This window comes from Streptomyces cinnabarinus (assembly GCF_027270315.1).
Classification (GTDB): Bacteria; Actinomycetota; Actinomycetes; order Streptomycetales; family Streptomycetaceae; genus Streptomyces; species Streptomyces cinnabarinus.
This window is the reverse complement of the sequence record NZ_CP114413.1, coordinates 8,028,966-8,255,362: the sequence shown is the minus strand read 5'-3', so window position 1 is coordinate 8,255,362 and position 226,397 is coordinate 8,028,966. Positions and strand designations below refer to the sequence as shown.

Below are 226,397 nucleotides of genomic sequence, written 5' to 3'. Positions count from 1 at the left end.
TCCCGAGAGTGACGGCCCCTCGTCTGCGTATGTCCCCCATGGTCGGCGTTCCCTTCCCACCAGTACGACGCGATGTCCCGCGTTTCTCTGCCAGCTAGACCGGCGCGCGGGGGTGGAGGTTGTAGGCCGGATCCGGCTGTGACGAAACAGTGAACTTCGGGCCCTGATCAGCCGGGAATCACTCCGCGGCGCCCGGCGGTACGGTCGCCCGAAAGCCCGTGTTGACCGCGGTGAGGCCGCCGTCGACCACCAGGGTCGTGCCCGTGATCCAGGAGGCGTCGTGGGAGGCGAGGAAGGCGACCGCGGCGGCGATGTCGTCCGGTTCGCCGACCCGGCCCAGGGGGTACACGTGGCGGAACGCTTCGAGGTCGGCCTCGCGGCCCGCCCACGCCGTGGTGCGTACCGTGCCGGGGGCCACCAGGTTGACGCGGACCCCTCGGGGTGCGGCGTGCGCGGCGAGGGTGCGGGTCAGCGAGCCGAGGCCCGCCTTGGCGGCGCTGTAGGCGTGGTTGCCGAAGCTCTGGATGCCGTTGACGGAGCCGATGCTGACGATCGCGCCGCGGCCGGAGGCCGCCAGGTGGGGCAGGGCGGCGCGGCAGCAGCGGTAGGCGCCGGTCAGCGTGAGGTCGAGGTCACGGGCCCACACGTCGTCGGGTTCGTCCTCGAAGAGGGGCTCGTCGGGGGTGCAGCCGTAGGCGTTGTTCACCAGGACGTCGAGGGAGCCGAAGGCCGCCACGGCGTGGGCCACGGCCGACTCCACGGAGGCACGGTCCCCCACATCGCACCCGTACGCCTCCGCCCGCAGGCCCTCCTCCCGCAGAGCGGCCGCCGTCCTCTCCGCCGCCACCTCGTCCACGTCCGTCACCAGCACCCGCGCGCCCCCGGCGGCGAACCGGCGGGCGGTGGCCGCGCCGATGCCGCGGGCGGCGCCGGTGACGAGAACTCCGTACCCGTCGAAGCGTGTTGTGTCCGTCATGGTCCAGCACGGTAGCGCCGCCGAGATCAACTCGGCAGATACCGTGCCGTCATGGATCTGTTCCTCCAGCAACTCCCCACCCTGCTGGGCGTCGTGGTCGGCGCGCTCGGCTCGTATCTGGCGCTCGTCCGCAGCGATCAGGCCCGCTTCCGGCGGGAGGAGGCAGCGCGGTGGGAGGAGCGGCGGCTCGCGGTGTACTCCGACTACGCGCGGTCGGTGAAGAAGACCGTCACGGTGACCTACCGGATAGCCGCCGAGCTGGGCTGCGGCACCCACCCGGACCCGCTCCCCCTGGAAGAGGCCAGGCCGCTGCTCGCCGAGGCGAACGCCGGCCGGGACCCCTCGGGCGAGGCGCTGCTCATGCTGGGCAGCGTCGACGTGGTCGACCGGGCGCGGGCCTGGGTCGTGACGGTGATGGAGATGGAGCGGTACGTGCGCGAGGGCGGGCGGGATCCGGAGGCCTGGCAGGCACTGCTGGTGCGGCAGCGCGCCGGGCGTGAGGGCTACTACACGGCCGTACGGGAGGACCTGGGTCTGCCGCCGGGCCACTCGGCGCGGTGGCGGCTGCCGGTGACGGAACCGGTGCCTGATCAGCGGTAACCGGCTGTATCCGCAGGTTTGCCCGCGTCCTGGACCTCGACCAGGTAGCGCCAGGCGTCGGGGCGGCTGCCGTCCAGGTCGGTGAAGCCGTACTCCTGGGCCAGGCCGCCGCTGGAGAGGGAGGCGCCGTTGAAGCGGGCGACGTCGGGGTCGGCGGCGAGGGCGGCGACGGCGCGGCCGACGTAGCGCGGGGTCTCCGAGATCGCGAAGTGCGGGACGGTGGCGAGGGCGTCGCGCCAGTTGTCCTCGCGCACCCCGAACGCGTCGAGCATCATCTCCGAGCGCAGCCAGCCCGGGGTGAGCGCGAGGGCGGTGGCGCCGCGCGGTCCGAGCTCATGGCCGAGGGAGAAGGCCATGCGCAGCACGGACGCCTTGGCGAGGTCGTAGAAGAAGGAGTTGCGGTAGTGCTCGCGGTTGTAGTCGGCGGTGCCGTCGGTCATCTCCACGACCAGGCCGCCGGGGTTGCGCAGCAGCAGCGGCAGGGCGTGGTGGCTGGTGATCGCGTGCGTCTCGACGGCGAGCCGGAGCAGCCGCAGCCCCTTGTCGAGGTCGTGCTCCCACACCGGGGTGTCCCAGCCGAAGAGCTTCTCACCGCCCCAGACGTCGTTGACGAGGACGTCCAGGCGGCCCTGTTCCGCCGCGATCCGGTCCACCAGGTCCTTGACCTGCGGCGGTTCGAGGTGGTCGGTGGGTACGGCGACACCGTGGCCGCCCGCCTCGGTGACCAGGTCCGCGGTGTCCTCGATGGTCTCCGGGCGGTCGTACTCGGAGCGCCGCTCGCGGGTGGTGCGTCCGGTGACGTAGACGGTGGCCCCGGCCGCTCCGAGCTCCACGGCGATCCCGCGTCCCGCTCCCCGGCTCGCTCCGGCGACGAGGGCGATCTTGTCCTTCAGTGGCTGTGACATGTCCGGCCTTCCGTGTGACGGCTTGTCCGGTATCCACGATTCCCGGTAAGCCGGACATCCTCTGTCGCCTTTTCACCCCGGTGGGGAATGCTGGGAGCTGTGGCCGTGGAGAAGAACCGCATCGTGGAGACGTTGTTGAGCCGGATGGCCGATGGCACTCTGACCGTCGGTGACCGGCTGCCGACCCAACGCGACCTCGCCCGGGAATTCGAGGTGTCGCGCGACACGGTGCAACGTGCGCTCAGAGAGCTGGCTGACCTGGGGTACATCGAGGCGCGTCAAGGCAGTGGCACCCGCGTCGTCAGACCACTGGTTGCCCATGAACAGTCCGCGGGTACGCGTCAACGCCCCATGAGGCTCGCCTCTCGCCTCAGTACAGCCTTCGAGCAGTACGTCGTCACCCTCGACGTGTTCGCCCTGACGGGAGAGTCACTCGACCCGCACCTACGCCTCAACGCCGAGCGAGTGCGAGAGGGGCACATCCAGCCAGAATCGATCAGCGTGCGCATGCTGCTGCCCCGGATCGACGAGCAGTTCAGACTGCTCACGCCGGTGGGCGGCACCCCTGACCCGCGACCACTGGACCGGCTCCGCAGGATCAAGGAACTGCATACCGCCTCGATCAAGCACACCCTCCACGAGCTGCACACGGAGAGGATGGTCCAGAACGTCAGCTTCGAGTGCAGAGAGATCCCTGTCGTTCCGATGCAGAAGCTCTATCTGGTCAACGGCTCCGAAGTCATCACTGGCTTCTACCAAGTCATCGAGCGCCCTGTGTTGCTCGACACCGGCGAGCAGCTCCAGGTCCACGACGTGCTCGGCCTGGGCGCCACGCTCCACCACCACTCCGCGACCGGCGACGGGGAGCATCCCGACCCCCACAGCGTCGCCGTCGTGGCCCGAGCCCAGCGGTGGTACGAGCACATGTGGTCCAACGCCGATCCCTCGTAGGCGCGTTGGGTCGCACGAAGAGCGAACTCCGGCCGACCGCGCCGCGCTATCGTCGTAGCCTGCGACACGAAGGGCCAAGGGGGCGAGAGGGATTGCGGGTGAGCCACCAGGCCGACTCGCTCGCCGAGCGAACGTACGCCCTGGTGGTCGGGGTGGAGTCCTACGAGGTCGGCCCGGACTGGCGACTGCCCGGCGCCGCACATGACGCCGTCGGCTTCGCGCGCTGGCTCACCGGCTCAGGACAGGTGCCGCCCGCCAACCTGCGGCTGTTCCTCTCCCCACTGGCAGGCGCCGACCTCCCGTGCACGGACGGTCTTCCGGAGCACCGGCCGGCGACCGAGGCGAACATCAAGCGGGCCCTCCTGAGCGAACTCCCGTCGTGCGACGGCGACGTGCTGTGGATCTACTGGGCCGGTCATGGCTTCGTGAACGGCATCGGAGATCCGCTCCTGCCCTACGCCGACGCCGACGCCTCCAGCATCAGCAACCTCAACCTGGGCTCGGCCCTGCGCCGTTGGAGGTCCGACTCGGTGAGCAGGCGGCGCTTCCGGAGCCAGGTCGCCCTCATCGACGCCTGCCGCGTGGACCAGCGGCTGGCCCCGAACCTGCAGTTCGAGGAGACCAGTTACCGCGAAGGAGCCAGGATCACCGGGCGCGAGCAGTTCGTCCTCTACGCCGCCCGGCCGGGTGAGGTGGCCCGGAACCGGGCGGCCCGGCAGTCGGGGCTGTTCACGCGGACGCTGTTGGACAGACTTGCGGGTCTGAGCGTTGCGGAGAGCATCGGCCGTCTGACGGACATCGCCGTGGATATCCAGTCCGACTTCGAGGAACTGCGCCGGAACGGACAGTCCCGGCAGACTCCGGCCTTCGAGATCCGTCGCGGGTGGAACGACTCGGCGGCCTTCACCGAACCGGCGACCGAGGACGGGGCCCCGCGGCTCGATCAAACGGCCTGGAACCAACTCGCCGCCCTGGCACAGGAACAGCGGCTACCGTCCTGCGCCCACGACGCCTACCGCTGGGCGTTCGAGGCCTGCCGATGTGCCGCTCCGCTGGCCGGGTCCCTGCCCGAAGGCGGTCTCACGGAGATCGTCCGTGACCTCGACGACCGCCAGGGACGGCCCGGTTCACCGCTCGCCCTGCTCTTCGTGCGCTATCTGGCCGCCCATGCCCAGGACCGGCAATGGGGTGCGCGGCTGGACCTCTGGGTGGAGGAAACCCGGCTCCGGCTCGGCGCACTGCCGGTACCTCCCGCGCCGGAGCGGCCGAAGGAGCCTGCCGCCCTCCACGTTCACCTCGCCAGGGCTCCCGTGGCGGGCACCGGATACCTGGTGCGCATCTGGCGCTACCGGGGCGGCTTCACCTCGGAGTGGGAGTCCGGGACCTCCCTCCTCCTGTCGGCCGCGCGCGGCGAGGTGAGCGAGCGGATCGCGGCCCTCGTCGAGCAGTACGCCGACGCCGACCCGGAGGGCGGCGAACCGGACATCGAGCGCGTCGAGTTCCACATCCCCCGCGAGCTGATCGACGAGGAGTTCGAGAACTGGGCGGTGCCCGCCGGTCCGGAGGACAGCAGCGAACTCATGGGCGTCCTCTTCGAGGTGGTGGTGCGCTGTCCCGACGAGCGGAGGGGCGTGGCGCGGCAGAAGTGGCGGGCGAAATGGCGGTCTTTCGAGGGCCAGGGCCGAGGAGGGTGGGGGGCGCCCGAGGTGGACGCCGCGCTGCCGGTCTGGCTCCTCTCCGAGCAAGAGGTGCCGGGCAATCTCGCCGGGCTTCTTCAGGTCACGGACTTTCCCGTCTGTGTCCTGGCTCCTGTCGATCCCGCCCGGCTGAGCGACGTGTTGAAGGCCGTGCACACCTCCGGCGTCCCTGTCGCCGTGTGGCGCCGGGGCGGACCGCCGGAGGGTGCCGCGGGTGACATGGCCGCCGCGCTGGCAGCGTCCGGCGACCGGATTGACCTGCGGAATCTCCCAAGCACGGTACGCAGACTGCGCATCGCGGCCGGTGGCGCTCCGCAGTCGGACCGGACCTGGAGCCACCCCTTGGCCCTCCTCTGGGACGACCCGAACCGAAGACCCGAACCCCGGCAGCTGAAGTCCACCCCGGACAGCGCCGAGGAGGGGAACAGTGCCGCACCGGTGGATCGGTGACGCCGTGATCGACAGACTGCGCCGGATCATCGCGGACGCGGGAGCCGAGGCGGGGCCCGAGGAACTCGCCGACATCCTGTGGCTGGCCAGCATCATGACCGCCGGGACGGGGACGGGGACCGAAACCGGGACAGGGACCGAGACCGGGACGGAGACCGGCACCGGGACGGATCGGCCGGACCGTAACCGCGAACCGGGGCCCACCCCGCCGCCCACGACGCCCTCTCCGCTGCCACCTCCGCCGACCCGCCCAACCCGCCCGACCCCAGGCACGAGCGGCTCACTCTTCACCGCCAAGCAGCCGCACGCGGCGCGCTCCGCAGAGCCACGCCCGCCACAGCAGCGGAGCGGCCGACGCGGCACACCAGTACGCGTCAGCCGCGCCGCCTCGCTCGACGATCCCCTCGCCGTCCTGCGCGCCCTGCGCCCCCTGGGCCGCCGCCGTCTGCCCGACCACCGCATGGAACTGGACGAGGAGGCGACCGCGGAAGCCGGCATCGCCCATCACACGCTGATGCCGGTGATGCGCCCGGCCCGTGACCCCTGGCTCGATCTGACCCTGGTCGTGGACACCCACCGCTCGATGCTGCTGTGGCACGACCTGATCTCGGAACTGCGCACGCTGCTCACGCAGACCGGTCTCTTCCGCACAGTGCGGGTGTGGTTCCTGCGCGCCTCCCCGGGCGAGGGCGTCACCGTGTCCCCCACGCTCGGCGGACCGTCCCGCAGCCCCTCGGAGCTCGTCACGGGCCGTCGGCACAGCCTGATCCTGCTCGTCAGTGACACGGTCTCCGAGATGTGGCACCGGCCCGCCCTGCGGGCGACCGTCGGCCGGTGGTGTGCGCACAGCGCGGTGGCGCTGCTGAACGTGCTGCCGGAGCGGCTGTGGGAGCGCGGTGGTGTGCGGCCGGTCCGCTGCCTGGTGCGCGCGACCGGACCCGCCGCGCCCAATGTCTCCTGGAGTCTTGGCATTTCACCGTACGAGCAGCCGGTCCCGAGGGCCGCGGTTCCGATGGTCGACGCCTCCCCCGCCGCCCTGTCCGCGCTCGCCTCACTGGTCTCCGGCAGCGGGCGCCCGCACCGACTGCCCTGCCTCCCGCTCGACGCCGACTGGTCCGCGAGCGAATCCCCCAGCGAGCCGCTCGGTCCGGCCGCCGACAGCGCGCCGGACGACATCGCGGCGGAACGGGCCGCGCTGCGAGCAGTCCGCTGGTTCGAGGAGAGCGCCTCCCCCGGCGCCCGCGAACTGGCCGGATTCCTGGCGGCCGTACCCCTCACCCTGCCCGTGATGAACCTGGTGCGCCGGGCCATGCTCCCCCAGTCGGACCACGGGCATCTCGCCGAAGTGGCCCTGGGCGGACTCCTCCAGCCCTGGGAGACGTACGACCGCGCGGACCCGACCTACCTGGAGTTCCGCTTTCTCCCAGGAGTCCGCGACGCGCTCCTCGGCGGCCGGCTCCGCCGGGAGATCACCGCGGTGCGGGAGCTGGTCCGCGAGGAGGTCGCCGCCTACCTGGACGAGCACCGCGGCCCCGGCGACTTCCCGGCGATCCGGCACTCCTCCACCGGGGCCGGTACCCAGGAGATCGATCCCGAGGCACTCGCGTTCGCCCGTACTTCACCTCTCGCGCCGGACGGCGTCCAGGATTCCGGACTGGGCGAGGCCGTTCACCGTGCGTTCGAGGACCCCGAGGTCACCATCGCCGCGGTCGTCGCCGATGTCAGCACACTGGTGGCAGCGCTGCGGCCGCAGTTCGAGCGGGTCCGCGAGGGCCTGGCCCGGCCCGTACCGGTCCGGGTGCGGCTGCTCCTGATGGGCGGCGGCGGAGCAGACGATCCGCGTCGGCGCCTCATGGAGATTCTGCGCCCGCACAGCGAGGTGACGTTCGACGTGAGAACAGCTGCCGACCAGCCCCCGACGGAGCTCTACGTACTCAACAACCGGACCGTCCTCACGTCGTACGTCCACCTCCCCGGCGAACCCCCGGAGCCGCTCCTCGTACAGCCCGAAGACCGCCTGGAGGAGACCCTGGGCTGGTTCGACTCCTGGTGGGCGCTGTATGGGGAGCGCTGAATCGGACGGCCCCGTCAGTGGCCCCGGGCGATCCACTCCTCCAGATGCGGGGCCTCGGCGCCGATGGTCGTGTCGTCGCCGTGGCCCGTCAGGACCTTCGTCTCGGGCGGGAGCGCGAGCAGGCGGTCGCGGATCGAGTCGATGATCGTCGGGAAGTGGGAGAAGGAGCGGCCGGTGGCGCCGGGGCCGCCCTTGAAGAGGGTGTCGCCGGTGAAGACGGCGCCGAGTCCGGGGTCGTACAGGCAGACCGCGCCGGGCGCGTGCCCGGGGGTGTGCAGGACGCGGAGGTCGGCGCCGGCGGCCTCGATGACCTGGCCGTCGAGGAGGTGGGCGTCGGGGTCGCGGTCGGGGTGGGTCTGCTTCCACAGCGGCAGGTCGTCGGGGTGCAGCCAGATGGTGGCGCCGGTGCGGTCGGCGAGGGCCGGGGCGGCGTCGATGTGGTCGTTGTGGGCATGGGTGCACACGATGGCGGTCAGCCTGCGGTCGCCGACGGCCTCGGCGATGGCGTCCGCGTCATGGGCGGCGTCGATGACGACGACCTCGTGGTCATCGCCGACGAGCCAGACGTTGTTGTCGACGTCCCAGGTGCCGCCGTCGAGGCTGAACTGCCCCGAGGTGACCAGGCGTTCGATGCGGGCGGCCATCACAGCACCACCACCGAGCGCAGGACGTCACCCTGGTGCATCCGCTCGAAGGCCTTCTCCACGTCGGTGAGTTCGATGGTCTCCGTCACGAACGCCTCCAGATCCAGGCGGCCTTGCAGATGAAGGTCGATCAGCATCGGGAAGTCCCGGGAGGGCAGACAGTCGCCGTACCAGGAGGACTTCAGGGCGCCACCGCGGCCGAAGACGTCCAGCAGGGGCAGTTCGAGCTTCATCTCGGGGGTGGGGACACCGACCAGGACGACGGTGCCGGCCAGGTCGCGGGCGTAGAAGGCCTGCTGGTACGTCTCGGGGCGGCCCACCGCCTCAATGACGACGTCGGCGCCGAAGCCGCCGGTGAGTTCGCGGATCGTCTCGACCGGGTCGGCCTGCCGGGAGTTCACGGTGTGCGTGGCGCCCATGGTGCGGGCCTTGTCGAGCTTGCGGTCGTCGATGTCGACGGCGATGATCTTCGCGGCGCCCGCCAGGCTCGCCCCGGCGACGGCGGCGTCGCCGACGCCCCCGCAGCCGATGACCGCGACCGTGTCGCCGCGGCCCACCTGCCCGGTGTTGATGGCGGCGCCGATCCCGGCCATCACCCCGCAGCCCAGCAGACCCGCGACCTGCGGGGAGACTGCCGGGTCGACCTTGGTGCACTGTCCGGCCGCGACCAGCGTCTTCTCCGCGAAGGCGCCGATGCCGAGGGCCGGGGAGAGTTCGGTGCCGTCGGTGAGGGTCATCCGCTGCGTGGCATTGTGGGTGTCGAAGCAGTACCAGGGGCGCCCGCGCAGACAGGCCCGGCAACGCCCGCACACCGCACGCCAGTTGAGGACGACGAAGTCGCCGGGCGCGACATCGGTGACGCCGTCGCCGACCGACTCGACGACGCCCGCGGCCTCATGGCCCAGCAGGAAGGGGAACTCGTCGGAGATCCCGCCCTGCTTGTAGTGCAGATCGGTGTGGCAGACACCGCAGGCCTGGACGCGTACGACGGCCTCGCCCGGCCCCGGATCGGGGACGACGATCGTCTCCACCCGTACCGGTTCGTCCTTGCCGGGTGCGATCACGCCGCGTACCTGCTGCGCCATGGTGCTGACCTCTCTTCCCTGGGCCGATGTGCTGTCCCCGACCCTACGCGTGACTGATCGGAAACGGCACGTGGTGGGCGAAAGCCGGTCAAGCCCTGAGCACCTGCTCCAGGGGGGTGGCGGGATGTCCGGTCAGGTCCTCGATCGCGCTGGTCACTGCGGCCAGCGAGCCGTCGGCGATGGCCGTGTAGGTGGAGACCCAGGCGTCGAGCTGCCAGTCGGGGGCGCCGTGGCCCTTGCGGGAGGCGTAGGCCTCCTCGACCGTCTCCGGCACGTACGAGACGGGGCGCCCGGTGACGGCGGCGATGGTGGCCGCGATGTCGGTGAGGCCGAGCGCCTCGGGGCCGGTCAGTTCGTACGTACGGCCGACATGCCCGGCCGGGTCGCGCAGGACGGCTACGGCGGCGTCGGCGATGTCGTCCTGGGCGACCACGGCGGCGTGTCCGGCGCCGGCGGGACCGCGGATCACGCCGTCCTCACCGACCAGGGCGGGCATGAAGTCGGCGTACAGGTTGTCCCGCAGGAAGGTGAACGGCACTCCGCTGGCGCGCAGATGCTGCTCGGTGTGCCAGTGGTCGCGGGCCAGGGTGAAGGTCGCGTCGGGGGCGGCGCCGTAGAAGGAGATGTACACCAGATGCGCGACCCCGGCCGCGGCGGCGGCGTCGATGAAGGTGCGGTGCTGCTGGACCCGGTCGAGGGTCTCGGAGGCGGAGACCATCAGGACGCGGTCGGTGGGGCGCAGGGCGCGGGCGACGGCGCCGTGGTCGTCGTAGGCGCCGGACACGGCGGTGGCGCGGGGCAGTTCGGGTGCGCGGGAGGGGGTGCGGACCAGAAGGGTCTGCGGCAGTCCGGCGGCGGCCAGCCGTCGGGCGATCCGCCCGCCGAGGCGGCCGGAGGCACCGGTGACGGCATAGGTCGGGGCCATGGGTTCTCCTTGCTGGGCGAGGGGGGCAGAAGAAGATCCGTATCAGACGTGTGTGCGGTCCCCCGGCGATGACACGCCATCGAGCGGCTGCCTCCGCCCTAGCGGAACGGCCCCGCCCTCGGTGCCCTGGATCCCCGGCGCGGTGCCGCTCCAGGGCTGAGTTCGAGGAGGCGGACGACGCGGTAGCGGTGTGGCCGGAAGGGCTCGTAGAAGGCCTCGACCTCGTCGTCCGCCAGCGGCCTGCCGAGCAGGGCAACGCCCGTGATCGTGGCGAGGTGGTAGTCGCCCAGCGGCAGGGCGTCCGCGTCGCCCAGTGCGCGGTGGCCGACCTGGGCAGCGGTCCAGACGCCGACGCCGGGCAGCTTCGCCAGCAGGTCGTAGGCGCGGGCGGGATCGGCGGCGGACCGGTCGAGCCGTACCGCGTGCCGCGCGGCCTCGATGACGGTGGCGGAGCGGTGCAGGTCGACTCCCGCCGCGCGCCACTCCCAGCTGGGGATCGTGCGCCAGGTCCCGGGCGGCAGAGGCAGCCGCATCCCGGCGGGCGCGGGGCCGGGTGCCTGCTCGCCGTATCTGCGGATCAGGCGGGTGAAGGAGGCGGCGGCGTCCAGGCCCACGACGCGCTGCTCGAACACCGCGGGCACCAGGGCCTCGAAGAGGCGTCCCGTGCGGGGCACCCGCAGGCCGGGCAGCCGGCGCACGGCACCGCGCAGTACCGGATGCGCAGGGCGGAACAGCTCGGGCCGGTCGTCCTCACCCAGTTCGCGGCGGACGGAGTCGGCGAGTTCGGCGGCGCCGGGTCCCCAGGCGTCGATGCGGAGGTCGTCCGGGCGCTGCTGGCGGATGCGGTAGGTGACGGGTCCGGAGGCGGGGCGCGCGGTGCGCCACAGGGTGCCGTCGGGCTCGACCCGGTGCGTGGGGTCGTGGGGGCCGCGGCGCAGGCTCGACAGCGTCAGCCGCGCGTTCACGGGGAACGGGGGCTGCCAGTGCACCGAACGGTCCGGTCGCTGTGGCATCGCTGTCGCCCTCCCGGGACATGCCGAGGGCCGCCCGGTGTGCGGACGGCCCTCAGGGGTGCGGCAGGTCAGTACTCGATGCCGGGGAGCAGGCCCGTCACCGGGGCGGCCAGATCGGTGACCTGGTGCAGCTGGTTCAGCTCGTGTACGCGGTTGAGCTGGTTGAGCTGCTCGGAGGGCCGCGGGAGCGCCGCCTTGTGCTCCTCGGGGATGTCGCTCACGGTGAGCGAGTCGAGCATGCGGATCGGGCTGAGGCCCCCGGCGTGGGCGTCCGCCTCGGCCGCGCTCGCCATGGGTGCGGCGAGGCCGGTGACCGAGGCGGCCAGACCGACGGCGGCGACGATACGACGTGTTGAGATCATGTTCGGAGCAACGCGGACGGGACCCCGCCGGTCACGGCCGCGGGGCGCGCCTCACTCGTCAGGCGGACCGGCCCGGCTGGCTTGCCGAGGCCGCCGGGACGGAGGAGCCTCGATAGGAGAGGTCGTCGCGGCCCGCACTCCCGAGGACCGCCGGCCTGTGAGGAGGTCACCATGGGCAGTGCGGCAAGCCCCGGCTTCGACACCGAAGCCCTGCGCCGGGGCATCGAGGGAGATACGGCGACGACACTGCTGTCGCTCTACGCGGACGACGCCGAACTGCGCGTCGTGGACCGCAACACCCAGCCCAGCAGTCCCCGGGTCCTGCACGGCCGTGACGAGATCAGCGAGTTGCTGGAGGACGTCTACAGCCGCGACATGACCCACAAGATGGAGCGCTGTGTCGTCGACGGCGACATGATCGCCTTCAGTGAGTCCTGTGAGTACTCGGACGGGGTGCGTGTGCTCGCCGAGTCGATGGCGTCCCTGCGGGACGGCAAGATCGTCGAGCAGACGATGATCCAGGCCTGGGACGAGTGAGCCGGGCTCGGTCTACGTGAGGGAGGGCCGCGACTGGCGCTGAGGTGGAGCACCACCGGGGAGCAGCCCACGCCGGAGCAGACGGTGACCGCCGCGGCCCGGCAGCTCGGGGTCTGATCAGCGCGTCCAGGCGCTGTACTCCATCACTTCGCCGGCCTTGACGCCATATTCGGGCTGCGCCCGGGTGAAGGTGGTCTCGAGCCCGAGTACGGCGCCGGTGGCCGGGTCCATGATCAGCATCTGCCGGGTGCCGGACCGGTCGTGGACGTACGCCTGTCCGCGCCGCCCGAGCCGGTCGGTCACCTGCCCGGCCGGCCGGAGCCCGTCGGTTTCCGCGAGGAGCCGGACGAGCGCCGCGGACTCCCGGTCGCCGAGGGTCCAGGTGTCGAGCAACACCTGGACGGAGTAGAGGAGTTCACCGGTGTCCGGTTCGGTCGCGCCGTGGGTCGCCTCGCGCAGGTAGACGCGCAGCCGCCCGGCGTCGTCCGGCGGCGGCGACTGCGGCGGGGCGTCGCTCCAACTGGGCGGGTAGGTGCGGCTGCTGAGGACATGGCCGTCGTCGACCAGCCCACCGTCGCCGCTGAGGACCGGCCGCGCGGGGTGGCGTGGGTCGGTGGCCACGACGAGTTCGGTGTGGCTGCCGTCGGCCCGCCACCGCACGACGCGTTCCTCGGGGAGCGTGATCGGTGGCTTGTCGTCGCTCATCCCCAGGCTCCACGACTGCACATGTGTGCCCTTCCGGAGCTCCGGCGATCCGTCGGCCGCCGCCTCGGCCCGTGCGGCCAGGGTCTGGAGGGTCACGGGGGTGGCGTCGGCGCGCACCACGAGGGGGCGGGGCGCGGCGACCGCGGGAACGGTGGTGCGGTCGCTGAACAGCAGCGCCGACACCAGCGCGGCGACGACGGCCGTGGCCGCGAGCCCCCACACCAGCCGGGGCCGCCGTCGGGCGGCCGGGGTCCGCGTCAGGTCGTGCAGGCGCCGTTCGGCACGGTGGTCAAGGGGACCGTCGCCGTAGTGGGGGCCGTCGGTGGGCACCGGGTTGGCGGCACGCAGGAGTTCGAGTTCGTCAGCCATGGCCGTATTCCTTCGCGGGGGTCGTGGGGCACAGGCGGTCGATCTCGGCTCTCAGCCTGCGCCGGGCCCGGTGCAGCCGCATGGACGCGGCGCGGTTGCCGCAGCCGAGGGCGACGGCCACCTCCTCGATGCCGAGTTCCTCCCAGGCCGTCAGCCGCAGGACCTCCTGGTCGGCCGGGGAGAGCCGGGCCAGCGCGTCGTGCACCCAGGCGCCGGGGGCGTCCGCGTCGGGGCCCGCCTCGATGTGCCGGTTGTGTGCCGCGTCGTCGTTGCCCATCCTGCGCACCAGTCGCCGGCGGCGCCCCTGCCCGCGTACCGCGTTCGCCAGGCAGTTGCGTGCCACGCCGTACAGCCAGGGCAGCGGGGCCGCCGGCAGATCGGCACGGCGCCGCCAGGCCACCGTGAACACCTCCGCCACCACTTCCTCGACCTCGTCCGTACGGCCGTCGAGGCGGCGCGCGACATAGCGGCTGACCGCCCAGTAGTGCTCGCGATAGGCAGCGGCGAAGGTCTCGTCGTTGCTCATGTCCCGTTCGTGTCCGGCATCCCCGGGATCGTCACACCCGGGTTCGGTGATTCTTGTCCCGTCCGTCGAGTGTGACGTCCGCTCCGGCCGCGGACACAGGCGGGTCGTGAGAGACCAAATCAAGTGGCTTACCACCACCGACCACAAAGCGATCGGAACGCTCTATCTGATCACGTCGTTCGCGTTCTTCTGCGTCGGTGGCGTCATGGCGCTGTTCATGCGCGCCGAACTCGCCCGCCCCGGGCTCCAGATCATGTCGAACGAGCAGTTCAACCAGGCGTTCACGATGCACGGCACGATCATGCTGCTGATGTTCGCGACGCCGCTGTTCGCCGGTTTCGCGAACTGGATCATGCCGCTGCAGATCGGTGCCCCCGATGTGGCGTTCCCGCGGCTGAACATGTTCGCCTACTGGCTGTACCTGTTCGGCTCGCTGATCGCGGTGGGCGGCTTCCTGACCCCCGACGGTGCCGCCGACTTCGGCTGGTTCGCCTACAGCCCGCTCTCGGACGCGGTCCGCAGCCCGGGCATCGGCGCCGACTTGTGGATCATGGGTCTGGCCTTCTCCGGCTTCGGCACCATCCTCGGCTCGGTCAACTTCATCACCACGATCATCTGCATGCGCGCACCCGGCATGACGATGTTCCGCATGCCGATCTTCACCTGGAACGTGCTGCTGACCGGTGTCCTGGTCCTGCTGGCCTTCCCGGTCCTGGCCGCGGCGCTGTTCGCGCTGGAGGCGGACCGCAAGTTCGGCGCCCACATCTTCGACTCCGCCAACGGCGGCGCCTTGCTGTGGCAACACCTCTTCTGGTTCTTCGGACACCCAGAGGTGTACATCATCGTCCTGCCGTTCTTCGGCATCATCTCCGAGGTCATCCCGGTCTTCTCCCGCAAGCCGATGTTCGGCTACATGGGCCTGATCGCGGCGACCATCTCCATCGCGGGCCTGTCCGTGACGGTGTGGGCGCACCACATGTACGTCACCGGCGGAGTCCTGCTGCCGTTCTTCTCCTTCATGACCTTCCTGATCGCGGTCCCGACCGGTGTGAAGTTCTTCAACTGGATCGGCACCATGTGGAAGGGCTCACTGAGCTTCGAGACACCGATGCTCTGGGCCACCGGCTTCCTCATCACCTTCGTCTTCGGCGGCCTCACGGGAGTGCTGCTCGCCTCCCCGCCCTTGGACTTCCACCTGTCGGACTCGTACTTCGTGGTGGCGCACTTCCACTACGTCGTCTTCGGGACCGTGGTGTTCGCGATGTTCTCCGGCTTCCACTTCTGGTGGCCGAAGTTCACCGGCAAGATGCTGGACGAGCGCCTCGGCAAGATCACGTTCTGGACGCTGTTCGTCGGCTTCCACGGCACCTTCCTGGTCCAGCACTGGCTGGGCGCGAACGGGATGCAGCGCCGGATTCCCGACTATCTGGCGGTGGAGGGCCTGACCACGCTCAACACGGTGTCGACGATCTTCACCTTCGTCCTCGGCCTGTCCTTCCTGCCGTTCTTCTACAACGTGTGGAAGACCGCCAAGTACGGCGAGCGGGTCGAGAGCGACGACCCGTGGGGCTACGGCCGCTCGCTGGAGTGGGCGACGTCCTGCCCGCCGCCGCGCCACAACTTCGCCGCGCTCCCCCGCATCCGCGGTGAATCCCCGGCCTTCGACCTCCACCATCCGCAGGCCCCGGTCCCGGTACGGGAGTTGAGCGCGCGGTGAGCACGAGGGAGAGCCGCGGGATGGTCGACCGTATCGAGGGTTTCCTGCTCGTCGAGGCCACCCGCGAGGAGGGCCGCACCGCCGCCGGGAGGTTCTGCGCCCCGCTGGATCCCTGGCTGACGGAGGCTCAGCGGGCGGAGCTGGAGCGGCGGTTCGAGGCGGAGTATCTGGCCCTCGCCCGGCGGTCCTGGGAGCGTACGGCCGAGCGGGCGCGGGAGCTGCGGGCGGAGTACGAGGAGCGCTACCGGGTCCTGCGGTGCCGGATGCTCGCGGCGGGGCTGCTGGCCTGCGCCGGTCTTGTGGCCGTGGCGGGAATCGTCGCCGTGGTGTCCTGAGGGGAGCGGCTCGCGGGGCCATACTGGCCGTCGTGCGCGTAGCGATCATGACGGCGGGCTCCCGGGGCGACGTGGCTCCCTACACCGGTCTGGGTCAGGCCCTGGCCCGGGGCGGACACCAGGTCACCCTGGTCACCCACGCCTGCTTCGAGCCGCTCGTGGCGGGCTCGGAACTCCGCTTCCATCCCCTCCCCGTCGATCCGCGGGCGGAGTTGCACTCCGCCCGCGGCCGGGGGCTGCACCGCAGCGCGACCGGCGTGGGGAAGCTGATGCGCGTGGCCATGCTGGCGCGGGCGGTGGTGGGGCGCATGACGGACGACCTGGTGGCCGCCGCCCGGGCCTGCGATGTCCTGCTGCTCTCCAGTTCGCTGGGACCGCTCGGGCGGACCATCGCCGAAGGGCTGCGCCTGCCCTGCCTGGGCCTCTATCTCCAGCCCCTGGCCCCCACCCGCGAGTTCGCGCCGCCCGTGCTCGGGGCCGCCTCCTGGGGCGCTCTCGGCAACCGGTTCGCCGGGCACGGGGTCAATCTGCTGATGGAGCGGATCTTCGCCTCGACGGTGCCGTCGGTACGAGCCCGGCTGGGGCTGCCGCGCGGCAACCACGGTGGCCGCGCGCTGCCCGTGCTGCACGGCTTCAGCCCGCTGGTGGTGCCCCGCCCTCGGGACTGGCCGTCAGGTCTGGACGTGACCGGGTACTGGTGGCCGTACGACCGTGATGAGCGGCTGCCCGCGCGGATCGAGGAGTTCCTCGACGCGGGTGAGCCGCCGGTGTTCGTGGGTCTGGGCAGTGCGACCGTGCCCGGCCCGGCCGCGCTGAGCGCCGAGATCGTGCGGGCGTTGCGGCGGGCGGGGTTGCGCGGGGTGTTCCAGCGCGGGTGGGGCGGTCTGGCGGCCGACGGCGACGACATGCTGACGGTCGACGAGGTGCCGCACTCCGCGCTGTTCCCGCGGATGGCCGCCGTCGTCCATCACGCGGGCGCGGGGACGACCGCGGCAGGGCTGCGGGCCGGGGTTCCGGCGGTCCCCGTGCCGATCCAGTTCGACGAGGGATTCTGGGCGGAGCGGCTGGTCACCCTCGGTGTGGCGCCACGCCGGGTGCCGCTGCGCGCTCTGACGGCGCAGCTCCTGGCCCCGGCCCTCGACCGTGCCGTACGCGATCCCGGGCACCGGGAGCGGGCGCGGGCCCTGGGCGTTCGGATCCGGGCGGAGGACGGCACGGCGCCGGTGCTGGCGGCGGTGGAGCGGCTCGCCGGGTAGGGGCGTCTCCCGTACTCGTCGGGCGATCTCCGCCACATGGAGTTGATCTCTGTGGCGCCTCGCACGACAGAGAGGAACAATCCCCCACGGAACGGGAACCGATCCGATGGGAAGAGGGACCTCGCATGGACGAGCAGGTCGAGCGATTCGACGTCGTCGTACTCGGCGCCGGGCCCGGCGGCTACGTCGCCGCCGTCCGCGCCGCACAACTGGGCAAGCGCGTCGCGGTCGTCGAGGAGCGGTACTGGGGCGGCGTGTGCCTGAACGTGGGCTGCATCCCCACCAAGGCCCTGCTGCGCAACGCCGAGCTGGCGCACATCTTCACCCACGAGGCGAAGACCTTCGGCATCCGGGTCGACGGGCAGGTGTCCTTCGACTACGGGGAGGCGTTCCGCCGCAGCCGCAAGGTCGCCGACGGCCGGGTCAAGGGCGTCCACTACCTGATGAAGAAGAACAAGATCACCGAGCTGGACGGCCGCGGCACCTTCCTCGACCCGCACACCCTCCAGGTCGCCGGCCGCGACGGCAACACCCGGACCATCGGCTTCGAGCACTGCATCATCGCCACCGGAGCCGCGCCCAAGCTGCTGCCCGGCACCAAGCGCAGTGCGCGGGTGGTGACCTACGAGGATCAGATCCTCGCCGAGGACCTGCCGCAGTCGATCGTCATCGCGGGCGCCGGTGCCATCGGCATCGAGTTCGCCTACGTCCTGCACCACTACGGTGTGAAGGTCACCGTCGTCGAGTTCCTGGACCGCATGGCGCCCCTGGAGGACGCCGAGGTCTCCGCCGAACTCGCCCGCCAGTACCGGAAGCTGGGCATCGACGTCCTCACCTCCACCCGGGTGGACGCCATCGACGACTCCGGTCCCCAGGTCCGCGTCACGGTCACGGACAAGGACGGCGCCCAGCGGATCCTGGAGGCCGACAAGGTCCTCCAGGCCATCGGCTTCGCCCCGAACGTCAGCGGCTACGGCCTGGAGAACACCGGCGTGACGGTGACCGAGCGGGGTGCCGTCGACGTCGACGGGCGCTGCCGCACGTCCGTCCCGCACATCTACGCCATCGGCGACGTGACCGCGAAGCTGATGCTCGCGCACACCGCAGAGGCGATGGGCGTGATCGCCGCCGAGACGATCGCCGACGCGGAGACCATGGAGCTGGACTACGCGATGATCCCGCGCGCCACCTACTGCCAGCCCCAGATCGCCAGCTTCGGCTACACCGAGGCCCAGGCCCGCGAGCTGGGATACGACGTCAAGGTCGCCAAGTTCCCCTTCACCGCCAACGGCAAGTCCCACGGTCTCGGGGACACCACCGGGTTCGTGAAGCTGATCAGCGATGCGAAGTACGGCGAGCTCATCGGCGGCCATCTGATCGGCCCGGACGTCACCGAGTTGCTGCCGGAACTCACCCTGGCCCAGCAGTGGGACCTCACGGTCCACGAGGTGGCGCGCAACGTCCACGCCCATCCGACGCTCGGCGAGGCCGTCAAGGAGGCCGTGCACGGGCTGGCCGGCCACATGATCAACATGTGACCGGCGGGACGCGGGCTACGCCTCCTGCCATCCCACCGGGCGCAGTATGGCCAGCAGTTGGCGGACGAGTTCCTCCACGACCTCGTCCAGGGTGGCGTCGACCCAGCCCGCGCTCCAGTCGTGCAGCAGGCCGTTCACGCTGCCGATGAACGCGGTCGCGGCGATGCGGTAGTCGCGCCGGGCCGCCTCGCCGCGGGCGGCGGCGGCCCGCGCCTCGGCGCAGATGAGGTCGACCCAGCGGGAGCGGCGGGCCAGGCGCTGCTCCTCCAGGCGGGGGCTGACGCCGATGATCTCGACGAAGGTGATGCGGATCCGGCGCGGATCGGCGGTCACATTGGCCGCGTAGGCCCGGAAGATCGCGGCGGCCCGCTCGTCGATCGGCGCGTCCCCCACGTCCGCCGCACCGGCCAGGACGGCCTGTTCCGCCCAGGAGTTGACCTGGAGGTGGAGGGCGGCGAGGACGTCCTCCAGGGTGCGGAACTCCTCGTAGAACTGGCGTGTGGACAGCCCGGCCGCCTCGCTCAGCGCCGCGACGGTGGTGGCCCGGTAGCCGGGTGTGTCGCCGAAGAGTTGCAGCGCGGCGTCGAGGAAGCGGCTGCGGCGCTCGGCCTTGCGTTCTTCCGCCGACTTGCCGCCGTAACGGCCGGTCGGCGCCCTGAGCCTGCCCGCCAACGCCCCTCCTCTCCTTCGCCGTCCACCATTTTGTCGTGTACGCAGTCTTGTGGAGAAGGCCCCCCGCTCCTTACTTTCCAGTAAGTCAAACTCTGAACGACCTTGTATTCAGATTCCCCTCATTGGCATGCGCACGTCATGACCGACCCGCACGCCACCCGCCGTCCAGAGGAGAGCCCCCATGCCTGCCTTCAGAACCAGGCACCTTTGCGCCCTCGCCGCCGCCCTGGCCCTGACCGTCACCGCCCCCGCGACCGCCGCCTCGGCGGACTCCGACGCCGCCGCCCTGCGCGAGGTGCTGTTCGTCGGCAACAACTGGGACGGCACCGCCGATGTCATCCGCTCCAGCGGGGACTTCGCGAAGATCGGGCGGATCAACGTCATCCCCGACAAGAACCAGCGGATGGCGGAGATCAACGCCGACCCGATCAAGTGGATCTACTTCATGGCGATCCGCAACAGCGTCGGCGAGGGCCACGACCAGTTCGTGGACGACATGTACTCGACCCCCGACGGCACCTCGGTGGTGGTCTCCCGGCCGAGCTTCGCCGACGTCGTCTCCCTCGACCTGGCCACCGGCGCGGTCAACTGGCGCTTCCACGTGTCGGGTTACCGCTCCGATCACATGGCGGTCTCCCCCGACGGCAAGCGGGTCGCGGTGTCGGCCTCGACCTCCAACACCGTGCATGTGCTGGACATCGAGACCGGCAAGGAGCTCGGCAAGTTCGGCACCGGCGACAAGCCGCACGAGAACATTTTCACTCAGGACGGCAAGTACATCTACAACATGGGGATCGGCGATGTGAACACGCAGACCGACGCCCCCTGGCTGGACTGGACGAAGGGCAACCGGTACATCACGGTCGTCGACGCGACGACGTACCAGCGGGTCAAGGTCATCGACATGCGGCAGCGGCTGGACGCGATCGGGCTGACCGACTACTCCGACGCGGTCCGGCCGGCCGTGTTCTCGCCGGACGAGACCAAGCTCTACTTCCAGGTGTCGTTCTTCAACGGCTTCTTCGAGTACGACCTCGCCACCGACAAGATCGTGCGCACCAAGACACTGCCGAAGAACCCGGCGACCAGCGACGACCGCACGACCTTCGTCAACGACTCGCGCCACCACGGGATCTCGATGAGCCCGGACGGCCGCAAGCTGTGTGTCGCGGGCACGATGGACGACTACGCGACCGTCGTGGACCGCGCCACCCTCCAGGAGGGCCCGCTGGTCACCGCGTCCAAGCCCTACTGGGCGACGGTCAGCGGGGACGGCAAGTCGTGCGTGGTCTCCGAGAGCGGCACCGACCAGGTCACCGCCATCGACTTCGCCACCGGCGCCAAGCAGGTGTCCGTCTCCGTCGGCGACCACCCCCAGCGCGTCCGGCTCGGGCACGTCCAGGCGAACTGGACGTCCCCGTCGGCCCGTTGATCAGCCCAGCGCCTTCAGGACCGCTCCCGTGCCGTCCTCCGCCGCCATGTGCCGGGCGGCGACGGCGGCGGCACGGGCACAGGCCTGGCGGCGCACCACCTCACTCAGCGCCTCGGCCAGCCGCTCCTCGGTGAGCGAGGCGAAGGGCATGGGCGCGGTGGCGGCGCCCAGGGCGGCGAGGCGACCGGCCCAGAAGAGCTGGTCCGCCGCCACCGGGACGGGCACCGCGGGCACCCCGGCGCGCAGGGCGGCTGCCGTGGTGCCCGCTCCGCCGTGGTGCACGACGGCGGCCGTGCGCGGGAAGAGCAGGGCGTGCGGTACGTCGCCGACGGTCAGGATGTCGTCGTCCGCGAGGCCGTCGGAACCGAGCTGAAGCACCCCCCGCAGCCCCGCGCGCCGCAGCGCCCGCACCGCGATCCCGCTGAGCCGCTCCGCGTCGGCGCCCGCCATGCTCCCGAACCCGATGAACACCGGCCGCGCCCCGGCGGCCAGGAAGTCCTCCAGCTCCGCGGGAAGCGTCGCGTCGGGTGCGACGTACGGCGACCAGGCGCCGACGACGTCCAGGCCGGGCCGCCAGTCCGCCGGGCGCGGTACGAGGGCCGTGCTGAAGCCGTACAGGACGGGCCAGTCGGCCTCTTCCTGGCGTCGGCGCATCGCGGCGGGTGACAGCGGTGGCAGGCCCAGCCGGTCGCGGAGACCGGCGACACCCTGCCGATAGACGCGGTCGGCCATGCGCAGGGCGAAGCGGCCGGCCGTACGGTTGCCGAGGCGGCCCAGGGAACGTCCGGCCATGATCACGGGTGGGAAGTCGCCGGTCGGGTGGGCCGGTACGACGTAGGCGCCGGCCGTTCGTACGCCGGTGGCCTCGGCGAGATGCCAGCCGAGCGGTGCCGTGGTGGCCGACAGCAGGAGCAGGTCCGTGTCCGGGTCCACCGCCTCGACGAAGCCCTGGCCCAGTGCGGTGACGAAGTCGGCCGCGGCGCACATGAGTTCGCGTCTGTCCGAGACGTCGCCGTGGGGTGCGGGGCGGCCGGGCAGGGTGCGGAAGTCCAGGCCCGCCTGCTGGACGAGGGGCGCGAAGGCGTCGGTGGTGGCGATGGCGACGTGGTGCCCCGCTCGGCGGAGTGCGGCGCCCAGGCCGGTGTACGGGGCGACGTCGCCGCGCGATCCGGCGGCCGCGACGAGGATCCTCATTCGGTCACCGTCCGGCGGGCCGCGTTCGCGTGCACGGCCTTGCAGAGATGGGCCGCGAGGCCGGGCCGCTGCTGCGACGGCGGTACGACCAGGGCGAAGGCCCGTGGGTCGGCGGCGAAGTCGTCGGCGATCCGGCAGTGCATGTCCGGTGGGCAGTGGGTGAACCAGCGGGCGATGTGCAGCCGGTGCTCCTCCGCGAGGTCCATCGTCCGCTCGGAGTCCGCCGGTTCGCCCTCCTCGAAGGCGGCGAGCAGCTCAGCGCGCCAGGCCGCGGCCTCCCCCATCAGCTGCTTCCAGTCCTCCTTGCTGTGCGCGGCGGCACGGGCCATCGACTCCCGCTGCCCCGCGGAGTCCTGCCACTTGAGCTGTGCCTCGGTGGCATAGCTGAGGTCGAAACTGATCTCGCCGAAGACCTCGAAGCGCTCCTCGGGAGTGAGGGACACACCCGTCTGCTGGACCTCGATGGCCTGTTCGGCGACCTCGGTCAGGCGCTTGAGGCGGTCGATCTCCGCACTCAACTGTCCCAGCCGGGAGCGCAGCTGCTCCAGTGCGTTGGCCTGTGGGTCCTTGAGGATCCCGGCGATCTCGTCGAGGGAGAAGCCGAGTTCGCGGTAGAAGAGGATCTGCTGGAGCCGGGCCAGGTCACCGTCGTCGTAGAGCCGGTAACCGGCGCCGCTGCGGCCACTGGGCGAGAGCAGTCCCGCCCGGTCGTAGTGGTGCAGCGTGCGCACGGTCACCCCGGCGAAGGACGCGACCTGCCCCACGGAGTAACTCATCCACCTGCCCTTCCGTCGCTGTACAGCGTGCCGCCTGACGTAAGGGGAGGGTCAACCGGTCACTGTGCGGCGGCCCACGCGGTGAGTTCGGAGCGGGCCGCGGCCAGCAGGTCCGCCGAGGGGTTCGTGGCCCCGTTGGTCACCAGCGCGTAGTGCGCGGCGCCCGAGTCGGCGTCGGTCAGCAGGAGGCGGCGGCTGCCGGTGCCGCCGGGTTCCGGGGCCACGGCGACGGGGGCCGTCGAGGTGTAGGCCGGTGGGGCGTACGCCGTGCCCAGGTCGGAGACGACGGCGGTGGAGCCGGTCGGGAAGGACGCCGGGAGGTGGAGTTCGGTCGGCGCCGAGCCGCTGCCGGAGCGCCACATCAGCAGGCCGTACTGGCCGGTGCCGACCAGGCGGGCCACGTTCGGCAGGGAGCTGGGCACCGGGTTCCAGGTCAGGGTCGTGGAGCCGTCGCGGGAGCGGTCCTCGTAGGTGAAGGCGACGGTGGTGCCGGAGGTGGCGCTCGGGTGGAGGCGGTCCAGGAGGCGGGCGTCCTGGCGCAGGACGGGGGTGCCGGAGTCGTCGAGGCGGACGGCGGAGAGGTCCTCGTCGTTCCAGGCGTCCCCGGCGGTGAGCACCTTGTCGGGGTTGCCGTTCATCAGCTCGTGGTGGCGGCCGCTGTAGATGTCCCACTGCCACTGGCTGCCGGACAGCACGGGGCCCGAGGCGGTCGGGTCCGACCACCAACTCGCGCCCTTCACCCGGGAGTCGAGCGCCTGGTACATCGCCTTCAGGACGGTCGGGGCCTTGTCGGCGACGCTGCCGGACAGCGGGTGCCCGAACTCGCTGACGATCGCGGGGGTCCCGGTCGCCGCGGCCCGGTCGCGGACCGTGCCGAAGTCACCCGTGTACTGCCCGTCCTGCGCCTTGCCCCACATGAAGATCCCGGAGATGGCCTTCTGGTCGTAGAAGTGGGTGTTGAAGACATAGCGCGGTCCGAGCTGTCCGGCGTCGAGCAGTCCGCCCTCCTGCCGCTGGAAGTCGAGGTTGGCGTTCCAGAAGAGGTTCGGCTCCACGAAGGCCGGCTTGTCCTGCCAGCCCGCCGCGTCCATCCGCGCCCGGAACCGCTCGTAGAACGGCCACAGCACGTCCCGCTCCCAAGTCCGGCTGGTCTGCCCGGAGTCGAGGACGCCCGGGTGCGGTTCGTTGTACGGGTCGAAGCCGACGACGCCGGTGAACCGGGCGGCGCCGAGATTCTGCTTGAGGTGCGCCATCACCTTCTGGGCCGTCGCGAGGAAGGAGTCCTGGAGCCCGTGGGTGTTGTGCCAGAAGTCGTACGACGCCTCCGTCACCGCCGCGTTCGAGGTGATGTTCTGGCCCCAGAACGGGCAGATCCCGCAGTACTCGTCCGAGTAGTCGCCCAGGTCCACCGCCCACTTGGGGGCGCCGTCGCCGGTGTACCAGCTGTCCGCGTCGAAGAGCCAGCGGGAGTAGAGGTCCTGGTGGAAGTCGGGGTAGACGCGGATGCCCGCGTCGAGGAAGGCGCCGATCTGGGCGGTGGCGGCGGACAGATAGGCGGTGTCCACCTGGCCGCGCACCGGCTCGGCGTAGGCCCAGGAGAGCAGGAAGCGGACCGTGTTGCCGCCGCCGAGGGCGCGCAGCGCGGTGGCGGACTTCCGCGCGTCGGCGACCGAGGCGAAGGGCAGTCCGCGGTTCTCGGCGAGCTTGGTCTCGCCGGAGACGTTGTAGCCGCGCAGCACGACCTCACGGCCGTGGCCGTCGGTGAAACGGCCGTTCCGCACGGTCAGCGCCGTCTCGTCGAACCACAGGGAGTCGGGGAGGGTGGGGGCGGCGGTGGCCGGGCGGGGTCCGGCCACCGTCAGGAGTCCGAGAAGGAGGACCAGCACAACGAGCACACGCGCACGTGTAGTTGGCATGTTCCCTACAGTCCGGCGACTCCCGGGCCCCGTCAACACTTCTGACTCACGAGTAAGTTGACTATCAGTCAGCTCGACTGCCCATCCGCCGCGTCACGTTGAGCAGATACTCCTTCCGGTTCAGCGGGTTGTGGTCGGTGCGCGCCCGCTCCGGGACCGCGCCACGGGTGACCGGCGCGTAGTGGTCGAAGGCGCTCTCCAGCTCGCCCTCGCCCCGGGTGAGCCCGGGGAGGCGCTGCTCCAGCTCGTGCACCCGCGCCGCGGGCACCGCGCCCTCCAGCACACAGGTCTCTCCACGGGTCTCGGTGGCCCCCGGGACCGCGCCGAGCCCGGCCAGCACCGGGAGCAGGGCGCCGAGGGTGTCGGCCGGGGCCTCGATGCGGAAGCGGTGCATCGGCTCGTGCACCCGCGTGCCCGCCCGGCGCAGCGCCTCGATCAGGACGAGCGGGGTCAGCCCCCGGAAGTCGTAGCCGGTGCTGGACATGCTCTTGTCGAAGCCCTGGTGGGCGTGGCTCTGCCGGGGCGAGTAGCCGGAGTGGGTCATGGTGACCGCGCAGTCGGGGATCCGCCAGCCGTGCAGGCCCTGCCCGAGGGTCTCACGGACGGTGTCCTCGACGGCCTTGAAAAAGGCGTACGGCATGGAGCCGAGCTCCACCTCCAGCGCGAAGGAGACTCCGGTGCCCTCCGGGGCGGGGGCGACGCGCAGGCCGACCGTCGCGAGGAAGGGGTTGGGGTCCTTGGCGTTGAACTCGACGGCGGCGCCGGTGCCGACCGGCCGCTCGACGCACAGCGGGGTCGTCTCCCGGAAGGTGACGTCGAGGCCGTACTCGTCGGCGAGCGTGGACTGCACGACCTCCTTCTGCACCTCGCCGTAGAGCGAGACGGAGATCTCCCGGCGGACCTGGTCGTGGCGCAGGCCGATCAACGGGTCCTGCTCGGCGAGCTGGGTGAGCGCGCCGTGCAGCGCCCGGGGGTCCGTGCCGGACCCGGGGACGACGACCGTCTCCAGGGTGGGCGGGGCGAAGAAGTGGCTGTCCGCCTTGCGGGGGCAGCCGAGCGCGTCGCCGATCCTGATGTCGGCCAGGCCCCACAGCTTGGCGATCCGGCCCGCCGGGACCGCGTCGCGGCGGACGTCGGCGCCGTGCTCGAAGACGCTGACGGCGGTAACCTTGCCCTCCCGGCAAGCGTCGCCGAGGTCGTCCCGCCCGGCGTCGCCGAAGCCCTGTCCGCGGCCGTAGCCGAACGCCACGGGGGCGCGGACGCGGAGCGTTCCGGAGAAGATCCGGGCGTAGGCGATCTTCTCCCCCGCCGGGCCCCGCTCGACCTTGAAGACGGTGCCCGAGAGCGGACCCCCGGGGTCGCCGTCGGCGGCGGGGAGCAGCTCCTTGATGCCGCCGACGAGCGCGTCCACGCCCGCGCCGGTGACGGCCGAGCCGAAGTACACGGGGTGCACCAGGCACTGCCGGGTCTGCTCGACGAGGGCGGTGCGCAGCCGGTCCGGGGAGACGGTGTTCTCCACGTAGGCGGTGAGCAGGTCGTCGTCGTGGTCGGCGAGCGCGTCGAGGGCGGCCGGTCCGGCTCCGGGGGTGAACGCGGCCTCCCGGGTGCCCAGTCCGGCGGTACGGCCCATCGGCGCGACCGCGACGCCCAGGCGCCGGGCGAGCTCGCGCAGGACGTCCTCCTCGCGGGCCCCGCGCCGGTCGATCTTGTTGACGAAGACCAGGGTGGGAATGGCGAGGCGGCGCAGGGTCCGCATCAGGACCCGGGTCTGCGCCTGCACGCCCTCCACGGCGGAGACGACGAGCACGGCGCCGTCGAGCACGCCGAGCACCCGCTCCACCTCGGCGATGAAGTCCGGGTGACCGGGGGTGTCGATGAGGTTGACCGTCACGTCGTCGACCGGGAAGGAGACGACGGCGGACTTGATGGTGATCCCGCGCCGGCGCTCCAGCGCGAGGGTGTCGGTCCGGGTGGTCCCGGCGTCGACGCTGCCGATCTCGTCGATGACCCCGACCGAGTGCAGCAGCCGCTCGGTCAGGCTGGTCTTACCGGCGTCGACATGGGCGAGGATTCCGAGGTTGAGCAACGGCACGAAGCGTCATGTCCTTCGATGAGGGGGTCGTTCCTTCCTGGCGGGACATGAACGCAGTGCGCATGGAAGCTCCTCGTTGCGTGACGGCTCGGATCCTGCGCGGCGCGGCAGAAGCGGCGCGGCAGAACCCGTGCAGTGCAGCAGAACCGGCCCCGCACCGGCAATGGATTAACGCTCAACAAACCCCTGCCGCAGCGCTCGCCCCCCACCGCGCCGCCATAGAGTGATGTGCATCACACCCGGCCCGACGATGTTCCTGGCCCGCTGGCCTCCCGGGTGCGGACCGGTGGTGAGAGGGGTCGAGGATGCGTGACGTATTCCCTGTGCTGAACGGCTGGTACACGGCCGGAGCCCCCTTCGGCCTGGCCACGGTCGTGGCGACGAGCCGCAGCGCGCCGCGTGATCCGGGGGCGGCGATGGCCGTGGGGCCGGACGACGAGGTCGTGGGGAGTGTGTCGGGCGGGTGTGTCGAGGGAGCGGTGTTCGAGCTGGCGCAGGAGGTGGTGGCCAGCGGCGAGGCTCGGCTGGAGACCTTCGGCTACAGCGACGAGGACGCCTTCGCGGTGGGGCTGACCTGCGGCGGCGAGATCACGCTGCTGGTGCGTCCGGTGACGGCCGACTCCGATCCCTCCTTCCACGCCGTTGCGGAGTCCGTCGCCGCCGGTGAGCCGGTCACCGTGGCATCGGTGACCGACGGGCCCGCGCCGCGCGGGGCGACGCTCGCGGTCTGGCCCGACCGGGTGCTCGGCACCCTGGGAGCGGAGGGCCTGGACGCGGCGGTCACCGCCGACGCGCGCGGCGAACTCGCCCTCGGGGTCACCCAGTCGCGTCACTACGGGCCGCACGGCGAGCGCCGGGAGGACGCAGTCGCCGTCTTCCTGCACTCCTTCGCCCCGCCACCGCGGATGCTGGTCTTCGGCGCGATCGACTACGCCGCCGCCGTGGCCCGGATCGGGGACTTCCTCGGCTACCGGGTCACCGTGTGCGACGCCCGCCCCGTCTTCGCCACGCCCAAGCGCTTCCCGGACGGCGTGGAGGTCGTCGTGGACTGGCCGCACCGCTATCTGAACGGCACCGACACCGACGAGCGCACCGTGATCTGCGTGCTCACCCACGACCCGAAGTTCGACGTGCCCCTGCTGGAGGAGGCGCTGCGCAGACCCGCCGCATACATCGGGGCGATGGGCAGTCGCCGTACCCACGACGACCGGCGGCGGCGCCTGGTCGCGGCCGGGCTGACCGGGGCCGAACTGTCCCGGCTGCGCTCGCCGGTGGGCCTGGACCTGGGCGCCCGTACGCCCGAGGAGGTGGCCGTGTCGGTGGCCGCCGAGATCGTCGCCCTGCGCTGGGGCGGCACCGGCACCCCGCTGACCGTGACGGAGGGTGCGATCCACCCCGCGCCCTGATCGCCGCCCGCACCGATCGGCCTCACCCGAACGGCCGCACTTCCCGTGGCTCGTCGCAACGGCCCACCCCTGGCAGCAGCCGCCCTGGTACTACGCGTCCGGCGCTGGCAACACGCGGTACGAAAGCACCGCCAAAGGGCGCGGGGAACTGCGCGACCAGCCACAACGGCGCCGCACACCACCACGAACAGTCCCCGGCATCCCTTGAACGAGGCTGACCGAGCGGAGCGCGTTAGCATCGGAGACGCACCGTGCCGCACCCAACCAGGCAGTCGACGACCCGAGGGGACATCGAGCGCGATGCCGATCAAGGTCAGCGTCATCGTTCCCGTGTACAACCCGGGGGCGTACATCGAGGACTGCGTCTCCTCGCTGCTGCGGCAGTCCCTGCCCGCCGACGAGTACGAGCTGATCTTCGTCGACGACGGCTCCACCGACGACACCCCCGCCCGCCTCGACGAACTCGCCGCCGAGGACCCCCGGGTGACCGTGGTGCACCAGGAGAACTCGGGCTGGTCGGGCAAGCCCCGCAACGTCGGTATCGCCGCCGCCCGCGGCGAGTACGTGATGTTCGTGGACAACGACGACCACCTCGGCGACGAGGCCCTGGAGCGGATGCACGACTACGGCGTGGCGCACGACGCCGATGTGGTGGTCGGCAAGATGGCCGGTCAGGGCCGCGGGGTGCCCGTGGAGCTGTTCCGCCGCAACCATCCGCGGGCCACCCTCGAGAGCGCCCCGCTGATCGACAGCCTGACCCCGCACAAGATGTTCCGCCGCGCCTTCCTCGACCGCATCGGCCTGCGCTTCCCCGAGGGCAGGCGGCGCCTTGAGGACCATGTCTTCGTCACCGAGGCGTTCCTGCGTGCGGCGAACGTCTCGGTGCTCAGCGACTACGTCTGCTATTACCACGTCCGCCGGGACGACGCCGCCAACGCGGGCTTCCAGCGCTTCGACCCGGTCGGCTACTTCAAGAACCTGCGCGAGGCCCTGGACGTCGTGGAGCGGTACACCGAGCCGGGACCGCTGCGGGACCGGCTGTTCCGCCGCTGGCTGCGGGTGGAGATGGTCGAACGGATGCGCGGCAAGCGGCTGCTGGCCATGCCCGCCGACTACCGCAAGGAGATGTTCCGGGAGATCCACGCCGTGGTCGTCGAGCGGTTCGGGCCCGGCGTGGCGAGCGGGCTCCAGCCCACCCAGCAAGTCGTGGCCGCGCTGATCGCCGCCGACCGGTACGCCGATGTGGAGGCGTTCGCCGAGTGGGAGGCGGGCGTCGTGCTGAAGGCCGTACCCGAGGGTCTTGAGTGGCAGGACGGCACGTTGCGGGTTTCCTTCGCCGCGGAGGTCCACTCGGGCGGGGCGCCGCTCACCTTCAGCGCCGCGGGCGGCGGTGATCCGCTGAAGTCCCCGCCGAAGGACGTCGCTGAGGCGATCTCCTGGGTGGGCGCCGACACCGTCTCCCGGTTCGGCTCCGCCCGGGCGGATCTGCTGCTGCGTCAACGCGCCAGCGCCGCCCAGTACTTCCAGCCCGTGCAGTTCACCCGGGAGACCGTTCCGACCGCGGAGCGGGGCAAGTTCCGGCTGGTGCTGCGGGCCACGGCCACCGTCGACCCGGCGCACGCGGCCGGGGACGCGGTCCTGGGCGGCGGGCTGTGGGACACCGTGGTCCGGGTCAAGCTGGGCGGCTGGACCAAGGAGTGCCGGCTGGCCCCGGCACCGCGCGCCGAACGCCCCACGGCGCCCGCCGGAGTCGTCGCGGGCCGGGTGGTGCTGCCGTACTGGACCGCCCGGCACACCGCGCTCGCGCTGGACGTCGACCGGGCGAGCCGGAGCCTCGGGCTCGGCCGCGTCGCGCTGGAGGCGGTCACCGTCACGCACGACCGGCTCAGCGCGCCGCTGCCGTTGTACGTGCCGGACGACACCGAGGTGCTGCTGCGGCTGACCGCGCGGGGCAAGTCGCTGGACGCGGCCGCCACCCTCTCCCCGGCGCCCGGTGGCTCCGGGGCCCTGCTGACGGCCGCTCTGCCCGCGCTGGTGATGGGCGGGACGACCTGGCGGACGGCGCTCGGCCCGGTGCCGGACGCGTCCGAACCTCGGCTGCTGACGCTGCCGTTCGCGCTGCGCTCGCGGGCCCAGGGCGTCCATGTGCGGCGCATGCCCCGGCCGGGGGTGCTGCGGCGGCTGGCACGCAAGGCGAAGTCCCTGTTCAAGACCGTACGGAGGTGACGGGGTTGCGCGCACTGGGAATCGACGGAGCCTGGGTGCTGGAGCCCAAGCTGTACCCGGACGACCGGGGCAGCTTCCACGAGTGGTACCGCAGCGAGGAGTTCCGCGAGGCCACCGGCTACGACCTCACGCTCACGCAGGCCAACTGCTCCGTCTCCCGGCGGGGCGTGGTGCGCGGGGTGCACTTCTCCGATGTGCCGCCCGGCCAGGCCAAGTACGTCACCTGTGTGCGCGGCACCGTCCTGGACGTGGTGGTCGATCTGCGCACCGGTTCCCCGGCGTTCGGCCAGTGGGAGGCGGTGCGCCTCGACGACGTCACCCGGCACGCGGTGTTCCTGGCGGAGGGCCTCGGGCACGCCTTCATGGCGCTCACCGACGACGCGACCGTCGTCTACCTGTGCTCCACCGGCTACGCCCCGGACCGGGAGCACGGTGTGCACCCGCTCGACCCGGACCTGGCCCTGCCCTGGCCCGAGAGCGTGGCCCCGGTGCTCTCCCCGAAGGACGCCGAGGCCCCGACCCTGGCCGAGGCCCTGCGCACCGGCCGCCTGCCGTCGTACGAGGACTGCACCGCCCACTATTGGCGGCTGCGCGACCGCTGACGCCCGACGAGGTGCCGCTCGACGCATTTGGGCCGGGGCTTGAGCCGGTTGCGAGGGGGGCACGGCATCGTCGGCGGTGATGTGACGGCCCTTTCTCGGTGAGGAGACGGGCACCATGACAAGCTCGGTCGGTGCGTCGTACGACCCGCTCGGCACGCATCTCCAGGACCCGTACCCGTTCTTCGCGCTGGCCCGGGAGACGGAGCCGGTCTTCTACTCCGAGGTCCTGCGAGCCTGGGTGGTGACCCGGTTCGACGATGTACGCACGGTGCTTCAGCGGCACGAGACGTTCTCCACGGCGAACGCCCTGCGCTCCCCGCTCCCGGTGCATCCGGACGCCCTCGCCGTTCTGGAGCGCGGCTTCCCGCCGTCCTCCGCGATCATCAACGTCAACGGCGACCGGCATCTGAAGGTGCGGGCGCCGCTCGCCAAGCGGCTCGGCACGGATGCCGTGGCCGCAATGGAGCCAGAGATCCGCAAGCGGGCGACGGCGCTCGTCGACGCCCTGGCCGCGGACGGCTCGGCCGAGCTGATGAGCCAGTACGCGCGCGTGCTGCCCGTCGACACCATCAGCGACATGTGCGGCATCGCGGCGGCGGACCGGGCGATCGTCCGGGACGGCGCCTATGCCTGCGTCGCGGTCATCACCGGCGGCGCCTCCCGCGAGGAGGAGGTCGAAGCGGCCGAGGTGTTCCTGGAGTTCCAGCAGGTCATGGCCCGCTATGTGCGGGAGCGCAGGGAGCGTCCTGGCGAGGATGCCTTCAGTGAGATCGCCGGTGTGCTCGCGCCCCCGGGTCCGCTCGACGACGAGCAGCTCGCCGAGCTGGTGTGGACGTTCATCGGGCTGATCACCGCCGGGCACTCGACCACCACCGCCCTGCTGGGCAACGGCCTGTGGCATCTGCTCTCCCGTCCCGACCAGTGGCAACTGCTGTGCCGGAGCCCGTCGTTGATCCCGGGGGCGGTGGAGGAGATCGCCCGCTACGACACTCCCGTGCACGCCTTCTTCCGGGTGACCACCCGCGAAGTGAGCCTGGGCGGGCGGACCCTGCCGACGGGGTCCGACGTCGTCGCTCTGTACAGCGCGGCCAACCGGGACCCTGAGGAGTTCGACCAGCCGGAGACCTTCGACATCACCCGGCAGATCACCCGGCATCTGACCTTCGGCCACGGTGTGCACGCCTGCGTCGGCGCCCGGCTGGCCAGGCTCCAACTCGCGGTGACGCTGGAGGCGCTGACCAGGCTCCCGGGCCTGCACCTGGTCCCGGACCGCCCGGTTCGGATGGCCCGGCAGTTCGTCGACCACGCCCCCGTCGCCCTGCACGTCGCCTGGTGACGGCGCCCGACCGAAGGGACACCGCTGTGACCGACAGTGAACCGGACAGGGCGGCCCACCGGCGGACTCCGGCCGGCGCCGAGGACCAGGCCCGTGCGCTGCAGTTGGTGCACGGCTACATGGCCTCCCAGGTCGTCGGCACCGCCGCCCGCCTGAACATCGCCGCGGCGCTGGCGGACAGCCCGAGGAGCTGTGCCGAGCTGGCGGCGGCCACCGGCACCGACCAGGACGCGCTGCGTCGTCTGCTGCGGGCCCTGGAGATCCTGGGTCTGGTGGAACGCCCGGGCCGCACCGGCCTGTTCGCGCTGACCTCCTTCGGTCAAGTGCTGCGGTCCGACGCCGACGCCCCGGTCCGCGCGCTCGCCGATCTTTTCACCTCGCCCGCGGTGTGGCGGCCCTGGGGCGAGCTGCAGCACAGCGTGCGCACCGGCGGGACGGCGTTCGAGTCGGTCTTCGGCATGCCGGCCTTCGCCCATATCGGTCGGCAGCCGGAGCTGTCCGCCCTGTTCAACGAGGCGATGGCGGAGACGGCGCAGGGTGCGGCCGAGGTGGTGGCGGCTGGGTACGACTTCTCCCGCTTCCCGACGGTCGTCGATGTCGGAGGCGGCAACGGCACGCTGCTCGCCGCCCTGCTGACGGCGCACCCCGGCAGCCGGGGCGTGCTCCTCGACACTCCGACCGGGGTGCGGGAGGCCGACAAGGTGCTCGCGGAGGCCGGCGTCGCCGACCGGTGCGCGATCACCACGGGCGACTTCTTCACCGCCGTACCGGCCGGGGGCGACGCGTACGTCCTCAAGAGCGTCATCCACGACTGGGACGACGATCTGGCGCGCGCCGTCCTGCAACGGTGCCGCGAGGCCATGCCCGACCATGCGAAACTGCTCCTCGTCGAGCCGGTCCTGCCGGACGAGAACGGTCCCGCAGCCGAACTCAGTGTCGTGCTGAGCGACTTGAACATGCTGGTCATGGCCGGGGGCCGGGAGCGCACCGAGGCCGAGTACGCCGCACTGCTCGACTCTGCCGGTCTCGAACTGGCCGGTGTGGGCGGTCCGCTGAAGCCCACGCACTTCCAGATCCTGGAGGCCGTACCCCATTGATCAGCCGTCGGTGAGCCGCTCCAGGCCGTGCCTCAGCGGGTCCCAGCCCTTGGAACGGCGTAGGCCCAGGTTGCGGGCTCGGGTCAGGGGGCGCCAGAACGGGGCGTTCAGGAAGGTTTCGGGGCGTACCGCTTCGGTGCGTTCCAGGATCGTCTCGGGGACCTTCTGCGGGTCGGGCAGTTCGTACTCGGCGACGATGTCGTCGTACCGGTCGCTCAGCACGGTGTTGTGCGGGTCGGCGCCGAAGACGACGAGCTGGCCGGTGGGCTGGGTGTCGACGAGGACGGTGACCAGGTCGGGGCGGTACCGGGTGAGGATCTCGACGAGTTTGTAGACGTCGCCGGTCCAGGCGCCGGTGTGCCGGTCGCGGGCCGCCTCGTCGATGTTGCGCGGCAGCATGTCGTCGAAGACGATCACGCTGGCCCAGTCGGAATGCTTCTCGATGTTGATGAAGTCCCGCAGGGCGTACTCGAACAGGTGCATGCCGTCGATGAACGACAGGTCCAGGGTGGTGCGCCGCCAGTGGCCGATCGGGCTGCGGCCGCGGCGCAGGTTCCGCACCGGGTGGCGGCCGCCCTTGAGGTGGGCGAGGGGGTTGTCGCGGGCGAAGAAGTCGTCGCTGGTGGCCTTCACCAGGTGGACGTCGCAGCGGATCTCCGTGACCACCTTGAACGCGGGGTCGATCGCGATGCTCGGCACCCGGGACAGCCTCAGGCTGCGGCCGTCGTTGACGCCGATCTCCAGGTAGTTGCGGTTGGCGGTGGCCTTGTGCAGTTCCTTGAGGAACTCATGGCGTTTCACGAAGGGGACTCCTTGCGGATACGGGGAAGTGCCTCGTGCAGGGCGGCACGCCAGTCGCGCAGCGGCGGCAGGCCGAGGCTCTGCCAGCGGCCGTGCGCGAGGGCGCTGTACTCGGGTCGGGGGGCGGGCCGGGGCCAGGGCGTGGTGTCGGTGGGGCGCACCCGTTCGGGGTCGGCGCCGAGCAGCCGGAACACCTCCCGGGCCAGGTCGAACCAGGTGGCCTCGCCGGAACTGGTGGCGTGGAAGACGCCGTTGACGTCCGGGCCGAGGCGGGGGCCGAGGTCGGCGACGCGGGCGGCGACGTCGGCGCTCCAGGTGGGCTGTCCGCACTGGTTGTCGACGACGTCGACGGTGGGGCGGCTCGCCTCGATGCCGATCATCGTGCGGACGAAGTTCTTGCCGTGGACGCCGTAGAGCCAGGCGGTGCGCACCACCGCGCTCGCGTCCGGGAGTTCCTCCCGTACGGCCCGCTCGCCGGCGAGTTTGGTGCGGCCGTAGGCGGTGCGTGGGGCCGGCGGGTGGTCCTCGGGGTAGGGGGTGGTACGGCCCGTGCCGGAGAAGACGTAGTCGGTGGAGACGTGGATCAGGCGGGCGCCGTGCGCGGCGCAGGCGCGGGCCAGCAGGCGCGGGCCGTCGCCGTTGACGCGCAGCGCCTCGGCCTCGTGCGACTCCGCGTCGTCCACGGCCGCCCAGGCGGCGCAGTTGACGACGATCTCGGGGTGGTGCGCGGTGAACGCCCGCTCCAGGGAGGCGGGTTCGGTGATGTCCAGGGCGGTGTGGTCGAGGCCGGTGACATCGGCACCGCGGCCGCGCAGTTCGCCGACGACGTCGTGGCCGAGCATTCCGCCCGCTCCGGTGACCAGCCACCTCATCCGTGCTCCTCGCTCATGCGTCGCTTCAGCGGCTCCCACCAGGCGCGGTTGTCCCGGTACCAGTCGACGGTCTCGGCGAGCCCGGCGCGGAAGTCGTGCCGGGGCCGGTAGCCCAGCTCGGTGCGGGCCTTGCTCCAGTCGACGGAGTAGCGCAGATCGTGTCCCTTGCGGTCCTCGACGTGTGTCACCCGGTCCCAGTCCGCGCCGCAGGACTCCAGGAGCAGCCCGGTGAGTTCCCGGTTGCTCAGTTCGGTGCCGCCGCCGATGTTGTAGACCTCGCCGGGGCGGCCCTTGGCGCGGACGAGTTCGACGCCCTGGCAGTGGTCGTCGACGTGCAGCCAGTCGCGGACGTTGGCGCCGTCGCCGTACAGCGGGACCTGGTGGCCGTCGAGGAGGTTGGTGACGAAGAGCGGGATGACCTTCTCGGGGAACTGGTGCGGGCCGTAGTTGTTGGAGCAGCGGGTGACCCTGACGTCCAGGCCGTGGGTGCGGTGGTAGGCCAGGGCCAGCAGGTCGGAGGAGGCCTTGGAGGCGGAGTACGGCGAACTGGGCCGCAGCAGGTGGTCCTCCGTGGAGGAACCGGCGTCGACGGAGCCGTACACCTCATCGGTGGAGATGTGCACGAAGGTCGACACCCCGCCCCGGAGGGCGCCCTCCAGCAGGGTGTGGGTGCCCACGACGTTGGTCAGCACGAAGTCGGACGCCCCGGTGATCGAGCGGTCCACATGGGACTCGGCCGCGAAGTGCACCACCTGGTCGGCCTGTCCGGTGAGTTTGCCGACGAGTTCGGCGTCCCGGATGTCGCCCTGGACGAACTCCAGCCGGGGATGGTCGAGCGGGAGGTTGTCGAGGCTGCCGGCGTAGGTCAGCTTGTCGAGCACCGTGATGTCCGGCGCGTCCGGCGCGTCGGAGGCGAGCAGCTTGCGGACGTACGCCGAGCCGATGAATCCGGCGGCGCCGGTGACGAGGAGATTCATGGATGGATCTGCACCTTGCTGTGGTCGCCGAGGACGAATCGGTGGGCACTGGGGACATGTTCCGCCGGGGTCACCTCGGCGTGCCGCCCGATCAGGGAGGACTCGATCCGGCCCACACCGGCGATCGAGGAGTCCCGCAGCACGATGGAGAACTCCACCTCGCTGTCGGAGATACGGCAGTTCTCGGCGACGGAGGTGAACGGTCCGACGTAGGAGTTGATGACGACCGTCCCCGCGCCGATGACGGCGGGGCCGACGATGCGGGAGTTGACGATCCGGGCGCCCTCCTCGACGATCACCCGGCCGACGGTCTCGGACAGTTCGTCGACCTCGCCGTCGATCCGGCGGTCGAGTCCCTCCAGGACCGTGCGGTTGACCTCCAGCATGTCGTCGACGTTCCCGGTGTCCTTCCAGTAGCCGTGGATGACGGTGCACCGGACGTCGGCGCGGGCGTCGATGAGGTGCTGGATGGCGTGGGTGATCTCCAGCTCGCCGCGCCAGGACGGCTCGATGGCGCGGACCGCGGCATGGATGGCGGGGGTGAAGAGATAGACGCCGACCAGCGCGAGGTCGCTCCTGGGATGCTCGGGTTTCTCCTCCAGGCCCACGACCTGCCCCTCGCCGTCGAGTTCGGCGACGCCGAAGGCGCGTGGGTCGGGGACATGGGTGAGCAGGATCTGGGCGTCGGGGCGATTGCGGCCGAACTCCTCCACCAGGGCCCTGATGCCGCCCACGATGAAGTTGTCGCCGAGGTACATCACGAAGTCGTCGTCGCCGAGCCAGTCCCGCGCGATCAGTACCGCGTGGGCCAGGCCCAGGGGGCGATCCTGGGGGATGTAGGTGATCTGGAGCCCGAACTTGGAGCCGTCGCCCACCGCGTCCTGGATCTCCTCGGCGGTGTCACCGACGATGACACCGACCTCGGTGATGCCCGCCTCGGCGATCGATTCCAGCCCGTAGAACAACACAGCCTTGTTGGCGACCGGGACCAGCTGTTTGGCCGATGTGTGTGTGATCGGCCGCAGCCGCGTGCCGGCTCCGCCGGACAGCACGAGAGCCTTCATCTGGTTCACCTTAGCGTCGTTTGTCCGTTACCGACTGGTCGAGCCCGCCGCTTCGGGTACCCGGGGCTCAGCGGTTCAGCTGGATTTCGCTCCAGACCTGCTTGCCGCCGCTGACCGGAACCGTGCCCCAGGCCGCCGACATCGCCTCGACCAGCAGGATGCCGCGGCCGCCGGTGGCCTCCCAGCCGATGCTGGTGGGCTTGACGGGGCTGCGCGGTGAGGTGTCGGCGACCGCGACCCGCAACCGGCCGTTGAGCAGGGTGAGGTAGAGGCGGACCGGCCCGTCGGTGTGCACCAGGGCGTTGGTGACGAGCTCGGAGACGACCAGCAGGACGGCGTCGGTCTCGGTGGTCAGACCCCAGGAGCGCAGGGTGCGCCGGGTGAAGCGGCGGGCGTGGCCGACCGCCTCGGGCACCCGCCACACCGTCCAGCTCTCCCGCCGCGGGCGCAGCTCCATGCCGTCGTAGCGCATCAGCAGCAGGGCCACGTCGTCGCTGCGGCGGGCGTTGCCGAGCAGGGCGTCGGCGACCTGGCCCAGGTGGGTGGGGTCGGAGGCGGCCAGCTCATGGGCGAAGCGGTCCATGCCGGCGTCGATGTCGGCCTCGACGGACTCCACCAGTCCGTCCGTGGTCAGGGCGATCAGGGTGCCGGGCTGGAGCCGCAGGGGGCTCATCGGGAACTCGGCCTGGGTCATGACGCCGAGTGGGGGACCGCCCTCGGCCTCGGCGATGTCCGTTGCGCCGTTCGGGTGGCGCAGGACCGGGGGCAGGTGTCCGGCGCGGACGCACCAGGCGGTGCCCTCCTCCAGGTCGACGTCGACGTAGGCGCAGGTGGCGAAGAGGTCGGTCTCCAGCTCCATCAGCAGCCGGTTGGCGTGGCTGACGACCACGTCGGGCGGGTGGCCCTCGGCGGCGTAGGCGCGCAGGGCGGTGCGCATCTGGCCCATCAGGGTGGCGGCGGCCGCGCTGTGTCCCTGGACGTCGCCGATGACGAGGGCGACATGGTTGTCGGGCAGCGGGATCACGTCGTACCAGTCGCCGCCCAGTTCAAGGCCGGCGGTGCTCGGCAGATAGCGGGCGACGGCCATCGCGCCGGGCAGCCGGGGCAGCCTGCGGGGCAGCAGCTGGCGCTGGAGCATGCCGACGAGTTCGTGCTCGGCGTCGAAGGCGTGGGCGCGCATCAGGGCCTGCCCGGCGAGTCCGGCGGAGGCGGTGAGCAGGGCGCGTTCGTCGGGTCCGAAGTGGTGCGGGGTGTCCCAGCCGATCAGGCATGCGCCCGCCATCCGGCCGCCGGCGGGCAGCGGCAGTACGGCCAGGCCCCCGGGGCCGACGTCGGCGAGGGCGGGCTCCAGCGGGGTGCCCGCGGGCCAGATCTGGGCGCGGCCCTCGCGCAGGGCGGCGGCGAGGGTCGGCATGGCGCGCACCGGTGCGTCGGGCCACTCGGTGCGCCACTCCGAACGCCACAGCTCGGGCCAGGACTCCGGCTGGGGCGGGTCGAGGACGGTGACGACGAGCCGGTCGTTCTCCAGCTCGGCGAGCGCGATCCGGTCGGCGCGCAGGGGGGTGCGCAGCGCGGCGACGACGGCCTGGCTGACGTCGCGGACGGTGCCCGCGGTGGCGAGGGAGGCGGCGAGGCGCTGGACGCGGGCCACGTCGGTGACGTCGGAGCGCAGTTTGGAGGCGTCGGCGACCGTGCCGAAGAGCCGTGCGGGCCTGCCCTCGCCGCCGGGCAGCAGCCGTCCGCGCAGCCTGAGCCACTTGGGTGGGCCGGTGGGCTGGAGCACCCGGAACTCCAGCTCGCGGTCGCCGATGGACATGTGGTCGGCCTCGACGACGCTCATCAGCGAGGGCAGGTCCTCCGGCACGGTCAGTCCCAGCAGGGTCTCCACCTTGCCGTCGAACTCCTCCGGGACGATCTGGAACAGCTCCAGGATGTCGTCGCCGACCTCCACATGGCCGGTGTCCATGGCGAGGTTGAAGGCGTTGGAGGGCAGCGCGCCGCCCTCGGCGCGCGGTACGGGTGCGGGGTAGGCGAGGGTGCGGGCGATCAGGTCCAGGCAGTCGCGGTCCTCGGCGTCGAACCCGTCGAGGTGCTCACTGACGGCGACCAGGCAGCCGTCGCCGCCCTGTCCGCGCGCGGGCAGGACCGCCAGATGGAAATCGCCCGCCGACGCCCGCCGGGACTGGGCGCGGTCGGCGAGTTCCTTCGGCCCGAGCCAGGCGGGCCGCCTCGAGTGGTGGGCGTCGGCGACCACGGAGCCGCCGGTGGCGGCGTAGCTGTCCCGGAGTCCGTACTGGGTGCGCGGTGTCCCGGCCCACTCGACCAGGCACAGCAGCTCGCCGTCGTCGGTCAGCGTGTACACGGCCGCGAGGGAGGCATGGGCGAAGACGAGCGCCTGTTCGAGGATGCGGCGGAGCCGGTCGGAGGCGTCGGGGGCGTCGCCGACCGCAGTGAGGGCATCCTCGGCGCGCTGCCTTCTCGATCTGCGTCCCGCAGCGTCCTCACCGCCCACGTTGGCCATTACAGCGCTTATGAGACACCGGCGCAGCCCCTGTGCGCGTTCGATGGAGTCTCTGTGCAGGCCGCGCTCGAAACTCACCGAACAGATCTTGACGCATGCGTTCCGCACACCTGTCTCGTGACAGCGACGACTGTCCGCACCCCGTCGGCGCGCTGGAAGCTCGTTTCCGGGCCACGAAGGGGGAGGCATGGACCAGCGGTACGAGGTGTACGCGCTCGCCGACCGGCACTTCTACGAGACGCCGGACCGGCTGTCCGCCGGTGCGCGCCGGGCGGCGCCCCTGTACGAGGCGGCGCGGCGTGCGGTGCCGACGGGCTGGGACGCGGCACGGGTCGGCGACTGGCTGAACCTGACGCCGCTCGGCCCCGAGGGTGCCGCCGCGCCCGGACCGGCCCAGGGCTGGAAGATCCACGCCTCGGCCACCCGGGCGAACGCGGAGCGGATCGCGGGGATCGTGTGGGACTACTGCGTGCCGCGCCGTATCCCGTTCAAGTTCGTGCCGGGCCCGCATCTGCTGCATCTGCGCAACACCAAGTACGCGGCCCGGGACAGCAGCGGCAAGTTCGTCACTCTCTACCCGGCCGACGAGGAGCAACTGCACTGTGTGCTGCGCGAGCTCGGCAAGCTCCTGGAGGGCTTCGAGGGGCCGTACATCCTGACCGATCTGCGCTGGGGCGAGGGTCCGCTGTATGTGCGGTACGGCGCTTTCGCACGCACGTTCGTCGTCGACGAGCGGGGCTCGCTGGTGCCGGCGGTGCGGGACGGCGCGGGTCAGCTGGTGCCGGACCGGCGGGCACCGTCCTTCCAGGTCCCGCACTGGGTGACGCTGCCGCCGTTCCTCGCCCCGATGCTGGCGGCGCGCAACACCACGACGGTGGGCGAGCTGCCGTACCGCATCGAGAAGGCGCTGCACTTCTCCAACGGCGGCGGGGTCTACGCGGGCACCGACACCCGGGACGGCAGCCGGGTCGTGCTGAAGGAGGGGCGGCCGCACGCGGGGCTCGCCTCCGACGGGGCGGACGCGATAGCGCGGCTGGAGCGGGAGAAGCAGGCCCTGGAGCAGGTGGCCGGGACCGGGGTGGTGCCCGAGGTGCGGGACTGGTTCACGCTCGGCGACCACCGGTTCCTGGTGCTGGACTTCCTGGCGGGGCGCCCGCTCAACTCCTGCCTGGCCGAACGGCATCCGCTGCTCACCCCCGATCCCGACCCAAGGGACGTGGCCGAGTACACGGCGTGGGCGCTGAAGATCTACGGCGGCGTGGAGCGGGCCGTGCACGCGGTCCACGCCCGTGGCATCGTCTTCAACGACCTGCATGTCTTCAACATCATGGTGGCGCCCGACGAGGAGTCGGTGTCCCTGCTCGACTTCGAGGCCGCCGCCCCGGTCACCGAGCAGGGCCGCCAAGTGGTCGCCCACCCCGGCTTCTTCGCCCCGCCGGACCGCACGGGCATCGACGTCGACCGCTACGCGCTGGCCTGTCTGCGGATCGCCCTGTTCCTGCCGGTGACGACGCTGTTCGTGGTCGACCGGGGCAAGGCGGCCCATCTGGCGGAGGTGATCGCCGGTCAGTTCCCGGACGTGCCCTGGGAGTTCCTGGAGGAGGCGGTCACGGAGATCACCCGGGACACCAAGTCCCCTGCTGCGGCGCCCCGCTCCTTCGTCGAACCCGGCGACTGGCCGTTCAGCCGCGACTCCATGGTCAAGGCGATCCTCGCCTCGGCCACCCCGGACCGCGACGACCGGCTCTTCCCCGGCGACATCACCCAGTTCTCCGACGGCGGGGGCCTCGGGCTCGCGCACGGCGCGGCCGGCGTGCTGTACGCGCTGGACGCGGTCGGCGCCGAACGGTACGAGGAGGGCGAGCGCTGGCTCCTCGCCCGCACCGCACCGGCACCGCGGGGCACCCCGCTCGGGCTGTACGACGGACTCGCGGGCGTCGCCCATGTGCTGGACCGTCTCGGCCACCGGCAGCGCGCCCTCGACCTGGTCGAGTCGATCCTCGCCGAGCGGTGGCAGAACCTCTCCTCCGATCTGCACGGCGGACTGGCCGGCCTCGGCCTGGTGCTGGGCGCCCTCGCGGACACGACCGGCGAGCCGGAGTTACGGACCCGGGCCGCCGAGGCGGCCGACCTCCTCGTACAGCGTCTCGCGGAGCCCCTGCCGGACACCCGGCGGCGGCGCCGGGCCGGGCTGCTGCGCGGGGCGAGCGGGCCCGCGCTGTTCCTGCTGCGGCAGTACGAACGCACCGGTGAGGCACGGCTGCTGGACGCGGCCAGGGTGGCGCTGCGGCGGGATCTGGACTGCTGCGCACGACGGGAGAACGGCTCGCTGGAGGTCGACGAAGGCTGGCGGACCCTGCCCTACCTCGGTGAGGGGAGCGCGGGCATCGGCCTGGTCCTGGACGACCTCGTCGCCCGTCTCGCCGACACCGACGAGGAGTTGGAGCAGGCCAGGACCGGCATCCTCAGCGCCGCGACGTGCCGCTTCTATGTGCAGCCGGGCCTTCTCCAGGGCCGGGCCGGCCTGATCCTGCACGTCGCCCGCACGACCACGCCCGGCGCGAGCCGGGAACGGCTCGCCGACCAGATCGCCGGGCTCGGCTGGCTCTCCATGTCCTACCAGGGCCAACTGGCCTTTCCCGGACACCAGATGATGCGGCTGTCGATGGACCTGGGCACCGGAACGGCAGGGTGCCTGCTCGCGCTCGGCGCGGCCCTCGACAGCGGAACCGGTGCCCATCTGCCGTTCCTGCCGCCGCTCGGGCGGCCCCCACAGCGCGGTTCCGCGAGCTGACGGAGCCGTGATCCCACCCCGTCCCCACGGGTGACGACCATCCACGGAAGGAAGACGACATGGCACTTCTCGACCTGCAGACGATGGAGTCCGACGAGCAGAGCAGCACCGGCGGGGTGAGCACCCTGAGCCTGCTGTCGTGCGTGAGCGCGGCGAGCATCACGCTCTGCCTCTGACAGCACCGTGCGTCCACGGCCCCGGGCGGTCCGCTCCCGCGAGGGAGGGCCGCCCGGGGTCCCGCATACCGAGAGGGCGCCCATGAGCACGCGCACGACCGGGCCCGGCCTGCCCGGCCCGGACCCCGTCCGCTGGCTGGCGCTGTGCCTGGCGAGCACGGCCGCCACCGGCGCCGGGCTGCTGCTCCCCGCCGCGCTGGGCCGCACCCTGGACCTGCTGCTGGCCGACGCCCCGGCGACCCGCTGGGTGCTGTACTGCGCCGCGCTGGTGATGCTCCTCGCCCTGCTCGACGCGGCGGAGACCGTGCTCGCCGGCACGGTGGACGCCCGCACCACGGGCCGGCTGCGCCGGAATCTGAACCGTCATGTCCTGGCCGTGGGCCCGCGCGCCACCGAGCGCTTCGGCTCCGGCGACCTGGTCGCCCGGCTGGTCGGCAACGCCGCGCAGGCCGGTACGGCGCCGGCCGCCCGCGCGGCCCTGCTCGCCGCGCTGGCCGGACCCGTCGGCGGCGGTGTGGCCCTCGCCCTGATCGACCCGTGGCTCACGGCCGTACTGCTGGCCGGAGCGCCGGTGCTCGCGCTGCTGCTGCGCGCCTTCACCCGCGACACCCGCGACTGCGTGACCCGCTACCAGGAGGTGCAGGGGCGGATCGCGGGAGCCCTCGCGGAAGCCGTCGGCGGACACCGCACCATCCAGGCCGCGGGTACGGCGGAGCGGGAGACGGCGCGGATCCTCGGGCCGCTGCCCGAACTGTCCGCGGCCGGGCGCCGTATGTGGCGGGTGCAGGGGCGGGCCGCCGGGCAGTCCGCCGCCGTGGCGCCGCTGCTCCAGCTCACGGTCGTCGCCGTGGCGGGCTACCTGCTCGCCCGCAACCGGCTGACGGTCGGTGAGCTGCTCGCCGCGTCGCGGTACGCGGTGCTGGCCACGGGGGTCGGTGTGCTGGTGGGACAGCTCGCGAGTCTCGCCCGCGCGCGGGCCGCGACCGGACGGCTCGGCGAAGTCCTCGGCGAACGGCCCCCCGCCTACGGGCGCCGACGGCTGCCGCCCGGCCCGGGCCGGCTGGAGCTGCGCCAGGTGACCGCCCGGCGTGGCGGGCGGGCCGTCCTCGACGGCGTCGATCTCGACGTGCCCGGCGGCACCACGCTCGCCGTGGTCGGCCGCTCCGGCGCCGGGAAGTCCCTGCTGGCCGCGGTCGCCGGGCGGCTCGCCGACCCGGACGCCGGGGAGGTGCTGCTCGACGGGGTGCCGCTGCGCGAGCTGTCCCACGCCGAGCTGCGCGCGGCGGTCGGGCACGCCTTCGAACGCCCCGCCCTGCTGGGCGGCACCCTGGAGGAGGAGATCGGCCTGGGCCCGGTCCCCGTCTCCCCCGCCGAGGTCCGGGACGCGGCCCGCAAGGCCCATGCGGACGAGTTCGTGCGCCGGCTGCCCGCCGGTTACGCCACCCGCTGCGCCGACGCGCCGCGCTCCGGCGGGGAGTCCCAGCGCCTGGGTCTCGCCCGCGCGTTCGCCCACGGCGGCAGACTGCTCATCCTCGACGACGCCCTGTCCAGCCTCGACACGGTGACCGAGGCACGGATCACCGCGTCCCTGGTGGGCGCGGGCCGGGACGGCACCCGGCTGCTGATCGCCCACCGGCCGGCCACGGCGGCCCGCGCGGACGCGGTGGCCTGGCTGGACGACGGGCGGATCCGGGCGGTCGGTCCGCATGAGCGGCTGTGGGAACTCGCCGGGTACCGGGCGGTGTTCGCGGACTCCGCGGACTTCGCGGACGAGGAGCGGCCATGACCGAGGGGCTCCCGCTCCGGGGCATGCGCTTCCTGCGGGCCCGGTGGCGGGTCGTGGCGCGGCTCGGCGGCTGGTCGGTGCTGGAGACCGGGCAGACCTTCCTCACCGGGTACGCGCCCGCGCGGGCCCTGGACGAGGGGTTCCTGGCGGGACGGACCGGCACCGGTCTGGCCTGGCTGTCCGTGGCCGGGCTCGGGGTGCTGGCCGGGGCGTTCGGGACGGCGCGGGTGTACGCCGCGGTGGCCGAGCTGGTCGAACCGCTCCGGGACGGGCTGGTGTCGCGGGTCGTGGCCCGCGGGGTCCGGGAAGGTGATCCCGCGGCGCTGTCGGGGCTCACCCAGCAGGCCGAAATCGCGCGGGACACCTTCGCCGGTCTGGTGCTGGTGTCGCGTTCGTTCGTGTTCACCGCGGCCGGCGCCCTGGTCGGCCTGTTCTCGCTCGCCCCGCCGCTGCTGCTGGTCGTGGGGCTGCCGCTGCTCGCCGGGGTGGCGCTGTTCGGGGTGACGCTGCGGCCGCTGGCCCGTCGTCAGGAGGCGTTCCTCGTCACCGACGAGGCGCTCGCGGAGCGGTTCGGCGCCGTCTGCCCCGGGCTGCGGGACATCACGGCGGCCGGGGCCGAAGAGCCGGTCGCCACCGGCACCGAGCGACGGATCGACGCCGAGCAGCGCGCCGCGTGCTCCCTCGCCCGGTGGGGGGTGCTGCGCGTGGTCTCCCTGACGATCGGCGGCGAGCTGCCGATCGTGCTGCTGCTCGCCGCCGCGCCCTGGCTGCTGGGCCACGGCGTCACCCCGGGCGCCCTGCTCGGCGCGCTCGCCTACACCACCCAGTCCCTGCTGCCCGCCCTGCGCAACCTCGTGCACGGCGTGGGCACCAGCGGCTCCCGGCTGGCCGTGGTCCTGCGGCGCCTGCTCCGCGACACCGAACCGAAGGCCACCGAACCCGTCACGGAAGCACCCGATCCGCAGGGTGCTCCGGCGCTCTCCCTCACCTCCGTCACCTTCGCCTACGGCCCCGGCGCGGCCCCCATCGTCGACCGCCTCGACCTCGACGTCCCGGCGGGCGCGCACCTGGCCGTCGTGGGCCCGAGCGGCATCGGCAAGTCCACGCTCACCGCGCTGGTCGCCGGACTGCTGGAACCGGACCGGGGCGTGATCCGGGTCTGCGGGCACCCGGTACCGGGACGCCGGGCCGCGGCACGCCGGGTCCTCATCCCCCAGCAGGCGTACGTCCACACCGGCACCCTCGCCGAGAACCTCGGGATGCTGCGGCCCGATCCGGTGCCCGAGGCGGAGCTGCTCGCGGCGACCGGGGCGGTGGGGCTGCTGCCGCTCATGGAGGCCCTCGGCGGGCCCGGCGCCAGGATCGATCCGGCGGCGCTGTCCGCCGGGGAGCGGCAGCTCGTGGCGCTGACCCGGGCCTATCTGTCGTACGCCCCGCTCGTCCTGCTCGACGAGGCGACCTGTCATCTGGACCCGCGGGCCGAGGCGCGCGCGGAGCGGGCCTTCGCCGAGCGGCCCGGCGGCACCCTGGTGGTGGTCGCGCACCGCATCAGCTCGGCCCGCCGCGCCGACCGGGTGCTGGCCATGGACGGCCGCTCGACGGCGTTCGGCACGCACGAGGAGCTGCTGCGCCACTCGGCGCTCTACCGGGACCTGGTGGGGGGCTGGGCGCCCGTACCCTCACAGCCAGCCCTCGCCCTGCGAGATCCGGATCGCGTCGATGCGGTTGCGGGCCCCGGTCTTGCGGGTGATGGCCGCCATGTAGTTGCGCACCGTCCCGTTGGACAGGTGCAGGCTCCCGGCGATCTCCGCGACGGAGGCGCCCTCGGCGGCGAGGACTAACACGCTCAGCTCGCGCCGGGTCAGCGGCATCTCGGCGGCCCGGAGAAATCCGAAGCCCAGCGAGTCGTCGACGAACCGCTTCCCTTCGGCGACCAGCCGGATCCCCTCCACCAGGCGCTCGGGGGCGCCCTCCTTGTCCACGTAGCCGAGCGCGCCCGCCTCCACCGCTCCCTTCAGCAGCCCCGGCCGGTTCGCGCTCGCCAGCACCAGGAGCCGGGGCGGCGGCACGCCGGGAACCCGCGCGCCGAGCTCGCCCAGCGGGGGTATGCCGTAGGTGTCCGCGCACTCCAGGTCGGCCGCGCAGACGTCGGGCCGCACACTGCGCACCCGGCCCGAGGCACCGCGCCACGGGGCGTGGAACACCCCGAGGTCCGCTTCCCGGCGCAACCAGTCCGCCAGGACCGATCGGACCAGACACTCGTCGTGCACCAGAAGAACCCGGATCACAGGTCGTCCCCTCGTATCGCCGACAGCCGGTTTCCGTAGGTGTAGAGCGCGTGCCCCATTTTTCGCGTCGCCCTCCCTTCCCGCGCGCGGAGAACCGGCCATCACGGGGCACGGGGGCGCACAGGCGGCTCCCGTACCCCGGTCGGCGCTTCCACTGCCGGGAATGGCCCGGGGGCGAGGGGGTACGGCCCGGAGCCCGCGGCCGGTCCCGCTCGCCGTGCGCGCCGGGCCGCCAGGAGGGAGATTTGTTCCGGGACCCGTCGCCCGGCCGGAGAAGGAGGTGGTCGGTGTGCCCGACGGGCAGGAGGCCGACCAGGCACCGACCAGCAGCAGGACGCGGGTCGGCCGGCCGCTGCTGTCCCTCGCGCTGGCCTCGATGATGGACGAGGTCCACGCGCACTCCGGCGCGGTCTATCTGATGGCCGCCGAGGAGCCGGTACTGGAGATGGCGGTGATGGCCGGGCTGCCCAGGGCCTTCTCGGCGCCCTGGGAACGGGTCGGGCTGAGCGCGCCGGTCCCGGTGGCCGACGCGGTGCGCGAGCGGCGGCTGGTGTGGGTCGGCGGCGAGGAGGACATGGCCCGGCTGTACCCGCGGATCTCGGTGGTGCTGCCGTACCCGTTCGCGCTGGCGGCGCTGCCGGTGGCGACCGCCTCCACGGCCTACGGCGCGATCTTCGTGACCTGGCCGGGTTCGCACCCGCCCGATCTGTCCGAGCGGGAGCGCACCCATCTGACGGCCGCCTGCGACCGGCTCGCCGCCCGGCTGGCGCGCGCCCTGCAGGACAGCGTCCCGCTGCTGCCCGAACCGGATCTGCTCTCCGCGCCCTCGCTCGCGGGGGCGGCCGGAACGCTCGGCACGGTGGAGTCGGCGCGGATGGTGGCCCGGCTGCCGTACGGGCTGTGCTCGCTGGATCTGCACGGGCGGATCTGCTTCGCCAACGCGGCGGCGGCCGAGCTGATCGGCGCCCCGGTCAGCCAGCTGCTGGGGACCCTGCTGTGGGCGTCGGTGCCCTGGCTCAACGATCCGGTCTACGAGGACCGCTACCGGGCCGCGCTGCTCAGCCAGCAGAGCACCTCCTTCGTGGCGCTGCGGCCGCCGGGCGACTGGCTGTCGTTCCGGCTGTACCCGAGCACCAACGGGCTGAGCGTCCGGATCAGCCGGGCCCGTGCGGTGGCCGAGATGAACCGGGCGCACCGGCCCACCGGTGAGGCGCCGTCACGGCTGGTCACCATGTCCCAGCTGCTGAACCTGGCCGGCGCGCTCACCGAGGCGGTGGGTGTGCAGGACGTGGTGCAGCTGGTCGCGGACCAGATCGCCCCGGCCGTCGGCAGCCAGGCGCTGGTGGTGCTGGGCTCCCGGGCGGGGCGGCTGCATGTGCTCGGCCATCACGGCTATCCGGACGCGCGCTTCGTGGAGCAGTTCGACGGGCTGCCGCTCACCGAGCGCACGCCGGGCACCCACGCCCTGACCACCGGTGTGCCGGCGTTCTTCGAGGACCGGCAGCAGCTGGAGCGGCTGTATCCGGTCCGGGAGGCCACGCCGGACGGGTTCGCGGCCTGGGCGTATCTGCCGCTGATCGCCTCGGGCCGCCCGGTGGGCACGGTGCTGCTCGCCTACGCCGAGCCGCATGCCTTCCCCGCCGACGAGCGGGCGGTGCTGACGAGCGTGGGCGGGCTGATCGCCCAGGCCCTGGAGCGGGCGGTGCTCTACGACGCCAAGCACCATCTGGCGCACGGCCTCCAGGCGGCGCTGCTGCCGCACAGCCTGCCCCCGCTGCCCGGGATCGAGGCGGCCGCCCGCTATCTGCCGGCGACCCAGGGCATGGACATCGGCGGCGACTTCTACGACCTGGTGCCCGCGCAGGGAGAGGCCGCGGCGGTGATCGGGGATGTACAGGGCCACAATGTGACGGCGGCCGGTCTGATGGGGCAGATCCGTACGGCGGTACGGGCGTACACGACCGTCGGGCAGCCGCCCGAGGAGGTCATGCGCAGCACCAACCGGCTGCTGATCGACCTGGGCGCCGATCTGTTCGCGAGCTGTCTGTATCTGCGTCTCGACCCGGCGCACGGGCGGGCCGTGATGGCGCGGGCGGGTCATCCGCCGCCGCTGCTGAGACGGCCGGACGGGAAGGTACGGGTGCTCGACCTGGCCGGGGGTCCGCTGCTGGGCATCGACGGCGCCGCCGTCTACCAGACGACGGAGGTCGACCTGGCGCCCGGATCCGTCCTGGCGCTGTACACCGACGGCCTGATCGAGTCGCCGGGCACCGACATCGAGGACGCCCTCGCCGATCTGGGCACGTTGCTGGCCGAGGCCGGGGATGTGCCGCTGGACGAGCTGGCGGACCGGCTCGTGGAGTCGCGCGCGCTGCCGCGGGGGCGGCTGGACGATGTGGCGGTGCTGCTGCTGCGGGCGGAGCAGTGACCTGACGGTCCCGCTGGCCGACGGCAGCGGCCGATCCCGTGGTGCCGCGAGTCGTGCACGCGTGGGTGGCCGGCCCTCCCGCCGAAGGGCCGGCCACCCGGTCTGATGCGGTACCGCTGGGTCAGTGCTGCTCGTTCACGCCCGCGTCGTCGGCACCGGCCTCCTCGCCGACGCCGACCTCCTCGCCGAGGCCCGCGTCCTCACCGGCTCCGGCCTCCTCGCCCGCACCGGCGTCCTGATCGGCACCGGCGTCCTCACCGGCTCCGGCCTCTTCACCGGCGCCCGCACCGGCACCGGCTTCCTCACCGGCGCCCGCCTCTTCACCGGCACCGGCCTCCTCGCCCGCACCGGCGCCCGCGTCACCCGCCGCGTCGCCCGCGCCGAGCGTCGCACCGGTTGCTTCCAGCGCGGTCGTGACCGGCTGGAAGAACGTCTCGCCGCCCACGGTGCAGTCACCGCTGCCGCCCGAGGTGAGGCCGATCGCCTGGCCGTCCTGGGTGAACAGCGAGCCGCCGCTGTCGCCGGGCTCGGCGCAGACGTCGGTCTGGATGAGCCCGGTGACCGTGCCCTCGGGGTAGTTGACGGTGGCGTTGAGGCCGAGGACCTGACCGTCGCTCAGTCCGGTGGTGCTGCCCATCCGGAACACCTGGAGACCGACCTCGGCCTCGGCAGCCTGATTGATCGCGACGGTCTGGTCGCCGAGGTTGACCTCGCTCGGCGCCTCGGTCGCCGGGTCGTCGTACTTGACGAGCGCAAAATCGCCCTCACCCGGGAAGGTGGCGGTGGCCGCGTCGACGGTGGCGATCGGGGCACCGCCCTCGGCGTCCGACCACTGGGCGGCCGCGACCCCGCAGTGACCGGCCGTCAGGAAGGCCGGGGAGCCGTCGCCCGCGGTGACGTTGAAGCCCGCCGAGCAGCGCGCCCCGCCCGCGAAGATGGCGTCGCCGCCGGAGAGGAAGGTCTTGAAGGTGCCCTGGGACTTCTTGATGGTCGCCATGCCGGAGCCGAGGCTCTGCACGGTCGACTCCAGCTGGTCCCACTTGGCGCCGGTGACCGTGCTGTCCGCGGTGACGAGGATCTTGTTGGTCCGCGGGTCGACGGCCCAGGACGTGCCTGCGATGGTCGCCTCGGACTTCAGGGTCTGCGCGCCGGCGTCCAGTTCGGCGAGGCTGTTGTCGACCTCGCGGACCTTCGCGCCCGCCTTCTTCGCCTGCACGATGACGTTGTTGTTGTCGCCGGGGATGACATTGACGACGAGCTGCTGGTTGTCGGCGTCGTAGTACGAGCCGGCGAAGGCGTCGCCGAGCAGCCCCTCGAGCTGTGAGGCGAGGTCCGAGGCGTCCGCCGCCTTCAGGGTCCGGGGCGCTGCGGCGTCGTCCGAGCCGCCGTCCTGGGACGCGTTGGCGTTCGGCAGCAGGATCGCGGCCGCTCCGAGCGCCGCCACACCGCCCGCCGCTATCGCGGCCTTGCGCTTCGGCATTCGCTTGTGACTCAACCTTCTCGACCTCCTGGGGGACGGGGACCGTGCCGCCGTTTCGTCCGACGGCTGTTCGGGGCGCCTGGATGGCCACTGGTACGCACGGGTCACTCGGGGCGTTCAATTCCGTTTCCCCGCGCCCCAGTCGAAACGCCGATTCGGCCAAGGGCCGCGTCCTGGGGGCCGCCGACGGGAACAATCCCCCATATGACGATGACCACCGCCGAAGCCGACAAGATCCTCACCGACAACTTCGCCCCTTGGGTCCTCGAACTGGGGCTGACCGTGGAGGGCTTGGACGAGCACCGCGCGATTCTGCGTCTGCCCTGGTCACCGCGGCTGGCCCGGGAGGGCGGGGCGCTGTCGGGCCAGGCCCTGATGGCCGCGGCCGACACCGCGACCGTGCTCGCCGTGTCGGCGGCTCGCGGGGCGTACGGGCCGATGACGACGGTGCAGCAGTCGACCACGTTCCAGCGCGCGGTGTCCGGATCGGATGTCCTGATCGAAGCGGTCGTCACCAAGTCGGGCCGCCGGATGGCGTTCGCCGACATCACGATGACCGACGACGGGACGGGCGAGATCGCGGCCCGGGCGAGCACGGTCTACGCGATCCTGGGCTGATACGCACCGTCGCCGCCCGACGACAGTCCGTCGCGATCACGTAGCGGAATCCTGGCTTCAGCGAATCTGCACATCGAATGCCCAACCAAGTCACCGGGGACCGGACTCCCACACAAGCCGCTACCGCCGGTCACACCATTGGGGCGGGAGTGTCGCTTTCGCCTCCCACCCCGCAAGAGCGCGCACGAGCCGATGCCGTGACGCATGTGAAGAAGTCGCTGACAAGCCGTGCGCGGACCCTCACGGATGAACGCCCCTGAGGCTCAAGTGCCCAGGTGAGGCCACTGGTTGATTGGAAGCGCCCGCCCGCAGCGTGCTTTTATCCATCGCACCGCGGGGGCCGTCCACGGCACCCGTTCCCCTTGTGAAATAGCCATACGAAGGGAAGTTCCATCATGAACTCCACCCCCCAGGTTGAGACCGTCGAGATCTCCGACGCCGAGCTGGACAACGTCTCCGGCGGCCTTTCCGTGAACGCCCTCGGCACCGTCACCGGCCTGGTGGACGGCATCGCCCCGGTCTCCGGCCTGGTCGACACGGTCGTCGGCACCGTCGAGGGCGCCACCGGCCTGAGCACCGCGCCGGTCACGAACCTGGTCGCCGGTCTCTGATCGCACCTTTTGTGACGTCGAGTCCCGGAGCCGCACCCGGCTCCGGGCTCTTCGTGTGTCGTAAGGACGTCCCGTGCAGTTCCGCCAACAGGCCCTCGCCAAGCTCCAGTCACCGGAGGAGCTCGATCTTCCGGTGCGTTTCGCCCGGCCCCAGGGCTGGCTCGTGCTGTCCGTGACGGTCGTCGTCATGGCGGCCGCGTCCGTATGGGCGGTGACCGGGTCGGTGACCTCCACGGTCGGCGCGCCGGCCATCCTCACCCACGGGCAGGGCAGTTACCTCCTCCAGAGCCCGGTCGCGGGGCAGGTCACCGCGGTCCTCGCCGAGCAGGGCGAGCGGCTGCCCGCCGACGCCCCCGTCCTGAAGGTCCGTACCGCCGACGGCGAGACGGTCGTGCGCACGGTCGCCGCGGGCCGGGTCACCGCGCTCGCCGCCACCATCGGCCAGATCATCTCCACCGGCGCGAACGTCGCCGCCGTGGAGAAGGTGAAGGGCGCCGGGGACCCGCTGTACGCGACGGTCTACGTGCCCGCCGAGAACGCGGCGTCCATCCCCGACGACGCCGCCGTGGACCTCACCGTCCAGTCGGTACCGACCCAGGAGTACGGCGTGCTGCGCGGCCATGTGAAGTCGGTGGACCGCTCCGCCCAGTCCGCGCAGTCCATCGCCTCCTTCCTCGGCGACAGCCAGCTCGGCGAGCAGTTCACCAAGGACGGCAGGCCGGTGGCGGTCCTGGTGAAGCTGGACAAGTCCGCGGACACGAAGAGCGGTTACCGGTGGTCGTCCGCCGACGGCCCGCCCTTCTCCCTCACCTCCATGACCCTGGCCGAGGCCTCGCTGCGCCTCGCCGACGAGCGTCCCGTCGACTGGCTGCTGCCGTGAGCGCCGCGCAGGACACGCGGGGCCGCCGTCGCGCCGCCCCGCCGAAGCGCCCGGTGCCCAAGGGGAAGGCGAAGTCCGTCCGCACACCCACCGTCCTCCAGATGGAGGCCGTGGAGTGCGGCGCCGCCTCCCTGGCGATGGTCCTCGGCCACTACGGCAAGCACGTCCCGCTGGAGGAGCTGCGCATCGCGTGCGGTGTCTCCCGGGACGGCTCGCGTGCAAGCAACCTGCTGAAGGCGGCCCGCAGTTACGGTCTGACGGCCAAGGGCATGCAGATGGACACGGCCGCCCTCGCCGGAGTGAAGACCCCGGCCGTGCTGTTCTGGGAGTTCAACCACTACGTCGTCTACGACGGCATGGGGCGCCGCTTCGGCCGCCGCGGGGTCTACATCAACGACCCCGGCAAGGGCCGCCGTTTCGTGCCGATGGAGGACTTCGACGGCAGCTTCACCGGCGTCGTGCTGGTGATGGAGCCCGGCGAGGGCTTCAGCAAGGGCGGCCGCAAGCCGGGTGTGCTCGGCGCGATGCCCGCCCGGCTGCGCGGCACCGCGGGCACGATGCCCGCGGCGGTGCTGGCGAGCCTGCTCCTCGTCGTGGTCGGCGCGGCCGTGCCCGCGCTCAGCCGCACCTACATCGACATGTTCCTGATCGGCGGCCAGACCTCCCTGCTCGGCGTGCTGTTCGCGTCGATGGGCGCGTCCGTCCTCCTCACCGTCGTCCTGACCTGGCTGCAACAGGCGAACCTGCTGCGCGGCCGGATCATCTCCTCCACCCTCTCCAGCGCCCGCTTCCTGCGCCATCTGCTGCGGCTGCCGGTGACCTTCTTCTCTCAGCGCAGCCCCGCCGACCTGGTCCAGCGCCTCCAGTCCAACGACGCGGTCGCCGAGACCCTGGCCCGCGATCTGGCCGCGGCGGGCGTGGACGCGGTGGTCGTCGTCCTGTACGCCGTGCTGCTCTACACCTACGACCCGCAGCTCACCTTCGTCGGCATCGGCGTGGCGCTGCTGAACATCGTGGCGATGCGGGTGGTGATCCGGCTGCGCGCGACCCGTACCGCGAAGCTGCGCGCGGACAGTGCCCGGCTGACCAACACCGCCTACACCGGCCTGCAGTTGATCGAGACGATGAAGGCGACCGGCGGCGAGGACGGCTACTTCCGCAAGTGGGCCGGGCAGCACGCCACCACCCTGGAGGAGCAGCAGCGCCTCGGGGTGCCGAGCGCCTGGCTGGGCGTGGTCGCGCCGACGCTGGCCACGCTGAACAGCGCGCTGATCCTGTGGATCGGCGGGATGCGCGCGGTCGAAGGACACATATCCGTCGGCCTGCTGGTCGCGTTCCAGGCCCTGGTCACCCGGTTCACCGCCCCGCTGACCCGGCTCAACGGCGTCGCGGGCCGGATCCAGGACTTCGCGGCCGACGTGGCCCGGCTGAAGGACGTGGAGAACTTCCAGGCGGACCCGCTCTACGGCCGTCGCGGCGGCGCCGACTCCACCCGTCGGCTGCACGGGCATGTGGAGCTCCAGAACATCACCTTCGGCTACAACCCGCTGGACAAGCCCCTGTTGACCGGCTTCGACCTGACCGTCGGACCGGGGCAGCAGGTCGCCCTGGTCGGCGGCTCGGGCAGCGGCAAGTCCACCGTGTCCCGGATGATCTCCGGTCTGTACGCGCCGTGGGAGGGCGTGATCCGGATCGACGGACAGCGGATGGAGGACATACCGCGCGGCGCCCTCGCCTCCTCCGTCTCCTTCGTCGACCAGGACGTGTTCCTGTTCGAGGGCACCGTCCGGGACAACGTGGCGCTGTGGGACCCGTCCGTCCCGGACGACGCGGTGATCGAGGCGCTCAGGGACGCGGCCCTGTACGACGTGGTGACGCGCCGGCCCGGTGGCATCCACAGCCGGGTCGAGCAGGACGGCCGCAACTTCTCCGGCGGGCAGCGGCAACGCCTGGAGATTGCGCGGGCGTTGGTGCGCAGGCCCAGCATCCTCGTCCTCGACGAGGTGACCAGCGCTCTGGACGCCGAGACCGAACTCGTCGTCATGGACAACCTGCGCAGGCGTGGCTGCGCCTGTGTGGTGATCGCGCACCGGCTGAGCACCGTGCGCGACAGCGACGAGATCGTCGTACTGGAGCACGGCACGATCGTGGAGCGCGGTCGGCACGAGGAGCTGGTGGCGCGCGGCGGCGCGTACGCGGCGCTGGTCAGGGAGCGGTGAGATGACGGCCGTACACGAGGGCGACCTCGTCCTGAACGCGTTCGGGCAGCTCGGCTCGCGGATCGACTGCGCCGGGTTCAACCGCCTCGACCTCGAAGGCCCGCAGGTGGTGTGGCTGGTGGCGGCCGGCGCGGTGGACCTGTTCGCGGTCGACGCCGAACAGCAGGGCCACTGGCACCACTTGGGCCGTCTGGAGGCGGGCTCGCTGCTGCTCGGCCCGGTCGCGGGACCGCAGCACACCCTGGTGGCGCGCCCGCTCCGGGACTGCGTGGTGCACCGCATCGGACTGCGCGAGCTGTACCAGCCCGCCCAGACCCAGACCTGGTCCTACGACGAGTACGGCAACCCGCAGTACGTCCCGCCGACGACCAGCCCGCTGGAGTACGCCCTCGCGCTCGGCGTCGGCCGCAGCCTGTCGATCCTGTTCCAGGCGCCGACGGCGAACGAGCGGGCCGCGGAACTCACCGACGACGACGTCTTCTGGATGCAGGTGCCGCCCGGCAGCGTCCGGTACGGCTCGCTGTACGGGCAGGAGGCCGCCGCCGATCTGCTGATGGACCCGGCGGTCTGGCAGTCCATGGTGGATCAGCAGTACCGCCTGCTCACCACCCTGGACCGGTGGATCGAGCAGGTGGAGCGCACCCACGAGACGCGCACCGCGGAGGGCATCAAGGCCGGTGAGGCGGTGCGCGCCCAGGCCGACCGGACGCTGCTGGCGTCGATCGGCAAGCGCTCCGGGCCGCGGACCACGGCCGCCGACGCGGACGCCAGTTACGCGGCCTGCAGACTGGTCGCCGAGGCGGCCGGAATCGCGCTGGCCGGGCCCGCGCAGAACGGCACCGAGAGCGACCGGCTCGACCCGGTGGAGCGGGTGGCCCTCGCCTCCCGCGTCCGCACCCGTGCGGTCCTTCTCGACGGCCGCTGGTGGCGGGACAACGTCGGCCCGCTGGTGGGCCATCGCGCGCTGTCCGGGGCGCCGGTCGCCCTGCTGTGGCGGCGCGGCGGCTATGTCGCCGTGCACCCGGCGACCGGCCGGGAGACCCCGATCGAGAAGGCCAACGCGGAGGAGTTCGAGCCGCGTGCGGTGATGTTCTACCGGCCGCTGCCCGACCGTGCGCTCAGCCCGCTGAGGCTGCTCAGGTTCACCCTGCGGGGCACCGGCGGCGATCTGACGAACCTGCTGATCAGCGGGCTGGTGACGGTCGCGATCGGGGCGCTCGTGCCGATCGCGACGGGCAAGGTGCTCGGCCAGTTCGTGCCGAAGGCGCAGACCGGTCTGATCGTGCAGGTGTGTCTGGCGGTGATGGTCAGCGGCGTGGTGGCGGCGGCCTTCATGCTGATGCAGAACCTGACCATCCTGCGTCTTGAGGGCCGGATCGAGGCGACCCTCCAACCGGCCGTCTGGGACCGGCTGTTGCGGCTCCCGACGAAGTTCTTCACCCAGCGCTCGACCGGAGAGCTGGCGAGCGCGGCGATGGGCGTCAGCGCGATCCGCCGTCTGCTGGCGGGAGTCGGCCCCACGGTCGCCCAGTCGGTCACGGTCGGAGCGATGAACCTGGGCCTGCTCCTCTGGTTCAGCGTCCCGATGGCGCTCGCGGCGATCGGCATGCTGGTGGTCATCGCCGCGGTGTTCCTGGGCCTTGGTCTCTGGCAGGTGCGCTGGCAGCGGCGTCTGGTCGTGCTCGGCAACAAGCTCAACAACCAGGCGTTCCAGACCCTGCGCGGACTGCCCAAGCTACGGGTGGCGGCGGCGGAGAACTACGCGTACGCCGCCTGGGCCGCGCAGTTCGCCCGCAGCCGGGAGCTCCAGCAGAAGGTCGGCCGGATCAAGAACCTGAGCGCGGTGCTGGGCTCGGTGTATCTGCCGCTGTGCAGCCTGCTGATGTTCATGCTGCTGGCGGGCCCGGCGCGCGGTTCGATGTCGGCGGCGGCGTTCCTCACCTTCCTCACCTCGGTGACGATGCTGCTGACCGCGGTCACCCAGATCACCGGCGCGTTCGTGTCGCTGGTGGCCGCGCTGCCGCTGTACGAGGAGATCAAGCCGGTACTGGAGGCCACCCCGGAGGTCCGCACGGCCAGCACCCGCCCCGGCCCGCTGACCGGAGCCATGGAGGCCCGCCGCCTGTCCTTCCGCTACTCCGACGACGGTCCCCTGGTCCTGGACGACGTCTCCTTCTCGGTCCGCCAGGGCGAGTTCGTGGCGATCGTCGGCCCGAGCGGCTGCGGAAAATCGACCCTCCTGCGCCTGCTGATCGGCTTCGACAAACCGGTCTCGGGCAGTGTCCTGTACGACGGCCAGGACCTGGCGGCGCTGGACCAGTCGGCGGTACGCCGCCAATGCGGTGTCGTCCTCCAGCACGCGCAGCCGTTCACCGGGTCCATCCTGGACGTCATCTGCGGCACCGAGCCGTACACCCCGGAGGAGGCGATGGCGGCGGCCGAGCTGGCGGGGCTCGCCGAGGACATCAAGCGCATGCCGATGGGCCTGCACACCATCGTCGCGGGCAGCGGCGCGATCTCCGGCGGCCAGCGCCAACGCCTGATGATCGCCCAGGCGTTGATCCGCCGCCCGCGCATCCTCTTCTTCGACGAGGCGACCAGCGCGCTGGACAACGAGACCCAGCGGACGGTGATCGAGAGCACGAAGGCGCTGAACGCGACGCGGGTCGTGATCGCACATCGTTTGTCGACCGTCCTGGACGCGGACCGGGTGATCGTGATGGAGGACGGGAAGGTGGCCCAGCAGGGCGCGCCCGCCGAACTCCTGGCCGACACCACTGGCCGACTGCACGAGCTGGTTCGCCGCCAGCTGGCCTGAGCCGCCCGCCGGGACCTCCCCAGCGAAACGTTGCCGTTTCGCTGAATCTGCTCTAGCCTCGATGTGTACGAAACCGTTTCGTTCCTGACGTGACGCGGCCGGAACGACGTTCCCTGGAGTGGTTTCCCCATGTCCCAGAAGACCCTGACCGACAGCGCGCCCGTGGGCGCCGCGCAGGAGCCGCGGGCCGCCTCGGCCAAGCGCTGGTGGATCCTCGCGATCGTCGCCGTGGCCCAGCTCATGGTGGTGCTGGACGCCACCATCGTGAACATCGCCCTGCCCTCGGCCCAGGCCGACCTCGGCTTCACCGACGGCAACCGGCAGTGGATCGTCACGGCGTACGCGCTGGCGTTCGCCTCGCTGCTGCTGCTCGGCGGCCGGATAGCGGACCTCTTCGGCCGCAAGCCCGCCTTCCTGATCGGTGTGATCGGCTTCGCCGGTGCCTCCGCGCTCGGCGGTGCCGCCACCAGCTTCGAGATGCTGGTCACCGCCCGCGCCCTCCAGGGGGCCTTCGGCGCCCTGCTCGCGCCCGCCGCGCTCTCGCTGCTCAACACCACGTTCACCGACGCCCGCGAGCGCGCCAAGGCGTTCAGCGTGTACGGCGCCATCGCCGGTGCCGGTGGCGCGGTGGGCCTGCTGCTCGGCGGGATACTGACCGACGCGCTGGACTGGCGCTGGACGCTGTACGTGAACGTGCCGATCGCCCTCGTCGCCCTGGCCGGCGGCTGGCTGCTGCTCTCCAACCACCGTGACGCCGCGAACTCCAAGCTGGACGTGCCGGGCACGATCCTGGTCGCCGCCGGTCTGTTCGCCCTGGTCTACGGCTTCTCCAACGCCGAGTCCCATGACTGGAACTCCCCGCTGACCTGGGGCTTCCTGCTCGCGGGCGGGGTGCTGCTGGCAGCCTTCACCTGGTGGCAGACCAAGGCCGCGCACCCGCTGCTGCCGCTCAGGATCCTGCTCGACCGCGACCGCGCGGCCTCGTTCCTCACGGTGCTGATCACCGGCGCGGGCATGTTCGGCGTGTTCCTCTTCCTGACCTACTACCTCCAGCTCAACCTCGGCTTCAGCCCGACGAGGACGGGTGTCGCCTTCCTGCCGATGGTCGGCGCGCTGATGGTCACCGCACAGCTCGGCACCACGGTCCTGGTGCCGCGGATCGGCCCGAAGATCGTGCTGCCGCTGGGCTTCGCCGTCGCCACCGCGGGCATGGCCTGGCTGAGCGGGATCGGCGTCGGCTCCGACTATCTGACGGCCGTGCTGCCGCAGCTGATCATCATCGGCGCCGGCCTCGGCCTGGTGATGCCGCCCGCGATGCAGCTGGCCACCGGCGGAGTGGCGGCCGAGGACGCGGGCGTGGCCTCCGCGACCGTCAACGCCATGCAGCAGGTGGGCGGTTCGATCGGTACGGCGCTACTGAGCACCCTCGCCGCGAGCGCGGCGACGGACTACCTCTCCGGCCGGGACGCCACCAGCAAGCTGGTGCAGGCCCAGGCGACGATCGAAAGCTACACCACCGCCTTCTGGTGGTCGGCGGGCCTGTTCGCCGCGGGCGCGGTGATCTCCCTCTTCCTCTTCCGGCGCGGGGTGCCGGAGCAGGACGCCGAGGCCGCACCCGTCGTACACATGTGACCGTCGCGGTCCGCAGGAGCCGCGGAGGGGCCGCCGTCCGCAGGGAGACGGCGGCCCCTCGTCCGTGCGATCGGCCGGATCTGATCGTCGATGAAGCGCTCTCCGTTCGCCGGGGCGGGAATCGGGTAACGACGTGGCCATGCGAATCAGCGTGGTGGATGTGGGTTCGAACACGGTCCGGCTGGTGGTGGCGGACGCCCAGGACGGTGTCCCGCTGCCGGTGCACACCGCCAAGTGGCGGCTGCGACTGGCCGAACATGTCCGTCCGGGGGACGCGATTCCGGAGGAGGCCGTCGAGCGACTGGTCGGCGCGGTCGCCGAGGCGAGCCGGACCGCGGCCCGGTGGCGCGCGGCCGAGCCGCCGGCCTTCGCGACGGCCGTGGTGCGGGCCGCCCCGAACCGGGCCGAGGTGCTGCGCGAGGTCCGGGCGCGGACCGGGGTGGATCTGTGCACCCTGCCGGGCGAGCTGGAGGCCGAGCTGACGTTCCTCGGGGCGCGGCGGTGGATGGGCTGGCGGTCGGGGCCGCTCGCGCTGCTGGACATCGGCGGCGGCTCGCTGGAGGTGGCCTTCGGCCGCGGCAGGCTGCCGGACTTCGCGGCCTCGCTGCCGCTCGGCGCGGGACGGCTGACCCATGAGTTCTTCGACGGCGACGATCCACCGGATCCCGAGCAGGTCCGGGCGCTGCGCCGCAAGGTCCGCCATCAGCTGCGGGACGTGGCGGCCCGGATCCGCTGGGAGGGCCCGCGTACGGCGGTGGCGACCTCGCGGACGCTCCAGCAGCTCGGCCGCCTGTGCGGGGCCGCGCCCGGCCGTGACGGCCCGTTCGTCGAACGCCTTCTGCACCGCCGCGACCTGCGCGGGGCCGCCGACCGGCTGGCCGCGCTGCCCGCCCTCGACCGCGCCCTGCTGCCCGGCATCTCCGCGCCGCGCGCGGCCCAGAGCCTGGCCGGAGCGGTAGTGGCCCACACGGCGATGAAGCTGACGGGCCTGAGAACCCTCACCGTCTGCCCCTGGGCCATCCGGGAGGGAGTCCTCCTGCGCCACATCGAGGACGGCGCTACCTGGTGGTCCCAGGTCGCCCGCCTGGACGAGGCCCCGGCGCCGCCCGATCCGGTGCCGCTGCGCCTGGCGGGCGCGGCCACCTGAGGGGTGAAACAAGGAAGTCGGCGGCGGAGCGATGAGTTTCGCGGGTCCGCCGGGTCTGCCCTTCGAAAGGCGGACCTGCTGCCCGTCCTGTCGTGCGTGCGCGCCGGGCCGGTGCCAGGCTGGCGTGGCACGGAACAGTGAAGGGAAACCTCATGATCACCACCGAACCCACCCCCGGCGTCCCCTGTTGGCTCGACCTCGGCGCACCCGACGTGCCCGCCGCCGCGGCCTTCTACGGCACCGTGCTCGGCTGGCAGTACGAGCCCATGGAGGGCGGCGGCGAGGACATGGAAGGCGGAATGTTCCGCCGGGACGGCAAGACCGTCGCGGGGCTCGGCAAGCTCACCGAGGAGGGCGCCCGATCGGCCTGGATGATCTACTACAACGTCGCCGACGCCGACGCCACCACCCAGGCGGTCGAGAAGGCGGGCGGCACGGTGCGGGTCCCGCCGCGGGACCTCGGCGACTGGGGCCGGATGGCCCAGTTCAACGATCCGCAGGGCGGTCAGTTCGCCGTCTGGCAGCCCGGCACGGACGCGGGCATGGAACTCGTGGAAAAGCCGGGCTCGCTGTCCTGGACCGAGCTGTACACCAGTGACGCCGACGCGGCGAAGAAGTTCTACGGCGATGTCTTCGGCTGGTCGTACAGCGACATGGCACTGCCGGACGACGCCGGCGCGTACTCCCTGATCACCCCGGAGGGGCTGCCCGAGGAGCGGATGCAGGGCGGCATCATGCCCCTGCCCGAGGAAGCCCTCGCCCTCAACAACGGGAAGCCGTACTGGCACCCGGTCTTCAACGTCGAGGACTGCGACGCGGCGATCGCCCGGGTCACCGCGAGCGGCGGCACCGTGCAGATGGGGCCCGAGGACGCCGAGGGCGTGGGCCGGCTCGCCGTGTGCGTGGACCCGTCGGGCGCGGACTTCGTGGTGCTGAAGCCCCTCGAGAGCTGATCCCGAGGGCTGAACGCGAGGTGCCGGCCGGGCGGCCCCACTCCGCCCGGCCGGCCCCCGAGACAGGATCACCGGCTCCGAGACAGGACCCGCGCTCCCCAGCCACGGGCCGCTGCGCTTGTTCACGGAGACCGTGCGATCCCGGTCCCTCAGAACGCGAAGACGCTCGCGCCGAGGGAGCTCTTCACGCACTCGTTGGAGTAGGTCCGCTCGTACGAGACCCGCTGACCCCGCCAGACGCCGTCGACCGTGACGACGACGGGGTCGTACTCCCTGGTGCACATCATGTTGTCGGCGCTCGCGAGCGCGTCGAAGTCCCCTTGGGCGGCGCGTAGTTCGGCGCACGCCTCACCGGCCGCCGGGTGCGTGCCGGAGGCTCCGGCTCCGGGGGCGCAGACCAGGGTGACGGCGCGCTCCGGGGCGGCGAGCGCCGCGCTCTCACCGTGTGCCACGGTGAGCACCAGCGCCGAGGGGGCGTAGAGCGAGGCGGGCGCGGGGCCGGGGGCCGCGGGGGCGGCCGTGGCGAGGGGGCCGCAGACGGCGGCGGCCGTCAGGCCGAGGGTCGCTGCCCAGCGCGCGGTGTTCCGCATTGTGTGCATCCTTCCGCTCGAATCGGGGGTGTGCCGGAGTCCGCCCGATCGGGCCGGAACCGGCGACCGCGAGTCTGCCGAGTCCGCCGCCGGAACACACATCGAACCCATGCGTTTCAGTAACCTTGCGTGTTGAATCAGTGGCGTGAAGTAACGGAATTCGAACGTTCCAACCCCTTGGGTTGGCCGTTCTTGATCGCCCGAAGCAGCCAAGTGGCCGAATTCAGGGTGTTCCTTAATAGGCCTGAAACATTCCGATTCCGCTCTCGGCCGATCCCTCCACACCCCCTTGTGTTCATGTTCGAGCGGAGTAATCGTCATTACATGATTACGAGCGAACAACGAGAGAAGCTGCGCGGCTGGTTCGCCGGCCGCCTGCCCGACGATCTCTTCGAGCGGCTGACCGAGGTGACGGTCGACCGCGAGGAGATCACGGTGATCGGCCGCATCCCCGCACCCCGGCTCGCCGAGGACGCCTCGGACGCCGAGCGGGACGCGGCCGTACAGGCACGGATCCAGGAGTTCCGGGAGCGCACCCGGCAGGACCGGATGGCGGTGGCCCGGGAGGCCGAGCACCGGTTCGACCGCAAGGTCTCCTGGGGTGTGGAGTGCGGCCCCGAACGCGCACTGTTCACGCATGTCGCGGCGCCCGTGATGACCCGGCTGCGGCAGCCGGAGCGGCAGGTGCTGGACACGCTGATCGCGGGCGGGGTGGCCCGCAGCCGCAGCGAGGCCCTCGCCTGGTGCGTCCGGCTGGTCCAGCACCACACCGACGACTGGCTCACCGAGCTGCGCGAGTCCCTGGAGCACGTCCAGCGGGTCCGCGCCCAGGGCCCGGACGCCGAAGCCGGGCCGTCGACGGACGAATCATCCACCGACGAACCGAAGAATGGATGAATCACCACCTGGTTGAAGACTTGACCAACCCCGTACGGTCGGCAGATCCCTGAGGGACGGCCTCCCCTCGCCGCGCACACCCCCGCGCCGGCGACCGGCCGTCCCCCTCCCCGCCGTCGCGCCACCCCGCGCTCCACCGCCCGCCCCGCCGCTGGAGCCCACGTTGTCCCCGACTCCCCCTTCCCTCACCGAGGTCGAGACCCACGGCGTCGACCGCATCCCCGACGCCGACCGCACCGCCACCCCGCTGGATCTGTTCCGGCTCGCCTTCGGCGGCGCCAACACCTTCTCCACCTGCGTCCTCGGCGCCTTCCCGATCCTGTTCGGGCTCTCCTTCTGGCAGGGCCTGGCCGCCACTCTCCTCGGAGTGGTCGCGGGTGCGCTGATCCTCTGCCCGATGGCCGTGTTCGGCCCGGTCAACGGCACCAACAACGCCGTCTCCTCCTCCGCGCACCTCGGCGTGCACGGCCGGGTGGTCGGCTCGTTCCTCTCCCTGCTGACCGCGGTCGCCTTCTTCTCGATCTCGGTGTGGAGCTCCGGCGACGCCCTGGTCGGCGGCGCCCACCGGCTCTTCGGCCTGAGCCGCGGGAACCTGTCGTACGTCGTCGCCTACGCCCTGTTCGCCGGTCTCGTCCTCGCGGTGTGCGTGTACGGCTTCCGGTTCATGCTCTTCGTCAACAAGGTCGCCGTGATCTCCGCGAGCCTGCTGTTCGTGCTCGGCGCGGTGGCCTTCGCCGGTGACTTCGATCCGTCGTACGCGGGCGTGTTCACCGACTCCGCCGACGCCGCGACGCGCTCGCTGTTCTGGCCCTCCTTCATCGGCGCGGCGCTGATCGTGCTGTCCAACCCGGTGTCGTTCGGGGCGTTCCTCGGCGACTGGTCGCGCTACATCCCGGCGAGCACCCCGCGCCGCAAGGTGATCGGCGCCGCGTTCCTGTCGCAGATCGCCACCCTGCTGCCGTTCCTCTTCGGCCTGACGACCGCGAGCATCATCGCCGGCAAGGCGCCGGAGTACGTCGATCCGGCCGCCCCGGACTTCGTCGGCGGACTGCTCGCCGTCTCCCCCGGCTGGTACTTCCTGCCGGTCTGCCTGATCGCCCTGATCGGCGGCATGTCGACGGGCACGACGGCGCTGTACGGCACCGGTCTCGACTTCTCCTCGGTGTTCCCGCGGCTGTCGCGGGTGCAGGCGACCGTGCTGGTCGGCGCGTTGGCCATCGGGTTCATCTTCATCGGGCGGTTCGCCCTGGACCTGGTCCAGTCGATCTCCACCTTCGCCACGATGATCATCACCTGCACCACGCCGTGGATGGTCGTGATGATGCTGGGCTTCTGGACTCGGCGCGGCTGGTACGACCCGGACGCGCTCCAGGTCTTCAACCGCCGTCAGCGCGGCGGCCGGTACTGGTTCGCGCACGGCTGGAACTGGCGCGGCATGACCGCCTGGTGGGTCTCGGCGCTGCTCGGGGTGCTCTTCACCAACATCCCCGGCCAGTTCGTCGGCCCGTTCGGCGATCTCGCGAACGGTGTCGACATCAGCCTGCCGCTCTCCATGGCGGTGGCCGCCGTGCTGTTCCTGGCGTTGCTGCGGCTGTTCCCCGAACCCCGGGCGGTCTACGGGCCCGAGGGCGCGCGGCTGGCCCGTACGGTCGACACCCCGGTCCCGCCGATCACCGGGCCGGGCGACGGGTCACCGTTGTCAGACCCCTCGGCTACGTTGCGGGCATGACGCGATTCGTACTAGTAGCAGGTGCGTGGCTCGGAGCGTGGGCGTGGGACGAGGTGGCGGCGGAGCTGCGCGCCACCGGACATGAGGCGTATCCGCTGACGCTCTCGGGCCTCGCCGAGAAGCGGGGCGTCCCGGCCGGGCTGCAGACCCATGTCCAGGACATCGTCGAGGAGGTGGAGCGCCTCGATCTGCGGGAGGTCGTCCTGGTCGGACACAGTTACTCGGGTGTGCCGGTCGGACAGGCGGCGGAACGGATCGGTGACCGGCTGGGGCGGGTGGTACTCGTCGACGCCAACGTCCCGGTCGACGGCGAGTCGTTCCTCGCCGGCTGGCCGAGCGATTTCGTGCGGGAGGCCATCGCCGCGCACGACGGCTTCTGGCCGTGCCCCGACCCGGCCGAGTTCGCCGGCCAGGGGCTGACGGACGACCAGGTGGCGAGGCTCGTCGCCGGTGCCACCGCGCACCCCGGCGCCACGCTCACCGAACCGGCGGTCCTCACCCGCCCGTTCGGCGAACTGCCCGGCACGTACGTCAAGTGCCTGCTCGACGGCGAGGAGCCGTGGGGCGCGGCGGCCGAGGTGCTGAAGAGCGAGCGCTGGAACCTGGTCGATCTCGACACCGGGCACTGGCCGATGTTCTCGCGGCCCCGCGAACTCGCCGGGATCCTGGCGGCGTCGACGAAGGGCACCTGACCCACCACCCCTGCCTACCGGTCGGTATGGTCTGCGTACTGCGCGTTCTCAACGACGAGGGGCGGACCGACGGCATGGGCAAGCACTGGGCGGACTTCCAGTACGAGATCTATCTCAACGGCATGACGGGGGCCGTGCCCCGGCTGCCCACCGATCTGACCCGGCTCGAGGAGCTGACCGAACAGCGCCTCGGGCCGGGCCCGGTGGGATACGTCGCCGGGAGCGCCGGGGACGGCAGCACCGCCCGCGCCAACCGGGCGGCCCTGAAGCGGCACCGGATCGTGCCGCGCATGCTGCGGGACGTGCACGAGCGGGATCTGTCGGTCGAGGTGCTGGGCCGCGCCCTGCCCGCGCCGCTGGCGCTGGCGCCGGTCGGCGTGCTGTCGATCATGCACCCGGACGCCGAGTCCGCCGCGGCCCGAGCCGCCGCCGCGCAGGGCGTGCCCTTCGTGCTGTCCTCGGCGTCCAGCACGCCCATGGAGCAGGTCGCCGAGGCGATGGGCGACGCCGAGCGCTGGTTCCAGCTGTACTGGCCCAAGGACCCCGAGGTCGCGCTCAGCTTCCTGAACCGGGCGAAGGCGGCCGGGTACACCGCGCTCGTGGTCACCCTGGACACGCCTCTGCTGGCGTGGCGGCCCCGCGACCTGGACCAGGCGTATCTGCCGTTCCTGCACGGTGTCGGCACCGCCAACTACTTCACCGACCCGGCGTTCCAGGCGGGCCTGGCCAAGCCCGTGCACGAGGACCCGAACGCCGCGGTGATGCACTTCGTGGGCATGTTCGCCGACCCTGGGAAGACCTGGCCGGACCTGGTGTTCCTGCGGGAGCACTGGGACGGCCCGATCGTGCTGAAGGGGGTGCTGCATCCCGACGACGCGCGGGCGGCCGCCGACGCCGGGATGGACGGGGTCGTCGTCTCCAACCACGGCGGCCGGCAGGTGGCCGGTTCGATCGCGGCGGCCGAGGCGCTGCCGGGGGTAGTGAAAGCCGTCGGGGACCGGCTCACCGTGCTCTTCGACAGCGGGATCCGCACCGGCGACGACATCGTCAAGGCGCTCGCGCTCGGCGCGCGGGCGGTGCTCGTCGGACGGCCGTACGTCTACGGGCTCGGGCTCGACGGACAGGCGGGCGTCGAGCACGTGATCCGGTGTCTGCTCGCCGAACTCGACCTCACCCTCGCCCTGTCGGGACACGCCGGACCGGGCACCCTGAGCCGGGCCGATCTCATCGACGGCGCCGGGGAGTCCGTATGACCGCCCCGCGCCGGATCCTCGCCGTCATCGCCCCGCACGTCGGCGGGCGGGGCGTCGGCGCCGGGCTCGCCACGCTCTTCCCCGCCGACGCACGGGTCACCGTCGTCGAGACGGCGGACGAGGACCCGGCCGCGCTGCGCTCCGCCGAGGTGATCATCACCGGGCTCGCCCCCGTGACCGCCGAACATCTCGCCGCCGCACCGGAGCTGGAGCTGGTGCAGTGCGCGAGCCACGGCTTCGACTACGTCGATGTGGCCGCCGCCCGCGAACGGGGTGTGCGGGTGTGCAACATCGGCTCCAGCGGCGCCGAGGCGCAGAACGTCGCCGAGCAGACCTTCGCCCTGATGCTCGCGCTCGCCAAGCAGCTGATCCCCGCGCACACCGCGCTGGTCGACGCCGACTGGGCACTGCCCCGGCTCCAGAACTCCCTCACCGAACTGTCCGGCAAGACCCTCGGCATCGTGGGCCTCGGCCAGATCGGCCGGGAGGTCGCCCGGCGCGCGACGGCCTTCGACATGACGGTCGTCTACGCCGGACGCAACCGGGTCTCCCCCGAGATCGAGGCGCGGTACGACGCCCGTCATCTGCCGCTGGACGACCTGCTGCGCACCGCCGACTACGTCACCCTGCACGCTCCGCTCACCGACGACACCCGGCATCTGCTGGACGCGGCGCGGCTGGCGCTGCTGAAGCCGACGGCGTTCGTGGTGAACACCGCGCGGGGCGCCCTGATCGACCAGGACGCCCTCGCGGACACCCTGGAGAAGGGCGCCCTGGCCGGGGCGGGCCTCGACGTCTTCGACCCCGAACCGCCCACCCCGGCCCTGCGGTTGCTGCGTGCCCCTCATGTGGTGCTGTCCCCGCACGCCGGTGGCGTCACCCGCGAGACGCTGGTGCGCATCGCGCTGGCCGCCGTGGCGAACGTGACCGGGTTCCTCACCGGCGAGTCCCCGCGGGACGTGGTCAGTTAGGGCGGGGCGAGGGCGCGGCGACCGACAGCGATCCGGGCTCCGCGGTGGAGCCCGGATCGGCCAGCCAGCGCTGTTCGTCCGAGCCGTCGCGGGCCTTGACTACGATGTCAGCGCCCGCGTCGGCGGCGGTGGAGGTAAGAGCGAGCTCCTCGTCCCAGCGAGGCAGTAACTCGCCCTGCACGGTGAGGTCGTAGCGCACATCGTCGGCGCGGTCGGCGTCCTCGTCGGCGCACCGGCCGAGCACGCCGACCCCGGCGCCCATCCGCGAGTCCAGGCACAGCTCCGGTTGCGCGGCGCTGCGCAACAGCCCGTCCTCCTCGTACGACCACTGCTGGGTGCCGGCGTCCGAGCAGCTCGCGAGTTCGGTTCCGGCCCCGGCCTCCGGCTCGTCGCGGATGTCCAGGCACAGGTCGGCTCCGGCGTTGCGCAGTCTGGTCTGCCGGGGCGGGACGGGGAGCTGGGCGGTGCCGGGCGGCACGGAGGACACCGTGGGCGGGGCCTCGTCCGCGGTGTCACCGCTGGTGGCGGAGGCGACCGGGGCGGTGCCGTCGTCGTCGGACCAGACGGTGGCGGCGAGCACTGAGGCGAGCAGCCCGGCGGAGGCGATGCCCACTCCGGTGAGCAGCACCCGGGACGAACGCGGTCCGGTCGCCACCCGGCGGGCCTGTGCGGGGACCGGGATACGGGGCAGCAGGCGCCGCCGGCCGCGGCCGTGCCGGGCCGCGCCGCGGGGGCGCGCGGGGTGCTGGGCGCGGCCCGGGCGGGAGTCCAGATAGCGGCGGGCGCCCCAGCCGAGGACGGCCTCGGCCAGCAGGGTGCCCAAAGCGCCTTCGAAATGGCTCAGTTGTTCGGCGGCGGAACGGCAGTAGCGGCACTGGGAGAGATGCTGCTGGACATCCGGGAGCAGGGCTCCGCCGCGGCGAATGGGGACGTCGAGGAGACGGTTGTAGAAGCGGCAATCCTTCGTCGGCGCGAGTTCCCGATGGGCCAGTACACAACCCGCGCGGAATTTTTCACGCGCCTGTTCGAGCGCGACCGACGCGGTGTCGGTGTCCATGCCGAGCAGTCCGGCGGGCACGGTTATCGGTTCGGCCTCCACCTCGGTGTGCCAGAGCAGACACCGGGCCAGTCCGGGAAGGGCGTTGAATGAACGCCCGGCCAGCTTGCGATTTTCCGGGGTCATGGACTTCGCGGCGCGCATACCGCGGCCGCCGGCCGGTTTCCCGAGCTCCGGCAGGACCGTGGATATCCGTTCCTCGGCGGCCCATACCCGGACCGTGTCGCGGACCGCGACCAGCAGGAAGGGGCGCAGTGCGACGGCCGGTTCGCCGAGCGCGAGCCGGTCCAGGACCTGGTGGAAGGCGGCGGCGGTGACCATGGCGGAGAGCTCGGCGCGGGAGGCGAGGCAGATCGCGGCGTATTCCCGGACGGGCTGCCAGTGCCGTGCCGTCAACAGGGCGACGGTGGTGGCCGTCTCGCCGTCCGGTCTGCCTCTCAGGCGGGCGGCGAGGCCGTTGTCCGATTCCTCGGGGACGTCGGCGGGCGGGGGGTAAGGGGGGCGAGGGGGGTGGGGGGTGGGCACTGAGCAGATTCCTTCCCACGCACAGAGAACAGCGCGGGGAGTGCGAATTCACCAAACCCCATCCGGACCCGATCCCCCATCGGTACGAATGCGACCCGGCTTTACCCCCGCACGGGCACTTAACCCTTGCACATGACATCTCGCCCAACAAGGCACTCGGGCAACATCCGCACCTTTGAAAGATAGTCAGAAACGATGGCAACTCCCGTCACCCGCACCGACTTTCGGCTTTGCTCTGCGCCCCGTGTGAATCACGCACCCGCACCCGGCCACGACGCACTCTCCCCGCACGGACACGCACGCGCTGAACTGGAACCGGCCCCTCGGAAGGCCCCGCGCAGGACGGCGGCTCTCCCGCGCGAAATGGCCGCCGACCCCGTTCCTCCCGCCCTCGGTCGGCGGCCCCGAGGACGCCAGACAGGGCCGGCGGCCGCCGCCTACCCCCGAACGACGGCGACACCGACACCGCACGCCCGAAGCTTTCCGGCCAGATACTCCATCTCGGCCGACGTGCCCGAGTACTCCCCGCTCACCACACGGCGCGCCTCGGCCTTGGCGCTCACCAGGTCCAGTCCCGTCCCGGCCCGCAGCACCCGCATGATCAGGACGTGCCGCGCCCGCGGATCACTCACGCGCAGCCGCGCCGGTCCGTGCACGGCGAGCAGTTGCTCCCGCCGTTCCACCGGCAGTTCCCCTCCGCACGCGGCGAGCGCGAATCCGCAGGCGGAGCACACCGACTCGACGTCCCACCGCGGACGTCCGGTCACGAGGGCCTGGACGCCATGGCACTCCAGCTCCGCTCCGCACTCCGGGCACGGCGCCGCCCAGGTGACCGACTCGAACACGGCGGACTGCCGGGGGCCCGGCTCGGTGCTCAGATCTGCCACGACCGCAGGCGGTCGGCGGCGCCGAAGATGTCCGTCTTGCCGTCGATCAGGTCCCGGGCGAGGTCGACGAGGGCGCCGTAGGGGGGATCGATGCCGGCGCCGCTGACGAACATGTAGGCCACGGCGGTGGCGCAGGCGAAGCGGGCGTTGGCGGCGGGGAGGGGCTTGAGCAGGGTGAGGGTGTGCAGCAACGCGGCCGCCCGCCAGGCCGGGTCGGAGTTGACGCCGAGCCGGGGCGGGTCGACGCGGTGCCGGGCGACGGCCGCGACCAGCGCCGAGAAGTCGTTGATGGTGGGCTGGTCCGGCAGGACCTCCTCGTGCCGCTGGAGCAGCCAGGGCACGTCTATGTGGATGACGGGTGCCATCGGTCAGGCGGCCCGCCCCTCGCCCTTGGCGGGTGGTTCGTCGTCCGGGAAAGCGGCCGCGAACTCGTCGGCGTGCGAGGAGAAGAACCGGCGGAAGGCCTCAGCGCCTTCCTGGAGCGCCCGGTGCCGGGCGATGTCGGCCGCCGCGGCCTCCCGTACGAGCGCCTTCATCGACGTACCGCGTTCCTTGGCGATCTGCCGCAGGTCCTCAAGCTCGCGGTCGCTGAACTCCACGTTGAGAGCTGGCATGGCCTCACGGTACCGCGCGGGTACTTACCCGTAAATACACCCAGGTCAGAACAGGTGTCCTACGGTACCTACGGAGAGGGAGGGCGCCGTCCCCCGGCATCGCGGCACCGCGGATCCTGAGAGCTGGGTCACATTGCCCCGCTCCGGTGTCACAAACCGGCCCCCTCGACGCCTCCCAGTGGTGAGCGCACCGCTGCGGAGGCCCCCGAATGCCCGAGATCCCTCTTCCCGACACCGACGACCGGCTGGACCAGGCGACCGAAGACTTCCTCGCCCATCGCGAGCTGCTGTTCGGCGTCGTCTACAACGTGCTCGGCAGCGTCGCCGACACCGAGGACGTCCTCCAGGAGACCTGGCTGTCCTGGACGGCCCGGGGCGGCGGCGAGCCGCTGGAGGAGGTCGCCAACCCACGGGCGTACCTCGTCCGGGCGGCCGTCAACCACGCGCTGCGCCGCCGCGCCACGATCAGCCGCCGCCAGGAGACCTACGTCGGCCCCTGGCTGCCCGAACCCCTGGTCGCCACCGACGACGGCGCGGACGATCCGGCCCTGCGCGCCGAGTCCGTCTCCCTGGCGATGCTGGTGGTGCTGGAGTCGCTGACCCCGCTGGAGCGGGCGGTGTTCGTGCTGAACGAGGTCTTCGGCTACCCGCACACCGAGATCGCCGGAATCCTCGACCGCACCCCGGCGGCCGTAAGGCAACTGGCCCGGCGCGCCCGGGAACACGTGCACGCGCGCCGGCCGCGGTACCGGGCGCATCCGCGGGTGCGGCGGGAGGCGACGGAGCGGTTCGTGCGGGCCGCGTTCGACGGGGACATCGCCGCGCTGATGGAGATCCTCGCGCCGGACGTCACGGTCTGGTCGGACGGCGGCGGCAACCGCAAACCGGCGGGGCTGCGGCCGGTGCAGGGCCGGGACAAGGTGGTCCGGCTGCTCACCGGGCACGCGGCCCAGCACGGTGTGAGCGACCTGGACGTGCGCTACCGGCGCGTCAACGGCGACGACGCGGCGGTGCTGTTCGACGGCGACGCCCCGTTCGCCGTGATGGTCATGGACCTCACCCCGGAGGGCGACCGGATCTCGGGCCTGTACATCGTCAGCAACCCCGACAAGCTCGGCCATGTCGAGCGCGGCGAGGAAGAGGAGGAGGCGTGAACAGGGCCTCGAAGGGCGAGCGCGTCGCCGACTGGTTCGACGGCCGTCTCGGCATCCACGCGCTGGGCCGCAAGTACCTGCGCAAGGTTTTCCCCGACCACTGGTCGTTCCTGCTGGGCGAGATCTGTCTGTACAGCTTCGTGGTGCTGATCCTGACCGGTGTCTGGCTCACCCTCTTCTTCCACCCGTCGATGAACGAGGTGACGTACCAGGGCAGTTACCTCCCGCTCAACGGCATCCGCATGTCCGAGGCGTACGCCTCCACCCTCGACATCAGCTTCGACGTGCGCGGCGGGCTGCTCATCCGCCAGCTGCACCACTGGGCGGCGCTGGTGTTCGTCGCCGCGATGCTGACGCACATGATGCGGCACTTCTTCACCGGGTCCTACCGCAAGCCCCGGGAGATCAACTGGCTGTTCGGCTGGCTGCTGCTCTTCCTCGGCCTGTTCGAGGGCCTGTTCGGCTACTCGCTCCCGGACGACCTGCTGTCGGGCACCGGCCTGAGGTTCGTCAACGGCGCGCTGCTGGCCGTCCCGATCGTGGGGACGTATCTGTCGATGTTCCTGTTCGGCGGCGAGTTCCCCGGCCAGGACATCGTGGCCCGCTTCTACGCGCTGCACATCCTGGTGATCCCGGGCATCATGGCGGCCCTCGTCGTCGCCCACGTCCTGCTGGTCGTCTACCACAAGCACACCCAGTTCGCGGGCCCCGGCCGGAGTGAACGCAACGTCGTGGGCGCCCCGTTCATGCCGGTGTACCTGGCGAAGGCGGGCGGCTTCTTCTTCCTGGTCCTCGGCACGCTCACCGTGCTCGCCGCGGTGGCCACGATCAACCCGGTCTGGGTGTACGGCCCGTTCCGCGCCGACCAGGTCTCCACGGGCGCCCAGCCGGACTGGTACCTGGGCTTCGCGGAGGGCCTGGTGCGGGTGATGCCCGGCTGGGAGATCACCCTGTGGGGTCACACCCTGGCCCTCGGCGTCCTCATCCCGATCGTCGTCTTCCCGCTGCTGCTGGTCCTGATCGGCGTCTACCCGTTCGTGGAGTCCCGGCTCACCGGCGACAACCGCGAGCACCACCTCCTGGACCGCCCCCGCAACCACCCGGTCCGCACGGGCCTGGGCGCGGCCTGGATCGCGCTCTACCTGATCCTGCTGGCAGGCGGCGGCAACGACATCGTCGCGACCAAGCTGCATCTCTCGATCAACGCGGTGACCTGGACGATCCGTATCGGGGTCTTCGTCCTGCCGGTGGTGGTGTTCGTCGTGACCCGCCGGATCTGCCTCGGCCTCCAGCACCGGGACCGGGAACTCGTCGCCCACGGCCGCGAGACGGGCATCATCAAGCGCCTCCCGCACGGCGAGTACGTCGAACTCCACGAGCCCCTGGACCAGGCCCGGCTGCACACCCTGACGGCCCATGAACGGCCCCAGGAGTTCGTGGAGCACGAGTCCCGGGCGGAGATCCCCTAGCACGCGCCCGCCCTGTCCGCCGATCCTCTTCCGTCAGCGTCCGTGGCCCCTAATCTTGTGTCACTGGCGGTACGAGCGGGTCGCCGGGCAGGGCGAGGGAGCGCGCCTCGGGCGGGGCGCCGGAGGGGGGCCTCCTTGCGCGAGGAGATCGAGGACCGGATACGGCGCGCCGCCGTGGACGTCCTGGTGGGCTGTGACGGTCTGCGCTCGACGGAGGACCGGGAACAGTTCCTGGATCTGGTGCTCGACCGGCTCGGGCGGGGTGGCCGGCTCCCCCGGCACTCCATACCGCGCAGTCAGTGGGTCGCCCTGCTCAGGCTCTGTATGAGGACGCCGGACGGCGTGTCGTGCCTCGCCGCCGTCCTGGACCTGCTGGACCCCGGCTCGGCGGAGTCGCGGCTGATGCTCCGGCTCGGCGACGAGTGGCGGGCGGTGAGCGGCCTGCCGAGCGAGTTCACCGAGTCCTGGGACCTGTTGGGGGACGCCCTGACGTCCCTGCGGCTGCCCGCCGACGAGCGGTGGCGGCTGGTGTCCCGGGCGACCCTGTCCCGATTACGCACCCCGCCCGACCACTCCACCACCCCCTGGTCGGACTTCCTGTACCTGGTGGGCCAGAACACCGCACCGGAACAGGTGCCGCCGTGGATGGCGTACCTGGAGGAGGTGACGGCGTGGCTGGAGGACACGGCGCTGCGCCAGGAGATCCGCGCGCTCAACCGGCGGCGCGCGGCGCGCTGGGAGTTCGGGGACACCCTGGACCGCAGACGTTACGCCCGGTCCGCCGAGCGGCAGCCCCCCATCCATGACGAGCATCTGGCCATCCGGATCATGCCCGCACCCTTCGACGAGGGCCACTACACCGTGTCGTACTGGTTCCACTCCGACGCGCGGGGGCCGGACTTCGGGCGGCGCCGGGACAGCGCGGTGATCGCCTTCACCGATCTCCAGCGCACGGTCAGCGAGGTGATCTCCGAGGTGGAGCGGGCCGAGGGGGACCGCCCCGGGCAACTGCGGCTGGAGTTCGTGCTCCCCCTCGAACTGATCAACCTGCCCGTGGAGTCCTGGCCGCTGGACGCCGCCGAGGATCCGCATCTGCCGCTCGGCATGACCTATCCGGCGGTGGTGATCCGCAGTCTGGACCGGCTGCTGGACCAGCGCTGGCACGGCTGGTGGCGGCTGCGCTGGCAGAAGCTGCGACAGGAACCGGCCGCCGGTTCCGTCTACATGAGCATCCCGAACACCAGCCCCCAGCACCCGAGCCGGGTGGTGGCCGGACTGCTGGACGAGGAACATGTCGCCGCCGTGCTCAGCGAACCCCCCGAGGAGGGCCGTACGCACGGCTGTCTGGAGTTCCGGACCGCGCTGCGTACGGGCTATCCGGTGGTGGTCTGGCATCGCACCAGCGAGTCGACGACCGAGTTCCGGCAGGTGCTGAGCGATCTGTTCGCCGGTGGCTTCACCGAGCTGCTGCCGCGCATCACCCGCTTCCGCCGGCAGGCCGCCGCGCTCGGCTCAGGCGCGCCGGAGCACCACATCGGCCGGCACCTCGCGGTGCTGTGGGACGACCCCGATCGCAAACCGCTGTGACATCGCCGCGCAGGGAGGACACGTCCATGGACACCTGGTCGCTGTACCGGGGTACGGGCCGGCCGCTCGACCCGGCCGAGCGGGACCGCCGCTGGCCCGCCCCGCCGCCCTGGCGCGCCTACTCCGGCGGCCCGGACGAACCTCCGGCCCCGGTGCGGGACGAGACGGCCGCGCGGGTCCTCGGGCCCCCGGGCGCGCCGCGGACCCCGGACCCCGACGAAGTGGCGCGCGTCAACGCCGCGCTCCACCTGCGCCGTCCGCTGCTGGTGGGCGGCGAGCCCGGCGCGGGCAAGTCGGCGCTCGCGCACCGGATCGCCCGGGAGCTGGGGCTCGGCCCGGTGCTGCGCTGGCCGGTCACCGGCGGCAGCACCCTCGCCGAGGGCCTGTACGGACCGGCCGGGCCCGGCGCAGTACGCCTCGGCCCGCTGGGCACCGCGCTGCTCCCCCGTCGATTACCGCGGGTCGTCCTGGTCGACGACCTCGACCGGGGCGGCTTCGACCTCCCCGACGAGCTGCTGGCCGTCCTGCACACCGGGGAGTTCACCGTCCCCGAACTCCTGGGCTCCGGCGACACCATGGTCCACACCTGCGAGCCGGGCGGCATCGCGGCGGTCCACGACGGGCTCGTACGGTGCCATGAACCGCCGCTCGTCGTCGCCACGACAGGCGGTGAGCGCGACCTGCCGACCGGGTTCGTCCGCGCTTGCGTCCGCCTGGAGCTGCCGCGGATGACGCGGGAGGGGCTGGCCGAGCTGGCCAGGGCCCGCTTCCCGGCCGTACCGTCGGAGATTCTGGACGCCCTGGTCGACCGGGCCACCGGGGAACCGGCGCGGACCGGTCAGCTCCTGGACGCCCTGCACCTGGTGGCCACGGGTGCCCTGGGCGCGATCCGGGAAGGTGAGGAGGAAAGGAGCGCGGCCCTCGACACTCTCTGGAGCTGGGCCGCCATGGAGGGGTCATGACGGCCGTGGACGGTCGGGGCGTCCCGTCCGCGCGCTGGACGGACATCACCGACCCGCAAGGCATCCTGCGGGCGCTCGGCGGACTGCGCGAGCGCCGGCCGCACCGGGCCTGGGACGTGGTCGTGGCGGTGGACCCCGATCCCGGGATGGCGGTGTGGCACGACACGGCCGTGGAGTTCACCGAGTTGCTGCGGCGCTCGCGCGTCTTCCGCCGGGTGGACCGCCGGCGGCTCGGCCCGCTGCCGCCCGGCGGCCCCTCCTGCGGGCGGCTGACCCTCGTGGTCACCGACGGCAACGCGCCCGGCTGGCGCACCGGCGACCGGTCCCGGACCCTGCACCAGTGGGCGGGCGCGGGCGCCCTGGCCGTGGTGCATCTGCTGCCCCACCACGCCTGGCCCGAGACCGGTGTGCCCACCTGGCCGCTGTCGCTGCGCTCGGCGGGACCGGGTGCGCCGAACCGCGGCCACGGGACCCGACCGGGGCAGGTCGGGCTCGGCGCGCCGGAGGAGGGCGGGCCGTATCTCCCCGTTCCGGTCCTGGAGCTGGCGCCCCGGGGCGTGGAGTCCTGGGTACGGCTGGTCACCGCGGCCCGGGGCACCTGGACCCGGCTCCCCCTGACGTTCGCCACCCCGCACCCGGAGGCCCCGCCGCCCGCGCACCGCGACCGCGGGCCCGGCGAACGCGTCGCCGCCTTCCGCCGCTCGGTCACGCCCGACGTGCTCGGACTCGCCACCCTGCTCGCCGCCACCCCGCTCGCGGTGTCACTGATCAGGCGGGTGCTGACCCGGCTGCGCCCCGAGGCGCGGATCGTCGACTTCACCCAACTGCTCACCCACCGCCTGATCCACCCGCGCACCGGCCCGTCCCCGGCCGACGGCCCGCCCCTCGCGTACGACTTCGCGCCGGGTGTCCGTGGTGAACTCCTGGCCGCCGGGCGCACCGAGGACCTCCGGCAGGTCGTCGGCCTGGTCGGCGAGGCCCTCGGCCGGTCCGCCCACCGGCTGTGGCAGGTGCCCGAGCTGCTGGCGGGCCGGGAACTGTCCGGGCCGCTCGGGAGGGACGCCGAGGCGCGCGCCTGGGCCGAGCCGCAGATCGCCGTACTGCACGCGCTGTCGGGCCCGCACGCCGCGCAGGCGCGGGCGCTGGAGCAGCTGACCGCCGCGCCCGGGACGCCCGCCGTCCGGACGTCCGCCCCACCCCCTTCGCACCTGCGGAAGCAGGAGGACCTGGTGAACCAGCCGAGCAAGCAGCCGCGCACCGACGTCCCGTCCGGAGCGCCCCCGCAGCCCGAGCGGCGCGGCCGCAGCACTCCGGCGGTGTGGGGCCATGTACCGCCGCGCAACCCCAACTTCACCGGCCGCGAGGAGCTGCTCGACGCCCTCCATCGCAGGCTGCGCAAGGAGAAGGCGACCGCAGTGCTGCCCAACGCGCTGCACGGCATGGGCGGGGTCGGCAAGTCGATGCTCGCCGTGGAGTACGTCTACCGGCATCTCGGGGACTACGACGTCGTCTGGTGGATCTCCGCCGAGCGCACCGCCCAGATCGCGCTGTCCCTGGTGGAACTGGCCCCGCAGCTCGGCCTGGAGGCCGGGAGCGACGCCTCCTAGTCGGTGAACGCGGTCCTGGAGGCGCTGCGCCGCGGTGAGCCGTACGACAACTGGCTGCTGGTCTTCGACAACGCCGACAGTCCCGAGACGGTGCGCCCCTACTTCCCGCTGGGCGGCCGGGGCAATGTCCTTGTCACCTCGCGCAATCCGCAGTGGGCGAGCGTGGCCAAGCCGCTGGAGGTGAACGTCTTCCGGCGGGAGGAGAGCGTGGAGCTGCTGCGGCGGCGCGGCCCGGACATCACCGACGACGAGGCCGACCGGCTCGCGACGGCGCTCGGCGATCTCCCGCTGGCCATCGAACAGGCCGCCGCCTGGCGGGCCGAGACCGGGATGCCCGCGGACGAGTACCTGCGCCTGCTGGACGAGAAGCAGGTCGACCTGCTGGGTCTGGCGGCCCCCCTCGACTACCAACTGCCGGTCATCGCGGCCTGGAACGTCTCACTCGACCAGTTGGAGACGAAGAACCCCGCGGCCATGCAACTGCTGCAACTGTGCGCCTTCTGCGCGCCCGAGTCGATCTCGCGCAATCTCTTCTCGGGCCGCCCGGGAGCACCGATCACCCCGGAACTCGACCGGGTGCTGCGCGATCCGATCCGCCTCGGCCAGGCCATCCGCGAGATCGGCCGGTACTCCCTGGCCCGGTTCGACTTCCGCGCCAACTCCCTCCAGATGCACCGGCTGGTGCAGACCGCGATGGTCGCCAGGATGACGGACTCCGAGCGGCGGCGCATGCGTGACGGCGTCCATCTGCTGCTGGCCGCCAACGACCCCAACGACCCGCACAACGCCAATCACTGGCCGCGCTACGGCGAGCTGTACGCGCATCTGATCGTCTCCGAGGCGGTCGGCTCGACCGACCCGTACGTGCGCACGCTCATCATCAACGAGGTTCTCTACCTGCTGCGTTGGGGGAACTTCGACGCTGCCCTGCACCTGGCCCGGTCCGCCTACGAGTCCTGGCGGCAGGACGGCGGGGAGGACGACGCGAAGACGCTGGAGGTGTCCAAGTGGAAGGGGGCCGTGCTGCTCAGCATGGGCCGCTACGCGGAGGCGGCCGCCGTCAACGACCGGGTGCTGGCGGCCTATCGGCGCACCGTCGGCGAGGATCACGAGGACACCTTGGACGCGCTCGGGAACGTGGCGGTGAGCCAGCGCGTCAAGGGCGACTTCGCGGCCGCGCTGGAGCTGTCCGAGTCGGTGCACGAGCGCTATCTGCGCCTGCTCGGGGAGGAGGACCCCGAGACCCTGCGGGCGGCCCACAACCTGGGGGTCAGCCTCCGGCTCGCGGGGCACTTCGCGCGGGCGCGGGAGCTGGACGCGCGGACCTGGCACAGCAAGCAGCAGCTCTACGGCCAGGACCACATCCTGAGCCTGGTGACCTGGCTCAGTGTCATCCTCGACAACCGTGAACTGGGCGACTACCACAAGGCGTTGACCCATCAGCGCGAGCTGACCGAGCGATGCGCCCGGCTGCTCGGCCAGGTCAATCCGTTCACCCTGTCCAACGTCCGGCACCTGGCGGTCGCGCTGCGCAAGTCCGGCCTGCACGCGGAGGCGCGGGAGACGGCCGCGCGGGCCCGGGAGGAGCTCGTCGGCCGGTACGGCGAGAACAACCCGGGCTCCATGGCGTCGACGCTGGAGCTGTCGATCGATCTGCGGCACGCGGGCGAGCTGACCACGGCACGGGACCTGGGCGCCCGCATCCACGCCCAGTACACGCAGACCTACGGCCGCGCCCATCCGCACACCCTGGCTGCCGAGGTCGATCTCGCCGTCACGCAGCGGCACTTGGGCGACCCGGAGGCCGCGCACGCCATGGACGAGCGGGCACTGGAGGACCTCCACCGGGTCCTCGGCGAGCGCCATCCCTCGTCCCTGGTGTGCGCGACGAACCTGGCGAGCGATCGGTACGCGCTCGGCCGGTACGCGGCCGCCCGGGAGCTGGACGAGCGGACCCTGGCCCTGTCCTCGGAGGTCCTCGGGGAGGAGCACCCCTCCACTCTCGCCTGCGCCGCCAACCTCCCGCTGGATCTGCGGGCCCTCGGTGACCGGGAGGAGGCGGAGCGGCTGCACAGCGCGACGGCGGAACGACTCAACCGGGCACTCGGGGCCGATCATCCGGCGGTGCGTCAGGCCGTGGACTGGGAGCACCGCGCGGACTGCGACATCGATCCGCTGCCTCTTTGAGCACGCTCCGGTGTCTCAGGCGCGGGCCAGCCAGCGGGCCAGCTCCGCCGGGGACGGGGTCCGCCCCGAACTCCGGGTCACCGAACGGGAGACGGCGCGCAGCAGTTCCGGCCGCCCGGTGCCGAGGAGCAGCCCGAGTCCGCCCCAGGAGGCGGGCCGTGCCGCCTCCTCGGCGTACCGGGTCGCGGCCTCGGCCAGGTCGCCCGCCACATGGGCCACGTCGGCCGGGGTGACGCCGTTCGGCCGGGGGCCGCCGCCGCGGGCGACGGCGAAGGCGTGCGGGTCGGCGATCCGCAGGCGGACCAGGTGGGCGAAGGCGTCGATACGGCAGCCCGCGGGGTCGGTGACGACGCTGCCAGTCTCCTCGGCAGCGAGCACAGGTGGCTCGGAGCCGCGCAGCCAGGAGTCCGCGGTCGCGCCCACCGTCGCCTCGTCCGGCACCAGGTGGTGGGCGCGCCAGGCGGCCCGGTGATGGGCGGCGGCCTGGGCGGCCAGGGTCAGCGTCGGCTCGGGCAGCGGATCGGCGTCCCAGGAACTCAGATCGGCGAGCAGGCCGTTCACCAGCCTGCGGCCGGTCTCCGTCAGCGCGCAATGGCCGCGCAGCACCTCCAGGGTGGCCCGGGACTCGCGCCGCCACAGGGCGTACTCGAAGCGGGCACGCTCGCGTGCGCTGCCGCTGTCACGGGCGACGCGGGTCCGCCAGAAGCGGGCGACGCCGGAGAACGCGAAGGCTCCGTGCAGAACACCGGTCAGGGGTCTCGGGTCGTCTCGCCAAGGTGCCCGGAACAGGTCGGGGCAGTCCTCGGCGGCCAGCGGTGTGAGGTGCATCAGGCCGTTGAGCAGGGTGTGCCGGAACTCGTGGACCAGCGTGACCGCGAGTTCCGACGCGGCCTCGTCCTCGGGGACTCGGGTGTCCTGCGCGGACATGGTCACGCAGCCGAACGCCTCGGAGGCGGAGGCGCTGCGCGGCCGGAAGCGGTCGGCGGGCGGCAGCGGTACGAGGGAGGACAGCCCGGCGGCGAGGGCCTCGGCGCTCTCGCGGTGGTCCTCGACCAGCAGCGCCCAGGCCCGTTCCAGGCCGCGCCGCCAGTGCCGCAGCCGCGGCTCGTCGAGCCGGTCGGGGCCGGGGGTGCCGGCGATGACGGGGTAGCGGGCCAGGTCGTCGAGCGTGAGGTCGAGGGTGAGGCCCTGGTGGCTGAGAGTCAGTCGGCGCAGGCCCGACCAGCCCGGCGCGTCCTGGGCGTCCACTGGCATGTCCACGACATCACTCTCGTACCGGATCCGGGCCGTCCCGTCGCGCCCGCTCACCTCGGCCACGCCCCACGGCTCGGCGACGCCCGACTCCGCCCGGCCCAGGCTCGGGAGGAGCACCGCGCCCTCGCGCGCCGGGACGAGGATCCGGAAGTCGAGTCCGGCGCGCACGGCAGCGGCGGCGGCCAGGGCGTGCAGCCGGCCCACGTCGGACCAGAGCGGCCCGTCGGCGTCCTGCGTGCCGCGCAGCCGGCGCAGCACCTGGGCCGCCCACAGCCCGGTCTGCGGGTCCATCAGCAGCCGGTGCACCGCCCGGGGGCTCCGGCGCTGGGACCGCGCGAGCAGTTCCCAGGCCGCGCGCACCGGGGCGAGCGGGCCGGCCGCGGCCGGGCGGGCAGCGACCTCGTCGACCAGGACGCGCAGCAGCAACAGCCGCCTGCTGTACTCGGCGTCCAGGAGCGCGTGCGTCGCCCGGAGGGATTCCCCGGCGGAGCAGAGTCCGGCGAAGGTGGGTTCGTCGAGACGGTGCGGCCGCAAGGTGCCGTCCTGCGCGGGGTTCCCGGGTTCCTCGGCGGCATCACCTGACGTGGGCACGAACACTTCCTCCTCAGCTGGGCTCGCTGCCGCCACGGGTGCTGAACGGCCGGTCGACGCTGGCGAGCAGCGCGTCCGTCGCGGGCCGCAGGGCGGCAGGACCGACCTCGGGAAGTTCGTCCAACGACAGGTGGGAAAGGCGGGGCAGCCAGGACTCGACGCCGGGCTCCGACGCCTCACGGGACTCGTACATGGGACCCGATCGTAAGGGACGCGGGGCGGCTTCAGGCAGACGCCTCGACGATCAGTCGATGCGCCAGCTCCGCCTCCGCGCTCCCCCCGGCACACAGCAGCACCGCCTCCGCCAACTCCCGCAGCGCCCCCGGCCGTCGGGCGCAGGTGCGCAGGATGCTGATGGTGTCGAGGCGGGGGCGGTTGTGCCGGGGGACGGCGGCCCGGACGCCGATTCTGAGCAGGCCGAGGATCTCCTCGCGGCCCTGGGGCTCGACGAACTCCTCGACCTTGAGCAGAGCGTCCGTCAGGACGCCCAGCCGCTCCACGGGGAGGTCGGGGTACTCGGCGCCGAGGGGTTCGGCGCGGCCTCGGGACAGGAGCTGGCCCTCGTCGCCGTCCCAGGTGCGGGACCAGACATAGGTGGGGGTCTGCGCCGCGAGCCCTTCGGCGCGCAGTCGGGTGAACCGGTCCCGCAGCCGGTCCATCAGCAGGCCGGCGTCGGGTGGCCAGCCTGTGCCCACCGCCTCGTTGTCGGTGAGCACCGCCAGCGCCTCCCGGCTGAACAGCCCCGTCCCGGCGCCGGACAGGTTGGCCGCCGCCTCGCCCGGCCGGGCGGCGAAGAGGACCGCCTGGTCGCGGGCCCGCCGGGGCATCGGGGTGCCGTAGTCCTCGCGAGGCAGCTGGCGGCGGCCGCGCCAGGGGTTGTGCAGCTGCTGGCAGGCGTCGACCAGCCAGATCTGGCGGGGGTGCCGGGGCGCCGCGCGGTAGTAGGCGAGCAGCGCGTCGAAGTCGAGGTTCAGCGCGTCGGTCTCGGTGGCGTCCGCGTAGAAGAGCAGTCGTCTGCCCTCGGCGTCCACCACGCCGTGCCCGCCCCACACGACCCACAGCAGCTCGCTCTGCTCCGCCGCCAGCGTCCGCAGCAGGGTGCGGTGCACGGTGGCCCGGTCCGCGCCGAGGACCTCGTAGGGCACCTCGGGCACGGCGCCTGGCCGGCCGGGCGGCGCGGAGAGCAGTGCGGTGATCCGCTCGGGCGGCACACCCCGGTCGAGGAACCAGTCCGCGAACCGCAGCGCGTCGGACACCGGGCCGTCCATGGCCCAGTGCGCCCCCGCCTCGTAGGAGTCCAGGCCCACTACGACGGCGCTCGTGCGACGGGGATCCGCTTGCGGTAAGGGCGAGTTCATCCGCCCAGTGTGCCGCCCTAGCGGACTCAGCGGGTCATCCTTGGTCCGCCACGAAGGAGGCCAGTCGGGTGAGCGCCGAGTTCCAGTTGATGGTGTGCTCGTTGGTCGACCAGGACTGGATGTCGTCGATGTAGCAGAACTGGCCGACGCAGCCCTGGAGTTTGCTCTGTGCGTAGGGGTCCTGGATGCTGGAGTTGGGCCCGCCCGCCAGCGTGCCCCTGGGCGGGTTCGGCTGGTTCGGGTCGAGCTGGTGGGCGTACCAACGCGCGTGCTGGTTCTGCGCGTTGACCTCGCCGTAGCCCGTCACATAGGAGATGTTGAGCGCGTTGCGGCCGAAGAGGTAGTCCATGCTCTGCACGGCGCCGTCCCGGTACTTCGAGGCTCCCGAGATGTCGTAGGCGGTGGCGATGACCACGGCGTTGTGCGCGATCTGGTGGTTGGAGCCCCAGTCGTAGAGGTTGCCCTCGGGGGCGTAGGGCATGCCGTACGCCTGTGACCTCAGGGTGGCCAGGTAGCGGTCGGCTCCCTTGGTCACGGACTGGCGCACCTTGTCCCGGCCGGGCAGCCTGCTCGGCACGGTCGCCAGGTCCAGGCGGGCCGCGGCGGCCGTCCGGGCCCAGTCGTAGCCGAGGGCGCCGAAGATGTCGGCGGTGTGGACGGGTGAGTCGAGGACGCGGTCGGCGAACTCCCGCTCGCCGGTGGTGAGATACAGCTCGGCCGCCGCCCAGTAGAACTCGTCCGTGACGTTGTTGTCGGCGTAGGTGCCGCCGCCGATGCCGTCGCTCTCGGAGGCGTACCGGTCGGGGTGGGCGAGCGCCGCCGCCCACGCCTTGCGCGCCGCCGACAGGGCCTTCGCGGCGAACTCCCGGTCGTACGGCTTGTACAGGCGCGCCGCCTGGGCCGCCGTCGCCGCCAGGTTCAGGGTCGCCGCGGTGGACGGCGGATGCAGTTCACGCTTCTGCGGGTCGTCGCTCGGCAGCAGCGGCAGGCCCGTCCACTGCTCGTCGTGGATCTTGTGGTGGGCCATCCCGGCCAGCGGCTGCCCCTCCGGGACCTGCATCTTCAGCAGGAAGTCCAGCTCCCAGCGGACCTCGTCGAGCAGGTCGGGCACCTTGTTGCCGCTCTCGGGGATGGCGAGGGTGTTGTCGCCCAGCTTCGCCGGGTCGCCGGTGCGGGCGTGCAGGGCGCGCTCGTAGGTGCTGAGCAGCTCCCATACCGAGATACCGCCGTTGACGACGTACTTGCCGTGGTCACCGGCGTCGTACCAGCCGCCGGTCACGTCGAGGGTGTAGTCGCAGACGCCGGGCTGGCAGGGCACGGCGCTGTCGCCCTGGTTGGGTGCCACGCCGACATGGCCCGCGGGGCGGGCGTAACCGGGGCGCAGGTCATCGCGTATCGCCAGGCCGCTGCGCTGGGTGTAATAGTACTTCGCCGCGTCCAGCCGCAGCCGCTCATAGACGCCCGCGTCGATGTCGAAGGGGCGGCTGGTCTCGCCGTCGACGACCAGGGTGAGCCCGCTGCCGCGCTTGCGGTAGGGGCCGAAGTCGAGGGAGTGGACGTTCTGGGCGGAGGAGACGTCGGTGCCGCGCGGGACGGTCCAGCCGCGGGCCAGCACGGCCCCGTCGGCGGCCCGCAGTTGCCAGGGCAGCCGCTCGGTCGCCTCGGTGACGAGGGTGGCGTTCTTGGGCCCGGCGGGCAGATAGGCGACCTGGTTCACGCGGACCCGCGGACCCGTGTCGGGCTCGTACGGCTCGGGCGCCACACCGCCGAGCAGCGACGCGTCGTCCACGCAGAACCGCCAGGGGTCCGCGCTGCCGCCGACCTGGAAGGCGACCTGGCCCTGGGCGGTGTCGACGGGTGCGGTGAAGGTGTACGAGTAGGCGTTCCCGGAGACGCTCAGCTCCGGCGACACCTCGAACCAGGTGTCGTACGGCGCCGCCGACAGGCCGACGATCGCGCGCACCACATGCCCCTCGGGCGAGCCGTTCGCGCGGAAGGAGAAGCGGTAGGACTCGCCCTTGACCAGGGCGATGTCGTTCTGGCCGACGGTGGCGTCCCAGCGGTTGGTGGTGCCGCCGGGGACGTCCGCGCAGAGCTGTCCGTCGGACAGTCCCGCGGTGACGTTGCTCGTCGTCCACCAGGGCTCGGTGGTGGTGTCGAAGGTGCCGTTCTTGAGCTGCTCGACCTCCTCGGCGCCGGCCTGCCCGGCGGGCAGTGCGGTGAGTCCCGCCGCCAGCAGGGCGGTCAGGGACAGCAGGGTGGTTCTGCGGCGTTTCACGTCTGGGCTCCTCGGGGGGAGGTACGGGTTTACGCTCCCATGGGAGCGCTCCCAGATGCGGACGCAGGACATGCTTGTGGGCGGTGTGACATGGCGTCAACGGTCCGGACGGGACGAAAGTTCGCCTATGGGCGGGTGCGGCTTGTGCTTCCTCGGCGGGTGCGCGTGCGTTGTGGCTGGTCGCGCAGTTCCCCGCGCCCCTGGGGGAGTTGTCGAACCGGTCGTCCGGACCTTGACGCTCCTCAGGCCGCTGGGATGTCGAGCTTGCTGATCCGTACCGCTCCCCTCGCCTCGCCCGGGTAGGCGCTCGTCAAGGTCAGTCGGAGCCGGGAGCCGCGTACAGCGTGAAAGGTGATGGCGGACGGCGTGTCCGACGCGGTGGCCCACTCCACGGCCGTTCCCTCGACCGGCACGTACCGGCTTCCGTCCCACACCTGCACCTCGACCGACGCGGGCAGGGTGTGGGTCGCGTCGACCAGGGCGAACCGCCAGCCGTCACGCAATGGGACGACACGGCGCCCCGAGCGGGCCGAGGCGGCCTGCGCCGGCGTGCTCAGCAGCGCCCCCGCGGCCGGCGCGGCCGTGGAGGCGATCAGAACCGATCTGCGAGTGACCGTCACGGCGGCTCTCCCTCATCAGGGCCCAAAAGTACTCACAACTGATCGTGAACACACAGATTCTGACGGGGAGCTGCGCGACATCGTCAAGGGTCAGGAGAAAGCGCTTGCGCCTCCGGTGGCATAACGGCCGGATTTCGACCTTGACTGTTCGACCGCCCGCACAGGGCTTCCCCCATCCGTCCGGGGCCCGGACGCACTAGGCTGGAACCCACGTGACCACCGGTCACTGTGAGTGTCCGCGTTGGAGTGGCGACGATGACCCCGCACGACCCGATCGACGACGCCGCGACGGCTCGGGCTGTCATCGACGAGCACGGCACGCTGCTGGAGTGGAACGCCGGGGCCCGGCGCCTGCTGGGCTGGCCGGCCGCCGACGTCGTGGGCCGCCCCGCCGCGCAGCTGCTGGCCGACGGCCGGGTGCCCGTCCCGGCGGGCCCGCGTTGGGACGGCACGCTGCCGCTGCGCCACCAGGACGGCCACCGGGTGCGGGTGTGGCTGCTCGCCCACCACCGGCCACCGCAGGACGGCGCACCCGGCCACTGGCTCGTGGTCACCCCGCTGGAGGCCACCGACGCCCACTCCACCGACGATCCGCTGGCCACGGTCGCGCTCACCCAGTCGCCGTGCGCCGTCGCCGTCTACGACGAGCGGCTGCGGCTGCGCCGGATCAACGACGCCATGGCCCAGGTGATCGGGCTGCCCGAGGAGCGCATCCAGGGGCTCCGGATCTCCGAGATCGGCGGCAAGCCGCAGAGCGAGGAGCTGGAGGAGCACATGGCGGGCGTGCTGGCCACCGGCCGGGCCCGGGACGTGCAGACGTACATGCGGGCCGGCGGTGAGGACCGCGCGCACGCCTGGCTGGCCCGGATGGCGCCGGTGACCGACGCCGGGGGCCGGGTGCGGGGCGTATGCCTGGCCGCCCATGACTTCAGCGAGAACTACCTCTCGCGGGAACGGCTTCAGCTGGTCAACGAGGCGAGCGTGCGCATCGGGACCACCCTCGACGTCACCCGGACGGCACAGGAGCTGGCCGATGTGTGCGTGCCCGCGCTCGCCGACTTCGTCAGCGTCGACCTGCTCGACCCGGACGGCGACGCCACGGTCCAGCCGCCGCTCAGCACGCCGGTCGGGCTGCGCCGGGCCGCCCACCGGTCGGTGAACCCGGGCAGCCCGGAGGCCGTGGTCGAGCCGGGGCATCTGGAGCTCTACCCGGCCGAGTCCCCGCAGGCCGCCTCGCTGACGGCAGGCCGCACCGTCGTCGCCTCGGTGCCCTCCGGCGATGTCGACGCCTGGCTGAGCCGGGACCGGGCGCGCCGGGCACGCGTCAAGGAGTACGGCATCCACTCCACGATGTCCGTGCCGATCCGGGCCCGGGGCCTGACCCTCGGGGTCGCGGTGCTCACCCGGTTCCGGCGGCCGGATCCGTTCACGCCCGACGACGTCCTGCTGGCCGAGGAGATCACGGCGCGCGCGGCCGTCTGCGTCGACAACGCCCGCCGCTACTCCCGGGAGCGCGAGACCGCGCTCGCCCTCCAGCGCAGCCTGCTGCCGCGCGGGCTGCCGCGCACTCCCGCCGTGGACGCGGCCTCCCGCTACCTCCCGGCGGCCCGCTCCGGGGTGGGCGGCGACTGGTTCGACGTGATCCCGTTGTCCGGGATGCGGGTCGCGCTGTGCGTCGGGGACGTCGTCGGGCACGGCATCCAGGCCTCGGCCACGATGGGGCGGCTGCGCACCGCCGTACGCACCCTCGCCGATATCGACCTGGCCCCCGACGAGCTGCTCACCCACCTGGACGACCTGGTCCTGCGGCTCTCCGAGGAGTCCGGCGGGGAGGGCGACCCGGGCGAGGTCGGCGCCACCTGCCTGTACGCCGTCTACGACCCGGTGTCCCGGCGCTGCACCCTGGCCCGGGCCGGGCTGCCGTCGCCGGTGATGGTGCCGCCCACCGGCGCGCCCCGCCGGATCGAGCTGCCCGCCGGTCCGCCGCTGGGGCTGGGCGGGCTGCCCTTCGAGTCGGCCGAGGTCGATCTGCCCGAGGGCAGTGTGCTGGCGTTCTTCACCGACGGTCTGATCGAGAACCGCGAGCGCGACGTCGACACCAGCCAGGCGCTGCTGCTGGAGGCCCTGTCCGGCCCCGTCGGCTCGCTGGAGGAGAGCTGCGACCGGATCCTGCACGCGCTGCTGCCGCCCGGCGGCGTCGCCGACGACGTGGCCCTGCTGCTGGCCCGGACCCGGGGCCTGCCCGCCTCCCAGGTGGCCACCTGGGACATCCCGGCCGACCCGGCGCTGGTCGGGCCGATGCGCAAGCAGGCGGTGGAGCAGCTCGCCGCCTGGCAGCTGAGCGGGGCCTCGTTCACGGCCGAGCTGGTGGTGAGCGAACTGGTCACCAACGCGATCCGCTACGGCTCCCAGCCGATCCGGCTCCGGCTGATCCATGACGCGGCGACCCTGATCTGCGAGGTGTCCGACGCCAGCCACACGGCCCCGCATCTGCGCCGGGCCAAGACCTGGGACGAGGGCGGCCGTGGCCTGCTGCTGGTCGCCCAGCTCACCCAGCGCTGGGGCAGCCGGCACACCCCCAACGGCAAGACGATCTGGGCCGAACTGAGCCTCCTCGACGAGGTCTGAACGGGCGTACGCTGTGCGGGTTTCTCCTGTCCTCGGCGGGACACCCGGGAATGTGACGAACCCTCAGGAGCGTGGAGAACATGGCGAACACGTCCTCGTCCCCGCACCGGACCGCCCTGCTCGCGAGCGCCGTGGCCCTGCTCGGCGCGCTCACCGCCTGCGGCGGCACCGATGGCACGACGACCGCTCCCCGGCCGACGACGCCCACGACGCACGACCGGACCACGAGCCCGCCCGGCACCGAGGTCTCCCCCGGTGAGCAGTCCACACCCACCCGGCCGGCGGCGTCCCCCTCGCCGGCCGGGGCCGCCGCGCCGTCCTCCCGCTGTCGCACCGCCGAACTGCGCGCCGAGGTCGGCCGGATGGATCCGGGCGCCGGGCAGCGGAACTTCCCGATCGTGCTGACCAACGCCTCGGCGCGCACCTGCACGGTGTACGGCTATCCGGGCGCCGCCTTCGTGGACGCCTCCGGCCGGCAGCTCGGCCCGGACCCCGAGCGCGCTCCCGGCAAGCCGAGCCGGGTGACCCTGGCACCGGGCGACAGCGCCTGGGCCGGTCTGTCGTACGCCAGTCCGGAGATCAGCGGGGCGCGTACGGCCCGTCCGGCGGGGCTGCTGGTGACCCCGCCCGATGAGCGCGAGCCGATCGAGGTGGACTGGACGGCGGGTGCGGTGCCGGTGTCCGGCAACGCGTCCACGGTGCGGCTGACGGTGTTCGCCCCCGGCTCGGGGCCCTGACGGTCAGTGGCGTCCGCCGCCGTGGCCGCCGCCCCAGGAGCCGTCGCCCCAGTCGTTGTCGTCGTCCCAGCAGGAGTACGGGTCCGCCGAGCAGGAATCGCTGGGTGAGGGTGTCGTGGTGGGGGTCGGGGTCGGGGACGGCGTGGCCTTCGGGGTCTTCGACGGGGTGGGCGTGGGCTTGGGGGCCGGCGCCGGCGGGGTGGTCGCGGGCGCGTCCCAGTTGACCGCCTGGAGCTGGAGCTCGGGTCTTGAGGTGTCGATCACCCAGCGCTGGGCGGAGTCGTCCTTGCGGGTCTTGAGGACCAGGGCGCCGGAACCGTCGGTGGCGGCGGGCGTCAGGGCGAGGTCCTGGTCCCAGCGCGGGACGAGGGCGCCCTGGAGCGTGAAGTCGTAGCGGACGTCACGGGTGTCCGTGCAGGCCGAGAGCCGTACCGAGTAGCCGAGCCGGGAGTCCAGGCACAGATCGGGCTCGGCGGCGCTGCGCAGGAGGCCGTCGGTCTCGTACACCCACTGCTGTCCGGCCCGCGCGGAGCACTTCACGAGTTCGGTCTCGGCGCCCTTGACGGCCTTGCCGCCGACCACGCCGACGCACAGCCCGGAGGCGAGGTTGTGCAGCCGCCCGGTCAGCGTGCCCTTGGCCGCCTCCTTGGCCCCGGCCCACGACGGGCCGGCGGTGGGCGTACGGCTCGCGGAACCGGCCGCCTCGGTCCTGCCGCCCGGGCCGGCCGGGGCGGTGTCGTCCTCGGAGCCCAGGGCGGACCACAGCAGCAGCGGGACCAGGACCAGGGTGCCGACCGTCAGCACGGCCACGGTGAGATTGCGGCGCCGCACGGCACGGCGGGCCGCCTTGCGGGCGGTACGGCTGCACGAGGCGCGTGGGGCGGCCGGGGGCGCTTCGGGCGCGTGGCCGGCGCCGAAGTCCTCCCCCATCATGGCCGCGGCCTCCTCGGGCACGCTCGCGTCGTCGGCGCTGAGCGCCCGGGACTCCACGTACTCGCGGGCGCCCCAGCCGAGAACCGCCTCGGCGAGGGGCAGGCCGAGGCCCAGGTTGAAGCAGTTCAACTGGTCGGCGGTGTCCAGGCAGTGGCCGCAGTGGTCGAGGTGCCCGCGCAGGTCGGGGTCGATCCCGATGCCGCCGCGCCGATAGGTGACGTCGAGCAGCCGCAGGTATTGGCGGCACTCCTGGTCGGGGGCGAGCTCGCGGTGGACCTGGAGGCACTCCTCGCGCAACCGGTCGCGGGCGCGGCCGAGTTCGACGCGGGCGCCCGCCTCGTCCAGGCCGAGCAGTGCCGCGGGTACGTCCAGAGGTTCGGCCTCGACCTCGGTGTGCCAGAGCAGACAGCGGGCCGACTGGGGCAGCCGCTGGAAGGCGCCGGACAGCAGGCGCCGGTGGGCCGGGGGCAGCAGCCGGGCGACGGCGCGCTCCCCGTCCGCACCCGCGGACAGCAGCTCGGGGTGGAGCAGTTCGCGCCGCTGGTCGGTGTCCCACTCCCCCGCGACGCGCCGCACGGTGACGAGGAGTTGGGGACGCCACGCCGAGGTCGGTCCGGTCTGCCGCAGGGTCTGTCCGAAGAGCCGCGTGAACGCCGCGGTGGTCAGCATTCCGGCGGCGCGTGCCGTGCTGGTGCACAGCCGCGCGTAGGCGAAGCCCGCCGCCCAGTGCCGGTCGAGCAGTTCGCCCACCGGCTGGAGTGCGGGCGACGCGCCGGTCCACTTCTTGAGTTCGGCGCTCAGTTGCGCGTCCGTCAATTCGAGGGGCTGGGCGTTTCCTGCGGAATTCGGCGAGCCTGCGTCATGCACGGCGGCATTCCTCCGGAGGGCATGCGGCATTCGATGGTCCATACCTAGGGGTATGCTCCGGGCGCGGCTCTTCCGGAGCCTGCGACACAAGGGAGCGAGGCACACCTTTGCACAGGTCAGCAGCGCGGAACAAGCCTTCCCGCGGTTTTGTGCATTGAGTGCGCGACACTCGGAATTGAACTTGTGTCAGTAAAGGCCCGACGCGTATCGCAGTCGGGCGGGACAACCGTATTCAATAAGCGTCGACGGGCTCCTCCCGAACCATTGAGCAGGCACGTTCGACCGGTCGTGCCACGGCAAATCACGGCTCCGGCGCTCCCGGGTCCGTGCCGCCAACCTTTGGGCCGTCGGCCCGGTAGGCGCCGGGCGGTGTTCCGTAGCGGGCGCGGAAGACGCGGCTGAAGTGGAATGGGCTGGCGAATCCGGAGGCCGCGGCGACGCGTTCCACGGACAGGTCGGTCGCTTCCAGCAGCCGTGCGGCGTGTCGCAGCCGCGCCTCCCGCAGCGCGCGCATCGGTGACCGGCCGAGCTGCTGGGTGAACAGATGGGCGAACCGGGAGGGCGACAGGGCCACCCGCGCGGCGAGCGAGGCCACCGTGTGCGGGGCGCCGGGGTCGGCCGCGATCAGCGCCTCCGCGCGGCGCACCCGGTCGTCGGAACCGGGAAGCGGCACCTGCGTGCGCGCGGTGGCGGCGGCCAGCAGGACGGCCTCCTCCAGGGCGCACAGGGCGAGTTCGCGGGCCGCGGAGCCGTGTGCCACGGCGACCCGGTCGGCCTCGTCGCCGTGCTCGGGCGGCGCCCCGGTCCCGGTCCAGCGGGCGTCGGCGAGCATCCGCCGGAACGCCGCCTCGATCCGGCCGCGCGGCGCGTCCGGGGTGGGTGAGACGACGTACAGCCCGTCCCCGGCGGCGTACGGGCGCAGCCAGGACTGCCAGTTGGGGCGCGCCTGGCAGTGCGCCCACCAGAACCGCCAGTGCCGGGCGCCGGGCGCGACGCCGTAGCGGTGCCGGACGCCGGGGGCGAGCACCACCAGGTCACCGGGGGACGCCCGGGTCCCGGCCGCGCCCTGGCGCACCTCGCCGTGGCCGCCGGTGGTCCAGGTGAACAGCCAGCTGTCCGCTCCGGCGGGCCGGTGCACGACGTACCCGGGCGACTGGTCGAACCGCCCGACGACCACCAGACCGGGCGGCGGGGCCGGGTCACCGGCAGCAGTCCTGGGCAATCCGTCAGCACGCATGGGCATCCTCCTGGCACGGGCGTCGGCCTAGCGTGACGTACGGACGGCCCCCACCGAAGGAGTGCGCGCATGACAGCCACGGACATCACCTCCGGGCTCCGGCGGTTCCGCGAGGACGGGTTCCTGGTCGTGCGCGGGCTGTTCGGGCGCGACGAGACCGACCGGCTGTGCGAGCGGTTCGCGGCGCTGCGCTCGGCGGGTCCGGTGCCGGGGCATTTCGAGCCGCGCGCGGCGGACGGCGACCCGCTGGGGGCGTATCCGCGGGTGATGCAGCCGCACGAGATCGACGAGCCGGCACTGCGGACGCTGCTCGACCCCCGGCTGCGCGCGGTGCTGGAGGAGCTGCTGGGCGAGGAGGTGCTGGCCGCGCAGAGCATGTTCTACTTCAAGCCGCCCGGGGCCCGCGGACAGGCGTTGCACCAGGACAACTTCTATCTGCGGGTCGAGCCGGGCACCTGTGTGGCGGCGTGGCTCGCGTGCGAGGCGATCGACCGGGAGAACGGCGGTCTCGAAGTGGTGCCCGGCACCCATCGGATGGAGCTGTTCTGCCCCGAGGAGGCGGACCCGGGCGTGTCCTTCGCGCGGGAGTTCGTACCCCCGCCGCCGGGGCTTCGGACGGTGCCGGTCGACATGGCGCCGGGGGACGTGCTGTTCTTCAACGGCAGCCTGGTGCACGGCTCGCAACCCAACCGCAGCGCCGACCGGTTCCGGCGTTCGTTCATCGGCCACTACGTGGGACGGTCGGCCGAGCGGATCGGCGGCTACTACCGGACGCTGTCGATGCGGGGCGAGCCGATCGTGCTGCCGGAGAGCGCGGGCGCGGGCCCGTGCGGCACCGAGTTCACGGCACCGCACGGGCCGCACTAGGTCAGTGGCCCACGATCGGGCGGACCGTGTAGGGCTGCTCCAGTTCCTCGATATCCTTCTCGCTCAGGGTCAGTTCGACCGCCGCCACCGCGTCCTCGATGTGCCGCGGCTTGGGCGCGCCGACGATGGGCGCCGCCACCGTGTCGCGGTGCAGCAGCCAGGCCAGGGCGATCTGGGCGCGCGGCACGCCCCGGTCGTTCGCGACCCGGGTGACCGCCTCGACGATGGTGCGGTCGCCCTCCTGGTAGAGCCGGCTGCCGAAGTTGTCGCCCGCGCTGCGTTCGGTGACGGTGCCCCAGTCGCGGGTGAGGCGGCCGCGGGCCAGCGGGCTCCAGGGCAGTACGCTCACACCCTGGTCCGCGCAGAGCGGCAGCATCTCGCGCTCCTCCTCGCGGTAGAGGAGGTTGTAGTGGTTCTGCATGGCGACGAACTTCGTCCAGCCGTTGCGCTCCGCCGTGTACTGCATCTTGGCGAACTGCCAGGCGTACATCGAACTCGCGCCGAGGTAGCGGACCTTGCCGGCCTTCACCAGGTCGTGCAGCGCCTCCATGGTCTCCTCGACCGGGGTGTGCGCGTCGTAGCGGTGGATCTGGTAGAGGTCGACGTAGTCGGTGCCGAGGCGGCGGAGGCTGTGGTCGATCTCCGCCATGATCACCTTGCGGGAGAGGCCGTGGCCGTTGGGGCCGGGCCGCATCTTGCCGTGCACCTTGGTGGCCAGCACGATCTCGTCACGGCGGGCGAAGTCGGCGAGCGCCCGTCCGACGATCTCCTCGCTGGTGCCGTCGGAGTAGACGTTGGCGGTGTCGAAGAAGTTGATGCCCGCCTCGACCGCCTGGCGGATGAGCGGGCGGGACGCCTCCTCGTCGAGTGTCCATTCGTGCACGCCTCGGTCGGGCAGCCCGTAGGTCATGCAGCCCAGACAGATCCGCGACACGTCCAGGCCCGTCGAACCGAGCTTCACGTACTGCATCGTTGCTGCTCCTGCCTTCGGGGGGTGGTATCAGGGGGAGCGTACGGACCGGACGCGCGGCGCGCATTGCTGCCCGCAGGTGACCGTGCGGCGTGGGAGCGTCCGGGCGCCGGGCCCGCTCCCGCATCCTCGGTGCGGACGACCGGCACTCGGCCGGTCGGGACCGTCCCGGGAGGCACGCGATGCGGACACGTCCGGCCAGGCTGAGGACTCTGCTGGGGGCGGCCGCGCTGCTGCCGCTCGGCGTCGTGGCGCCCGCGTGGGCCGTACCGGATCCGCCGTCGGCGGCGGCCGTGGAAGGGCCGGCGACGCTGTGCGCGCCCGCCGGGATCCTGTCCGGGCCCGGCGGGCAGCGCGCCTCGGTGTCGCTGTGCCTGGGCAGCGGTACGCCGATGATGGCGGTCTCGGCCCCCGCGACCTGCCGCCGGGCCGCCTCCCCCGCCCGTCCGGCCTGTCTCACCTCCGGCACCTGGACGGCGCGCCGCGACGGTCGGGTGGCGGCCACCGGCACGCTGCCCGGCTCGCGGGAGTATCCCGGCCCCGGCACCTACGAGATCGAGGCCGAGGTACGGGTCCGCTCCGACCCCTCGGGCGTGGATCTGCGCGGCACGGTCCGGGCCACGCTCACCCTGACCGCGCCCAAGGCGGCGCCCACGCACCGGGTCGAGGTCGACCGGGGCACGCTGCGGCGCGGCACGGTGACGACCCTGACGTACACCGTCTCGCGCGACAGCGAACGGGGCGACGGCAGCGCCCGGTTCGGGCTGATCGGGGAGGAGGATTCCGGGGTGGAGCTGGCCACGGACGACGCCCGGTGCGTCAATCCGCTGGTCGGCCGCCACCCTTCGACGGACCGTCAACCGTTCGCGCTGGACTGCGCCCTGACCGACCTTCAGCCGGGCCGCCCCGCCACCGTGGTCGTCCGGGTCGCCCTGCGGGACACCTGCTCCACGGTGGTGTCCAAGCTGGGCTACTGGATCCCGCAGGGCCAGGCGCTCTACACCGGGGGCATGCTGGCGGGGCCCACGGTCGACTGCGGCTAGCTCCGGTCCAGCAGGTCCAGGGCCCGTTCCCAGCCGAACTCCGGCCGCCTGCCGTCCTCTTGGGGCTCGCCGGTGTACGGCTCGCCGAAGCGGACGCCCATCCCGCGCAGGCGCTCCAGGCTCTCCTGGTAGGCGGGGTGGGCGGCGAGCGCGTCGGCCACGCAGGGCAGGGCGGCGACGGGGACACCGAGGCCGTAGGCCTCGCACAGAGTGGCCACGGCGAGGGTGTCGCCCAGGCCCGCCGCCCACTTGTTGACGGTGTTGAAGGTGGCGGGCGCGACGACGACCGCGTCCGGCGGCGGGAAGGGCCGCGGATCGGCGGGGGTGCGCCAGGCGGAGCGGATGGGGCGGCCGGTGAGCGCCTCGACGGCCGCCGTGTCGAAGAAGCCGTTCAGCGCGGCGGGCGTCGCGACGACCCCGACCTCGAAGCCCCGCTCCTGCGCGGCGGTGACGAGTTTGCCCACGCCGGAGGCGATTCCGGCGGCGCACACGACGACGTAGAGGAAGGGCTTCCCGGCCTGTTCGGTCATCCGTGCACCTTACTGAACCGGCAACGGCTCCTCCCCGCGCGGACCGTGGATGCGGCGCTCGTGCTCCTCGATGCGGACGTCGTTGATGCTGGCCTCGCGCCGGGTCATCAGCCCGCGCCCGTCGAACTCCCACAGCTCGTTGCCGTACGAGCGCCACCACTGACCGTCGGCGTCCTGGCACTCGTACTGGAAGCGGACCGCGATGCGGTTGCCGTCGAAGGACCACAGGTCCTTGCGCAGGGCGTAGGCGCGCTCGCGGGCCCACTTGGCGGTGAGGAACTCGACGATCGCGGCGCGGCCGGTGAGGAAGGTGTCGCGGTTGCGCCAGACGGAGCCCTCGGAGTAGGCGAGGGACACCTTGTGCGGGTCGCGGGTGTTCCAGGCGTCCTCGGCGGCCTGCACCTTGCGGGCCGCGCTCTCGGCGGTGAACGGCGGCAGGGGCGGGCGTTCGGTCATGTCGGCCTCCGTGACCAGAAGGGGAGAACGAGCGTTCTCCCGGCGTGCTGCTACCGTAGGAGAACGCTCGTTCTCACGTCAAGGAGAGACCGTCCATGGACAGCGCGACCGCCCGGGAGCAGGCACTGGACGCCGCCGAGGAACTCTTCTACGGCCAGGGCATCCAGTCCGTCGGCATGGACGCCATCCGGGGCGCCTCCGGGGTCTCCCTCAAGCGGCTGTACCAACTCTTCCCCGCCAAGGAGCAGTTGGTGGAGGCGTACCTGGAACGCCGCGACGTGCGCTGGCGCGAGCGGCTCGCGGCCCAGGTCGCCCTGACCGACGACCCGGAAGAGCGGTTGCTCGCCGTCTTCGACTGGCTGGAGGGGTGGTTCGGCGAGGACGGCTTCCGCGGGTGCGCGTGGATCAACTCCTTCGGCGAGCTGGGCGCGACCTCGGAGCGGGTGACGGCCCAGGTCCGGGCCCACAAGCAGGCGTTCCGGGACTGTCTCGCCGGTCTCGTGGCCGACGCGGGGCTGCCGGACGACCTGACCGGGCCGCTGTTCCTGCTGGCCGAGGGCGCCATGGTGACCGCGGGCATCACGGGGAGCACGCGGCCGGCCGCCGAGGCCCGGGACGCGGCCCGGCGGCTGCTGGAGTGCCGCTGAGGTCAGGCCGCAGCGAGCGACGTCACGGTCGCGCAGGCACGGGCCAGGGAGTCCTCGGCGAGCGAGGCGAGACCGGCCAGGTGCGGCATCCTCGGGGCCATGGTCAGCTCGGCCGCGACCAGGTGGAGGTTGTCCGGGGCGACGCCGAGCTGTCCGAACCAGGTCCTCAGATACGGCGCCTGGAAGTCGTCGCGCTCGCGCGGCGTGCCCGGCCCGTAGCCCCCGCCCCGCGCCATGACCGCCACCACCCGCAGCTCGCCCAGCAGGCTCTCGCCGGTGTCCGGGTCGGTGAAAGCGCCGGGAAACGTGACCCGGTCGATCCATGCCTTCAGCGCGGCGGGTACGGCGAAGTTGTACATCGGCACCCCGAGCAACAGCGTGTCGGCGGCGCGCAGTTCCTCGATGAGGGGCAGGGTGAGCGCCCACTCCCGCTCCTCGGCGGGGCTCTCGACGAGGGCGGACACCTTCTCCGGCGCGACCGGGCCGGACCGCTGGACGCGGCGGCCGAGGGTGGCCTGGCCCGCGGTCAGCGGGGGCACCGGGTCGGCGCACAGGTCGCGATGGCGGTGCCCGCCGGTGCCGTGCGCGGCGCGCCAGGCGGTGGCGAACAGCGCGGTCAGCCGCCGGGACACGGAGTCGGCCTCGATGTCGGCGCTGGAGTCGATGTGCAGCAGGTTCATGGTGGTCACCTCGGTGCGGCGGGATACGTCACAGGGGTGACGGCACACGGCGAGGAAAGGTGACCCATGGCCGGGGACGAGACGCTGGCACGGCGGTTCGAGGCGGAGCGGGGGCGGCTGCGGGCCATCGCCCACCGGCTGCTGGGCTCACCCGACCAGGCGGACGACGCCGTGCAGGAGGCCTGGCTGCGGCTGGTCCGCACCGGTGACGACGGCATCGACAGCCTGTCGGCCTGGCTGACCACGGTCGTCTCCCGGATCTGCCTCGACATGCTCCGCGCCCCCTCGGCCCGGCGCGAGGAGCCGTTCGGGGAGCGGCCGCCGGAGCGGGCCGCGGGCACGGGCGGCCCGGAGGACGCGGCGGTCCTCGGTGACTCGGTGGGGCTCGCCCTGCTGGTCGTCCTGGACCGGCTCGGCCCGGCCGAGCGGGTCGCCTTCGTGCTGCACGACCTCTTCGGCGTGCCCTTCGACCGGATCGCCGCGGTCGTGGGCCGCTCCCGGCCCGCGGCGAAGAAGCTGGCCAGCCGCGCCCGCCACAAGGTCCGGGGCACACCCGCGGTGGACGGCGCCGAACTCGACCGGCACCGGCGGGTCGTCGAGGCGTTCCTGGCCGCCGCGCAGGGCGGGGACCTGGGCGCGCTGCTCGACGTGCTCGCCCCCGACGTGGTGCGCCGCGCCGACCTCGCGGCGCTGCCGCCCGGGATAGCCCCAGAACTGCGCGGCGCCCGCGCCGTCGCGGAGGGGACCGTACTGCTGCGCGACCGCTCCCGGTGCGCGGCGGTGGCCCTCGTCGACGGCCGGGCCGGCATCGTCGTCGCCCCGCACGGGCGGCTGCTGCTCGCCCTGAGGGTCGGTGTCGAGGGCGAGCGGATCACCGCGTACGAGGTGATCGCCGCCCCGGAGCGGCTGCGCCGTACCGAGGTGGCCGTCCTCGATCCGGTGGGGCTCAGCCGGCCGGCGCCGACACGGTGATGGCCCCGACCGGGCAGGCCCGCGCCGCCACGCCGATCATCGGGTCCGCGGTGCCGTCCTCCCGGCCGGGGAGCAGGGTGCTGAAGCCGTCGTCGTCCTGGGTGAAGACGCCGGGCGCGGCCAGGGCGCACTGACCGGCGCCGATGCAGATGTCCGTGTCGATGTCGATGTGCATGTCCGGAGCCTCGTACCGGGCCACGGGGGATTCCAGCATCCCCCGGCCCGTGTCGCCGGTTTTCACGAGGCCGGTTTTCACGGGGCCGGTTTCACGGGGCCGGTTTCACGGGGCCGGTTTTCACGGGGCCGGTTTTCACGGGGCCGGTTTTCACGGGGCCGGATTCGAGAAGCCCGTCCGAGGTGGATGAATCGCGCACGCATCTGTGTTGTAGAGGGGAAGCCAGTCGCGGAACACGACGATGGGACCGATGAGATGCCTCTGGACGGCGAGTACGAACCCAGCCCGACCCAGTGGGTGCGCGAGCAGGTGGAGCGGTACGAGAGCTCCGGCGGCACCGAGGGGACGACGCTGCGGGACACGGGGCTGCCGGTGATCCTGCTGACCACGCGGGGCGTGCGGAGCGGGAAGATCCGCAAGACACCGCTGATGCGGGTCGAGCACCGGGGCCGGTACGCGGCGGTCGCCTCGCTGGGCGGGGCGCCCAGGCACCCGGTCTGGTACCACAACGTCAAGGCCGATCCCCTGGTGGAGCTCCAGGACGGGGCGGAGAAGCGGGACATGACGGCCCGTGAGATCACCGGCGCGGAGAAGGCCGAGTGGTGGGAGCGGGCCGTCGCGGCCTATCCGCCGTACGCCGACTACCAGCTCAGGACCGAGCGGGTGATCCCGGTGTTCGTGCTGGAGCCGGTCGACGGCGACTGACCGTCCCCGCGGAAATTCTTCGTCCCGGGACGCATGAACCCGCATCCGCGGGGCACCCGAGCGTCAGGCCCCGCCGCGTTCCCCCGTCGCGGCGGGGCCCCGCCGTGCGCCCGGGCAGGTGGGAACCCATCGTGCCGTCGGCCGGAATCGGGGCACCCGGTGGGTGTCCGACCAGGAGGAGGGCGTCATGCCCGACGACGGCAACGCGGCGTACGGCCACATCTCGTTCACCCGCTCCGCGAGCCATTTCACCGACCGGATCACCGCCGACGGCCGGGACGGCTGGCCGGTGGAGGCGGGCCGATACCGGCTGGTCGTCAGCCGTGCCTGTCCGTGGGCGAGCCGGGCGGTGATCTCCCGGCGGCTGCTCGGGCTGGCGGACGCGCTGTCGATGGCCGTCGCCGACCCCCTCCAGGACGACCGCAGCTGGCGCTTCACCCTCGACCCGGACGGCCGCGACCCCGTGCTCGGCATCCGCTTCCTCGCCGAGGCCTACGAGGCGCGGGAGAAGGGCGCCCCGGGCGGGGTGAGCGTGCCCGCGGTGGTGGACGTGCCGAGCGGGAAGCTGGTCACCAACGACTACCAGCGGCTCACCCTGGATCTGGCCACCGAGTGGCGGGCACTGCACCGGGAGGGGGCGCCGGATCTGTACCCGAGGGAGCTGCGGGAGGAGATCGACACGGTGATGGCGGAGGTCTACGCGGACGTCAACAACGGGGTGTACAAGGCGGGGTTCGCCGTGGACCAGGAGGAGTACGAGGCGGCCTGCGCGGGGGTGTTCCGGCGGCTGGAGGTGCTCTCGCGGCGGCTCGCGGGGCAGCGGTACCTGGTCGGCGACACGATCACCGAGGCGGACGTCCGGCTGTTCACCACGCTGGTGCGGTTCGACGCCGTCTATCACGGCCACTTCAAGTGCAACCGGTGGAAGCTGACGGAGAATCCGGTGCTGTGGGCGTACGCTCGCGATCTCTACCAGACACCGGGATTCGGTGACACCGTCGACTTCGACCACATCAAACGGCACTACCACCGGGTGCACACCGGCATCAATCCGACCGGCATCGTGCCCCTCGGACCTGACCTGTCCGGCTGGCGGAGCCCGCATGATCGCGAGAGGCTGGGCGGTCGGCCCTTCGGCACCGGAACCGCGCCCGGTCCGGTGCCCGCGGCCGAGGAGGTTCCGGCCCTGACCGCTTAGGAGGCAGACGTGGCCAAGAAGAAGCAGCAGAAGCTCAAACTCCCGCTCGCCTACAAGCCCCTCGGGTTCGTGATCGGCTGGGTGGGCGGCGCGCTCGCGAGTGTCGCCTTCCAGACGACCTGGAAGGCGATCCGGCACGAGGACGACGCCCCCGATCCCCTGGACCGGGACCGCGGCTGGGGCGAGGTCCTGCTGGCCGCCGCCCTCCAGGGCGCCATCTTCGCGGTGGTCCGCAGCGCCGTGAACCGCACCGGCGCGAAGGCCGTGGAGCGGTCCACGGGCGTGTGGCCGTCCGGCGACACCAAGAAGGCCGCCAAGAAGGAGGCCAAGAAGAAGGAGAAGGCCGGGGCCTAGCCCTGCTTCGGCGCCGTCGGCGGGACTCGGCGCAGGGTGAAGGAGTGGCCGGCCGGGTCGGCGTAGCCGCGCTCCTCGAACGGGCCCGCGGCGTCCTTGGTCTCCAGCGGGCGCCCGCCGAGGCCGACCACCCGGCGCTCGGCCTCGTCCAGGTCCGCCACCACGAAGTCCAGGTGGACCTGGAAGGAGTTCTCCGGGCGCGGCCAGCTCGGCGGGGTCGCGCCGACGTCCCGGCGGAACGCCAGCCGGGTGCCGCCGGCGCCCCTGATCTCCACTCGGTTGGCGCTCTCGTGGGTCTGCTCACCCTCCAGCAGCTCCCTGTAGAACACGGCGAGCCGCTCGGGCTCGGCGCAGTCGAGCACCACGACGCCCGCTTTCACCAGTGCCATGTCTCCTCCGTACGGTCGCGGGCGCGGGGCCGAACCGCCCCGTTGCCCTCCACCGTGCGGATATCCCGGCCGGGCGGAATCAGTCCGCGACCAGCCAGGCTCCGTCGCGCATCAGCTCCCGCCCGGCTATCTCGTTCGCCTCGCGCCAGGCCTGGACGCGCTGCGGCCGGACCCGGAAGTACAGGTACTCCGTGGTGAGTTCACGGGGGTCGAAGCCGGTCCCGGCGGCGAACCGGTCCGCCTCACCCGCGCGCAGTTCGGCCACGGTCAGGGCGTCGACCGTGCCCTCGATCATCACCACATCCCGCGTCGGCCCCACGCCCAGCCGCGCCGTGCCGGTCGCCTTGAGGTTCCTGCCGGTGGGGCTCGCGGCCGGGGTCGCGAGGAGCAGCGTCTCGCCGTCCCAGAGGAAGGACAGCGGTACGAGATAGGGCGCCCCGCCTTCGGGGGAGGCGGTGGCGACCCACACGTCCTCGTCGTGCTCCAGCCGGTTGAGGGTGTCGAGCTTGCGCTGCTTCGCGGGACGTGCGGGCGGCGGGGTCATGGTGGGACAGCCTCCTGTAGGGACCTCGACGGTGGTCGCCGACCAGTGTGGCAGCGGGTGATCATGCCCGTCCCCGGATTTCCGCCAGCCGCGCCCCGGCCGCGCTCAGCAGCAGGTCCAGCGCCGCCGGATACGAGCTGAGCCGCATGTCGGCGACGAGATGCCGGGCCGTCGCCGCGATGTGCGGGTGGGTGTCGGCGGGCAGCCGGGCGTACGTCGCCTTCCATACGGCGCTCTCGGCGTCCCTGGCGGCCTTGGGCAGGGCCGTGCTCGCCGAGTCCAGGGCGCCGAAGGCGAGGGCCTGGTCGACGAAGGCGTGATAGACGCGCACCGCCTCGGCGTCCGGGAAACCGGCCCCGCGCAGCACGCCGAGGATGGTCTCCACGGCCTGGATCTCGTGTGCGCGCCCGGTCACCCGGTAGGCGCTGAGCACAGCGGCCCGGGGGTGCGCGAGCGCCCCCTCGTGCATCCGCAGGCCCAGGTCGCGCAGGTCGGCGCGCCAGTCGCCGGTGGGCCGCCAGGTGCGCAGGGTACGGCCGATCAGCTCGTCGGCGACGGCCAGCAGCAGGTCGTCGGTGTGCCGGAAGTAGCGGTACAGGGAGCTGGGGTCGGCGCCGAGGGCGCGGCCCAGGCGGCGCACGGACAGGGCCTCGGCGCCGTGCTCCTCGATCAGCCGCAGCGCGGTGGCGACGATCAGCTCCTCGGACAGCACGACGCCCTGTTTGGTGGGGCGCCTGCGCCGCCGGTCGGCGGCCGGGACAACGCGGTCGGTCATGGCGGCTCCTCCCCGATCCCAGTGGCCGCACCTTATGACAACACCGTTGACCTGTGAAGTGCACGGCCAGTTTCATGTGCGGTCACCGGGGCCGACCAGGCCCCCTGGTGCGAGCGGAGCCCGCCATGACCGACACTCCCCCAGCCGTGGAACCACCCGTGCTGCGCAAGTCCCTCGGCGTCCTCGACGGCGTCGCCATCGCCGCGTCCAGTACGGCGGCCACCACCAGCATCGGCATCGGCCTCGGGGTCACCGCCGGGGTGGTCGGCCTGCATCTGCCGGCGATCATGCTGCTGGCGTTCCTGCCGGTGCTGGGCATCGCGGGCGCCTACACCCGCCTCAACCGCGTGGAGCCGAACGCGGGCAACGCCTATGTATGGGTGGGCCGTTCGCTCAACCCCTGGCTGGGCTTCATGGTCGGCTGGGTGACCATCGTGGCGACGGTGGCCTTCCTCGCGTACACCACGGCGGTCACCGGCTCGGCCCTCATCCAGCTCGCCGGGGACGCGGGGCTGCACCGCCTCGGCGGCCTGGACCTGGACCCCGGGTCGACCGCGCAGACCACCGCGGTCGGCATCGTGGTGCTGGTCGCCGTCACCCTCACGGCCGTCACCGGCGTCCGCAAGGCGGCCCGGCTCCAGGGCTGGCTGCTGGTCTTCGAGTACGTCGTCCTGCTGGGCTTCTGCGGCTACGGCATCGTCACCGGGCCGCACGACTTCAGCCTGAGCTGGTTCGACCCGTTCGCCATCCCGTCCCCGACGGCGCTGGCGCAGGGCCTGCTGCTGTCGGTGTTCTGCTACTGGGGCTTCGAGGCGGCCTTCACCGTCACCGAGGAGGTCCGCGACCCCCGCGACGCCTCCCGGGCCGGTTTCACCACCCTGTTCACCATGCTGGCGCTGTTCCTGCTCGGCTCGGTCGCCTTCCAACGCGTCCTGTCGGAGGAGGAGCTGGCGGGCCATGGCGCCGAGGGGCTGGCCTTCTTCGGTGAGCGGCTGGCGGATCAGCCGCTGGCGGTACTGCCCTTGGTGGCGCTGATGTTCTCGGCAGTGGCCTCGCTGCAGGCCGGCGTGATCCCGGCGGCCCGGGGGATGTTCGCGATGAGCCGGGACCGTACGCTCGGGCCGGTGTGGTCCAAGGTCAGCCCCCGATACGGGACTCCGGCCGCCGGGACGCTCCTCATCGGCGCGCTCGCGGCGGCGGTCGCGACCCTCGCCCTGGTCATCCCGCGCCTCGCGGACATGATCACGGCGACGGTGAGTGCGGTGGGGATTGTGGTCGCCTTGTCCTACGCGCTCACCGCACTCGCCGCGGCGGTGCGCTTTCGCGGGCTGCTCCGGGAGGACTGGCGGGAGGGGATGCGGGCGGTGGTCGTGCCCACGCTGAGTGCGCTGTCCCTGCTCGGGCTCGGCGGGTATCTGGGGTGGTCCTTCTACACCTCCGCCGATCACTTCGAGGTCAGCGCGGACAACGGGTGGTTCTTGCTGGCGACTCCTCTGGTGATGATCGGGTCCGGGTTTGTGGCTGCGGCGTGGGCCCGTTGGGTGCGGAAGTCTTCTTACTTCCGGACCGGCCGGGGTACCGCTGCGGAGGCGCCGGCCGCTTCGGTGGTTGTGCCGCGGTAGGTCGTCTGTCTTGTGCGGCTTCGTTGTGGCTGGTCGCGCCCACGCGGCGGAGCCGCATATCCACACAGCCCCGCGCCCCTGAACGGCGCTGCTGTCCCCCTAGTCGACAAGGAACTCTCACATGCACGCAGATCTCGTCTTCATTGGTGGCCCCGTTCTCACCCCCGACGGTCGTACCGCCAACGCTGTTGCCGTCGTCGGCGATCGCATCGCCGCCGTCGGACGTGAGGAGGTGTTGGAGCTTGTCGGGCCTGGGACCGAAGTCGTGGAGCTCGGTGGGCGGTTGTTGATGGCCGGGTTTCAGGATGCTCATGTGCATCCGGTGCCCGCGGGGCTTGAGATGACGCAGTGCGATCTGACCGGGGCCAAGACCGCGGCCGAGTCGGTCGCCGCCGTGCGGGCGTATGCCGAGGCGCATCCCGAGCGGGAGTGGATCACCGGGGGCGGGTGGTCGATGGAGGCGTTCGAGGGGGGTACGCCCACGAAGGAGCTGCTCGACGCGGTGGTGCCGGACCGACCGGTGTACCTGCCGAACCGCGATCACCACGGTGCCTGGGTCAACAGCCGGGCGCTGGAGCTCGCCGGGGTCACGCGCGACACGCCCGATCCGGCGGACGGGCGGTTCGAGCGGGATGCGTCCGGTGAGCCGAGCGGAACGCTCCAGGAGGGGGCCATGCAATGGGTCGGGCGGCTCACTCCCCCGGCCACCAAAGAGGATCGGGTCGCCGCGCTGCTGCATGCCCAGCGCCATCTGCACTCCCTCGGCATCACCGCCTGGCAGGACGCGCTCGTCGGGGACTTCCTCGGGATGGACGACCCGGCCGAGGCGTATGTCACCGCCGCCCGCGACGGCTCGCTGACCGCTCGGGTGGTCGGCGCGCTGTGGTGGGACCGCGAGCGCGGGGCCGAGCAGATCCCCGAACTCGTCGCGCGGCGAGCGGAGTTGGAGTGCGGCCGGTTCCGGGCCGGGACCGTGAAGCTGATGCTGGACGGGGTCGCCGAGAACGGCACGGCCGCGCTGCTGGAGCCGTATCTGGACGGCTGCGGCTGCGCCACCGCCAACCGCGGCACGAGCTTTGTCGATCCCGGCCAACTCCCCAAGTACGTCACCGAGTTGGATGCCCTCGGCTTCCAGTGCCACTTCCACGCGCTGGGCGATCGGGCGGTACGGGACGCGCTGGACGCGATCGAGGCGGCGCGGGCGGCCAACGGGCCGAGCGACACGCGGCCCCACCTGGCGCATCTTCAGGTCGTGCACCCGGACGACGTGCCGCGGTTCGCCCAACTCGGAGCGACGGCGAACATTCAGCCCCTGTGGGCCGCGCACGAACCGCAGATGGACGAGCTGACCATTCCCTTCCTCGGGCCCGAACGGACCGCGTGGCAGTACCCGTTCGGTGCGCTGCTGCGCTCCGGCGCCCGGCTCGCGGCGGGCAGCGACTGGCCGGTCAGCAACCCCGACCCGCTGGCTGGCGTCCATGTGGCGGTGAACCGGGTGGCGCCGGAGAGCGCGGGGCCGGTGTTCCTGCCCGGCGAACGCATCGGCCTCGCCGCGGCGTTGACCGCGTACACGGCCGGATCGGCGTATGCGAACCATCTCGACGACACCGGAGTCGTGCGGCCGGGGGCGCTGGCGGATCTCGTGGTCCTGGACCGGGATCCGTTCACCGGTCCGCCGGAGGAGATCGCGGCGACCCGGGTGGCGCAGACGTTCGTGGGGGGCAAGCGAGTATACGCAGCTCAAGTGGTTTGAACAGTAACGGATATCACGGTCGGGTCACGGTGTAGATCATTTACGCTCTGGGCAGTCTCGTTCCGCTTCTCGATTCAACTTGCGTATCGAGAAAGCGAGTTCGAATGAGTGGGCGGCCGATGCGGCCGCCCGCCCGCAGGGCCGGGGGGACTCTGCGCTACGCCTCCCGAAAGGACACGCATGTCGCAGGACGTCCGGCTCGACCTTCCCTTCGACACTCCGGTCGGCGACCGTCCGGTGTACGCGGAGCCAAGCGCCCAGCTCGGACCGGCGGAGGCGGCGAACGCATTGGCCCGCCTCTTCGCGCAACACATCGACGGGAGCACGGAGCAGTTCCGAGATTGCCAGAACGCCGATGAGGAGCGGCTGGACGCGCTGATACCCCCGCCCGCCACCCCGCTGCGGGTGGCGGGAGCGATCCAACCGGCGCCACGCGCCTTCCTGCCGCCCGACGAGGAGGGCCAGGCCAGACTGAGGCGGCTCGACGCCAGCCTGCGCCTGATCGAGGCCGCCTTCCCCCAGGTCAGTACCGATGCCGAGGTCTGCCGACTGACCTGCACGATGCTGGAGGGGGCCTGGCGGAGCCGGGCGCTCACCCCGCCGCGCGAGCAGGAGCAGACCACCGACTGCTCCTGCTCCCTGTGCCGTCGGCTGCCCACGCCCCCCGCCCGCACGCTGACCGACTACAGCTGGCGGCAGAGCGCCGGCCGCCCCCTCACCGTCAAGACCTGGCCGTACCGCCGGGAGCTGGACAGCGTGCTGACCGGTGGCTGGTCCGTGGTCCGGCAGATGAACGACCTCGAACAGGACCTCGGCTACCGCCATCGCTTCGAGGACGACATCCTCCTCTTCCACGAGTACAAGCGCGTGATCGACGACATAGACACCGCGCACCTCACCCAGCTCGTCGAAGGCCGCTTGGCCGAGAGCTTCAGCACCAACAGCGCACGGGCCCTGGTGTGCGGACTCTTCGCGGCGCACAAACGATCCGTCGACGAGTACTGGCTCCAGCAGCACCACGCGGGCAACGTCGTACTCCCCCAGACCAACCCGCTCAGCCAGGGCACCTACTCGGTCCTCCAGATGATGGACTGCCTGTTCTGGCACGTCTCACCCGACACCGAGCTCTGGCAGGAGGAACACCTCGCCTCCCTGCTGCTGTGCCGCGTCGTCGACGACATGACCGACGTAAGGGTCGACGCCCTCACCGGCGAGATCAGCAACTTCTGGCTCGCCGACATGCCCACCCACACCAAGGCCCTGTACGCCGCCTCCGCCATCGCCCTGGTCAAGTACGGCTGCCTGCCCGAGGCGCATCAGCGCCCGATGTGGAACACCTGGCTGATGCCCAGCACCGTCGTCTGGATGGGGCTCACCGGCCGCCACGCCCTGTGGTTCGACGGCATCACCGAAGGGCTCCCCCCGGCCGAGGACTGCCCGCTGTGCGACCTGCGGCCCGACGCGTGCACCGGCCTTCTCACCGACGGCGCCACGCTCACCATCGCCCCGCGGCCCAGCGCACCGGACCTGAGTCCCCGGACCGCCGAGCTGTCCGCGCGCTGCCGTGCCCAGCACCCTGAGACATGGCCCCTCTTCGACGCCGAACTGCACGCCTTCGAGGCGCTGCACGGCCCATGGCAGGGCTGCGTCGACAGCACCTGGGAGATCCTGCGCCGCACGTACATCGCCGCGGTGGAGGCTTCCCGCGCCGAACCGTCCACGGCCCGGGCCCGGCAGATCCAGCAGGACTCCGGCGCGGTAGGAGCCGAGTTCTTCTACGCCCTGTACGAGCCCGAGACCGGGCGGGAGGACACCGCGCTGCTCGCCTACATGTTCGGCTGCGCCCACCCGCACTTCCTCTGGAACGCCACGGGACACCGTCCCTCGGACGTCACCGGCGACTGGCTCGACGGCTGAACGCCGCTGCCCGGCCGGATTCCCCGGCCGGGCAGCGGCGTCTGTGATCCTAGACCGTGAACTCGACCGGCAGGCTGTCCAGCGGGGACATCCAGGTGGACGCGGTCGAGGTGAGCTCCTCCGGCGGCACGGCCAGGCGCAGGCCCGGCAGCCGGTGCAGCAGGACGTCCACCGCGATCTCGATGATGGACATCCCGATGTTCTGCCCGGGGCACTCGTGCGGGCCCGAACCGAACGCCAGATGCGCCTGGTTGCCCTGCACCGAGACATCCAGGTCGGGCCGGATCTCGGGGTCGACATTGCCCGGGGCGAGACCGAGGACGAGCAGGTCGCCCTCCTCGATCCGGTGCCCGCCCAGTTCGACGTCGCTGGCGGCGAAGCGCCCCGGCAGGACGGCCAGCGGCGGCGAGTTCCACATGGCCTCCTCCACCACCGCCGAGATGTTCAGCTGACCGCTGATCAGCCCGGACAGCCGGGAGGAGTCGGTCAGGACCAGCTCCAGCACCCGGGCCAGCAGGCTGGTCGTGACATGCGCGGCGATCAGCACCGCGCGCAGGTGGGCCACGACCTCGTCGTGGTCAAGCGCCGCGTGGTGCTCCAGCAGACCGGTGGCGAGGTCGGAGCCGGGTTCGGACCGCCTGCGCTCGACGAGTTCACCGAAGATCTCCCGGATCACACCGTCGTGCATGACGGCGTCCTCGCCGCCCTTCATCACCTGGGCGCAGGACTCGACCAGACGGCGCCCCTCCGCCTCGGCGAGCCCCAGGATGCGGGCCGTCACGAGCATCGGCAGTAAGTCGGCGTAGTCCGCGACCAGATCGGCGCGGCCCGTGTCCGCGAACGCGTCGATCTGCTTGTTGGCGAAGTGCGTGGCGTGGCGCCGGATACCGCGGTCGGCGGCGGACTGCAGCCCGTCGCTGACGGCTCCGCGCAGCCGGCGGTGCGCCTCGCCGTCCTGGGACACGCAGTCGGGGCGCCAGGCGAGCATCGGGATCAGCGGGGAGGTGTCCGCGATCCGGCCCTCCCGCCAGTCCCGCCAGATCCGCCCGTCCCGTGCGAACTGGCGGGGGTTGTCGAGCACGCGCCGGCTGTCCCGGTAGCCCAGTACCAGCCAGGCGGGGATGTCGCCCTCCAGCAGCACCGGCGCCACGGCGCCGTGCTCCTTGCGCAGCCGCTCGTAGATGCCGCGCGGGTCGGTCGCCGCCTCGGACCCGTAGAGCCGGACCGGTTCGGCCGAACCGTGCGCGACCGGGCAGCCGCGGGGGGCCTCGGGACTGTCGAGGTTCTGATCGCTCATCGGGGCTCCAGTGCGACGGCGGAGCGTTCCTGCAAGTGACGGATCAGGGCGATGAGCACGTCACGGCTGGATGACCGGTCGCGGGCGTCGCAGGCCACGATCGGGGTGTGCGGGGCGATGTCAAGGGCGTCCCGGATCTCCTCGACCGGATGGTCCTTGGAGTCGGGGAAGACATTGAGGGCGATGACGAACGGCACGTCCTGCCGCTCCATCTCCTCGATCGCCCGGAAGCTGGAGGCGAGCCGCCGGGTGTCCACCAGCACGACCGCCCCGAGCGCGCCCTTGAACAGGCCGTTCCACAGGAACCAGAAGCGTTCCTGGCCCGGGGTGCCGAACAGGTACAGCATCAGGCTGTCGTTGATGCTGATCTTGCCGAAGTCGAGGCTGACGGTGGTCTCCGTCTTGTCCGCGACCCCGATGAGGTGATCGGACTCGACGCTCGCCTGGGTGAGGGTCTCCTCCGTGGTGAGCGGCTTGATGTCGCTCACCGAGCGGACCATGGTGGTCTTCCCGGTGCCGAACCCGCCGGCGATCATCACCTTCACCGAGCGGGTGCCGCCGCCGTCCGGCCCGCCGGGGTGGTCAAAGCCTTTGAAGTCCACTGAGTACCTCCTCAAGGAGCGCGAGGTCGGGCCCGCGGCCGGCGCCGTGCGCCGGGATGGGGTCACGGGCTTCGACGCGGCCTGCCTCCAGCAGGTCCGTCAGCAGCACCGCGAGAATGTTGAAGGGCAGTCCGAGGTGGGCGCCGAGTTCGGCCACCGACAGCGGATCGCGGCAGCGCCGGAGGATGTCCTCGTGCTCGTGCTGCAGGCCCGGTACGGGGGCCACGCGGGTGACGATGAGGGTCGCCACGTCAAGGCTGGACGCCGAACCGCCCGGTCCGCTGCGCCCCTTGGTGAGGACGTAGTAGCGCTCGAGACCGGACGGGTCCGTGGGCCGGCGGGGAGCACTCATCCAGAGTGCTCCTCCAGGCGCGGGGTGGTGCCGAGCAATTCGCCCATTCTCCGCGCCAGATCCCTCATCTGATGTCCGAGCAGCCCCTGGTCCAGGCCCTCGCGGGCGAGGACGCCGAGATAGGTCTCGACGCCCGCCCGTACGACGAACAGGTGACCGCCGTCGACCTCGATCATCGCCAGCCGCAACTGTCCCGCGTACTTGGGGAACTGTTCGGCGACCGGCTGGGCCAGCGCCTGCAGACCGGCCACCACGGCGGCGAAGCGGTCCACGTCGTCGGGGTCTTCGGCGCCGTAGGAGGTGATGGCCTTGCCGTCGCTGGAGGCCACCAGGGCGAAGCGGATCTCCGGGATGGACTCCACCAGATCGCGGAGCGCCCAGCTCACGTCGGTTCCCTGCTGCGTCATGCGGACTTGTCGCTCTCTTCGGTGTGGTGCTCGGTGGACTCGCGTCCGGCGGTGGCGTCGTCGCCGTCGGCGCCCTCGCCCTCGCCGGGCTCCCGGCCCGCCGTGGCGAAGGCGGCCAGACCGGCGAAGGACGCGTCCGGCGGGACGGCCGCGACCGCGGTCCCCTCGCTGCGTTCGGTGCGTTCGACCGGCTCGTGGCGGGCCGCCTCGCCTCTCTTGCTGCGGCGCCGGGGCAGTCCTCCGGGCGTCGTCTCGCCGTCGTCGCCCACGAGCGTCTCGGCCGGCGCGATGGCGACGGCGGTACGGGACGCGGGCTCCGTCGCGGTCGCGGTCGCGGCCGCCGGGGCGGCCGGAGCGGTGGCCGCGGTGGACGCGGGCACCGGGCTGAAGTACTTGTGCGGGACGACGATGACCACCGAGGTACCGAGCCACGGCGAGTCCGCGTAGGTGACGCGGATGCCGTAGCGGCGGGCCAGCGAGCCGACGACCCGCAGCCCGATGCTGGCGTCCTCCGAGACGCCGCCGAGTCCGGCGCCGGGCGAGGTACCGGCGAGCGCGTGCTCGGCCTCGCGCTTCTTCTCCTCGCTCAGGCCCTTGCCCGAGTCCTGGATCTCGATGCCGACGCCGTTGGGCACCTCCTTGCCGGAGACGACCACCGGCTCGGTCGGCGGCGAGTAGCGGGCCGCGTTGTCCAGGAGGTGGGCGAAGATCAGCGTGAGGTGGTCCACCAGGCCGCCGTCGACGCCCAGTTCGGGCAGATGACGCACCTCGACCCGGTGGAAGTCCTTGATCCGGCCGATGCCGCCGCGGACCACGCTGAGCAGCCGCTGCGGCTCCTGCCACTGGCGGCCGGGCCGGTCCGAGCCGCCGAGCACGCCGACGCTGGCGGCGAGACAGTCGGCCGGGCCGATCGCCTGGTCCAGCTCCATCAGGCCGCGGGCCACCGACGGCAGCCGTCCGTGCTCGCCCTGCATCTCGTGCAGCCGGCCACGGAGCTTGCTGGTCAGGACATGGATGCGGTTGCCGATACTGATCACGGCCTGCTCGGCGGAGGTCGAGCGGTTGAACTCCGTCTCCAGACCCATCAGGGAGGTCCTGAGCACCTTGCGGAGCTCGGCCTGGAGCTCGTCGCTGACCTTGGCGCTCCGGTTGACGGCCGGCAGCAGGTCGTCGACGGCGTCACCGGCGCGCAGCCGCTCCAGCGCGTCGGGCAGCTGCTCCCCGGCGAGCCGGGCGACCGCGTCGTGCTGGTGGGTCAGCTGTTCCTTGAAGATCCCCGCCTGGTCGGCGAGCTGAGCCTCGTAGGACTGAGCCTGCCCGGCCAGCCGCTCCTCGAACGCCCGTGCCTGCTCGGCGAGTTGGGCCTCGTAGCCGCCGGCCTGCTCGGCGAGGCGGCTCTCCACTGCGGCGCGCTCGCCTTCCTGGGCGACCCGCTCGGCCGCGAACTTCCGCTCCAGGCCCGCGACATGCTGCTGCCACTGCTGCGTGTGCGCGGCCTGCTCGGCGCGGAACCCGGCCTCGGCGCGGCCGAGTTGTGTCCGGGTGCGCAGCAGGAGCCGTACGCACACGGTGCCGGCCGCGGTGGCCGCGGCGCCGGCGACAGCGGTGGATATTCGCTCGGAGCTCATGAATGTCGCGGCTACCGTCCCGCCTCCTAAGGCCAGCGGCATCAGCCACCAGCTGTACCAGGCGACGGGGGGCCGCGCCGCCGGGGGCGGAGTGGCGAGTTCCATCTGCATCCTTCGAACCAAAGCGATCGAACAGGGGGGTGTGCAAGGGGACCGCACTCATGAGTACGCACCGCGAGGGCACCGGTACTGACCGGGCCAACTCGCAGCGCCGTGAGGGAGCTTATCGGGTTCGAGGGCAAAAGGATCAACCACGCCCGGTCCACGGAGGTGAGGGTTCCGTCACTCTCCGCCAGGAATCGGTCCGAATCGGAACCTGGACAGGTGTCCAGGTACAGTGGACATCTGTCCAGGAACGAAGGAGAGGGAGAACCGTGGAAACGGTCGCGAACGTGCTGGTGGGGCTGGTGGCGGTGCTGCACTGCTACATCCTGGTGATGGAGATGTTCCTGTGGCAGAAGAAGCCCGGGCGTTCACTCCACGGTTTCGATCCACAACTGGCCCGGACCACCGCCCCGATGGCCGCGAACCAAGGCCTGTACAACGGCTTCCTGGCCGCCGGTCTGGTCTGGGGACTGATCGCGGCCGACCCCACGGGCTACCGCGTCCAGGTCTTCTTCCTGGTCTGTGTGGTGGTCGCGGGTGTGTTCGGCGCGGTCACCGCGAACCCCCGGATCCTGCTGGCACAGGCGCTGCCCGGCGCGCTCGCCCTGGCCGCCGTCCTGGTCGCCCGGTGAGCCGGGCGGCGCCGAGCGGTTCGGCTCCGGAGGACCCGCGGACCGCGCGCACCCGGGAACGGCTGCGCCGGGCCCTGCTCGACGAATGCGCCGAACGCCCGCTGTCCCGGGTCTCGGTGGCCGCGGTGGTCCGCCGGGCCGGGGTCGGCCGGGCCACCTTCTATCTGCACTACGACGGCCTGGAGGCACTGGCCGTCGACGCCTGTGCGGATGTGGTGCGCGAGGCCGTGGAGGCGCTGCACGCCTGGCGGGGCCGCCCCGACCCGGTGCACGCCCCGCCCGCGCTGGTGGCGTTCTTCGGCTCGCTCGCCCCGCACTCCGCGCTGTACACGGCGCTGCTCGCCCCGGGCGGCGGCGGCCCGCTCGGCCGGGTCCTGCACCGTGACCTCAGGGCGTACAGCCTGCGTGAACGGGAACTGGCCGGCGCGGCGGACGCCCCCCTCGTCGCGTCCGCCGTCGCCGCCACCTTCGCCGGAGTCCTGGCCGACTGGCTGCACGGCCTCATCGAGGCCACCCCCGGACAAGTGGCCGACCAGGTCTGGCAGTTGCTGATCGCCCTGCACCGGAGCCGGTGAACTAGGCGCAGCCGAAGCCGTCGTTCACCTCCGGCCAGGCCTCCACGCCGTCCGGGGTGCGGATGTACGCCTTGGCCGGGTCGTCGTCCGTCAGCCACAACTCCTGGTCCTCGTAGCGGTATCCGGTGTCCCGGGCGTCCGCGGGCAGGCGGACGTCGCCGTCGTAGGGGGAGCTGAGCGCGTCCGGCGGGAGCACTCCGGCCGGGTCACGGACGTAGAGCCGGCCGTCCTTGCCCTGGCCCGTCGACAGGAAGTGGGCCTGCTGCCAGTCGCAGTGCTCGGGACCGACGCTGGTGTTCACCGTCGTGATCGGCACCCGGCGCCCGTCCCGGTCGGTCCAGATCTCGTACCACTGGGTGTCGGTGAAGCTCTCGGGGAGTTCGGCCGGGTCGCAGGAGGCGCTGGTCTCCGGTCCCCAGCCGGGGCGGCCCTCGCCGTCCTTGGCGACGATCACCGCGACCTTGGTCCGGCCTTGCACGTCGAGGGAGTACAGCACCCGCTCGCCCTCCCGGCGCTCCTCGCGGTAGCCGGTGCGCGGCACGTCGGGCTGCTCGATCTCGAAGTACGCCTCAAGGCCCTCCGCCGGAGTGGCGCCCCCGTCGCCCTCGCTCCACCGGTCGCTGCCGCCGCCCGAGTAGATCTCCCCGTCGCACTCCAGGGCGCGGCCCGCGGCGCCGGACTCGATCCGGGTCGCCCGTGGGCTGTCCTCGTCGAGGTTCTTGACGGGCACCTGCAGGGGCCCGCTGTACGGCGCGGCCGGGGCCGCGCCCTCGACGACCACGCCCTCCCCGTCGGCGCCGCAGCCCACCGCGGTCACGGCCACCACGAACGCCACCGTCATCAGCTTCGCGCGCATCCCCACCCCTTGTCCGCCGTTCGGTTCTCCGCTCCTCCGACGCGGCGGTGGTGGAGAACGTTCAGGCGCGGTGGGACTCCTGGAAAGTGCGGCGGTAGGCCTGCGGGGAGACGCCGATCGCCGCGTGCAGGTGCTGGCGCAGGGAGGCGCCGGTGGCGAAGCCGACCTGGCCCGCGATGCGGTCCACCGAGAGGTCGCTGGCCTCCAGCAGATGGCGGGCCCGGTCGACGCGCTGCTGGATCAGCCAGCGGCCGGGGCTGAGGCCCACCTCGTCGTTGAAGCGGCGGGCGAAGGTGCGCAGGCTCATCCGGGCGTGGGTGGCGAGATCACCCAGGGTCAGCGGTTCGCCGAGGCGTTCCAGGGCCCAGGCGCGCGTGGCGGCCGTACTGGTCGCGCCCGGCTCGGGAACGGGCTGCTGGATGTACTGGGCCTGGCCGCCCTCGCGGAACGGCGGGACGACGCAGCTGCGGGCGACGAGGTTGGCCAGTTCACTGCCGTGGTCCTTGCGCACCAGGTGCAAACAGACATCGATGCCGGAGGCGGCGCCGGCGGAGGTGAGGATGCGGCCGTCCTCGACGAAGAGCACATCGGGGTCGAGGTCGATGTGCGGGTAGGCGCGCCGGAAGTACTCGGCCAGATGCCAGTGGGTGGTGGCCTTGTGGCCGTCGAGGAGTCCGGCCGCGGCGAGGACGAAGGCACCGGTGCAGATGGAGACGATGCGGGCCTCGGGGCGGATCAGCGCGAGGGCGGCGGTGACCTCGTCCGGGAGCCGCTGGGTGATGTGCGTGGGGTCGATCGCCGCGACGACCACGATGTCGGCGGTGGCCAGCACCTCGGCGCCGTGCTCCACGCCGACGGTGAAGTCGGCGTTGGTGCGCACCGGCCGCCCGTCGACGGTGCAGGTCAGCACCTCGTATCGGCCGGATCCGCCGAGGATGCGGGCGGGCATGCCCAGCTCGAAGGGGTAGACGCCATCGAGGGCCAGGACGACCACGCGTTCCTTGTGCATGGCACGATCCTATCGAAGCTTGGCAATCGTGCCATTTCCCGGAGTGCGTCTCCCGGGCAGGCTGGTCGACCATGAGCACTGTGAACACGATGCGAGCCATCAGCCAGGACGTCCTCGGCGGCCCCGAGGTCCTGAAGGTAGTGGAGCTGGAGCGGCCCGCGCCGCGCCCCAACGAGATCCTGGTCCGGGTGAGGGCGGCCGGGGTGAACCCGACCGACTGGAAGCACCGGACCCTCGGCGGTTTCCTCGGGCAGCCGCCGTTCGTCCTCGGTTGGGACGTCTCCGGCGTGGTGGAGGCGGTCGGCATCGGCGTCGCCCGCTTCCGGCCGGGCGACGAGGTCTTCGGCATGCTGCCCTACCCGTTCGGTCATGGCTCGCACGCCGAGTACGTCACCGGCCCGGCGCGCGCCTTCGCCCTGAAGCCCGCCGTGATCGACCACACCCAGGCGGGGGCGCTGCCGCTGGTCTCGCTCACCGCGTGGCAGGCGCTGGTCGAGACGGCCGACCTCCAGCCGGGGCAGCGGGTGCTGATCCACGCGGCGGCCGGCGGGGTCGGGCATGTGGCCGTGCAGATCGCCAAGGCGCGCGGCGCCCATGTGATCGGCACGGCGAGCGAGGGCAAGCACGACGTCCTGCGGAAGCTGGGCGCGGACGAGCTGATCGACTACCGGTCGACCGACTTCGCCGGGGCCGTGCGGGACGTCGATGTCGTCCTGGACACGATCGGCGACGACTACAGCCTGCGCTCGCTGCGGGTGCTGCGGCGGGGCGGGCTGCTGGTGTCGATCCTGCCGGTGGGCTCGGCGGAGCTGTACGAGGAGGCGGAGCGGCTCGGCGTGCGGGCGGTGCGGATGCTGGTCGACGCCTCGCACTCCGGGATGAAGGCCATCGCCGGCCTGGTCGACAAGGGCGCGCTGCGCGCCACGATCGCCGGGACCTTCCCGCTGGCCGAGGCCGCCGAGGCGCACCGGATCGGCGATCTCGGCCGGACCACCGGGAAGCTGGTGCTGCTGGGCGAGTGACATGGCCCGGAACACCGGCGCGGGCATGACGGCCGATGGCCTCCGTTGCGCCAACATGCGTACGCCGGCGCGCAATTCAAAGACATATGTCAATCGAACATGCTCAAATTCCGTCCAGCGAGGGTAACTTGCAGTGCGGGGACCGGTTTCGCTCTCAGCGGGCGACCGGCAGCCCCGCCACTCAAGGAGCAGGTCGGAGGCGATGTCGTCGTGCAGCAGGAACCTGCGCCGCTCACCCGCCACTTGCGTGTCCGCCAGGACCGGGGCCACACCGTCCTGGAGTTCCACGGCGAGATCGACATCGCTGCCGCCGTCGAACTCCTGCCCTGGCTGGACCGGGTGACGGCACACCCGCACCCGCGGATCGTGATCGACCTCAGGCCGGTGGAGTTCTTCGACTGCTCCGGCCTGCGGCTGCTGTACCGGGTGCGCGGCCGGGTCCTCGACCAGGACGGAGAGCTCCATCTGGTCTGCGCCCATCCGCTCACCCTGCGCATGCTGCGGGTGACCGGACTGGCGAAGCTGCTGCCCCCGCATCCGAGCCTGGACGCGGCCCTGGGCCAGCCCGAGGCCAGGTCCGGCTCGGTGTGAACAGCTCCTCGGCCGGGGCTACTTCACGATCCTCGTGACCTGCCCCGCGCCGACCGTCCGCCCGCCCTCCCGGATCGCGAACTTCAGCCCCTCCTCCATCGCGATCGGCTGGATCAGCTGGACGGTCATGGTGGTGTTGTCGCCGGGCATGACCATCTCGGTGCCCTTGGGCAGGGTCACCACACCGGTGACGTCGGTGGTGCGGAAGTAGAACTGGGGGCGGTAGTTGTCGAAGAACGGGGTGTGCCGGCCGCCCTCGTCCTTGGACAGGATGTACGCCCGCGCCTCGAACTCCTTGTGCGGGGTGACCGATCCGGGCTTGATGACGACCTGCCCGCGCTCCACGTCCTCCCGTTTGACCCCGCGCAGCAGCAATCCGACGTTCTCCCCGGCCCGGCCCTCGTCGAGCAGCTTGCGGAACATCTCGACGCCGGTGACGGTCGTCTTCGTCTTCTGCTCGTGGATGCCGATGATCTCGACCTCGCTGTGGACGTGCAGGACGCCGCGCTCGATCCGGCCGGTGACCACGGTGCCCCGGCCGGTGATGGTGAACACGTCCTCGATCGGCATCAGGAACGGCTTGTCCACGTCCCGCTGGGGTTCCGGCACCGCCGAGTCCACCGCGTCGAGCAGGTCCAGCACCGACCGCGTCCACTGCTCGTCGCCCTCCAGGGCCTTGAGCGCGGAGACCTGCACCACCGGCACGTCGTCGCCCGGGAACTCGTACTCGGTGAGCAGCTCCCGCACCTCCAGCTCGACCAGTTCCAGGATCTCCTCGTCGTCGACCATGTCGGTCTTGTTGAGCGCGACGACGATGTACGGCACGCCCACCTGGCGGGCGAGCAGCACATGTTCCTTGGTCTGCGGCATGGGCCCGTCGGTCGCCGCGACGACGAGGATCGCGCCGTCCATCTGGGCCGCGCCGGTGATCATGTTCTTGATGTAGTCGGCGTGGCCGGGGCAGTCGACGTGGGCGTAGTGCCGGTGTTCCGTCTGGTACTCGACGTGGGCGATGGAGATGGTGATCCCGCGCTGCCGCTCCTCGGGCGCCTTGTCGATCTGGTCGAACGGCGTGTAGGGGTTGAGGTCGGGGAAGCGGTCGTGCAGCACCTTGGTGATGGCCGCGGTGAGGGTGGTCTTGCCGTGGTCGATATGACCGATGGTGCCGATGTTCACGTGCGGCTTGGTCCGTTGGAACTTCGCCTTCGCCACTGCGGGGCCTCCTCGTCACGTGAGTGCGGCCGGGCCGTACCCGGCTACCTCCTGTCTATTCGCTCCTCGGCGCGTCGAACAGGGCGCTGACGGACTCACCGTTGTGAATGCGGCGCACGGCCTCGGCGAGCTGCGGGGCGACCGTGAGCACCCGCAGCTTGTCGGTCCGCTCCGCCTCGGGCACCGGCACGGTGTTGGTGCACACGATCTCCAGGACGTCCGGCTGCTCGCCGATCCGCTTCAGGGCGCCGGAGGTGAACAGGCCGTGCGTACAGGCGACCCGGATCGAGCGCGGCCCCAACTCCCGCAGCCGGTCGAGCAGTTCCAGGACCGTGCTGCCCTTGGCGATCTCGTCGTCCAGCACGATGACATCGCGGTCGGCGACCTCGCCGATGACGGAGTTGATGCTGACCCGGTCGTCCGCGAACCGCTGCTTGGCACCGGCGGCCACCTGCGCGCCGAGCATCCGGGCGAAGGCGGCGGCCTCTTTGGCGTTGCCGAGGTCGGGCGAGACGACGGTGGTGCGGGACAGGTCGTAGCGGCGGAAGTGGGTGGCCAGTTCGCGCAGGGCGTGCAGATGGTCGACCGGGACCGAGAAGAAGCCGTGCACCTGGGGCGAGTGCAGGGTCATGGCGAGCACCCGGCTCGCGCCCGCCGCCACCATGAGGTCGGCGACCAGGCGCCCGCCGAGGGAGATGCGGGGCTGGTCCTTCTTGTCGGAGCGGGCGTAGGAGTAGTGCGGCATGACGACGGTGATCCGCCCGGCGGAGGCCCCGCGGGCCGCGTCGCACATCAGCAGCAGTTCGACGAGGTGTTCCTGGACCGGGGCGACCAGCGGCTGGACGAGGAAGACGTCCCGCTCCCGGCAGTTGGCCTGAAGCTGCACCTCCAGACAGTCGTTGGCGAACCGGCTGACCCGGGTGGGGCTGAGCGGCACGCCCAGATGCGCGCAGACCTCCGCGGCCAGTTCGGGGTGGGCACTACCGCTGAACACGGCGATGTCTCGCTCTCGCACGGATCCGCTCCTCGCATGATCATTCCGGCTGCCGGGCTCATGCTACTGAGCGAATCCGCCTCACCACGACACCGTCGGTCGGCGCGGGCCAGGCCTGATCCACGAGGGAAAGCGCTCACCCCAATGCGCCCCCTGCGCCTCCGTCAGCGGCACCAATCGGCCAACCTCCCTGTCTCACAGGGGCTTTGGGGGGCATTCGAACAGTAGGAAGGAGGGCCGTCGCCATGACGACTCCCATCAAGCGCCTCTCCAGGCGCGTCCCCGGCTGGGCGAAGGCCGTGAGCGCCGTCGTACTGGTGCTCGCCGTACTGTTCGCGGGAATCGGACTGACTGTACTGCCGGGCCTGAAGGACCTGTTCGGCACGGAGACCCACGACCGCTCGGGCCCCGCGCTGCTCACGTCCATCCAGGACATCAGCCGCTACGACGCCGCCTCCGGCAACTTCCAGGTCGTGGTGGACCTGGAGAAGGACGCCAGGTACCTGCCGGACGCGATCCGCGGCACCCGCACGCTGTACGTCGGGGCGGGCACCGTGGACGCCTACGTCGACCTCGGCAAGGTCGGCGAGGACGACGTACGGGTCGACAAGGACCGTACGTCCGCCACGCTGCGGCTGCCGCACGCGGCACTCGGGGAGCCCGCGCTCGACCCGGACCGCTCCTACGCCGTCTCCAAGCAGCGCGGACTGCTCGACCGGATCGGCGATCTGTTCTCGGACAACCCCAACAGTGAGCAGGCGGTGCAGAAGCTGGCCGCCCGGCACATCGGTGCGGCCGCACGGGAGAGCGCGCTGACCGAGCGGGCCGAGGGCAACACCACCGACATGCTCAAGGGCCTGCTGCACTCGCTCGGCTTCGAGGAGGTGAAGGTCAGCTACGGGACCGCCTGATGCGGCATCCTCGGCTGCTCGGTGGGTAACCGCCTTATAACGAAGGGAAGTTGAAGACTGGAGGACTGTATGGCCCGTGCAGCCGCACGCCCCCGTACCGCGGTGCGCCGTCCACGCGCCCGCAAGTCCGCGTCGGCGGCCGAGCCCCCGAAGGCGGGCAAGCCCACGAAAGCGGCCGAGCCCGCGAAGGCGTCCCGGTCCGTCCGCCCGCTCCGGGTGCTGGCCCAGCTCCTGGCGATGGTGTGCGCGTTCACGCTGCTGGTGGCGTTCGCGGTCGTCCTGGCCAGGCTGACCCTGCAGCCCTCGCCCGCCTCGGAGGCCCTGACGCACACCAATCTGCGTCCGGGCCGGTCGCTGCGGGCGTATCTGGACCAGCCCGAACTGCGGGACGCCGTCAAGCAGATCGGCGGGAACCTGCTGCTGGGCATCCCCTTCGGGGTGCTCGTGCCCGCCCTCGCCCCGGGCGCGCGCGGAGTGCTGCGGGTACTGCTGCTGACCGCGACCGTGATGCTGCTGGTGGAGTGCGCGCAGGGAGCGCTGGTCACCGGGCGCGCCTTCGACATCGACGACGTCATCCTCAACACCACGGGGGCGCTCTTGGGATATCTGCTGCTGGGGCGGCGCCTGGGGCGGGCGATGCACACGCGCTAGCGTCAGCGGCGCCCCGGGACCCGGCGATCCGCCGCGCTGTGGCCGAGCCAGTCGGCCACCGCGGCGGAGATCGGCTGCCCCGTCTCCAGTTCGACGAAGCCGAACTGGCCGCCCTGGTTGCACTCCAGGAACCACCAGACGCCGTCCTCGTCCTCGGCGAAGTCGAAGGCGGCGTACGCCAGCGAGGCGAGGGCGACGTAGTCGCGCACGGCGGCGGCGATACGTCCGGGCACGGCGACCGGCTCCCAAGGGTGCCCGGTGTCGCCGTAGCGGCCGTCCACCTGGCCCGGCTCGGCCGCCTTGCGTGCGCCGAAGAGCTGGGTACCGACGCAGGTCAGCCGGATGTCGGCGCGCTTGGGCACATACCGCTGGAGCAACGCGGGACCGGCCGCGACGGCGGAGAAGTCCGCGTCGGGGCCGATCAGCGTCGTGGGCAGGGCCACTCCGGGTTCTCCGGGCGGCGGCCCCGAGGCGGACTTCACCACCACGTCCTTGTGTTCCTCGGTGAACTCCCGCGCCAGGCGCGGCGAGGTGGTGAACACGGTCGGCGGTACGGCGAAGCCGCTGAGGTGGGCGACCCGCAACTGCCAGGGCTTCAGCCGGGCCCGGTCCGCGTCGCGCGGGTGGTTCATCCACCGCGCGGGAGCGGAGTAGAGCATGCCGAACAGCGCCTGCCGGGTCTCGGCGGTCAGCCACGGCGAGGCCTGGGCCGCGTGGGCCGCCGGCTCTCCGGGCCTGCGCATCCATACGGAGCGCAGGCCGCCCATGCTGAGCACATGCCCGTTCACCGAGAGGTGGCCGGCGAAGTCGCCGTGCGCGTAGTCGGCGGACAGCACGGCCTTGCCGGGCAGGTCAGCGGGGTTCAGGCGCATGACGGGGGTGCCCGTCGTGTGCAGCCTGGTCACCACCATGTCGGCGGTGACGTCCTCCTCGGACGTGAGGATCAGAACGGTCATGCGGGGACGGATCCTCAGTCGTCGAAGTGCGTCTGGGAACCCGCGGTGGACGTGGTCGTACCGGCCGCGAGAAGGAGTTCCCGGTCCATGACGGCCGGGCGGCCGTCGGGCAGCACGTTCAACTGCTGTGCGGGATCGAAGCTGTACGGCGTCACCGTGGTCGTAGGCCCGTTGGGACAGGCGTAGTTGAGGGTGAACGGTCGCACTCGAAAAACCTCCAAAGGTCGCGCAATACCTGCGTACGGTCCTTTACGCGCGAATTGCGTAAGGAATTCATCACTTTCGGCTACATGGGAGTGAAGGTCGTCACATCGCCTGCATCATCTGCATCGAATATGCCGGGAGTCGCCATCAGCCCCACACATCTCCAACGGATGGCGGCCCGCAGGTGTCACATGGTCACGAGAACGACCATGGCCGTCACGCTCCGGAGCGGGGCTCAGCGCGTCACCATCACAAGGATGGCCGTGGAGCCGACCGTCACGATGAGCGCCCGCAGGACGGCGGGGCTCAGCCGGCGGCCCACCCGGGCGCCGACCGGGCCGCCGATGGCGGAACCTGTCGCGAGCAGGGCCACGGCCGTCCAGTCGAAGTCTGCGGCGACCAGGAAGAACAGCGCGGCGACCGAGTTGACGACGGCGACGAGCACGTTCTTGACGGCGTTGAGGCGTTGCAGTTCGTCGTCGAGGGACAGGCCCATCACGGCGACGTAGATGATGCCCTGGGCGGCGGAGAAGTAGCCGCCGTAGACGCTCGCCGTGGTCAGTCCGGCCAGTAGGAGCGGACCGCCGTCGGGGCGGGCCGGGCCGCCCGCACGGGCGCGGTGCCGTTGCAGCCGTCCGCGGATCAGCGGCTGGGCGGCGACCAGGACGAGCGCGATGCCCACCAGGACCGGGACCACCGTCTCGAACACCTCGGCGGGCAGGGCCAGCAGCAGCGAGGCGCCGACCAGCGCGCCGCAGGCGGCACCCGCGCTCCACAGGGCAACCCGCCGCCCCCGGCCGCGGAGTTCCCGGCGGTATCCGAGGGCTCCGCCGATCGAGCCGGGGATCAGGCCGAGCGCATTGGAGACGGTGGCGGTGACGGGCGGCAGTCCGGTCGCGAGCAGGACCGGGAAGGAGATCAGGGTCCCGGAGCCGACGACGGCGTTGACGGCGCCGGCGGCGAGACCCGCGCCCAGAACGGCGAGCATCTCCGCGAGGTGTGCGGGGTTCATGGCGGGGAGCATAGGAAGCCGACGCTTCGGCCAAGACCGAAGGGTGCCGGGACCGCCCGACTCCTGGTCCGTACCAAGGTATTGACGCCCCCTTAGATCACGCCTTAAATCAAGAGCCGACACCTTCACCCCCCACCTCGGTCGGTGCCCGCACCCCACGCGGTGCCGACGGAAGGGAGAGTCGTGCCCTCTTCCCGCAGACTCCGCTCCTGGCTGCTGGCCGCCCTGTCGGCCGCCCTGGTCGCCTCAGCCGCCGTGGGCCCCGCGCGGGCCGACGGCGAGGCGGACGCCGCGATCAACGCGGTGACGTTCTCGGACACCTTCGACGGGGCCGCCGGGTCGGCGGTCGACTCCTCGAAGTGGCAGATCGAGACCGGCGACAACGTCAACAACCACGAGCGGCAGTACTACACCGCGGGCAACCGCAACGCCGCCCTCGACGGCCAGGGCCATCTGGTCATCACGGCCCGGCGCGAGAACCCGGCCAACTACCAGTGCTGGTACGGGACCTGCCAGTACACCTCGGCCCGGCTGAACACCGCGGGGAAGTTCACCGCGCAGTACGGACACATCGAGGCGCGGATGAAGGTCCCGCGCGGGCAGGGCATGTGGCCGGCGTTCTGGATGCTCGGCACCCCGGTCAACTGGCCGGACTCGGGCGAGATCGACATCATGGAGAACGTCGGTTTCGAGCCATCGACCGTGCACGGCACTCTCCACGGTCCCGGCTACTCCGGCTCGGGCGGCATCGGCGCCGGCTACACCCTCCCGAACGGCCAGGCCTTCGCGGACGCCTTCCACACCTTCGCCGTGGACTGGGCCCCGGACTCGATCACCTGGTCCGTGGACGGCAACGTCTACCAGCGGCGCACGCCCGCCGACCTCGGCGGCCGGCAGTGGGTCTTCAACAAGCCGTTCTTCCTGATCCTGAACCTCGCGGTCGGCGGCTACTGGCCCGGCGACCCGGACGGCTCCACCGTCTTCCCGCAGCAGCTGGTGGTGGACCATGTCTCGGTGACCACGGCCGACTCCCCCACCGGGGGCGCCCCGATCAGGGGCCTGGCCGGAAAGTGCGTGGACGTCGCCGGGGCGAACCCGGCCAACGGGACCCCCGTGCAGCTCTACGACTGCAACGGCACGGGCGCCCAGCGCTGGACGGTGGGCTCGGACGGCACGATCCGTGCGCTCGGCAAGTGTCTGGACGTGACCGGGAACGGCACCGCGAACGGCTCCACCGTCCAGCTGTGGGACTGCACCGGCGGACCCAACCAGCGCTGGACCGTCACCGCGGCGCGCGACATCGTCAGTCCCCAGGCGGACAAGTGCCTGGACGTGACCGGCAACACCTCGGCCAACGGCACCCGCTTGCAGATCTGGTCCTGCACGGGCGGCGCCAACCAGAAGTGGACGGTCGGCTGATCCCCGGGACCTGTCCTAGTAGCGACGGGTCCAGGTGAACTTGTCCCCGCCCACCCAGCGCACCACATCGGGATCGTCCAGGTCATGGACGGTGATGCCGAACGCAGCGGCGGCGGACAGGACGTCGATGACGGCTGTCGCCTCACCGACCACAATGCCGTCGATCTCCACGATCCGGAACGGAGGCGTACCCGGCTGGACCCCGAGCACCATGATCCGTGGATGGGAGATGTACGGGCTCGCGATTTCGGTCATGCAATGAGCGTAAAGCGGATCCGGCAATTCCGAACCCGGCAGGTCGCACACCCCGTTTCCGTGGGCAACCCTGGAGACCGGAGGTGGCGATGGAACCCGTGGAGGCACTGGAGCGGATCGCCTTCCTGCTGGAGCGGTCCCTGGCGCCGACCTACCGGGTACGGGCCTTTCGCACCGCCGCCCGGACGCTCGCGGCGCTGCCGGAGGCGGAGCTGCGCGAGCGGGCGGCGGCCGGGACGCTGGAGTCACTGAAGGGGGTCGGCCCGAAGACGGCGCAGGTGGCGCGCGAGGCACTGGCCGGACAGGTGCCGGACTACCTGGAGCGGCTCCAGACCGAGGCGCCACCCGCACCGGACCGCGGTGCCGGGCTGCGGGCGCTGCTGCGCGGGGACTGCCATCTGCACTCGGACTGGTCGGACGGCGGCAGCCCGATCGAGGAGATGGGCAGTACGGCGGCGGCGCTGGGCCACGAGTGGGCGGTACTGACCGACCACTCGCCGCGGCTGACGGTGGCCCGCGGCCTGTCGGCGGAGCGGCTGCGCGAGCAACTGGAGGTGGTGGCGGCGCTCAACGAGACCTGGGCGCCGTTCCGCCTGCTGACCGGAATCGAGTGCGACATCCTGGACGACGGCTCGCTCGACCAGGAGCCGGAGCTGCTGGAGCGGCTCGATGTGGTCGTGGTCTCCGTGCACTCCAAGCTGCGGATGGACGCCCGCGCCATGACCCGGCGCATGGTGGCCGCCGTACGCGATCCGCACTCCGATGTGCTGGGGCACTGCACCGGGCGGCTGAGGGGCGAGCGGGGGCGGCCCGAGTCGCGGTTCGACGCCGAGGAGGTGTTCGCCGCGTGCGCGGAGACCGGCACGGCGGTGGAGATCAACAGCCGGCCCGAGCGGCTGGACCCACCGCGCCGGCTGCTGCGCCGGGCGGTCGCGGCCGGGGCGCTGTTCTCCGTCGACACCGACGCGCACGCGCCCGGCCAGCTGGACTGGCAGGTCCTCGGCTGTGCGCGGGCGGAGGAGTGCGGGGTGGAGCCGGACCGGGTGGTGACCACGTGGACGCGTCAGGAGCTGCTGGCGTGGACCGGGGAGCGGCGGCTGCCGTCCCGGGTGAACACCCCGTGACGCAGATCACGCCATAACGCGACAGAACGTGGAACACCGAGGGGTGGTTGCCCGTTGAACGATGCGTGGGTACGGATGGGGACAGTGTCCCCGGGCCTCACCTTTTGCCCACAGGGACGATCGTTCGGCTGAAGCCCTGTGGAGCCTTTCGCCGAGAGGCGACCGCCCATCCGTACCCACGCTCGAGCCGCCCCGACCGTGATTCCCCCGTCGCGGTCGGGGCTTCCCTTTCCCCGGGGCGGTGCGGGACGTCAGCGCGGCGTACGGTCCTCCAGCGCCGCTCGCCACGCGGGCTGCGGTCCCTCGGCAGCCGGTTCGGCCCGCCGTCGGCCGCCGCGGGCGAAGAAGTCCGCGAGCGGAAGGATGGCCGCCCCGACGGTCACCGCGTCCGGCCCGAGCCCGCCCAGGTCGATCGTGACCCGCTCCGCGGGGTGCCGCAGCGCGTACCCGGCCGCGTGCCGCCGTACGTCGGGCAGCAGGGCCGCGCCGAGCCTCAGCCCCGCCCATCCCCCGATCAGGATGCGCTCGGGCCGGAAGAGGTTGATCAGGTCGGACAGGCCCGCGCCGATGTACTCGGCCGTCTCCTCCAGCAGGCCCCGGGCCACCGCGTCGTCCGCGGCCGCGGCCACCAGCGCCGCCAGCGCGCTCTCCTGGTCGGCACCCCGCGGCGGCTGTCCGCCCGCCTCCCGCCAGCGTTCGAGGAGGGCCTCGGCCCCGGCGTACGCCTCCAGGCACCCCGGCGCACCGCACCGGCAGCGGCGCCCCGCGACCCGTACCGTCAGATGCCCGGCCTCGACGGCCCGGCCCTCCTCCGCCTCCGGGGTGACGACGCACGCGCCGACGCCGGAGCCGAACAGCACCACGATCGCGCTGCGGGCGCCGCGCCCCGCCCCGAACCACATCTCCGCCTGGCCGAGCGTGCGCGCGCCGTTGTCGATGAAGTACGGGACGGAGGCGGGCAGTTCGCAGCGCTCCCGGAGCAGTGACTCCAGCTCGACCGCGTCCCAGCCGACCGTCTGCCCGTGCACCACGGCCCCGTGCTCGGCGGAGTGCTCGACTATGCCGGGCACCCCGATGCCGACACCGAGCAGCAGGTCCGGGGCGAGGTCGGCGGCGCCCAGCACCTCGGCCACGGCGTCCCGGATGTGCCCCACGACGACCTCGACGTCGTACCCCTCGGGCCCCAGCGCCCGTTCCGAGCGCGCGAGTTCGGTCAGGGCGAGGTCGAAGAGCTCGACGCGGACCCGGGTCTCGCCGACGTCCACGCCGATCATGTGCCCGCTGCCCGGCGCCACCTTGAGCAGCGTGCGCGGCCTGCCGCCGTCGGAGTCGACGTTGCCCGCCTCCTCCAGCACCCCGTCCGCGAGCAGGTCGGCGACGACGTTGCTGATCGAGCCGGAGCTCAGTCCGGTGGCCGGGCCCAGTTCGAAGCGGCTGAGCGGGCCGTCGAAATAGAGGCGTCGCAGGACGGCCGCGCGGTTGTCCCGCCTGAGATCGCGCACCGTGCGCCTGTTCCGCCCCACCATCTGCTCCCCCTATCGACACGCAGTCCGACCTGGAACATACCTGCTCAGCGGCTGAGCTCGGCCACCTCGTCCAGTGCGGCGACCAGCTCCGGCCCGACCGCTTCCCGCGTCCACCTGAGGCGCCCCTCGTCGACGGCGCGCGGCACCGTCTCGGTGAGCATGATCAGGTAGAGGTAGGCACGGTACAGGGCGAGCCGGAGCCGGGTGGGCCGGTCGAACTCCACCCGTCCTCCAGCCTCCCGGTAACCGGCGAGGAAAGCCGTGTCCTTCCCGATGTCCCCGAGCAGCGCCAGGGAGACGAAGTCGGCGACCGGATCGCCCCAGAACATGCGCTCGCCGTCGATCAGCCCGCCGATGCGGGCCACGCCGGTGGAGCGGTCCACCAGGATGTTGCCCGGCCACAGATCGAAGTGGACCGCGCTCGGGACGGTGACCTCGTCCAGCGCGGGACAGCCCGCCCGCAGCGTGCGGGCCGTCTCCTCGACGGGGCGGGGCAGCCACGGCCGGTACCGGCGGGCGTCGTCGAGGACGGCGTCGAGGAGTGCCGAGAACGCGGTCCGCCAGTCGGCGGCGAGCGGTCCGAGGGCGCCCGACGGATAGCCGAAGCCGGGCCCGCCGACGGTGTGCAGCCGGGCCACCTGGCGGCCCAGCTCGGCGCGCAGCTCCTGCTGTTCGGCTGCCGTGAGCGAGTCGTCCCATGCCTCACCGGGGCAGGCCGTCATCAGCAGTTCCCGCGCGGTGGCGGCCACCACCCGGGGCGCCGCGACCCCGGCGGTGGCCGCCGCCCGGTAGAACTCCGCCTCGGCGACCAGCAGCTCCCGCTCGTGCCGCAGTCCCGGCAGATCCTCGGCGGGCGGCACCTTCAGCACGTACCGGCTGCCGTCGCCCAGGAGGAGTTCCTCCACGGTGTTGTAGGTGCCGCCGGTCAGCGCGCGGACGTGCGTCAGGTCGTCGGGCGGCAGGCCCGCCACGTCCAGGATCCGCCGGGCCCGCCCCCAGGAGTCCGCCACCACACCCCGCACCTCGAAATCCATTAGCCCCTCCAGGAACATGGCGCTTACTCTTAGCCAGAAACCTAGTAACCCTAGGTTCACAGTTCACTCGACAGCACGTCTGCCCCAGGAGGCCCCGATGAGAGCACTCACCGAGCCGGAGATCCGCACCTCGTTCGTCAACTGCTCCAAGGGTGAGGCCAAGCGGCTGTACGTGCCCCGGGATCTCGGCCAACTCCCCTGGGACGACCTGGACTTCCTGGGCTGGCGAGATCCGGGGGCGCCGGACCGCAGTGGTCTGGTCACCGAGCGGGACGGGCGGCTGGTCGGGGTCACCCTCCGGTTCCCGTCCGCGCGGCGCGGGTTCCTGCACCGCAGCATGTGCTCGCTGTGCCTGACGACCCACCGGGGCGGCGGGGTCTCCCTGATGACCGCGCGCAAGGCGGGCCCGGCGGGCCGCGAGGGCAACTCGGTCGGCCTGTACATGTGCACCGACCTCGCCTGCTCCCTCTATGTCCGGGGCAGGAGGGTGCCGGACTCGGGCGCCCGTATGGAGGAGAGCCTGACGGTGGAGGAGCAGATCGCGCGGACGGAGGGCAATCTGAGCGCCTTCGTGGACAAGCTGTACGCCTGAGCCCTCGGGGGCGCCGGTCAGGAGGACGGGCGCCGGGGTGCCGAGGATGATGGGAACAGGGTCGGGGCGCTCTCCCGCCTCCTGCCGGGTGGCGCCCTCCCGCCTCTTGCCAGGCGACCCCCATTCGATCAATCTTGGCTTCCTTGCGGACAAGTGCGGTCCGCAAGAGAGGGGACCAGCCCAGGAATGCGAGTCGTACGGCAGTTGCGGGTCGACCGGGAGCGGCTGATGAGGCTGCGCCGGGACCCCGTGGTCGTCCAGACCCTGAGGTCGACAGCCGCCGCGACGGTCGCCTACGTCATCGCGCTGCACCTGAGCCCCGAGAAGGCCCCGCTCACCGCTCCCCTGACGGCGCTGCTGGTCGTCCAGGTCACCCTCTTCGCGACGCTCACCAACGGTGTGCGCCGGGTGAACTCCGTGGTGGCCGGGGTGCTGGTCGCCATCGCCTTCAGTCTGCTGGTGGGGCTGACCTGGTGGAGCCTGGCGCTGGTCATCCTGGCCTCGCTGGCCGTGGGTCATCTGGTCCGGGTGGACGAGTACGTCCCCGAGGTGGCGATCAGCGCGATGCTGGTGCTCGGGGTGACGACCGTCGGGGACACCGCGTGGGCGCGGGTGCTGGAGACGCTGATCGGCGCGATCGTCGGGCTCGGCTGCAATCTGCTGCTCGCGCCGCCGGTGTGGGTGGGCGAGGCGGGCGAGTCCATCGAGGGACTGGCCCGCCGGGTGCGGCAGTTGATGCTGAGCATGGGCGAGGAGGCGGCGGGCCGCACCCCGGTGGAGCGGGCGGCCGCCCGGCTGCACGAGGCCCGCCGGCTCGACCACGACATCGTCGAGGTGGACGCGGCCCTGCGGCAGGCCGAGGACAGCCTGCGGCTCAATCCGCGGGTGCGTGAGGGCCTGCTGCACCGGGTGGTGCTCAGGACCGGCCTTGACACCCTGGAGATCTGTACGGTCGTCCTGCGGGTGATCGCCCGCACCCTCACCGACCTGGCCAAGGAACGCGACCCCGAGCCACTGTTCACGCCGCAGATCGGCGCCGCGGTGGAACAGCTGCTGTCCGAGATCGCCGACGCGCTGGTGAGCTTCGCGGTGCTGGTCACCTCCCATGTCAGCGAGAACGCCGAGTCCGCGGAGGAGCGGCTCACCCACGAGTTGCGCCAGGCCGCCGCGACCCGGGACAAGCTCGCCCAGCTGCTGCTGGAGGAGGTCCAGCGCGACGCCCGCCAGTGGCAGCTGCACGGCGCGGTGCTGACCGAGGTCAACCGCATCCTCGACGAGCTGGACACCGAGCACCGCTCGCGCCGGCTGCTGGAGGAGCTCGACCGGGTCTCCAGCGAACAGCGCGAGCGGATGCCCCGGCTGACGCGGTTCCAGGAGAGCGTGCGGTCGGGCCGGAACCGGCTCGCCGCTGTCCGTCGCTCCAAGTGACGTGGTCGGCTGAAGGGGCGTCTCGGTTGCACCGGCCGGGTGATCCACGCGAGGGTGGCTGTCGCGACGGCGGACGACCTGAGGGTGTGGACATGGGCAGTGGTGGCGTGAGCAGGCGCCGGTTCTTCGGCGCGCTCGCGGGAACCGCCGCCGCGGTGGCGCTCCCGGCCTGCGAGGAGCAGCCTGCACCGGCCGCACAGCCCGAGCGGAAGCGGCAGCGGACACCGGCGCCCGAGGCCGCACCGGGTCCGCGCGCGCTGTATCTCGGCACGTACACCTCGGCGGACGGCGGCGGCCAGGGCGTCGGGGTCGCCTCGTACGACGTCGGGACGGGCCGGATCACGGGCGTGGGCACCATCGGGGACATCCCGGACCCGTCGTATCTCGCGGTCCACCCGGACGGGCGCACGCTGTACGCGGTGAACGAGCGCGAGGACGGTGCCGTGACCGCGGTCCGGCTGTCCGACCGCAAGGTCCTGGGCAGCCGCGGCAGCGGCGGGTCGGCGCCGTGTCATCTGTCGGTGCATCCGGGCGGGCGCTGGCTGTTCAGCGCCAACTACGGCACCGGCAGTGTGGCCGTGCACCCGATCGAGTCCTCCGGCGCACTCGGCGAGCGCACCGACCTGGTCACGCACTCCCGTCCGGCGCCGGGCCCGGACCAGGACGGCCCGCACGCCCACCAGATCCTCACCAGCCCCGACGGCGGCCATGTCCTCGCCGTCGACCTGGGCACGGACACGGTGTACACCTACCACCTCGACGAGACGAAGGGCACGCTCGCCGAGGTCTCCCGCGCGCGAACCCGCCCAGGCGCGGGGCCACGCCATCTGACCTTCCACCCCGGCGGTCGGTACGCCTATCTCGCCAACGAGGTCGACAACACCGTCGCGGTCTGCGCCTACGACCCCGGCAGCGGCCGGGTCACGGTCGGCGAGGCGCAGTCCACGGGCACCAGCTACCCGGCGCAGCTCGTCGTGACGCCGGACGGCCGGTACGCCTTTCTCGCCAACCGGGGCCACAACAGCCTGTCCCGGTACGCGGTGGAGGCGGACGGGGCCCGGCTCCGACTGCTCGGCACCGTGCCGGTGGGCGGGGACTTCCCGCGCCAGCTCGCCCTCTCCCCGGACGGCGGGCTGCTCTTCGCGGCGAACCAGCGGTCGAGCACCGTCAGCGTCTTCCGTATCGACCAGGACAGCGGTGAACCACGGCTCACGGGCGAGCCGTTCGCCTCACCCGTCGCCGTCTGCGCGCTGCCGCTGTAGCGGCCGGGGCCGCGGGCACGCGGCCGCGCTCGCCTGCCCGAGCAGGACATGCATGCGCTCAGTCAGCTGCGCGACGTCGTCGGCCGGACGGTGGAAGGGCAGTCGTACGTCGCCGTGGGCGCGGGCGCGCTCGATGCGCAGGGTCAGTCCGTGCCGGTCGACGGCGAGCGGCTGGACGCGGACCACGCCGTGCAGGCTGTCGGGCTCGACGAGCCGGGTGAGCCGCTCGACCGCGTCCGGATGGCAGTCGGCGAGATGGGTCAGCAGCCGGGCCTCGGCCGTGACCAGCGGGTCGGGCCGGGCTTCGGCGAAGTCGTCGAGGTCGACGACGACGGCACCGCCGGGTCGGCGGAGCACGACGCGCGTGGCCCGGAAGGCGAGCTGCCCCTCCTCCGCGGCGAACCAGCCGGCCAGCCAGAGCCGGGCCCGGATACGGTTGCGGACGGGCACGGGCGCGACGTCGGCGAACTCCAGCACGGCGGACGGCTCTCCGCGCGGGGCGCAGATCGCGGCGGTGACCAGGGTGCTGTCCTCGGGCACCTGGAGCAGCACCCGGCCGTCCTCGGTCACGGAGTGCGTGCCGACGAACTCCTCCCGGCTGCCCTCCGCGGTCACCGCGCAGGACCATGCGGTGGCGAGCATCGACCGGGCGTGCTCCGCCGCGGCAGGTGTGGCCGTCCAGCTCTGGCTGTCACCCATTTCCCGAACCTCCTTAGGTAAGCCTTGCCTAACCTATCGAAGATCGAGGCGCACGCCAACCACGCCACGCGATCGCGCGCGGAGTCACCGGCCGACTTGAGCCGTCCTCAGGGCGCGATGACACCCAGCAGGGCGCGGGCGCACAGGTCCCGCACCTGGTCCCGGGTCAGCTCCTCCGAGCCCCTCAGCCACTCCAGACAGACGGCCGTGGTGAACGCCAGCCAGCCCCGCACGGCGAGCGGGACATCGGGCCGCGCCCGGAAGACCGGGCCGAACTCCGGATCCTCGGCCATCGCCGCGAGAATCTGCCTCTCCTGGGCGGCGATGGCCCGCCGGTACACCTTGCGGACGGCCTGGTCGCCGGAGGCCTCGGCGCGATGGAAGGCACGGAAGCCGTGGGCGTGCTCCTCGACGTACGCCAGGTAGGTGTCGAGGTTCGCGGTGAGCTGTTCGCGCACCGGGACGCCGGGGACCGCGGCCGTCATCCGCAGCATGCGGGCGCTCTCCCGGTCCACCACGGCGGCGAAGAAGTCCCGCTTGGTCGGGAAGTAGTGATACAGCAGCCCGCGCGAGACACCGGCGATCTCGGCCACCTGCTCGATCCACACCTCGTCGTACGGGCTCTCCGAGAACAGCCGTGCCCCGACGGCCAGAAGCTGCTCCCTGCGCTCCTCGGTACTGAGCCGACGCCGGGTCCGCTCACCCTGGTTGGCACTCATGTCGGCACCTTACTTGACGTCGGTTCAACTACCGGACCAGACTGAGGCCACGCTATTGAACTGACGTACAACACGCGCTGTTGCCTTCTCAAGGTGCCGCAGGATCAAGGGAGATCGCGTCATGGCGGAGCCGACGAACGGGTCCGAGCTGCCGTCCGCACTGCCGTCCGCGCTCCCCAAGGGGTTCCGCAGTGCCGAGCAGGGCTGGCCCGAGCTGCACCGCATACCGCACCCGCCCCGGCGGGTCCCGCTGCTCGGCGATGTGCTGGGCGCGAGCCGGACCAGACCGCTCCAGGACTCCGTGCGCCATGCCCGCCGACTGGGGCCGATCTTCCGGCGCAAGGCGTTCAACAAGGAGTTCGTGTTCGTCTGGGGCGGGGCGCTCAGCGCCGATCTCGCGGACGAGACACGGTTCGCCAAGCATGTGGGCCTGGGCATCGCCAATCTGCGGCCGGTCGTCGGGGACGCGCTGTTCACGGCGTACAACCACGAGCCCAACTGGCAGCTCGCGCACGACGTCCTGGCGCCCGGGTTCAGCCGGGAGGCCATGGAGGGCTACCACGCGATGATGCTGGACGTGGCCGGGCGGCTCACCGGCCACTGGGACCGGGCGGCCCTGGCCGGACGGACGGTGGACGTGCCCGGCGACATGACCAAGCTGACCCTGGAGACCATCGCGCGCACCGGGTTCGGGCACGACTTCGGCTCCTTCGAGCGGTCCCGGCCGCATCCCTTCGTCACCGCGATGGTGGGCACGCTCGCCCACGCGCAGCGGCTGAACACGGTGCCCGCGGCGTTCCTGCTGCGCGCGTCCGCGCGGCGCAACGAGGCGGACATCGCCTATCTCAACCGCACGGTCGACGACCTGGTCCGGGAGCGCCGCCGGGGCTCGGGCGGCGAGGGCGACCTGCTGGACCGGATGCTGCGGACGGCCCACCCGGAGACCGGGGAGCGGCTGTCGCCCGAGAACGTGCGCCGCCAGGTCATCACCTTCCTGGTAGCAGGGCACGAGACGACGTCCGGCGCGCTGTCCTTCGCCCTGTACTACCTCGCCCGGCACCCGGACGTCGCCGCCCGCGCCCGGGCCGAGGTGGACCGGGTCTGGGGCGACGCGGAACTGCCCGGCTACGACCAGGTGGCCAAGCTGCGCTACGTGCGCCGGGTGCTGGACGAGTCGCTGCGGCTGTGGCCGACCGCGCCCGCCTTCGCCCGGGAGGCCCGCGAGGACACGGTGCTGGCCGGGGACCACCCGATGCGGCGGGGCGCCTGGGCGCTGGTGCTCACCCCGATGCTCCACCGCGACCCCGAGGTCTGGGGCGCGGACGCCGAGCGGTTCGACCCCGACCGGTTCGACCCGAAAGCGGTACGGTCACGCGCCCCGCACACCTTCAAGCCCTTCGGCACCGGGGCGCGCGCCTGCATCGGCCGCCAGTTCGCCCTGCACGAGGCCACGTTGGTCCTCGGCCTCCTCCTGCGCCGCTACGCCCTCCGCCCGGACCCCGACTACCGCCTGCGCGTGACGGAACGCCTGACCCTGATGCCGGACGGACTGCGCCTCGGCGTGGACCGCCGCACCGGAGCGGTCAGCGGCGACCTCCGCACGGCCACCGCCCCCTCCTGATCAGGCGGACGCCCAATGAGCCGGCCGCGTCAGTGACCCCGGCAGCCTGGTGGCCGCGTTGCCCCGGGCCGCGTTCAGCTGGGGCCGGGTGAGGAAGAGGACGTCGGTCAGGTCGGCATCGGCCAGGTCGGTGTCCCGCAGGTCCGCGCCGAGGAGATCGGCGCCCCGCAGATCCGCGCCGGTCAGGTCGGCGGCGATGAGGTAGGCGCCGCGCAGGCTGACGCCCCGCAGGTCGGTGCCCTTCAGCCGGGCGCCCATCAGGTCGGCGCCGCGCCGGTCCTTCCTACGGCCGCGCAGGCCCGCCCGGGTCAGCTCGCTGGCCCGCTGCAGCAGCGCGCCCACCTCCTGGCGGTGCGGACCCACCTCCAGCCGGGCCAGCTCCTCGGGGGTGCCCGCGGCCAGTTCCTCGGTCCGGTCCATCAGCCGCCGCAGATCGGCGTGGACCGGCCGGGCGGCGGGCAAGGTCAGGGCCTCGTCGAGATACCAGAGCAGCTCATGCAGCTGGCGCACGACCGGGAACACCTCGAACATGCGCCGCGCCTCGTCCGCGGGCCCGCTCCGCCAGTCCCGCCCGCCGAAGGTGACCTGCGAGACCCGCTGCCCGGCGCCGAAGCAGTCGTAGACCGTGCACCCGGTGAAGCCCTTCTGCCGCAGCCGTGCGTGGATGCCGCAGCGGTGGTCGTCCTGGAGGTTGCGGCAGGGCGTCCCGGCCCGCTTGTCGACCGGGAAGTCGGCGGAGGCGGTGAAGGGCAGGGCGACACAGCACAGCCCGAAGCAGTTCGCGCAGTCGCCGCGCAGGCCGGCCGGGTCCAGGGAGAGGTCTCGCATACCGACCAGCCTACGGGCGCCCCGCGCTTCCTCATCCGTCCAGGTCAGGCAGGTCCAGACGGGCCAGCCGGGCTGGGTCGGCCAGGATGTACATGCCGGTGATCCGGCCGTCGGCGATGGTGAGCCCGGTGATCGACATCAGCTTGCCGTCGGGCGCGTTGAGCATGCCCAGCTCGCCGTTGATCAGCACGAACCGCGCATGCCGCGCCAACTCCCGGAACAGCATGGCCTGTTCGGCCACCGGCCGCGCCCCGCGCACCTGCTTCGACGCCGCCGCGCCGCCGACCAGCGGACCGGAGTCGGCCCGCAGCACGATCCCGGGGTCGAGCAGTTCCAGCAGGGCGTCGAAGTCCCCGGCCCGGCAGGCCGCCATGAACGCGTCGAGGACCTTGCGCTGCCGCCCGAGGTCGGGCTCGGTCGACGGGGCGGCGCCCTTGACCCGTCGCCGCGCGCGGCTGGCGAGCTGGCGGGTCGCGGCGGGGCTGCGCTCCACGATCAGCGCGATGTCGTCGAAGGGCACGGCGAACATGTCGTGCAGCACGAACGCCAGCCGCTCGGCGGGTTCCAGGATCTCCAGCACCACCAGCAGGGCGAGCCCGACCTCATCGGCCCGGAGCACCTCCTGCTCGGGGTCTACCCGCGACAGCGGCCGGATCACGGGGTCCGGGACGAAGGTGTCGTCGAGGGGGTCCTCGCGGCGTGTGGCGCGCGAGCGCAGCAGGTCCAGGCAGACGCGCCCCACCACCGTGGTCAGCCAGCCGCCGAGGTTGCGGATCTCCTCGGCGTCGCCGCGGCTCAGCCTCAGCCAGGTCTCCTGGACGGCGTCCTCCGCCTCGGCGAGCGAGCCGAGCATGCGGTAGGCGACCGCGTTCAGATGATCGCGGTGCTCCTCGAACCGCGCGGCGAGTATCGGTCCCGCGCCGGTCACCGCCCGAACACCTCGAACGCCACCGCGGGCCGCCCGCCGAACCGCTCCCCCGTCGCCGTGGTGTTCCCGGTCAGGAAGTCGCGCGCGTACGTCTCCGGGTCCTCCGTCGTCAACGCCTCGATGTAGGTGCGGTGTTCGAGCAGCGAGCGCACCGCCCGCTCCAGACCGGCCGTGGCGTCCACGGCGTGCGTGGGCCGGTTCGATCCGGCGATGGCGACCCAGCGGACGCCGTTCCAGGGCTCAAGGCCCTGCTCGGTCAACTCGGGGAAGATCCACCGGTTCCCGGCGTCGGCGGCCGCGTCCAGGGTGGCGCGTCCCACCGCCACATGGTCGGGGGTGTTCCAGGCGACCCCGCCCCAGGTGTCCCGGTGGTTGAGGGTGATCACCAGCTCGGGCCGGTGCCGCCGGATCGCCGCCGCGATGTCCCGGCGCAGGGCCGTGCCGTACTCGATCACACCGTCCCTGTGGTCGAGGAACTCCACCACCGACACCCCGACCACCGCGGCGCTGGCCCGCTGTTCCCGCTCCCGCAGCGCGGCGCACCGCTCGGGCTCCAGGGTGTCGATGCCGGCCTCGCCCCGGGTGGCCAGCACATAGGCGATCTCCCGGCCCTGGTCGGTCCACGCGGCGACGGCCGCCGAGCAGCCGTACTCCAGATCGTCCGGGTGGGCCACCACGGCGAGGGCGCGCCGCCAGTCCTCGGGCATGGGTCGCAGCTGCGTGATCAACGGATCGGTCATGTCGGCAGATTAGCCCCGGCCGCGTCCCGATCGCCCACGCCGTGGCCGTAGTTGTCGCCGATGCCCACCCGTGGCCCAGGGTGTGCGGCGATACTGGTGGCCGGCGCCGGAGCCGGGGGGAGCCATGGCGGGGTCGGGACGTCGGGGCAGTTCACGCGGTGAGCTGATACGGCAGCGCGCGCAGGCGCAGTTCGTCGGCCGCCGGGCGCAGCTCGCGCTGTTCGCGGAGAACCTGGAGAAGGACCCGGCGGCGGACGACGATCCGGCGGAGTTCCTCTTCCATGTGCGCGGGCTCGGCGGGGTGGGCAAGTCGACGCTGCTGCGCCAGTGGCAGGAGACGGCCCGCCGGGCGGGCGCGGTGACCGCGACGGTCGACGAGACCGACGTGCACGGCGTCGCGCAGGCGCTGCTGGAACTCTGCCGCCAACTGGCCGAACAGACCGGTCCGCTCAAGGACTTCGACCGGGCGGCGGAGCAGTACCGGCGGGAGCAGGAGGCGGCCACGGGGCCGCTGGTCGCGGACGGCCCGCCCGCGGCGGACGCCCCGGCCTCGGTGTCGAGCCGCCTACTGACCCAGGCCACGCTCGGAGCGGCGTCGCTGATGGGTGCCGGCGCGGTGACGGCGATGGCGAACCCGGACGCCGCGGCGCAGGGTCTGGACCGGTTGCGGGCGGGCGCGCGGGGGCGGGGACGCCGAGGGCGTACGGGGGACGCGGCCGATCTGAGTCAGGCGTTCGTGGCGGAGCTGGGCAAGCTGTGCGAGCGGCAGCCCTGGGTGGTGCTGTTCTTCGACACCTGGGAACTGACGGGCCGCTCTCTCGACGAGTGGCTCCGCGATCTGCTGGGGGACGTGTTCGGACCGCTGCCGCAGAACGTCATGGTGGTGATGGCCGGGCGGGACGAACTCGCCGAGCGGGACTGGGCGCTGCTGCGGGCGCAGGTGGCGGAGGTGCCGTTGGAGGTGTTCACCGAGGCGGAGACCCGGGCGCTGCTCGCCGCGCGGGGAGTGACGGAGCCGGAAGTGGTGGACGCGGTCATCCAGCTGTCAATGGGGTTGCCGCTGCTCGTGCAGCTCCTGGCGCGCGCCCGGCCGGAGAACGCGGAGCACCTCGCCGACGGTGACGTGGTGGACCGCGCGGTCGAGCGGTTCGTGCAGTGGGTCGAGGATCCGCGGCAACGCGAGACGATCCTGGCCTGCGCCCTCGTACCGCGCCTGAACGAGGACGTGTTCGCCGCCGCCGTACCGGAGGAGGCGGGGGATCTGTGGGAATGGCTGTGCCGGCAGCCGTTCGTCAGCGGGCGGGGCGACTTCAAGCAGTACCACGCGGTGGTGCGGGCGAGCATCGTGCGGCAACGGCGTATCCGCTCCCCGCAGAGCTGGACCACGGCGCACCTCCGGCTCGCCGAGACACACGCGGGGTGGCGGGCGGAGGCGGAGCGGGAGCTGCCCGAGGCGGATCGCTGGGGCGACACCGCATGGCGTCGCCATCTCATGGACGAGACCTTTCACCTCTTGTGCGCACGGCCCGGCACCCAGCTGACGGCGGCGCTGGAATGCGTCGCCCGGTCCGCGGCGCAGGGAACCGCGGTGGTGCGGCAGTGGATCGACGCCCTGGCACAGGCCGCCGACGACACCGGTGATCGCACGCTCCTCGCCTGGGCCGAGCGCCTCCAGGACACGGTCTCCGGCGACGAGCCGGAAGTCGCGCCGCTCACCGCGCTGCTGGCCTACGGCCCACTGGGCGCCGCGGCGAGATCCAGAGCCCATGCCTATCGCGGCTGGTACCTCTACCACGCGGACCGGAGCGAGGAAGCCATGGCGGACCTGAACCGTGCCGTCGCTCTGGATCCGGACAACTCCCGCGCCCATGCCTACCGCGGAGACGCCCACCTCCAGGTGGGCCACTACGAGGAGGCCATCACCGACCTCACCGCCGCACTCGAACTGGCTCCGGAGTACTCCTGGGCCCGGGCCCAGCGCGGGAGCGCCCACCGTCAGGCAGGCCACCTCGAACCGGCCGTCGCCGATTTCACCGCCGCACTCGACCGCCATCCCGATCGCGTCTACGTACTCAGCAGCAGAGGACAGACACACCGCCAGGCCGGCCGCTACGAGGAGGCCATCAGCGACCTCACCGCCGCACTCGACATCCGGCCCGAGTACGCCTGGGGCCTTGCCCAGCGGGGAGAGACACACCGCGAGGCGGGCCGACACGACGAGGCCGTCGCCGACCTCACCGCCGCCCTCGGCCACGACCCCGACTTCGCGTGGGCCCTCACCGCACGCGGGACGGCGCTCCGCCAGGCGGGGCGCGGCGACGAGGCCATGGCCGACCAGAACGCGGCCCTCCGCCTCGCCCCCGACAGTGCCTGGGCGCTCGCGGAGCGCGGAGAGCTGCACCGCGAGGCGGGCCGTCACGACGAGGCCGTCGCCGACCTGACGGCGGCGCTCGAACTCAGTCCCCGCTATGCCTGGGCGCTCGGATCCCGCGGTCAGGCCCACAAAGGGGCGGGCCGCTTCGACGAAGCCGTCGTCGACCTCACGGCCGCGCTCGACCACGACGTGACGCTCGACTGGGCCCGGGCCACCCTCGCCGACATCCATCACCGGGCAGGCCGCTCACGGGAAACGCTCGACGTCATCGCCACGATCATGGAACGCCAGCCCGCGTCTCCCGCGCCGGTGGCGGTACGTGGCTTCGTGCACAGGATGCACGGCCGTTACGCACAAGCCGTGGCCGACTACCAGAGCGCCCTCGACCACCCGGACGACTCCGTCCGCGCGTGGGTCCTGCGGGACCGGGGCGAGTGCCACCGGCAGACAGGCCGCCTGGCAGAGGCCGTGGAGGACTTCACCGCCCGCCTGAACCTCGTTCCGGACGACGTCTGGTGCCGAAAGCTGCGCGGCGTCGCCTATCGACAGGCCGGCCGCTTCGCCGAGGCCCGCGAGGACCTGGAGCATGCCCTCGCGGCCGACCCCGACTCCCCCGACGTCGTCTTCGAGAACGTCATGCTGGACACGGTGACGTCCGGGCCCGCGGAGTGCCGGGAACAGTGGACCGAACTGCTCACGGCACCGGAGGCGGCACCGGCCAGCACCTCCGTCCGCTACTTCGCCCTCTTCCGCGTCCTCGTCCTCGAACCGCACCGCAACGTCACCGAGGCCGCCGAGGCGTTCCTCGCGACCGTCATCCACCACGACGCCGTCATCGACGTGCTGCGCTGTCTCGACGAACTGTCCCGCCTGGACGACCCGCTCGCCCTCCGCGCCCGGGCGTGCCGTCGCGTCATCGCGGAGCGCACCCGGGCCGGAGACTGAGCGGGGTCACACCTCGTCGCGCGCCAGCGACAGCAGCCGGTCCAGTACCCGCGGCCCGCCCGCGCGGACGCCGTCGTGCTCGAACTCGTCGGTGACCCAGGTGCGCAGGCCGCGCACGGAACGGGCCGTGCGCAGGGAGTGAGCCGTGTCGACATACATGTCGTCGTGGTAGATCGCGGCCGCGGCCGGGACCTCGTTCGCGGCGAGGCGGGCCGGGTCGTACAGGGGCGCCCAGTCGGTGCGGGCGGCGAGGAGTTCGGCGGTCTCGCGCAGCGGGCGCAGCGCCGGGTCGCAGTCGAACATCCACGGGTGGATCGTCTCGCCGGTGAAGAGCAGCGGCCCGTCCCCGGCGAGCGCCTTCGCCGCGTCGAACTGCGGGAACTCGGCGCGGATCCGCTCGGCCGACCAGGCGGTGGGGCGGCCGTCCTGGCCGTAGATCGCCTCGTGGACGAGGGCGTACAGCGGGTGTCCGGCGTACGAGAGCAGGCCCTGGACCTCCTCCTGGAAGGCGTCGGAGAGGGCCATGCCCTGGGCGGTGCGGACGAAGGCGTGCTCCAGGAGGAAGTGCAGCCGGTGGCTGCCCTCGCCGCCGCCGAGGACGATGCCGAGGGACTGGAAGGCCTCGGCGGTGAGCCGGTAGCCGTTCGGCAGCACGACCTCGTGGCTCAGCAGGTGGTCGGCGATACGGCGGGCCCGCTCGACGTCCTGCGGGTAGCGGGCGTAGTGCGCGGTGACCTTGCGCTCGATGCGCGGGTAGGCGGCGCGGTAGACGTCGTCCGCGTGGGCGTCGAGGGAAGGCAGCCCGCCGGTGATGACGGCCGCGCTCAGTCCCTCCGGGGCCGTGGAGAGGTAATTGACCGTGCAGAAGCCGCCGAAGCTCTGGCCGAGCACGGTCCAGGGCGCGCCGCCGGTGACGGCCGGGCGGATCGCCTCGCAGTCCCGGACGATCGAGTGGGCGCGGAAGCGGGCGAGGTAGTCGGCCTGCTCGGCCGGGCCGCCGCGCAGCGGGAGGGTCTGGCGATTGGCAGGAGTGGAGTGGCCGGTGCCGCGCTGGTCGAGCAGCAGGACGCGGTACTCCTTCAGCGCGCGGCCGAGCCAGGCCGGCCGGCCCACGAACCGGTTCGCCCCGAACCCCGGGCCGCCCTGGAGGTAGACCAGCCACGGCAGGTTCTGTTGCGCCCGGTCACCGGCGACGACCTCACGGGCGTAGAGCTCGATGGTCTCCCCGGCCGGGTCGTCGTGGTCGAGGGGCACGGTGAAGCGGCGGTCGGTGAGGACGACGCCGGGCTGGCGGTAGGTCGCGGTCAACAGGGCTCCCGGGACGGACGGACAGGCATGCGCGCCCCAGTTCAGCACATGTCCGTCCGATATCCGATCCCCGGGATCATGAAATCGAACTGAACGGCCGATCAGCGCGCCGAGAGGCTGGAGCGCCGTACGACGAGTTCCGGCTGGAGCACCACCCGGCGGTGCTCGTGGCCGCGGGTGCCGTCCTCGTCCTCGGTCTCCTCCAGGAGCAGCTCGGCGGCGAGGGCGCCCATGGTGACGGCGGGCTGCCGTACGGAGGTCAGGGGTACGGCCGCGGCGGCGGCGAACTCGATGTCGTCGTAGCCGACGATGGCGAGGTCGTCGGGGACGCTGACGCCGGCCGCGTACATCGCCTGGAGCACGCCGAGGGCGAGCAGGTCGTTGGCACAGAACACGGCCGTCGGGCGGTCGGCGAGGCCGAGCAGGCGGGCGCCCGCGTCCCGGCCCGCGGCCACGTCGAGCCGCTCGGTGGGCAGCTCGCGCAGCACCTCGGGGCCGAGGCCCGCCTCGGCGAGCGCGGACAGCGCGCCGGTACGGCGGTCCCGGACCTGGTTGAGGCTGGGCGGGCCGCTGACGTACGCGATGGAGCGGTGTCCGGCGTCGACGAGATGGCGCACGGCGAGCGCGCCGCCCGCGACGTCGTCGACGGAGACCGAGCACTCGGTGGTGCCCTCGGCCACCCGGTCGACCAGGACGAAGGGGATGCCGTGCCGCCGGAACGTCTCGATGTTGCGGCCGGTGGCGTCCGCCGGGGTCAGCAGCACCCCGCGTACCCGCTGCTCGGCGAAGAGCGACAGATAGTCGGCCTCCTCGGCCGCGTTCTGCGCGCTGTTGCAGACCATGACACCGAGTCCGGCCTCGCGCGCGGCCCGCTCGGCACCGCGTGCCACGTCGACGAAGAAGGGGTTGCCCATGTCGAGGACGAGAAGCCCCATGATCCGGCTGCGGCCCGCGCGCAGCTGACGCGCGGACTCGCTGCGGACATAGCCCAGCCGGTCTATCGCCGAGAGCACCCGGGCCCGGGTCTCGGTGGCGACGCTGTCCGGACGGTTGATGACGTTCGAGACCGTGCCGACCGATACTCCGGCGGCGCGGGCGACGTCCTTGATACCCACCGACTGGGCCATCGGGCAGGGACCTCCAGAGAGAGACAGTGCGGACGTGGGGCGGCGGGAAGACCTTCACATTACCGTCACGCCGCCCACAACGGCTGCGATCAGACAGGCAGGCGGAAGTTCAGATTGCGCAGCGCCGAGGGCGTCGTGCCACTGGACTTCTCCTGGTACATGATCGACAGGAAGTGGTCCTGTCCGACCCGCGTCTCGTCGATCACGACCTCGCCGAAAGCGTTCAGTCCGGCACTGACGCCGTCGTACAGCATCGTCCAGTCCGTGTACCCGGAGGCCTTGGAGGCCGCGGCGATCCGGCAGAACGGGAAGATCGCATACGCGTTGTCGTACTTGTCCAGGATCAGCTTGGTGCGCTGGCTGGAGTTGAGCGGGACCGGGATCTCGGTCTTCTGCCAGGTGCCCGAGGCGTTCTTGCGGACGTGGAAGGCACGTCCGGAGGCGGTGCGATTGGCGACGTAGTCGGTCGTGCACTGACCGAATCGACCGGGTACATAGCTGATGATCGCGTGTGGCAGACCGGTCGAGTCCGTGAACTGACTCTCCTGGTTCATGAGCGAATGGTCCGGGTTGAGCGAGTCGATCACCAGGCCGCTGTCGGTGACGGCGACCTTGTCGGAGCCGCCGGTGGCGCCGACCACCGTGCCCGCGCTGTTGCGCCAGGTACGGCCGCGGTCGTCGGAGTAGACATAGCCGGTGTCGTGGTTGGTGATGCCGCCGCCGTTGCACATCACGGCGCCGTTCTGCTCGCGCCAGGTGAAGAAGGAGTGCAGCCGGCCGTTCCGGTCGTAGTCGATGCCGTGCAGGTACATGTTGCGGGCGGTCGAGGAGCCGTGCTCGCTGCTGTAGGTGCCGGTGGAGCTGCTCCACTCGCCCAGGCCGGTCCAGGTGGAACCGTCGTACTCGGCAAGGGCGTTGCGGCCGTTGCCGGAGACGGCGACCCGGTAGCTGAGCTGGAGCTTGCCCTCGGGGGTGGAGACGAACTGCGGGTAGGTGAACTGGGAGGTGAGGGCGAGCCCGTCGAGGGTGGACTGGGGTGCGCCGAAGCGACTCGCGGTCCAGCTCAGCCCGGCCGGGTTGTCCACCAGCCCGGCCACCGACTTGACGTAGGTGAAGCCGTCGCTGTGGGAGTCCATGTTGAGGTGGAGTCGGCCGTCGACCTTGGAGATTCCCATCGAGATGACGTTGTGGGAGTCGTTGTAGCGCAGGGTGTGGCCGACCTTGACGGTGGCCCAGGTGCTGGAGCCGAGGGCACGGCGCCCGACGACGGCGTTGCGGTCGGCGGTGTACCAGACGGCGTACTGATAGCCCTTGTAGGTCAGCAGGCCGTTCTTCTGGAAGGCGTTGTTGTTGACCAGGCCGTCGTAGGAGACGAAGAAGATGGCCTGGGAGTCGAGCGTGGTGGTGCCGGTCAGGGTGACGGAGGGTCCTGGGTCGGCGGCCCGCGCCGTGCCCGGGGTGGCCACGGCGGCGAGCAGTGCGGTCGTCAGCACAGTGCGTCTTCTCATGAAAGCGTCTCCGGCTCAGGCTAGATGGAAGACTTCGGTGAGGGGTGTCATCGAATCGTCGGGTCGGGCGCCGTCCAGTGACTCGAAGAACGGCGCCATCTCCGCCTGCCAGCGGGCGTTGACCTCGGTGGCCTCCATGCCGGCCCGGGCGGCGGCGAAGTCCTCGGTCTCCAAATAGCCGACCAGCAGGCCGTCCTCGCGCAGGAAGAGCGAGTAGTTGTGCCAGCCGGTGGCCGAGAGCGCCGCCAGCATCTCCGGCCACACGGTGGCGTGCCGCTCGCGGTACTCGTGGAGCCGGTCCGCCCGGACCTTCAGCAGAAAGCACACACGCTGCATCAACAGCCCCCTGGGGATCAGAAGTTGTACTGGTCGATGTTCTTGGCGTCGAACACGGTCGGCTTGCCGAGGCTGATCACGCCGTCCTTGCCGATCGTGTACTCGCCCATGTCGCCGGCGGTGAAGGTCTCGCCCTCCTTGCCGGTGATCTGCCCCGACACCAGCGCCACGGAGGTACGGGCGGCCAGCTCGCCGAGCTTCGCCGGGTCCCACAGCTCGAACGCCTCGACGGTGCCGTTCTTGACGTACTTGCGCATGTCGTTGGGGGTGCCGAGGCCGGTCAGCTTGACCTTGCCCTTGTACTTGGAGCCCGAGAGGTACTGGGCGGCGGCCTTGATGCCGACGGTGGTCGGGGAGATGATTCCCTTCAGGTTCGGGTACTCCTGGAGCAGGCCCTGGGTCTGCTGGAAGGACTGCTGGGCGTCGTCATTGCCGTAGGCGACCTTGACGAGCTTGATGTCCTTGTACTTGGCGTCCTTGAGTTCGTCCTTCATGAACTCGATCCAGGTGTTCTGGTTGGTCGCGGTCTGCGCGGCGGACAGGATCGCTATCTCGCCCTTGTAGCCGATCTGTTCTGCGAGCAGCTGCACCTCGGTGCGGCCCAGGTCTTCCGCGCCGGCCTGCGAGACGAAGGCGTTGCGGCAGTCGGCCTTGGTGTCGGAGTCGTAGGTGACGACCTTGATGTCGTTCTTCATGGCCTGCTTGAGCGCGGTGCACAGGGCGCCCGGGTCCTGGGCGGAGACGGCCATCGCGTCGACCTGCTGCTGGGTGAGCGTGTTGACGTAGCTCACCTGCCCGGCGGTGTCGGTGGCGCTGGACGGCCCGACCTCCTTGTAGCTGGACCCCAGCTCCTTGAGCGCGGCCTCGCCGCCCTTGTCGGCGGAGGTGAAGTAGGGGTTGTTGACCTGCTTCGGCAGGAACCCGACGGTCAGCCCCTTCTTCAGCTCGGCATTGGGGTCCGCCTTGCCGCCGGTGGCGGCGGACGCGCCCTCGTTGGCGACGTCCTCCTTGGTGGTACCGCCGCAGGCGGTGAGGGCGAGGGCGAGGGAGGTGGCGGCGGCGAGGGCCGCGGAGGCACGGCGGAGGGAAGACTTACGCATCAGAGGGTTCCTTTGAACGAGGGGGACGGGAGCGCCCCTTCAGGGGCGCGGGGCTGTGTCGATTTGCGACTCCGCCGCGTGGGCGCGACCAGCCACGGACGACGTGTCAGCCGGAAGATTGAGCCCGCGCAACGGCGATTTGCCGGGCAACCCGAGGCCCGAGCACAGAAAGAACAAGCAACACACCAGTGACAAGAATCTGCGTCTGCGCGGAAACGTCCTGAAGACTCATCACGTTCTGCAACGCACCCAGCAAGAACACACCGGCGATCGCACCACCGAGCGTCCCCTTGCCACCGTCGAAGTCGATCCCACCGAGCAACACGGCAGCCACGACGGACAGTTCAAGCCCCGTCGCGTTGTCATACCGAGCGGACGCGTAGTGCAGCGCCCAGAAGATCCCGGTGAGCGACGCCATCAACCCCGTCACCGTGAACAGCAACAACTTCTGCCGCTTCACCCGGATCCCGGCAAACCGCGCCGCCTCCTCGCTCGCCCCGATGGCGAACAACGACCGCCCGAAAGGCGTGGCATGCAGAACGATCAAAGCGATCGCAAGCAACACGAGGAAGGGCAGCAGCGCATACGGGATGAACGTGTCGCCGATTCGACCGGAAGCGAAGTCCAGGTACGGCGTGGGAAAGTCGGTCACCGCGTCGGACCCGAGCACGATCTGCGCGATGCCCCGATACGCGGCGAGCGTTCCGATGGTCACCGCGAGCGACGGCAGGCCCAACTTGGTCACCAGCAGACCATTGATCAACCCGCACACCACACCGAGCAGCAGACAGATCGGAATGATCGTCTCGATCGTCATGCCCTGGTTCCACAGGGCGCCCATCACGGCACCCGAAAGACCTGCCGTCGAAGCGACCGAAAGATCGATCTCACCGGAGACGACCAACAAGGTCATCGGCAGCGCGATCAGGGCGATCGGAAGCGTGTTCCCGATCAGGAACGACAGGTTGAGCGAGTTGCTGAAGCCGTCGACGAACCCGAAGGACAGCAGGAGCACGACGATCAGAAGGGCACCGACCACCGTGTCCCAGCGGATCGCACGCGTCAGGGAGTCAGGCATGGCGGGCGTTCCTCTTCTTCAGGGCGGAGGCCACGCGCAGCGCGACGATCCGGTCGACCGCGATGGCGAGGATGAGCAGGACGCCGTTGATGGCGAGCACCCATACGGAGCTGACACCGAGGGCGGGCAGCACACTGTTGACGGAGGTCAGCAGCATCGCGCCGAGCGCGGCGCCGTAGACGCTGCCCGAGCCGCCGGTGAAGACGACACCGCCGACCACGACCGCGCTGACGACGGTGAGTTCATAGCCGGTGCCGGTGCCGGAGTCGACGTTGCCGAACCGGGCCAGGTACATCGCGCCGGCGAGTCCGGTCAGCGCCCCGCAGAAGGTGTACGCGGCGAGGATCCGCTTGCGGACCGGGATGCCGGCGAGGCGGGCAGCCTCCGGATTCGAGCCGAGCGCGTACAACTCGCGCCCGCTGCCGAAGTGCTTGAGGTAGTACGCCGTGGCGACCAGCACCACCAGCGCGATCAGCGCGAGATACGGCACCGCGGAGATCCCGCCGGACCCGAAGTCGACGAAGCCGTCCGGGAGATCGGCCGCCGTGATCTGCCGGGAGCCGACCCAGATGGAGTCGATGCCGCGGATGATGTACAGCGTGCCGAGGGTGACGACCAGGGCGGGCACCTGGCCGAGGCTGACGAGCAGACCGTTGAGCAGGCCGAAGCCGATGCCCAGGAGCACCGCGAGGAGCACGGCGACGACCGGATTGCCGTCGCCCTGGAGGTATGTACCGGCGGCGAAGGCGGTGATGCCGAGGGTCGAGCCCACCGACAGGTCGACGTTGCGGGTGATGACGACCAGGGACTGACCGACCGCGACCAGCACCAGGATGGTCGCGTTGAGCAGCAGGTCCTTGATGCCCTGTTCGGTGAGAAACTCGCTGTTCCCGGCCTGGGTGACGCCGATCATCACCAGGAAGACGAGCAGGATGGCCAGTTCGCGCATCTTGAAGACGCGGTCGACGAGCCGGGTCGCGCCCGCCTTGGGCACCTCGGCGACGGGGGCTTTCTCGGGAGTGGTCACCGTCATGCGGCGGCCCTCCCGGTGGCTGCGGCCATCACGGTTTCCTCGGTGGCTTCGGAGCGGGGGATCTCGGCGGTGAGCCGGCCCTCGTGCATCACCAGCACGCGGTCGGCCATGCCGAGGACCTCGGGCAGGTCGGAGGAGATCATCAGGACGGCGACGCCGTCGGCGGCGAGTTCGGAGAGCAGCCGGTGGACCTCGGCCTTGGTGCCGACGTCGATACCCCGGGTGGGCTCGTCGACGATGAGCACCTCGGGCCGGGTCGCCAGCCACTTGGCGAGGACGACCTTCTGCTGGTTGCCGCCGGACAGGGTGGAGACGGCGTCGGCGATCCGGGCGTACTTGACCTGGAGCTTGACCGCCCAGTCCAGGGAGCGGCTGCGCTCGGCGCCGCGGTCCATCAGCCCGGCCTTCACAGTCGTCCGCAGTCCGGTGAGGCCGATGTTGCGCTCGATGGACATGTCCATCACCAGGCCCTGGGCGCGCCGGTCCTCCGGCACCAGGGCCAGACCGGCGGCCATGGCGGTGGAGGGGGCACCGTTGAGCAGGGCCTTCCCGCCGACGCTCACCTCACCGGCGTCCCAGCGGTCGATACCGAAGACGGCCCGCGCGACCTCGGTGCGGCCCGCGCCGACCAGTCCGGCCAGGCCGACGATCTCGCCGCGCCTTACCTCGAAGGAGACATCGGTGAAGACGCCCTCGCGGGTCAGCCGGCGCACGCTCAGCGCGACCTCGCCCGGCGCGACGTCCTGCTTGGGATACAGCTCTTCCAGGTCGCGGCCGACCATCCGGCGGACGAGGTCGTCCTCGGTCATGCCCTCCAGGGGCTCACTGGCGATCCAGGCGCCGTCGCGCAGGGTCGTCACCCGCCGGCAGATCTGGAAGATCTCCTCCAGGCGGTGGGAGATGAACAGGACGGCGGCGCCCTGTTCGCGCAGGGTGCGGACGACGCCGAAGAGCCGGGCGACCTCGCTGCCGGTGAGGGCGGCGGTCGGCTCGTCCATGATCAGGACGCGGGCGTCGAAGGAGAGCGCCTTGGCGATCTCCACGATCTGCTGGTCGGCGATGGACAGGCCGCGCGCCGGGCGGTCGGGGTCGAGCTCCACGTCGAGGCGCTTCATCAGGGCCAGGGTGGCGGCGTGGGTGGCCTTGTGGTCGATGCGGCCGAGCGCGCGGCGGGGCCGGCGGCCCATGAAGATGTTCTCGGCGATCGACAGGTCCGGGAAGAGGGTCGGCTCCTGGTAGATCACGGCGATGCCGGCGTCCCGGGCGTCGCCGGGGCCGTGGAAGACGACGGGCGCACCGTCGAGCAGCACCTGGCCGGAGTCCGGCCGGTGTACTCCGGCGAGCGTCTTGATGAGGGTCGACTTGCCCGCGCCGTTCTCTCCGGCGAGGGCGTGCACCTCCCCGGGAAAAAGCTCCAGGGAGACGTCCCGCAGGGCGCGGACCGCGCCGAAGGACTTCGAAACGTCCCTGAGCGCCAGTACCGGGGCCGGACCCGTGGTGGACGGGTGGGTCATGAGGGCTCCTCGACGACGTCGGCGGGACGGCTCTCGCGACGTCGTGAAAGGTTTCAACTTGGTTGCCGGGACGTTAGGCACGCTGTGCATGTCACGTCAATGGGTACGTGTCGAAAAACTTTCGATGAATCAAGGTCATGGCGGAGTCACAGGCAACGGGCTGCGACTTGGGGGTTGACACCCCTTCGGGGGGCTCATAACTTCCCGTCTTGAATCGTTTCACAGCAATGCCTTTCTGAAGACTTTCAAAACCGACGTCACAGGAGCCCGAAGTGACCGAGCTCGCCGCGGTGAAGGCCGCGCTCAGGACCCAGGCCGTCGAGACGCCGTCGTGGGCGTACGGGAACTCGGGGACCCGCTTCAAGGTGTTCGCCCAGCAAGGCGTGCCGCGCACACCGCGGGAGAAGCTGGAGGACGCGGGGCAGGTCCACGCGGTGACCGGCGTCGCGCCCACGGTCGCCCTGCACATTCCCTGGGACAAGGTCGAGGACTACGCGGAGCTGGCCAAGTTCGCCGAGGAGCGGGGCGTACGGCTCGGCGCGATCAACTCCAACACTTTCCAGGACGACGACTACAAGCTCGGCAGCATCTGCCACCCCGAGGCGGCGGTGCGCCGTAAGGCCGTCGATCATCTGCAGGAGTGCGTCGACATCATGGACGCGACCGGCTCCCGGGATCTGAAGCTGTGGTTCGCCGACGGGACGAACTATCCCGGGCAGGACGACATCCGCGGCCGGCAGGACCGGCTCGCCGAAGGTCTTGCCGAGGTGTACGAGCGGCTCGGGGACGGGCAGCGGATGCTGCTGGAGTACAAGTTCTTCGAGCCGGCCTTCTACGCGACGGATGTCCCGGACTGGGGCACCGCCTATGCGCACTGTCTGAAGCTGGGGCCGAAGGCGCAGGTCGTCGTCGACACGGGGCATCACGCGCCGGGGACCAATATCGAGTTCATCGTGGCGACGCTGCTGCGGGAGGGGAAGCTCGGGGGGTTCGACTTCAACTCGCGGTTCTATGCGGACGACGACCTGATGGTGGGGGCCGCGGATCCGTTCCAGTTGTTCCGGATCATGTATGAGGTGGTGCGGGGTGGGGGGTTCACCTCGGATGTCGCGTTCATGCTTGATCAGTGCCACAACATCGAGGCGAAGATCCCGGCGATCATTCGGTCGGTCATGAACGTCCAGGAAGCTACGGCGAAGGCGCTCCTTGTGGACCGCGTCTCTCTTGCCGAGGCGCAGGCTTCCGGTGACGTTCTCGGCGCGAATGCGGTGCTGATGGATGCGTACAGCACGGATGTGCGGCCGTTGCTTCGTGAGGTTCGGGAGGAGATGGGGTTGGATCCCGAGCCCCTCGCTGCGTATGCGCGGTCCGGGTGGGCCGAGGAGATCGTGGCTTCGCGGGTTGGTGGGGAGCAGGCCGGTTGGGGGGCGTGACGCGTCTGCCCGGTTCTGGTTCGTCGCGGGGTGCGGGTTCGTTGTGGCTTGTCGCGCAGTTCCCCGCGCCCCTAAGGGAAGTGCACTCGCCCTCTTCTGATCAGTAAGGAATCTTCATGTCCACCCATCCTGAAGCCGCCGCTCTCCTCGCCCGTTCCCATCGGCTCGGCTCCGATCCCCGTAACACCAACTACGCCGGTGGCAACGCTTCGGCGAAAGGCGTCGAAACCGATCCCGTGACGGGGGGTGATGTGGAGCTGATGTGGGTCAAGGGATCCGGTGGTGACCTCGGAACTCTGACCGGGAGTGGGCTGGCCGTCCTGCGGCTGGACCGGATGCGGGCGCTCGTCGATGTGTATCCCGGTGTGGACCGGGAGGACGAGATGGTCGCCGCCTTCGATTACTGCCTGCACGGGAAGGGCGGTGCCGCTCCTTCCATCGACACCGCCATGCACGGGCTGGTCGAGGCCGCTCATGTCGATCATCTGCATCCGGACTCCGGTATCGCGCTCGCCTGCGCCGCCGACGGGGAGAAGCTGACCGCCGAGTGTTTCGGGGACACCGTGGTGTGGGTGCCGTGGCGGCGGCCCGGCTTCCAGCTCGGGCTGGACATCGCGGCGGTGAAGGCCGCCAACCCGCAGGCCATCGGGTGCGTCCTCGGCGGACACGGGATCACCGCCTGGGGCGACAGCTCCGAGGAGTGCGAGCGGAACTCGCTGTACATCATCCGCACCGCCGAGGCGTTCCTGGCGGAGAAGGGGCGGGCCGAGCCCTTCGGGGCCGTCATCGAGGGGTACGAGGCTCTCGGTGAGGGTGAGCGCAAGGCGCGGGCCGCCGCGCTCGCCCCGTATGTGCGTGCCCTCGCTTCCCAGGACCGGGCCCAGGTCGGTCACTTCACCGACTCCGAGGTGGTACTCGACTTCCTCGCCCGTGCCGAGCACCCCCGGCTCGCCGCGCTCGGCACCTCCTGCCCCGACCACTTCCTGCGGACGAAGGTACGGCCGCTGGTCCTCGACCTGCCGCCGACCGCTCCGCTGGACGAGGCCGTCGCGCGGCTCAAGGAGCTGCACGCCGAGTACCGCGAGGAGTACGCCGCCTACTACCGGCGGCACGCCCTGCCCGACTCCCCCGCGATGCGCGGCGCGGACCCGGCGATCGTGCTCGTGCCCGGTGTCGGCATGTTCTCCTTCGGCAAGGACAAGCAGACCGCCCGGGTCGCCGGTGAGTTCTACGTCAACGCCATCAATGTGATGCGCGGCGCCGAGGCGGTGTCGACGTACGCGCCGATCGAGGAGTCCGAGAAGTTCCGGATCGAGTACTGGGCCCTTGAGGAGGCCAAGCTCCGGCGGATGCCCGAGCCGAAGCCGCTGGCCACGCGAGTCGCCTTGGTGACGGGTGCGGGGAGCGGGATCGGGAAGGCCATCGCCCATCGGCTGGTCGCCGAAGGGGCGTGTGTCGTCGTCGTCGATCTGAACGGTGACAACGCCGCTGCCGTCGCCGAGGAGTTGGGCGGGGCGGACAAGGCCGTCGCCGTCACCGTCGATGTGACGGACGAGGAGCAGATCGCCGACGCGTTCCGGGCCGCAGTGCTCGCCTTCGGCGGGGTCGACCTGGTCGTGAACAACGCGGGGATCTCCATCTCCAAGCCGCTGTTGGAGACTTCGGCCAAGGACTGGGACCTCCAGCACGCCATCATGGCCCGCGGTTCCTTCCTCGTCTCGCGAGAGGCGGCGCGGGTGATGATCGCGCAGGGGCTGGGCGGTGACATCGTGTACATCGCGTCCAAGAACGCCGTCTTCGCGGGCCCCAACAACATCGCCTACTCCGCCACCAAGGCCGACCAGGCCCATCAAGTGCGACTGCTCGCGGCCGAGTTGGGCGAGCACGGGATTCGGGTCAACGGCGTCAACCCCGACGGCGTGGTGCGCGGGTCCGGGATCTTCGCCGGTGGCTGGGGTGCCCAGCGGGCCGCGGTGTACGGGGTGCAGGAGGAGAAGCTGGGCGAGTTCTACGCCCAGCGGACCATCCTCAAGCGCGAGGTGCTGCCCGTGCATGTCGCGGCCGCCGTCTTCGCCCTCACCGGCGGCGACCTCACCCACACCACCGGGCTGCACATCCCCGTCGACGCCGGCGTCGCGGCCGCCTTCCTTCGGTGAGCGGCTCGGTGAAGGGGAGCGGCTCCATGAGGGGAAGCGGCTCCATCAAGTCGTACGCCGCGGTCGACCTAGGCGCGTCCAGCGGGCGCGTCATGGTCGGCCGCGTCGGCCCGGACAGCCTGGAGCTGGCCGAGGCGCACCGGTCCCCCAACCGGCCGGTGCGGGTTCCGGAGGGGCTTCGGTGGGACATTCTCGGGCTCTACGCCGGGGTGTTGGAGGGGCTGCGGGCGGCCGGGCGGGTCGACTCCGTCGGCATCGACAGCTGGGCCGTGGACTACGGCCTGCTGGATGCGGACGGGGCGCTGCTCGGCAATCCGGTGCACTACCGCGACGCCCGTACGGAGGGTGTCGCGGAGAAGGTGTGGGCCGGCGTTCCCGCCGAGGAGCTGTACGCGGCGACAGGACTCCAGTACGCGCCCTTCAACACCCTGTACCAGCTCAAGGCCGATCAACTCACCCGTGCGAACCGGCTGTTGTTGATCCCCGACCTGTTGACGTACTGGCTGACCGGCGAGCAGGGCACCGAGCTGACCAACGCCTCGACCACTCAGCTCATTGATCCCCGCACCCGGTCGTGGTCGACCGACATCGCCCAACGGGTCGGCGTCGACCTGGAGTTGTTCGCGCCGCTGCGGCAACCGGGCGATCCGGCCGGGTTCCTGCGTCCCGAGGTGCTGGAGGAGACGGGACTGGCCGGGCCGGTGCCGGTGACGGCGGTCGGCTCGCACGACACCGCCTCGGCGGTGGCCGCGGTCCCGGCCGCCGACGGTGAGCGGTTCGCGTACATCTGCACCGGGACCTGGTCGCTGGCCGGTCTCGAACTGGACGCGCCGGTGCTGACCGAGGAGAGCCGGGCCGCCAACTTCACCAATGAGCTGGGGCTCGACGGCACGGTCCGGTATCTGCGCAACATCATGGGCCTGTGGCTGCTCCAGGAGTGCCTGCGCGCCTGGGGCGCCCCGGACCTCGGCGCACTGCTGCTCCAGGCGTCCAAGGCGCCGGCCCTGCGGTCGGTGGTGGACGCGGGAGACGCGGCGTTCCTGGCGCCGGGCCGGATGCCGGAGCGGATCGCCGAAGCGTGCCGGAACTCGGGGCAGCCGGTGCCGCAGTCGCCAGCCGAAATCACCCGGTGCATCCTCGATTCGCTCGCCCTCGCGCACCGGCGTGCCGTCGAGGACGCCCAGCGGCTCGCCGACCGGCCGGTGGACGTGGTCCACATCGTCGGCGGGGGCACCCGTAACGCCCTGCTGTGCCAACTGACCGCCGACGCCTGCGGGCTGCCGGTGGTGGCGGGCCCGACGGAGGCTGCGGCGCTAGGCAACGTCCTGGTCCAGGCGCGGCCGCACGGTCTCGTCCGGGACCTCGCGGACGGACGGCGACTGCTCACCCGGACCCAGCCGTTGACCCGTTACGAGCCGCGTGGGCAGACCGCCCGGTGGCGGGAGGCGGAAGCCCGGCTCGCCGGGGCGTGAGCGGGGTCTCCCCCGGGCCTCGGCCCCGGACTACCCTGCACCCATCCGATGATCGAAGGCGAGAAGGAGCCGCGATGCGTGTCGCTCTGTTCCTGACCTGTGTCAACGACACGCTCTATCCGGACACCGGCCGCGCCGTGGTGAAGCTGCTGACCAGGCTGGGGGTCGAGGTCGACTTCCCGATGGCCCAGACCTGTTGCGGACAGGCGCACTACAACACCGGCTACCGCCATGGGGCGGAGCCGCTGGCCCGGCATTTCTCCGATGTCTTCGGGGAGTACGAGGCGATCGTCACGCCGTCCGGCAGTTGCGGCGCGATGGTGCGGGAGCTGTATCCGCGGATGGGTGAGCGGGCGCGGGCCGAGGGGCGTGGGGACGCGCTCGCGACCGCCCTCGCGCCCGTGGTGCCGAAGACGTACGAGCTGACGGAGTTCCTGGTGGATGTGCTGGGGGTGACGGACGTCGGGGCGTACTACCCGCACAGGGTGACCTATCACCCGGCCTGTCACGGGCTGCGCGGGCTGGGTCTGGCGGACCGGCCGCAGCGGCTGCTGCAGGCGGTGAAGGGGATCGAGCTGGTCGAACTGCCGGGCGCCGACGAGTGCTGCGGTCTCGGCGGCACCTTCGCGGTGAAGAACTCCGACGTCTCGGCGGCGATGGGCGCGGACAAGGTGCGCAACGCGGAGTCGACGGGCGCGGAGGTGCTGTGCTCGGCGGACAACTCCTGTCTGATGCACATCGGCGGGACGATGGCCCGGCTGCGCACTGGGATGCGGCCGGTTCACATCGCCGAGATCCTGGCGGGCACGGAGGAGGACGCGGCCGTATGAGCGGGACGTTCGTAGGGATGCCGGCCTTTCCCAAGGCCGCACATGATGCCGTGCACGACCAGACCCTGCGCGGAAATCTGCGGCACGCGACGCACACCATCCGCGGGAAGCGGGCCAAGGCCGTGGCGGAGGTCTCGGACTGGGACGCGTTGCGCGACGCGGGCGCGCTGATCAAGGACCGTACGCTGCGTCATCTGGACCGCTATCTCGTCCAGTTGGAGGAGTCGGTCACCGCGGCGGGCGGTGTCGTGCACTGGGCGGCGGACGCCGACGAGGCGAACCGGATCGTGGCCGACCTGGTCAAGGCGACCGGTGAGTCGGAGGTCGTCAAGGTCAAGTCCATGGCCACCCAGGAGATCGGGCTCAACGAGGCCCTGGAGGCCGAGGGCATCCGCGCCTACGAGACCGATCTCGCCGAGCTGATCGTGCAGTTGGGCAAGGACCGGCCCTCGCACATCCTGGTCCCGGCGATCCACCGCAACCGGGGCGAGATCCGGGACATCTTCCGCAGGGAGATGAGCGAGTGGGGCCGCCCCGCCCCCGAGGGACTCACCGACACGCCCGCCGAACTCGCCGAAGCGGCCCGGCTGCACCTGCGGGAGAAGTTCCTGCGCGCCAAGGTCGGCATCTCCGGCGCCAACTTCATGGTCGCCGAGACCGGCACCCTGGTCGTCGTGGAGTCCGAGGGCAACGGGCGGATGTGCCTGACCCTCCCCGAGACGCTGATCTCGGTCGTCGGCATCGAGAAGGTCGTGCCGACGTGGCAAGACCTGGAGGTGTTCCTCCAGACGCTCCCCCGCTCCTCCACGGCCGAGCGTATGAACCCGTACACGAGCATGTGGACGGGCACGACGGACGGTGACGGCCCGCAGGTCTTCCATCTGGTCCTGCTCGACAACGGCCGCACCGACACCCTCGCCGACGAGGTCGGCCGCCAGGCCCTGCGCTGCATCCGCTGCTCGGCCTGTCTCAACGTCTGCCCGGTGTACGAGCGGGCGGGCGGCCACGCGTACGGCTCGGTCTACCCGGGCCCGATCGGCGCCATCCTCAGCCCTCAACTCCGGGGCACGGACAGCGAGATCGACGCCTCGCTGCCGTACGCCTCCTCGCTGTGCGGTGCCTGTTACGAGGTGTGCCCGGTCGCCATCGACATCCCCGAGGTGCTGGTGCATCTGCGGGAGCGGGTCGTTCAGGGTGGGCAGGTGATAAAGGGCGGCAACAAGGTCGTCCTCAAGCCCGCCAAGGGGCACGCGGCCGAGCGGGCGGCGATGCGGGCGGCAGGCTGGGCGTTCGCCCGCCCCGGCGCCCTGCGCACCGGCCAGCGGCTCGCCTCACGCACCCGGCGTCTGCATCCCCGCAGCCTCCCCGGGCCCGGCAAGGCGTGGAGCGACACCCGGGACCTGCCCGCGGTGCCGGCGGAGCCGTTCCGGGACTGGTGGAAGCGTACGCAGGGCGGAAAGGACGGCGCCAAGTGAGCAGCAGGGAACGGATCCTGGGCCGGGTGCGGCGCGCGCTGGCGGACGTACCGCCGGGTGAGGACGCGGCAATCGAGCGGGCGTATCTACGGCAGCACGGTGACCTGAGCGAAGCGGAGACGGTGGATCTGCTGGCGGAGAATCTGGCGGACTATCGGGCGGTCGTGCATCGGTGCGCGGACGGGGAACTGACGGACGTGATCGCGGGGTTGCTCACCGCACGGGGTGCGAAGACGGTGCTGGTGCCGCCGGGTCTGGAAGCGGGCTGGCTCGGGCATGCCACCGCCGAGCAGGTCCAGGACCGGTCCGAGAGCACCGCCGGCGAACTCGACCGTGTCGACAGCGTGGTCACCGGCTGCGCCCTCGCCATCGCCGAGACCGGCACCCTCGTCCTGGACGGCTCCCCCGACCAGGGCCGCCGCCGGATCACCCTCGTCCCCGATCACCACATCTGTGTCGTCCGGGTGCCGGAGCAGGTCGTCTCCTCCGTCCCGCAGGCGCTCGAACGCCTCGCCCCGGCCCGGCCGTTGACCTGGATCTCCGGTCCTTCGGCGACCAGCGACATCGAGCTGGACCGGGTCGAGGGGGTGCACGGTCCGCGTACGCTGGAAGTGGTGCTGGTGCGCGACCAGGAGGGCGCGTAGTCCGCCATTCGCCAGCCTGAGAGGTCGGGAAGCGGTACCGGGACGGGACGACGGCCGTGGACGGGCTCAGTTTCGAGGTGAACGAGGGTGAGCTGGTGACCCTCGTGGGCCCGTCCGGCTGCGGCAGGACGACGGCCCTGATGATGGTCAACCGGCTGCTTCGAGGGGCCGACCTCCGGGCGGATTCTGGTGGACGGCGAGGACGTCATGTCGGTCGATCCCATACGGCTGCGCCGCCGCATCGGGTACGTCATCCAGCAGGTCGGGCTCTTCCCGCACCGCACGATCCTCGACAACACCGCGACCGTGCCGACGCTGATCGGCTGGAAACGCGCCAAGGCCCGCGCCCGCGCGGCCGAGCTGCTCGACCTCGTGGGGCTCGATCCGAAGACGTACGGGCCGCGCTATCCGGACCCGCCGACCCTCCGGTGCTGCTCATGGACGAGCCCTTCGGGGCGGTGGACCCGGTGGTGCGCGAGCAGTTGCAGGACGAGTTCCTGCGGATGCAGGCCGCCGTCCGCAAGACGGTGCTGATGGTCACGCACGACATCGAGGAGGCCGTACGGCTGGGCGACCGGATCGCGGTGTACGGGCAGGGGCGGATCGAGCAGTTCGACACGCCCGGGGCCATGCTCGGGATGCCGGCTGCGCCGTATGTCGCGGAGTTCGTCGGCGCGGGCCGGGGGTTGAAGCGGCTGTCGGTCACCGAGATCGAGTCGGAGGACCTGGAGCAGCCGCCGATCGCACGGCTGGAGGAACCGGCGCCCCTCGTGGCCGAGCGGCTGTGCGCCGAGGGCGGCCGGTGGGTCGTGGTGCTCGACGACGCGGGCGAACTGCACGGCTGGGCCGGTCTCGACGACCTCGACGGGGCGGCGCCGTCGGTGACCACGCGCACCGGATGAACGCGTGGGTGCCGGTGGGGGCGCCGCTGAAGCAGCGTTCGGGGTGATGCTCCAGCACGACGCCGGGTGGGTCGCCGTGCTGGAGGGCGCGCGCTTCCTGGGTGTCCTGACCCCGGCGAAGCTGCATGAGGCCCTGCGCCGCTCGGTGGACGCGGACGCGGGCGGCGTGGCCCGGGATCAGGTGCGGTTCGACTCGGTGGCGGACGCGTGGGCGTCAGGTGCTCTTCGGCTTACGGGTCGACTCGCGGCCCAGGATGCCGAACGCCCACCGCTCGTTGAATCCGGCGACGAACCCGATGGCGCACCAGAAGCCCCAGAAGTCCGTGCCCTTGGCGGCCGAACCGGGGCTCCCCGCGGACGGGCAGATCTCGGCGGCGGTGGCCGGGACCTCGAAGACGGGCACCAGACCGCCGCTGAGCAGGAAGTACACCGCCAGCGCGAGTATCCAGCCGACGAACACCCGGTAGACGCCCTCGTGACGCATGCTGCGGGCCATCTGTCCCGGCACGATCAGCCCGTCCCTGGAACTGTTCTGACGCTTCGTCAACTGCTCGGCGTTGCCCCGCAGCCGGACCAGCACGCTGAGCACCGCGCCGAACGCGCCGACGCCGCCGCACACGAACGCGCCCAGTAAATGCCAGCGGTTGGTGCAGTTGAGGGTGACGCCGAGCGCCTGGAGTATGCCGACCCCCCACAGCAGCGGCACCACGAGCAGCACCAGGCTGGCGGCGGCGCCCAGCGTCAGACCGACGTTGAGGCCCCGGCTGACGGCGGTCGCGCTGTCCTGCGCGAGCCGTCCCCGCAGATCGGCGATCTCCTCGTCGAGGTACTCGATGAGATGCTCGTTCGGCTTGACGTCGTCCATCCGCGGATCGCTCAGCGCGTTCCCGAGGACCCGCTGCACGGTGACCCGCGCCGCGACCCGGGTGTTGCGCTCGAAGGCGCGCTGCGAGGCGCCGTGCAGGAGCTGTAGCTGAAGCTGCTGTTCGGGATACTGATCGCTGAACTTCGCGTACGCCGGGCCGAGTCCGGCCGGCACCGTATCGGTCAGTCCCTCGGGATGCAGCTCGGTGTCCGCCCCCTCGACCGACTCACGCATTCCCTGCCACCACGTGCTGTGGAGGCGTCCCCCGTCGACCGTCATGAGGTACCTGTACCGCCTGCGGGCGACGGCCGGGAAGGCGGCGCGCCGCACCAGTACGGTGACGGTTGTCACGGGCGCGTCACTTCAGCCGGTCATGACTTCAGGCCGTCACCTCGGGTCATCACTTCAGCAGGCCCTTGTCCTGGCGATAGGCCGGGGCCACGTCGCTCGCCAACCGCCGCCAGCTGTCGACCTGTTCGTTGAGCGAGGCGAGGTCGGCGGTGGTGAGGACGCGTTGAGGCAGCCGAGGTCCCGGCTCACCCGCTCACTACCCGCACGGGCGTGGTTGACGACCGGGACGATGTAGTCGGCGTTCTGGAGACTCCTGTCGTCGCCGAGCAGGACCGGGCCGAACTCGTCCAGGGTGGCGTTTCTTGACGCCGAGGAGCAGGACGTCGGCGACGATCGCGATCAGCACGCACAGCACGGACGGGGAGAGCACCTGTGCCTTGAAGTAGGTGTTCATTCCCGCGTAGATGAGGTTGCCGAGCCCGCCGAAGTCGACGATCGCGCCGACCGTGGCCAGGGAGACCGCGGAGACAGCTCCATTGCATCGGGTGGGCCACCGGCTCTGCGCATTGTGGTGACCCGTCCGGGGTGAGCCCGAGGACACGGGTGTGCCTGAGTACACCCCTCGATACGGGTTCTGCGCCCAATGTGCCGTGCCCGCCGTCTCCGTAACTTCGTGGTCGGGGCGCAGGGAGTGCCCGATCGGGGAGTGATGACGATGTTTCGCACAGGCTCGGAAGCGCACGACACGGGACCCGCCACGGAGGCACTCCGGCTGGTCAAGGTCACCAAGACCTATGGGTCCGACGACAGTGCGGTGACCGCTCTGCGCGAGGTGACGCTGGGCCTCGGGAGCGGCACCTTCACCGCGGTGATGGGTCCGTCGGGCTCCGGCAAGACCACGCTGCTGCACTGCGCGGCGGGTCTGGAGCGGCCGGACAGCGGGATCGTCCGGGTGGACGGCGCCGAGCTGACGGACGGTGACGAGACGGCGCTGACGAAGTTCCGGCGCGGCCGGATCGGGTTCGTGTTCCAGCAGTACAACCTGCTGGAGACGCTGACCGTCGCGCAGAACACGGTGCTGCCGCTGAGGCTCGCCGGGCGGCGGGTGGACCGGCGGCGGACCCGGGAGGTGCTGGCCTCGGTCGGTCTCGGCGACCGGCTCGGGCACCGGCCGCACCAGCTCTCCGGCGGCCAGCGTCAGCGCGTGGCCATCGCGCGGGCGCTGGTCGCCGAGCCCCGGGTGATCTTCGCGGACGAGCCGACGGGCGCACTGGACACCGGCAGCGCCCGGGGTGTGCTCACGCTGCTCCAGCAGACGGTGCGGGTGCATGGGCGGACCGTGGTGATGGTGACGCACGACCCGGTCGCCGCCTCCTACGCGGACTCCGTGCTGTTCCTGGCGGACGGCCGGCTCGCGGGCCGGATGGACGCGCCGACGCCGGACGCGGTGGCCGAGCGCCTCGCCCATCTCGGCGACTCCGTGGCGAAGGAGGTGTGAGCGATGTTCCTGCTGGCGATGCGGTCGATCCGGCAGCGGCCCGGACGGTTCCTGGCGACACTGCTGGCCGCGTTCCTGGGCGCGGCGATCATCATGACGTTCAACTCGCTGCACGACACGGCGGCTCAGGACGGCGTCGACTCCACGAGCGCGGAGACCCTGACCACGGCGGCAAGCGTCGTCGGCGGCTACGGCACGCTGCTGGTGTTCTTCGCCGTGGCCTCGACGCTGACGGTCAACGTCCGTCAGCGGGCGGCCGAGCTGGAGCTGCTGCGCTGCGCGGGGGCGACCCCGGCGCAGCTCAAGCGGATGGTCGTGGGTGAGGCCGTGGCGGTGGCGCTGATGGGGGCCGTGCTGGCGATAGGCCCGGCGATGCTCGGCGGGCGGTGGCTGCTGGACGTCTTCCAGGACAGCGGTCAGGTGGCGGATTCCGTCGACCACTCCTTCGGCACCATCGCGTTCATGACGGGCGTCGACATCACCCTCCTGGCGTCGGCGGGCGCCGCGTTCCTCGCCGTGCGGCGGGCGACGCGCGGGGCCCGGCGGCACGGCAGGGCGCGGACGTTCCTCACGTACGGTGCGCTCGCGGTCGGCGCCCTCGCGGTGTGCTCCACCTTCGCCTTCTCGGCGACGGACGAGGCGCTGATGGCTCCGCCGGCCTATGGGGCGATCCTGCTGTCGGTCGGGTTCGCGCTGATGGCGCCGCGGCTGCTCACGGGAGTGCTGGACCGGTTGGAGCTGAGCGGTGCCAGCGGCTGGCTGGCGGTGCGGAACCTGCGGCAGCGGATCGGCGAGCTGGCCGGGACCCTGATGTCGCTGATCCTCTTCACGGCCGTCTCCACGGCCACGCTCACCATGCAGGCCGTGGAGAGCGACGCCCTCGCGGCCTCGGGCGCGGTGAAGTCGGTCGACGCCAAGAACCTGGAGACGCTCAACTTCACGGTCGTCGGCATCATCGTGGTCTTCGTCTGCGTGATGCTGGTCAACTCGCTCTACGCGGCCACCACTTACCGCTCCCGCGAGTTCGGCCAGCAGCGGCTGGCGGGAGCGACACCCGGTCAGGTGCTGGGCGTGGTGGGCGCCGAGGGGCTGATCCTGACGCTGACCGGGGTGGCGTTCGGCGTGGTGGCGGCGCTGGCGGGCATCGTCCCGTTCACCGTCGTCCGCACCGACGAGGTGCTGCCGGGCGAGGTGTACGGCATCGGCGCGGCGATGGCTCTCATCGGCGCGGCGGCGACACTGGGCACGAGCCTGGTGACGGCGCGGCGGGTGCTGCGGACTCCGGCGGTGGGGGCGGTCGCGGTGGCGTGAGGTGCCCGGTGGGGGGCGGTCGCGGTGGCGCGAGACACCTGGTGGGGGGCGGTCGCTTCGGCGGCCGCCCCCTTGCTGCGTTCCAGTGGCTACTTCATCCCAGCCGCGTCCATCAGCGCCGTCACCGTCGCGGTCGTCAGTCCGTCCAGCCTCTCGATCCCGGCTCCGGCGCGGGCGCTCGCCCCGTCGAAGACCAGCATGAGCTGGCGGGCGAGCAGCTCCGGGTCCCGGGCGCCGCCCTCTTCGGCCCGGGTACGGAAGGTCTCCTGAAGGCGCTCCTTGACCGAGCGGGCGACCACGCTCGCCGGATGCCCGGGGTCCTTCAGCTCGACCAGCGCCGCCAGGAATGGGCAGCCGTGATAGCCGGGCTCGGTCGAGGCCCGCTCCATCTGCCCGAAGAGGCCCAGGATCCACTCCCGGGGCGTGCCGGCGTCCTCGTCGGCGGGCCGCAGCTGAGCGTCGTACACCGGGATCCGGCGCTCCAGACTCGCCGCGAGGACCTCGTCCTTACTGGCGAAGAGCTGGTACATCGAGCGCTTGGAGACTCCAGCGGAGCGGCACAGCGCCTCGACGCCGATGGAGACGCCGTCGCGGTAGAAGAGCTCGGCGGCCGCGTCGAGGAGCCGGTCCTTGGTGGACGCCTTGTCTGTGGCCATAGGGCGAGGCTATCGCGACACGAGAGCGATCGGAAACCGATCGGTATCCGATCATGTCCGGGTCCGTTCCTGGTCACTTTCCACGTGACATGAGCGGTGAACAAGCGCTTAGATAGGTGCCAGCACCTGCCCCGGAGGCTGACCTGGAGGCCCCGTTGTTCACATCCGTCGACGACGTCGCCGCGCGGCTGGCCGAGACCGGCTACCTCGCCTCGCCCGCGGTCGCCACGACCGTCTTCCTCGCCGACCGGCTCGGCAAGCCGCTGCTGGTCGAGGGCCCCGCCGGGGTCGGCAAGACGGAGCTGGCCAAGGCGGTCGCCGAGGTCGCCGGGGCCCGGCTGGTCCGCCTCCAGTGCTACGAAGGCGTCGACGAGTCCCGCGCGCTGTACGAGTGGAACCACGCCAAGCAGTTGCTGCGGATCAGCGCGGGCCGCGACGAGACCTGGGACGAGACCCGCACGGACATCTTCAGCGAGGAGTTCCTGCTCCCCCGTCCGCTGCTCACGGCGATCCGCGGCGACGACCCGAAGGTGCTGCTGATCGACGAGACCGACAAGGCGGACGTCGAGGTCGAGGGCCTGCTGCTGGAGGTGCTCAGCGACTTCCAGGTCACGGTCCCCGAACTCGGCACCGTCACGGCCACCCGCCGCCCCTTCGTCGTCCTCACCTCCAACGCCAGCCGCGAACTGTCCGAGGCGCTGCGCCGCCGCTGCCTCTTCCTGCACATCGGCTTCCCCGACGAGGAGTTGGAGCGCCGGATCGTCCGCCTCAAGGTCCCCGGGCTCGACGAGGCGCTGGCCCGCTCGGTGGTCCGGGTGGTGGGCGCGCTGCGCGCCATGGACCTGCGCAAGCTCCCTTCGGTCGCCGAGACCATCGACTGGGCGCGCACCCTGCTCGCGCTCGGCGCCGACACCCTGGACGAGACGGTCGTACGGGACAGTCTCGGCGTACTCCTCAAGCACCAGGAAGACGTCCTCAAGGCCACCGCGAAGCTCGATCTGGACGCCCTGTGACCACGCCCGCCGGGGTCGCCGAGCGGCTGACGTCGCTGGTCGCGGCGCTGCGCACGCACGGCATCCGGATCGGCACCGGTGAGACCGTGGACGCGGCCGAGGCGGTGGCGGCGCTCGGGCTCACGGACCGGGAGCTGCTGCGGGAGGGGCTGGCGGCGACCTTGTTGCACGGTCCGGCTCAACGGCCGGTGTTCGACACGGTCTTCGACCTGTACTTCCCGCGGGGCGTCGGCGCGCCGGAAGGGGAGACGGCGGGGCGGGACGAGCTGCGGGACCGGCTGGCGTCGGCACTCGCCGCCAACGACCAAGCGCTGCTGGGCCGGTTGGCAGTGGAGGCGGTCGACGGATTCGGCGGCTACGGCTCCTCCCCCGGCTCGGACGGCTGGTCGTCGTACCAGGCGCTCGACCGGATCCGGCCGCAGACGCTGCTGGCCCGGGTCCGCGACGACATCCGGGCGCGGGGCGGGAGTTCGGGGTTCACCGACCGGCTGCTGGAGGACGAGATCCGGCAGCGCATCGAGGCGTTCCGGACCCTGGTGACCGCGGAGGCGCGACGCCGGGTGGCGGAGCGGCGCGGCCGGGACGAGATCGCCCGGCGGGCGGTGGCCCCGACCGCCGACCGGGTCGACTTCCTGTTCGCCGGCAAGGCCCAACTCACCGAGCTGCGCAGGGCGGTTCAGCCCCTCGCCCGCAAGCTCGCCACCCGCCTCGCGGCCCGCCGGCGCCGCGCCGCGCGGGGCTCGATCGATCTACGGCGGACCCTGCGCGGTTCGCTGTCGACGGGCGGGGTGCCGATGAAGCCGGTGCTGCGCAGACGGCGGCCGGTCCGGCCCGAACTGGTGCTGCTGTGCGATGTGTCGGGCTCGGTGTCCGGCTTCTCGGACTTCACCATGCTGCTGGTGCAGGCGCTGCACGACCAGTTCAGCAAGGTTCGGGTGTTCGCCTTCGTCAACCGCGTCGACGAGGTCACGGGCCTCCTCGTGCACGGCAGGGCCGACCCGCAGGGCCTCGGCGCCCACATCCAGGCGGAGGCCACCCTCACGGGCTGGCACGGCAGCAGCGACTACGGCGTGGCGCTGGGCGAGTTCGCCGAGCGGTACGGCGCCGCGGTCGGCCCCCGCACCACGGTGTTCGTGCTCGGCGACGCGCGTACCAACATGAGCGACCCGAACCTCGCGGCCGTCCGGCAGTTCACCGAACGGGCGCGCCGCGTCTACTGGTTGAACCCCGAGCAGGCGTCCAGTTGGGGCACGGGCGACTCGGCCGCGCCCGAATACGCCGAGCTGGTCGAGATGCACGAGTGCCGCAACGCCCGCCAGCTCAGCGACCTGGTGGCCCGGCTGCTGCCGGTGTGATCAACCGCGCTCTGCTGGTGTGATCAGGCCGCGAGCTGCGGGTACAGCGCGGCGACGTCGGCGGCGAGACCGGCCTTGACCTGCCTGCTGACGTCGTCGGCGAGCACCTCGTAGGCGCCGGCCTCGATACCGTCGAGGGCCTGGGCCGCGACGCTCTCGGGCGTGGACTTCGGCTCGTTGATGTTCGCCGTCATGTCCGTGTCGACGAAACCGACATGAAGGCCGGTGACCTCGATGCCGCGGGGCTTCAGGTCCAGGCGCAGGGAGTTGGTCTGCGACCACAGGGCGGCCTTGGACGCGCTGTAGGAGCCGGCGATGCCGAGCCAGGACAGCACGGAGTGGACATTGAGAATGTGGCCGCCGCCGTTGCGCTCGATGACAGGGACGAAGGCGCGGGTGACCAGGAGCGGTCCGTAGAAGTTCGTCTCGAACTCGCGGCGCACCTCGTCGACGGAGGAGTCGAGGAAGTTCGCGTTCACGCTGGCGCCCGCGTTGTTGATCAGCAGGGTGACATCCTGCGCCTGTTCGGCGGCGGCCGCGACGGACGCCGGGTCGCCGACCTCCAGTGCCAGCGGCACGGCCTCGGGGTGGGTGACGGTCCGCGGGTCCCGGGCGGTGGCGTACACCTTCTTCGCGCCCCGCTCGTACAGGGCGGCGACCAGCGCCCGGCCAATGCCGCGGCTGCCGCCGGTGACCAGGGCGACGGAACCTTCGATGGTGGTCATGGGATTCTCCCGGCTCGCTTCAGATCTTGGAAACCGATCGGTTTCCATTGCTCGGACACCACCGTAAACCGATCGGTTTCCCGCTTGCAAGGCCAGGGTCGTCCCCCACAGAAAGTTCAGGGTTCGTCCCTGATGCCCTGACCTGGCGGGCTGCCTAGTCTCGAAAGTGCGAAGGGCTCGGAGCGGGCTCGAAGGGGGAGGCCATGAAGGCAGTGACGCAGGACCGCTACGGCTCGGCGGACGCGCTGGCGTTCCAGGAGGTCCAGCGGCCGGAGCCGGGTCCCGGTGAGGTGCTGGTGCGGGTCCACGCGGCGTCCGTGAACGCCTACGACTGGCATTTCCTGCACGGCGACCCGAAGGTGGCGCGCCCGATGATGGGATGGCGCGGCCCGAAGGCGCGGATCAGGGGCCGGGATTTCGCGGGCGTGGTGGAGGCGGTGGGCGGTGGGGTCGCCGATCTGAAGCCCGGGGACGAGGTGTTCGGCGAGGCCGACGGCGCTTTCGCGGAGTATGTGTGCGCGCCGGACGACTCGGTGGGCCCGAAGCCCGCCAACCTCACCTTCGAGCAGGCCGCCGCGATACCCCTGGCGGGGAACACCGCGCTGATCGGCGTCCGGGACGTCGCCGCGGTGCAGCCGGGGCAGACCCTCCTGGTCAACGGGGCCTCGGGCGGCGTCGGCACCTTCGCGGTACAACTCGGCAAGGCATACGGCGCCGAGGTGACCGCCGTGTGCAGCGCGCGCAACACGGACCTGGCCCGCTCGCTCGGCGCGGACCGCGTCATCGACTACGCCCGTGAGGACTTCACCCGTGCGGGCCGGCGTTACGACGTGGTGCTGGATCTCGTCGGCAACCACTCACTGACGGCGTTCCGGCGCGCGCTCACCCCGTCCGGCACGCTGGTGCTGTCCGGCGGCGGGGTGTACGAGGGCGGCAGCCTCCTGGGACCCATGGGGCTGTTCCTGAAACGGCGGCTGATGGCGCCCTTCGCGCGTCAGCGGCTGCTCGAACTCCCGGCTCACCAGAGCAAGAAGAACCTGGCGGCCCTGCGGGAACTCGCCGAGTCCGGGCGCATAGCCCCGGTCGTCGAGCGAACGTACCCCCTGAGCGAGGCGGCCGAGGCCATCCGGTACCTGGAGGTGGAGCACGCGCGCGCCAAGGTCGTCATCACCGTGTGACGCGACGGCGCCTTTGCCACTCCTACTTCTTCGCGAACTCCCTCGCTGTCTGACCCTGGAAGTCGTACAGCACGACCTGTTCGTCGCCCACGACCCAGGCGTCATGCCCCGGCGAGATGACGAAGACGTCGCCAGGCCCTACTTCGACCTCGCCGCCCTCATCCATAGTGATGTGCATGCGGCCCTGAACCACGTATCCGTTGTGGTGCATCTGACAGCTCTTGGTGCCCGCGATCGGGCCCACGGACTCGGACCAGCGCCAGCCGGGCTCCATGGTCCCGATGGCGAAGTCCAGATCCGTCATGTGGACGGCTTCGAGGTGGCCACGAGGGAAATCACGCCGCTCGTCCGGCTTGTCGAGCGTCTTCACTTCCAGCACCATGACGCGCTCCCTTCCGGCCGCGGTGCGCCGCGGCCGGGACCGGTCGCCCGGCGGCCCTGTACACCGCCGTCGCTGACCGAGCCCCTACCACTCCATCGTCCGCCCGGCCACCCGGTGCCGCCATTCGACGGACGCCCGCTCAGGGCGCCGTCCCGCAGAGTTCGGCGAACCGCCCGGCATCGACGTTGCCCCCGGAGACGATCACTCCGACACGGGACGGGAGGCGCTCGATCCTGCCGGTCAGCAGGGCCGCCAGGGGGGTGGCGCCGCTCGGTTCGACGACGATCTTCAGCCGATCGAAGGCGAACCGCATCGCCTGCCGGATCTCGTCCTCGCCGACCAGGGCGATGGCGTCGACGAGCCGTCGGTTGACGGAGAAGGTGAGTTCGCCGGGGGTGTGCAGGGCCTGGCCGTCGGCAATGGTCTTCGGCACCGGGATCTCGATGCGCCGTCCCGCTTCGAGCGAGCGCTTGGTGTCGTCCCCGGCCTCGGGCTCGACGCCGATCAGCCGCAGCCCGGGGTACAGCCCCTTGGCGACGGTGCCGCACCCGGCGATGAGCCCACCGCCGCCGACCGGCGCCAGCAGGGCGTCCAACTCGCCGACCTCTTCGAGGAGTTCCAGCGCGGCCGTGCCCTGTCCGGCCATGACATGGGGGTGTTCGTAGGGCGGGATGAGAGCGAGTCCGCGCTCCGTGGCGAGGGCCTCGGCGATGGCCTCGCGGTCGCCGGTGTAGCGGTCGTAGGTGACGATCTCGGCGCCGTAGCCCTCCGTCGCGCGCCGCTTGGACGGCGGGGCGTCCTCGGGCATGACGATCACGGCGGTGGTGCCGAGTTCGCGGGCGGCGAGGGCGACGGCCTGGGCGTGGTTGCCGGAGGAGTAGGCGGCGATGCCGCGGGCGAGTTGTTCCGGCGTCAGGCGGGAGGCCGCGTTGTAGGCGCCGCGGAACTTGAAGGCGCCGACGCGCTGGAAGTTCTCGCACTTGAGGAAGACCTCGGCGCCGACGAGTCCGTCGAGCGTGCGGGAGCGCAGAACGGGGGTGCGATGGGCGACGCCCCTGAGGCGGGTGGCCGCGTCGCGGACGTCGTCGAGCGTGAGGGGCGGGGTGGTCGTCACGCTTCTCCTCCATCGGAGTCGGGAGTCGGGCCGGTCGTGGCGCGTGCCTGGGCGAGGTAGTTGTAGGCGGAGGCGCGGGAGATGCCGAGCCGGGCGGCGACCTGTTCGACCGCGCGCCGGACGGCGAACACACCCCGCCCGTCCAGACCACGGAACAGCTCCAGGCGCTGGGCGCGGTCCAGTTCCGCCCAGCCGCGGTTCTGGCGGAGCTGGTGGGCGTCGAGGATGGCGTCGACGACGGAGTCGATGTCGTTGCCGAAGGCGGTGACCGGCGCCTCGGTGGGGGCCGGGCCGACGCCGGCGAGGGCGCCGAGCAGGGCGTGGGCCTCGTTGACGGCGGTGACGTCCAGGTTGACGCAGAGGGCACCGAAGACCTCGCCCCGGGAGTCCCGTAGCACCATGGTGGACGCCTTGACCAGTTTGCCGGTCCGGGTCCGGGTGACGTAGTTCAGATCGTCGTCCGCCTCGGCGCCGCGGGACACGATCCGCATGCCGATCTCGCTCATCGCCCCGCCGACGGCCCGCCCGGTCACCGAACCGGCGACCGCGACGACGGACCGCTCCGGCCGCCGGTAGTCGTGCAGGACCACTTCGCACAGCGGCCCGAAGGTCGCCACGAGCCCGTCGACGACCGGGGCCAGGGCCGCGATGATCGCGTCCCGCTCGGAATCCAGGGTCTGCTGTGCATGCTCGACATTCACATCTCTAGACTACACATCCAGCTCCTATACAAGCAGTCCAATCCGTCGACCCCCACAGCAAGCCGGGAAATCGCTTTCACGGCGCTCGATGTTACCGGTAACATCAATGCCCGTCGCTTCCGTGAACGAACGAGAGGTGCGTGCCGTGCTGTTGCGGGACAGACAGGTCTTCAGCCCCACCGCGGTCGTCGCCTCCTGCGCCGGATTCGTCCTCCTGGGCGTGCTCCAGGCGCTGTACGGACCGGCCGTCCCCGCCTTCCGCGAGGAGTTCGGACTGAGCCCGTCCGGGGCGGGGCTCGGGCTCAGCGCCCACTTCGTCGGCGGGGTGGCCGGGGTGCTGCTCTTCGACCGCGCCTTCGGCCGCATCGGCAACCGGCGGATCCTCGGCGCGTCGTTCCTGCTCATGGCCGTCGGCGCGGCGGGGTTCGCGCTGGCGCCGGTCTGGCCGCTGGCGCTGGTCATGGCGCTGCTGGCCGGTCTGGGCTTCGGAGGCGTCGACTACGGCCTCAACCAGCTCTTCGCGGTCGGCTTCGGCCGGCGTTCCACGACCATGCTCAACATCCTCAACGCGCACTTCGGCATCGGCGCGATCCTCGGCCCGGTGCTCATCGGCCTGGTCGGTGCCGACCGCTATCGGGCGGTGTTCCTGGCCTTCGCCCTGGCCGGCCTGCCACTGCTGCTGTGCCTGAGGGGCGTCAGCGACCAGGCTCCCGCGCCGACCGGCACCGAGGCGGAACCGGGCGGCAGCCGGGTCCTCGCCCGCAGCCTGGGATCGGTGCTGGCCGTCTTCATCGCCCTGTATGTGCTGCACGTCGGGATCGAGGCGGGCGTGGGCGGCTGGGAGCCGACGCACCTTGAGGCCGTCGGCTACGGCGCCGGGCTCGCCGCCACCGCGACCTCCCTGTACTGGCTGATGCTGACGGTGGGCCGGTTCCTCGTGGCCCCGCTCGCCCTGCGCTTCTCGCCCCAGGCCATCATCACGGTCTCCTGCGCGGGCATGACGGTGTGTCTGCTGCTCGCCTCGGTCCCGGCATTCGCCCCGTACGCCTACGCCGGTGTCGGCCTGTTCATCGCGCCGATCTTCCCGACCGGCCTGCCCTGGCTGCACCGCGCCGCCCCGCGCGCCCGCCGGGCCGGGGCCGTGGTCATCGCCGCCTCGATGGCCGGCGGTGTCGTAGCGGGCCCGGCGCTGGGCAAGGCGATCGAATGGTCCGGCGTCCGCACCGTCCCGCTGCTGCTGGGCGCCATCTCGGCGCTCTGCCTGGCCGCGACGCTCTGGCTGGTCCACGCCACCAGGTCCCCCTCCCCCGGCGCCGCCACCGAGCCCTCACCCACACCTGGCCCCCACCCACACCCCGACCTCGGCCCGGAGTACCACTCATGACGCACCGCCTGCGCGTTCCCGCGCCCTCCGCTCCCCCGCTGACCGGGCATCTGCCCTTCACCGACGCGCCGGGCGTGCCCGACCCGATCGAGGTCACCAGCCGCTGGTTCACCCGCGGCGGCCGCCCCTGGTTCCCGGTCTCCGGTGAGTTCCACTACTCCCGCTGTCCGGCGACGAGTTGGGAGGAGGAGCTGCTGAAGATGAAGGCGGGCGGGGTGACCGCGGTGGCCAGTTACCTCATCTGGATCCACCACGAGGAGATCGAGGGCCGGATCCGCTTCGACGGCGACCGGGACCTGCGCCGGTTCGCCGAGCTGTGCGCGATGCACGGCCTGGACTTCATCCCCCGCATCGGCCCCTGGAGCCACGCCGAGGTCCGCAACGGCGGTCTGCCCGACTGGCTGTCGGCCCGCGACTGTGTGCCCCGCACCGACGACCCCGCCTATCTGGAGCCCGTACGCGCCTGGTTCGCGGCCGTCGCGGAGCAACTGCGGGGCCTGGAACGGGCGAACGGCGGCCCGATCATCGCGATCCAGATCGAGAACGAGCTCTACGACCGGCCCGGCCACCTCCGCACCCTCAAGCGCATCGCCCAGGACGCCGGGCTGAGCGCGCCGCTGTGGACATCGACCGCGTGGGGCGGGGTCCAGCTTCCGCCCGACGAGCTGCTCCCGTTGTACGGCGGCTATCCGGAGACCTTCTGGACGGAGTGGGACGGCGGCTGGCCCGACACCTGCCGCAAGCACTTCTTCTTCACCGACCAGCGCGACGACGAGGGTATCGGCGCCGACCTGCGGCCCGTCACCGTACGCGGCGGCGCGCCGGCCCCGACGGACCGATTCCCCTGGGCGACCTGCGAGTTGGGCGGCGGGATGGCGGTGGCGTATCACCGTCGGCCTCGGGTGGAGGCCGCCGACATCGGGGCGCTGGGCCTGACGAAGATCGGCTGCGGTTCGGTCTGGCAGGGCTACTACATGTTCCACGGCGGCACGAACCCCTCCGGCGAGCTGACCACCCTCCAGGAGTCCCACGCCACCAACTACCCCAATGATCTGCCCCAGCTGACGTACGACTTCCAGGCACCGCTGGGCGAGTACGGCCAGTACCGGCCCTCGTACCACGAACTGCGCCTCCAGCATCTGATGCTGGCGGACTTCGGGCACCTCATCGCGCCCATGGAAGCGGTGCTGCCGGAGCGGCAGCCGACGGGCCAGCACGACCGGGGAACCCTGCGCTGGACGGTCCGCAGCGACGGCTCCTCGGGCTTCCTGTTCGTCAACAACCACCAGCCGCACGAACCACTGCCGGACCACCCGGACACGGCCTTCGGCATCGAGCTCCCGGGCGGCTCGCTGACTTTCCCCACCACTGCGGTGACCGTCCCCTCCGGTGCCTACTTCTGCTGGCCGCTGCGCCTCGACGTGGCGGGGCTGCGGCTGGAGTGGGCCACCGCGCAGCCCGTGTGCACGGTCCGGGCCGACGGACGTACGGTCCTGGTGCTGGCCGCCACCGACGGCATCAACCCCGAACTCGCCCTGGACGCAGGCACGGTGACCTCCGTCGGCACCCCGTCCGGCGAGGTCACCCGCGCCGACGGCCGCGTCCTGGTGACCGGTCTGCGGCCCGGCACCGACGCGCTGGTGGATGTGGAGACGGCGGACGGCGGACGGGTCGGCCTGCTGGTCCTCGACGCCGTGACCGCCCGGGGTGCCTACCGGGGCGAGGTCCGGGGCGCCGAGCGGCTCGTTCTCTGCGCGGACGGCGTCGTCTTCGACCGGGGCGAGGTCCGCGTGCACAGCCCGGCACGTCGGCCCTCGTTCGCCGTACTGCCTGCTCCCGAGCGGGATCCGGCGGGCTGGAGCGCGGCGGCGGACGGGGTGTTCCGGCGGTACACGCTCGGCTCGGCCCCCACCCCCGCCGTACGCCTGCGGCAGGTGCGCGCCGCCGGACCGGCGCCCGAGCCGGTGACGGGGGTGCTGGGCCGGGCCAGCATGCCCGCGGACAAGCACTTCGAGGCCCTGGCCGCCGAGTACCGCGTCGAGGTGCCCGAGGATCTTCCGGTGGGGACCGTGCTGCGGCTGACGTGGACGGGGGACGTGGGCCGGGCGTACGCGGGCGAGCGGCTCGTCGCCGATCAGTTCTTCTCGGGCCGGGTGTGGGACATCGGCGCGGACCGGCTGGAGCCAGGGGAGCTGCGGCTGCGGGTGCTGCCCCTGCACGCGGACGCTCCGGTGCATCTGCCGGGGAGGGCGGCCGAGGACGCGCGGACGGCGGCGGTCACCCGGGCCGAGTGGGTGATCACACGGTCCTGGACGGTGCCGGTCGACTGATCGGCGCCCCGCCTATGCTGTGGTCCCGACCGGGCGGGAGCGACCGCCGTGCCGATGCCGACGCCGAGGACACCGCGACCATGAGCCCGAGCCCCGCCAGTTCGTCCGTTCCCCGGGGGCGCAGCAAGCGGGCCTTCGCGGGTTCGCGTCCGGTGATGGGTGATGTGGCCCGGCTGGCGGGGGTGTCCAAGCAGACGGTCTCCCGGGTGCTGAACGAGCATCCGTCCGTACGGCCGGAGACGCGGGAGGCGGTCGTCGAGGCGATGCGCGCCCTCGGCTACCGGCCGAGCCGCAGCGCCCGTTCACTGGCCAGCGGGCGGACCCGGATGCTCGGTGTGATCTCCTTCGACGCCGCCCGCTACGGCCCGGCGTCCATCCTCACCGCCATCAACACGGCGGCGCAGGAGGCCGGTTACCTGGTCAGCTCGATCGCGCTGGACACGGCGGACCCCGCCACGGTGACCGAGGCCGTGGACCGGCTGTCGGCGGAGGGCGCGGACGGGGTGATCGCCATCGCCCCGCAGGCCTGGGTGGGCAGGGCGCTGGCGGAGACCCGGCTCGACACACCGCTGGTGGTGCTGGAGACCGGCCCGGAGGCCGACACGCTGATGGTCACCGGCGACTCCCGTACCGGCGCCCGGCTGGCCACCGAGCACCTGCTGGGCCTCGGGCACGCCACCGTCCGGCACATCGCGGGCCCCACCGGCTGGAGTTCGGCCGATCGGCGCCTGGAGAGCTGGCGGGCGTGTCTGCTGGAGCACGGGGCCGAGGTCCCCGAACCGCTCGTCGGTGACTGGAGCGCGGACTCGGGCTACGAGCTGGGCCATGAGCTGGCCCGGCGCCCGGACGTGACGGCGGTGTTCGCCTCCAACGACCAGATGGCCCTGGGCCTGCTGCACGCGCTGCACGAGTCCGGGCGCACGGTACCGGGCGAGGTCAGCGTGGTCGGCTACGACGACATTCCCGAGGCGGCGCATCTGCTGCCCCCGCTGACGACGGTGCGCACGGACTTCGCCGAGATCGGCACCCGGTCGCTGCGTCTGCTGCTGGACCGGATCGACGGGTACGAAGGTCCGCCGCGCGTCGAGTCGTTGGTGCCCGTGGAACTCGTGGTGCGCAGGAGCAGCGGCCCGGCGCGTTCGTAGTGCCTCAGGGGCGCGCGGAGTGAATCCGTGAACCCTGCATGCGCCCCCGGTGGCGCGGGGAGAATGCGGTACGCGTTTGAACGGTGTCCATCGGGAAAGCAGGCCGCTCCGTGTTGTTGCATCTGCCCACGTCCGTGTCCGAGGTCCAACAGCACGCAGCCGAGGGGGCGTTGCCGATCGGCGGTGCGACGCTCGTGTGGGCGACGTTCCAGCGCGACGGCTTCCCCGAGCGGGCCATGTCGTTGCGCAACCTCCCGGAGGCCAATGTCCTCGGCCCGGAGACGCTGGGCTCGGCGGTGGTCCTGCACCGCATCGACGACCGCGTCCCGGAGGTCCTGCGCCGGGCGGCCTCGACGATAGGCACCGGCGCGGTGCGCCGAGCCGCCACGGTCGGCGGCAACATAGTCGGCAGCACCCTGCGCTGCCTCCTGCCCGCCGCCCAGGTCCTGAACGCCCGCGCCACGGTCCTCGACGCGGCGGGCGTCTACGAAACCGACCTCACCGAACTCCTGGCAAAGCGCCCGACCCTGCTCAGCCTCACCTGGCAACCCCCCCTGGCAAGCGGCTATTTCAAGGAAGACGCCGAGCCCGGCGGCCCGCCGCCCTTCGTCATCGCCACCGCGGTACACGCCGACTCCGCCGGCACGAGGCAACTGCGCGTGGCGGTGCGCGACGGCTACGAGTTCCTCACGGCGAACACGGCTTACGACGCCGGCGTGGAGGAGGTCCTGCAGGCGGTGGAGGGCACGGATATCGGCGCACTCTCCGCGGACGCGCGAGACCTGGTCCGGCATCAGATCACGGACGTACTCTCGCGCGCCGCCGACCAATGAGTCAGCGGCTCAGGGCTCGTCCGGCTCCATTCGCCGCCGTATCTCGGCACGCTGCTGCCCCGCCTCCCGCAGTTCGGGCTCGCAGTCGGGAAGTCGTCGGTACAGGGTGAGTGCATCGTCCGTGGCGGCCAGCGCGTCTTCGTGGCGACCGACTGCCGACAGGTCGTAGCCGAGATTGACGAGGCACTCGGCCAGGTCGAATTCGTGGTCCGTACCCTCGGCCGCCACGAGCTGCCGACGGAGCGACACCACTTCTACGGTGGCGGCCAGAGCCTCGTGATATCGCTCCGCTTTCGTGCAGAGGTAGCTGAGGTTGGTCAGTGACCGAGCGAGATCCGACGCATGGGCGGGACCCGTCAGGGTTCGTTGAGCGCTAACAGCCTCCTCGGCAAGAGCGACGGCTTCCTCCCAGCGTCCGACAGCCGACAGATAGTGGGCCACATTGGCGAGCGCCTCGGCCAGGCCGTCGTCCGGCACAGGGAAATCGCCGGGGCCGGCCTCGGCCAGCCGACGGTGAATCAGGAGTGCCTCCTGCGACGCCGCCAGAGCGTCCCTGGGGCGATCCACTGTCGACAGGTCGATGGCGAGGTTGGAAAGGACTTCGGCCATGTCGGGCTCGTACGCGGCGGGGTCGGCCGTCGCCAGCCGCCGATAGTGGGAGAGGGCTTCTTCTGTGGCGAGCAGGGCCTCCTCGTCGCGCCCCTGCTGCGAAAGGAGGTAGCTGAAGGTGACGAGTGAGTCGGCGAGGCCGGACGCAGGTTCGGCCGGAGTCACCCCCGCGAGCGTCCGTTGGATCTCCACGGCCTCGGCAGCGGCGGCCAGTGCCTCTTCCGCACGGCCTGCCGCGGAGAGAACCCGGCTCAGATGGGAGTGGGCGACAGCAAGGGCAGGCCGCTGAGCACCAGGGTTGGCTTCCGCAAGCGGCCGGTAGAGGCTCAACGCCTCCTCGACGGCTGCCAGGGCCTCCTCATGACGGCCGAAGTCCGACAGGTCTCGGCTGAGGTTGATCAACGCACGGGCCAGATCGGCCGCGTAAAGGGTCGGGGTGGCTTCCCTCAGGTCGCGAAAGAGTGCGACGGATTCCTCGGCGGCCGACAGCGCCGCTTCATCACGGCCCAGATCGGACAGGAACTTACTGAGATTGGAAAGCGAGAAAGCCACATAGTACCGATGAACGGCAGGGATGAGCTCGGCCAGCTCTCGATGAAGCGCGAGCGCCTCCTCCGCCGCGGCCACGGCCTCCGCGGCACGTCCCAGATCCGATTGACACTTGCTGAGATTGAAGAGCGAGACCGCGAGAAGGGGTGTGAAGGCAGTAGGGTCCGCGTCCACCAGCGGCCGGTAGACGGCCAGTGCCTCTTCGACAGCAACGAGGGCGTCCTCCCTGCGGCCCGCCATCGACAAGTACGAGCTGAGGTTGGACAGCGCCCGGGCCAGGTCAGGGGCATGAGCAGCGAAGTTGGTCGCCGCCTGACGCCGGTAGACAGCGACTGCTTCCTCCGTGGCGGCGAGGGCCTCCGCATGTCGGCCGAGCTCGGACAGTTGCTTGCCGAGGTTGGTGAGCAGAAGCGCGAGGTCGGGTTCATGGGCGGCCGGATTGGTGCCCGATCTCCGGTAGAGAGCGAGTGCCTCCTCCGTGGCCGCGAGGGCTTCCTCGTGACGCCCCAGCTCCGACAGGTCCTTGCCGAGGTTGATGAGTGCGCGCGCGAGGCTCAGCTGCAGGCTGGGGTACGTCTCGGCCAGTGCCCGAAAGCAGCCGACACCCTCCTCGATGAGCGGCAGAGCCTCCCGGTATCGGCCCAGGGTGGACATGTGGCCGCCGCATTCGACGAGCGCCGCGGCCAGATTTTCCTGATAGGCGTCAGGGTCGACGTCCGCCACCACTCTGAAGAGAGAGACGGCCTCCTCACATGCGGCCAGAGCCTCTTGGAAACGGCCGACCGCCGAAAGATGGAGCGCCAGCCCGTACAGAGAGTTGGCCAAGCCGGGACGGTACCCCGGATCGATCCGTACGACGTGGCGCCAGGCGCGCAGCGCGTCCACGGCGGCCACGAGCGCCTCCGCCCGCAGCCCGGCGTAATGAAGGCGCCGGGCCAGGTGATCGCGTACCCGTCCGTGCTCCGCCGGATCCCGGGTCGCACCGAGTCGATGATGAGCCAGCCGGTACACGACCGTCGCGATGCCGATGTCCAGGTCCGTGTGGCGTTCCGCGGGCAGGCAGGGCTCGATCGCCTCCAGGACCGCCGGATCGATGCCGTCCAGGTTGGCCAGCGCCGCAAGGGCCGCGCCGCCCGCCCGCAGGGCCAGTTCAGGATGGCTCGTGAGCAGGGGGTAGAGCTGACCGGTCGCGATGTGCGGCCAGCGACGGGCGGTCTCGATCAGCACGATCAGGGCCTCGCGAGTCCAGGGAACCGGCTGGGCGGGGGCGGCGAGGAGACGCTCGGCCGCGTGCTGGGCCCAGTCGTCGGTGACGGCGTCCGGTACGGGATGGTCCTCGGCGGGGATGGTCAGCCCCAGGAAGTCCTCGCCGAGGCGGTCGGGGTAGAGCGGTTCGAGGACGCTGTCCCGGCGGGCCGAGGGATAGCAGTATTGGTGATCATCGAGGAGGGTGTTGGCCGCTTCGGTGGAGTCGGCTAGCCCCACGTGACGTAAGGCGGTCCAGCCGTGCTGCCGGGCCAATGGCCGGGTGAGGGTGGCCGTCAGGACGGTCCGGCCCATGGCGATCGGTGTGGTGCCCAGGGGGTGGGACTCCCGCTCGTGCAGGGCTGACCAGTGGGCGCGCTCGCGCTTGAGGAGGTACAGGGAGGCCCGGGCGGGATCCCTGGGGGCTTGGTCGCCGTGGATCCGGGCGTCGACCGCGGCCAGGGCGGCCATGTGGATGGTCAGGACCTGGGCATAGTCGTCATCGATGTCCAGCTCGGCCGGTGGACTGATCGACACCGCTTGGTCGCGGGGCAGCCCGAGGTGTTCGGCGAAGCGGTCACGAGCCTGCTCGAAGAGCTGGCCGGCGCCCCGAACGGTGGCGGCCAGCGGCAACAGCGGTCGAGCGTCCGCCCGGGCATCGAGTTCGTCGTCGAGCCACGTCGCCAGGCTGTCCCACCAGGTCCCCGCCGGCCGGGCGAGCAGCAGCACCCGCACGGGGAAGCCGCCCCGGTACAGCAGCGGTTCACGCAGCAGCCTGCGCAGGTCGGGTACGGGCCAGCGCTCGGCGTAGTCGACCACCAGCAGTACCCCGCGCGCGGTGGGCCCGGGGGCGGTGGTGTCGAGGGGATCCGCGCCGGCCTCGTTGACGGACGCCTGCCAGACCGACCACTGTGCCCGGCGGCTGAGTTCGGCGAAGTGTGCCGCCAGCCGCGTCTTGCCCTGTCCTCCGGGGCCGTGCGTCAGACGTACGGCCAGGCGCTCCGCCGGGTCGTCGCGCCACTGTGCCAGTTCGTTCAGTTCCGGGCTGCGCCCCGTGAAGGACACCACCTGGTGTCCTGCCCGCAGGAGCCGGGAGGGCTGCTCGGCGAGGTCCCGATGCCGAATCCGGCGGGGCGCCGCGGGGAAGTCCTCGATCCGGTACGCGGGCTGCCACTGGTAGACGAACCGGTTGTACTGGACGTTGCCCGTACCGCTCTGGAAGGGGGCGGGGCCGTGGAAGACATGGCCCGGCCCTCCGCTGCCGGACGGCGTCGCCGCGGGGCTGGTCATGCCGGCGGGCCGAAGCGATTGTCCTGCCTGTTGCCATCGCCGACTTGGAACGCGGTGTTCCCGTGGAACGTGTTGTGGTGCACCCCCTCTCCCCCGGCCGACCTACGGCCGGTCTCTTCGAGCAGGGCCCGCAGCTCCTGCGCCGCGCGTTCCCGCTCACCGTCTCCGAGGCTCTCCAACAGCGCCTCGATACGGGCCTGCCAGGCCGCCTCCTGACGCACTCTCACCTGCGTCGCCTCGCCGTCATCGAGGGTCGCGAGATCGTCGGCGCTGCGATCCAGCCGTTCCAGTTCCCTGCTCTCCGACTCGGCGTTCCCGCGCCCGAACCAGCGCGCCAGCCGGGACCGCAGCCCCTCCCACGCATCCGTTCCCGCGGCCTGAACCACCGCCGCACCACCCGCCGCCGCCAGTGCCACCAAGGTCTCCGCGAGCATCGCGCCCCCTTGCTCACGCACGTCCCGTACCAATTCGCCTCAGACCGTAGCGACTTACCGGCGCGGACAACACTGCGCGTTCAGGCAAATACGTTCAGCGACACGCGGCTCGTACGTTCCACTCCGTACGTGTCCCGGCCAACGCTACAGCGGCGTCAGGCCAGTTGCACCGTTCATGCTCGATTCTGCTCGTAACTCCTTCTTTTCAAGCACCTATTGACACATGGCGCTCGCGTGGACAGAGTCGTGCGGCAGCAAGAGCAGCCGGCCGCCACGCATTAGGGAGCGATCCGCGCCATGCATGAAAACGCTGCTGTCTCACGCCGTACCGTCATGGGAGGGGCCCTGGCCTCCGGTGCTGTGGTCGCCGGGCTGGGTTCCGGGGCCGCCTCCGCCTCGCCAACCCCCGCCGCAGCACCGACCGTTGAAGGCACGCCCTCGCGACGGCCGGGGCAGAAGTCGATGATCGGGGTGCCGTTCGGGGAGCACCGCACGGTTCGCGTCGGGCTCGTCGGGCTCGGCAACCGGGGGCACGGTATGGCCTCGGGGTGGGCCGCCGTTCCGGGCTGCACCGTGACCGCCGTCTGTGACATCCGCGCCGAACGGGCCAGACGCACCGCCGACAAGCTCGTCGCCGAGGGGCATCCGCGCCCGGTCGAGTACGGCGGGTCCGCCGACGCCTGTGCGCGCATGCTGCGCCGGGACGACATCGATCTCGTCTACATCGCCACGCCCTGGGAGTTCCACTACGAGCAGGGGCGCGCGGCACTGCTCGCCGGTAAGCACGTCCTCGTCGAACTGCCCGTCGCCACCCGGCTGGAGGAGCTGTGGGATCTGGTCGACACCAGTGAGCGCACCCGTCGGCATCTGATCCTGTCCGAGAACTGTTCCTACGGCCGCAATGAGCTGGCGATGCTCAAGATGGCCCACGACGGGCTGTTCGGCGAGGTCACCAACGGCCACGGCGGGTATCTGCACGATCTGCGCGAGCTGCTGTTCTCGGACACGTACTACACCGACGCCTGGCGGAGGTTGTGGCACACCCGCAGCACCGCGTCCTTCTACCCCATGCACGGACTCGCCCCGATCGCGGCGGCGATGGACATCAACCGCGGTGACCGGATGACGGCGCTGCGCGCGACCGCCACCGAGCCGCACGGTCTCGCCGACTACCGCGAGCGTTTCGTCGACAAGTCCCATCCGAGCTGGAAGGAGACGTACATCAACGGTGACCTCGTCACCTGTCTGATCGACACCGCGCAGGGCCGGGTGATCCGCGCCGAGCACGACGTCAGCTCGCCCCGGCCGTACAGCCGTATCAACTCGCTGGCGGGCAGCCGTGGGATCTTCGAGGACTACGCCGGGGTGATGTCGGCGGGCGGCGGCCGGATCTATCTGGAGCCCGACCACAGCGGTCACAACTGGCGGGCGTTCGACGCCTACCGCAAGGAGTTCGACCACTGGCTGTGGGTGAAGATCGGCGACGACGCGGCCAACAACGGCGGTCACGGCGGGATGGACTACGTCCTGCAGTGGCGCACGGTGCAGCAGATGCGCGCCGGCCTCGTCCCGGACATGGACGTCTACGACGGCGCGGTGTGGTGCTCGCCGATCCCGCTGAGCGTCAAGTCCCTTGCCGCGGCCGGCCGTCCGGTCGCCGTTCCGGACTTCACCCGTGGCTCCTGGGTGAACCGGCGCAGCGGTCTGGACTCCGCGCCGAGCGAGATGCCGCCCAGCTGACCCCGCCACTCACCCGACATGCCGTCGGCGCAGGTCAGGCGTAGCGTCGTAGGAGAGGCTCGCAGCACGGAAAGGCTGTACGTCATGCCTGAACCGGCGGCATGCAAGGCACTGCGCAAGAGAGCCCGTGATCTCGCCACCGAACTTCAGCAGGTCCTCGGCGACCTGCTCACGGAACCGTTCGGCGCCCGTCGAGCACAGCTCCAGGAGCGCGCGGAGCTCCTGGAGCTTCGTATCGACGATGTGCGGGCCCAGATGGAGGCGGCCGGGTGCGACGCGCCGCTGCCGCAGGAACCACCGCCCACGCCCGTACCGTCGTTGGAGGAGTTCGGCCACGGCAGCATCCGGGTCGGCGGCCGCAAGGCCCTCGGGCCGCGGCCGCTGGTGGTCGTCCTCCTGGAATGGGACGACGACGGACAGGACGGCTTCCTGGACCTGACCTCCGAGCATCCACTCGAGTACTACGAGCAGCTGGCCTTCGGACATCCCACGCCGCCGTTCACCACCACGCCGGTCAACCCCGCGAGCCTGACCGAATACGTTCAGGAGTGCTCGGGCGGGCGTTTCTGGTTCACCCGGGCCGGAGTCCTGGGGCCTGTCTCGATGGGGGCGTTCGGCAACCCGGACGAACTGACGCACGTACAGAAGGTGGCCGAGCGCATCGCGAGCCGGTTCCCCTACGTGCTCGTCGGCATGGACGTGGACGCGAGTTCGGTGGTGACGGCCGACGAACTGGTCGTGCTGGTGGTGGAGAACCACCGCTATCGCTGGCCCGCCAACCGCAGCACCCAGTCCGTCCCGTTCACCGTCAGCGTGTTCCCGGTGTCCGTCACCAAGACCATGGAGCTGAGCCTGGCGTTCGCCGGAGCCCATACGCCCTTCTACCAGATCGGGCACGAGGTCTCGCATTCCCTGGGGACCTTGGACATGTACAACCCGGGGAGCATGAACTACCTGCTCACGCTGATGGGCGCGTACCCGTTCTTCAGCAACGACCAGGTCACCGTCCATCTCGACGCCTGGCACAAGCTCGCGCTCGGCTGGTGCGAGCCGGAGCGGGTGGAACTGTCGGCGCACGGCAGCGCGTTGGTCCTGGAGATCTCCGCCGAGCGGCCGGACGGCGCCGTCATCCTGTGGCATCCGAGCCACGGCGCCTCGGAGTACTTCCTTCTCGAACGCCGTTCTCCCACCGGGGGCCGCAAGTACGACGCCGACTTCCCCGGCGACGGTCTCCTCATCTGGCACGTCACCCCTTCCCGCGCGCCCATGCACCGGGGCGCTCCCGACCTCACCGCGGGCGGAAACGGCGTGTGGCGAACGGGTACCCAGACACCTCAACTGACCTGGGCCGACGGCAGTGTCGCCGTGGACGGTCTGACCGTCAAGGCCGGTCCCGTCCCGGGCTCGGTGCTGGTCTCCTGGTGACGTGGGCGGAGGCTATCCTTCGACCGGATCAGCGGGCGGGGAGGGCAACCGATGGCGGACGGGCCGATCGAGCTGGTGCGGCTGGAGGGCGACGGCAACAGCGTCGTGCTCAGGATCAGCGGTGCCGACGGTGACGTGCTGACCGGGGGCTTCGTCATCGACACGCCCTTCGTGAAAGGCGATCTCCAGGTCTGGGTCTTCCCCGGTGAGCTGCGGGAGTGGCAGGAGGCGCTGGACGCGCTCGACGCCGGGCAGGACGCCGGGTGGCGTGAGTTCTCGCGCGGGCCCTCGATGGTCATCGAGCGGGACGTGGCGGAGGAGCGGGCGCGGGTCACGGTGAGGGACCCCTCGATGTCCCTCACGTCGGTCACGGTGACCGTGCCGCTGGTCGACTCCTGGTTCGACGACGCCTATGAGCGTCTGGAGCTGGTCCGCCGGACCTGGCCGTCGGACGAGGGCTGACGCTAGCGCACCCCGCCCGGCTCCATGACCGGTACCGGGCGGCGCAGCAGATAGACACCCGCCCCCGTCACCAGCACCGCCATGCACGCGATGAACACCAGCCCGGCGCCCTCCAGACCGATGGGCGACACCAGCAGGCCCACGCCGATGACCGGCACCGAGATCCCCGCGTAGGCCACCACGAACAGCGCCGAGATCACCGCCGCCCGCTGGTCCTCCTCGGACGCCTGGGCCACCGCGGACAGCGCGCCCCGGAACGACAGCCCCTGCCCGGCCCCGCCGACGATCGCGCTCAGCACCACCAGGGGCAGCAGATCCCACCGCAGCGCGCCCGCCAGCAGCGCGAGCCCGGCGAGCAGCGCGGTGCAGCCGAGCGGCAGCGACCGGGCCACGCCGACCCGGCCGACGGCGAGCTGACCGGCCGTCGAGGAGAAGAAGGCCAGCGCGACCACCAGTCCGCTCACCGCCCGGTTGTGCACGTCCAGGGAGTGGGCGAGAAAGGACGGGCTCACCGAGGTGAACACCCCGAACAGGGCGAATCCCACGAAGGAGGCGACCGCCGCGGGCCCGAAGACCGGCCGCACCCGTGGCGGCAGGCCGGGCTTCTGCGGCCGTACAGTGTTCAGCGGCCGCCGCTCCCGTACGGTCTCCGGCAGTCGCAGCAGGACCGCGGCCGAGCAGGCCACCAGGGCGAGATGGACCACGAAGACCAGGTACAGCGGCCAGTCGGCGTACTGCGCGAGCACCCCGGCGAGCAGCGGTCCGCAGCCCAGGCCGCCCATGTTGGCGGCGGTCGCCACGAAGGTGCCCCGGGTGGAGCCGCGCGGGGCCAGCTCGATGACGTAGGCCGAGGCGGCCCCGGTGAACAGGCCCGCGGACAGGCCCGACAGCAGCCGTCCGACGTACAGCCAGCCCAGGGCGGTGGCGAACAGGAAGCAGACGGCGCTGGCGGCGGCGAAGCCCAGGCCCCACCACAGCACCGGCCGTCTGCCCACGGCGTCGGAGGCGTTGCCCGCGAGCAGGAGTACGCCGATGACCCCGAAGGCGTAGACGGCGTAGACGACGGTGACGGTGAGTTCGGAGAAGTCGAACTTGTCCTGGTAGAGGCCGTAGAGGGGGGTGGGGAGCGTCGTGCCGGCCATGCAGACCGCGAAGACCGCTCCGGCGAGCAGGCACGGACGCCAGCCCCGCAGGTCACCGTCCATGGGCGGCGCTGAAGCCGGTCAGGCGGTTCAGCCAGTTCTGGTGGGCGTTGAGCATCGGGTTGGGGAGCTGCGCGGCCAGGTCGGCGGCGATCCGGCCGATCTGCGTCTCCTGGGTGAGGACACGGACCCGGCCGCCGGGCAGGTCCTCGACGAGCCAGCCGTGCAGGACTTCGAGCCGCTGCTCGGGCGTGCCGTCCTGCTCCGCGGTCCAGGAGAGGCGGCCCGGGGTGCCCTCTGCGGGGGCCCGGCACTCGACGACCCGGGCGAACTGGGTGCTCACGGAGGCGACGCCGACGGGGTCGAAGGTGAAGGGGACCCCATCCTTCAGTACGGGGCCGCCGCCCTCCGGGAAGGCGATGGCGGTGATGTGGTCCAAGTAGGACGCCCAGGTGGAGGTGTCGGTCAGGGGGTGCCAGACCTGGGCGGCGGTGAGTCCTTGGACGATCACCTCGTTGGAGACGAAGTTGTCTCCCGTGCCGGGGAGGTATTTGTCGGGCCAGTTGATCGCGGGCTGCGTGGTCATGGGGAGGGAGTCCTTCCGTCTCGAACACCCATACCCGAATGAAGATGGTCGTATCGGGTGTAATCGATACGGAGTGTCGGGAGCCGGCCGGCGGGCCCGTCGACGCACATTGAGACCATGACGGACCCCCATGACAGGCCGACGGCGGCCGCCGCGGTGCGCGGTCTCGACCCCCTGGTCTCCCTCTCCATGTGCGTGCACGCGGGGCCGGGTGTGTACGCCCTGCTGCTCGGCGCGGGCATGTCGCGGGACGCCGGTGTGCCGACGGGATGGGAGATCGTCTCGGATCTGGTGCGCCGGGCGGCCGTCGCCCAGGGTGCCGACGAGGAGCTCGCCGCCGCCGATCCGGAGGGCTGGTGGGCACGGCACGGGGACGGCGGGCCGCTCGGCTACTCGGGTCTGCTGGAGGCCCTCGGGGACACCCCGGCCGCCCGGCACAAGCTGCTGCGCGGCTACTTCGAGCCGGGCGAGGAGGGGCTCAGGCGGCCCGGGGCCGCGCATCACGCGGTGGCCCGGCTGATGGCGCGGGGCTGGGTGCGGGTGGTGCTGACCACCAACTTCGACCGGCTCACCGAGCAGGCGCTGGCCGCCGCGGGCGTACAGCCGCAGGTCGTGCACGGCCCGGACAGTCTGCGCGGGATGACGCCGCTGGCACACGCGCGGGCGACGGTGGTCAAGCTGCACGGGGACCTGACCGACCTGGAGGCACGCAACACCGAGCACGAACTGCGCGAGTACCCGGCGGCGTGGGCCGGTCTGGTGGATCAGGTGCTGGACGAGTACGGGCTGATCGTGTGCGGCTGGTCCGCGCAGTGGGACCACGCCCTGTCGGCCTGCTTCGAGCGCCGCGCCACCCGCCGTTACCCCTTCTTCTGGGCCGCCTCGCACGGCGTGCACGGCCGGGCCGCCGAACTCGTCGCCCGGCACGGTGCCGTGGTGGTCCGGGGGCTGACGGCGAAGGAGTTCTTTCCCGGTCTGCTGGACCGGGTCGAGGCCCTGGACCGGCTGACGGAGCCCGCGCCGACGCGCGAGCTGTCCGTGGCCCGTCTCAAGCGCGCGCTCCCGGACCCGGTGCGCCGGATCGCGCTGCACGAGCTGGTGGACGCCGAGGCGACGCGGGTCGTGGAGCGCCTCTCGGACGGCGACCGGTATCCGCCCGGCGCACGGCCCGCGGAGCCCGAGGCGTACCGGGAGCTGCTGGCGCGGTACCGGAGCGACTGCGACACCTTGCTCCATCTGCTGGCGGTGGGCGCCTTCCACGACGAGGCCGAGGCGCATACGGCGGTGTGGGTGCGGGCGCTGCAACGGCTGCTGAACGTCCCCGGGGACAGCGCCGGGCCGCGCCTGTACCCGGCGCTGCTCGCCCTGTGCGCGGCCGGTGGCGCCGCCGCTCTGGCGGGCCGGGACGAGTTGTTCGGCCGGCTGCTGCTGGAGCCGGTGCTGGCCGATCCGGCGGCGGCCGAGCCCCGGCCCGCGGTGCTGGCGCTGCGCCCGGAGGACGTCCTCGGCGGCGACGGGGCCCTCAACGCGCTCCTGGACCGGCCGTATCCGCCCGGCCTCGTGCACACGGCGCACAGCACCTGGCTGCGCGGGCGGCTGCGGGAGGTGCTGGCCGAACCTGCGGCGGACAGCGACCGGGCGGTCTCGGACGCCTTCGACCGCGCCGAGTACCTAATGGCGCTGGTCCGGGCCGACCGCTCGGAAACCCCGGCGCCGCTCGGCGAGTTCACGCTGGCCGACCGCTGGGACGGCACGGGACGGCTGCGGGTGGCGGCGCGGGTGCAGGCCCGGTTCTCCGAGGGCTGGCCCATGCTGCGCAGCGGGGCGTTCGACGGGGACCTCCAACGGGCGCATACGGCCGCCGCGGTGGTGGATGTGCTGTGCGCGGAGGAGGCGGCGCGCCGGGAGCCGTTGCGGTGACGGTGCGTCCCGCTCCGGTGGCGGGGGGTGAGCAGGCGGCCTAGCGTGGGCCAAGAGCCGCCAGTTCAGGCGGACTTCACCCCCCCCCACACGCAAGGAGAGTGGACCATGACGACATCCGCGGAGAACGGCTTCTCGATCGACACCGGGGGCGTCACCGTGAACGTACCGCACCGGGACGACGGCAAGTGGACGGTCAAGGAGATCCTCGACCTGGGTCAACAACAGTACGACTGGGCCGCGAAGAAGAAGTGTCCGTGCGGCGGCATCTGCATGTTGGTGCCCGAGGGGACCCTGATAGAGGTCCCGGAGGACGGTGATCCCCTTCAGATGAAGGTGGTTTCACCGGTCGAGGTCGCCAAGCGCCAGGCGGAGAACCGCCTTTGGCTGGACGCCTCGGAGTAGCCGCCGGAACACCGCCGGAACAGGTGGTCAGACGCGGGCGCCGCCCGGTCGGGTGATGTCACCGGCCGCGGTGGCGCCCGAGACGATCCGGTCCTTGAACTCGGCGTGGCAGAACTGGTAGACGGGCCCGACCCGCCGCAACACGCTGAGCAGCCGGGCGTCCTCCATGAAGGACAACGGGTGCTGCGGCAGCCGCTTCGCCGCGGCCAGCCGCAGTCCTGACTCGCGGTAGGTGAACCAGGCGGTGCTCGACACCGCGAGCAGCCCCACCGCGAGCCCCATCGCCAGATTCGCCTCCAGGGTCTCCAGCCAGCGGCCGACGCCCTGCACGGCGAGGTTCTCGCTGCGCGCCAGGTGCCCCTCGGTGGTGATGATCCACTTGAGCAGCGGGGGCAGCAGCGCGAGCACCATCAGGGCACCGGCCACCGTGCGGTCCCCGCGCAGGGTCGACTGCGGGGTCTCCTGTTCGAGGTCGGCCGGCATCCGGGCCCACCGCAGCACGGCGAGGCCCATGCCGAACAGCAGGCCGAAGAAGGCGCCGAAGGCGAAGGCGGCCGCCAGCCGCTCCCACCAGGAGATGGTCGGGGACGCCGGGGTAACGACGGCGAGCAGGAAGGCCGGTCCGATGCCGAACAGCAGCCCTCGGCCGAGGCAGGCGGGGAGCATCGCGCCCAGCACGCGCGGCGGCGCGGAGAACTCCAGGCGGGTGGGGCGGGAGGAGCCGCCCGGCAGGTCGAGTCCCGCCATGATCCCGGCGATCAGCAGGAAGACACAGGCGCGGAAGGTCGCGCGCCGGTTGACGAAGGCGACGGTCTCGGCCGGGTTGAGGATCGAGACGTCGGTGATCGACTGCCCGACCACCTGACGGATCGACAGATAGCCGAGGAAGCCCGCCATTTCGGCGCCCAGCCAGAACAGCACGAAGAAGACCAGGATCCGCTGGAGTTGGGCCCGGCGGTGGCCCGGGGCGCGCGGTCGCGAGAGGGCGCCGCGGCGCAGCAGCGCCCAGCACAGCACGCCGAGGGCCAGCAGCGCCATGAACAGCATCCAGGCGGCGCCCGCCTTGACCCCGGTGTAGGCGGCCACGCCCATGTCCAGGCCCATGTCCGTGCCGGCGGCGGTCCTCGCCCAGTGCTCGATCACCGCGCCCACCGCGACGGCGAGCGGCAGCAGTACGGCGACGGCGACGCCCAGTCGGCGCGGGATCTCCACGGAGACCGGACGCCGGGCGCGCAGGGCCGGCCGGGTGCCGCCTCCGACGTAGGCAATTCTGATCATGACCGTGGCGGCGACGGCCGTGGCGAGGGTGATCACGAGGAAGCCGACGAAGCGCTCGAACGGCGAGAGCGCCCAGTGGAAGTAGTCGCCCACCATGCAGCCCGCGCCGAGCCCGACGACCGCTCCGGCGACCGGTCCGGACAGCGGGCCGGCCGGCGAGGGGCGCAGTGCCCGGTGCAGCTCCCACCAGGCGATGTCGTCGGTGCCCTGCCGTTTGATGTGGGCGGCGAGGAAGCTCAGCGAGGTCCGGGCGTCCTCGGGCCGCCACCGGGTGGCGGCGGTACGGCGCACGTCCGGCACCGAGGGGTCCCCAGCCGTCGGTTCCGCGGAGAACACCGCCGGGACCAGCGCGTCCAGCAGATGGTGCTGGAGGCTGTCGGCGTCGGTGGAGCGGATGAGTTCGGCCGGGTCGCTGCCGGGCGAGGCGTAGACGGTGCGGGCGAGCCAGACGTTCAACGGCACCGACAGGGCCTGCGCTACGGGGCCTTCGGGCCGTCCGGTGAGTTCGTCGAGGACCGGCTGCCAGGCGGCGCTGCGCCGGGGCGGCACGGCACTGCGCAGGTACTCGGCCACGTCCGCCGCCCCGACCGGCTCCGCGACCACGACCGCCGCGGCGGTGACGACGTCGGTGTCCGTCACCATGCGGTGGTACTCGGCCTGCCGTGAGGTCAGGATCAGCGGACCGTGCACGGCGATGGCGTGGTTGACGGCGGCCAGCGCCCGCAGCCGCAGCTCGGCGGGGAGTTCGTCCAGGCCGTCCAGGACCGGCAGGACCCGTCCCTCGGCGACGAGTTTGCGGGCCGCGTCCCGGCCGTACGTCTCGTGGTTGCGCAGCGCCGGGTAGTCCTCGTGGATGCGGCGTGCCATCCAGTCCAGCAGGGGTTCGCGGCGCGGGTTCCACGGGGCGAGGTCCAGCAGGACGGGGACCGGCTCGCCGGGTTCGGGGTCCCTCAGCAACTCCCGTACGAGGAGGATCGCGAGCGCAGTCTTGCCCGCGCCCGGGTCGCCGAGGACCACGAGTCTTCGGCGGGGCAGGGCGCGGAAGGCGGCGGCGAAGGACGCGATGTCGTCGCTGCGGCCGGACAGGGTGCGGCCGACCATCCGGACGTGGTCCCCGGCCTCGGTCTGTCCGCTGCGCCAGCGGACCGCCAACGGGTGGGGATCCAGCAGCCCTTGGGCGGCGGCCTCCTCGGTCCACTGGCGGCGCACCATGGCGGCGAGCGCCTCCGCGGCCTGTTCCAGTTCGGTCCGGGTGGCCGGGGCGGCTGGCCGGGACCGGTGCCAGGACCAGCTGAACAGCCCGGCCGTGGCCGAGATCAGCACACTCAGCGAGGTCGCCGCCGCCTGCGCGCCCGAGCCGACCACGAGGGCCACCACCGTGACGAGCACCGCGGCGCCGACCGCGCCGATCAACCAGGGCCACCACGCTCTGTTGTGTCGCATGGCGCTACGGCCGGACGGCCGCTTCCTCGATGTCATTGCGGAACAGGCAGAGTTTGGCGTCCTCGGCGAGGAAGTACTTGTCGACCTTGTAGGCGATGGTGGCGAAGTCGAGCCGCCCGTCGCCGTTGAAGTCGCCAAGGGCGATCCGCGCGGCGCTGTCCGAGGACACCCGCCACTTGGCGAACACCCCGGCCTCGACGTCCAGGCACTTGTAGTAGAAGACGCCCTGCCAAGGGTACGGTCCGCGCAGCGCGACCAGGAACTCGTCGTCGCCGTCGTTGTCGAAGTCGGCGCAGACGATCTGATGGCTCGGGCCCTCGCCGAGTTCGTTGGGGTCGCCGAAGACGTCCAGCACGATGCGGCGCCAGCTCGCCTCGGCGACCGGCGTGCCGGGCCGTTCCTTGACGTAGGCGGCCACGGTGTTGCCGTGGAAGGGCTCGGTGGCCACGACGTACGCGTGCGGGTCGTCGCCGATCCGTCCGGCGCCGACGTCGCCGCTGCCCTTGAACCCGGTGGCGTCGAACCGTTCGTGCTCGCCGTCGCCGATGTGGGTGGTGGTGAAGCGCTGCTGGACCTCGTCGTAGTGGAGCCAGGTGACGCCCTCCTCGGAGGCGAGCAGGATCGAGTCGAGGTGCTCGCTGCCCGGGAGCGGGTTCTTCTGGATCTCCACGCCGTGGATCATGCGGTAGTGGGCATCGTCGATGATGCGCTTGTCCCAGGGCTGGCGTACGTCGTTGTTCGGGCTGAACAGCACGACGGGTACGAGGGCGTGGACGTGGTGGGCGCCCACCGTCGGCAGGGCCATCAGCTCCGGTTTGCGGGTCTGGGTGAAGTGGCCGAGGCGCATCCGGTGCATGGCGGTGTGGCGGCCGATGAAGTGGCGCTTCCAGCGGGTCTCGGAGTCGAACTTGCCGGTGTTCTCGATCCAGTCGATCTTCCCGCCGTCGGGGTCGGGGTCGTCGATCCGGCCGCGGGCGCCGTACAGCTCGTAGCAGACGACGATGTCGGGGAAGCCGTTGCCGGAGATGTCGCCGTAGTGGGCGCCGATCGGCATGTGGAAGCCGTCGGCGACCAGGCGCTTCTGCCAGCCCGGGTTCTGGTACCAGTACAGCTCGCCGAGGTAGAGGCCGTGGCCGACCAGGTCGGGGCGGGTGTCGCCGTCGATGTCGGGGGCCTCCAGCCAGTAGCCCTCGTTCAGGTCGTCCTCCAGGACCTCGCGCGTGAAGCGGGGGACGCGGAGGTTCAGGGGGGTGCTTGCGCCCATGGTGGGGTGCCTTCCAGTTGTCTGTGGGTCAGTTGGGGTCGAGAGCCCGGGCCAGGTAGGCGTGGGCGGTCTGCGCGTAGTAGAGCGGCGGGTGACCGCCCCGCGGGTCCTGCTCGGCCTCGACCACCAGCCAGCCCCGGTAGGCCTCGCCGGGGCCGAGGACCTTCAGGACGGTGTCGAAGTCGATGTCGCCGTCGCTGTCGCCGGGCACGGTGAAGATGCCGGCCTCGATGTACTCGCGGAAGCTGCCGTCGGCCAGCGTGCGGTCGGCGCGGACGCCACCGCGGACGTTCTTCAGGTGCACATGCGCGATCCGGTCCCGGTGCCGTTCCATCAGCGCCGTCAGATCGGCGCCCGCCCAGGTGAGATGGCCGGTGTCGATCAGCAGGCCGACATGGCGGGGGTCGGTGTCCCGCATCAGCCGGTCGACGTCCCGCTCGGTCTGGACGCCGGTGCCCATGTGGGGGTGGTAGGCGAGGGTGAAGCCCTGGCCCGCGATGATCTCGCCGAGTTTGTTCAGGCCCTCGCAGAGGTCGGCCCACTGCTCGTCCGTGAACTCCGGTTTGTTGCTGCGCAGGCTGAGTTGCTGGAGGTGGACGGAGTGGCCGAACTCGGCGACACCGATGGTGGTGGTCCGCACCGGTGGTCCGTCGGCGTTGAAGCGGTTCAGGAACTCCAGCACCCTCAGCAGTTCGCGGGCGGTGCGCGCGGAGCCGTCGGGCACGGTGAAGTACGTGCTCACCCAGGGTTCGCTGACGCTGAGTCCGCGCAGATGCATGGCGGCGGTCAGCGCGTCAGGGTCGGTGGGGAAGGTGTGGCCGATGCTGCACCCCTCGAACCCGGCGAGCGCGATCTCGCTGAGGCACTGCTCCATGGGGATGTCGTCGCCGATGAGCGGGAAGTCGTCGTTGGTCCAGCAGGTGGGGGTGATGCCCAGGTGGATTCCGTCCGGGCGCGGGGTGGGGTGAACCGGCATGGTGGCGTCCATAGGTCGGGGCGGGGGTCAGTGTCCGGGGTGGCCCTTGACGATGGTGTCGACCGCGTGCAGCGCCATCGCGACGCTGGTGAGCGTGGGGTTGGAGGCGTTGCCGAAGGGGTGCAGGCCGTTGCCGCCGAGATAGAGGTTGTCGATGTGCCACACCTTGGAGTACTCGTCGACGACGCTGTCCAGCGCGCTGCGGCCCATCCGGGTGGTGCCCGCGATGTGCAGCGGCAGGCCCGGGGTGAGGAACACCGGCTCGGAGCCGGGCATGAAGCCGCCGAGTGCGGCGGCGGTGCGCATCATGTGCCGGCTCATCCGGTCCGTCTCCTTGCGTTCGGCCTCGTCGAGGCGGAAGGAGAAGGTGGGCTGCGGCAGGTCGAAGGTGTCGCGGAGCCGCCGGGAGAAGGTGACCTTGTTCTCCGGGCGGGGCCGGGAGATCCCGAACCAGCGCAGGTCCACGATGAGCCGGGGGTCCACATTGGGCGGTACGGCGCCGTAGGTGAAGGCGTCCCGGTGGATCTGGCAGTGCCAGGGGCGCGCCTCGGTCACCAACAGGGCCAGGTTCGGGTCCCGTTCACAGGGCGGGAAGGGCACCGGGTCGGCGGTCTTGTCACCGGCGTGGAGCTGCTTGAGCTGGGCGGCGCGGTAGCGGGCGACGCGGTCGGCGGCGGCCCGGTCCGCGTCGCCGCCGCTGTGCAGGATCTCCTCGATGTGGTCCATGTGCTGCTGCTCCAGCACCACCTGGCAGAAGGACATGGGCTGTTCGGTGAGATAGCGGCCGAGCGCGGGCAGGGTGACGCCGGAGGCGAACAGCAACTGCGGTGTGGGTACGGCACCGCAGGCCACGACGTAGGTGTCGGCCCGCAGCCGGATCTCGTCGCGGACGTCGCGCAGGTTGCGCACCACGGCGTACTGGACCTTCTGGTGCTTGCCGGAACCGGTGATCTCCAGCCGGACGCACTGGTGCTCGGGCAGCAGCCGGAACGAGCCGTGCGGGGGTGTGTGCGCGGGGTCGGCGAGTTCACCGAGGACGGTGTCGGCGGCCGACCAGGTCACCGCGGAGGTCTGGGCGGAGTCGGCGCGGTCGCTGACCGCGAGGGGCAGTTCGGTGACATCGGCGAACTCCTCCCCCGCGCGCTGGAGTACGCGCTTGACGAGCAGGTGCCGGGCGGAGCCGGCGAAGACCGAGGTGCTGCGGGTGAGGAGCGACTCCGCTTCCTCGTAGAGCCGGTCCATCGCCTTGTCGTCGATGGGGTAGTCCTCCCCGGCGTGGCGCCGTTCCACCTCGGGGTGGAAGCGGGGCACCGCGCAGGTCCAGTGCGTGGCCATGCCGCCCACCGCGTAAGTGGCCGCGGCGGCGGGCAGGTTGAGGTGCCCGCGCTGCTCCGGGTTCTGGTTGCGCATGGAGAAACCGGCGTACTTGTCCGGGTCGTAGGAGAACGCGGACGGGTCCAGGGTGAGCACCGGTTCCCGGTTGGTGGCGGTCGACAGCGGGAGCAGATTGCCCTTGATGACGGAGACGAACAGGTCGATGTTCCGCTGGAACAGATAGCTGTTCTTGAGGTGTTCGCCGTAGCGCCGGGAGAGCTGGGCCCCGGCATCGATCATCAGGACGTTCTTGCCCGCGTCCACCAGCTTGCGGGCGAAGGCGCAGCCGACGGGGCCACTGCCGATGATGAGTACGTCGGCCTCATGGGGAACGGGCACAGCGCTGTCGTTCATGGACGTCCTTTCGGCCTGGCCGCGTCGACGGCACAGGGCGCAGCCGACGCGGCCAGGCCGAAGAGCCGGTCCGGTCCGAGGTCAGCCGCCGGACATCCGGGACTGCGGTGCCGCACGTACGAGGGCGGGGAGACCGCCTGAGCGGGTCCGCGGATGCCTCATTCACGGTGGCACAGGGTGGACGCAAGTGCGAGTTGTCATATGCCAGAGGCGTACTGGATCACTCGGCGTGGCGCCGGCCGGACCGTTCTGGGAGGCCGAACCGGAGCACCAGGACTACCTCCAGCGCTACCGGACGGCTACACCTGCCACTTCCCGCGCCCGACCTGGCGCCGCCACAGCCCGGACGCGTCCACGTCGGCGATGGTGTCCAGCGCGATCCGGCGCTGCTCCTCGTCGGCGTAGAAGACGGCGGACCGGTAGCTGAGCCCGATGTCGTTGCCCTGGCGGTTCCGGGTGCTCGGGTCGTGGATCTGGAAGAAGTACTCCAGGATCGCGCGGTAGTCGGCGACCGCGGGGTCGAAGACGATCTCCGGGATCGCCGCTACAGCCCCAGGTCCAGGGCCAGGCACGAGAACGTGCGCCAAGCGCCCACATCCTGGTACGAGGCGTTCACGCCGCCGTTCGGCTCCGTCTCCGCCCCTTCCGTCATGTCCTCGAACCGGACACGCTCGGGCAGCTTGCCGAAACGCGCCTGCCGGGCCGCCGTGGCGCCATCCGACGCGGCTTCCTGGTTCATGACCGACCTCCACTTCGCGGGTCGCGCAGTGGCTCCGTCGCCCGACGGAGCCACCGTAAGCATGCATCCGCAGTTCGTCACCTGTCAATACAGTGACGAATGACGGATGCGGTAGCAGCGCGCCACACAATCGCACTACTGCTCCAGCTATGCTCACCGCTTGGAACGGTGATGTCCCTCACCCGCCCCTGAGCCAACTGGGACGGTCACGCGCCGTCGACGGCCGCGAGCAGCCGTCGTATCGCTTCGTCGACCGTGGAGCGTGGGCAGCCCAGGTTGACGCGCATGTAGCCGTGGCCCTCGGTCCCGAACTTCTGTCCCTTGTCCAGCCACAGGCGGGCCTTGGTGAGCATGAATTTGTCCAGGGACTCGGCGTCCAGCCCCAGACCGCGGCAGTCCGTCCACGCCAGGTAGAGCGCGTCCGCCGGCAGCACCCGGACCTTGGAGGTGGCGCTGTTGACCGACTGCGCGAAGTGGGTGTGGTTGCGGCGCAGGTAGGTGAGCATCTCCTCCAGCCAGGGCTCACCGTGCGTGTAGGCGGCCTCGGCGGCGGCCATGCCCAGCACGTTGACGAACGGGAAGGCGTTGCGTTCGTACTGGCGGGCCAGTTCCTCGCGCAGCCTGGGGTCGGGGACGAACGCGTTGGCACTCTGCAGCCCGGGAAGGTTGAACGTCTTGCTCGGCGCCGTGCAGGTGATGCTGTTGCGCTCGAACTCCCGGCCGAGCGAGGCGAACGGGATGTGCTGGCGCTCCGGATTGATGACGAGGTCCTGGTGGATCTCGTCGGATATGACGAGGACGCCGTGCCCGGCGCAGATCTCCCCCATGGTCCGCAGCTCGTCCTCCGTCCAGACGTTGCCGGTGGGGTTGTGGGGGTGGCTGAGGATGAACAGTTTGGTGTCGGGCCGGATGGCGGCGGCGAACGTACGGGCGTCGAACCGGTAGCCGTCCTCGGTGCGCTGGAGCGGAGCGTAGGCGAGGTGGCGGCCGTTGAGCAGGACGTCGTGGTGGAAGTGGGCGTAGACCGGCGGCTGGATCAGGACCGAGTCACCGGGGGCGGAGAAGGCCTGCACCGCGGTCTTGAGCGTGGTGATGACGCCGGCCGTCTGAAGCACCCACTCCCGCGGCACCTCCCAGCCGAACCGTCTGGCCTGCCAGCCGGTCACGGCGTCCACATAGTTGTCGGTCGCGCCGCCGGGATAGCCGAAGACACCGTGGTCGACGGCCTCGTGCAGCGCGTCGATCACGGCTTGGGGAGCCTTGAAGTCGGTGTCGGCGACCCACATCGGCAGCGGGTCGGCCGCGGCCTCGTCGGCGGACAGCAGCTGATGGCCGTAGGCCCACTTCATGGAGTTGGAGTTCCTGCGGTCCACGACGGTGTCGAAGACCGATCCCGAGGGTGCGGCGATGTCCTGTCGTGCCCGGTCACGGAATGAGCTGTCGTCGGTTCCCATGGCCGGATGCTAGCCATGGGGTCGGCGATGCCCCCGGCTCATGTCGGCCAGGACTCGTTCACGGGGCCTGAAGCAGACCCGGGCCCACGTCCGTGACGAGGTGCGGGAGCGGCCACGCACCCGCCTCCAGCCTGGCCTTGAGTCCGGCCGCGGAGGCGTCGGGGTACTGCTGGGCGAGCAGGACGACGACGCCCGCGGCATGCGGCGCGGCCATGCTGGTGCCGCTGAGCACCTGGTATCCGCCGTTGGGGGCGGCCGAGCGCACGTCTCTGCCCGGCGCGGCGATATTGATCTCACCGCCGTCGCCGTTGATGCCGGCGTTGGAGTAGAACGCCGGCGACAGCGACGCGTCGAGAGCGGCCACCGCGAGGACGGCGGGGCAGTTGGCCGGTCGGCTGACAGGTGCGATGTGCAAGGGACGGTCGCTGTAGTCCCCGGCGGCGGCGACGACCACCGCCCCGCTCTCGGCTGCCCGCCGGGCCACCGACTCGTACGCCTGCGGGAAGAGTTGACCCGGCTGAACCAGGCCGCCGAGGGACAGGGAGATCACACGCGCGCCGCGGGCCATGGCCCACTCCATGCCCGCGAGGATCTGGCCGTCGGCACCCTTGCCCGAGTCGCTGAGCACCTTCGCCACGAGGATCCGCGCCTCCGAGGCCACGCCGTAGCGGGGGCCCTGCCGAGGACTGGCGGGGCCGGCGGCAATGCCGATGCAAGCAGTGCCGTGGCCATTGCCGTCCTCCACCGTCTGTTGGGGCACGAAGGAGGCCGTCGCCTCGATGCGTCCGGCCAGATCCGGGTGATCGGTGTCCACACCGGTGTCGAGGACCGCGATGCTCACGTCGCGCCCGGTCAGGCCGGACAGGTTGACCCGGATCGCCTGCAGTCCCCAGGTCCACGCCTCCTCGTCCCAGGCCGGGCCCTGGGCGGCGGCGAGGTGAGCCATGGTGTCCCGCTGGACCACGTCCCCCTCGCCGCGGTAGGCCGGGAAGAACTCGGCCGGAGCCTGTCGCGGGGCGGTGACCGGCATGGGGTACACCATGCACTCAGGCTCGGCCGCCACGATCGAGGGCTCCCTCACGGCCGTCGTCACCAGCGCATGGCGTTGATCGGGCCGAACCTCGGCGACGACGACGCCGAGCGCCTCGAAGTGCACCGATACGTCGGGGCGTTCAAGGAGTTCGGCGACGTTCGCGGCGTCGGCTTCCCGGACTCGTTCGACGGATCCGATACCGGCCGTGGAACGCAGTGCGTGCAGCCCGCTTTCCTGCTCGCCGCGGTCCAGGACGATGACATATCGACCGGTGAACGCGCGCCTGTTCATAGGTCCGTTCGCCATTGGATTGCCCGCTTTCAGTACTTCCCACGGTCACACCGCGTGCACAGGCTCGCAACTCAGTACCCCGGTCCACGCTGCGCCCTCCCGGCCGGGGAGGCGCGTGTCCGTCCTGTGGGTGACAACACCCCCACCAGAAGCGGGCGTTGGGAATGGGGACTCAGCGGACTTGTGACCCACTCCCCATCTCCGGGCCGGAGATCAACCCTTGCGAGAGATACGGGTGGGGGGTATAGATGAAGTCGTTGCAAGGTACCCCTAGGGGGTATCTATCCATTCGCCGACATCCACCCGGCCGGGCACAAGGGGACCATGACACTGGGGATCGACGTCGCGGTGGCCGGACCCTACGACCCGCGGCCTCTCCCTGATGCCTCCGGGGTCACACAGATCGGCGAGTACACCGTCACGCTCGTCGGCGGCCTCGTGCCCGGCGAGGCAAGCGAACTGACGCTCACTGTCAGCCGGAACGGCCGCCCTGTCACCGACCTGGAGCCCTACCTGGCCGCATACGGGCACCTGGTGGCACTGCGAGTCGGTGACCTGGGCTACCTCCACGTCCACCCGGAGGGTGAACCCGGCAACGGCACCACCGCAGCGGGACCCGAGATCGCCTTCATGGCGGTCGCGCCCTCGGTGGGCACCTACCGCCTGTACCTGGACTTCCAACACAACGGCGTTGTCCGGACAGCCGAGTTCACGGTGCGGACCACCGGGACCACCCCTCGCTCGGGCGCGGCAGCCCACGTCGCGCCCGGGCACAGCTGCCACCACCACGCACACCACTGACCGTACGAACGCTCATCCCTCAGCGGGACCGTGCCCCGCCGCATGGATACGGAAGGACCCCGCCATGCGTCTGTTCGCCATCCGTGACTACCGCCGCCTGTTCAGCGCCCAGGTCATCGCCCTGTTCGGGACCGGGCTGACCACCGTGGCCCTCGGGCTGCTCGCCTACGACCTCGCCGGTCCGCGCGCCGGCCTGGTCCTCGGGACCGCCCTGACCATCAAGATGGTCATGTACGTGGTCATAGCCCCGCTGGCCGCCGCGTACGTCGACCGGCTCCCCAGGAGAACTTTCCTGTTCCTCCTCGACGCGGTCCGCGGTGTGGTGGTCCTGGCCCTGCCACTGGTCACCGAGGTCTGGCACATCTACGTGCTGATCGGCCTGCTCCAAGCCGCCTCGGCGGCGTTCACCCCGACGTTCCAGGCCGTCATCCCCGACATCGTCACCGACGAGTCCGACTGCACGCGTGCCCCGTCCGCCTCCCAGGTCGCCTACACCATGGAGAGTCTGCTCAGCCCCGTGCCGGCAGCCGTCGCCCTGACGTTCATGAGCTTCAACTGGCTGTTCCTGGGCACCTCCGCCGGATTCCTCATCTCCGGCCTGCTCGTCCTGTCGACACGCATCCCCGACGCCCGCCCCAGTACCCACACCAAGGCATGGGGCAGGGCGGCAGCCGGCATCGGCACCTTCCTCAGGACTCCGCGACTGCGCGGCATCATGGCGCTCAATCTCGTGGTCGCGGCAGCAGGGTCGATCGTCGTCGTCAACACCGCCAACCACGTCGGTGACGAACTCGGCGGCTCGCAGTCGGGCGTCGCCCGGATGCTCGCCGCCTCCGGCACCGGAACCCTTCTGGCGGCCCTGTACTGCCCCGCGTTCTCGACCGGATCCCTGCCCGGACCGTCATGATGACCGGCGCCGGAGTCCTCGTCGGCTGCACGACCGCCGCGGTGACGCTCATCGCGGCCAGCCTCACTTGGACCGGTACGGCGATCATCTGGACCGTGATCGGCATCGCCATGGCGCTCGTCATCACACCGACAGGCAAGGTCCTGCGCGCCTCCGTGGGACGCAACGCGATTCCCGAGGCATTCGCGGCCCAGTTCTCTCTGTCGCACCTGGCCTGGCTGATCACCTATCCCGTCGCGGGATGGCTCGGCACGAACGCCGGCTTCACCCTCGCCTGGTCCGTCCTCGCGGTCCTTGCCGGGGCGGGAGCGCTCGCCGCCCTCCTCCTCTGGCCGCGCCACGACGGAGAACGGGCCTTGACCGCCCCTTCGGCCCCCGTCCGGCCCGCGCCCAGCACGGATTGGTCCACCCTGGCCAAGGCCGCATAAAGGGCCGCGTGCAAGCTCTGGGATCAACTGTCCATCCGCTCACGGTGCCCCACGTGCGCGAGTATGCCGATCGGTGTCGCGGAAAGGCGCGGGTCACCGCTGGGCCCGCTGCTTGCGCTGCCCGTACGGGGTGACGCCCCGTGGCTTGTACACCGCCAGGATCATGGCCAACAGCAGAACCGCCAGCGCGAGCACCGAATGGAGCACGGGCGAGAAGTTGCGCACCGAGGAGAGCTCGGCCGCCGGGTCTGCGGCCAGGTGAGCCATGGACCTGAACGTGCCCAGGTAGATCAACAGCACCCCGGTGGCGACAGCGTTGATCAGGAGCTTGAACAGGACCCAGTAGTGGCGCAGAAGACCCCAGGTCGTACCCAAGGACTGGATGACACCAGTGAGCAGCGAGGCGAAGGCCAGGGGAGCGAGGGCGTACCCGGCAGCCGGCTCCATCACGAGGTAGACACCGCGTACCACAGCGGCATCCGGGCTGGTCATACCGATCACCCCGAGCGCGAGAAAGGTGAGGACCGCACCGAACCAGCCGACCGAGGACGTGACATGCGCAATGAGGGCAAGCTTGCGCAGCCGGGGCGGCATCGTCATCCGAGGCCAGTGGAGCCTGGCCACCAAAGTGCCGGCCTGGGCCGTGGTCACCCCCCTTGACCAGCAGCACGAGCACCAGAAGAAGGACGAAGACCACCGCGACCAGCGCGGACATCCTCACCCATCGCGGCATACCAGGGGCAGCCGGGCTCCGGCCGGGGGGCCCATCGGTGCTTTCCCGAGCGCCCAGCTCCTGGGACGGATCCGCCATGAGTGATCCTCCTTGTCTCGCACACGCCTGAGCGGCCTACAGGTCGAACGACTCCAGCTTTATCGATACACTTTGTCACTGTCAAACCATCATGTTCATGCATCGGCGTCACGTACGCTTTCTGCGTGCCGAAGCTGTGGAACGAGACGATCGAGGCGCACCGCCGCGAAGTGCGCGACGCCATCCTGGACAGCACCGCCGCCCTGGCGGCCGAGAACGGACCGCTGTCGGTGACGATGTCTCAGATCGCGGAGCAGGCCGGCATCGGGCGGGCCACCTTGTACAAGTACTTCCCGGACGTCGAAGCGATCCTGAACGCCTGGCACGCCCGGGAGATCGCCGGCCATCTCGCCCGACTGGCGGAGGTGCGGGACCGGACGGAGGGGGCGAGCGCGCGGTTGGAAGCCGTGTTGGAGACGTACGCCCTCATCACTCACGAATCCCACGGCCACCACGACACGGACCTCGGCGCGTTCCTGCACCGGGACAGCGGCAACCACCTTGCCCATGCACACCAGCACCTTCACCACATGGTCCAGGAACTGCTGACCGACGCAGCACAGGCCGGCGACGTCCGGGACGACATGCCGCCCGCCGAACTCACCCACTACTGCCTCAACGCCCTGATGGCAGCACGCACCTTGCCGTCCAAAGCCGCCGTGCGACGCCTGGTCACCCTCACCCTGACCGGCGTACGCCCACCCCGGCACTGACCTTCGCCGGGCAGAGAACTCCCGCCCGCTGAACGCCTCTTGGCACCACTACGTACTAAGGGCATCCGTAGCCAACAGCCGGCGGACGGCACGGGTCGGCGCACCGCGAACACGGCGCTTGCGACAGCGGTCGATGCGGAGGCAGCAATGGGAAGCCCAGCTCTGAACTGGACGCTGGCGGCGGTCGCCGCACTCGTGGCCGTCGTGAGCGCGGCCCGGCTGGCCGCGGCCGACAGCACAGAGGTGCGGTTCACGGCCGGAGGCGACCTCGTCATGGGCACCGGCATGGCCGCGATGTTCCTGCCTGCGACCGCGGCCGGCTTCGGGGACCACAGCGGGTGGTGGGTGGCCGCGTTCGCCACCGTCGGCCTGGGCGGCGCGGCCCTCTCCGCACGCCAGGCTCGACTGCACGGCTGGCGCCACGGCCGCCGCTGGGCACACCACATCATCGGCAGTGCCGCCATGGTGATCATGACGCTCGCCATGCCGGGTACCGATTCCGCGCCGGTCCTCGCACTGGGCGAGCACTCCATGGCCGGCATGAGTCACGGACACGGGCATGGATCGGCCGGGACGACCAACGCCACGGAGGCGGCGGGCATGACCGGGATGGACCATGCCTCGGGGATGACCGGACACGACATGACCGCCGGCGCCACCCACAGCGCCGCGGCGGGAGGCGCGGCTTCTGTGTGGCGCATCGTCCTGGTCGCACTCGCTGGGTATTTTCTGCTCTCGATCGTCGCGTCCGTGTGGGCGCGGGTCCGCGGTACCGGCCGGCGGGCGGGTGCCGGTCGCGGTGCCGGGCGGAACAGTTGGGCCCGGTGGCTTCTCGCCCTGCCCGACGCGATAGTGGTCCTTGCTGCGTCCCTGGCCATCTCCGTCTGGGACAGGGCCCGGTCCGGAGGTACCAGGCGCCGGACGGGCGCGGCAACGGGCAGCCGAAGCCGCCGCCGTCCGCCGGGTACATCGCCGGACGCGGCCCTGACGGCCCACATCGGCATGGGCGGCACGATGTGCGCCATGCTCGTCATGATGGCCGTCTGACCGTCCGCTGCCGCCCCGTACGCATCGGTGCTCTTGATGAACCCCTTGTTCAAGGTGCGAGCGGTCCGCCCAGCACGTCCAGGACGGTCCCGCCGAGCAGCCCGAGGACGACGGATCCGGTGGCCGCCCCGTAGGCGACGACGGCAGCTGATCCTGACGTCGCACCCGGATCACCCACGGGTCCGCGTGCGAGAAACGCCGACGCGATCCAGCGCAGGTAATAGAAGAGCGAAGCAGCGGTGTTGGCGGCCGCGACGACCGCCAGCCATGCGTAGCCGCCATCGAAGGCCGCGCTGAAGGTTTCCAGCTTGCCGAGGAAGACAGCGGTCGGGGGCGTGCCCACCAGTCCCAGCAGACAGACGACGAGCGAGGCCAGCAGTGCCGGGTGCGTCCGTGCCAGACCCCGGTAGTCGTCGATGGTGTGCGCTCGGGGAAGTGCGCAGACGACGGCGAAGGCGCCGAGGTTGGTCAGCGCGTACCCGGCCAGGTAGTACAGCAGCGCTTCCTGATCGAGGTCGGTGCGTCCGGCGACGGCCACCGGGAGCAGGAGATAGCCGACCTGGCTGATGGTGGAGTACGCGAGCAGTCGTTTGACGTCCTGCTGGAAGAACGCGGCCAGGTTCCCCAGCGTCATCGACGCCACCGAGAGCAAGGCCACCAGGTCGGCCCATGGCAGGTCGGCGTCCGCGAGCGGCACTGCGGCGAGCCGATAGACCGCCGCCAGGGCGCCGATCTTGGGGATCGTGGTGAGGAAGGCGGCAACAGGCGCAGAACTGCCCTGGACGGCGTCCGGCACCCAGAAGTGGCTGGGCACGGCTCCGGCCTTGAACAGGAGACCGGCGAGCAGGGCGAGCGTACCGACCGCCACGAGTCCGGGCGCGGCCTCGGCGAGTCCGGTGCCCAGCATCGGATACACCGTGACTCGCCCGGCGGCGAGGAGGATGGTGACGCCGGCGAGCATCACGACGCCGAGGAAGGCACCTACGACGTAGAACTTCAGCGCCGCCTCGGTGCCGGGACCGTCCTTGCGGAACCCGGCGAGCGCGTAGGCGGGCACGCTGGCCAGCAGGTAGCCGGCGGCAAGAAGGAGCAGATCCTGGGCTCCGGCCAGCGTCAGGGCGCCTGCCGAGGCGAGCTGGAGCAGGACGTAGAACTCCGTCTCGCGCGGGTCGGCGTACAGGCGTGGCATGGCGAGCGCGAGGACCAGCAGCGTGGCGCCGAGGATGACGATCCTGCTGGTGGCCGTGAGCGTGTCCAGGGCGAAGGACTCGCCGAATGCCGTCTCCACCGGCTTGGTCGCGGCCGTCGCGGCGGCCACGATCCCCACGACGCAGGCCGCGCCTGCCAGGGCTCCGGTCAGCCACTGGCGGCGGCGCGGCAGCCACGCGCCGAGCAGCAGACCGAGTACGGCCGAGGCGGCGAGCAGAACCTCGGGCAGGAGGTCGAGGGGATTCTCGTTCATCCCGGTCATCTCGTTCATCGCGCCAGCAGATCCAGCACGGTGCGCGAGGCGGGCTCGATGACGTCCAGGACGAACCGGGGAGCGAGGCCGAGGACGACGCCCAGTGCCAGCAGCGGGACGATCGCAAGTCCTTCGTGGACGCGCATGTCGGGGAACGGCCGGTCGGCGCCGGGCGCGGTGACCGGTAGCCGCAGCGGTCCGAGGAAGACCTGTTGCAGGGCGCGCAGGAACAGGCCCGCGGTGAGCAGGATTCCGAGGACGGCCAGGCCGGTGGCGACCGGCTCCGGCCCCAGGCTCCCGGTGAGGATCTGGAACTCGGCGATGAAGCCGGAGAAGCCCGGCAGCCCCAGCGAGGCGAAGGCAGCGACGCCGGTCAGCGAGGCGAGGACGGGCGCCCGTCCGGCCACGCCGGAGTACGCGGACATCTCGTACGTACGCCCGCGCTCGTACAGCACGCCGGACAGCAGGAACAGCGCCCCGGTCAGCAGCCCGTGACTGACCATCTGGAAGACCGCACCGGTGACGGCCAGACGCCGGGCCTCCGCCTGGTCCGCTCCCACGGCCCCGGCGGCACCGATGGCCAGGGTGATGTAGCCCATGTGGTTGACGGAGGTGTAGGCGACCATCCGTTTGAAGTCGGTCTGCGCGAGGGCGACCAGCGCGCCGTACAGCACGGAGACCACGCCGACGCCGACGAAGACGAGGGCGTACTCGCGCCAGGCGTCGGGCAGGACGGGCATGGCGATGCGCAGGAAGCCGTAGGTGCCCATCTTCAGCAGCACCCCGGCGAGGATCGCCGACCCGGCGGCCGGGGCCTCGGTGTGCGCGGGTGGCAGCCAGGTGTGGAAGGGCACGGTCGGGGTTTTCACCGCCAGTCCGACGGCGATGGCCAGGAGGACGAGAGCGCCGTATGTCGCGCGTCCGGCCGTCGGGTTGGAGTCGGTCAGCTCGATGATGTCGAAGGTGTGGGGTTCGGCGGCCAGGTAGAGGCCGATGAAGCCGAGCAGCAGAGCGAGGGAGCCGAGGAAGGTGTAGAGGAAGAACTTCAGGGCGGCGCGGGCGGCGCCCCTGTGTCCCCACCCCGCGATGATGAAGTACATCACCACGATGGACAGGTCGAAGAAGACGAAGAAGAGGATCAGGTCCAGGGCGGCGAACAGGCCGAGGCAGGTGGTCTGGAGGAACAGGAACAGGGCCGCGAACTCCCGGGGCCGTCGAGTTTCCCGCCAGGCGTACGCGGCGCAGGCGAGGAACAGCACGCAGGAGACGGCCACCAGGGGCAGGGACAGGCCGTCGACGCCGACGTGGTAGCTGATGCCCGCGCTGGGGACCCAGCGGGCCCGGGTCTCGTACTGCATGCCCTCGCCGTGCTCATAGCCCGCCCAGACGATCACCGTCAGGATCAGGTCGGCTGCGGCTGTCGCCGCCCAGGCCGTCAGGAACAGGCCGCGGGGGGCGCCGCGCGGCACGCACAACAGGAGCGCCGCCATGGCGGTGGGGAGCAGGATGATGGCCGTGAGCACGACGGTCACCTCACAAGGACGAGGACGACGGCGAGGACGGTGAAGGCGGCGACCGCCTGAGCGAGGTACTGGTGCAACTGCCCGGTCTGCGGCCGACGCGCCCAGCGACCGAGCGCACGGGTGCCGCCCGCCACCCGCTCCACGGCACCGTCGACGAGCCCCTCCACATGAGTGTTGGTCCACTGCGCCAGCCGGACCGAACCGCGGGCCACGCCCTCGACGGCACCGTCCAGCACCTGGTCGTCGAAGGCGGACAGGGCAGCGGCGAGACGCATGACCGGGCCTGCGAGCAGGGCTCGTGCCGCGTTCTCCAGGCGCAGCCAGTCTGCGGCCCAGGCGGCGATCCGGCCGGGGAGAGCGAGGAGTTGGGGTCCGCGCATCCACACGAAAGCGGAGACGGCCAGCGCGAGCCCACCGGACAGAACCAGCTCCCAGGCCTCCGGGGCTGGTTGTCCGCCGCCGAGCACCCGCTCGACCGCGTCCCGTACGGGCGGGAAGCACGTGACCGTCAGAGCGGCGCAGGAGACGGCCAGGGTGACGAGGGGCAGCCGGGTCGCATACGGCAGTGGCTCCGCGGTGTCGTCCGGTACGACAGCAGGCCGCCAGACGAACCAGAGGGCCTTGACGCTGTAGACGGCGGAGATCACCGCGCCGGCCAGCCCGACGACGTACAGCGCCGCGCTCTCGTCGAGTGCGCCGGCGAGGAGTACGTCCTTGGCCGCCCACAGGGACAAGGGCGGGACCCCTGCCAGCGCCAGGGCTGCGACGGTGAAGGTGATCCCGACCGTACGGTGCCGCCGGGCCGCGCCACGCAGCGTGGGCAGCGCCTTGGTGCCGAGGGCCGTCAGCCACGCACCGGTGACGAGGAAGGCCAGGCTCTTCGCGGCCGCATGGGCGATGAGCTGCAGGGTTCCACCGGTGACCGCTCCGGCCCCGGCGGCGAGCACCATGAAACCGATCTGGGCACAGGTCGAGGCGGCAAGCAACTGCTTGAGATCGGTCTGCGCCACGGCGACCAGGCCGAGGACCACCGCCGTGACCGCACCCGTCCACGCCACCAAGGGCCCGCCCCAGCCGGACCGCGCCAGCAGCGGCTCCAGCCGCAGCAGCAGATACGCCCCGGCCACCACCATCGTCGCCGAGTGCAGCAGCGCGGAGACCGGGCTCGGCCCCTGCATGGCCCGGGACAACCAGAAGCTGAACGGGAGTTGGGCCGACTTTCCGAAGGCCGCCACGATGACGCCGACCGTGATGACCGCCGACCACGCGCCGGTCGCGTCCGAGAGCGAGCCGAGGGCGAGGGAGCCGACCTGCCCGCTCGCCAGCGCGGCCCCGGCGGCCAGATAGAGGCCGAGGTCCGCGGCGCGGGTGGTGAGGAAGGCCGTGGTGGCGGCGTCCCCGCGCTCGGGGTCGTGCCACCAGTAGCCGATCAGCGCCCAGGAGGTGGCGCCCATCACCTCCCACGCCATCAGCAGGACCGGCAGCGTGTCGGCGGTGACCGTCGTCAGCATCGCGCCGGCGAACAGCAGCATCAGCCCGAAGAAGCGGGCACGTGCCTCATCCGCCGCGATGTCCGCGACGCTGAACAGGAGGACGACCGCGGTCACCGCCGTGACGGTCACGGCCATGAACCCCGACAGCCCGTCGACCGCGAGCCCGGCGGGAAGCCCTTCCAGCAACGGCGCCTCGACCCGAGGGTGCCCGAACGCCACCGCGACGGCGAGGCCGAGCGCGGCAACAGCCGTACCGACCGCGAAAGCGGGGGCGTACCGGTCCGCCGGGCGGCCGACGATCACCAGCAGTGTCCCCACCGTCAGCGGCAACCCGACGAGCGCCCACAGCAGGGCGCTCACTCCTTCAACTCCGCCACCACGTCGGTGATGTCCGCCTCACGGAACCGGAACAGCGCGGTGACCACGGCGAAGCCCATGGCCATCTCCACCGCCATGACCGTGACCGCCAGAACGACCAGCACCTGCCCGTCGGCAGCGGCCGGGGCGATGTAGCGCCAGACTGCCGCCGCGCCGACGATGATGCCGCCCAGCATCAGTTCGAGGCCCATCATGAGCATCACGATCGACTGCTGGGTGAGCGCGCCGAACAGGCCGATGCTGACGAGAGCCGCCGCGAGCAGCAGGAAGAGCTCCAGGTTCATCGGCCGATCCCTCCCCGTACCGGGTCGTCGGCGGTACGGGCCTTGAGGTCGTCGCCGAAGCGGTCGTAGCGGCCCCGGCGGGTGGCCAGGGCGACTGTCGCGACGATGGTGGCGAACAGGGCCAGGCCCAGGGTCATCATGGTGAGCATCTGAGGACCCATCAGCGACAGTCCCAGGTCCATGGTCGGATCGGCCGACGGCCTGCCGCGCCGGGACGGCCACGGAGCGAGCAGGATCCCGATGGCGAGGACGACGAAGACCGCCGCGCTGATCACGGTCGCGGCCTTCGTGTTGTGCACCATGGTCATGGGCATCAGGCCGACCGGGTTCATCATGTACATCACCATGAACACGGCCATGATGGCCATCTCGATGGTCATCATCAGCACGATCACAACCCCGAGGTAGTCCAGCCCGAGCAGCAACACCGCACCGCCCACGCACAACAGAGAGGTGAGCAGCGCGTACGTGGCCCGGGCCATGGAGTCGAGCCGGAACACCATGGCCGCGCTCATCACTGCCGTCAGGGCCAGCACCCAGAAGACCACGGCGTCCAGCACGGCACTCACCTCCTCATCGGTTCAGGACGACGACGGCCACGGCCAGGGCCTGAAGCAGCGTCAGCGGCACCAGCACCAGCCACGCCAGCTCCATGTACCGCTCCATCCGGAGCGTGGGCACCAGTCGGCGCCCGGCCACCAGCAGCGCCAGCACGGCCGTGGTCTTGAGCAGCGTCCACGCCCAGCCAGGCATCAGCGGGCCATGCCCGCCGCCCAGGAACAGCGGCACGCTGAAGCCGGCCGTCACCACGAGCAGCGTCCACCGGCCGCCCAGCAGCACCAGCCGGTCCACACCCGCCAGTTCGACGGCGGCGCCCCCAGCCGTGTCCCGCGCCAGCGGGTAGGCGAACGGACCCCAGAAGGCCATCGCGAGCGCGCTCAGTAGATAGACGACGAACGCGGCCGGCATCCACACCACGAACCACAGCCCGTCCTGCGCCGCGACCACATCGCTCACCCGTAGCGACTCGGCTCCCAGGGCGGCGGTGGTGATCGCGAACATGTGCGGCATTTCGTACGCCAGCCCCTGCGCCAGGAACCGGTACCCGCCGATCAGCGACATCGCCGAATTCTGTCCCCAGCCCGCAAGCCAGACCGCCGCCCAGGCCAGCGCCTCCATCGCGTTGAACCACACGATGCCGACGGACGGATCGCTCACGGAGCGGAAACCCCACGGGAGTACGGCACCGGCGAGCACCGCGGCCACCGGGACCAGCATCACGCCCAGCCGTCCGAGGAGCCGGTCGGCGGCCGTGGTCCGGCGGGGCTGCTGGACGAGCAGCCGCAGGGCTTCGCGTAAGGGTGCCAGCGCCCGCCGACCGATATCCCGGACGCTCCCGGCACGGCCAAGCTCGGCCTCTCCGGTCAGCACCGCGTCGAGCCCGGCCGTGATCGCAGCAGCAACGGCCAGGGCCACAGGAAGGACGACGGTCGCCCACAAGGGCGCCGCATCAGGCATGGGCCGCTCCTGACACGGAGGTGAGCGCGAGTTCATCGAGGTCGGGGTCCAAGCTCGCCACAATGATCCGCGCGCAGGCGAACTCAGCTCCGGTCAGCAGCTCCGGAAGGATGTCGAGCAGTGCCCGCGATGGCGGCTGCGGCCCGTCCAGGCGTCCTCGCGGGCCGGTGAAGTCGTGCGGCCCCAACGGCCGTTCGTCGTCGAGCGCTTCGAGGCCGCGCTCGATCTCGTCCAGCCAGCTCCGCAGTCGGTCGTACGCGTCCCCGTCCGCCACGAGGGCGGGCCCGGTCACCCCTGCCTCGCCCGCTCTGATGGAGGGCAACTGCCCCAGCCCGGTGATCGACCACCGCAGGGTGTGTGACCGCCGCGCTCTGCGCAGTACCGCGCGCAGGTCGGCTCCCACCTCTTCGCGCGGCGCTCCCGACAACACATCGTCCCGCAGCCGACGGCACCGCCCGGCGACGCCGTCCAGGCCGACGACAGCGAGCAGCCGCCCCACACTGTCCAGATGCGCGGCACAGCGCCGACGCTCCGCACTTCCCCTGGCGACTTCCTCGCCGTGCGCCGCGCGCAGCCATGGCTCGTCCCAAAAGGGCAGTCGTGGGCCGGACAGTACCGGGAGACGGCCCACCTGGACGTCCTGTACGACGTCACCTTGCAAAGTGAGTCGGAGAACGAGCCCCGTGGGCCAATCGGTCAGGCAAGGGCCGATCGGCACGTGCAGCTGATCCAGTCTCAGCTCGTCACGGTCGTCTCCCCGTTCGGCCATGGGCAGGCCCGCCACGTCCCCCATGACATGCATGTCGTGGCCGTCATGGCTGGGCTGCGCCGCCCGACCGCCGGACTCGCGTTCCGCGGCCTCCCACTGCTTGCCTTTGTCGGCCCCGCGCGGAGCAACCGCTTTGCCGGCCAGATCCCCTCGCGCCCTCTGAAGCGCGTGCGCGGCATGCCCGGTCTCCTCGACCGTGATGCGCACGGCCGGCTCCGGCATCGACCGCTCAATGTCGTCCAGCCACTCGGCGTCCCGTGACACCGGGTTGCCACAGACGACCATCAGGTCGGCGTGGGCCGGGGCGCCCGCCACCGGCCATCCCTGCCGACGTACCTCTGCCTCCACCTCCAGCCGGATGTCGGTCGCTGCGGGCAGTGCGACCACCAGCACCGCCGGGCGCCGCATCGCCGTATGCCACAGGAGGCCCCTCAGGTCCACCGCAGGGCTCCCTCACGCCAGGCGTACGCCACCGCGGCGAAAAGGATCCCCAGGAAGAGGAACATCTCCACGACCGCCGCGGTGCCCACCTCCGAGACGACCTTCACCCACGGGTACATGAAGAGCATCTCCATGTCGAAGGCCAGGAAGATCATGGTGACCGCGTACCAGCGCACATGAAACCGGGATACGGCGTGCTCACCCGGCCTGAGGCCCCCGGCGAACGAACCGGTTTCGAGGAGAGTCCGCCCTGCCGCCAGCCACAGGCCCAGTCCATACAGGAGAGCCAGTCCGGCGACGACCACTCCGAGAAGGACCAGCATCGGCTGCCATGCGTCCATCCCGCCTGACCTCCGTGCTCGGCGTCATACGGCTCATGGTGCGCGACCGGCTCGTTCGGGCCCTGGAGGCGCGACCTATGGCATCGAGTGGGGCAACCGTCGTCTGGCGCATCGACGGAAGAGAGCCGGTCTCACCGACCGGTCTTCGAACACCTGCACCCTGATGCGCCGCGACGGTAGCGGAACGGTGCCCGGTCGGCACCAGGACGAGATGACGGGGCGCATGAGCTACAGGGCCAAGGCGGAACGAGGTGTGGTCGGGCGCCTGTGCCTCCTGCTGCTCCTTGCCCTCGGTCTGATGCACCTTCTCGCCCACGCGGGCGATACCGGCCTCGCCTCCGAGCGGGAGACCGCCACACATACCCACACCGTTCACTCCGAGCCGACCACACCAGAACCGGTCACGCGGAGGACGGGCACGCTCACTGAGGCGGTGAGTCACCGGCTGCGCCGTAGGTCGAAGTGGGCCGTGGCCAGGACGGAGCCGTCGGCGGCCAGCAACTGGACGCCGGACGCCGTGTCCGGGTCGACTCGCGCAGGGGCTCCCCAGTAGCCACGGCCGACGTCGTCGAGGGAGAACTCCCCGATGTGGACCGATGTGCCGTCCGTACGCTCCAGCCGGCAGCTGACCCTTCCGGCTGCCGGATATCGGGCGGGCGGGCCCGCGGCCTCGGAAGCGGACTCCTCTCCTGCCCGGCTGCCGGATCCGGACCAGTCCCGGCCCAGGTGGACCGACATGTAGACCCAGCCCGGAGAGCCGGTGTAGGCGAAGATCCGGCCCGCCGGGCGGTGGTCGGGGGTCAGCAGAGGCGCTGCCAGCAAGTCCTGCTCCGAGCCCGCGGGCTCCGAACTCCGCGACGAGGGCGTCGACTCTCCGTCGACCGCCGTACCGACGGCCCAGCCGCCGAAGCCGAACCCGAGGGCGATCACGGCGGCGGCAGCGACGGCTGCCCCGGTCCGGGGTCGCCGCCGTCGCGCCGGCCGGTTCAGGCGCAGTCCGTCCATGACCCGTGTCTCGAAACCGGAGGGCGGCTCGCTGTCCGGCAGGAGCGAGAGCAGTGCGTCCGCGACGAGCGACAGCTGCTGGACGTGCTCCCGACAGGCGGGGCAGCGGTCCAGGTGGGCTATCGCGTCGGCGCGCTCCTGCCCGTCGAGGGAGCCCAGTGCCAGCTCGTCGGCCACGGCCCTCAGGCTCTCGCAGTCCCGGTCAGTCATGATCGGCTCGCCCGGGTGCGAGAACGGTGCGCAGCTTCCCCATCGCCGTCCTGATCCGTGTCTTCGCGGTGCCCAGGGGAATCCCTTCACATGCGGAGATCTGCCGTGCGGTCATCCCGTAGATCCGGGCCATCACCACGGCCCGCGCCTGTTCACGTGGCAGGTCTGCCAGCGCTGCCCGTATCCGCGATGCCGCCTCGTCGGCCAGCGCCCACTGTTCCGGCGTCCAGGTCACGGTGGAGAACAGCGCGTCGAGGTCCTCGGGGGAAACCGGGGTCGCGTTGCGCGCGCGGACGGCGTCGATCGCCAGATTGTGCGTAATGGTGGCGAGCCAGGTCTTCACCGATCCGCGCCGGGAGTCGTAGACCTGCGCGTGCCGCCAAGCCCGTTCGAATGCCTGCTGGGCGATGTCCTCGGCAAGTTGGGGGTCGTCGACGACGGCGACGGCGATACCGAAGACCATGCGCTGGAATCGGCGGACGAACGCGAGGGCGCTCTCCGGGGCGCCGGACGCCAGTCCCGCCAGCAGTGCCTCGTCCGAGAGCTGCCCGAGTGGCAGGCCCGTTCTCCGCATACCAGTGGATACGGCCAACCTCGGCGAACGGATTCCCCCGATCGAACGCGGGACCACGACCTCATTCTCCCGCCTGCTCCCGCCTGCCGGAAATCCCCCTGCGTGACCGGTCCGTACCCCAGGTCAGAACGATTTCTCACGGAGGGCCGAGACATGACGACGACGCTCATGACGTTCGGGCGCAGGTACGTCGGGCCCGGGATGGCCGCAGGAGCGCTGGCGGGGATCCTCGTGGCGTGCGGCGGCGGAGACGACGGCGGTGCCGGCTCGGCCTCGCCGGCCACCCGGGTGGATGTCACGATGACCGACTTCGGGCTGCGACTGTCCCAAGCCGCACTGGCGGCGGGCGACTACACCTTCGTCGCCACGAATGACGGAAGCCACGACCACGCCCTGGTGATCGAGGGGTCCGGAACGGACGGCAGGACGAGGACGCTGGAACCCGGAGAGTCGGCGAACCTCACCATCACACTGAAGGACGGCACATACGAGGTCTACTGTCCCGTCGACGGGCACAAGGACATGGGCATGAAATCCGAGCTCACCGTCGGTGGCACCGCTTCACCGGACAGCGACACCGATACGAACGACGGCTACGGCTACTGAGCGCCGGGGCGACGACCACCGCTCCAGGCTCCGGACAAGGCTCACGCAAGGGGCCGCCCGTCACCGGTACCCCGGCGCCGGACGGCCCTTCGGTGGTTCGCTTGCCCTGTTGCGGTGTGCGGGCACTCGATCATCGCCCTGATACGGCGGCCTTCTCACCCTGCGTCCCCGAAGGCGCCGTGTCCTGTTCCGCGGCGGCCGTCGCCGCCCCGTCACCGCGCATCAGCAGCAGGGTGACGAGCCCGCCCACCGCGGCGATGGCGGCGGCCCAGGCGAACGCCGCGCTGAAGCCGTCCGTCAGCGCGGGCAGGTTGCCCAGCCGACCGGCGCCCTGCGACGTCGCCACCGCGGTCAGGGCCGCGAGGCCGAGTGCCGAGCCCACCTGGTACGTGGTGTTGACGATGCCGGAGGCCAGGCCCGCCTGGGCCTGCGGGGCCCCGGACATCGCGGCCATCATCGCCGGGATGTAGGCGAGCGACATGCCCAGTGCGGCGACCAGCGACGCGGGCAGCACGTCGATCACAAAAGTGCCGGTGGGCTCGACGGCCGACAGCCACAGCAGCCCGGCCGAGAGCACGAGCAGTCCGGCGCCGATCAGGGCCTTGGCCCCGAACCTCGCGAGCAGCCTCGCGGTGATCGTGGTCATGAAGATCATCAGCAGGCCGGTCATCGGCAGCAGCGCGGCACCCGAGGCGAAGGCGCCGTAGCCGAGAACCTGTTGCAGGTAGAGGTTGAGGAAGTACCACATGGGGATCCACGCGGCACCGAGCAGCGCCATCGCGAGGTTGGCCGAGCCGAGCCGCGGGACGCGCCAGATGCCGAGCGGCATCAGCGGTTCGCGCAGCGTCTTCTGGATCACGAGGAAGAGCGCGAGCAGCACGGCGGCGCCGACCAGTTGAAGCACGGTGCCGGTGGAGAGCCAGCCAGTCTCCGGCGCGCGGACGATGGCGAACACGGCGAGCGCCAGGCCGCCGGTGACCGCGGCCGCTCCGAGCACGTCGACGGCACCCCGGCTGCTGCCGACGGCGGGCAGGAGCCGGGTGGCGGCGAGGGTGGCGACGCCGATCGGGACGTAGATGACGAAGATCCACGGCCAGCTGAGCCACTCGGTGAACACACCTCCGAGGAACACCCCGGCGGTGCCGCCCGCCGGGGCCGCGGCGCCGTAGAGCGCCATGGCCTTGCCGAGTTCCTTCGGGTCGTGCGCGAAGAGCATCATCAGCAGCGTCATGGCGGACGGCGCGATCAGCGCACCGCCCACGCCCTGCACGGCCCGGCCGACGACCTCCACCCAGGCGGTCTGCGCGGCGGCCGCGACGATCGAGCCGCCGATCAGCACGACCCATCCGGCGCTGAAGATCCTGCGCGCGCCGATCAGGTCGGACAGGCGGCCGCCGAGCAGCAGCAGTCCGCCGAAGGCGATGACGTACGCGTTGAACACCCACTGCAACTCGCCCTGCGAGAAGCCGAGGTCCTTCTGCATCTCGGGGAGCGCCACCCCGATGATCGACGTGTCCATGATCACCATGAACTGCGCGGTGGCCAGCACGAGGAGTGCCCACCAGCGTCTGGGATTGATGGCCGACATGACTCCCACCCCTTCCTTTATACCCCCTAGGGGTATCTGACGACTGCACCGTAACATACCGGTGGGGGGTATGCGAGCGGCGTGAGCCGGGATAGATCATTCGATGGGGCCGCCTTGTTGCCGGTGCGGCCGCGCTTCCACATCTCAGGGGGATTCCATGACCGCCGCACGTGACGCGGTGCCGGGACTGGCCGCCAATCCGTCCGCGCCCGCCGACGTACTGCTGCGTATCGTGCCGTCCGAGCACGACTGGAACATCGTCACGCGGCTCGTCTGGCGCGAGTCGCTGCCGGCCGAGGTCGGGGAGGCGCTGGTCACCCACCCCGACCGCCGAGTGCGCGGCGCGCTCTCCGAAGGCCCGCGGGTCGACCCCGAACTGCGGGCCAGGGTCCTGGACGGGCCCGCCTCGGACGCCGTTCTCGTCGCCGTCGGCCCGTTCCCCTACCGTGCGACGGTCCCGCCCCTGCCGGACCGGGCGTACGAGCGGCTGCTGAGCCACGAGCGGGGCCTGGTCCGGCACGAGACGGCGATGTCCGCCCATGTCCCCGTCCACGTCCTGGTGCCGTTGGCCACGCACGAGGACCCGGTGCTGCGGCGGGCCGCGTGCCGCCGCGTCTGGTCCGAACTCCCCGACGACGTGCGCACCGCGCTCCTCGACGACCCGGACCCCGAAGTCCGCCGGGCCGCCGCGCTGCGCGTCATGCACGAGGACGCCGCACGCACCGCCTGGCTCGTCGAGACGCTCGCGGACGACTGGCGGCTCGGGGATGTACTGGAATCCGGCCTGCTCACCCGGGAGTTGGCCGAAGGCATGATGGGCCGCTCCGACGGCAGGCACCTGGACCGGCTCGCGCTCAATCCGGCCTTCCCGCCGGACCTCGCGGCCCGGCTGGCCGATCACGAGGATCCGCGGGTCCGCCTCGCGGTCTCCGCCCGGCCTGAGCTGACGGAGGATCAGCGGGCCGCGATCGACTGGACGGTGGCGCCCGACGATCGGCTGGACACCCTGAAGTGGGTGTGGCGCTCACGCGGGGACGAGGACGTACTGCGCCGCTGCGCGCACTCGGCGCACACCTGGTTGCGGCGCTCCGCCGCGATCTGCGAGGAGCTGCCCGAGGACTGCGTGCGACTCCTCGCGGACGACGAGGACTTCGCCGTACGGCTGCTGCTCGCGGAGTGGCATCCGAAGGCGCCGCCGGAGCTGCTGTACGACCTGTATCTGCATGGTGAGCACCGTGCCGTCGGCATGCTCGTCCACCGGCCGGGGTTCCCGTCGGCCGGGCTGGCGGCGCGCTGCGCCGACGCGGAGGATCCGCGGGAACGCGCCCTCGCGCTGCGCGATCCGGAGGCCACACCGGACCTGGTCGAGCGGCTCAGCCGGGACGCTCACCCGCGCGTGCGCGAGGCGGCGGCCCTCGACCCCAGGCTGCCGGTGCCCAGGCTGGTCGAACTGATCCACGACCCGGAGGACGCCATTCTGGCAGCGACGAATCCTTCGCTGCCCGTGGCGGAGATGCGGGCCCTGCTCGACCGGGCGGGGGTGCCGGAGCGGAAAGCTCAGGAGAACCTCTGAAGTGCCCGGCCCGGGGATTGCGCGCCCGTCCCGCCGGTGACAACACCCCCACCGGAAGAGGGTTCTGAGAACGGGGGACGGTATGAGAACGGGGGCGCGCAGGACCGCGACGGAGAACGGGGGCACGCAACTCGGGATGTACGACGTCGCCTTCCTCGCCGGGCGGGAGGAACGGGTGGTGGACAGCGCCGTGATCGCGCTGGCGGAGCGCGGACTCGTCGTCGTCAGCGCCGCGCGGGTGCGTGCCCTGGGCGACGAGACGCCCGAACAGGCCGTTGAGCGCGCGGTGTTCACCTCGTGCCCGCGCAGCAGAAGCATCGCGGCCGTCCGGCGCGCGCTGGAACACTCCTCCCCGGTCGAGGAGATAGGCCGCCGACTCAGCGCCCGGGGCCTGCTGAGCCGCTCCGGCCGTCGCCTCACACGGCGTGGCCGACGGATGCTGAAGGCGGCCGCGCGGGACGACGGCCTGCCGTCCTACGTCCTCGAAGGGCCCACAGCCCTGCGGCCGGGTCCGGTCCGGCGCGGTGTCATGGCCGGTCACACCGTCCCCGCGGGACTCGGGCGGCACCTGGTCCGTATGGGCAAGGCGCTGGACGACGAGGGCCCGGACACCTCCGCGGGCTCGGACGGCGGCTTCGGCTGTGGAGGAGGCGGCGGCGGATCGGACTGACGTCGACCGCGTTTGTCCGCCGCATCCGGCCGCCGGGCGAACTCCAAGGTCATGACACGATGTTGATCGTGAGTCAGGACATACAGACCCGAGGAGAGGCGCTCGTCGCCGCAGCACGCGCCGACGACGCGAAGACCGCCCGCCGGCACACGGACTTCTTCGTGCTCGGCCATCGCGTGGACGAAGGCATCCCGTACTGGGAACAGGCGGTGGCGGCAGGCGACGCGTTCTCGCACTACACCCTTGCCCGGTACCGGAAGATCCGGGGGGACCGGCCGGCGGCGGAGGCCCTCTACCGCGCCGTCGCCGACCGCCACTCCGGATGCGCCTACGGACTCGGCGTACTGCTCAAGGAGAACGGCGACCCGGAGGCCGCCGAATGGTTCCGGCGCGGCTGGGAGAACGGCCGCGACCTGAACTGCAAGATCGAGCTCGGCAAACTGCTCGCCGCCGAGGGACAACTCGACGAAGCGCCGAAGTTCCTCATGAGCGACATCGAGCTCGGCGACATCGCCGTCTTCCGCTGGGTGCAGCTCTTCGAGTCGATCCGCAAGGAGTTCGACCACGTCGCCGCGGACCTCGACGCCGCCGAGGCGGCGGCGGACGGGGACGCGGCCGCGGCGGCCCTGCGACCGCTCTTCGACCTGGAGAAGCACTTCCGTGACTACCCCGGCCTGACCGTCGAGGCCGCGGGCTACTACCGCCGTGCCTCGGCGCTCAGCCCGTCGGCCCGCGTGGACCATGCCGTGTTCCTGACGGAGTCGGAGACCACCGGCGACGCCGCCTGGCCCGAGGCGCGCGCGCTGCTCGTCCAGGCCCACGAGGAGGGCTACGAAGGCGCCCGGTACATCCTCGGAGTCCTCCACGAGCAGCGCGGTGACCTCTCCGACGCCGAGCACTGGTACGGCCTCGCGGCCACCGGCGGACACCCGGCCGCCCAGTGGCACCTCGGTGTCCTCTGCAAGCGGCAGCGGCGGTTCGACGAAGCCGAGCGCTGGTTCCGTGAGTTCGGGGTGGACGACGAGGACGTGGTCGCGCAGCTCGACCGGATCGCCGCGCTGCGCGAGGCGGGCGGCACCGCGCCCGGCAAGGACCTGCGCAGGCTGCCCGCGCTCCGCGAGCGCGCGGAGGCGGGCGACGTCCACGCCTCGTACGCGTACGGGAAGATCCTCTGCGACTGGGCCGGCGCGGCCGACCGCCACGTGGTCCGCTGGATCGAACCCGCCGCGCAGGCCGGTGATCCGGAGGCCGCGTACGACCTCGCGGAGCTTTACCGCGCGATGCGCAGGCAGCCCGCGTTGCGCGATGACTGGTACCGCAGGTCCGCCGAGGCGGGACACCATGACGCATGCAACGAGATGGGCTGGCTCTCCGAGCACCACCGGGACTACCAGGAGGCCGAGCGCTGGTACGTGCGCGCGGCCGAGGGGGGCTCCTCGCTGAACGCCATGCTCGCGGGCAAGCTGAAGGCCCAGCGCGGCGCGCACGCCGAGGCGGAACCCTATCTCCGCCAGGTCTGGGAAGAGGACAGCGACGCCGCGCACCGGACGGAGGCCGCGGGGTACTACGGACTCGTCCTGCACCGGCTCGGCCGACTCACGGAAGCCGTCGAACCGCTGCGGGCGGCCGCCGCGAAGTGGGACGAGGACGTGCGCGCCCGCTACAGCCCGGACGACCTGACCGTCCTGGCCCGGACCGCCGACCCGGCGAAGGAACTCGCCGAGGTGGAAGCGGCGTTGGCGGCGGAACAGTCCTGACCGGCCGCATCAGGGCCGCTGCGAACGGGGCACTCGCCGCACCCAGCGGGTGAGATAGGCGTCGAGCCCCGCCAGGTCCGCGCCCTCGGCGACGTAGCCGAGGTGGCCGTCGGGGCGTACGAGAGTGTGCGCGACGCCGGGCCAAGGGCTCTGATCGCCGATCCGGTGCACGGCGACCAGGTCGGCCCGGCCGTCCAGCAGCGGGGCGAGTCGCTGGTCGGGCCAGGTGCTCGGCGGGCCGGTGAGGAGCAGGTGCCAGCCCGTTCCGGCGGTCCGGGCCTGCAACCCCCGGGGCAGGTCCGGCAGCCGGTCCCCCGCTCGCGGTCCACGCCGGGGCCGGCGCGGACCCGCGGCGGAGAGCGGGCTGCGGCGGTAGTGGATGCCGAGCTCGGAGACGGTACGGAAGAGCCGCCCGCGCAGCGGCCTCACGCGCAGCGCCAGCGGAGCGAGCTGCGGGGCCAGCCGGTTCCGGGCGAAGCGGATGGCCGGGTTGTCACTGGTGGCGACGGTGAAGGCGCGATCGGTGAGACGGCGGACGAGTCGGCCGACGGGGACCCGCTCGGCCTCGTACGTCCCCAGCAGTTCCTCGGGCGCGGCGCCCTGGCACACCAGGGCGAGCTTCCAGCCGAGGTTGAGGGCGTCCTGGATGCCGATGTTCATCCCCTGCCCGCCGGCGGGGCTGTGGATGTGGGCCGCGTCCCCGGCGAGGAAGCCGCGTCCGGCGCGGTAGTGGGCGGCGCCGCGGTTGTGGAGCCGGAAGTCGGTCATCCAGGCCGGGTCGCGCAGCAGGGGGCCGCCGCCGGCGTACCGGCCGGTGATCTCCTGCAGCAGGGGCAGGGTCACCTCCGTGTCCGGCACATCGGGCGGCCGCATCGCGAGCAGCCGCCAGGTGGCGGGCGAGCCGAGGGGGAAGAAGAACAGCATCCCGCTCCCGGTCAGGTACGAGTGCACCGCCCCCTTCGGCTCCAGGCCCTCGACCTCCAGGTCGGCGAGGAGGAACGTCTGCGGATAGGCGTACCCCTCGAAACCGATGCCCGCCTGCTGCCGGACGGTGCTGTGGGCGCCGTCGCAACCCACGACGTACCGCGCCTCGACGACCTCCTCCGCACCGTCGGGACCCCGCAGCCGGCAGACGGCATACGAGTCCTTCGGCGCCGGCGTCTCCATCCGAACCAGCTCGGTGCCACGCTCGATCGGCACGTCCCGCGCGGCGAGATGCCCGGTGAGGACCCGCTCGGTCTCCGCCTGGGAGAGGAACAGCAGGAAGGGATACGCGGTGTCGGTCAGGCCGATGTCGAAGAGCCGCAACGACACGACACGGCGGGGCAGATGCACCCGAAGCTGCATGGCGGTGACACCGAGGGCAACCAGCTCGTCCGCCACCCCGACCCCGGCGAGCGCCTCCAGCGTCCGGGGCTGAATGACCAGCGCCCGGGACTCCCGTACCCGGTCGAGAGACCGGTCGACCACCCGGAACCGAGCCCCGTACGCGCTCAGCTGCGCGGCCAGTGCAAGCCCGGTCGGACCTGCGCCGACCACCAGCACATCCAGTGGTGCCGTCATGAATCCACGGTAGCGACACCCCTCGCTACGACGTCAACGCACGCGCCCCCGGGGCTTCAGCGGTGTCACCGGCAGCTCGGGGGCGGGCAGCGGCGCACCGTCGTACCCCTTCACCTCGCCGAACCGGGTGCCCGACATCCAGTCGCTGCGGGCCTGCTCGATCTCCTCCTGGGACCGTCCGATCCAGTTCCAGAACATGATCAGTTCCTCCTCGAAGGGCTCGCCGCCGAGGAGCATCAGGCCCGCGTCCGACTCGGCGCGCAGGGGGAGTTCGGTGCGGCCGCAGCCGAGATAGAGCATGGAGCCGGGGAGCACGGGGACGCCGTCGACTACGGCCTCGCCGGACATGGAGAGGACGGCGTACTCGAAGTCCGGCTCCAGGGGGAGGCGTACGTCGGCGCCCTGCGCGAGGGTGAGGTCGGCGCCGACCAGAGGGGTGTACGTCGTTCCGGGGGAGCTCGCACCGTCGAGGCCGCCGAGGATCAGGGTGGCGGTGAGGCCCGGCGCGGTGACCGTCGGCAGTTCCGTGTGGTGCTCGAAGCGCGGCTCGGTGTGGCGGTCGCTGTCGGGCAGGGCGACCCAGAGCTGCGCGCCGTGCAAGTAGCGGGCGTGGCCGCGAGGACTTTCCTCCGAGTGGCTGATCGCCCGGCCGGAGGTCATCAGGCCCAGTTCGCGCGGGCGGATCGTCTGGAGGCTGCCGGTGGAGTCGCGGTGCAGGACCTCGCCCTGGTGCAGCCAGCTCACCGTCTGGAGCCCCATGTGCGGGTGCGGCGGCACCTGCATCCCGGGCTCGTCGGCGATGTCGTCGGGGCCGTAGTGATCGACGAAGCACCAGGCGCCCACCATGCGGCGACCCAGGTTGGGCAGCAGTCGGCGCACTTCGGAGGACTCGCCGAGCTTGACCCGGCGAGGGCTGAGGAGTTCCCGTACGGGCTCCGCCACGACGAAGCCACGGCCACCGCACACCGCGGGCACGGCCTCGCGATCAAGATTGCTCATACCGCCCAACCTAGCCGCGCGGGAGCCGCCGCGTCAGGCCAACTCCGGCGGACTTCACACCCTCACCCGAAAATAGTAGCCATGTACATAGTAGCTATGTACTCTATCGGTCATGAGTACGGCAGCAGCGGGCGCGACGCCCGGATTCCTGGTCTGGCGCCTGTCCATGAAGTGGCGGGTCGCGGTCGACCGCGCGGTGGCCCCGCTGGGGCTGACGCACGCTCAGTACGCCCTGGTGGCATCGCTGTACGGCATGCAGCGCGGCGGACTGCGCCCGAGCCAGCGGCGGCTCGCCGACCACACCGGACTCGAACCGCTCTACGTCTCCAAGCTCGCCCGCTCCCTGGAGTCCGCGGGCCTCCTGGAGCGCACCCGCGACCCGAAGGACCCGCGCGCGGTACAGCTGGCGCTCACCGAGAAGGGACGTGAGCAGACCCGGCAGGCGATCAAGGTCGTCCACGGGCTGCTTCAGCGGCTGCTGGCTCCGCTCGGCGGTCTGGACAGCGCGCGCGCCCAGGAGTTCACCCGGGACCTCGCCATCCTGCTCGACGCACCTCTCGACCCACTCGCCCTCGACGGTGATTCCGACACGTTCGACGAGTCCGACAAGGAGCAGCCATGACCACCACCACTCCCGCCACCACTCCCCTGCTCAACCCCCGCGTCATAGCCCTCGCCCACTACGCGAGCCGAGCGGTCCTGGAGCGTGTCCTGGCCGGGCACGGCATGACCTTCCAGCAGTCCGTCACCCTCCGGCCGGCCGCGATCGCCGAGGGGGCGGTCGAGCGGGACGGCCTCGTCGACGGCGTCGTCGACGCGTTGAAGATCGACCCGGCCGAGGCCCACTCCGTCGTCGACGAACTGATCACCGCCGACCTGCTCACCGCGCACGACTCTTCGCAGGTCCGGATCACGGACGCCGGGCGGGAGCTGTTCGACCGGACCTCCGCCGAGACCGCCCCGATCAGCGCCCGGGTCTACGCCGGCATCCCGGAGGAGGACCTGGCCGCCGCGGGCCGGGTCCTGACACTCATCGCGGAGCGGGCCAACGCCGAGCTGGCGGCGCTCAGCGACTAGCCTCCGCGCGCCCGCGCCGGTGCGCGATCTCGCCGAGCACGATGTCCACGGCGAGGAAGGCCAGCAGCGTGATCCCGAGCAGCGGGACGAAGTAGCCGACCACGGCCGCCGCCACCGCCAGCGGCACCAGGATCTGCGGCGGCACCTGCTGCCAGGCGCCGCGCGGCAGCGGCCGTCCGAAGGCGGAGCCCCGGCCGCGCTGCCACCACATGCGGTAGCCCCAGACGATCAGCAGGATCAGCGAGAGCGCGAGCAGCATCAGGGCGATCTGGCTGACCAGGCCGAACAGCACACCGGTGTGCAGATCGATGCCCCAGCGGGTGAGCTTGGCGAGCACCGGGTAGTCGGCGAACCGCAGTTCGTCGGTGACCTCGCCGGTGGCCGGGTCGACGGCCACGGAGTCCCCCTTGGTGGGCCAGCTGCGCTGGATCTGCTTCACCACGTACGTCGACTCCGCGTCCGCGGGCGGCACGATCTCGACCGGGTCGCCGAGCCCCTTCGCACGGGCCGCCGCGAGCACCTTGTCCAGACCGACGCCGTGCGCCGCGTCCCCGGCGGCGGCCGAGGCGCCGTGCCCGGAGTGGTCGCCGCCCGCGCTCGCCGAGATCGACGGGGTGGCGCCGCCGAGCGAGGTGCGCAGTTCGTCGATGTTGGCACCGGTGTACTGCGACCAGGTCAGTCCGGTCGCCGACAGGAAGAGGAACCCGGCGGCGGCCCAGGCGCCGACCGTGCCGTGCAGGCCGAGGGTGCGGCGGCGGCCGCTGGTGCCGCGCAGCTTGCGGCGGGCCCGGCGCCGGGAGAACCACAGCACCAGACCGCCGAGGGCGATCACCCACAGCCAGCTCGCGGCGAGTTCGCTGTAGAGCCGGCCGGTCTCGCCGAGCCGCAGATCGCGGTGGAACTCGTCGATCCAGGTGCGCAGGGGAAGGGCGCCGGTCGAGCCGTACTGTTCGAGCGAGCCGCGCACCTCGGCGGTGTACGGGTCGACGAAGACGGCGAGGGTGTACTCCTCGTTGACGCCCTCGACGCCGGAGAGCATCACCCTGGTGGTGGCGTCGTCCTCCGGCGAGGGCCGTACGGCGGCGACGGCACCCTCGGGGTGGGCCTTGCGGGCGGCGGCGACCTGATCGGAGATCGGCAGCTTCGCGTCGCCGACGGGGACGGTCAGTTCGTGCGCGTACACGACCTTCTCGGCCGGGAAGGACGCGGCGTACAGGAAGCCGGTCACTGCGGCGACGAGCAGGAACGGTGCGACAAGGACTCCGGCGTAGAAGTGCAGCCGCAGGACGAGCGGGCGCAGGGGTGCCCAGGTGCGGGGGCGGGCCGGCGCCGGGGCGGCGTCGGGCTGGGGAGCCTCGTCCGATGGGGCTCCCCCCGTTGGAGCGGAGCCGGAATCGGGGGAGGTCGAGGGAGCGGTGGACATCGGCGGGCCTCTTCGGGGGGTGGGGACGCTTGGTGTGCTGTAGCGGTCCAGTAGTCGGGGCGCGCGGCCTCCGAGTTCCCGACACCCAAAGTGGCCTGCGTCACATCGCCGCGTCGCATGACATCCTGACGCGATGGCATCACCCACTGATCACGCGCCCTTGGCCGAACTGGTCGAGCAACTCCTCGCCACGGACGGCCCGTTGCCGATCGTCGCGGCCGGCGACCCGGTGCTGCGGCGCGGAACCGAGCGCTACGACGGCCAGTTGGGCCCCGCGTTGCTGGCCCGCTTCATCGAGGCCCTGCGTCTCACCATGCACGCGGCGCCGGGCGTGGGCCTCGCGGCCCCGCAGGTCGGCGTCCCGCTGCGGATCGCGGTGATCGAGGATCCGGCACCGGTGCCGGAGGAGGTACGGCTGGCGCGCGGCCGGGTGCCCCAGCCGTTCCGGGTCCTGGTGAACCCGTCGTACGAACCGCTCGGCGCCGCCCGTGCCGCGTTCTTCGAGGGCTGTCTGAGTGTGCCGGGCTGGCAGGCGGTGGTGGCCAGGCCCACCGAGGTGCGAATGACGGGGCAGGACGAGAACGGCCGCACGCTGGACGAGGAGTTCACCGGCTGGCCGGCCCGGATCGTCCAGCACGAGACGGACCACCTGGAAGGCATGCTCTACCTCGACCGGGCCGAGCCGCGTTCCCTGTCCTCGAACCAGGCGATGACCGAGCGCTGGACACAGGCGACACCGGAGGAGGCCGCGGCCGCGCTCGGCTTCGATCTGCCGGGCTGATCCGGGCGCGGTGTCTCAGGGCCGCGGCGTGGGTTCGCTGGTGGGACGGACCGTCGCGTCGCTCGGGGTGCGGGACTCCTCGGGCCGCGGGGTCGGCGGTGTGTCCGGGCTCGGGGTCGGCGGTGCGGAAGGGCGCGGGGACGTCGCGGGCGGCGGGCTGCTCGCGGGTGGTGGGGCGAGCGGGGGCGTCGGTGAGGTGGGGGTTCCGGGTGCGGTCGGCTGGAGGGGCAGGGCGATGAGAACGGCGACGGCGGAGGCCAGACCGACGCCGACCGCAGTGCGGAGTGCTCGGCGGCGGGACGCGGTGCGCCGGATCGTCTCGTAGCGGCCGGGGGGCGGAGCGAGGTAGTCGGAGGCGGGCCGGAGAAGGACCGCGAGGGGGTCGTCGGGGTCGTGCCCGGGGCCGTCGTCAAAGCGTGTGGTCAAGGCTTCTCCTCAGGTGGGCGCGGAGCAGTTCGCGGGCCGTGTGGAGGTCGGCCTTGACGGTTCCTTCCTTGCGTCCGGTCAGCACGGACACCTCCCGGATCGGCATGTCGGCGTAATAGTGCAGGAGGATCGGGACGCGGAGTCGTTCCGGCAGCGACTGCACCAGCAGGCGCACCGACGGGTCGGCCTGTTCGGGGTGGGGGCGGATGGCGGCCTCGGACGTCACGCGCCACAGGGCTTTGCGCTCGCGCTCCAGTTTGCGCCAGTGGTCCCGGACGAGGTTGGCCGCGGTGACGTAGAGGAAGCCGCGGGGCTCGTCCACCTTCGTCCAGCGGGCCCAGAGCCGGGTGAACGCCTCCGAGGCGATCTCGTGGGCCGTCTCGTCGTCGTCGACGAGACGGCGGCACCAGCCGGCGAGACGCGGATAGAGGGCGGCGAACAGCTCGGACGCTGCCTTGTCGCGGGACCGTTTCAACGCTCTCCATGGTCGTGGGGCGGTCGGAGAAGAGGATGCCGGGCCGTCGGCGTGGGTTCCTCGGGCCCGGGATCCGTTCTGCGCGGGGGTCAGGGGGTCGTGGCGCTCAGCGCGGCGAAGACGATGACGTTGTCGCGGTACTCGTCACCGGCACGGGGACCGCCGCACGTGATGAGCCGCAACTCCGGGCGGTCCACGTCCCCGTAGACGTCGTCTGCCGGGAAGTCCGCCTTGGCGACCGTCCGCACGGTGCTGACGGTGAACACCGCCTCCGAGCCGTTCTCCAGACGCGCCTCGATCCGGTCGCCCCGGTGCAGGCGGGACAGGTGACGGAAGACGCCGTCCCCGTAGGCGCCGACCGTGACATGGCCGAGGATCACGGACGGACCGGTCTGACCCGGTGTCGGCGAGTGCTCGTACCAGCCCGCCCGGTCGTGTGCCGTGACCGGGGGCACCTGCACGCTGCCGTCCGGCGCCAGGCCCAGCCGGATGACCGGGGTGTCGACACCGATGGCCGGAATGCGCAGCGCGACCGGCTCCGAACGCCGCGGGGACGGGACCGACTTCGCGGAGCGCCGGTGCCGTCGCGAACCGCCGGAGGCCGCGGTCGTCTCCTCGCCACCACCCCCGCGACCGCCGCATCCGACGAGCAGCGAGGCCAGCGCCGTCGTCGTGAACGCGCGCCTGGAGAGCTGGGTCATGCCCCGGTCGCCCGCCGGCGCCGTACGACGTAGAAGGCCGCGCCGCCCGCGACGAGCACCGCGGCGGCGCCCCCTCCGATCACCGTGCCGTCGCTCCCGGACTCCGCTGCCACTCCGGTGTCGGGCGCGCCGCTCGGGACCACGGTGACCTGACCCGGCGCCGGCTCCCGGGTCGGCTCGTCCTCGGGGGCGGAGGGGGCGGGCGTCGGGTCCTCGGTCGGTTCGGCGCTCGGCGTCGGGGCGACCGTGGCGGTCGGGCTGGGCGACGACTCGTCCGCGACGGCGGGCGTGGTGCTCGCCAGTGCGGCGGCGCAGACAAGTGGAAGGGCGGTCAGGACAGTTCGGCGCATCGGTTCGCTCTCTCTTCCTCGGTCCGCCCCGTACCGGTGGTCAACAGCGGTACGGGGCGGACTGTTTGACGGATCGAGCGAAGAGACGAGGCGGCGGCAGGGCGGGTTGTAAAGAGCAGGCAAAGCCGCCCGAGGTGTTCAGTTGTCCCGGTACGTCTCCAGCAGCCTCAGCCACACCTCGCTGATCGTCGGGTACGACGGGACCGCGTGCCACAGGCGGCTGATGGGGACCTCGCCGGACACCGCGATCGTCGCGGAGTGGATGAGTTCGCCGACGCCGGGGCCGACGAAGGTGACGCCGAGGAGGATTTCGCGTTCCAGGTCGACGATCATGCGGGCGCGGCCGCGGTAGCCGTCGCCGTAGAGGGAGGCTCCGGAGACGTTGGCGAGGTCGTAGTCGACGGCGCGGACGCGGTGGCCGGCCTGTTCGGCCTCCGCCAGGGAGAGGCCGACGGCTGCCGCCTCGGGGTCGGTGAAGACGACCTGGGGGACGGCGGAGTGGTCGGCGGTGGCCGCGTGGGCGCCCCAGGGGTCCGTTTCCAGGAGGGGCACGCCCGAGGCCCGGGCCGCGATCGCGGCGCCCGCGATGCGGGCCTGGTACTTGCCCTGGTGGGTCAGGAGGGCGCGGTGGTTGACGTCGCCCACGGCGTAGAGCCAGTCACTGCCGGTGACCCGGAGGCTGTCGTCGACCGGGAGCCAGGAGCCGGGTTCCAGACCGATGGT

200 protein-coding genes and 7 pseudogenes (2 of these 207 cut by a window edge) are annotated in these 226,397 nt (G+C 71.7%); 97 read left to right on the top strand and 110 right to left on the bottom strand.

The window, feature by feature from the left end; translation table 11 throughout:
- Positions 1-40 carry the start of a L,D-transpeptidase family protein gene (locus STRCI_RS37245; protein WP_269663408.1) on the bottom strand. 656 nt of this gene lie to the left of the window's left edge, so 40 of the gene's 696 nt are visible here — the first part of the coding sequence; its start codon is at positions 38-40; the stop codon falls past the left edge of the window.
- 138 nt (positions 41-178) lie between these two features.
- On the bottom strand, positions 179-976 hold the full coding sequence (locus tag STRCI_RS37240) for an SDR family NAD(P)-dependent oxidoreductase (protein ID WP_269663407.1): 798 nt from the start codon (positions 974-976) through the stop codon (positions 179-181).
- A 51-nt stretch (positions 977-1,027) separates the two neighbouring features.
- Here STRCI_RS37240 and STRCI_RS37235 point away from each other — a divergent pair, with 51 nt between their 5' ends.
- Positions 1,028-1,576: a hypothetical protein gene (locus tag STRCI_RS37235; protein ID WP_269663406.1), complete on the top strand. Its 549-nt coding sequence runs from the start codon at positions 1,028-1,030 to the stop codon at positions 1,574-1,576.
- On the opposite strand, the gene STRCI_RS37230 is transcribed toward STRCI_RS37235, so the two are convergent.
- The gene (locus STRCI_RS37230) at positions 1,567-2,481 is read right to left on the bottom strand and encodes an SDR family oxidoreductase (protein ID WP_269663405.1); all 915 of its coding nucleotides are present in this window, start codon (positions 2,479-2,481) and stop codon (positions 1,567-1,569) included. The two genes, STRCI_RS37235 and STRCI_RS37230, sit on opposite strands and share 10 nt — an antisense overlap.
- A gap of 105 nt (positions 2,482-2,586) precedes the next feature.
- On the opposite strand from STRCI_RS37230, the gene STRCI_RS37225 reads away from it, so the two are divergent.
- The 3 genes from STRCI_RS37225 (at position 2,587) to STRCI_RS37215 (ending at position 7,653) form a co-directional block, all read left to right on the top strand.
- On the top strand, positions 2,587-3,432 hold the full coding sequence (locus tag STRCI_RS37225) for a winged helix-turn-helix domain-containing protein (protein WP_269663404.1): 846 nt from the start codon (positions 2,587-2,589) through the stop codon (positions 3,430-3,432).
- A 98-nt stretch (positions 3,433-3,530) separates the two neighbouring features.
- The gene (locus tag STRCI_RS37220; protein WP_269663403.1) at positions 3,531-5,579 is read left to right on the top strand and encodes a VMAP-C domain-containing protein; all 2,049 of its coding nucleotides are present in this window, start codon (positions 3,531-3,533) and stop codon (positions 5,577-5,579) included.
- Entirely contained in the window at positions 5,557-7,653 is a 2,097-nt protein-coding gene (locus STRCI_RS37215; protein WP_269663402.1) for an SAV_2336 N-terminal domain-related protein, read from the top strand. The genes STRCI_RS37220 and STRCI_RS37215 overlap by 23 nt, the downstream gene beginning before the upstream one ends.
- A 14-nt stretch (positions 7,654-7,667) precedes the next feature.
- Here STRCI_RS37215 and STRCI_RS37210 read toward each other — a convergent pair whose 3' ends face one another.
- From STRCI_RS37210 to STRCI_RS37190, 5 genes are all read right to left on the bottom strand, one after another.
- Complete coding sequence (locus STRCI_RS37210) at positions 7,668-8,297, bottom strand: MBL fold metallo-hydrolase (protein ID WP_269663401.1); 630 nt, start codon at positions 8,295-8,297, stop codon at positions 7,668-7,670.
- Positions 8,297-9,382, bottom strand: coding sequence for an S-(hydroxymethyl)mycothiol dehydrogenase (locus tag STRCI_RS37205; protein WP_269663400.1), 1,086 nt, complete (start codon positions 9,380-9,382; stop codon positions 8,297-8,299). The genes STRCI_RS37210 and STRCI_RS37205 overlap by 1 nt, the downstream gene beginning before the upstream one ends.
- Positions 9,383-9,470: 88 nt before the next feature.
- Positions 9,471-10,307 (bottom strand): SDR family oxidoreductase, encoded by an 837-nt coding sequence (locus tag STRCI_RS37200; RefSeq protein WP_269663399.1) that lies wholly within the window; start codon positions 10,305-10,307, stop codon positions 9,471-9,473.
- Between the two features lie 98 nt (positions 10,308-10,405).
- The gene (locus STRCI_RS37195; RefSeq protein WP_269663398.1) at positions 10,406-11,320 is read right to left on the bottom strand and encodes a DNA-3-methyladenine glycosylase family protein; all 915 of its coding nucleotides are present in this window, start codon (positions 11,318-11,320) and stop codon (positions 10,406-10,408) included.
- 68 nt (positions 11,321-11,388) lie between these two features.
- Complete coding sequence (locus STRCI_RS37190) at positions 11,389-11,682, bottom strand: hypothetical protein (protein ID WP_269663397.1); 294 nt, start codon at positions 11,680-11,682, stop codon at positions 11,389-11,391.
- A gap of 171 nt (positions 11,683-11,853) precedes the next feature.
- Here STRCI_RS37190 and STRCI_RS37185 point away from each other — a divergent pair, with 171 nt between their 5' ends.
- The gene (locus tag STRCI_RS37185) at positions 11,854-12,219 is read left to right on the top strand and encodes a nuclear transport factor 2 family protein (protein ID WP_269663396.1); all 366 of its coding nucleotides are present in this window, start codon (positions 11,854-11,856) and stop codon (positions 12,217-12,219) included.
- A 117-nt stretch (positions 12,220-12,336) separates the two neighbouring features.
- On the opposite strand, the gene STRCI_RS37180 is transcribed toward STRCI_RS37185, so the two are convergent.
- Both STRCI_RS37180 and STRCI_RS37175 read right to left on the bottom strand, forming a co-directional pair.
- Positions 12,337-13,293, bottom strand: coding sequence for a CU044_5270 family protein (locus STRCI_RS37180; RefSeq protein ID WP_269663395.1), 957 nt, complete (start codon positions 13,291-13,293; stop codon positions 12,337-12,339).
- Positions 13,286-13,819: an RNA polymerase sigma factor gene (locus tag STRCI_RS37175; protein ID WP_269663394.1), complete on the bottom strand. Its 534-nt coding sequence runs from the start codon at positions 13,817-13,819 to the stop codon at positions 13,286-13,288. The genes STRCI_RS37180 and STRCI_RS37175 overlap by 8 nt, the downstream gene beginning before the upstream one ends.
- On the opposite strand from STRCI_RS37175, the gene ctaD reads away from it, so the two are divergent.
- From ctaD to lpdA, 4 genes are all read left to right on the top strand, one after another.
- Positions 13,818-15,536, top strand: a complete 1,719-nt coding sequence (ctaD, locus tag STRCI_RS37170) for an aa3-type cytochrome oxidase subunit I (protein WP_472926754.1) — start codon at positions 13,818-13,820, stop codon at positions 15,534-15,536. The two genes, STRCI_RS37175 and ctaD, sit on opposite strands and share 2 nt — an antisense overlap.
- A 20-nt stretch (positions 15,537-15,556) precedes the next feature.
- Positions 15,557-15,871: a hypothetical protein gene (locus tag STRCI_RS37165; RefSeq protein ID WP_269663392.1), complete on the top strand. Its 315-nt coding sequence runs from the start codon at positions 15,557-15,559 to the stop codon at positions 15,869-15,871.
- Positions 15,872-15,918: 47 nt separating this feature from the next.
- A complete protein-coding gene (locus tag STRCI_RS37160; protein ID WP_269664741.1) occupies positions 15,919-17,127 on the top strand; it encodes a glycosyltransferase in 1,209 nt (402 codons plus the stop codon).
- A 125-nt stretch (positions 17,128-17,252) separates the two neighbouring features.
- Complete coding sequence (lpdA, locus tag STRCI_RS37155) at positions 17,253-18,665, top strand: dihydrolipoyl dehydrogenase (protein ID WP_269663391.1); 1,413 nt, start codon at positions 17,253-17,255, stop codon at positions 18,663-18,665.
- Between the two features lie 15 nt (positions 18,666-18,680).
- Here lpdA and STRCI_RS37150 read toward each other — a convergent pair whose 3' ends face one another.
- On the bottom strand, positions 18,681-19,337 hold the full coding sequence (locus STRCI_RS37150; protein ID WP_269663390.1) for a TetR/AcrR family transcriptional regulator: 657 nt from the start codon (positions 19,335-19,337) through the stop codon (positions 18,681-18,683).
- Positions 19,338-19,518: 181 nt separating this feature from the next.
- On the opposite strand from STRCI_RS37150, the gene STRCI_RS37145 reads away from it, so the two are divergent.
- On the top strand, positions 19,519-20,769 hold the full coding sequence (locus STRCI_RS37145; RefSeq protein ID WP_269663389.1) for a YncE family protein: 1,251 nt from the start codon (positions 19,519-19,521) through the stop codon (positions 20,767-20,769).
- Here the strand turns inward: STRCI_RS37145 and STRCI_RS37140 are convergent, their stop codons facing one another.
- The 4 genes from STRCI_RS37140 to STRCI_RS37125 form a co-directional block, all read right to left on the bottom strand.
- Positions 20,770-21,963, bottom strand: coding sequence for a glycosyltransferase (locus tag STRCI_RS37140; protein WP_269663388.1), 1,194 nt, complete (start codon positions 21,961-21,963; stop codon positions 20,770-20,772). It abuts the gene before it with no gap.
- The gene (locus tag STRCI_RS37135) at positions 21,960-22,739 is read right to left on the bottom strand and encodes a MerR family transcriptional regulator (protein WP_269663387.1); all 780 of its coding nucleotides are present in this window, start codon (positions 22,737-22,739) and stop codon (positions 21,960-21,962) included. Before STRCI_RS37135 ends, STRCI_RS37140 begins: the two co-directional genes overlap by 4 nt.
- Positions 22,740-22,798: 59 nt before the next feature.
- The gene (locus STRCI_RS37130) at positions 22,799-24,655 is read right to left on the bottom strand and encodes a cellulase family glycosylhydrolase (RefSeq protein ID WP_269663386.1); all 1,857 of its coding nucleotides are present in this window, start codon (positions 24,653-24,655) and stop codon (positions 22,799-22,801) included.
- A 64-nt stretch (positions 24,656-24,719) separates the two neighbouring features.
- On the bottom strand, positions 24,720-26,747 hold the full coding sequence (locus STRCI_RS37125; RefSeq protein WP_269663385.1) for an elongation factor G: 2,028 nt from the start codon (positions 26,745-26,747) through the stop codon (positions 24,720-24,722).
- A 305-nt stretch (positions 26,748-27,052) separates the two neighbouring features.
- Between STRCI_RS37125 and STRCI_RS37120 the strand changes: the two genes are divergently transcribed.
- The 5 genes from STRCI_RS37120 (at position 27,053) to STRCI_RS37100 (ending at position 33,414) form a co-directional block, all read left to right on the top strand.
- On the top strand, positions 27,053-28,153 hold the full coding sequence (locus STRCI_RS37120) for an XdhC family protein (protein WP_269663384.1): 1,101 nt from the start codon (positions 27,053-27,055) through the stop codon (positions 28,151-28,153).
- A 300-nt stretch (positions 28,154-28,453) separates the two neighbouring features.
- Positions 28,454-30,379, top strand: coding sequence for a glycosyltransferase family A protein (locus STRCI_RS37115; protein WP_269663383.1), 1,926 nt, complete (start codon positions 28,454-28,456; stop codon positions 30,377-30,379).
- Positions 30,380-30,384: 5 nt separating this feature from the next.
- Positions 30,385-30,981, top strand: a complete 597-nt coding sequence (rfbC, locus tag STRCI_RS37110; protein ID WP_269663382.1) for a dTDP-4-dehydrorhamnose 3,5-epimerase — start codon at positions 30,385-30,387, stop codon at positions 30,979-30,981.
- 115 nt (positions 30,982-31,096) lie between these two features.
- Positions 31,097-32,317, top strand: a complete 1,221-nt coding sequence (locus STRCI_RS37105) for a cytochrome P450 (protein ID WP_269663381.1) — start codon at positions 31,097-31,099, stop codon at positions 32,315-32,317.
- Between the two features lie 26 nt (positions 32,318-32,343).
- The gene (locus STRCI_RS37100) at positions 32,344-33,414 is read left to right on the top strand and encodes a methyltransferase (RefSeq protein ID WP_269663380.1); all 1,071 of its coding nucleotides are present in this window, start codon (positions 32,344-32,346) and stop codon (positions 33,412-33,414) included.
- On the opposite strand, the gene STRCI_RS37095 is transcribed toward STRCI_RS37100, so the two are convergent.
- The 5 genes from STRCI_RS37095 to STRCI_RS37075 all read right to left on the bottom strand — a co-directional run bounded on the left by STRCI_RS37095 (position 33,415) and on the right by STRCI_RS37075 (position 39,649).
- On the bottom strand, positions 33,415-34,215 hold the full coding sequence (locus STRCI_RS37095; RefSeq protein WP_269663379.1) for a class I SAM-dependent methyltransferase: 801 nt from the start codon (positions 34,213-34,215) through the stop codon (positions 33,415-33,417).
- Positions 34,212-35,087: a dTDP-4-dehydrorhamnose reductase gene (gene rfbD / locus STRCI_RS37090; protein WP_269663378.1), complete on the bottom strand. Its 876-nt coding sequence runs from the start codon at positions 35,085-35,087 to the stop codon at positions 34,212-34,214. The genes STRCI_RS37095 and rfbD overlap by 4 nt, the downstream gene beginning before the upstream one ends.
- A complete protein-coding gene (gene rfbB, locus STRCI_RS37085; RefSeq protein WP_269663377.1) occupies positions 35,084-36,064 on the bottom strand; it encodes a dTDP-glucose 4,6-dehydratase in 981 nt (326 codons plus the stop codon). Before rfbB ends, rfbD begins: the two co-directional genes overlap by 4 nt.
- Positions 36,061-37,128, bottom strand: coding sequence for a glucose-1-phosphate thymidylyltransferase (locus tag STRCI_RS37080; protein WP_269663376.1), 1,068 nt, complete (start codon positions 37,126-37,128; stop codon positions 36,061-36,063). Before STRCI_RS37080 ends, rfbB begins: the two co-directional genes overlap by 4 nt.
- Positions 37,129-37,195: 67 nt before the next feature.
- The gene (locus STRCI_RS37075; protein ID WP_269663375.1) at positions 37,196-39,649 is read right to left on the bottom strand and encodes a SpoIIE family protein phosphatase; all 2,454 of its coding nucleotides are present in this window, start codon (positions 39,647-39,649) and stop codon (positions 37,196-37,198) included.
- Between the two features lie 187 nt (positions 39,650-39,836).
- On the opposite strand from STRCI_RS37075, the gene lanKC reads away from it, so the two are divergent.
- The 4 genes from lanKC (at position 39,837) to STRCI_RS37055 (ending at position 46,246) form a co-directional block, all read left to right on the top strand.
- Entirely contained in the window at positions 39,837-42,443 is a 2,607-nt protein-coding gene (gene lanKC / locus STRCI_RS37070) for a class III lanthionine synthetase LanKC (RefSeq protein ID WP_269663374.1), read from the top strand.
- A gap of 59 nt (positions 42,444-42,502) precedes the next feature.
- On the top strand, positions 42,503-42,619 hold the full coding sequence (locus tag STRCI_RS37065) for a SapB/AmfS family lanthipeptide (protein WP_269663373.1): 117 nt from the start codon (positions 42,503-42,505) through the stop codon (positions 42,617-42,619).
- An 82-nt stretch (positions 42,620-42,701) separates the two neighbouring features.
- The gene (locus STRCI_RS37060) at positions 42,702-44,405 is read left to right on the top strand and encodes an ABC transporter ATP-binding protein (protein WP_269663372.1); all 1,704 of its coding nucleotides are present in this window, start codon (positions 42,702-42,704) and stop codon (positions 44,403-44,405) included.
- The gene (locus tag STRCI_RS37055) at positions 44,402-46,246 is read left to right on the top strand and encodes an ATP-binding cassette domain-containing protein (RefSeq protein WP_418953409.1); all 1,845 of its coding nucleotides are present in this window, start codon (positions 44,402-44,404) and stop codon (positions 46,244-46,246) included. Before STRCI_RS37060 ends, STRCI_RS37055 begins: the two co-directional genes overlap by 4 nt.
- Here STRCI_RS37055 and STRCI_RS37050 read toward each other — a convergent pair.
- Positions 46,169-46,795, bottom strand: a pseudogene (locus tag STRCI_RS37050) (response regulator transcription factor); the annotation flags it as partial. The gene STRCI_RS37055 and the pseudogene STRCI_RS37050 sit on opposite strands and share 78 nt — an antisense overlap.
- Positions 46,796-46,973: 178 nt before the next feature.
- On the opposite strand from STRCI_RS37050, the gene STRCI_RS37045 reads away from it, so the two are divergent.
- A complete protein-coding gene (locus tag STRCI_RS37045; RefSeq protein ID WP_418953408.1) occupies positions 46,974-49,121 on the top strand; it encodes a SpoIIE family protein phosphatase in 2,148 nt (715 codons plus the stop codon).
- A gap of 121 nt (positions 49,122-49,242) precedes the next feature.
- On the opposite strand, the gene STRCI_RS37040 is transcribed toward STRCI_RS37045, so the two are convergent.
- Positions 49,243-50,616: a S1 family peptidase gene (locus tag STRCI_RS37040; protein WP_269663369.1), complete on the bottom strand. Its 1,374-nt coding sequence runs from the start codon at positions 50,614-50,616 to the stop codon at positions 49,243-49,245.
- 189 nt (positions 50,617-50,805) lie between these two features.
- On the opposite strand from STRCI_RS37040, the gene STRCI_RS37035 reads away from it, so the two are divergent.
- The 8 genes from STRCI_RS37035 to STRCI_RS37000 all read left to right on the top strand — a co-directional run bounded on the left by STRCI_RS37035 (position 50,806) and on the right by STRCI_RS37000 (position 61,479).
- Positions 50,806-51,219: a PaaI family thioesterase gene (locus STRCI_RS37035; RefSeq protein ID WP_269663368.1), complete on the top strand. Its 414-nt coding sequence runs from the start codon at positions 50,806-50,808 to the stop codon at positions 51,217-51,219.
- Positions 51,220-51,614: 395 nt separating this feature from the next.
- Positions 51,615-51,830, top strand: coding sequence for a type A2 lantipeptide (locus STRCI_RS37030; RefSeq protein ID WP_269663367.1), 216 nt, complete (start codon positions 51,615-51,617; stop codon positions 51,828-51,830).
- A gap of 73 nt (positions 51,831-51,903) precedes the next feature.
- Positions 51,904-52,710, top strand: coding sequence for an HlyD family efflux transporter periplasmic adaptor subunit (locus STRCI_RS37025; protein ID WP_269663366.1), 807 nt, complete (start codon positions 51,904-51,906; stop codon positions 52,708-52,710).
- Positions 52,707-54,929, top strand: coding sequence for an NHLP family bacteriocin export ABC transporter peptidase/permease/ATPase subunit (locus tag STRCI_RS37020; RefSeq protein ID WP_269663365.1), 2,223 nt, complete (start codon positions 52,707-52,709; stop codon positions 54,927-54,929). Before STRCI_RS37025 ends, STRCI_RS37020 begins: the two co-directional genes overlap by 4 nt.
- Position 54,930: 1 nt before the next feature.
- The gene (locus tag STRCI_RS37015; RefSeq protein ID WP_269663364.1) at positions 54,931-57,747 is read left to right on the top strand and encodes an NHLP bacteriocin export ABC transporter permease/ATPase subunit; all 2,817 of its coding nucleotides are present in this window, start codon (positions 54,931-54,933) and stop codon (positions 57,745-57,747) included.
- 129 nt (positions 57,748-57,876) lie between these two features.
- Positions 57,877-59,379, top strand: a complete 1,503-nt coding sequence (locus STRCI_RS37010) for an MFS transporter (protein ID WP_269663363.1) — start codon at positions 57,877-57,879, stop codon at positions 59,377-59,379.
- A gap of 139 nt (positions 59,380-59,518) precedes the next feature.
- A complete protein-coding gene (locus STRCI_RS37005) occupies positions 59,519-60,526 on the top strand; it encodes a Ppx/GppA family phosphatase (RefSeq protein WP_269663362.1) in 1,008 nt (335 codons plus the stop codon).
- 152 nt (positions 60,527-60,678) lie between these two features.
- Positions 60,679-61,479 (top strand): VOC family protein, encoded by an 801-nt coding sequence (locus STRCI_RS37000; protein ID WP_269663361.1) that lies wholly within the window; start codon positions 60,679-60,681, stop codon positions 61,477-61,479.
- A 149-nt stretch (positions 61,480-61,628) separates the two neighbouring features.
- Here STRCI_RS37000 and STRCI_RS36995 read toward each other — a convergent pair whose 3' ends face one another.
- Complete coding sequence (locus STRCI_RS36995; RefSeq protein ID WP_269663360.1) at positions 61,629-62,069, bottom strand: subtilase-type protease inhibitor; 441 nt, start codon at positions 62,067-62,069, stop codon at positions 61,629-61,631.
- 324 nt (positions 62,070-62,393) lie between these two features.
- Between STRCI_RS36995 and STRCI_RS36990 the strand changes: the two genes are divergently transcribed.
- The 5 genes from STRCI_RS36990 (at position 62,394) to STRCI_RS36970 (ending at position 67,611) form a co-directional block, all read left to right on the top strand.
- A complete protein-coding gene (locus tag STRCI_RS36990) occupies positions 62,394-62,966 on the top strand; it encodes a hypothetical protein (protein ID WP_269663359.1) in 573 nt (190 codons plus the stop codon).
- 163 nt (positions 62,967-63,129) lie between these two features.
- Entirely contained in the window at positions 63,130-64,695 is a 1,566-nt protein-coding gene (locus tag STRCI_RS36985) for a purine-cytosine permease family protein (protein ID WP_269663358.1), read from the top strand.
- Positions 64,692-65,387 carry an alpha/beta fold hydrolase gene (locus STRCI_RS36980; protein ID WP_269663357.1) on the top strand — a complete coding sequence of 232 codons (696 nt, stop codon included), beginning with the start codon at positions 64,692-64,694 and terminating at the stop codon, positions 65,385-65,387. The genes STRCI_RS36985 and STRCI_RS36980 overlap by 4 nt, the downstream gene beginning before the upstream one ends.
- Positions 65,388-65,461: 74 nt before the next feature.
- Complete coding sequence (locus STRCI_RS36975) at positions 65,462-66,640, top strand: lactate 2-monooxygenase (RefSeq protein ID WP_269664740.1); 1,179 nt, start codon at positions 65,462-65,464, stop codon at positions 66,638-66,640.
- Positions 66,637-67,611, top strand: coding sequence for a 2-hydroxyacid dehydrogenase (locus STRCI_RS36970; RefSeq protein WP_269663356.1), 975 nt, complete (start codon positions 66,637-66,639; stop codon positions 67,609-67,611). Before STRCI_RS36975 ends, STRCI_RS36970 begins: the two co-directional genes overlap by 4 nt.
- Here STRCI_RS36970 and STRCI_RS36965 read toward each other — a convergent pair.
- The 4 genes from STRCI_RS36965 to STRCI_RS36950 all read right to left on the bottom strand — a co-directional run bounded on the left by STRCI_RS36965 (position 67,604) and on the right by STRCI_RS36950 (position 70,694).
- Positions 67,604-69,193, bottom strand: coding sequence for an RICIN domain-containing protein (locus STRCI_RS36965; RefSeq protein ID WP_269663355.1), 1,590 nt, complete (start codon positions 69,191-69,193; stop codon positions 67,604-67,606). The two genes, STRCI_RS36970 and STRCI_RS36965, sit on opposite strands and share 8 nt — an antisense overlap.
- 437 nt (positions 69,194-69,630) lie before the next feature.
- On the bottom strand, positions 69,631-70,080 hold the full coding sequence (locus STRCI_RS36960; protein WP_269663354.1) for a hypothetical protein: 450 nt from the start codon (positions 70,078-70,080) through the stop codon (positions 69,631-69,633).
- The gene (locus STRCI_RS36955) at positions 70,068-70,445 is read right to left on the bottom strand and encodes a toxin Doc (RefSeq protein WP_269663353.1); all 378 of its coding nucleotides are present in this window, start codon (positions 70,443-70,445) and stop codon (positions 70,068-70,070) included. Before STRCI_RS36955 ends, STRCI_RS36960 begins: the two co-directional genes overlap by 13 nt.
- 3 nt (positions 70,446-70,448) lie before the next feature.
- A complete protein-coding gene (locus STRCI_RS36950; RefSeq protein ID WP_015655829.1) occupies positions 70,449-70,694 on the bottom strand; it encodes a hypothetical protein in 246 nt (81 codons plus the stop codon).
- Positions 70,695-70,903: 209 nt separating this feature from the next.
- Between STRCI_RS36950 and sigJ (STRCI_RS36945) the strand changes: the two genes are divergently transcribed.
- The 6 genes from sigJ (STRCI_RS36945) to fxsT all read left to right on the top strand — a co-directional run bounded on the left by sigJ (STRCI_RS36945) (position 70,904) and on the right by fxsT (position 79,660).
- Complete coding sequence (sigJ, locus tag STRCI_RS36945; protein WP_269663352.1) at positions 70,904-71,848, top strand: RNA polymerase sigma factor SigJ; 945 nt, start codon at positions 70,904-70,906, stop codon at positions 71,846-71,848.
- Positions 71,845-73,317, top strand: coding sequence for a cytochrome bc1 complex cytochrome b subunit (qcrB, locus tag STRCI_RS36940; RefSeq protein ID WP_269663351.1), 1,473 nt, complete (start codon positions 71,845-71,847; stop codon positions 73,315-73,317). Before sigJ (STRCI_RS36945) ends, qcrB begins: the two co-directional genes overlap by 4 nt.
- A gap of 135 nt (positions 73,318-73,452) precedes the next feature.
- Positions 73,453-74,904, top strand: coding sequence for a VMAP-C domain-containing protein (locus STRCI_RS36935; protein ID WP_269663350.1), 1,452 nt, complete (start codon positions 73,453-73,455; stop codon positions 74,902-74,904).
- 26 nt (positions 74,905-74,930) lie between these two features.
- A complete protein-coding gene (locus tag STRCI_RS36930; protein ID WP_269663349.1) occupies positions 74,931-75,866 on the top strand; it encodes a MoxR family ATPase in 936 nt (311 codons plus the stop codon).
- Positions 75,863-77,473 carry an NB-ARC domain-containing protein gene (locus tag STRCI_RS36925; RefSeq protein WP_269663348.1) on the top strand — a complete coding sequence of 537 codons (1,611 nt, stop codon included), beginning with the start codon at positions 75,863-75,865 and terminating at the stop codon, positions 77,471-77,473. The genes STRCI_RS36930 and STRCI_RS36925 overlap by 4 nt, the downstream gene beginning before the upstream one ends.
- Before the next feature lie 3 nt (positions 77,474-77,476).
- Entirely contained in the window at positions 77,477-79,660 is a 2,184-nt protein-coding gene (fxsT, locus tag STRCI_RS36920) for an FxSxx-COOH system tetratricopeptide repeat protein (protein WP_269663347.1), read from the top strand.
- Positions 79,661-79,675: 15 nt separating this feature from the next.
- On the opposite strand, the gene STRCI_RS36915 is transcribed toward fxsT, so the two are convergent.
- The 5 genes and pseudogenes from STRCI_RS36915 to STRCI_RS36895 all read right to left on the bottom strand — a co-directional run.
- Positions 79,676-81,505 (bottom strand): HEXXH motif domain-containing protein, encoded by a 1,830-nt coding sequence (locus STRCI_RS36915; protein WP_269663346.1) that lies wholly within the window; start codon positions 81,503-81,505, stop codon positions 79,676-79,678.
- Positions 81,506-81,518: 13 nt separating this feature from the next.
- Entirely contained in the window at positions 81,519-81,698 is a 180-nt protein-coding gene (locus STRCI_RS36910) for a hypothetical protein (protein ID WP_269663345.1), read from the bottom strand.
- A gap of 31 nt (positions 81,699-81,729) precedes the next feature.
- Positions 81,730-82,863, bottom strand: a complete 1,134-nt coding sequence (locus tag STRCI_RS36905) for an effector-associated domain 2-containing protein (protein WP_269663344.1) — start codon at positions 82,861-82,863, stop codon at positions 81,730-81,732.
- Between the two features lie 34 nt (positions 82,864-82,897).
- On the bottom strand, positions 82,898-85,141 hold the full coding sequence (locus tag STRCI_RS36900) for a glycoside hydrolase family 9 protein (RefSeq protein ID WP_269663343.1): 2,244 nt from the start codon (positions 85,139-85,141) through the stop codon (positions 82,898-82,900).
- Positions 85,142-85,383: 242 nt separating this feature from the next.
- Positions 85,384-85,617, bottom strand: a pseudogene (locus tag STRCI_RS36895) (hypothetical protein); the annotation flags it as partial.
- Positions 85,618-86,016: 399 nt separating this feature from the next.
- On the opposite strand from STRCI_RS36895, the gene STRCI_RS36890 reads away from it, so the two are divergent.
- Together STRCI_RS36890 and STRCI_RS36885 are read left to right on the top strand one after the other, a co-directional pair.
- Positions 86,017-88,389 (top strand): SpoIIE family protein phosphatase, encoded by a 2,373-nt coding sequence (locus STRCI_RS36890; RefSeq protein ID WP_269663342.1) that lies wholly within the window; start codon positions 86,017-86,019, stop codon positions 88,387-88,389.
- 80 nt (positions 88,390-88,469) lie between these two features.
- Positions 88,470-89,126: a DUF4232 domain-containing protein gene (locus tag STRCI_RS36885; RefSeq protein WP_269663341.1), complete on the top strand. Its 657-nt coding sequence runs from the start codon at positions 88,470-88,472 to the stop codon at positions 89,124-89,126.
- 3 nt (positions 89,127-89,129) lie between these two features.
- Here the strand turns inward: STRCI_RS36885 and STRCI_RS36880 are convergent, their stop codons facing one another.
- Entirely contained in the window at positions 89,130-90,926 is a 1,797-nt protein-coding gene (locus tag STRCI_RS36880) for a ricin-type beta-trefoil lectin domain protein (protein WP_418953407.1), read from the bottom strand.
- Between the two features lie 301 nt (positions 90,927-91,227).
- Positions 91,228-92,163 (bottom strand): helix-turn-helix domain-containing protein, encoded by a 936-nt coding sequence (locus tag STRCI_RS36875; RefSeq protein WP_269663339.1) that lies wholly within the window; start codon positions 92,161-92,163, stop codon positions 91,228-91,230.
- A gap of 69 nt (positions 92,164-92,232) precedes the next feature.
- Between STRCI_RS36875 and STRCI_RS36870 the strand changes: the two genes are divergently transcribed.
- Positions 92,233-93,030, top strand: coding sequence for a phytanoyl-CoA dioxygenase family protein (locus STRCI_RS36870; RefSeq protein ID WP_269663338.1), 798 nt, complete (start codon positions 92,233-92,235; stop codon positions 93,028-93,030).
- Position 93,031: 1 nt separating this feature from the next.
- Here STRCI_RS36870 and STRCI_RS36865 read toward each other — a convergent pair whose 3' ends face one another.
- Complete coding sequence (locus STRCI_RS36865; RefSeq protein WP_269663337.1) at positions 93,032-94,000, bottom strand: aldo/keto reductase; 969 nt, start codon at positions 93,998-94,000, stop codon at positions 93,032-93,034.
- Between the two features lie 182 nt (positions 94,001-94,182).
- Here STRCI_RS36865 and STRCI_RS36860 point away from each other — a divergent pair, with 182 nt between their 5' ends.
- The gene (locus STRCI_RS36860; protein ID WP_269663336.1) at positions 94,183-95,043 is read left to right on the top strand and encodes a hypothetical protein; all 861 of its coding nucleotides are present in this window, start codon (positions 94,183-94,185) and stop codon (positions 95,041-95,043) included.
- Here STRCI_RS36860 and STRCI_RS36855 read toward each other — a convergent pair.
- Both STRCI_RS36855 and STRCI_RS36850 read right to left on the bottom strand, forming a co-directional pair.
- Positions 95,040-95,573, bottom strand: coding sequence for a flavoprotein (locus tag STRCI_RS36855; RefSeq protein WP_269663335.1), 534 nt, complete (start codon positions 95,571-95,573; stop codon positions 95,040-95,042). The two genes, STRCI_RS36860 and STRCI_RS36855, sit on opposite strands and share 4 nt — an antisense overlap.
- Before the next feature lie 9 nt (positions 95,574-95,582).
- Positions 95,583-96,029 (bottom strand): nuclear transport factor 2 family protein, encoded by a 447-nt coding sequence (locus STRCI_RS36850; protein WP_269663334.1) that lies wholly within the window; start codon positions 96,027-96,029, stop codon positions 95,583-95,585.
- A 95-nt stretch (positions 96,030-96,124) separates the two neighbouring features.
- Here STRCI_RS36850 and STRCI_RS36845 point away from each other — a divergent pair, with 95 nt between their 5' ends.
- Positions 96,125-96,676 (top strand): TetR/AcrR family transcriptional regulator, encoded by a 552-nt coding sequence (locus STRCI_RS36845; RefSeq protein ID WP_269663333.1) that lies wholly within the window; start codon positions 96,125-96,127, stop codon positions 96,674-96,676.
- A gap of 2 nt (positions 96,677-96,678) precedes the next feature.
- On the opposite strand, the gene STRCI_RS36840 is transcribed toward STRCI_RS36845, so the two are convergent.
- Complete coding sequence (locus tag STRCI_RS36840) at positions 96,679-97,356, bottom strand: FMN-dependent NADH-azoreductase (RefSeq protein ID WP_269663332.1); 678 nt, start codon at positions 97,354-97,356, stop codon at positions 96,679-96,681.
- A 66-nt stretch (positions 97,357-97,422) separates the two neighbouring features.
- Between STRCI_RS36840 and STRCI_RS36835 the strand changes: the two genes are divergently transcribed.
- Entirely contained in the window at positions 97,423-98,328 is a 906-nt protein-coding gene (locus STRCI_RS36835) for a sigma-70 family RNA polymerase sigma factor (protein ID WP_269663331.1), read from the top strand.
- On the opposite strand, the gene STRCI_RS36830 is transcribed toward STRCI_RS36835, so the two are convergent.
- Entirely contained in the window at positions 98,303-98,503 is a 201-nt protein-coding gene (locus STRCI_RS36830; RefSeq protein ID WP_269664739.1) for a ferredoxin, read from the bottom strand. The two genes, STRCI_RS36835 and STRCI_RS36830, sit on opposite strands and share 26 nt — an antisense overlap.
- A gap of 255 nt (positions 98,504-98,758) precedes the next feature.
- Between STRCI_RS36830 and STRCI_RS36825 the strand changes: the two genes are divergently transcribed.
- From STRCI_RS36825 to STRCI_RS36815, 3 genes are all read left to right on the top strand, one after another.
- Positions 98,759-99,208: a nitroreductase family deazaflavin-dependent oxidoreductase gene (locus STRCI_RS36825; RefSeq protein WP_269663330.1), complete on the top strand. Its 450-nt coding sequence runs from the start codon at positions 98,759-98,761 to the stop codon at positions 99,206-99,208.
- Between the two features lie 187 nt (positions 99,209-99,395).
- Complete coding sequence (locus STRCI_RS36820; protein ID WP_269663329.1) at positions 99,396-100,406, top strand: glutathione S-transferase family protein; 1,011 nt, start codon at positions 99,396-99,398, stop codon at positions 100,404-100,406.
- 9 nt (positions 100,407-100,415) lie between these two features.
- Positions 100,416-100,760, top strand: a complete 345-nt coding sequence (locus tag STRCI_RS36815) for a DUF4235 domain-containing protein (RefSeq protein WP_269663328.1) — start codon at positions 100,416-100,418, stop codon at positions 100,758-100,760.
- Here the strand turns inward: STRCI_RS36815 and STRCI_RS36810 are convergent.
- The 3 genes from STRCI_RS36810 to STRCI_RS36800 form a co-directional block, all read right to left on the bottom strand.
- Positions 100,757-101,149 (bottom strand): VOC family protein, encoded by a 393-nt coding sequence (locus STRCI_RS36810; protein ID WP_269663327.1) that lies wholly within the window; start codon positions 101,147-101,149, stop codon positions 100,757-100,759. The two genes, STRCI_RS36815 and STRCI_RS36810, sit on opposite strands and share 4 nt — an antisense overlap.
- 79 nt (positions 101,150-101,228) lie before the next feature.
- On the bottom strand, positions 101,229-101,693 hold the full coding sequence (locus tag STRCI_RS36805; protein WP_269663326.1) for a pyridoxamine 5'-phosphate oxidase family protein: 465 nt from the start codon (positions 101,691-101,693) through the stop codon (positions 101,229-101,231).
- A gap of 61 nt (positions 101,694-101,754) precedes the next feature.
- Positions 101,755-102,468 carry a TetR/AcrR family transcriptional regulator gene (locus STRCI_RS36800; RefSeq protein WP_269663325.1) on the bottom strand — a complete coding sequence of 238 codons (714 nt, stop codon included), beginning with the start codon at positions 102,466-102,468 and terminating at the stop codon, positions 101,755-101,757.
- A 125-nt stretch (positions 102,469-102,593) separates the two neighbouring features.
- On the opposite strand from STRCI_RS36800, the gene STRCI_RS36795 reads away from it, so the two are divergent.
- The 3 genes from STRCI_RS36795 to STRCI_RS36785 all read left to right on the top strand — a co-directional run bounded on the left by STRCI_RS36795 (position 102,594) and on the right by STRCI_RS36785 (position 107,760).
- Positions 102,594-104,090, top strand: coding sequence for an APC family permease (locus STRCI_RS36795; RefSeq protein WP_269663324.1), 1,497 nt, complete (start codon positions 102,594-102,596; stop codon positions 104,088-104,090).
- A 121-nt stretch (positions 104,091-104,211) separates the two neighbouring features.
- The gene (locus STRCI_RS36790; RefSeq protein ID WP_269663323.1) at positions 104,212-105,843 is read left to right on the top strand and encodes an amidohydrolase; all 1,632 of its coding nucleotides are present in this window, start codon (positions 104,212-104,214) and stop codon (positions 105,841-105,843) included.
- Between the two features lie 180 nt (positions 105,844-106,023).
- The gene (locus STRCI_RS36785; RefSeq protein ID WP_269663322.1) at positions 106,024-107,760 is read left to right on the top strand and encodes a hypothetical protein; all 1,737 of its coding nucleotides are present in this window, start codon (positions 106,024-106,026) and stop codon (positions 107,758-107,760) included.
- A 49-nt stretch (positions 107,761-107,809) separates the two neighbouring features.
- Here the strand turns inward: STRCI_RS36785 and STRCI_RS36780 are convergent, their stop codons facing one another.
- The 5 genes from STRCI_RS36780 to STRCI_RS36760 are packed head-to-tail and all read right to left on the bottom strand — an operon-like array spanning position 107,810 to position 112,151.
- Positions 107,810-109,057, bottom strand: a complete 1,248-nt coding sequence (locus tag STRCI_RS36780) for a cytochrome P450 (RefSeq protein WP_269663321.1) — start codon at positions 109,055-109,057, stop codon at positions 107,810-107,812.
- Positions 109,054-109,659 carry a GTP-binding protein gene (locus tag STRCI_RS36775; protein WP_269663320.1) on the bottom strand — a complete coding sequence of 202 codons (606 nt, stop codon included), beginning with the start codon at positions 109,657-109,659 and terminating at the stop codon, positions 109,054-109,056. Before STRCI_RS36775 ends, STRCI_RS36780 begins: the two co-directional genes overlap by 4 nt.
- Positions 109,640-110,011: a DUF742 domain-containing protein gene (locus STRCI_RS36770; protein WP_269663319.1), complete on the bottom strand. Its 372-nt coding sequence runs from the start codon at positions 110,009-110,011 to the stop codon at positions 109,640-109,642. The genes STRCI_RS36775 and STRCI_RS36770 overlap by 20 nt, the downstream gene beginning before the upstream one ends.
- Positions 110,008-110,418, bottom strand: a complete 411-nt coding sequence (locus STRCI_RS36765) for a roadblock/LC7 domain-containing protein (protein WP_015655861.1) — start codon at positions 110,416-110,418, stop codon at positions 110,008-110,010. The genes STRCI_RS36770 and STRCI_RS36765 overlap by 4 nt, the downstream gene beginning before the upstream one ends.
- Positions 110,415-112,151, bottom strand: a complete 1,737-nt coding sequence (locus STRCI_RS36760) for a sensor histidine kinase (protein ID WP_269664738.1) — start codon at positions 112,149-112,151, stop codon at positions 110,415-110,417. The genes STRCI_RS36765 and STRCI_RS36760 overlap by 4 nt, the downstream gene beginning before the upstream one ends.
- Before the next feature lie 269 nt (positions 112,152-112,420).
- Here STRCI_RS36760 and STRCI_RS36755 point away from each other — a divergent pair, with 269 nt between their 5' ends.
- Together STRCI_RS36755 and STRCI_RS36750 are read left to right on the top strand one after the other, a co-directional pair.
- A complete protein-coding gene (locus STRCI_RS36755; protein WP_269663316.1) occupies positions 112,421-112,783 on the top strand; it encodes a DUF1304 domain-containing protein in 363 nt (120 codons plus the stop codon).
- Positions 112,780-113,358 (top strand): TetR/AcrR family transcriptional regulator, encoded by a 579-nt coding sequence (locus STRCI_RS36750; RefSeq protein ID WP_269663315.1) that lies wholly within the window; start codon positions 112,780-112,782, stop codon positions 113,356-113,358. Before STRCI_RS36755 ends, STRCI_RS36750 begins: the two co-directional genes overlap by 4 nt.
- A gap of 1 nt (position 113,359) precedes the next feature.
- On the opposite strand, the gene STRCI_RS36745 is transcribed toward STRCI_RS36750, so the two are convergent.
- On the bottom strand, positions 113,360-114,214 hold the full coding sequence (locus STRCI_RS36745; RefSeq protein WP_269663314.1) for a hypothetical protein: 855 nt from the start codon (positions 114,212-114,214) through the stop codon (positions 113,360-113,362).
- A 61-nt stretch (positions 114,215-114,275) separates the two neighbouring features.
- On the bottom strand, positions 114,276-115,223 hold the full coding sequence (locus STRCI_RS36740; protein WP_269663313.1) for a GlxA family transcriptional regulator: 948 nt from the start codon (positions 115,221-115,223) through the stop codon (positions 114,276-114,278).
- Between the two features lie 71 nt (positions 115,224-115,294).
- Here STRCI_RS36740 and STRCI_RS36735 point away from each other — a divergent pair, with 71 nt between their 5' ends.
- Together STRCI_RS36735 and STRCI_RS36730 are read left to right on the top strand one after the other, a co-directional pair.
- Positions 115,295-116,245 (top strand): NADP-dependent oxidoreductase, encoded by a 951-nt coding sequence (locus STRCI_RS36735; RefSeq protein WP_269663312.1) that lies wholly within the window; start codon positions 115,295-115,297, stop codon positions 116,243-116,245.
- Between the two features lie 210 nt (positions 116,246-116,455).
- On the top strand, positions 116,456-116,836 hold the full coding sequence (locus STRCI_RS36730; protein ID WP_269663311.1) for an anti-sigma factor antagonist: 381 nt from the start codon (positions 116,456-116,458) through the stop codon (positions 116,834-116,836).
- An 18-nt stretch (positions 116,837-116,854) separates the two neighbouring features.
- Here the strand turns inward: STRCI_RS36730 and tuf are convergent, their stop codons facing one another.
- Both tuf and STRCI_RS36720 read right to left on the bottom strand, forming a co-directional pair.
- Complete coding sequence (gene tuf, locus STRCI_RS36725) at positions 116,855-118,048, bottom strand: elongation factor Tu (protein ID WP_269663310.1); 1,194 nt, start codon at positions 118,046-118,048, stop codon at positions 116,855-116,857.
- A 55-nt stretch (positions 118,049-118,103) separates the two neighbouring features.
- Entirely contained in the window at positions 118,104-119,063 is a 960-nt protein-coding gene (locus STRCI_RS36720; protein WP_269663309.1) for a ribose-phosphate diphosphokinase, read from the bottom strand.
- 224 nt (positions 119,064-119,287) lie between these two features.
- On the opposite strand from STRCI_RS36720, the gene STRCI_RS36715 reads away from it, so the two are divergent.
- A complete protein-coding gene (locus tag STRCI_RS36715) occupies positions 119,288-119,953 on the top strand; it encodes a DUF4230 domain-containing protein (RefSeq protein ID WP_269663308.1) in 666 nt (221 codons plus the stop codon).
- 69 nt (positions 119,954-120,022) lie between these two features.
- The gene (locus STRCI_RS36710; protein WP_269663307.1) at positions 120,023-120,604 is read left to right on the top strand and encodes a VanZ family protein; all 582 of its coding nucleotides are present in this window, start codon (positions 120,023-120,025) and stop codon (positions 120,602-120,604) included.
- 2 nt (positions 120,605-120,606) lie between these two features.
- Here the strand turns inward: STRCI_RS36710 and tgmB are convergent, their stop codons facing one another.
- The 3 genes from tgmB to STRCI_RS36695 form a co-directional block, all read right to left on the bottom strand.
- Positions 120,607-121,560 carry an ATP-grasp ribosomal peptide maturase gene (gene tgmB / locus STRCI_RS36705; protein WP_269663306.1) on the bottom strand — a complete coding sequence of 318 codons (954 nt, stop codon included), beginning with the start codon at positions 121,558-121,560 and terminating at the stop codon, positions 120,607-120,609.
- A 14-nt stretch (positions 121,561-121,574) separates the two neighbouring features.
- Positions 121,575-121,766, bottom strand: a complete 192-nt coding sequence (tgmA, locus tag STRCI_RS36700) for a putative ATP-grasp-modified RiPP (protein WP_269663305.1) — start codon at positions 121,764-121,766, stop codon at positions 121,575-121,577.
- A 233-nt stretch (positions 121,767-121,999) separates the two neighbouring features.
- A complete protein-coding gene (locus STRCI_RS36695; RefSeq protein WP_269663304.1) occupies positions 122,000-122,776 on the bottom strand; it encodes a sulfite exporter TauE/SafE family protein in 777 nt (258 codons plus the stop codon).
- Between the two features lie 183 nt (positions 122,777-122,959).
- Here STRCI_RS36695 and STRCI_RS36690 point away from each other — a divergent pair, with 183 nt between their 5' ends.
- Complete coding sequence (locus STRCI_RS36690; protein ID WP_269663303.1) at positions 122,960-124,195, top strand: lectin; 1,236 nt, start codon at positions 122,960-122,962, stop codon at positions 124,193-124,195.
- A 15-nt stretch (positions 124,196-124,210) separates the two neighbouring features.
- Here STRCI_RS36690 and STRCI_RS36685 read toward each other — a convergent pair whose 3' ends face one another.
- The gene (locus STRCI_RS36685) at positions 124,211-124,450 is read right to left on the bottom strand and encodes a hypothetical protein (protein WP_269663302.1); all 240 of its coding nucleotides are present in this window, start codon (positions 124,448-124,450) and stop codon (positions 124,211-124,213) included.
- Positions 124,451-124,539: 89 nt separating this feature from the next.
- Between STRCI_RS36685 and STRCI_RS36680 the strand changes: the two genes are divergently transcribed.
- A complete protein-coding gene (locus STRCI_RS36680; protein WP_269664737.1) occupies positions 124,540-125,574 on the top strand; it encodes a PHP domain-containing protein in 1,035 nt (344 codons plus the stop codon).
- A gap of 251 nt (positions 125,575-125,825) precedes the next feature.
- On the opposite strand, the gene STRCI_RS36675 is transcribed toward STRCI_RS36680, so the two are convergent.
- Together STRCI_RS36675 and STRCI_RS36670 are read right to left on the bottom strand one after the other, a co-directional pair.
- Positions 125,826-127,100 carry an ROK family protein gene (locus STRCI_RS36675; protein ID WP_269663301.1) on the bottom strand — a complete coding sequence of 425 codons (1,275 nt, stop codon included), beginning with the start codon at positions 127,098-127,100 and terminating at the stop codon, positions 125,826-125,828.
- A gap of 44 nt (positions 127,101-127,144) precedes the next feature.
- Positions 127,145-128,134 carry a phosphotransferase family protein gene (locus STRCI_RS36670; RefSeq protein WP_269663300.1) on the bottom strand — a complete coding sequence of 330 codons (990 nt, stop codon included), beginning with the start codon at positions 128,132-128,134 and terminating at the stop codon, positions 127,145-127,147.
- A 97-nt stretch (positions 128,135-128,231) separates the two neighbouring features.
- Here STRCI_RS36670 and STRCI_RS36665 point away from each other — a divergent pair, with 97 nt between their 5' ends.
- From STRCI_RS36665 to STRCI_RS36655, 3 genes are all read left to right on the top strand, one after another.
- Complete coding sequence (locus tag STRCI_RS36665) at positions 128,232-128,726, top strand: FBP domain-containing protein (RefSeq protein WP_269663299.1); 495 nt, start codon at positions 128,232-128,234, stop codon at positions 128,724-128,726.
- Between the two features lie 186 nt (positions 128,727-128,912).
- Entirely contained in the window at positions 128,913-130,154 is a 1,242-nt protein-coding gene (locus tag STRCI_RS36660) for an FUSC family protein (protein ID WP_269663298.1), read from the top strand.
- 92 nt (positions 130,155-130,246) lie between these two features.
- Positions 130,247-131,416, top strand: a complete 1,170-nt coding sequence (locus STRCI_RS36655) for a lactonase family protein (RefSeq protein WP_269663297.1) — start codon at positions 130,247-130,249, stop codon at positions 131,414-131,416.
- On the opposite strand, the gene STRCI_RS36650 is transcribed toward STRCI_RS36655, so the two are convergent.
- Entirely contained in the window at positions 131,384-132,115 is a 732-nt protein-coding gene (locus tag STRCI_RS36650; RefSeq protein ID WP_269663296.1) for a DUF2470 domain-containing protein, read from the bottom strand. The genes STRCI_RS36655 and STRCI_RS36650 overlap by 33 nt on opposite strands.
- A gap of 107 nt (positions 132,116-132,222) precedes the next feature.
- Positions 132,223-132,834 (bottom strand): TetR/AcrR family transcriptional regulator, encoded by a 612-nt coding sequence (locus tag STRCI_RS36645; protein ID WP_269663295.1) that lies wholly within the window; start codon positions 132,832-132,834, stop codon positions 132,223-132,225.
- A gap of 121 nt (positions 132,835-132,955) precedes the next feature.
- On the opposite strand from STRCI_RS36645, the gene STRCI_RS36640 reads away from it, so the two are divergent.
- Positions 132,956-134,455, top strand: a complete 1,500-nt coding sequence (locus STRCI_RS36640) for a cytochrome P450 (RefSeq protein ID WP_269663294.1) — start codon at positions 132,956-132,958, stop codon at positions 134,453-134,455.
- Here STRCI_RS36640 and STRCI_RS36635 read toward each other — a convergent pair whose 3' ends face one another.
- From STRCI_RS36635 to STRCI_RS36625, 3 genes are read right to left on the bottom strand one after another with little or no spacing between them, the layout of a single operon-like run.
- Entirely contained in the window at positions 134,456-135,283 is an 828-nt protein-coding gene (locus tag STRCI_RS36635) for a pentapeptide repeat-containing protein (protein WP_269663293.1), read from the bottom strand.
- Between the two features lie 31 nt (positions 135,284-135,314).
- Positions 135,315-136,211: an RNA polymerase sigma factor SigJ gene (sigJ, locus tag STRCI_RS36630; RefSeq protein ID WP_269663292.1), complete on the bottom strand. Its 897-nt coding sequence runs from the start codon at positions 136,209-136,211 to the stop codon at positions 135,315-135,317.
- Positions 136,208-136,951, bottom strand: coding sequence for a PIG-L deacetylase family protein (locus STRCI_RS36625; protein ID WP_269663291.1), 744 nt, complete (start codon positions 136,949-136,951; stop codon positions 136,208-136,210). Before STRCI_RS36625 ends, sigJ (STRCI_RS36630) begins: the two co-directional genes overlap by 4 nt.
- Positions 136,952-137,075: 124 nt before the next feature.
- On the opposite strand from STRCI_RS36625, the gene STRCI_RS36620 reads away from it, so the two are divergent.
- Positions 137,076-140,270, top strand: coding sequence for an ATP-binding protein (locus STRCI_RS36620; protein ID WP_269663290.1), 3,195 nt, complete (start codon positions 137,076-137,078; stop codon positions 140,268-140,270).
- A 6-nt stretch (positions 140,271-140,276) separates the two neighbouring features.
- Here the strand turns inward: STRCI_RS36620 and STRCI_RS36615 are convergent, their stop codons facing one another.
- The 8 genes from STRCI_RS36615 to STRCI_RS36580 form a co-directional block, all read right to left on the bottom strand.
- Complete coding sequence (locus STRCI_RS36615; protein ID WP_269663289.1) at positions 140,277-141,578, bottom strand: alpha/beta fold hydrolase; 1,302 nt, start codon at positions 141,576-141,578, stop codon at positions 140,277-140,279.
- 101 nt (positions 141,579-141,679) lie between these two features.
- A complete protein-coding gene (locus STRCI_RS36610) occupies positions 141,680-142,705 on the bottom strand; it encodes a LacI family DNA-binding transcriptional regulator (protein WP_269663288.1) in 1,026 nt (341 codons plus the stop codon).
- A gap of 89 nt (positions 142,706-142,794) precedes the next feature.
- Entirely contained in the window at positions 142,795-144,213 is a 1,419-nt protein-coding gene (locus STRCI_RS36605) for a BNR repeat-containing protein (protein ID WP_269663287.1), read from the bottom strand.
- 15 nt (positions 144,214-144,228) lie between these two features.
- Entirely contained in the window at positions 144,229-144,549 is a 321-nt protein-coding gene (locus tag STRCI_RS36600) for an L-rhamnose mutarotase (RefSeq protein ID WP_269663286.1), read from the bottom strand.
- A 17-nt stretch (positions 144,550-144,566) separates the two neighbouring features.
- Positions 144,567-145,649 carry a rhamnose ABC transporter substrate-binding protein gene (rhaS, locus tag STRCI_RS36595; protein WP_269663285.1) on the bottom strand — a complete coding sequence of 361 codons (1,083 nt, stop codon included), beginning with the start codon at positions 145,647-145,649 and terminating at the stop codon, positions 144,567-144,569.
- A 106-nt stretch (positions 145,650-145,755) separates the two neighbouring features.
- Positions 145,756-146,727: an ABC transporter permease gene (locus STRCI_RS36590; protein ID WP_269663284.1), complete on the bottom strand. Its 972-nt coding sequence runs from the start codon at positions 146,725-146,727 to the stop codon at positions 145,756-145,758.
- Positions 146,720-147,760, bottom strand: coding sequence for an ABC transporter permease (locus STRCI_RS36585; protein ID WP_269663283.1), 1,041 nt, complete (start codon positions 147,758-147,760; stop codon positions 146,720-146,722). Before STRCI_RS36585 ends, STRCI_RS36590 begins: the two co-directional genes overlap by 8 nt.
- Entirely contained in the window at positions 147,757-149,274 is a 1,518-nt protein-coding gene (locus tag STRCI_RS36580) for a sugar ABC transporter ATP-binding protein (protein WP_269663282.1), read from the bottom strand. The genes STRCI_RS36585 and STRCI_RS36580 overlap by 4 nt, the downstream gene beginning before the upstream one ends.
- Positions 149,275-149,546: 272 nt before the next feature.
- Here STRCI_RS36580 and rhaI point away from each other — a divergent pair, with 272 nt between their 5' ends.
- The 7 genes and pseudogenes from rhaI to STRCI_RS36545 all read left to right on the top strand — a co-directional run.
- Positions 149,547-150,707, top strand: a complete 1,161-nt coding sequence (gene rhaI, locus STRCI_RS36575; RefSeq protein WP_269663281.1) for an L-rhamnose isomerase — start codon at positions 149,547-149,549, stop codon at positions 150,705-150,707.
- 116 nt (positions 150,708-150,823) lie between these two features.
- A complete protein-coding gene (locus STRCI_RS36570) occupies positions 150,824-152,863 on the top strand; it encodes a bifunctional aldolase/short-chain dehydrogenase (protein ID WP_269663280.1) in 2,040 nt (679 codons plus the stop codon).
- Positions 152,864-152,889: 26 nt separating this feature from the next.
- Positions 152,890-154,335: a rhamnulokinase gene (locus STRCI_RS36565; RefSeq protein ID WP_269663279.1), complete on the top strand. Its 1,446-nt coding sequence runs from the start codon at positions 152,890-152,892 to the stop codon at positions 154,333-154,335.
- A 74-nt stretch (positions 154,336-154,409) separates the two neighbouring features.
- Positions 154,410-155,165: a (Fe-S)-binding protein gene (locus tag STRCI_RS36560; protein ID WP_269663278.1), complete on the top strand. Its 756-nt coding sequence runs from the start codon at positions 154,410-154,412 to the stop codon at positions 155,163-155,165.
- Positions 155,162-156,640 carry a LutB/LldF family L-lactate oxidation iron-sulfur protein gene (locus STRCI_RS36555; RefSeq protein WP_269663277.1) on the top strand — a complete coding sequence of 493 codons (1,479 nt, stop codon included), beginning with the start codon at positions 155,162-155,164 and terminating at the stop codon, positions 156,638-156,640. Before STRCI_RS36560 ends, STRCI_RS36555 begins: the two co-directional genes overlap by 4 nt.
- Complete coding sequence (locus STRCI_RS36550; protein ID WP_269663276.1) at positions 156,637-157,284, top strand: LutC/YkgG family protein; 648 nt, start codon at positions 156,637-156,639, stop codon at positions 157,282-157,284. The genes STRCI_RS36555 and STRCI_RS36550 overlap by 4 nt, the downstream gene beginning before the upstream one ends.
- 56 nt (positions 157,285-157,340) lie before the next feature.
- Positions 157,341-158,394, top strand: a pseudogene (locus STRCI_RS36545) (ABC transporter ATP-binding protein); the annotation flags it as partial.
- 6 nt (positions 158,395-158,400) lie between these two features.
- On the opposite strand, the gene STRCI_RS36540 reads toward STRCI_RS36545, so the two are convergent.
- From STRCI_RS36540 to STRCI_RS43595, 3 genes and pseudogenes are all read right to left on the bottom strand, one after another.
- Complete coding sequence (locus STRCI_RS36540) at positions 158,401-159,402, bottom strand: hypothetical protein (RefSeq protein WP_269663275.1); 1,002 nt, start codon at positions 159,400-159,402, stop codon at positions 158,401-158,403.
- A 49-nt stretch (positions 159,403-159,451) separates the two neighbouring features.
- Positions 159,452-159,714, bottom strand: a pseudogene (locus STRCI_RS36535) (ABC transporter substrate-binding protein); the annotation flags it as partial.
- Positions 159,701-159,871, bottom strand: a pseudogene (locus STRCI_RS43595) (ABC transporter permease); the annotation flags it as partial. The pseudogenes STRCI_RS43595 and STRCI_RS36535, both read right to left, overlap by 14 nt.
- 186 nt (positions 159,872-160,057) lie before the next feature.
- Here STRCI_RS43595 and STRCI_RS36530 point away from each other — a divergent pair.
- Together STRCI_RS36530 and STRCI_RS36525 are read left to right on the top strand one after the other, a co-directional pair.
- Positions 160,058-160,840, top strand: coding sequence for an ABC transporter ATP-binding protein (locus STRCI_RS36530; RefSeq protein WP_269664736.1), 783 nt, complete (start codon positions 160,058-160,060; stop codon positions 160,838-160,840).
- Positions 160,841-160,843: 3 nt separating this feature from the next.
- Positions 160,844-162,151, top strand: a complete 1,308-nt coding sequence (locus tag STRCI_RS36525; protein WP_269663274.1) for an ABC transporter permease — start codon at positions 160,844-160,846, stop codon at positions 162,149-162,151.
- Positions 162,152-162,240: 89 nt separating this feature from the next.
- Here STRCI_RS36525 and STRCI_RS36520 read toward each other — a convergent pair whose 3' ends face one another.
- A complete protein-coding gene (locus STRCI_RS36520; RefSeq protein WP_269663273.1) occupies positions 162,241-162,807 on the bottom strand; it encodes a TetR/AcrR family transcriptional regulator in 567 nt (188 codons plus the stop codon).
- 155 nt (positions 162,808-162,962) lie between these two features.
- Between STRCI_RS36520 and STRCI_RS36515 the strand changes: the two genes are divergently transcribed.
- Together STRCI_RS36515 and STRCI_RS36510 are read left to right on the top strand one after the other, a co-directional pair.
- On the top strand, positions 162,963-163,820 hold the full coding sequence (locus STRCI_RS36515) for an AAA family ATPase (RefSeq protein ID WP_269663272.1): 858 nt from the start codon (positions 162,963-162,965) through the stop codon (positions 163,818-163,820).
- On the top strand, positions 163,817-165,175 hold the full coding sequence (locus tag STRCI_RS36510; RefSeq protein ID WP_269663271.1) for a vWA domain-containing protein: 1,359 nt from the start codon (positions 163,817-163,819) through the stop codon (positions 165,173-165,175). The genes STRCI_RS36515 and STRCI_RS36510 overlap by 4 nt, the downstream gene beginning before the upstream one ends.
- 23 nt (positions 165,176-165,198) lie before the next feature.
- On the opposite strand, the gene STRCI_RS36505 is transcribed toward STRCI_RS36510, so the two are convergent.
- Positions 165,199-165,900, bottom strand: coding sequence for an SDR family oxidoreductase (locus STRCI_RS36505; RefSeq protein WP_269663270.1), 702 nt, complete (start codon positions 165,898-165,900; stop codon positions 165,199-165,201).
- 203 nt (positions 165,901-166,103) lie between these two features.
- Here STRCI_RS36505 and STRCI_RS36500 point away from each other — a divergent pair, with 203 nt between their 5' ends.
- Positions 166,104-167,078, top strand: coding sequence for an NAD(P)-dependent alcohol dehydrogenase (locus STRCI_RS36500; RefSeq protein ID WP_269663269.1), 975 nt, complete (start codon positions 166,104-166,106; stop codon positions 167,076-167,078).
- A 22-nt stretch (positions 167,079-167,100) separates the two neighbouring features.
- Here the strand turns inward: STRCI_RS36500 and STRCI_RS36495 are convergent, their stop codons facing one another.
- The 3 genes from STRCI_RS36495 to STRCI_RS36485 all read right to left on the bottom strand — a co-directional run bounded on the left by STRCI_RS36495 (position 167,101) and on the right by STRCI_RS36485 (position 169,275).
- The gene (locus STRCI_RS36495) at positions 167,101-167,457 is read right to left on the bottom strand and encodes a cupin domain-containing protein (protein ID WP_269664735.1); all 357 of its coding nucleotides are present in this window, start codon (positions 167,455-167,457) and stop codon (positions 167,101-167,103) included.
- A 142-nt stretch (positions 167,458-167,599) separates the two neighbouring features.
- Positions 167,600-168,574: a pyridoxal-phosphate dependent enzyme gene (locus STRCI_RS36490; RefSeq protein ID WP_269663268.1), complete on the bottom strand. Its 975-nt coding sequence runs from the start codon at positions 168,572-168,574 to the stop codon at positions 167,600-167,602.
- Positions 168,571-169,275: a helix-turn-helix transcriptional regulator gene (locus tag STRCI_RS36485; RefSeq protein ID WP_269663267.1), complete on the bottom strand. Its 705-nt coding sequence runs from the start codon at positions 169,273-169,275 to the stop codon at positions 168,571-168,573. Before STRCI_RS36485 ends, STRCI_RS36490 begins: the two co-directional genes overlap by 4 nt.
- Positions 169,276-169,381: 106 nt before the next feature.
- Between STRCI_RS36485 and STRCI_RS36480 the strand changes: the two genes are divergently transcribed.
- The 4 genes from STRCI_RS36480 (at position 169,382) to STRCI_RS36465 (ending at position 174,967) form a co-directional block, all read left to right on the top strand.
- Positions 169,382-170,659, top strand: a complete 1,278-nt coding sequence (locus STRCI_RS36480; RefSeq protein ID WP_418953405.1) for an MFS transporter — start codon at positions 169,382-169,384, stop codon at positions 170,657-170,659.
- Entirely contained in the window at positions 170,656-172,989 is a 2,334-nt protein-coding gene (locus STRCI_RS36475; protein ID WP_269663265.1) for a beta-galactosidase, read from the top strand. Before STRCI_RS36480 ends, STRCI_RS36475 begins: the two co-directional genes overlap by 4 nt.
- A gap of 80 nt (positions 172,990-173,069) precedes the next feature.
- Positions 173,070-174,134: a LacI family DNA-binding transcriptional regulator gene (locus STRCI_RS36470; RefSeq protein WP_269663264.1), complete on the top strand. Its 1,065-nt coding sequence runs from the start codon at positions 173,070-173,072 to the stop codon at positions 174,132-174,134.
- A 110-nt stretch (positions 174,135-174,244) separates the two neighbouring features.
- Positions 174,245-174,967, top strand: a complete 723-nt coding sequence (locus STRCI_RS36465) for an FAD binding domain-containing protein (RefSeq protein WP_269663263.1) — start codon at positions 174,245-174,247, stop codon at positions 174,965-174,967.
- Between the two features lie 9 nt (positions 174,968-174,976).
- On the opposite strand, the gene STRCI_RS36460 is transcribed toward STRCI_RS36465, so the two are convergent.
- A complete protein-coding gene (locus STRCI_RS36460) occupies positions 174,977-178,660 on the bottom strand; it encodes a tetratricopeptide repeat protein (protein ID WP_269663262.1) in 3,684 nt (1,227 codons plus the stop codon).
- Positions 178,657-179,094, bottom strand: coding sequence for a hypothetical protein (locus tag STRCI_RS36455; RefSeq protein WP_269663261.1), 438 nt, complete (start codon positions 179,092-179,094; stop codon positions 178,657-178,659). The genes STRCI_RS36460 and STRCI_RS36455 overlap by 4 nt, the downstream gene beginning before the upstream one ends.
- Positions 179,095-179,391: 297 nt before the next feature.
- On the opposite strand from STRCI_RS36455, the gene STRCI_RS36450 reads away from it, so the two are divergent.
- The 3 genes from STRCI_RS36450 to STRCI_RS36440 all read left to right on the top strand — a co-directional run bounded on the left by STRCI_RS36450 (position 179,392) and on the right by STRCI_RS36440 (position 182,721).
- Complete coding sequence (locus STRCI_RS36450; RefSeq protein WP_269663260.1) at positions 179,392-180,834, top strand: Gfo/Idh/MocA family protein; 1,443 nt, start codon at positions 179,392-179,394, stop codon at positions 180,832-180,834.
- A gap of 84 nt (positions 180,835-180,918) precedes the next feature.
- Positions 180,919-182,259 (top strand): metallopeptidase domain-containing protein, encoded by a 1,341-nt coding sequence (locus tag STRCI_RS36445; RefSeq protein ID WP_269663259.1) that lies wholly within the window; start codon positions 180,919-180,921, stop codon positions 182,257-182,259.
- Between the two features lie 51 nt (positions 182,260-182,310).
- Complete coding sequence (locus tag STRCI_RS36440; protein ID WP_269663258.1) at positions 182,311-182,721, top strand: DUF5959 family protein; 411 nt, start codon at positions 182,311-182,313, stop codon at positions 182,719-182,721.
- Positions 182,722-182,723: 2 nt separating this feature from the next.
- Here the strand turns inward: STRCI_RS36440 and STRCI_RS36435 are convergent, their stop codons facing one another.
- Both STRCI_RS36435 and STRCI_RS36430 read right to left on the bottom strand, forming a co-directional pair.
- Positions 182,724-183,926, bottom strand: a complete 1,203-nt coding sequence (locus STRCI_RS36435) for an MFS transporter (protein ID WP_269663257.1) — start codon at positions 183,924-183,926, stop codon at positions 182,724-182,726.
- Entirely contained in the window at positions 183,916-184,449 is a 534-nt protein-coding gene (locus STRCI_RS36430; protein WP_269663256.1) for an SRPBCC family protein, read from the bottom strand. The genes STRCI_RS36435 and STRCI_RS36430 overlap by 11 nt, the downstream gene beginning before the upstream one ends.
- Before the next feature lie 117 nt (positions 184,450-184,566).
- Between STRCI_RS36430 and STRCI_RS36425 the strand changes: the two genes are divergently transcribed.
- Positions 184,567-186,369, top strand: a complete 1,803-nt coding sequence (locus tag STRCI_RS36425) for an SIR2 family protein (RefSeq protein WP_269663255.1) — start codon at positions 184,567-184,569, stop codon at positions 186,367-186,369.
- A 108-nt stretch (positions 186,370-186,477) separates the two neighbouring features.
- A complete protein-coding gene (locus STRCI_RS36420) occupies positions 186,478-186,774 on the top strand; it encodes a hypothetical protein (RefSeq protein WP_269663254.1) in 297 nt (98 codons plus the stop codon).
- Positions 186,775-186,801: 27 nt separating this feature from the next.
- Here STRCI_RS36420 and STRCI_RS36415 read toward each other — a convergent pair whose 3' ends face one another.
- The 8 genes and pseudogenes from STRCI_RS36415 to STRCI_RS36375 all read right to left on the bottom strand — a co-directional run bounded on the left by STRCI_RS36415 (position 186,802) and on the right by STRCI_RS36375 (position 196,980).
- Positions 186,802-189,495, bottom strand: a complete 2,694-nt coding sequence (locus tag STRCI_RS36415; RefSeq protein WP_269663253.1) for an NACHT domain-containing protein — start codon at positions 189,493-189,495, stop codon at positions 186,802-186,804.
- 4 nt (positions 189,496-189,499) lie between these two features.
- On the bottom strand, positions 189,500-190,759 hold the full coding sequence (locus STRCI_RS36410; RefSeq protein ID WP_269663252.1) for an FG-GAP repeat domain-containing protein: 1,260 nt from the start codon (positions 190,757-190,759) through the stop codon (positions 189,500-189,502).
- 28 nt (positions 190,760-190,787) lie between these two features.
- Positions 190,788-191,735: a myo-inosose-2 dehydratase gene (iolE, locus tag STRCI_RS36405; RefSeq protein WP_269663251.1), complete on the bottom strand. Its 948-nt coding sequence runs from the start codon at positions 191,733-191,735 to the stop codon at positions 190,788-190,790.
- A gap of 27 nt (positions 191,736-191,762) precedes the next feature.
- Positions 191,763-193,463: a GMC oxidoreductase gene (locus STRCI_RS36400; protein WP_269663250.1), complete on the bottom strand. Its 1,701-nt coding sequence runs from the start codon at positions 193,461-193,463 to the stop codon at positions 191,763-191,765.
- Positions 193,464-193,786: 323 nt separating this feature from the next.
- Positions 193,787-194,002 (bottom strand): annotated as a pseudogene (locus STRCI_RS36390) (peptide-methionine (S)-S-oxide reductase); the annotation flags it as partial.
- Between the two features lie 5 nt (positions 194,003-194,007).
- Positions 194,008-194,202, bottom strand: coding sequence for a hypothetical protein (locus STRCI_RS36385; RefSeq protein WP_269663249.1), 195 nt, complete (start codon positions 194,200-194,202; stop codon positions 194,008-194,010).
- Positions 194,203-194,408: 206 nt separating this feature from the next.
- Positions 194,409-195,656 carry a MalY/PatB family protein gene (locus STRCI_RS36380; protein WP_269663248.1) on the bottom strand — a complete coding sequence of 416 codons (1,248 nt, stop codon included), beginning with the start codon at positions 195,654-195,656 and terminating at the stop codon, positions 194,409-194,411.
- 58 nt (positions 195,657-195,714) lie between these two features.
- Positions 195,715-196,980, bottom strand: a complete 1,266-nt coding sequence (locus tag STRCI_RS36375; RefSeq protein WP_269663247.1) for a S8 family serine peptidase — start codon at positions 196,978-196,980, stop codon at positions 195,715-195,717.
- A gap of 288 nt (positions 196,981-197,268) precedes the next feature.
- On the opposite strand from STRCI_RS36375, the pseudogene STRCI_RS36370 reads away from it, so the two are divergent.
- The 3 genes and pseudogenes from STRCI_RS36370 to STRCI_RS43695 all read left to right on the top strand — a co-directional run.
- Positions 197,269-197,781: pseudogene (locus STRCI_RS36370) on the top strand (hypothetical protein); the annotation flags it as partial.
- A gap of 64 nt (positions 197,782-197,845) precedes the next feature.
- Positions 197,846-198,688, top strand: a complete 843-nt coding sequence (locus STRCI_RS36365) for an MFS transporter (protein ID WP_269663246.1) — start codon at positions 197,846-197,848, stop codon at positions 198,686-198,688.
- Positions 198,688-199,116, top strand: a complete 429-nt coding sequence (locus STRCI_RS43695; protein ID WP_269663245.1) for a hypothetical protein — start codon at positions 198,688-198,690, stop codon at positions 199,114-199,116. Before STRCI_RS36365 ends, STRCI_RS43695 begins: the two co-directional genes overlap by 1 nt.
- A 93-nt stretch (positions 199,117-199,209) precedes the next feature.
- Here the strand turns inward: STRCI_RS43695 and STRCI_RS36355 are convergent, their stop codons facing one another.
- Positions 199,210-199,716 (bottom strand): hypothetical protein, encoded by a 507-nt coding sequence (locus tag STRCI_RS36355; RefSeq protein WP_269663244.1) that lies wholly within the window; start codon positions 199,714-199,716, stop codon positions 199,210-199,212.
- Positions 199,717-200,052: 336 nt separating this feature from the next.
- On the opposite strand from STRCI_RS36355, the gene STRCI_RS36350 reads away from it, so the two are divergent.
- Complete coding sequence (locus tag STRCI_RS36350) at positions 200,053-200,640, top strand: TetR/AcrR family transcriptional regulator (RefSeq protein ID WP_269663243.1); 588 nt, start codon at positions 200,053-200,055, stop codon at positions 200,638-200,640.
- Positions 200,641-200,787: 147 nt separating this feature from the next.
- Complete coding sequence (locus STRCI_RS36345; protein ID WP_269663242.1) at positions 200,788-201,687, top strand: DUF5134 domain-containing protein; 900 nt, start codon at positions 200,788-200,790, stop codon at positions 201,685-201,687.
- 49 nt (positions 201,688-201,736) lie between these two features.
- Here the strand turns inward: STRCI_RS36345 and STRCI_RS36340 are convergent, their stop codons facing one another.
- The 10 genes from STRCI_RS36340 to STRCI_RS36295 form a co-directional block, all read right to left on the bottom strand.
- Complete coding sequence (locus STRCI_RS36340) at positions 201,737-203,158, bottom strand: NADH-quinone oxidoreductase subunit N (protein ID WP_269664734.1); 1,422 nt, start codon at positions 203,156-203,158, stop codon at positions 201,737-201,739.
- Between the two features lie 5 nt (positions 203,159-203,163).
- Positions 203,164-204,672 carry a complex I subunit 4 family protein gene (locus STRCI_RS36335; protein WP_269663241.1) on the bottom strand — a complete coding sequence of 503 codons (1,509 nt, stop codon included), beginning with the start codon at positions 204,670-204,672 and terminating at the stop codon, positions 203,164-203,166.
- Between the two features lie 5 nt (positions 204,673-204,677).
- Complete coding sequence (locus STRCI_RS36330; RefSeq protein ID WP_269663240.1) at positions 204,678-206,525, bottom strand: NADH-quinone oxidoreductase subunit 5 family protein; 1,848 nt, start codon at positions 206,523-206,525, stop codon at positions 204,678-204,680.
- A complete protein-coding gene (locus STRCI_RS36325; RefSeq protein ID WP_269663239.1) occupies positions 206,522-206,827 on the bottom strand; it encodes an NADH-quinone oxidoreductase subunit NuoK in 306 nt (101 codons plus the stop codon). The genes STRCI_RS36330 and STRCI_RS36325 overlap by 4 nt, the downstream gene beginning before the upstream one ends.
- Positions 206,824-207,387 (bottom strand): NADH-quinone oxidoreductase subunit J, encoded by a 564-nt coding sequence (locus STRCI_RS36320; protein ID WP_269663238.1) that lies wholly within the window; start codon positions 207,385-207,387, stop codon positions 206,824-206,826. Before STRCI_RS36320 ends, STRCI_RS36325 begins: the two co-directional genes overlap by 4 nt.
- 13 nt (positions 207,388-207,400) lie before the next feature.
- Positions 207,401-208,345 (bottom strand): complex I subunit 1 family protein, encoded by a 945-nt coding sequence (locus STRCI_RS36315; protein WP_269663237.1) that lies wholly within the window; start codon positions 208,343-208,345, stop codon positions 207,401-207,403.
- Positions 208,338-209,555 carry a hypothetical protein gene (locus STRCI_RS36310; RefSeq protein ID WP_269663236.1) on the bottom strand — a complete coding sequence of 406 codons (1,218 nt, stop codon included), beginning with the start codon at positions 209,553-209,555 and terminating at the stop codon, positions 208,338-208,340. Before STRCI_RS36310 ends, STRCI_RS36315 begins: the two co-directional genes overlap by 8 nt.
- On the bottom strand, positions 209,546-209,896 hold the full coding sequence (locus STRCI_RS36305; protein WP_269663235.1) for an NADH-quinone oxidoreductase subunit A: 351 nt from the start codon (positions 209,894-209,896) through the stop codon (positions 209,546-209,548). The genes STRCI_RS36310 and STRCI_RS36305 overlap by 10 nt, the downstream gene beginning before the upstream one ends.
- Before the next feature lie 438 nt (positions 209,897-210,334).
- The gene (locus STRCI_RS36300) at positions 210,335-211,111 is read right to left on the bottom strand and encodes a hypothetical protein (RefSeq protein ID WP_269663234.1); all 777 of its coding nucleotides are present in this window, start codon (positions 211,109-211,111) and stop codon (positions 210,335-210,337) included.
- Complete coding sequence (locus tag STRCI_RS36295) at positions 211,104-211,685, bottom strand: RNA polymerase sigma factor (RefSeq protein ID WP_269663233.1); 582 nt, start codon at positions 211,683-211,685, stop codon at positions 211,104-211,106. Before STRCI_RS36295 ends, STRCI_RS36300 begins: the two co-directional genes overlap by 8 nt.
- 153 nt (positions 211,686-211,838) lie before the next feature.
- On the opposite strand from STRCI_RS36295, the gene STRCI_RS36290 reads away from it, so the two are divergent.
- Positions 211,839-212,291: a cupredoxin domain-containing protein gene (locus STRCI_RS36290; RefSeq protein WP_269663232.1), complete on the top strand. Its 453-nt coding sequence runs from the start codon at positions 211,839-211,841 to the stop codon at positions 212,289-212,291.
- Between the two features lie 130 nt (positions 212,292-212,421).
- Here the strand turns inward: STRCI_RS36290 and STRCI_RS36285 are convergent, their stop codons facing one another.
- Entirely contained in the window at positions 212,422-213,879 is a 1,458-nt protein-coding gene (locus STRCI_RS36285; protein WP_269663231.1) for an MFS transporter, read from the bottom strand.
- Positions 213,880-214,036: 157 nt separating this feature from the next.
- Between STRCI_RS36285 and STRCI_RS36280 the strand changes: the two genes are divergently transcribed.
- The 3 genes from STRCI_RS36280 (at position 214,037) to STRCI_RS36270 (ending at position 217,879) form a co-directional block, all read left to right on the top strand.
- Positions 214,037-215,452, top strand: coding sequence for a hypothetical protein (locus STRCI_RS36280; protein WP_269663230.1), 1,416 nt, complete (start codon positions 214,037-214,039; stop codon positions 215,450-215,452).
- 82 nt (positions 215,453-215,534) lie between these two features.
- Complete coding sequence (locus tag STRCI_RS36275) at positions 215,535-216,122, top strand: TIGR04222 domain-containing membrane protein (RefSeq protein WP_269663229.1); 588 nt, start codon at positions 215,535-215,537, stop codon at positions 216,120-216,122.
- 59 nt (positions 216,123-216,181) lie between these two features.
- The gene (locus STRCI_RS36270; RefSeq protein WP_269663228.1) at positions 216,182-217,879 is read left to right on the top strand and encodes a tetratricopeptide repeat protein; all 1,698 of its coding nucleotides are present in this window, start codon (positions 216,182-216,184) and stop codon (positions 217,877-217,879) included.
- A gap of 9 nt (positions 217,880-217,888) precedes the next feature.
- On the opposite strand, the gene STRCI_RS36265 is transcribed toward STRCI_RS36270, so the two are convergent.
- Entirely contained in the window at positions 217,889-219,442 is a 1,554-nt protein-coding gene (locus STRCI_RS36265) for an FAD-dependent monooxygenase (RefSeq protein WP_269663227.1), read from the bottom strand.
- A gap of 33 nt (positions 219,443-219,475) precedes the next feature.
- The gene (locus tag STRCI_RS36260) at positions 219,476-220,441 is read right to left on the bottom strand and encodes a pirin family protein (protein ID WP_269663226.1); all 966 of its coding nucleotides are present in this window, start codon (positions 220,439-220,441) and stop codon (positions 219,476-219,478) included.
- A gap of 112 nt (positions 220,442-220,553) precedes the next feature.
- Between STRCI_RS36260 and STRCI_RS36255 the strand changes: the two genes are divergently transcribed.
- Together STRCI_RS36255 and STRCI_RS36250 are read left to right on the top strand one after the other, a co-directional pair.
- Complete coding sequence (locus STRCI_RS36255; protein WP_269663225.1) at positions 220,554-221,063, top strand: MarR family winged helix-turn-helix transcriptional regulator; 510 nt, start codon at positions 220,554-220,556, stop codon at positions 221,061-221,063.
- Positions 221,060-221,518: a MarR family transcriptional regulator gene (locus STRCI_RS36250; protein WP_269663224.1), complete on the top strand. Its 459-nt coding sequence runs from the start codon at positions 221,060-221,062 to the stop codon at positions 221,516-221,518. Before STRCI_RS36255 ends, STRCI_RS36250 begins: the two co-directional genes overlap by 4 nt.
- On the opposite strand, the gene STRCI_RS36245 is transcribed toward STRCI_RS36250, so the two are convergent.
- Positions 221,508-222,941 (bottom strand): PepSY-associated TM helix domain-containing protein, encoded by a 1,434-nt coding sequence (locus tag STRCI_RS36245; protein WP_269663222.1) that lies wholly within the window; start codon positions 222,939-222,941, stop codon positions 221,508-221,510. The two genes, STRCI_RS36250 and STRCI_RS36245, sit on opposite strands and share 11 nt — an antisense overlap.
- Positions 222,942-223,074: 133 nt before the next feature.
- Between STRCI_RS36245 and STRCI_RS36240 the strand changes: the two genes are divergently transcribed.
- The gene (locus STRCI_RS36240) at positions 223,075-223,722 is read left to right on the top strand and encodes a peptide deformylase (RefSeq protein ID WP_269663221.1); all 648 of its coding nucleotides are present in this window, start codon (positions 223,075-223,077) and stop codon (positions 223,720-223,722) included.
- A gap of 15 nt (positions 223,723-223,737) precedes the next feature.
- Here the strand turns inward: STRCI_RS36240 and STRCI_RS36235 are convergent, their stop codons facing one another.
- The 5 genes from STRCI_RS36235 to STRCI_RS36215 all read right to left on the bottom strand — a co-directional run.
- Positions 223,738-224,148 (bottom strand): hypothetical protein, encoded by a 411-nt coding sequence (locus tag STRCI_RS36235; protein WP_269663220.1) that lies wholly within the window; start codon positions 224,146-224,148, stop codon positions 223,738-223,740.
- Positions 224,132-224,623 carry an RNA polymerase sigma factor gene (locus STRCI_RS36230; RefSeq protein WP_269663219.1) on the bottom strand — a complete coding sequence of 164 codons (492 nt, stop codon included), beginning with the start codon at positions 224,621-224,623 and terminating at the stop codon, positions 224,132-224,134. Before STRCI_RS36230 ends, STRCI_RS36235 begins: the two co-directional genes overlap by 17 nt.
- 89 nt (positions 224,624-224,712) lie before the next feature.
- Positions 224,713-225,324 carry a class F sortase gene (locus STRCI_RS36225; protein WP_269663218.1) on the bottom strand — a complete coding sequence of 204 codons (612 nt, stop codon included), beginning with the start codon at positions 225,322-225,324 and terminating at the stop codon, positions 224,713-224,715.
- Entirely contained in the window at positions 225,321-225,674 is a 354-nt protein-coding gene (locus STRCI_RS36220) for a Tat pathway signal sequence domain protein (protein ID WP_269663217.1), read from the bottom strand. Before STRCI_RS36220 ends, STRCI_RS36225 begins: the two co-directional genes overlap by 4 nt.
- 138 nt (positions 225,675-225,812) lie before the next feature.
- A protein-coding gene (locus tag STRCI_RS36215; protein ID WP_269663216.1) for a dihydrolipoyl dehydrogenase family protein crosses the window boundary here: on the bottom strand, positions 225,813-226,397 show its 3' end. The gene runs 849 nt beyond the window's last position; the window shows 585 of its 1,434 coding nt (coding positions 850-1,434); the start codon falls outside the window, past its right edge — the gene reads right to left on this strand; it ends in the stop codon at positions 225,813-225,815.

What these genes read in the sequence shown, in the direction of transcription:
- STRCI_RS37240 (WP_269663407.1), bottom strand. Translation starts at nt 976, where the DNA reads ATGACGGACACAACACGCTTCGACGGGTACGGAGTTCTCGTCACCGGC.
- STRCI_RS37235 (WP_269663406.1), top strand. Translation starts at nt 1,028, where the DNA reads ATGGATCTGTTCCTCCAGCAACTCCCCACCCTGCTGGGCGTCGTGGTC.
- STRCI_RS37230 (WP_269663405.1), bottom strand. Translation starts at nt 2,481, where the DNA reads ATGTCACAGCCACTGAAGGACAAGATCGCCCTCGTCGCCGGAGCGAGC.
- STRCI_RS37210 (WP_269663401.1), bottom strand. Translation starts at nt 8,297, where the DNA reads ATGGCCGCCCGCATCGAACGCCTGGTCACCTCGGGGCAGTTCAGCCTC.
- STRCI_RS37205 (WP_269663400.1), bottom strand. Translation starts at nt 9,382, where the DNA reads ATGGCGCAGCAGGTACGCGGCGTGATCGCACCCGGCAAGGACGAACCG.
- STRCI_RS37200 (WP_269663399.1), bottom strand. Translation starts at nt 10,307, where the DNA reads ATGGCCCCGACCTATGCCGTCACCGGTGCCTCCGGCCGCCTCGGCGGG.
- STRCI_RS37195 (WP_269663398.1), bottom strand. Translation starts at nt 11,320, where the DNA reads ATGCCACAGCGACCGGACCGTTCGGTGCACTGGCAGCCCCCGTTCCCC.
- STRCI_RS37190 (WP_269663397.1), bottom strand. Translation starts at nt 11,682, where the DNA reads ATGATCTCAACACGTCGTATCGTCGCCGCCGTCGGTCTGGCCGCCTCG.
- STRCI_RS37185 (WP_269663396.1), top strand. Translation starts at nt 11,854, where the DNA reads ATGGGCAGTGCGGCAAGCCCCGGCTTCGACACCGAAGCCCTGCGCCGG.
- STRCI_RS37180 (WP_269663395.1), bottom strand. Translation starts at nt 13,293, where the DNA reads ATGGCTGACGAACTCGAACTCCTGCGTGCCGCCAACCCGGTGCCCACC.
- ctaD (WP_472926754.1), top strand. Translation starts at nt 13,818, where the DNA reads ATGTCCCGTTCGTGTCCGGCATCCCCGGGATCGTCACACCCGGGTTCG.
- STRCI_RS37175 (WP_269663394.1), bottom strand. Translation starts at nt 13,819, where the DNA reads ATGAGCAACGACGAGACCTTCGCCGCTGCCTATCGCGAGCACTACTGG.
- STRCI_RS37165 (WP_269663392.1), top strand. Translation starts at nt 15,557, where the DNA reads ATGGTCGACCGTATCGAGGGTTTCCTGCTCGTCGAGGCCACCCGCGAG.
- STRCI_RS37160 (WP_269664741.1), top strand. Translation starts at nt 15,919, where the DNA reads ATGACGGCGGGCTCCCGGGGCGACGTGGCTCCCTACACCGGTCTGGGT.
- lpdA (WP_269663391.1), top strand. Translation starts at nt 17,253, where the DNA reads ATGGACGAGCAGGTCGAGCGATTCGACGTCGTCGTACTCGGCGCCGGG.
- STRCI_RS37145 (WP_269663389.1), top strand. Translation starts at nt 19,519, where the DNA reads ATGCCTGCCTTCAGAACCAGGCACCTTTGCGCCCTCGCCGCCGCCCTG.
- STRCI_RS37140 (WP_269663388.1), bottom strand. Translation starts at nt 21,963, where the DNA reads ATGAGGATCCTCGTCGCGGCCGCCGGATCGCGCGGCGACGTCGCCCCG.
- STRCI_RS37135 (WP_269663387.1), bottom strand. Translation starts at nt 22,739, where the DNA reads ATGAGTTACTCCGTGGGGCAGGTCGCGTCCTTCGCCGGGGTGACCGTG.
- STRCI_RS37130 (WP_269663386.1), bottom strand. Translation starts at nt 24,655, where the DNA reads ATGCCAACTACACGTGCGCGTGTGCTCGTTGTGCTGGTCCTCCTTCTC.
- STRCI_RS37120 (WP_269663384.1), top strand. Translation starts at nt 27,053, where the DNA reads ATGCGTGACGTATTCCCTGTGCTGAACGGCTGGTACACGGCCGGAGCC.
- STRCI_RS37115 (WP_269663383.1), top strand. Translation starts at nt 28,454, where the DNA reads ATGCCGATCAAGGTCAGCGTCATCGTTCCCGTGTACAACCCGGGGGCG.
- STRCI_RS37105 (WP_269663381.1), top strand. Translation starts at nt 31,097, where the DNA reads ATGACAAGCTCGGTCGGTGCGTCGTACGACCCGCTCGGCACGCATCTC.
- rfbD (WP_269663378.1), bottom strand. Translation starts at nt 35,087, where the DNA reads ATGAGGTGGCTGGTCACCGGAGCGGGCGGAATGCTCGGCCACGACGTC.
- rfbB (WP_269663377.1), bottom strand. Translation starts at nt 36,064, where the DNA reads ATGAATCTCCTCGTCACCGGCGCCGCCGGATTCATCGGCTCGGCGTAC.
- STRCI_RS37080 (WP_269663376.1), bottom strand. Translation starts at nt 37,128, where the DNA reads ATGAAGGCTCTCGTGCTGTCCGGCGGAGCCGGCACGCGGCTGCGGCCG.
- STRCI_RS37075 (WP_269663375.1), bottom strand. Translation starts at nt 39,649, where the DNA reads ATGGCCAACGTGGGCGGTGAGGACGCTGCGGGACGCAGATCGAGAAGG.
- lanKC (WP_269663374.1), top strand. Translation starts at nt 39,837, where the DNA reads ATGGACCAGCGGTACGAGGTGTACGCGCTCGCCGACCGGCACTTCTAC.
- STRCI_RS37065 (WP_269663373.1), top strand. Translation starts at nt 42,503, where the DNA reads ATGGCACTTCTCGACCTGCAGACGATGGAGTCCGACGAGCAGAGCAGC.
- STRCI_RS37060 (WP_269663372.1), top strand. Translation starts at nt 42,702, where the DNA reads ATGAGCACGCGCACGACCGGGCCCGGCCTGCCCGGCCCGGACCCCGTC.
- STRCI_RS37055 (WP_418953409.1), top strand. Translation starts at nt 44,402, where the DNA reads ATGACCGAGGGGCTCCCGCTCCGGGGCATGCGCTTCCTGCGGGCCCGG.
- STRCI_RS37035 (WP_269663368.1), top strand. Translation starts at nt 50,806, where the DNA reads ATGACGATGACCACCGCCGAAGCCGACAAGATCCTCACCGACAACTTC.
- STRCI_RS37030 (WP_269663367.1), top strand. Translation starts at nt 51,615, where the DNA reads ATGAACTCCACCCCCCAGGTTGAGACCGTCGAGATCTCCGACGCCGAG.
- STRCI_RS37015 (WP_269663364.1), top strand. Translation starts at nt 54,931, where the DNA reads ATGACGGCCGTACACGAGGGCGACCTCGTCCTGAACGCGTTCGGGCAG.
- STRCI_RS37010 (WP_269663363.1), top strand. Translation starts at nt 57,877, where the DNA reads ATGTCCCAGAAGACCCTGACCGACAGCGCGCCCGTGGGCGCCGCGCAG.
- STRCI_RS37005 (WP_269663362.1), top strand. Translation starts at nt 59,519, where the DNA reads ATGCGAATCAGCGTGGTGGATGTGGGTTCGAACACGGTCCGGCTGGTG.
- STRCI_RS37000 (WP_269663361.1), top strand. Translation starts at nt 60,679, where the DNA reads ATGATCACCACCGAACCCACCCCCGGCGTCCCCTGTTGGCTCGACCTC.
- STRCI_RS36995 (WP_269663360.1), bottom strand. Translation starts at nt 62,069, where the DNA reads ATGCGGAACACCGCGCGCTGGGCAGCGACCCTCGGCCTGACGGCCGCC.
- STRCI_RS36990 (WP_269663359.1), top strand. Translation starts at nt 62,394, where the DNA reads ATGATTACGAGCGAACAACGAGAGAAGCTGCGCGGCTGGTTCGCCGGC.
- STRCI_RS36980 (WP_269663357.1), top strand. Translation starts at nt 64,692, where the DNA reads ATGACGCGATTCGTACTAGTAGCAGGTGCGTGGCTCGGAGCGTGGGCG.
- STRCI_RS36975 (WP_269664740.1), top strand. Translation starts at nt 65,462, where the DNA reads ATGGGCAAGCACTGGGCGGACTTCCAGTACGAGATCTATCTCAACGGC.
- STRCI_RS36970 (WP_269663356.1), top strand. Translation starts at nt 66,637, where the DNA reads ATGACCGCCCCGCGCCGGATCCTCGCCGTCATCGCCCCGCACGTCGGC.
- STRCI_RS36955 (WP_269663353.1), bottom strand. Translation starts at nt 70,445, where the DNA reads ATGGCACCCGTCATCCACATAGACGTGCCCTGGCTGCTCCAGCGGCAC.
- STRCI_RS36950 (WP_015655829.1), bottom strand. Translation starts at nt 70,694, where the DNA reads ATGCCAGCTCTCAACGTGGAGTTCAGCGACCGCGAGCTTGAGGACCTG.
- sigJ (WP_269663352.1), top strand. Translation starts at nt 70,904, where the DNA reads ATGCCCGAGATCCCTCTTCCCGACACCGACGACCGGCTGGACCAGGCG.
- STRCI_RS36930 (WP_269663349.1), top strand. Translation starts at nt 74,931, where the DNA reads ATGGACACCTGGTCGCTGTACCGGGGTACGGGCCGGCCGCTCGACCCG.
- STRCI_RS36925 (WP_269663348.1), top strand. Translation starts at nt 75,863, where the DNA reads ATGACGGCCGTGGACGGTCGGGGCGTCCCGTCCGCGCGCTGGACGGAC.
- STRCI_RS36910 (WP_269663345.1), bottom strand. Translation starts at nt 81,698, where the DNA reads ATGTACGAGTCCCGTGAGGCGTCGGAGCCCGGCGTCGAGTCCTGGCTG.
- STRCI_RS36905 (WP_269663344.1), bottom strand. Translation starts at nt 82,863, where the DNA reads ATGAACTCGCCCTTACCGCAAGCGGATCCCCGTCGCACGAGCGCCGTC.
- STRCI_RS36890 (WP_269663342.1), top strand. Translation starts at nt 86,017, where the DNA reads ATGACCCCGCACGACCCGATCGACGACGCCGCGACGGCTCGGGCTGTC.
- STRCI_RS36885 (WP_269663341.1), top strand. Translation starts at nt 88,470, where the DNA reads ATGGCGAACACGTCCTCGTCCCCGCACCGGACCGCCCTGCTCGCGAGC.
- STRCI_RS36875 (WP_269663339.1), bottom strand. Translation starts at nt 92,163, where the DNA reads ATGCGTGCTGACGGATTGCCCAGGACTGCTGCCGGTGACCCGGCCCCG.
- STRCI_RS36870 (WP_269663338.1), top strand. Translation starts at nt 92,233, where the DNA reads ATGACAGCCACGGACATCACCTCCGGGCTCCGGCGGTTCCGCGAGGAC.
- STRCI_RS36865 (WP_269663337.1), bottom strand. Translation starts at nt 94,000, where the DNA reads ATGCAGTACGTGAAGCTCGGTTCGACGGGCCTGGACGTGTCGCGGATC.
- STRCI_RS36860 (WP_269663336.1), top strand. Translation starts at nt 94,183, where the DNA reads ATGCGGACACGTCCGGCCAGGCTGAGGACTCTGCTGGGGGCGGCCGCG.
- STRCI_RS36855 (WP_269663335.1), bottom strand. Translation starts at nt 95,573, where the DNA reads ATGACCGAACAGGCCGGGAAGCCCTTCCTCTACGTCGTCGTGTGCGCC.
- STRCI_RS36850 (WP_269663334.1), bottom strand. Translation starts at nt 96,029, where the DNA reads ATGACCGAACGCCCGCCCCTGCCGCCGTTCACCGCCGAGAGCGCGGCC.
- STRCI_RS36845 (WP_269663333.1), top strand. Translation starts at nt 96,125, where the DNA reads ATGGACAGCGCGACCGCCCGGGAGCAGGCACTGGACGCCGCCGAGGAA.
- STRCI_RS36840 (WP_269663332.1), bottom strand. Translation starts at nt 97,356, where the DNA reads ATGAACCTGCTGCACATCGACTCCAGCGCCGACATCGAGGCCGACTCC.
- STRCI_RS36835 (WP_269663331.1), top strand. Translation starts at nt 97,423, where the DNA reads ATGGCCGGGGACGAGACGCTGGCACGGCGGTTCGAGGCGGAGCGGGGG.
- STRCI_RS36830 (WP_269664739.1), bottom strand. Translation starts at nt 98,503, where the DNA reads ATGCACATCGACATCGACACGGACATCTGCATCGGCGCCGGTCAGTGC.
- STRCI_RS36825 (WP_269663330.1), top strand. Translation starts at nt 98,759, where the DNA reads ATGCCTCTGGACGGCGAGTACGAACCCAGCCCGACCCAGTGGGTGCGC.
- STRCI_RS36820 (WP_269663329.1), top strand. Translation starts at nt 99,396, where the DNA reads ATGCCCGACGACGGCAACGCGGCGTACGGCCACATCTCGTTCACCCGC.
- STRCI_RS36810 (WP_269663327.1), bottom strand. Translation starts at nt 101,149, where the DNA reads ATGGCACTGGTGAAAGCGGGCGTCGTGGTGCTCGACTGCGCCGAGCCC.
- STRCI_RS36805 (WP_269663326.1), bottom strand. Translation starts at nt 101,693, where the DNA reads ATGACCCCGCCGCCCGCACGTCCCGCGAAGCAGCGCAAGCTCGACACC.
- STRCI_RS36800 (WP_269663325.1), bottom strand. Translation starts at nt 102,468, where the DNA reads ATGACCGACCGCGTTGTCCCGGCCGCCGACCGGCGGCGCAGGCGCCCC.
- STRCI_RS36795 (WP_269663324.1), top strand. Translation starts at nt 102,594, where the DNA reads ATGACCGACACTCCCCCAGCCGTGGAACCACCCGTGCTGCGCAAGTCC.
- STRCI_RS36790 (WP_269663323.1), top strand. Translation starts at nt 104,212, where the DNA reads ATGCACGCAGATCTCGTCTTCATTGGTGGCCCCGTTCTCACCCCCGAC.
- STRCI_RS36785 (WP_269663322.1), top strand. Translation starts at nt 106,024, where the DNA reads ATGTCGCAGGACGTCCGGCTCGACCTTCCCTTCGACACTCCGGTCGGC.
- STRCI_RS36780 (WP_269663321.1), bottom strand. Translation starts at nt 109,057, where the DNA reads ATGAGCGATCAGAACCTCGACAGTCCCGAGGCCCCCCGCGGCTGCCCG.
- STRCI_RS36770 (WP_269663319.1), bottom strand. Translation starts at nt 110,011, where the DNA reads ATGAGTGCTCCCCGCCGGCCCACGGACCCGTCCGGTCTCGAGCGCTAC.
- STRCI_RS36765 (WP_015655861.1), bottom strand. Translation starts at nt 110,418, where the DNA reads ATGACGCAGCAGGGAACCGACGTGAGCTGGGCGCTCCGCGATCTGGTG.
- STRCI_RS36760 (WP_269664738.1), bottom strand. Translation starts at nt 112,151, where the DNA reads ATGGAACTCGCCACTCCGCCCCCGGCGGCGCGGCCCCCCGTCGCCTGG.
- STRCI_RS36745 (WP_269663314.1), bottom strand. Translation starts at nt 114,214, where the DNA reads ATGCGCGCGAAGCTGATGACGGTGGCGTTCGTGGTGGCCGTGACCGCG.
- STRCI_RS36740 (WP_269663313.1), bottom strand. Translation starts at nt 115,223, where the DNA reads ATGCACAAGGAACGCGTGGTCGTCCTGGCCCTCGATGGCGTCTACCCC.
- STRCI_RS36735 (WP_269663312.1), top strand. Translation starts at nt 115,295, where the DNA reads ATGAGCACTGTGAACACGATGCGAGCCATCAGCCAGGACGTCCTCGGC.
- STRCI_RS36715 (WP_269663308.1), top strand. Translation starts at nt 119,288, where the DNA reads ATGACGACTCCCATCAAGCGCCTCTCCAGGCGCGTCCCCGGCTGGGCG.
- STRCI_RS36710 (WP_269663307.1), top strand. Translation starts at nt 120,023, where the DNA reads ATGGCCCGTGCAGCCGCACGCCCCCGTACCGCGGTGCGCCGTCCACGC.
- tgmB (WP_269663306.1), bottom strand. Translation starts at nt 121,560, where the DNA reads ATGACCGTTCTGATCCTCACGTCCGAGGAGGACGTCACCGCCGACATG.
- STRCI_RS36695 (WP_269663304.1), bottom strand. Translation starts at nt 122,776, where the DNA reads ATGAACCCCGCACACCTCGCGGAGATGCTCGCCGTTCTGGGCGCGGGT.
- STRCI_RS36685 (WP_269663302.1), bottom strand. Translation starts at nt 124,450, where the DNA reads ATGACCGAAATCGCGAGCCCGTACATCTCCCATCCACGGATCATGGTG.
- STRCI_RS36680 (WP_269664737.1), top strand. Translation starts at nt 124,540, where the DNA reads ATGGAACCCGTGGAGGCACTGGAGCGGATCGCCTTCCTGCTGGAGCGG.
- STRCI_RS36675 (WP_269663301.1), bottom strand. Translation starts at nt 127,100, where the DNA reads ATGGTGGGGCGGAACAGGCGCACGGTGCGCGATCTCAGGCGGGACAAC.
- STRCI_RS36670 (WP_269663300.1), bottom strand. Translation starts at nt 128,134, where the DNA reads ATGGATTTCGAGGTGCGGGGTGTGGTGGCGGACTCCTGGGGGCGGGCC.
- STRCI_RS36665 (WP_269663299.1), top strand. Translation starts at nt 128,232, where the DNA reads ATGAGAGCACTCACCGAGCCGGAGATCCGCACCTCGTTCGTCAACTGC.
- STRCI_RS36660 (WP_269663298.1), top strand. Translation starts at nt 128,913, where the DNA reads ATGCGAGTCGTACGGCAGTTGCGGGTCGACCGGGAGCGGCTGATGAGG.
- STRCI_RS36655 (WP_269663297.1), top strand. Translation starts at nt 130,247, where the DNA reads ATGGGCAGTGGTGGCGTGAGCAGGCGCCGGTTCTTCGGCGCGCTCGCG.
- STRCI_RS36650 (WP_269663296.1), bottom strand. Translation starts at nt 132,115, where the DNA reads ATGGGTGACAGCCAGAGCTGGACGGCCACACCTGCCGCGGCGGAGCAC.
- STRCI_RS36645 (WP_269663295.1), bottom strand. Translation starts at nt 132,834, where the DNA reads ATGAGTGCCAACCAGGGTGAGCGGACCCGGCGTCGGCTCAGTACCGAG.
- STRCI_RS36640 (WP_269663294.1), top strand. Translation starts at nt 132,956, where the DNA reads ATGGCGGAGCCGACGAACGGGTCCGAGCTGCCGTCCGCACTGCCGTCC.
- STRCI_RS36635 (WP_269663293.1), bottom strand. Translation starts at nt 135,283, where the DNA reads ATGCGAGACCTCTCCCTGGACCCGGCCGGCCTGCGCGGCGACTGCGCG.
- STRCI_RS36625 (WP_269663291.1), bottom strand. Translation starts at nt 136,951, where the DNA reads ATGACCGATCCGTTGATCACGCAGCTGCGACCCATGCCCGAGGACTGG.
- STRCI_RS36620 (WP_269663290.1), top strand. Translation starts at nt 137,076, where the DNA reads ATGGCGGGGTCGGGACGTCGGGGCAGTTCACGCGGTGAGCTGATACGG.
- STRCI_RS36610 (WP_269663288.1), bottom strand. Translation starts at nt 142,705, where the DNA reads ATGGCCCAGTCGGTGGGTATCAAGGACGTCGCCCGCGCCGCCGGAGTA.
- STRCI_RS36605 (WP_269663287.1), bottom strand. Translation starts at nt 144,213, where the DNA reads ATGAGAAGACGCACTGTGCTGACGACCGCACTGCTCGCCGCCGTGGCC.
- STRCI_RS36600 (WP_269663286.1), bottom strand. Translation starts at nt 144,549, where the DNA reads ATGCAGCGTGTGTGCTTTCTGCTGAAGGTCCGGGCGGACCGGCTCCAC.
- rhaS (WP_269663285.1), bottom strand. Translation starts at nt 145,649, where the DNA reads ATGCGTAAGTCTTCCCTCCGCCGTGCCTCCGCGGCCCTCGCCGCCGCC.
- STRCI_RS36590 (WP_269663284.1), bottom strand. Translation starts at nt 146,727, where the DNA reads ATGCCTGACTCCCTGACGCGTGCGATCCGCTGGGACACGGTGGTCGGT.
- STRCI_RS36585 (WP_269663283.1), bottom strand. Translation starts at nt 147,760, where the DNA reads ATGACGGTGACCACTCCCGAGAAAGCCCCCGTCGCCGAGGTGCCCAAG.
- STRCI_RS36580 (WP_269663282.1), bottom strand. Translation starts at nt 149,274, where the DNA reads ATGACCCACCCGTCCACCACGGGTCCGGCCCCGGTACTGGCGCTCAGG.
- STRCI_RS36570 (WP_269663280.1), top strand. Translation starts at nt 150,824, where the DNA reads ATGTCCACCCATCCTGAAGCCGCCGCTCTCCTCGCCCGTTCCCATCGG.
- STRCI_RS36565 (WP_269663279.1), top strand. Translation starts at nt 152,890, where the DNA reads ATGAGGGGAAGCGGCTCCATCAAGTCGTACGCCGCGGTCGACCTAGGC.
- STRCI_RS36560 (WP_269663278.1), top strand. Translation starts at nt 154,410, where the DNA reads ATGCGTGTCGCTCTGTTCCTGACCTGTGTCAACGACACGCTCTATCCG.
- STRCI_RS36555 (WP_269663277.1), top strand. Translation starts at nt 155,162, where the DNA reads ATGAGCGGGACGTTCGTAGGGATGCCGGCCTTTCCCAAGGCCGCACAT.
- STRCI_RS36530 (WP_269664736.1), top strand. Translation starts at nt 160,058, where the DNA reads ATGTTTCGCACAGGCTCGGAAGCGCACGACACGGGACCCGCCACGGAG.
- STRCI_RS36525 (WP_269663274.1), top strand. Translation starts at nt 160,844, where the DNA reads ATGTTCCTGCTGGCGATGCGGTCGATCCGGCAGCGGCCCGGACGGTTC.
- STRCI_RS36520 (WP_269663273.1), bottom strand. Translation starts at nt 162,807, where the DNA reads ATGGCCACAGACAAGGCGTCCACCAAGGACCGGCTCCTCGACGCGGCC.
- STRCI_RS36505 (WP_269663270.1), bottom strand. Translation starts at nt 165,900, where the DNA reads ATGACCACCATCGAAGGTTCCGTCGCCCTGGTCACCGGCGGCAGCCGC.
- STRCI_RS36500 (WP_269663269.1), top strand. Translation starts at nt 166,104, where the DNA reads ATGAAGGCAGTGACGCAGGACCGCTACGGCTCGGCGGACGCGCTGGCG.
- STRCI_RS36480 (WP_418953405.1), top strand. Translation starts at nt 169,382, where the DNA reads ATGCCCGTCGCTTCCGTGAACGAACGAGAGGTGCGTGCCGTGCTGTTG.
- STRCI_RS36475 (WP_269663265.1), top strand. Translation starts at nt 170,656, where the DNA reads ATGACGCACCGCCTGCGCGTTCCCGCGCCCTCCGCTCCCCCGCTGACC.
- STRCI_RS36470 (WP_269663264.1), top strand. Translation starts at nt 173,070, where the DNA reads ATGAGCCCGAGCCCCGCCAGTTCGTCCGTTCCCCGGGGGCGCAGCAAG.
- STRCI_RS36460 (WP_269663262.1), bottom strand. Translation starts at nt 178,660, where the DNA reads ATGACCAGCCCCGCGGCGACGCCGTCCGGCAGCGGAGGGCCGGGCCAT.
- STRCI_RS36455 (WP_269663261.1), bottom strand. Translation starts at nt 179,094, where the DNA reads ATGCTCGCGGAGACCTTGGTGGCACTGGCGGCGGCGGGTGGTGCGGCG.
- STRCI_RS36450 (WP_269663260.1), top strand. Translation starts at nt 179,392, where the DNA reads ATGCATGAAAACGCTGCTGTCTCACGCCGTACCGTCATGGGAGGGGCC.
- STRCI_RS36445 (WP_269663259.1), top strand. Translation starts at nt 180,919, where the DNA reads ATGCCTGAACCGGCGGCATGCAAGGCACTGCGCAAGAGAGCCCGTGAT.
- STRCI_RS36440 (WP_269663258.1), top strand. Translation starts at nt 182,311, where the DNA reads ATGGCGGACGGGCCGATCGAGCTGGTGCGGCTGGAGGGCGACGGCAAC.
- STRCI_RS36435 (WP_269663257.1), bottom strand. Translation starts at nt 183,926, where the DNA reads ATGGACGGTGACCTGCGGGGCTGGCGTCCGTGCCTGCTCGCCGGAGCG.
- STRCI_RS36430 (WP_269663256.1), bottom strand. Translation starts at nt 184,449, where the DNA reads ATGACCACGCAGCCCGCGATCAACTGGCCCGACAAATACCTCCCCGGC.
- STRCI_RS36425 (WP_269663255.1), top strand. Translation starts at nt 184,567, where the DNA reads ATGACGGACCCCCATGACAGGCCGACGGCGGCCGCCGCGGTGCGCGGT.
- STRCI_RS36420 (WP_269663254.1), top strand. Translation starts at nt 186,478, where the DNA reads ATGACGACATCCGCGGAGAACGGCTTCTCGATCGACACCGGGGGCGTC.
- STRCI_RS36415 (WP_269663253.1), bottom strand. Translation starts at nt 189,495, where the DNA reads ATGCGACACAACAGAGCGTGGTGGCCCTGGTTGATCGGCGCGGTCGGC.
- STRCI_RS36410 (WP_269663252.1), bottom strand. Translation starts at nt 190,759, where the DNA reads ATGGGCGCAAGCACCCCCCTGAACCTCCGCGTCCCCCGCTTCACGCGC.
- iolE (WP_269663251.1), bottom strand. Translation starts at nt 191,735, where the DNA reads ATGCCGGTTCACCCCACCCCGCGCCCGGACGGAATCCACCTGGGCATC.
- STRCI_RS36400 (WP_269663250.1), bottom strand. Translation starts at nt 193,463, where the DNA reads ATGAACGACAGCGCTGTGCCCGTTCCCCATGAGGCCGACGTACTCATC.
- STRCI_RS36385 (WP_269663249.1), bottom strand. Translation starts at nt 194,202, where the DNA reads ATGAACCAGGAAGCCGCGTCGGATGGCGCCACGGCGGCCCGGCAGGCG.
- STRCI_RS36380 (WP_269663248.1), bottom strand. Translation starts at nt 195,656, where the DNA reads ATGGGAACCGACGACAGCTCATTCCGTGACCGGGCACGACAGGACATC.
- STRCI_RS36375 (WP_269663247.1), bottom strand. Translation starts at nt 196,980, where the DNA reads ATGAACAGGCGCGCGTTCACCGGTCGATATGTCATCGTCCTGGACCGC.
- STRCI_RS36365 (WP_269663246.1), top strand. Translation starts at nt 197,846, where the DNA reads ATGCGTCTGTTCGCCATCCGTGACTACCGCCGCCTGTTCAGCGCCCAG.
- STRCI_RS43695 (WP_269663245.1), top strand. Translation starts at nt 198,688, where the DNA reads ATGACCGGCGCCGGAGTCCTCGTCGGCTGCACGACCGCCGCGGTGACG.
- STRCI_RS36355 (WP_269663244.1), bottom strand. Translation starts at nt 199,716, where the DNA reads ATGACGATGCCGCCCCGGCTGCGCAAGCTTGCCCTCATTGCGCATGTC.
- STRCI_RS36345 (WP_269663242.1), top strand. Translation starts at nt 200,788, where the DNA reads ATGGGAAGCCCAGCTCTGAACTGGACGCTGGCGGCGGTCGCCGCACTC.
- STRCI_RS36340 (WP_269664734.1), bottom strand. Translation starts at nt 203,158, where the DNA reads ATGACCGGGATGAACGAGAATCCCCTCGACCTCCTGCCCGAGGTTCTG.
- STRCI_RS36325 (WP_269663239.1), bottom strand. Translation starts at nt 206,827, where the DNA reads ATGAACCTGGAGCTCTTCCTGCTGCTCGCGGCGGCTCTCGTCAGCATC.
- STRCI_RS36315 (WP_269663237.1), bottom strand. Translation starts at nt 208,345, where the DNA reads ATGCCTGATGCGGCGCCCTTGTGGGCGACCGTCGTCCTTCCTGTGGCC.
- STRCI_RS36305 (WP_269663235.1), bottom strand. Translation starts at nt 209,896, where the DNA reads ATGGACGCATGGCAGCCGATGCTGGTCCTTCTCGGAGTGGTCGTCGCC.
- STRCI_RS36300 (WP_269663234.1), bottom strand. Translation starts at nt 211,111, where the DNA reads ATGACTGACCGGGACTGCGAGAGCCTGAGGGCCGTGGCCGACGAGCTG.
- STRCI_RS36295 (WP_269663233.1), bottom strand. Translation starts at nt 211,685, where the DNA reads ATGCGGAGAACGGGCCTGCCACTCGGGCAGCTCTCGGACGAGGCACTG.
- STRCI_RS36290 (WP_269663232.1), top strand. Translation starts at nt 211,839, where the DNA reads ATGACGACGACGCTCATGACGTTCGGGCGCAGGTACGTCGGGCCCGGG.
- STRCI_RS36285 (WP_269663231.1), bottom strand. Translation starts at nt 213,879, where the DNA reads ATGTCGGCCATCAATCCCAGACGCTGGTGGGCACTCCTCGTGCTGGCC.
- STRCI_RS36280 (WP_269663230.1), top strand. Translation starts at nt 214,037, where the DNA reads ATGACCGCCGCACGTGACGCGGTGCCGGGACTGGCCGCCAATCCGTCC.
- STRCI_RS36275 (WP_269663229.1), top strand. Translation starts at nt 215,535, where the DNA reads ATGAGAACGGGGGCGCGCAGGACCGCGACGGAGAACGGGGGCACGCAA.
- STRCI_RS36270 (WP_269663228.1), top strand. Translation starts at nt 216,182, where the DNA reads ATGTTGATCGTGAGTCAGGACATACAGACCCGAGGAGAGGCGCTCGTC.
- STRCI_RS36265 (WP_269663227.1), bottom strand. Translation starts at nt 219,442, where the DNA reads ATGACGGCACCACTGGATGTGCTGGTGGTCGGCGCAGGTCCGACCGGG.
- STRCI_RS36260 (WP_269663226.1), bottom strand. Translation starts at nt 220,441, where the DNA reads ATGAGCAATCTTGATCGCGAGGCCGTGCCCGCGGTGTGCGGTGGCCGT.
- STRCI_RS36255 (WP_269663225.1), top strand. Translation starts at nt 220,554, where the DNA reads ATGAGTACGGCAGCAGCGGGCGCGACGCCCGGATTCCTGGTCTGGCGC.
- STRCI_RS36250 (WP_269663224.1), top strand. Translation starts at nt 221,060, where the DNA reads ATGACCACCACCACTCCCGCCACCACTCCCCTGCTCAACCCCCGCGTC.
- STRCI_RS36245 (WP_269663222.1), bottom strand. Translation starts at nt 222,941, where the DNA reads ATGTCCACCGCTCCCTCGACCTCCCCCGATTCCGGCTCCGCTCCAACG.
- STRCI_RS36240 (WP_269663221.1), top strand. Translation starts at nt 223,075, where the DNA reads ATGGCATCACCCACTGATCACGCGCCCTTGGCCGAACTGGTCGAGCAA.
- STRCI_RS36225 (WP_269663218.1), bottom strand. Translation starts at nt 225,324, where the DNA reads ATGACCCAGCTCTCCAGGCGCGCGTTCACGACGACGGCGCTGGCCTCG.
- STRCI_RS36220 (WP_269663217.1), bottom strand. Translation starts at nt 225,674, where the DNA reads ATGCGCCGAACTGTCCTGACCGCCCTTCCACTTGTCTGCGCCGCCGCA.